General features: G+C 62.7%; 215 protein-coding genes, 2 tRNA genes, 3 rRNA genes, 1 other RNA gene, 8 pseudogenes and 2 riboswitches (2 of these 231 cut by a window edge). Of the genes and pseudogenes, 108 read left to right on the top strand and 121 right to left on the bottom strand.

Annotated elements, in window-relative coordinates; genetic code table 11:
• The 3 genes in view from QYQ98_RS09000 to QYQ98_RS08990 are tightly spaced (at most 8 nt apart) and all read right to left on the bottom strand, a layout consistent with a single transcriptional unit that may run on beyond the window.
• On the bottom strand, positions 1-168 hold the start of the coding sequence (locus QYQ98_RS09000; protein WP_302006519.1) for a GNAT family N-acetyltransferase. It extends 486 nt beyond the left edge of the window; 168 of the gene's 654 nt are visible here — the first part of the coding sequence; its start codon is at positions 166-168; its stop codon lies off the left edge, out of view.
• 2 nt (positions 169-170) lie between these two features.
• Positions 171-1430 (bottom strand): gephyrin-like molybdotransferase Glp, encoded by a 1260-nt coding sequence (gene glp, locus QYQ98_RS08995; protein ID WP_302006518.1) that lies wholly within the window; start codon positions 1428-1430, stop codon positions 171-173.
• Between the two features lie 8 nt (positions 1431-1438).
• The gene (locus tag QYQ98_RS08990) at positions 1439-2407 is read right to left on the bottom strand and encodes a UTP--glucose-1-phosphate uridylyltransferase (RefSeq protein ID WP_302006517.1); all 969 of its coding nucleotides are present in this window, start codon (positions 2405-2407) and stop codon (positions 1439-1441) included.
• 28 nt (positions 2408-2435) lie between these two features.
• Here QYQ98_RS08990 and QYQ98_RS08985 point away from each other — a divergent pair, with 28 nt between their 5' ends.
• The 3 genes from QYQ98_RS08985 (at position 2436) to mscL (ending at position 4198) form a co-directional block, all read left to right on the top strand.
• Complete coding sequence (locus QYQ98_RS08985; RefSeq protein ID WP_302006516.1) at positions 2436-3038, top strand: 5-formyltetrahydrofolate cyclo-ligase; 603 nt, start codon at positions 2436-2438, stop codon at positions 3036-3038.
• A 3-nt stretch (positions 3039-3041) separates the two neighbouring features.
• Positions 3042-3659, top strand: coding sequence for an SAF domain-containing protein (locus QYQ98_RS08980; protein ID WP_302006515.1), 618 nt, complete (start codon positions 3042-3044; stop codon positions 3657-3659).
• Between the two features lie 125 nt (positions 3660-3784).
• Positions 3785-4198, top strand: coding sequence for a large-conductance mechanosensitive channel protein MscL (gene mscL / locus QYQ98_RS08975; RefSeq protein ID WP_302006513.1), 414 nt, complete (start codon positions 3785-3787; stop codon positions 4196-4198).
• Here the strand turns inward: mscL and QYQ98_RS08970 are convergent.
• From QYQ98_RS08970 to QYQ98_RS08940, 7 genes and pseudogenes are all read right to left on the bottom strand, one after another.
• Entirely contained in the window at positions 4195-4380 is a 186-nt protein-coding gene (locus tag QYQ98_RS08970; protein WP_302006512.1) for a hypothetical protein, read from the bottom strand. The genes mscL and QYQ98_RS08970 overlap by 4 nt on opposite strands.
• A 6-nt stretch (positions 4381-4386) precedes the next feature.
• Positions 4387-4953, bottom strand: a complete 567-nt coding sequence (locus tag QYQ98_RS08965; protein WP_302006510.1) for a molybdenum cofactor biosynthesis protein B — start codon at positions 4951-4953, stop codon at positions 4387-4389.
• Positions 4954-5004: 51 nt separating this feature from the next.
• Positions 5005-6135, bottom strand: a complete 1131-nt coding sequence (locus QYQ98_RS08960; RefSeq protein ID WP_302006509.1) for a S1C family serine protease — start codon at positions 6133-6135, stop codon at positions 5005-5007.
• Between the two features lie 205 nt (positions 6136-6340).
• Positions 6341-6520 (bottom strand): hypothetical protein, encoded by a 180-nt coding sequence (locus tag QYQ98_RS08955; protein ID WP_302006508.1) that lies wholly within the window; start codon positions 6518-6520, stop codon positions 6341-6343.
• 179 nt (positions 6521-6699) lie between these two features.
• Positions 6700-6980: pseudogene (locus QYQ98_RS08950) on the bottom strand (response regulator); the annotation flags it as partial.
• A 75-nt stretch (positions 6981-7055) separates the two neighbouring features.
• Positions 7056-7229 (bottom strand): 50S ribosomal protein L32, encoded by a 174-nt coding sequence (gene rpmF, locus QYQ98_RS08945; RefSeq protein WP_302006506.1) that lies wholly within the window; start codon positions 7227-7229, stop codon positions 7056-7058.
• A 24-nt stretch (positions 7230-7253) separates the two neighbouring features.
• Entirely contained in the window at positions 7254-7526 is a 273-nt protein-coding gene (locus QYQ98_RS08940; protein ID WP_302006505.1) for a type B 50S ribosomal protein L31, read from the bottom strand.
• A gap of 143 nt (positions 7527-7669) precedes the next feature.
• Between QYQ98_RS08940 and QYQ98_RS08935 the strand changes: the two genes are divergently transcribed.
• The 6 genes from QYQ98_RS08935 to rpsR all read left to right on the top strand — a co-directional run bounded on the left by QYQ98_RS08935 (position 7670) and on the right by rpsR (position 10035).
• Complete coding sequence (locus tag QYQ98_RS08935; RefSeq protein ID WP_302006504.1) at positions 7670-8584, top strand: SLC13 family permease; 915 nt, start codon at positions 7670-7672, stop codon at positions 8582-8584.
• A gap of 85 nt (positions 8585-8669) precedes the next feature.
• A complete protein-coding gene (locus QYQ98_RS10095) occupies positions 8670-8828 on the top strand; it encodes a hypothetical protein (protein WP_367881628.1) in 159 nt (52 codons plus the stop codon).
• Positions 8829-9055: 227 nt separating this feature from the next.
• Entirely contained in the window at positions 9056-9292 is a 237-nt protein-coding gene (rpmB, locus tag QYQ98_RS08930; RefSeq protein WP_302006503.1) for a 50S ribosomal protein L28, read from the top strand.
• Between the two features lie 3 nt (positions 9293-9295).
• Entirely contained in the window at positions 9296-9460 is a 165-nt protein-coding gene (gene rpmG, locus QYQ98_RS08925) for a 50S ribosomal protein L33 (protein WP_012359793.1), read from the top strand.
• Positions 9461-9462: 2 nt separating this feature from the next.
• Complete coding sequence (gene rpsN, locus QYQ98_RS08920) at positions 9463-9768, top strand: 30S ribosomal protein S14 (RefSeq protein ID WP_076599275.1); 306 nt, start codon at positions 9463-9465, stop codon at positions 9766-9768.
• Positions 9769-9786: 18 nt separating this feature from the next.
• Positions 9787-10035, top strand: a complete 249-nt coding sequence (gene rpsR / locus QYQ98_RS08915) for a 30S ribosomal protein S18 (protein WP_087116263.1) — start codon at positions 9787-9789, stop codon at positions 10033-10035.
• A gap of 73 nt (positions 10036-10108) precedes the next feature.
• On the opposite strand, the gene QYQ98_RS08910 is transcribed toward rpsR, so the two are convergent.
• The 5 genes from QYQ98_RS08910 to QYQ98_RS08890 are packed head-to-tail and all read right to left on the bottom strand — an operon-like array spanning position 10109 to position 15252.
• Entirely contained in the window at positions 10109-10993 is an 885-nt protein-coding gene (locus QYQ98_RS08910) for a hypothetical protein (RefSeq protein ID WP_302006501.1), read from the bottom strand.
• Positions 10990-11535, bottom strand: a complete 546-nt coding sequence (locus QYQ98_RS08905) for a hypothetical protein (RefSeq protein ID WP_302006500.1) — start codon at positions 11533-11535, stop codon at positions 10990-10992. The genes QYQ98_RS08910 and QYQ98_RS08905 overlap by 4 nt, the downstream gene beginning before the upstream one ends.
• A gap of 58 nt (positions 11536-11593) precedes the next feature.
• Positions 11594-13114 carry a bifunctional phosphoribosylaminoimidazolecarboxamide formyltransferase/IMP cyclohydrolase gene (purH, locus tag QYQ98_RS08900; RefSeq protein WP_302006499.1) on the bottom strand — a complete coding sequence of 507 codons (1521 nt, stop codon included), beginning with the start codon at positions 13112-13114 and terminating at the stop codon, positions 11594-11596.
• Positions 13111-13698 carry a phosphoribosylglycinamide formyltransferase gene (gene purN, locus QYQ98_RS08895; protein ID WP_302006498.1) on the bottom strand — a complete coding sequence of 196 codons (588 nt, stop codon included), beginning with the start codon at positions 13696-13698 and terminating at the stop codon, positions 13111-13113. Before purN ends, purH begins: the two co-directional genes overlap by 4 nt.
• Before the next feature lie 6 nt (positions 13699-13704).
• Entirely contained in the window at positions 13705-15252 is a 1548-nt protein-coding gene (locus tag QYQ98_RS08890) for a DUF6350 family protein (protein WP_302006497.1), read from the bottom strand.
• 237 nt (positions 15253-15489) lie between these two features.
• Between QYQ98_RS08890 and QYQ98_RS08885 the strand changes: the two genes are divergently transcribed.
• Complete coding sequence (locus tag QYQ98_RS08885) at positions 15490-16191, top strand: M23 family metallopeptidase (RefSeq protein ID WP_302006495.1); 702 nt, start codon at positions 15490-15492, stop codon at positions 16189-16191.
• Positions 16192-16469: 278 nt separating this feature from the next.
• Complete coding sequence (locus QYQ98_RS08880) at positions 16470-17150, top strand: M23 family metallopeptidase (RefSeq protein WP_302006494.1); 681 nt, start codon at positions 16470-16472, stop codon at positions 17148-17150.
• A 4-nt stretch (positions 17151-17154) separates the two neighbouring features.
• Here QYQ98_RS08880 and pcrA read toward each other — a convergent pair whose 3' ends face one another.
• The gene (gene pcrA / locus QYQ98_RS08875) at positions 17155-19449 is read right to left on the bottom strand and encodes a DNA helicase PcrA (protein WP_302006493.1); all 2295 of its coding nucleotides are present in this window, start codon (positions 19447-19449) and stop codon (positions 17155-17157) included.
• 86 nt (positions 19450-19535) lie between these two features.
• On the opposite strand from pcrA, the gene QYQ98_RS08870 reads away from it, so the two are divergent.
• Entirely contained in the window at positions 19536-19835 is a 300-nt protein-coding gene (locus QYQ98_RS08870; RefSeq protein ID WP_302006492.1) for a chorismate mutase, read from the top strand.
• 10 nt (positions 19836-19845) lie between these two features.
• Here QYQ98_RS08870 and QYQ98_RS08865 read toward each other — a convergent pair whose 3' ends face one another.
• Positions 19846-20166 carry an antibiotic biosynthesis monooxygenase gene (locus tag QYQ98_RS08865; RefSeq protein WP_302006491.1) on the bottom strand — a complete coding sequence of 107 codons (321 nt, stop codon included), beginning with the start codon at positions 20164-20166 and terminating at the stop codon, positions 19846-19848.
• 91 nt (positions 20167-20257) lie between these two features.
• Between QYQ98_RS08865 and pgi the strand changes: the two genes are divergently transcribed.
• The 3 genes from pgi to QYQ98_RS08850 all read left to right on the top strand — a co-directional run bounded on the left by pgi (position 20258) and on the right by QYQ98_RS08850 (position 24089).
• Positions 20258-21895 carry a glucose-6-phosphate isomerase gene (pgi, locus tag QYQ98_RS08860; RefSeq protein WP_302006490.1) on the top strand — a complete coding sequence of 546 codons (1638 nt, stop codon included), beginning with the start codon at positions 20258-20260 and terminating at the stop codon, positions 21893-21895.
• A 61-nt stretch (positions 21896-21956) separates the two neighbouring features.
• Positions 21957-23444: a glutamate-cysteine ligase family protein gene (locus QYQ98_RS08855; RefSeq protein WP_302006489.1), complete on the top strand. Its 1488-nt coding sequence runs from the start codon at positions 21957-21959 to the stop codon at positions 23442-23444.
• Between the two features lie 15 nt (positions 23445-23459).
• Complete coding sequence (locus tag QYQ98_RS08850) at positions 23460-24089, top strand: DedA family protein (RefSeq protein ID WP_302006488.1); 630 nt, start codon at positions 23460-23462, stop codon at positions 24087-24089.
• Here the strand turns inward: QYQ98_RS08850 and QYQ98_RS08845 are convergent.
• The 4 genes from QYQ98_RS08845 to QYQ98_RS08830 are packed head-to-tail and all read right to left on the bottom strand — an operon-like array spanning position 24086 to position 30404.
• Positions 24086-24904 (bottom strand): DNA-formamidopyrimidine glycosylase family protein, encoded by an 819-nt coding sequence (locus QYQ98_RS08845; protein WP_302006487.1) that lies wholly within the window; start codon positions 24902-24904, stop codon positions 24086-24088. The two genes, QYQ98_RS08850 and QYQ98_RS08845, sit on opposite strands and share 4 nt — an antisense overlap.
• Positions 24897-25316 (bottom strand): type II toxin-antitoxin system VapC family toxin, encoded by a 420-nt coding sequence (locus tag QYQ98_RS08840; protein ID WP_302006486.1) that lies wholly within the window; start codon positions 25314-25316, stop codon positions 24897-24899. Before QYQ98_RS08840 ends, QYQ98_RS08845 begins: the two co-directional genes overlap by 8 nt.
• Positions 25316-25558, bottom strand: coding sequence for a type II toxin-antitoxin system Phd/YefM family antitoxin (locus QYQ98_RS08835; RefSeq protein WP_302006485.1), 243 nt, complete (start codon positions 25556-25558; stop codon positions 25316-25318). The genes QYQ98_RS08840 and QYQ98_RS08835 overlap by 1 nt, the downstream gene beginning before the upstream one ends.
• 55 nt (positions 25559-25613) lie before the next feature.
• Positions 25614-30404 carry a DEAD/DEAH box helicase gene (locus QYQ98_RS08830; protein WP_302006484.1) on the bottom strand — a complete coding sequence of 1597 codons (4791 nt, stop codon included), beginning with the start codon at positions 30402-30404 and terminating at the stop codon, positions 25614-25616.
• A gap of 151 nt (positions 30405-30555) precedes the next feature.
• On the opposite strand from QYQ98_RS08830, the gene QYQ98_RS08825 reads away from it, so the two are divergent.
• Genes QYQ98_RS08825 through QYQ98_RS08810 form a run of 4 tightly spaced genes read left to right on the top strand, consistent with a single transcriptional unit; the run spans position 30556 to position 32977 of the window.
• Positions 30556-31329, top strand: a complete 774-nt coding sequence (locus QYQ98_RS08825; protein WP_302006483.1) for a 3'(2'),5'-bisphosphate nucleotidase CysQ — start codon at positions 30556-30558, stop codon at positions 31327-31329.
• Between the two features lie 42 nt (positions 31330-31371).
• On the top strand, positions 31372-32181 hold the full coding sequence (locus QYQ98_RS08820; protein WP_302006482.1) for a thymidylate synthase: 810 nt from the start codon (positions 31372-31374) through the stop codon (positions 32179-32181).
• Between the two features lie 2 nt (positions 32182-32183).
• Complete coding sequence (locus QYQ98_RS08815) at positions 32184-32699, top strand: dihydrofolate reductase (RefSeq protein ID WP_302006481.1); 516 nt, start codon at positions 32184-32186, stop codon at positions 32697-32699.
• A 5-nt stretch (positions 32700-32704) separates the two neighbouring features.
• Entirely contained in the window at positions 32705-32977 is a 273-nt protein-coding gene (locus QYQ98_RS08810) for a mycoredoxin (protein WP_302006480.1), read from the top strand.
• Between the two features lie 72 nt (positions 32978-33049).
• On the opposite strand, the pseudogene QYQ98_RS08805 reads toward QYQ98_RS08810, so the two are convergent.
• Together QYQ98_RS08805 and QYQ98_RS08800 are read right to left on the bottom strand one after the other, a co-directional pair.
• Positions 33050-33712, bottom strand: a pseudogene (locus tag QYQ98_RS08805) (DUF4192 domain-containing protein); the annotation flags it as partial.
• Positions 33713-34034: 322 nt separating this feature from the next.
• Positions 34035-34694: pseudogene (locus tag QYQ98_RS08800) on the bottom strand (IS3 family transposase); the annotation flags it as partial.
• 57 nt (positions 34695-34751) lie between these two features.
• Here QYQ98_RS08800 and QYQ98_RS08795 point away from each other — a divergent pair.
• The 3 genes and pseudogenes from QYQ98_RS08795 to QYQ98_RS08785 form a co-directional block, all read left to right on the top strand.
• Positions 34752-34871 (top strand): annotated as a pseudogene (locus tag QYQ98_RS08795) (IS6 family transposase); the annotation flags it as partial.
• An 89-nt stretch (positions 34872-34960) separates the two neighbouring features.
• Entirely contained in the window at positions 34961-36016 is a 1056-nt protein-coding gene (locus QYQ98_RS08790) for an alpha/beta fold hydrolase (protein WP_095279068.1), read from the top strand.
• A gap of 1008 nt (positions 36017-37024) precedes the next feature.
• Positions 37025-38222 (top strand): annotated as a pseudogene (locus QYQ98_RS08785) (IS3 family transposase); the annotation flags it as partial.
• Positions 38223-38671: 449 nt separating this feature from the next.
• Here the strand turns inward: QYQ98_RS08785 and QYQ98_RS08780 are convergent.
• Positions 38672-38744, bottom strand: a tRNA-Arg gene (locus QYQ98_RS08780).
• Between the two features lie 143 nt (positions 38745-38887).
• Between QYQ98_RS08780 and QYQ98_RS08775 the strand changes: the two genes are divergently transcribed.
• From QYQ98_RS08775 to panB, 4 genes are read left to right on the top strand one after another with little or no spacing between them, the layout of a single operon-like run.
• Positions 38888-40075, top strand: a complete 1188-nt coding sequence (locus QYQ98_RS08775; RefSeq protein WP_302006479.1) for an ABC transporter substrate-binding protein — start codon at positions 38888-38890, stop codon at positions 40073-40075.
• Between the two features lie 30 nt (positions 40076-40105).
• Positions 40106-41191 (top strand): iron ABC transporter permease, encoded by a 1086-nt coding sequence (locus tag QYQ98_RS08770; protein ID WP_302006478.1) that lies wholly within the window; start codon positions 40106-40108, stop codon positions 41189-41191.
• Between the two features lie 6 nt (positions 41192-41197).
• A complete protein-coding gene (locus QYQ98_RS08765) occupies positions 41198-42064 on the top strand; it encodes an ABC transporter ATP-binding protein (protein ID WP_302006477.1) in 867 nt (288 codons plus the stop codon).
• Positions 42065-42073: 9 nt separating this feature from the next.
• A complete protein-coding gene (gene panB, locus QYQ98_RS08760; RefSeq protein WP_302006476.1) occupies positions 42074-42892 on the top strand; it encodes a 3-methyl-2-oxobutanoate hydroxymethyltransferase in 819 nt (272 codons plus the stop codon).
• A 3-nt stretch (positions 42893-42895) separates the two neighbouring features.
• Here the strand turns inward: panB and panC are convergent, their stop codons facing one another.
• The 5 genes and pseudogenes from panC to QYQ98_RS08730 all read right to left on the bottom strand — a co-directional run bounded on the left by panC (position 42896) and on the right by QYQ98_RS08730 (position 46825).
• Positions 42896-43702, bottom strand: coding sequence for a pantoate--beta-alanine ligase (gene panC / locus QYQ98_RS08755; RefSeq protein WP_302006475.1), 807 nt, complete (start codon positions 43700-43702; stop codon positions 42896-42898).
• Between the two features lie 202 nt (positions 43703-43904).
• Positions 43905-45446: a cellulase family glycosylhydrolase gene (locus tag QYQ98_RS08745; RefSeq protein ID WP_302006473.1), complete on the bottom strand. Its 1542-nt coding sequence runs from the start codon at positions 45444-45446 to the stop codon at positions 43905-43907.
• A gap of 269 nt (positions 45447-45715) precedes the next feature.
• Positions 45716-46066 (bottom strand): annotated as a pseudogene (locus QYQ98_RS08740) (pantoate--beta-alanine ligase); the annotation flags it as partial.
• The gene (locus QYQ98_RS08735) at positions 46050-46370 is read right to left on the bottom strand and encodes a transcriptional regulator (RefSeq protein WP_302006472.1); all 321 of its coding nucleotides are present in this window, start codon (positions 46368-46370) and stop codon (positions 46050-46052) included. The pseudogene QYQ98_RS08740 and the gene QYQ98_RS08735, both read right to left, overlap by 17 nt.
• Entirely contained in the window at positions 46367-46825 is a 459-nt protein-coding gene (locus QYQ98_RS08730; RefSeq protein ID WP_302006471.1) for a hypothetical protein, read from the bottom strand. Before QYQ98_RS08730 ends, QYQ98_RS08735 begins: the two co-directional genes overlap by 4 nt.
• A 101-nt stretch (positions 46826-46926) precedes the next feature.
• Here QYQ98_RS08730 and QYQ98_RS08725 point away from each other — a divergent pair, with 101 nt between their 5' ends.
• Positions 46927-47907 carry a DUF1906 domain-containing protein gene (locus QYQ98_RS08725; RefSeq protein WP_302006470.1) on the top strand — a complete coding sequence of 327 codons (981 nt, stop codon included), beginning with the start codon at positions 46927-46929 and terminating at the stop codon, positions 47905-47907.
• 13 nt (positions 47908-47920) lie between these two features.
• On the opposite strand, the gene QYQ98_RS08720 is transcribed toward QYQ98_RS08725, so the two are convergent.
• The 4 genes from QYQ98_RS08720 to QYQ98_RS08705 all read right to left on the bottom strand — a co-directional run bounded on the left by QYQ98_RS08720 (position 47921) and on the right by QYQ98_RS08705 (position 51379).
• On the bottom strand, positions 47921-48679 hold the full coding sequence (locus QYQ98_RS08720; protein WP_302006469.1) for an MIP/aquaporin family protein: 759 nt from the start codon (positions 48677-48679) through the stop codon (positions 47921-47923).
• Positions 48680-48704: 25 nt separating this feature from the next.
• Entirely contained in the window at positions 48705-49541 is an 837-nt protein-coding gene (locus QYQ98_RS08715; RefSeq protein ID WP_302006468.1) for an aldo/keto reductase, read from the bottom strand.
• Positions 49542-49901, bottom strand: a complete 360-nt coding sequence (locus QYQ98_RS08710) for an FKBP-type peptidyl-prolyl cis-trans isomerase (RefSeq protein ID WP_302006467.1) — start codon at positions 49899-49901, stop codon at positions 49542-49544.
• 182 nt (positions 49902-50083) lie between these two features.
• Positions 50084-51379: a citrate synthase gene (locus QYQ98_RS08705; RefSeq protein ID WP_302006466.1), complete on the bottom strand. Its 1296-nt coding sequence runs from the start codon at positions 51377-51379 to the stop codon at positions 50084-50086.
• A gap of 276 nt (positions 51380-51655) precedes the next feature.
• Here QYQ98_RS08705 and serC point away from each other — a divergent pair, with 276 nt between their 5' ends.
• Genes serC through QYQ98_RS08690 form a run of 3 tightly spaced genes read left to right on the top strand, consistent with a single transcriptional unit; the run spans position 51656 to position 54833 of the window.
• The gene (serC, locus tag QYQ98_RS08700; protein WP_302006465.1) at positions 51656-52786 is read left to right on the top strand and encodes a phosphoserine transaminase; all 1131 of its coding nucleotides are present in this window, start codon (positions 51656-51658) and stop codon (positions 52784-52786) included.
• Positions 52787-52814: 28 nt separating this feature from the next.
• Complete coding sequence (gene sepH / locus QYQ98_RS08695) at positions 52815-53972, top strand: septation protein SepH (RefSeq protein ID WP_367881627.1); 1158 nt, start codon at positions 52815-52817, stop codon at positions 53970-53972.
• Between the two features lie 9 nt (positions 53973-53981).
• Complete coding sequence (locus tag QYQ98_RS08690) at positions 53982-54833, top strand: hypothetical protein (protein WP_302006464.1); 852 nt, start codon at positions 53982-53984, stop codon at positions 54831-54833.
• A 6-nt stretch (positions 54834-54839) separates the two neighbouring features.
• On the opposite strand, the gene QYQ98_RS08685 is transcribed toward QYQ98_RS08690, so the two are convergent.
• The 3 genes from QYQ98_RS08685 to QYQ98_RS08675 form a co-directional block, all read right to left on the bottom strand.
• Positions 54840-55670, bottom strand: coding sequence for an RNA methyltransferase (locus QYQ98_RS08685; protein WP_302006463.1), 831 nt, complete (start codon positions 55668-55670; stop codon positions 54840-54842).
• 3 nt (positions 55671-55673) lie between these two features.
• Positions 55674-57134: an NCS2 family permease gene (locus QYQ98_RS08680; protein WP_302007750.1), complete on the bottom strand. Its 1461-nt coding sequence runs from the start codon at positions 57132-57134 to the stop codon at positions 55674-55676.
• 136 nt (positions 57135-57270) lie between these two features.
• Positions 57271-58005 carry a DUF3027 domain-containing protein gene (locus tag QYQ98_RS08675; RefSeq protein WP_302006462.1) on the bottom strand — a complete coding sequence of 245 codons (735 nt, stop codon included), beginning with the start codon at positions 58003-58005 and terminating at the stop codon, positions 57271-57273.
• 30 nt (positions 58006-58035) lie between these two features.
• Here QYQ98_RS08675 and QYQ98_RS08670 point away from each other — a divergent pair, with 30 nt between their 5' ends.
• Both QYQ98_RS08670 and QYQ98_RS08665 read left to right on the top strand, forming a co-directional pair.
• Positions 58036-58851, top strand: a complete 816-nt coding sequence (locus QYQ98_RS08670) for a glutaminyl-peptide cyclotransferase (RefSeq protein ID WP_302006461.1) — start codon at positions 58036-58038, stop codon at positions 58849-58851.
• A 36-nt stretch (positions 58852-58887) separates the two neighbouring features.
• Positions 58888-59409: a DUF2771 domain-containing protein gene (locus QYQ98_RS08665; protein WP_302006460.1), complete on the top strand. Its 522-nt coding sequence runs from the start codon at positions 58888-58890 to the stop codon at positions 59407-59409.
• A 21-nt stretch (positions 59410-59430) separates the two neighbouring features.
• Here QYQ98_RS08665 and QYQ98_RS08660 read toward each other — a convergent pair whose 3' ends face one another.
• On the bottom strand, positions 59431-59814 hold the full coding sequence (locus tag QYQ98_RS08660) for a cold-shock protein (RefSeq protein ID WP_302006459.1): 384 nt from the start codon (positions 59812-59814) through the stop codon (positions 59431-59433).
• A gap of 314 nt (positions 59815-60128) precedes the next feature.
• Positions 60129-60302, top strand: a riboswitch (cyclic di-AMP (ydaO/yuaA leader).
• 6 nt (positions 60303-60308) lie between these two features.
• Between QYQ98_RS08660 and QYQ98_RS08655 the strand changes: the two genes are divergently transcribed.
• Positions 60309-61007, top strand: coding sequence for a resuscitation-promoting factor Rpf1 domain-containing protein (locus QYQ98_RS08655; RefSeq protein ID WP_302006457.1), 699 nt, complete (start codon positions 60309-60311; stop codon positions 61005-61007).
• A 69-nt stretch (positions 61008-61076) separates the two neighbouring features.
• Here QYQ98_RS08655 and QYQ98_RS08650 read toward each other — a convergent pair whose 3' ends face one another.
• Together QYQ98_RS08650 and QYQ98_RS08645 are read right to left on the bottom strand one after the other, a co-directional pair.
• Positions 61077-62477: a YeeE/YedE thiosulfate transporter family protein gene (locus tag QYQ98_RS08650; protein ID WP_302006456.1), complete on the bottom strand. Its 1401-nt coding sequence runs from the start codon at positions 62475-62477 to the stop codon at positions 61077-61079.
• A 180-nt stretch (positions 62478-62657) separates the two neighbouring features.
• Positions 62658-62858: a hypothetical protein gene (locus QYQ98_RS08645; protein WP_087116193.1), complete on the bottom strand. Its 201-nt coding sequence runs from the start codon at positions 62856-62858 to the stop codon at positions 62658-62660.
• A gap of 53 nt (positions 62859-62911) precedes the next feature.
• Between QYQ98_RS08645 and QYQ98_RS08640 the strand changes: the two genes are divergently transcribed.
• Positions 62912-64966, top strand: coding sequence for a helicase-associated domain-containing protein (locus QYQ98_RS08640; RefSeq protein WP_302006455.1), 2055 nt, complete (start codon positions 62912-62914; stop codon positions 64964-64966).
• On the opposite strand, the gene QYQ98_RS08635 is transcribed toward QYQ98_RS08640, so the two are convergent.
• Complete coding sequence (locus QYQ98_RS08635) at positions 64963-67779, bottom strand: FAD-binding and (Fe-S)-binding domain-containing protein (RefSeq protein WP_302006454.1); 2817 nt, start codon at positions 67777-67779, stop codon at positions 64963-64965. The genes QYQ98_RS08640 and QYQ98_RS08635 overlap by 4 nt on opposite strands.
• Before the next feature lie 86 nt (positions 67780-67865).
• Between QYQ98_RS08635 and QYQ98_RS08630 the strand changes: the two genes are divergently transcribed.
• From QYQ98_RS08630 to QYQ98_RS08600, 7 genes are all read left to right on the top strand, one after another.
• On the top strand, positions 67866-68123 hold the full coding sequence (locus tag QYQ98_RS08630) for a helix-turn-helix transcriptional regulator (RefSeq protein ID WP_302006453.1): 258 nt from the start codon (positions 67866-67868) through the stop codon (positions 68121-68123).
• Positions 68120-68611: a hypothetical protein gene (locus tag QYQ98_RS08625; protein WP_302006452.1), complete on the top strand. Its 492-nt coding sequence runs from the start codon at positions 68120-68122 to the stop codon at positions 68609-68611. Before QYQ98_RS08630 ends, QYQ98_RS08625 begins: the two co-directional genes overlap by 4 nt.
• A 2-nt stretch (positions 68612-68613) precedes the next feature.
• Entirely contained in the window at positions 68614-69492 is an 879-nt protein-coding gene (locus tag QYQ98_RS08620; protein ID WP_302006451.1) for an ABC transporter ATP-binding protein, read from the top strand.
• Positions 69492-70691, top strand: coding sequence for an ABC transporter permease (locus QYQ98_RS08615; RefSeq protein ID WP_302006450.1), 1200 nt, complete (start codon positions 69492-69494; stop codon positions 70689-70691). The genes QYQ98_RS08620 and QYQ98_RS08615 overlap by 1 nt, the downstream gene beginning before the upstream one ends.
• Positions 70692-70823: 132 nt before the next feature.
• Positions 70824-72479, top strand: a complete 1656-nt coding sequence (locus tag QYQ98_RS08610) for a DNA repair helicase XPB (protein WP_302006449.1) — start codon at positions 70824-70826, stop codon at positions 72477-72479.
• A gap of 11 nt (positions 72480-72490) precedes the next feature.
• Positions 72491-73141, top strand: coding sequence for a DUF3239 domain-containing protein (locus QYQ98_RS08605; RefSeq protein ID WP_302006448.1), 651 nt, complete (start codon positions 72491-72493; stop codon positions 73139-73141).
• A gap of 108 nt (positions 73142-73249) precedes the next feature.
• Entirely contained in the window at positions 73250-75076 is a 1827-nt protein-coding gene (locus QYQ98_RS08600) for a metallophosphoesterase family protein (RefSeq protein WP_302006447.1), read from the top strand.
• A gap of 67 nt (positions 75077-75143) precedes the next feature.
• Here QYQ98_RS08600 and QYQ98_RS08595 read toward each other — a convergent pair whose 3' ends face one another.
• From QYQ98_RS08595 to prfB, 15 genes are all read right to left on the bottom strand, one after another.
• Positions 75144-75938: a sulfite exporter TauE/SafE family protein gene (locus QYQ98_RS08595; protein WP_302006446.1), complete on the bottom strand. Its 795-nt coding sequence runs from the start codon at positions 75936-75938 to the stop codon at positions 75144-75146.
• Positions 75939-76039: 101 nt separating this feature from the next.
• A 5S ribosomal RNA gene (rrf, locus tag QYQ98_RS08590) occupies positions 76040-76157 on the bottom strand.
• 172 nt (positions 76158-76329) lie between these two features.
• Positions 76330-79402: ribosomal RNA gene (locus QYQ98_RS08585) — 23S ribosomal RNA — on the bottom strand.
• 380 nt (positions 79403-79782) lie between these two features.
• Positions 79783-81299, bottom strand: a 16S ribosomal RNA gene (locus QYQ98_RS08580).
• Together the 16S, 23S and 5S rRNA genes form the textbook arrangement of a ribosomal RNA operon.
• A gap of 592 nt (positions 81300-81891) precedes the next feature.
• On the bottom strand, positions 81892-82647 hold the full coding sequence (locus tag QYQ98_RS08575) for an ABC transporter ATP-binding protein (protein ID WP_302006445.1): 756 nt from the start codon (positions 82645-82647) through the stop codon (positions 81892-81894).
• Positions 82644-83663, bottom strand: a complete 1020-nt coding sequence (locus QYQ98_RS08570) for an iron chelate uptake ABC transporter family permease subunit (protein ID WP_302007748.1) — start codon at positions 83661-83663, stop codon at positions 82644-82646. Before QYQ98_RS08570 ends, QYQ98_RS08575 begins: the two co-directional genes overlap by 4 nt.
• Positions 83664-83665: 2 nt before the next feature.
• Complete coding sequence (locus QYQ98_RS08565) at positions 83666-84619, bottom strand: ABC transporter permease (protein WP_302006444.1); 954 nt, start codon at positions 84617-84619, stop codon at positions 83666-83668.
• Positions 84619-85632 (bottom strand): siderophore ABC transporter substrate-binding protein, encoded by a 1014-nt coding sequence (locus tag QYQ98_RS08560; RefSeq protein ID WP_302006443.1) that lies wholly within the window; start codon positions 85630-85632, stop codon positions 84619-84621. Before QYQ98_RS08560 ends, QYQ98_RS08565 begins: the two co-directional genes overlap by 1 nt.
• A 61-nt stretch (positions 85633-85693) precedes the next feature.
• On the bottom strand, positions 85694-86566 hold the full coding sequence (locus tag QYQ98_RS08555) for a hypothetical protein (protein WP_302006442.1): 873 nt from the start codon (positions 86564-86566) through the stop codon (positions 85694-85696).
• A gap of 64 nt (positions 86567-86630) precedes the next feature.
• Positions 86631-87012, bottom strand: a transfer-messenger RNA (tmRNA) gene (gene ssrA, locus QYQ98_RS08550).
• A 72-nt stretch (positions 87013-87084) separates the two neighbouring features.
• On the bottom strand, positions 87085-87732 hold the full coding sequence (locus tag QYQ98_RS08545; protein ID WP_302006440.1) for an SDR family oxidoreductase: 648 nt from the start codon (positions 87730-87732) through the stop codon (positions 87085-87087).
• Positions 87729-88217 (bottom strand): SsrA-binding protein SmpB, encoded by a 489-nt coding sequence (gene smpB, locus QYQ98_RS08540; protein WP_302006439.1) that lies wholly within the window; start codon positions 88215-88217, stop codon positions 87729-87731. Before smpB ends, QYQ98_RS08545 begins: the two co-directional genes overlap by 4 nt.
• 11 nt (positions 88218-88228) lie before the next feature.
• The gene (ftsX, locus tag QYQ98_RS08535; RefSeq protein ID WP_302006438.1) at positions 88229-89131 is read right to left on the bottom strand and encodes a permease-like cell division protein FtsX; all 903 of its coding nucleotides are present in this window, start codon (positions 89129-89131) and stop codon (positions 88229-88231) included.
• Positions 89132-89133: 2 nt separating this feature from the next.
• On the bottom strand, positions 89134-89826 hold the full coding sequence (gene ftsE, locus QYQ98_RS08530; protein ID WP_302006437.1) for a cell division ATP-binding protein FtsE: 693 nt from the start codon (positions 89824-89826) through the stop codon (positions 89134-89136).
• A 64-nt stretch (positions 89827-89890) separates the two neighbouring features.
• Positions 89891-90997, bottom strand: coding sequence for a peptide chain release factor 2 (gene prfB, locus QYQ98_RS08525; protein WP_302006436.1), 1107 nt, complete (start codon positions 90995-90997; stop codon positions 89891-89893).
• A 67-nt stretch (positions 90998-91064) separates the two neighbouring features.
• Positions 91065-91183: riboswitch (TPP riboswitch) on the top strand.
• On the opposite strand from prfB, the gene thiC reads away from it, so the two are divergent.
• The 3 genes from thiC to hisN all read left to right on the top strand — a co-directional run bounded on the left by thiC (position 91181) and on the right by hisN (position 94561).
• Entirely contained in the window at positions 91181-92968 is a 1788-nt protein-coding gene (gene thiC / locus QYQ98_RS08520; protein WP_302006435.1) for a phosphomethylpyrimidine synthase ThiC, read from the top strand. (Overlaps the previous riboswitch by 3 nt.)
• Positions 92968-93786 (top strand): inositol monophosphatase, encoded by an 819-nt coding sequence (locus tag QYQ98_RS08515; RefSeq protein ID WP_302006434.1) that lies wholly within the window; start codon positions 92968-92970, stop codon positions 93784-93786. Before thiC ends, QYQ98_RS08515 begins: the two co-directional genes overlap by 1 nt.
• Complete coding sequence (hisN, locus tag QYQ98_RS08510) at positions 93779-94561, top strand: histidinol-phosphatase (RefSeq protein ID WP_302006433.1); 783 nt, start codon at positions 93779-93781, stop codon at positions 94559-94561. Before QYQ98_RS08515 ends, hisN begins: the two co-directional genes overlap by 8 nt.
• Here the strand turns inward: hisN and QYQ98_RS08505 are convergent.
• Positions 94558-95391, bottom strand: coding sequence for a S1 family peptidase (locus tag QYQ98_RS08505; RefSeq protein WP_302006431.1), 834 nt, complete (start codon positions 95389-95391; stop codon positions 94558-94560). The genes hisN and QYQ98_RS08505 overlap by 4 nt on opposite strands.
• A gap of 76 nt (positions 95392-95467) precedes the next feature.
• On the opposite strand from QYQ98_RS08505, the gene QYQ98_RS08500 reads away from it, so the two are divergent.
• Both QYQ98_RS08500 and QYQ98_RS08495 read left to right on the top strand, forming a co-directional pair.
• Entirely contained in the window at positions 95468-95755 is a 288-nt protein-coding gene (locus tag QYQ98_RS08500) for a Rho termination factor N-terminal domain-containing protein (RefSeq protein WP_302006430.1), read from the top strand.
• Positions 95748-96404, top strand: coding sequence for a thiamine phosphate synthase (locus tag QYQ98_RS08495; protein WP_302006429.1), 657 nt, complete (start codon positions 95748-95750; stop codon positions 96402-96404). Before QYQ98_RS08500 ends, QYQ98_RS08495 begins: the two co-directional genes overlap by 8 nt.
• Positions 96405-96540: 136 nt before the next feature.
• Here the strand turns inward: QYQ98_RS08495 and QYQ98_RS08490 are convergent, their stop codons facing one another.
• Positions 96541-97146, bottom strand: a complete 606-nt coding sequence (locus QYQ98_RS08490; protein ID WP_302006428.1) for a cation transporter — start codon at positions 97144-97146, stop codon at positions 96541-96543.
• Between the two features lie 32 nt (positions 97147-97178).
• On the bottom strand, positions 97179-97553 hold the full coding sequence (locus QYQ98_RS08485) for an ectoine synthase (protein ID WP_302006427.1): 375 nt from the start codon (positions 97551-97553) through the stop codon (positions 97179-97181).
• Positions 97554-97673: 120 nt separating this feature from the next.
• Here QYQ98_RS08485 and QYQ98_RS08480 point away from each other — a divergent pair, with 120 nt between their 5' ends.
• The 8 genes from QYQ98_RS08480 to QYQ98_RS08445 are packed head-to-tail and all read left to right on the top strand — an operon-like array spanning position 97674 to position 103386.
• Positions 97674-98510, top strand: coding sequence for an ABC transporter ATP-binding protein (locus QYQ98_RS08480; protein WP_302006425.1), 837 nt, complete (start codon positions 97674-97676; stop codon positions 98508-98510).
• Complete coding sequence (locus QYQ98_RS08475; RefSeq protein WP_302006424.1) at positions 98507-99271, top strand: ABC transporter permease; 765 nt, start codon at positions 98507-98509, stop codon at positions 99269-99271. The genes QYQ98_RS08480 and QYQ98_RS08475 overlap by 4 nt, the downstream gene beginning before the upstream one ends.
• Complete coding sequence (locus tag QYQ98_RS08470; RefSeq protein WP_302006423.1) at positions 99268-100302, top strand: sensor histidine kinase; 1035 nt, start codon at positions 99268-99270, stop codon at positions 100300-100302. Before QYQ98_RS08475 ends, QYQ98_RS08470 begins: the two co-directional genes overlap by 4 nt.
• Positions 100299-100898: a response regulator transcription factor gene (locus tag QYQ98_RS08465; RefSeq protein WP_302006422.1), complete on the top strand. Its 600-nt coding sequence runs from the start codon at positions 100299-100301 to the stop codon at positions 100896-100898. Before QYQ98_RS08470 ends, QYQ98_RS08465 begins: the two co-directional genes overlap by 4 nt.
• Before the next feature lie 24 nt (positions 100899-100922).
• Entirely contained in the window at positions 100923-102014 is a 1092-nt protein-coding gene (thiO, locus tag QYQ98_RS08460) for a glycine oxidase ThiO (protein ID WP_302006421.1), read from the top strand.
• Positions 102014-102214, top strand: a complete 201-nt coding sequence (thiS, locus tag QYQ98_RS08455) for a sulfur carrier protein ThiS (RefSeq protein WP_302006420.1) — start codon at positions 102014-102016, stop codon at positions 102212-102214. Before thiO ends, thiS begins: the two co-directional genes overlap by 1 nt.
• Positions 102215-102217: 3 nt before the next feature.
• Positions 102218-103003: a thiazole synthase gene (locus QYQ98_RS08450; RefSeq protein ID WP_302006419.1), complete on the top strand. Its 786-nt coding sequence runs from the start codon at positions 102218-102220 to the stop codon at positions 103001-103003.
• Between the two features lie 47 nt (positions 103004-103050).
• A complete protein-coding gene (locus QYQ98_RS08445; RefSeq protein ID WP_302006418.1) occupies positions 103051-103386 on the top strand; it encodes a hypothetical protein in 336 nt (111 codons plus the stop codon).
• Between the two features lie 141 nt (positions 103387-103527).
• On the opposite strand, the pseudogene QYQ98_RS08440 reads toward QYQ98_RS08445, so the two are convergent.
• Positions 103528-105182, bottom strand: a pseudogene (locus QYQ98_RS08440) (BCCT family transporter).
• Positions 105183-105252: 70 nt separating this feature from the next.
• On the opposite strand from QYQ98_RS08440, the gene QYQ98_RS08435 reads away from it, so the two are divergent.
• Positions 105253-106365 (top strand): ThiF family adenylyltransferase, encoded by a 1113-nt coding sequence (locus QYQ98_RS08435; RefSeq protein WP_302006417.1) that lies wholly within the window; start codon positions 105253-105255, stop codon positions 106363-106365.
• Here QYQ98_RS08435 and QYQ98_RS08430 read toward each other — a convergent pair.
• Entirely contained in the window at positions 106362-106532 is a 171-nt protein-coding gene (locus QYQ98_RS08430; protein WP_076599932.1) for a glycerol dehydrogenase, read from the bottom strand. The genes QYQ98_RS08435 and QYQ98_RS08430 overlap by 4 nt on opposite strands.
• 62 nt (positions 106533-106594) lie before the next feature.
• On the opposite strand from QYQ98_RS08430, the gene QYQ98_RS08425 reads away from it, so the two are divergent.
• On the top strand, positions 106595-107746 hold the full coding sequence (locus QYQ98_RS08425; RefSeq protein WP_302006416.1) for an aminotransferase class V-fold PLP-dependent enzyme: 1152 nt from the start codon (positions 106595-106597) through the stop codon (positions 107744-107746).
• A gap of 81 nt (positions 107747-107827) precedes the next feature.
• Here the strand turns inward: QYQ98_RS08425 and QYQ98_RS08420 are convergent, their stop codons facing one another.
• Both QYQ98_RS08420 and chrA read right to left on the bottom strand, forming a co-directional pair.
• The gene (locus tag QYQ98_RS08420; protein ID WP_302006414.1) at positions 107828-108829 is read right to left on the bottom strand and encodes an LLM class oxidoreductase; all 1002 of its coding nucleotides are present in this window, start codon (positions 108827-108829) and stop codon (positions 107828-107830) included.
• On the bottom strand, positions 108826-109998 hold the full coding sequence (gene chrA / locus QYQ98_RS08415; RefSeq protein ID WP_302006413.1) for a chromate efflux transporter: 1173 nt from the start codon (positions 109996-109998) through the stop codon (positions 108826-108828). The genes QYQ98_RS08420 and chrA overlap by 4 nt, the downstream gene beginning before the upstream one ends.
• Positions 109999-110209: 211 nt before the next feature.
• Between chrA and QYQ98_RS08410 the strand changes: the two genes are divergently transcribed.
• The 3 genes from QYQ98_RS08410 to QYQ98_RS08400 all read left to right on the top strand — a co-directional run bounded on the left by QYQ98_RS08410 (position 110210) and on the right by QYQ98_RS08400 (position 116604).
• On the top strand, positions 110210-111340 hold the full coding sequence (locus tag QYQ98_RS08410) for a GDSL-type esterase/lipase family protein (RefSeq protein WP_367881626.1): 1131 nt from the start codon (positions 110210-110212) through the stop codon (positions 111338-111340).
• A 272-nt stretch (positions 111341-111612) separates the two neighbouring features.
• Positions 111613-114885, top strand: a complete 3273-nt coding sequence (locus QYQ98_RS08405) for a bifunctional cytochrome P450/NADPH--P450 reductase (protein WP_302006411.1) — start codon at positions 111613-111615, stop codon at positions 114883-114885.
• A 33-nt stretch (positions 114886-114918) separates the two neighbouring features.
• Complete coding sequence (locus QYQ98_RS08400) at positions 114919-116604, top strand: AMP-binding protein (protein WP_259851803.1); 1686 nt, start codon at positions 114919-114921, stop codon at positions 116602-116604.
• Positions 116605-116864: 260 nt separating this feature from the next.
• Here the strand turns inward: QYQ98_RS08400 and QYQ98_RS08395 are convergent.
• A pseudogene (locus QYQ98_RS08395) lies at positions 116865-118103 on the bottom strand (IS256 family transposase).
• A 201-nt stretch (positions 118104-118304) separates the two neighbouring features.
• Here QYQ98_RS08395 and QYQ98_RS08390 point away from each other — a divergent pair.
• Together QYQ98_RS08390 and QYQ98_RS08385 are read left to right on the top strand one after the other, a co-directional pair.
• Complete coding sequence (locus tag QYQ98_RS08390; RefSeq protein ID WP_302006410.1) at positions 118305-118697, top strand: hypothetical protein; 393 nt, start codon at positions 118305-118307, stop codon at positions 118695-118697.
• 122 nt (positions 118698-118819) lie between these two features.
• Complete coding sequence (locus QYQ98_RS08385; protein ID WP_302006409.1) at positions 118820-119884, top strand: 2,3-butanediol dehydrogenase; 1065 nt, start codon at positions 118820-118822, stop codon at positions 119882-119884.
• Positions 119885-119935: 51 nt separating this feature from the next.
• On the opposite strand, the gene QYQ98_RS08380 is transcribed toward QYQ98_RS08385, so the two are convergent.
• Positions 119936-120012 (bottom strand) — tRNA-Met (locus tag QYQ98_RS08380).
• A gap of 131 nt (positions 120013-120143) precedes the next feature.
• Positions 120144-123113: a UPF0182 family protein gene (locus QYQ98_RS08375; RefSeq protein ID WP_302006408.1), complete on the bottom strand. Its 2970-nt coding sequence runs from the start codon at positions 123111-123113 to the stop codon at positions 120144-120146.
• Positions 123114-123213: 100 nt separating this feature from the next.
• Between QYQ98_RS08375 and QYQ98_RS08370 the strand changes: the two genes are divergently transcribed.
• Positions 123214-123777 carry a PPA1309 family protein gene (locus QYQ98_RS08370; RefSeq protein WP_302006407.1) on the top strand — a complete coding sequence of 188 codons (564 nt, stop codon included), beginning with the start codon at positions 123214-123216 and terminating at the stop codon, positions 123775-123777.
• Positions 123778-123808: 31 nt separating this feature from the next.
• Positions 123809-124453 carry a hypothetical protein gene (locus QYQ98_RS08365; protein ID WP_302006405.1) on the top strand — a complete coding sequence of 215 codons (645 nt, stop codon included), beginning with the start codon at positions 123809-123811 and terminating at the stop codon, positions 124451-124453.
• Here QYQ98_RS08365 and QYQ98_RS08360 read toward each other — a convergent pair.
• Positions 124446-125540 carry a PDZ domain-containing protein gene (locus tag QYQ98_RS08360; protein ID WP_367881625.1) on the bottom strand — a complete coding sequence of 365 codons (1095 nt, stop codon included), beginning with the start codon at positions 125538-125540 and terminating at the stop codon, positions 124446-124448. The genes QYQ98_RS08365 and QYQ98_RS08360 overlap by 8 nt on opposite strands.
• A gap of 97 nt (positions 125541-125637) precedes the next feature.
• On the opposite strand from QYQ98_RS08360, the gene QYQ98_RS08355 reads away from it, so the two are divergent.
• Positions 125638-127086: a zinc-dependent metalloprotease gene (locus QYQ98_RS08355; protein WP_302006404.1), complete on the top strand. Its 1449-nt coding sequence runs from the start codon at positions 125638-125640 to the stop codon at positions 127084-127086.
• Here QYQ98_RS08355 and QYQ98_RS08350 read toward each other — a convergent pair.
• Positions 127083-127628 (bottom strand): M48 family metallopeptidase, encoded by a 546-nt coding sequence (locus tag QYQ98_RS08350; RefSeq protein ID WP_302006403.1) that lies wholly within the window; start codon positions 127626-127628, stop codon positions 127083-127085. The two genes, QYQ98_RS08355 and QYQ98_RS08350, sit on opposite strands and share 4 nt — an antisense overlap.
• Positions 127629-127686: 58 nt before the next feature.
• On the opposite strand from QYQ98_RS08350, the gene QYQ98_RS08345 reads away from it, so the two are divergent.
• The gene (locus tag QYQ98_RS08345; protein ID WP_302006402.1) at positions 127687-128532 is read left to right on the top strand and encodes a hypothetical protein; all 846 of its coding nucleotides are present in this window, start codon (positions 127687-127689) and stop codon (positions 128530-128532) included.
• Here QYQ98_RS08345 and QYQ98_RS08340 read toward each other — a convergent pair whose 3' ends face one another.
• The 7 genes from QYQ98_RS08340 to QYQ98_RS08310 are packed head-to-tail and all read right to left on the bottom strand — an operon-like array spanning position 128533 to position 140102.
• Complete coding sequence (locus tag QYQ98_RS08340; protein ID WP_302006401.1) at positions 128533-130578, bottom strand: ATP-dependent DNA helicase UvrD2; 2046 nt, start codon at positions 130576-130578, stop codon at positions 128533-128535. It abuts the gene before it with no gap.
• Positions 130579-131697 carry a TrkA family potassium uptake protein gene (locus tag QYQ98_RS08335; RefSeq protein WP_302006400.1) on the bottom strand — a complete coding sequence of 373 codons (1119 nt, stop codon included), beginning with the start codon at positions 131695-131697 and terminating at the stop codon, positions 130579-130581.
• A gap of 1 nt (position 131698) precedes the next feature.
• Positions 131699-134989, bottom strand: coding sequence for an ATP-dependent helicase (locus QYQ98_RS08330; protein WP_302006399.1), 3291 nt, complete (start codon positions 134987-134989; stop codon positions 131699-131701).
• Positions 134982-138149: an ATP-dependent DNA helicase gene (locus QYQ98_RS08325; RefSeq protein ID WP_302006398.1), complete on the bottom strand. Its 3168-nt coding sequence runs from the start codon at positions 138147-138149 to the stop codon at positions 134982-134984. The genes QYQ98_RS08330 and QYQ98_RS08325 overlap by 8 nt, the downstream gene beginning before the upstream one ends.
• 3 nt (positions 138150-138152) lie before the next feature.
• The gene (locus tag QYQ98_RS08320) at positions 138153-138884 is read right to left on the bottom strand and encodes a hypothetical protein (RefSeq protein ID WP_302006397.1); all 732 of its coding nucleotides are present in this window, start codon (positions 138882-138884) and stop codon (positions 138153-138155) included.
• A 22-nt stretch (positions 138885-138906) separates the two neighbouring features.
• Positions 138907-139857, bottom strand: coding sequence for a DUF3152 domain-containing protein (locus tag QYQ98_RS08315; RefSeq protein WP_302006396.1), 951 nt, complete (start codon positions 139855-139857; stop codon positions 138907-138909).
• Between the two features lie 20 nt (positions 139858-139877).
• Complete coding sequence (locus QYQ98_RS08310) at positions 139878-140102, bottom strand: DUF3107 domain-containing protein (protein WP_302006395.1); 225 nt, start codon at positions 140100-140102, stop codon at positions 139878-139880.
• Between the two features lie 102 nt (positions 140103-140204).
• On the opposite strand from QYQ98_RS08310, the gene QYQ98_RS08305 reads away from it, so the two are divergent.
• Together QYQ98_RS08305 and QYQ98_RS08300 are read left to right on the top strand one after the other, a co-directional pair.
• Positions 140205-141584 carry a DEAD/DEAH box helicase gene (locus tag QYQ98_RS08305; RefSeq protein WP_302006394.1) on the top strand — a complete coding sequence of 460 codons (1380 nt, stop codon included), beginning with the start codon at positions 140205-140207 and terminating at the stop codon, positions 141582-141584.
• Positions 141581-142801 carry a hypothetical protein gene (locus QYQ98_RS08300; RefSeq protein ID WP_302006393.1) on the top strand — a complete coding sequence of 407 codons (1221 nt, stop codon included), beginning with the start codon at positions 141581-141583 and terminating at the stop codon, positions 142799-142801. Before QYQ98_RS08305 ends, QYQ98_RS08300 begins: the two co-directional genes overlap by 4 nt.
• Positions 142802-142804: 3 nt before the next feature.
• Here the strand turns inward: QYQ98_RS08300 and QYQ98_RS08295 are convergent, their stop codons facing one another.
• Positions 142805-143293 carry a hypothetical protein gene (locus QYQ98_RS08295; protein ID WP_302006392.1) on the bottom strand — a complete coding sequence of 163 codons (489 nt, stop codon included), beginning with the start codon at positions 143291-143293 and terminating at the stop codon, positions 142805-142807.
• Between the two features lie 560 nt (positions 143294-143853).
• Here QYQ98_RS08295 and QYQ98_RS08290 point away from each other — a divergent pair.
• Positions 143854-144111, top strand: coding sequence for a WhiB family transcriptional regulator (locus QYQ98_RS08290; RefSeq protein WP_302007743.1), 258 nt, complete (start codon positions 143854-143856; stop codon positions 144109-144111).
• 518 nt (positions 144112-144629) lie between these two features.
• On the opposite strand, the gene QYQ98_RS08285 is transcribed toward QYQ98_RS08290, so the two are convergent.
• A complete protein-coding gene (locus QYQ98_RS08285; protein ID WP_302006391.1) occupies positions 144630-144884 on the bottom strand; it encodes an anti-sigma factor in 255 nt (84 codons plus the stop codon).
• Entirely contained in the window at positions 144884-145468 is a 585-nt protein-coding gene (locus tag QYQ98_RS08280) for a sigma-70 family RNA polymerase sigma factor (RefSeq protein WP_302006390.1), read from the bottom strand. The genes QYQ98_RS08285 and QYQ98_RS08280 overlap by 1 nt, the downstream gene beginning before the upstream one ends.
• A 44-nt stretch (positions 145469-145512) precedes the next feature.
• On the opposite strand from QYQ98_RS08280, the gene ybaK reads away from it, so the two are divergent.
• Positions 145513-145980, top strand: a complete 468-nt coding sequence (ybaK, locus tag QYQ98_RS08275; protein WP_302006389.1) for a Cys-tRNA(Pro) deacylase — start codon at positions 145513-145515, stop codon at positions 145978-145980.
• Positions 145981-145999: 19 nt separating this feature from the next.
• Here the strand turns inward: ybaK and QYQ98_RS08270 are convergent, their stop codons facing one another.
• Entirely contained in the window at positions 146000-146692 is a 693-nt protein-coding gene (locus QYQ98_RS08270) for an SOS response-associated peptidase (RefSeq protein WP_302006388.1), read from the bottom strand.
• Positions 146693-146726: 34 nt separating this feature from the next.
• On the opposite strand from QYQ98_RS08270, the gene aroA reads away from it, so the two are divergent.
• Positions 146727-148025 carry a 3-phosphoshikimate 1-carboxyvinyltransferase gene (aroA, locus tag QYQ98_RS08265; RefSeq protein ID WP_302007741.1) on the top strand — a complete coding sequence of 433 codons (1299 nt, stop codon included), beginning with the start codon at positions 146727-146729 and terminating at the stop codon, positions 148023-148025.
• A complete protein-coding gene (gene rsgA / locus QYQ98_RS08260) occupies positions 148018-149073 on the top strand; it encodes a ribosome small subunit-dependent GTPase A (protein WP_302006387.1) in 1056 nt (351 codons plus the stop codon). Before aroA ends, rsgA begins: the two co-directional genes overlap by 8 nt.
• A 50-nt stretch (positions 149074-149123) precedes the next feature.
• On the opposite strand, the gene QYQ98_RS08255 is transcribed toward rsgA, so the two are convergent.
• From QYQ98_RS08255 to QYQ98_RS08205, 11 genes are all read right to left on the bottom strand, one after another.
• Complete coding sequence (locus tag QYQ98_RS08255) at positions 149124-149618, bottom strand: hypothetical protein (protein ID WP_302006386.1); 495 nt, start codon at positions 149616-149618, stop codon at positions 149124-149126.
• Positions 149618-150028 (bottom strand): HAD-IA family hydrolase, encoded by a 411-nt coding sequence (locus tag QYQ98_RS08250; protein ID WP_302006385.1) that lies wholly within the window; start codon positions 150026-150028, stop codon positions 149618-149620. The genes QYQ98_RS08255 and QYQ98_RS08250 overlap by 1 nt, the downstream gene beginning before the upstream one ends.
• 622 nt (positions 150029-150650) lie before the next feature.
• Positions 150651-153194 carry a preprotein translocase subunit SecA gene (secA, locus tag QYQ98_RS08245; protein WP_302006384.1) on the bottom strand — a complete coding sequence of 848 codons (2544 nt, stop codon included), beginning with the start codon at positions 153192-153194 and terminating at the stop codon, positions 150651-150653.
• 262 nt (positions 153195-153456) lie between these two features.
• On the bottom strand, positions 153457-154128 hold the full coding sequence (gene raiA / locus QYQ98_RS08240) for a ribosome-associated translation inhibitor RaiA (protein ID WP_302006383.1): 672 nt from the start codon (positions 154126-154128) through the stop codon (positions 153457-153459).
• Positions 154129-154250: 122 nt separating this feature from the next.
• Positions 154251-154673: a ComF family protein gene (locus tag QYQ98_RS08235; RefSeq protein WP_302006382.1), complete on the bottom strand. Its 423-nt coding sequence runs from the start codon at positions 154671-154673 to the stop codon at positions 154251-154253.
• Between the two features lie 182 nt (positions 154674-154855).
• Complete coding sequence (locus QYQ98_RS08230) at positions 154856-156610, bottom strand: LpqB family beta-propeller domain-containing protein (RefSeq protein ID WP_302006381.1); 1755 nt, start codon at positions 156608-156610, stop codon at positions 154856-154858.
• Positions 156610-158208 (bottom strand): MtrAB system histidine kinase MtrB, encoded by a 1599-nt coding sequence (gene mtrB / locus QYQ98_RS08225; protein ID WP_302007740.1) that lies wholly within the window; start codon positions 158206-158208, stop codon positions 156610-156612. Before mtrB ends, QYQ98_RS08230 begins: the two co-directional genes overlap by 1 nt.
• A 63-nt stretch (positions 158209-158271) precedes the next feature.
• Positions 158272-158955, bottom strand: coding sequence for an MtrAB system response regulator MtrA (mtrA, locus tag QYQ98_RS08220; RefSeq protein WP_302006380.1), 684 nt, complete (start codon positions 158953-158955; stop codon positions 158272-158274).
• A gap of 42 nt (positions 158956-158997) precedes the next feature.
• Entirely contained in the window at positions 158998-159639 is a 642-nt protein-coding gene (locus QYQ98_RS08215) for a dTMP kinase (protein WP_302006379.1), read from the bottom strand.
• Between the two features lie 43 nt (positions 159640-159682).
• A complete protein-coding gene (gene ahcY / locus QYQ98_RS08210; protein ID WP_302006378.1) occupies positions 159683-161143 on the bottom strand; it encodes an adenosylhomocysteinase in 1461 nt (486 codons plus the stop codon).
• Between the two features lie 116 nt (positions 161144-161259).
• On the bottom strand, positions 161260-161613 hold the full coding sequence (locus QYQ98_RS08205) for a hypothetical protein (protein ID WP_302006377.1): 354 nt from the start codon (positions 161611-161613) through the stop codon (positions 161260-161262).
• A 373-nt stretch (positions 161614-161986) separates the two neighbouring features.
• On the opposite strand from QYQ98_RS08205, the gene QYQ98_RS08200 reads away from it, so the two are divergent.
• Positions 161987-162784 (top strand): hypothetical protein, encoded by a 798-nt coding sequence (locus QYQ98_RS08200; protein WP_302006376.1) that lies wholly within the window; start codon positions 161987-161989, stop codon positions 162782-162784.
• Here QYQ98_RS08200 and manA read toward each other — a convergent pair.
• The 4 genes from manA to QYQ98_RS08180 form a co-directional block, all read right to left on the bottom strand.
• Positions 162781-163971, bottom strand: coding sequence for a mannose-6-phosphate isomerase, class I (gene manA, locus QYQ98_RS08195; protein ID WP_302006375.1), 1191 nt, complete (start codon positions 163969-163971; stop codon positions 162781-162783). The two genes, QYQ98_RS08200 and manA, sit on opposite strands and share 4 nt — an antisense overlap.
• 55 nt (positions 163972-164026) lie before the next feature.
• Positions 164027-165064 (bottom strand): hypothetical protein, encoded by a 1038-nt coding sequence (locus QYQ98_RS08190; protein ID WP_302006374.1) that lies wholly within the window; start codon positions 165062-165064, stop codon positions 164027-164029.
• 10 nt (positions 165065-165074) lie between these two features.
• Complete coding sequence (locus QYQ98_RS08185; RefSeq protein WP_302006372.1) at positions 165075-166484, bottom strand: phosphomannomutase/phosphoglucomutase; 1410 nt, start codon at positions 166482-166484, stop codon at positions 165075-165077.
• A 71-nt stretch (positions 166485-166555) separates the two neighbouring features.
• Entirely contained in the window at positions 166556-167044 is a 489-nt protein-coding gene (locus tag QYQ98_RS08180; protein WP_302006371.1) for a DUF3499 domain-containing protein, read from the bottom strand.
• Positions 167045-167139: 95 nt separating this feature from the next.
• Here QYQ98_RS08180 and QYQ98_RS08175 point away from each other — a divergent pair, with 95 nt between their 5' ends.
• Entirely contained in the window at positions 167140-167616 is a 477-nt protein-coding gene (locus QYQ98_RS08175; RefSeq protein ID WP_302006370.1) for a metallopeptidase family protein, read from the top strand.
• Positions 167617-167705: 89 nt separating this feature from the next.
• Here the strand turns inward: QYQ98_RS08175 and QYQ98_RS08170 are convergent, their stop codons facing one another.
• The 3 genes from QYQ98_RS08170 to QYQ98_RS08160 all read right to left on the bottom strand — a co-directional run bounded on the left by QYQ98_RS08170 (position 167706) and on the right by QYQ98_RS08160 (position 170553).
• The gene (locus QYQ98_RS08170) at positions 167706-168005 is read right to left on the bottom strand and encodes a WhiB family transcriptional regulator (protein ID WP_076599791.1); all 300 of its coding nucleotides are present in this window, start codon (positions 168003-168005) and stop codon (positions 167706-167708) included.
• 329 nt (positions 168006-168334) lie between these two features.
• Positions 168335-169432 carry an NDP-sugar synthase gene (locus QYQ98_RS08165; RefSeq protein WP_302006369.1) on the bottom strand — a complete coding sequence of 366 codons (1098 nt, stop codon included), beginning with the start codon at positions 169430-169432 and terminating at the stop codon, positions 168335-168337.
• A gap of 212 nt (positions 169433-169644) precedes the next feature.
• Positions 169645-170553: a glycosyltransferase family 2 protein gene (locus QYQ98_RS08160; protein WP_302006368.1), complete on the bottom strand. Its 909-nt coding sequence runs from the start codon at positions 170551-170553 to the stop codon at positions 169645-169647.
• Positions 170554-170728: 175 nt separating this feature from the next.
• Here QYQ98_RS08160 and QYQ98_RS08155 point away from each other — a divergent pair, with 175 nt between their 5' ends.
• Together QYQ98_RS08155 and QYQ98_RS08150 are read left to right on the top strand one after the other, a co-directional pair.
• On the top strand, positions 170729-172306 hold the full coding sequence (locus QYQ98_RS08155) for an LCP family protein (protein ID WP_302006367.1): 1578 nt from the start codon (positions 170729-170731) through the stop codon (positions 172304-172306).
• Positions 172307-172416: 110 nt separating this feature from the next.
• Positions 172417-173106 carry a TIGR03089 family protein gene (locus QYQ98_RS08150; RefSeq protein WP_302006366.1) on the top strand — a complete coding sequence of 230 codons (690 nt, stop codon included), beginning with the start codon at positions 172417-172419 and terminating at the stop codon, positions 173104-173106.
• Here the strand turns inward: QYQ98_RS08150 and QYQ98_RS08145 are convergent.
• The 4 genes from QYQ98_RS08145 to QYQ98_RS08130 are packed head-to-tail and all read right to left on the bottom strand — an operon-like array spanning position 173103 to position 176192.
• A complete protein-coding gene (locus QYQ98_RS08145; RefSeq protein ID WP_302006365.1) occupies positions 173103-173582 on the bottom strand; it encodes a YdcF family protein in 480 nt (159 codons plus the stop codon). The genes QYQ98_RS08150 and QYQ98_RS08145 overlap by 4 nt on opposite strands.
• Positions 173575-174081 carry a 5-(carboxyamino)imidazole ribonucleotide mutase gene (gene purE, locus QYQ98_RS08140; protein WP_302006364.1) on the bottom strand — a complete coding sequence of 169 codons (507 nt, stop codon included), beginning with the start codon at positions 174079-174081 and terminating at the stop codon, positions 173575-173577. Before purE ends, QYQ98_RS08145 begins: the two co-directional genes overlap by 8 nt.
• A 20-nt stretch (positions 174082-174101) precedes the next feature.
• The gene (locus QYQ98_RS08135; protein ID WP_302007738.1) at positions 174102-175259 is read right to left on the bottom strand and encodes a 5-(carboxyamino)imidazole ribonucleotide synthase; all 1158 of its coding nucleotides are present in this window, start codon (positions 175257-175259) and stop codon (positions 174102-174104) included.
• Between the two features lie 24 nt (positions 175260-175283).
• Positions 175284-176192 carry a hypothetical protein gene (locus QYQ98_RS08130; RefSeq protein ID WP_302006363.1) on the bottom strand — a complete coding sequence of 303 codons (909 nt, stop codon included), beginning with the start codon at positions 176190-176192 and terminating at the stop codon, positions 175284-175286.
• A 70-nt stretch (positions 176193-176262) separates the two neighbouring features.
• On the opposite strand from QYQ98_RS08130, the gene QYQ98_RS08125 reads away from it, so the two are divergent.
• Together QYQ98_RS08125 and budA are read left to right on the top strand one after the other, a co-directional pair.
• The gene (locus QYQ98_RS08125; RefSeq protein ID WP_302006362.1) at positions 176263-177171 is read left to right on the top strand and encodes a LysR family transcriptional regulator; all 909 of its coding nucleotides are present in this window, start codon (positions 176263-176265) and stop codon (positions 177169-177171) included.
• A complete protein-coding gene (budA, locus tag QYQ98_RS08120) occupies positions 177168-177893 on the top strand; it encodes an acetolactate decarboxylase (RefSeq protein ID WP_302006361.1) in 726 nt (241 codons plus the stop codon). Before QYQ98_RS08125 ends, budA begins: the two co-directional genes overlap by 4 nt.
• 13 nt (positions 177894-177906) lie before the next feature.
• On the opposite strand, the gene QYQ98_RS08115 is transcribed toward budA, so the two are convergent.
• On the bottom strand, positions 177907-178350 hold the full coding sequence (locus QYQ98_RS08115; protein ID WP_302006360.1) for a hypothetical protein: 444 nt from the start codon (positions 178348-178350) through the stop codon (positions 177907-177909).
• A gap of 11 nt (positions 178351-178361) precedes the next feature.
• Complete coding sequence (locus tag QYQ98_RS08110; protein ID WP_302006359.1) at positions 178362-179093, bottom strand: biotin--[acetyl-CoA-carboxylase] ligase; 732 nt, start codon at positions 179091-179093, stop codon at positions 178362-178364.
• A 158-nt stretch (positions 179094-179251) separates the two neighbouring features.
• Between QYQ98_RS08110 and QYQ98_RS08105 the strand changes: the two genes are divergently transcribed.
• Positions 179252-179686 carry a DUF488 family protein gene (locus tag QYQ98_RS08105; RefSeq protein WP_302006358.1) on the top strand — a complete coding sequence of 145 codons (435 nt, stop codon included), beginning with the start codon at positions 179252-179254 and terminating at the stop codon, positions 179684-179686.
• Between the two features lie 23 nt (positions 179687-179709).
• On the opposite strand, the gene QYQ98_RS08100 is transcribed toward QYQ98_RS08105, so the two are convergent.
• Both QYQ98_RS08100 and arsB read right to left on the bottom strand, forming a co-directional pair.
• The gene (locus QYQ98_RS08100) at positions 179710-180129 is read right to left on the bottom strand and encodes a low molecular weight phosphatase family protein (protein WP_302006357.1); all 420 of its coding nucleotides are present in this window, start codon (positions 180127-180129) and stop codon (positions 179710-179712) included.
• A gap of 12 nt (positions 180130-180141) precedes the next feature.
• On the bottom strand, positions 180142-181236 hold the full coding sequence (gene arsB / locus QYQ98_RS08095; RefSeq protein ID WP_302006356.1) for an ACR3 family arsenite efflux transporter: 1095 nt from the start codon (positions 181234-181236) through the stop codon (positions 180142-180144).
• Positions 181237-181317: 81 nt separating this feature from the next.
• Between arsB and QYQ98_RS08090 the strand changes: the two genes are divergently transcribed.
• The 3 genes from QYQ98_RS08090 (at position 181318) to QYQ98_RS08080 (ending at position 182631) form a co-directional block, all read left to right on the top strand.
• Entirely contained in the window at positions 181318-181653 is a 336-nt protein-coding gene (locus QYQ98_RS08090; protein ID WP_302006355.1) for a helix-turn-helix transcriptional regulator, read from the top strand.
• A gap of 164 nt (positions 181654-181817) precedes the next feature.
• On the top strand, positions 181818-182351 hold the full coding sequence (locus QYQ98_RS08085; protein ID WP_302006354.1) for a hypothetical protein: 534 nt from the start codon (positions 181818-181820) through the stop codon (positions 182349-182351).
• A 43-nt stretch (positions 182352-182394) separates the two neighbouring features.
• A complete protein-coding gene (locus QYQ98_RS08080; RefSeq protein ID WP_302006353.1) occupies positions 182395-182631 on the top strand; it encodes a hypothetical protein in 237 nt (78 codons plus the stop codon).
• Between the two features lie 253 nt (positions 182632-182884).
• On the opposite strand, the gene QYQ98_RS08075 is transcribed toward QYQ98_RS08080, so the two are convergent.
• On the bottom strand, positions 182885-183223 hold the full coding sequence (locus QYQ98_RS08075; RefSeq protein WP_302006352.1) for a hypothetical protein: 339 nt from the start codon (positions 183221-183223) through the stop codon (positions 182885-182887).
• A 158-nt stretch (positions 183224-183381) separates the two neighbouring features.
• On the opposite strand from QYQ98_RS08075, the gene QYQ98_RS08070 reads away from it, so the two are divergent.
• Together QYQ98_RS08070 and QYQ98_RS08065 are read left to right on the top strand one after the other, a co-directional pair.
• Positions 183382-184515 (top strand): ATP-binding protein, encoded by a 1134-nt coding sequence (locus tag QYQ98_RS08070; RefSeq protein WP_302006351.1) that lies wholly within the window; start codon positions 183382-183384, stop codon positions 184513-184515.
• 235 nt (positions 184516-184750) lie between these two features.
• The gene (locus QYQ98_RS08065; protein WP_302006350.1) at positions 184751-184987 is read left to right on the top strand and encodes a restriction endonuclease; all 237 of its coding nucleotides are present in this window, start codon (positions 184751-184753) and stop codon (positions 184985-184987) included.
• On the opposite strand, the gene QYQ98_RS08060 is transcribed toward QYQ98_RS08065, so the two are convergent.
• The 3 genes from QYQ98_RS08060 to QYQ98_RS08050 all read right to left on the bottom strand — a co-directional run bounded on the left by QYQ98_RS08060 (position 184976) and on the right by QYQ98_RS08050 (position 186944).
• The gene (locus QYQ98_RS08060) at positions 184976-186121 is read right to left on the bottom strand and encodes a type II toxin-antitoxin system HipA family toxin (protein ID WP_302006349.1); all 1146 of its coding nucleotides are present in this window, start codon (positions 186119-186121) and stop codon (positions 184976-184978) included. The genes QYQ98_RS08065 and QYQ98_RS08060 overlap by 12 nt on opposite strands.
• The gene (locus tag QYQ98_RS08055) at positions 186118-186318 is read right to left on the bottom strand and encodes a helix-turn-helix transcriptional regulator (RefSeq protein WP_302007737.1); all 201 of its coding nucleotides are present in this window, start codon (positions 186316-186318) and stop codon (positions 186118-186120) included. The genes QYQ98_RS08060 and QYQ98_RS08055 overlap by 4 nt, the downstream gene beginning before the upstream one ends.
• A 266-nt stretch (positions 186319-186584) precedes the next feature.
• A complete protein-coding gene (locus tag QYQ98_RS08050; RefSeq protein ID WP_302006348.1) occupies positions 186585-186944 on the bottom strand; it encodes a DUF2200 family protein in 360 nt (119 codons plus the stop codon).
• 264 nt (positions 186945-187208) lie between these two features.
• On the opposite strand from QYQ98_RS08050, the gene QYQ98_RS08045 reads away from it, so the two are divergent.
• Positions 187209-188585, top strand: a complete 1377-nt coding sequence (locus QYQ98_RS08045) for an esterase-like activity of phytase family protein (RefSeq protein WP_302006347.1) — start codon at positions 187209-187211, stop codon at positions 188583-188585.
• Between the two features lie 49 nt (positions 188586-188634).
• Here QYQ98_RS08045 and QYQ98_RS08040 read toward each other — a convergent pair whose 3' ends face one another.
• Entirely contained in the window at positions 188635-190059 is a 1425-nt protein-coding gene (locus QYQ98_RS08040; RefSeq protein WP_302006346.1) for an aromatic amino acid transport family protein, read from the bottom strand.
• A 242-nt stretch (positions 190060-190301) separates the two neighbouring features.
• On the opposite strand from QYQ98_RS08040, the gene QYQ98_RS08035 reads away from it, so the two are divergent.
• The 7 genes from QYQ98_RS08035 (at position 190302) to QYQ98_RS08005 (ending at position 194987) form a co-directional block, all read left to right on the top strand.
• Entirely contained in the window at positions 190302-190502 is a 201-nt protein-coding gene (locus QYQ98_RS08035) for a hypothetical protein (RefSeq protein WP_302006345.1), read from the top strand.
• 33 nt (positions 190503-190535) lie between these two features.
• Positions 190536-191246: a hypothetical protein gene (locus QYQ98_RS08030; RefSeq protein ID WP_302006344.1), complete on the top strand. Its 711-nt coding sequence runs from the start codon at positions 190536-190538 to the stop codon at positions 191244-191246.
• A 91-nt stretch (positions 191247-191337) separates the two neighbouring features.
• Positions 191338-192048 (top strand): hypothetical protein, encoded by a 711-nt coding sequence (locus QYQ98_RS08025; RefSeq protein WP_302006343.1) that lies wholly within the window; start codon positions 191338-191340, stop codon positions 192046-192048.
• 177 nt (positions 192049-192225) lie between these two features.
• A complete protein-coding gene (locus QYQ98_RS08020; RefSeq protein ID WP_302006342.1) occupies positions 192226-193743 on the top strand; it encodes an acyl-CoA carboxylase subunit beta in 1518 nt (505 codons plus the stop codon).
• A 14-nt stretch (positions 193744-193757) separates the two neighbouring features.
• A complete protein-coding gene (locus QYQ98_RS08015) occupies positions 193758-193964 on the top strand; it encodes an acyl-CoA carboxylase subunit epsilon (RefSeq protein WP_302006341.1) in 207 nt (68 codons plus the stop codon).
• Between the two features lie 16 nt (positions 193965-193980).
• Positions 193981-194571: a nucleoside triphosphate pyrophosphatase gene (locus QYQ98_RS08010; RefSeq protein ID WP_302006340.1), complete on the top strand. Its 591-nt coding sequence runs from the start codon at positions 193981-193983 to the stop codon at positions 194569-194571.
• 20 nt (positions 194572-194591) lie between these two features.
• On the top strand, positions 194592-194987 hold the full coding sequence (locus tag QYQ98_RS08005; RefSeq protein ID WP_302006339.1) for a hypothetical protein: 396 nt from the start codon (positions 194592-194594) through the stop codon (positions 194985-194987).
• Positions 194988-195334: 347 nt separating this feature from the next.
• On the opposite strand, the gene QYQ98_RS08000 is transcribed toward QYQ98_RS08005, so the two are convergent.
• Positions 195335-196324, bottom strand: a complete 990-nt coding sequence (locus tag QYQ98_RS08000) for a DUF4282 domain-containing protein (RefSeq protein ID WP_302006338.1) — start codon at positions 196322-196324, stop codon at positions 195335-195337.
• A gap of 160 nt (positions 196325-196484) precedes the next feature.
• Between QYQ98_RS08000 and betT the strand changes: the two genes are divergently transcribed.
• The 3 genes from betT to QYQ98_RS07985 all read left to right on the top strand — a co-directional run bounded on the left by betT (position 196485) and on the right by QYQ98_RS07985 (position 201920).
• Entirely contained in the window at positions 196485-198734 is a 2250-nt protein-coding gene (betT, locus tag QYQ98_RS07995; protein ID WP_302006337.1) for a choline BCCT transporter BetT, read from the top strand.
• A 106-nt stretch (positions 198735-198840) separates the two neighbouring features.
• Positions 198841-200325, top strand: a complete 1485-nt coding sequence (locus QYQ98_RS07990) for an aldehyde dehydrogenase family protein (protein ID WP_302006336.1) — start codon at positions 198841-198843, stop codon at positions 200323-200325.
• Positions 200326-200360: 35 nt separating this feature from the next.
• Positions 200361-201920 (top strand): GMC family oxidoreductase, encoded by a 1560-nt coding sequence (locus QYQ98_RS07985; protein ID WP_302006335.1) that lies wholly within the window; start codon positions 200361-200363, stop codon positions 201918-201920.
• Positions 201921-202354: 434 nt separating this feature from the next.
• On the opposite strand, the gene QYQ98_RS07980 is transcribed toward QYQ98_RS07985, so the two are convergent.
• Positions 202355-203416, bottom strand: a complete 1062-nt coding sequence (locus QYQ98_RS07980) for a Cj0069 family protein (protein ID WP_302006334.1) — start codon at positions 203414-203416, stop codon at positions 202355-202357.
• 262 nt (positions 203417-203678) lie between these two features.
• Between QYQ98_RS07980 and QYQ98_RS07975 the strand changes: the two genes are divergently transcribed.
• The 7 genes from QYQ98_RS07975 (at position 203679) to QYQ98_RS07945 (ending at position 211200) form a co-directional block, all read left to right on the top strand.
• A complete protein-coding gene (locus tag QYQ98_RS07975) occupies positions 203679-204551 on the top strand; it encodes a sulfurtransferase (protein WP_302006332.1) in 873 nt (290 codons plus the stop codon).
• 183 nt (positions 204552-204734) lie between these two features.
• A complete protein-coding gene (locus tag QYQ98_RS07970; RefSeq protein ID WP_302006331.1) occupies positions 204735-206537 on the top strand; it encodes an acetyl/propionyl/methylcrotonyl-CoA carboxylase subunit alpha in 1803 nt (600 codons plus the stop codon).
• Positions 206538-206658: 121 nt separating this feature from the next.
• Complete coding sequence (locus QYQ98_RS07965; RefSeq protein ID WP_302006330.1) at positions 206659-207138, top strand: GNAT family N-acetyltransferase; 480 nt, start codon at positions 206659-206661, stop codon at positions 207136-207138.
• 64 nt (positions 207139-207202) lie between these two features.
• Entirely contained in the window at positions 207203-208471 is a 1269-nt protein-coding gene (locus tag QYQ98_RS07960) for an ABC transporter substrate-binding protein (protein WP_302006328.1), read from the top strand.
• Positions 208472-208572: 101 nt separating this feature from the next.
• Entirely contained in the window at positions 208573-209697 is a 1125-nt protein-coding gene (locus QYQ98_RS07955; RefSeq protein WP_302006327.1) for a carbohydrate ABC transporter permease, read from the top strand.
• A complete protein-coding gene (locus QYQ98_RS07950; RefSeq protein ID WP_302006326.1) occupies positions 209694-210527 on the top strand; it encodes a carbohydrate ABC transporter permease in 834 nt (277 codons plus the stop codon). Before QYQ98_RS07955 ends, QYQ98_RS07950 begins: the two co-directional genes overlap by 4 nt.
• Before the next feature lie 61 nt (positions 210528-210588).
• Positions 210589-211200, top strand: coding sequence for a DUF305 domain-containing protein (locus QYQ98_RS07945; protein ID WP_302006325.1), 612 nt, complete (start codon positions 210589-210591; stop codon positions 211198-211200).
• 88 nt (positions 211201-211288) lie between these two features.
• On the opposite strand, the gene QYQ98_RS07940 is transcribed toward QYQ98_RS07945, so the two are convergent.
• From QYQ98_RS07940 to upp, 5 genes are all read right to left on the bottom strand, one after another.
• Positions 211289-214729, bottom strand: a complete 3441-nt coding sequence (locus QYQ98_RS07940; RefSeq protein ID WP_302006324.1) for a pyruvate carboxylase — start codon at positions 214727-214729, stop codon at positions 211289-211291.
• 135 nt (positions 214730-214864) lie between these two features.
• Positions 214865-216271, bottom strand: coding sequence for an NAD(P)H-quinone dehydrogenase (locus QYQ98_RS07935; RefSeq protein WP_302006323.1), 1407 nt, complete (start codon positions 216269-216271; stop codon positions 214865-214867).
• Between the two features lie 166 nt (positions 216272-216437).
• Complete coding sequence (locus tag QYQ98_RS07930) at positions 216438-217622, bottom strand: amidohydrolase (RefSeq protein WP_302006322.1); 1185 nt, start codon at positions 217620-217622, stop codon at positions 216438-216440.
• A gap of 115 nt (positions 217623-217737) precedes the next feature.
• A complete protein-coding gene (locus QYQ98_RS07925) occupies positions 217738-218124 on the bottom strand; it encodes a helix-turn-helix domain-containing protein (protein ID WP_302007736.1) in 387 nt (128 codons plus the stop codon).
• 82 nt (positions 218125-218206) lie between these two features.
• The gene (gene upp / locus QYQ98_RS07920; protein ID WP_302006321.1) at positions 218207-218842 is read right to left on the bottom strand and encodes a uracil phosphoribosyltransferase; all 636 of its coding nucleotides are present in this window, start codon (positions 218840-218842) and stop codon (positions 218207-218209) included.
• Positions 218843-218921: 79 nt separating this feature from the next.
• Between upp and QYQ98_RS07915 the strand changes: the two genes are divergently transcribed.
• The 3 genes from QYQ98_RS07915 to QYQ98_RS07905 are packed head-to-tail and all read left to right on the top strand — an operon-like array spanning position 218922 to position 221458.
• Entirely contained in the window at positions 218922-219197 is a 276-nt protein-coding gene (locus QYQ98_RS07915) for a hypothetical protein (protein ID WP_302006319.1), read from the top strand.
• 26 nt (positions 219198-219223) lie between these two features.
• On the top strand, positions 219224-220180 hold the full coding sequence (locus tag QYQ98_RS07910) for a C40 family peptidase (protein WP_302006318.1): 957 nt from the start codon (positions 219224-219226) through the stop codon (positions 220178-220180).
• A 39-nt stretch (positions 220181-220219) separates the two neighbouring features.
• Positions 220220-221458, top strand: coding sequence for a hypothetical protein (locus tag QYQ98_RS07905; RefSeq protein ID WP_302006317.1), 1239 nt, complete (start codon positions 220220-220222; stop codon positions 221456-221458).
• Between the two features lie 70 nt (positions 221459-221528).
• Here QYQ98_RS07905 and QYQ98_RS07900 read toward each other — a convergent pair whose 3' ends face one another.
• Entirely contained in the window at positions 221529-222305 is a 777-nt protein-coding gene (locus QYQ98_RS07900; RefSeq protein WP_367881624.1) for a VIT family protein, read from the bottom strand.
• Between the two features lie 159 nt (positions 222306-222464).
• On the opposite strand from QYQ98_RS07900, the gene QYQ98_RS07895 reads away from it, so the two are divergent.
• A complete protein-coding gene (locus tag QYQ98_RS07895; protein WP_302006316.1) occupies positions 222465-223835 on the top strand; it encodes a D-alanyl-D-alanine carboxypeptidase family protein in 1371 nt (456 codons plus the stop codon).
• Here the strand turns inward: QYQ98_RS07895 and QYQ98_RS07890 are convergent.
• Positions 223795-224880 (bottom strand): YhjD/YihY/BrkB family envelope integrity protein, encoded by a 1086-nt coding sequence (locus QYQ98_RS07890; RefSeq protein WP_302006315.1) that lies wholly within the window; start codon positions 224878-224880, stop codon positions 223795-223797. The two genes, QYQ98_RS07895 and QYQ98_RS07890, sit on opposite strands and share 41 nt — an antisense overlap.
• Before the next feature lie 125 nt (positions 224881-225005).
• Positions 225006-226079, bottom strand: coding sequence for a tryptophan--tRNA ligase (gene trpS / locus QYQ98_RS07885; RefSeq protein WP_302006314.1), 1074 nt, complete (start codon positions 226077-226079; stop codon positions 225006-225008).
• Between the two features lie 128 nt (positions 226080-226207).
• On the opposite strand from trpS, the gene QYQ98_RS07880 reads away from it, so the two are divergent.
• Both QYQ98_RS07880 and QYQ98_RS07875 read left to right on the top strand, forming a co-directional pair.
• Entirely contained in the window at positions 226208-226516 is a 309-nt protein-coding gene (locus tag QYQ98_RS07880) for a type II toxin-antitoxin system Phd/YefM family antitoxin (RefSeq protein WP_302006313.1), read from the top strand.
• Positions 226517-226525: 9 nt separating this feature from the next.
• The gene (locus tag QYQ98_RS07875) at positions 226526-226927 is read left to right on the top strand and encodes a type II toxin-antitoxin system VapC family toxin (RefSeq protein WP_302006312.1); all 402 of its coding nucleotides are present in this window, start codon (positions 226526-226528) and stop codon (positions 226925-226927) included.
• Positions 226928-226937: 10 nt separating this feature from the next.
• Here the strand turns inward: QYQ98_RS07875 and QYQ98_RS07870 are convergent, their stop codons facing one another.
• A complete protein-coding gene (locus tag QYQ98_RS07870; protein ID WP_302006311.1) occupies positions 226938-227843 on the bottom strand; it encodes an exodeoxyribonuclease III in 906 nt (301 codons plus the stop codon).
• Between the two features lie 120 nt (positions 227844-227963).
• Here QYQ98_RS07870 and QYQ98_RS07865 point away from each other — a divergent pair, with 120 nt between their 5' ends.
• The gene (locus QYQ98_RS07865; protein WP_302006310.1) at positions 227964-230177 is read left to right on the top strand and encodes an NADP-dependent isocitrate dehydrogenase; all 2214 of its coding nucleotides are present in this window, start codon (positions 227964-227966) and stop codon (positions 230175-230177) included.
• Positions 230178-230554: 377 nt separating this feature from the next.
• On the opposite strand, the gene QYQ98_RS07860 is transcribed toward QYQ98_RS07865, so the two are convergent.
• Positions 230555-230686 carry the final stretch of a hypothetical protein gene (locus tag QYQ98_RS07860; RefSeq protein ID WP_302006309.1) on the bottom strand. Its footprint extends 786 nt past the window's final position, so the window shows 132 of its 918 coding nt (coding positions 787-918); its start codon lies beyond the right edge, outside the window; its stop codon occupies positions 230555-230557.

Below are 230686 nucleotides of genomic sequence, written 5' to 3'. Positions count from 1 at the left end.
TTCCACCGGCCGGAGAAACGATTCGTCGTGAATGCGCATGCGGGCCCAGTCTCGGCCGTCGCCCGAGGTCAACGGCCGCAGCCGCATCGTGGAGTTCCCTGGGATGTGCACTGTCGGGGTGTGTTCGGGCCAGCCGGGGTGGCTAGCCCGGCCGAAGAAATTGAACATGCCTAGGCTCGCTGCTGGAGAAAAAGAACATCCACGATGTCACCGGGGCGCACTTCAGTCACGTCGGCCGGGATGCGGATAATCGCGTTCGCTTCCGCGAGCCCCGCCAGTAGGTGCGCCGGTCTGCCGGACAATCCCCCGATTCCATCGACAAGATAGTCGTGCGTTTCGGCGTCGCGCATGAGCCGGGCACGGATGAACCCGATGCGTCCCGGAATCGACTCGAGCGGGCCAAGCGACCGCGCCTTCACCGCGCGGCGGGTGGGAACACGTTTCCCCAGCGAGGTGCGAATGGCGGGGCGGATTAGGGCTTCGAACACCACGAGCGCGCTGACGGGGTTCGACGGCAGCAGAAACACCGGGATGCGGTCCTGCCCTATCAGGCCGAAGCCCTGCGCGGAACCCGGATGCATGGCCACGCGCGTGGTGTCGATGTCCCCCAGTTCCCCCAACGCATTCTGGATCGGTGTTGCGCTGGATCCGCCGACAGCACCAGTTACGATCAGAAACTCGCTCTTCTGGGCCTGGACAGCCAATTGTTCCTTCAGACGGCGGGGCTCCGCATTGATGATGCCCACCCGGTTGACTTCTGCGCCGGCATCTTTCGCAGCGGATGCTACAGCGTAGGAGCTGACGTCGAAAACCTGCCCCAGACCGGGTTTGCGGTCGATGTCGACGAGCTCGAGACCGTAGGACATCACGGTCACGCGCGGCCGCGGATAGACCAGCACCTTGCCGCGGCCGGTGGCGGCGAGCAGGCCGATCTGGGCGGGACCCAAAACTGCCCCGGAACGTACCGCAATGTCGCCCGGCTGAATATCGTCCCCCTCACGCCGGATGAAGTCTCCCGAGCGGACCGGGCGGTGCGGGGTAACTCGCTTCCGTCCGCGGTCGGACCATTCGAGGGGGAGCACCGCATCGGCGAGTGTGGGCAGGGGTGCACCAGTGGCGACGCGTACCGCCTGACGCGGCTGAAGCCGCAGCGGTTTCTGCGACCCCGCGGCAACTTCACCCACCACTGGAAGCGATGCGTCGTGCACCGGCGCGTCCTCGCGCTGGCCGAGGCTCTTGCCGCCACCGACGTCGACAGCACGGACTGCGTAACCGTCGACTGCCGCCTGGGAGAATCCGGGCAGCGGCGCATTCGCCTGCACCTCTTCTGCGCACATGAGGCCGAGCGCGTCGGTGATGCCGATGCGAATCGGCTCGGGCCTCATCGTCGCATCGAGAATCAGGGCGAGGTGGTCGTCGACACTACGCATGGTCCCTCCTACCGGGTCCGGAGCTGCGGGTTCTCCGTCTCAAAATCCGCGACGATCTGCTTGATCGCTTTATACAGCGCCGGCCCGTACTTCTCATGGCGTAGACCGAAATCAACGTTCGCGGGAATGTAGCCGCCGGGGTTACCCAAATCGTGGCGCTTACCGTCGTGAACAACAACGTGGACCGGGTGGCCCTCGTTGATCATCAGCTCGATTGCATCCGTCAGCTGCAATTCCCCGCCCTTGCCCGGAGTGATGCGGCGGAGCGCGTCGAAAATGCCGCGGTCGAGAAGATAACGTCCCGTTGCCACAAAGGTGGACGGCGCGTCCTCCGGATCCGGCTTTTCCACCATCCCCACAACACGCTTGACCTTCGCGGCATCCACGCCCAAATCGGCGTCGACCTCGCGCACGTCGAAGACACCATAGTTGAACACTTCTTCCGGGCTGACCTGGAAAGCACACAGCACGGACCCACCGAGCTTCCCCCGCACATCCGCCATCTTCTCCATGACACCGGTGGGCAACACCAAATCATCCGGAAGCATCACGGCCACGACATCCTCATCGTCGTCGAGAATGGACTCGGCACAGCCCACCGCGTGCCCCAGACCGAGGGGCTCTTCCTGCACCACGGCCTCCGCGGCGATGATTTCGGCGGCACGGGCAACCTTGTCCGCCTGCTCCTGCTTTCCCCGGGCCAGCAGCGTGGAGCGGAGATTCTCAAAATCACCGAAGTGGCCCATGACCTCACCCTTGCCCGGCGCGGTCACGACTGCCAGCCGGTGCGCGCCCAATTGAGCTGCTTCCTCAGCGATCAGCTCAATGCCCGGAGTGTCCACGACAGGCAGCAGTTCTTTCGGAACGGTCTTCGTCGCCGGAAGGAAACGCGTCCCCATACCGGCGGCAGGCACAACGACCGTCTTCACACTGGCGCGGGAATCGGCAGCGTGCGGGCTCTGGTCAGGATTCTGCATGAATGAGTAGTCTACCTACAATAATCTCGTGTCAGGTGTAGGCCACTCCGCAAACCAGCAGTCCGTTTCCAAGGCAGAAGTTCGTGCTGAAGCGCGGCGTCGTCGCGCATCAGCGGAGCATTCGCTTATCGACGCCGCGGTGGTATCCCACCTCCTCGCCTGGCTCGGGGAGCCCTGCCGAGTGGCAGCCTACTCCCCTCTCCCCGGTGAGCCGGGCGGGCCGAACCTCGTCCCCGCGCTGGCGGAGCACCATGAGGTCTGGCTCCCCATCACCCCGCGGGAAGGAGACCTCCGCTGGGGGCGGTTTGACGGTGCACTGCGCAAGGGAGCTCAGTACGGAATTCTGGAACCTGAGGGACCGGGTGAACCCCGCCTCAGTGCCATTCCATGCGATGCCGTTATCGTTCCCGCGCTCGGTGTAGACCGTTCTGGCGTACGTCTGGGACAGGGTGCCGGTTATTACGACCGGGCCCTCGACGGGGTGGAATGCCCCATCGTGGCACTCGTCTACGACCACGAGGTACATGAGACACTGCCCTTCGAATCTCACGACCATCCAGTGGGCGGGGCCGTGACACAGACAGGCTTCATTCGGTTGGGAACCGGAACGGGCGGTCCCGCAGTCCAATAAGGCATGGACTTCATTGACCTGCTCCGCACCCCCGGTTACAAAAGAGCCGTCGCATTGCGCAGGGGCGCCGCCGTCGTGCTCGTGCTCTGCGCAGGGCTGAGTGCTCTACTCAATCGAGCTAGTTCCGACCCGCGCGTGGTTGTATTCGCCCGCGATGTCCAACCGGGCACTGTCCTCGCAAACAGCGATGTCGACCTGAGGCCGCTGCCGGAGGAGGTCTCACCGCCGGCAGCACTCACCTCCGTCGACGCGGTGGAAGGGCAGATCGTGGCTTCACACGCCTCGGCAGGGGAGGTAGTCGCGCCCACCCGCCTGATCGGCCCCGACCTCACGCGCGCCCTCGTCGGAGATGATGCGGGAAAATACACCATGGTCCCGGTCAAGCTCGCTGAACCCGACATCATTCCGATGCTCCATCACGGGGACCACGTCTCTGTAGTCACAGCCGGAGACGGTTCTCCGCAAACGGTCGCCGATTCCGGAATCGTGATTCTGGCAGGAACCCCGGAGGATGAGAACAGCTCGAGCGTGCTCCTCCTGTTGCGTCACGGGGACGCTGCAGCAGTCGCAGCCGCATCCCTTACATCGGCCCTTGCAGTGGTGATAGCGGTCGCCTCTTAGTATATCAGGGAAATTCCCGCTGACATTTCCACTAACTTGAGCACGCGGAGATGGCTTTATCGAGGTCGCTGTAGTAACTTTTCACCGGCATTAAACTTTTTCGACCCCCATTAGGAGGGACCCTCATGCTCCAAGGCTTTAAAGACTTCATCATGCGCGGAAACGTCATCGACCTCGCAGTCGGTGTTGTGATCGGTGCCGCATTCACCGCTATCGTGACCGCGTTCTCCGACAACCTCATTAACCCGCTGATCAACTCCGTCGGCGGCGTCGACTTCTCCCCCCTCGGCTTCAACGTCATCCCGGACAACGACGCCACCTTCATGGACTTCGGTGCCCTGCTCACCGCCATCATCAACTTCCTGCTGATCGCTGCTGTCGTGTACTTCCTCATCGTCGCCCCGATGAACAAGCTGGACGAGCAGCAGAAGCGCCGCAAGGGCATCGACCCGGATGCCGTGGACCCGACCGAGCAGGAGCTGCTCACCGAGATCCGCGACCTTCTCGCGGAAGGCAAGAACCCGCAGATCAAGGGTTAGTCGCCATAGTGCGGCGGTTTTTCCGCCGCGTAATCCAACGGTGTGTCGTCCGTCAAAGCGTCATCCAGCTCGACGAACCTCTCGCCGTCCCCAGCGGACCGTCCGGTATGCGGGCGGTCCGCTTTTCTGTCGTAATCTGCGTCGGAAATGCGTTTCGTCCGACGCCGCTCCCGCGGTGCCATGTGACGCTACTGCACGCTGTACTTGCGCAGCTCGCTAATGAGGTGTGCCACCAGCGGCGCGATGGTGGACATGCCGTCCCGGATCGCGGCGCGAGACGGTGCCAAATTGACCACGACGGTAGAACCCGAGACACCGCAGATGCCGCGCGACGTGCACGCGTCCACGGCACCGCACGCCTGGCCGGAGGAGCGCACCGCCTGGCCGACACCCGGAACCAGCTGGTCGATCACCGCGCGAGTGGCCTCCGGTGCCTTATCGCGTGGCCCGACACCGGTGCCCCCGATGGTGACCACGAGGTCCACGCCACCCACCACCGCGGTCTCAATGACCTTGCGGATCTCGGATTTCTTGGACTTGACGCTCACGACACCATCGACCTTGTAGCCCATTTCCTGCAAGAGTTCGAAGACCAGCTGATCAGATCCCTCGGCGATGGCGCCACCCCGTTTATGGTCGCTGATCAACACTGCGAGCGCACACGGCTGAGCCGGCAACTCTACCTCCGCCTCGGAGGCGAGCAGGTAAGCCTCGTCGGGCTCATGGAGGTCTAAAGCGTCGATAGTGTTAGACATGGCCGGGCTCCTCGTGACTGTGGCTATGGCGGATTTCGCTACTTAGAAAATCTACTCGGAACTGAGGGTCACCTCTACCGTTCTCGTCTCATCAGATCCCTGCGACTCCACTTCGAGTTGAACGGTCTCACCGAAATCGAACGAACGGGTCGCGGCCACAAGTGCATCGGAGGACTCGATCGGCCGGTCGTTGATGCGTGTGACCACGTCCCCAGGCCGCAATCCGCCCTTTTCTGCGGGGCTGCCCGGCTGCACTCTGCTCACCAAAGCTCCGCCGGAGGCCTGGCGGATATCCACCTCGACCCCCATCATCGGTTGCCGGGCTTTGCCCTCGTTGATGAGTTGCTCCGCAACGCGCCGCGCGAAATTGGACGGGATGGCGAAGCCGAGGCCGATAGAACCAGCTTCGCCAGACTGGCCTTGCGAGAGAGAGGCAATGACGGAGTTCATGCCGATGAGGTGTCCATTCATGTCCACCAACGGCCCACCGGAGTTTCCGGGGTTGATCGCGGCATCAGTCTGAATGCCGTCCATCAGGGAACTCTCTCCTCCCCCTTGCGACGCGCGCACCGGGCGATTGAGGGCGGAGACGATACCTGTCGTCACCGTCGCCGACAGTCCGAGCGGCGATCCGACTGCCACGACCGGCTGCCCAACGGCCAGGCTGTCAGAATCACCGAATTGAATCGTCGGCAAGTCCTTCACACCTTCAATCTGGATCACCGCGATATCAGTGTTCACATCGGAGGCAATGAAAGTGGCGGGGTGCTTCGTGCCGTCGTTAAGCGTGACCTGCATTTGCGCACCTACTCCCGCTGCTTCCGCGACAACGTGGTGGTTCGTGAGAACCTTGCCATCGGAGCTGATGATGGAGCCGGAGCCCTCTGCCCCGCTCGTGCGCGTGGCCACCTCAATGGACACGACAGCTGGCAGGACAGATTCTGCGACCTTCTCCACCGAACCATCTGCTGCCTGTGCCTTATCGGGTTTCACAGGCGCTTCCAGCGCATTGTCGTTGTCGCTGGCACCGATGTTCGTCGATTGCGCGGTCTCCTTCGCACTCCCGGCGATCGAACCGGCGACGTAGCCACCCGCCACACCCGAAACCAGGCCGGTGACGAGCGAGAGGGCGATCGCCGTTACAGCTCCCACTCCCCGCTTGCGTTGCGGAGCTGCTTGCACGGGAGGTTGCTCATTGTACGGTTGCGGTTCCCCGTAAGGTGGCGGGGTGACTGGACCGCCGAATTGGGAGTTGGCAGGATATTCCGGAGTTGTCATGATCGGTTATTTTCCTCTTCGACGCTGTGCCGGCTCTCTTTTCAAGTCTGCCCCCATCGTAGTAGTTCCTGAATGATCACTGTGAGCATTAGCTGCTCGGCGCGCAGCGTCACCCGCACCACACCACCAAGCGGCGACCATTTCGCCGCGTTGTCGAGGAGATTGACGGGGCACGGGACAAAGCCGCCCGATTCGCATCCACGATCCACGGGTCCGCCCGGAACATGAACTTCACATCGGGGCGGCGGCGTTGCACGCGCGTGACAGCTTCAGTAAGTACGGAATCCATCAGGGCAACTGTCCGCGGAGCCCAACGCGCTGAGCTCGTGCTCCTCCATGGCGCTGAAGACCACGAAATAGTACAGCGCAGCAGTAGTCCCAACCGCAGTGAAAACACCGGCACCGACAAGAGCCGCGATTCCGCCGCGGACGAGAGAACTGCGGCCCGGACGTAAAGGTACGCCGTCCGCCAGCGTCGAGACCGGCGACCCGCTCTGCAACCCCACCCGTGCTGTGAGCATGGGAATCGGCTTGTCATAGCCCGTCGAACGCAATCCGCGGCGCACTCCAAGGCCGTCGAGCCGCGGCATCATGACATCAAGGATGGTCAGATCAGGTCGTTCGTTGCGGATCATTTCCAGCGCCTGGATCCCGTCTTCCGCCAAAATCACGTCGTACCCGTTGAATTTCAACAAGCGCCGGAGAGACTCGCGCACTGCCTGTTCATCGTCGACCACCGGAACCTTCATGGCACCCATCAAGACAATCTGCTCAAGACATGCGAAAAGCCGGCTACCCCGGAAGGATAGCCGGCTAATCAGCGCTTAGAACTGCTCGACGTCGATCAGGCCCTGCTCTGCGGCCTTGATCAAGCGGCGCGGGATACGCACGGTCTGACCGTCGATCTTGACCTCCTGCAGCTCGGCGTTGTCTGCCTTCCACTGCGAACGGCGGTGGTGCGTGTTCGAACGGGACTTGCGGAACTTCGGTGTTGCCATGGTGACTTTCCTCCTTTACCGCTCTTAGTTGGCGGACTTCTTCTTGCGGCGGGCCATACCGCCGAAACGGCGGTTGAACTTCTCGACACGGCCAGCGGTATCCATGACACGCTGTGCGCCGGTCCAGAACGGGTGGGACTCGCTAGTCACGTCGACGACGATGAGCGGGTAATCGTTGCCGTCCTCCCACTGTGCGGTGCGGTCGGAGGTCGCGGTGGAACGGGTCAGGAACTGGTGGCCTGTGCCTGCGTCCTGGAAGATCACCGGGTGGTAATCGGGGTGAATATCTTTCTTCATCTCTTCGTTTCCCTCAGGATTGATACTTCAGGTCGGTTCACGGGACTGCCCCCCGGATCGTGCCTGAGTTGGGTGCGAAAATGGTCTTTCATCCAAGCAGGACAAATACGCCTGATCAGACAACTTGATACATAGTACAGGTGATGGACACATTCCCGAAATCGCTTCCGCAGGGCCTGCTGCGCTGGTCACTGTGCGCTGCCGCGCTGATTCCCAGCGCGGCCTTCCTCGCTGTCTCCGCTCCAGGAGAGCTGGCGAGCGTCGCGCGGCGGCTCGCCCCGGTCCTGCTTTTTGTGGCGGGCATGTCCGTGACAGTGAATCTCGCCGCGTCCGCCGGAGCATTCGATGCCATTGCCCGCGGACTGGAGAAATGGACCCGCTCGCAGCGGGCGCTGTGGGGCGGCATTGTCGGGATCGCGGCCGTTTGCACGATCTTCCTGTCGCTCGACACCACGGCGATCATGATCACCCCGATGGCCGTAGCCCTCGCACGCCGGAATGGTCTGAAGGTGGTGCCGGTGGCGTTCGCCGTGATGTGGATCGCGAACCTCGGCTCGATGCTGCTTCCGGTGTCGAACCTGACCAACCTGCTCGCCGCTGGCTCTCACCAATTCGCGTCCGAGGCCGATTTCATTCGCCTTGCTGCGGCACCGGCGGGCGCGGCACTGCTCGTCGCCATTGCCGCGTCGTGGATTGCGTACATAAGGGATAAAGGTGAGCCAGCGACACCGCCCGTAAGCGTGGGATCAGGCGACCACGGTTCCGCCCTGCAGATCGCACTCATCGTGCTTGCGCTGCTTCCCCCGGCGTTGCTCTCCCCTATTCCCTATTGGGCCGTGAGAACACTGGCCGCAGCAGTGCTGTACGCGACCGCCGGCCATCTGCGCCGTGGCGAAGGCTTGGTGCCTTGGTTCTCCGTTGCCCTTGCGGCGACTTTTTCCTTCGGCGCCACCGCCGCCATCGCAGCGGGATTGGAGTTGAATATCTCGGGCCTGTTGCCGATTGCCGCCGCGGGCGCCCTCGCCGCCAACACGGCAAATAATCTTCACGGCAAATAATCTTCCGGCCTATTCCCTCCTTGAACCGGCGGCCGACACCCCACGGCAGATCATCGCCCTATTAGTAGGGGTCAACTGCGGACCGGTGGTCACTCCCTGGGCTTCTTTGGCCACGCTGTTGTGGCACGACCAGCTACGCCGGGCCGGTGTGCAAATTCCCTGGAAAGATGTGGTCCGACGGGGAGCTCTACTCGCGCCATTCGCCGTCGCGGTTCCTCTCGGGGCGCTCATGGTGGCGGGGTGATGGGGAACTCGTCGATAAGCATGAAAGCGATTATGAAATGGAACGTCGCGCGTGTATTGTTTACTCTCGCTGTTGTCGAAGTACACGTTTACGCTTAGTCAACCGGTGACTTGCGACGCCCTCGAGCACCACGGCCATCCTCACACTTCCGGCCTGTAATCAGCCCCGAGCGCGGCGTCCACCTCATAGTCTCCGAGTTTGCAAGCGGCTAGGAGAAAGAAGTAACCATGTCGGCACATTGCCAGGTCACGGGAAAAAAGCCGGGTTTCGGCAAAACCGTGTCTCACTCGCACCGCCGCCACTCGCGCCGTTGGAACCCCAACGTGCAGAAGCGGCGTTTCTACCTGCCCTCTGAGGGCCGTACCATCACGCTCAACGTTTCCACCAAGGGTCTGAAGATCATCGACCGTGACGGCATCGAGTCCGTCGTCGCTCAGATCCGCGCCCGAGGGGAGAAGATCTAGCTCATGGCACGTAACGATATCCGCCCGATCATCAAGCTCAAGAGCACCGCGGGCACCGGCTACACCTACGTCACCCGTAAGAACAAGCGCAACAACCCGGACCGCATTACTTTGAAGAAGTACGATCCGGTTGCGCGCAAGCACGTTGAATTCCGCGAGGAGCGATAAGAATGGCGAAGAAGTCCAAGATCGCTAAGAACGAGAAGCGCAAGGAGATCGTCGAGCGTTACGCTGAGCGCCGTCAGGAGCTCAAGGCGATTATCCGCAACCCGGAGACGTCCGACGAGGACCGTCTCGAGGCTCAGTTCGAGCTCAACCGTCAGCCGCGCGACGCCTCCCCGGCTCGCGTACGTAACCGCGACTCGCACGACGGCCGCCCCCGCGGCTACCTCCGCAAGTTCGGCCTTTCCCGCGTCCGTATGCGCGAGATGGCCCACCGCGGTGAGCTGCCGGGCGTCCGCAAGTCCTCGTGGTAAGCAAGGGAGTGCATACACATGAAGCGCAATAACAACCGCAAGGTGCGGATGGAGCAGTCCCGCCGCCCGAAGAAGAACCCGCTCAAGGCCAAGGGCATCGAAGCTGTGGACTACAAGGACATTGAGACCTTGCGTCTGTTCATCTCCGACCGCCACAAGATCCGTTCGCGTCGCGTCACTGGCCTGACGCCGCAGCAGCAGCGCCAAGTCGCTACCGCTGTGAAAAACGCGCGCGAGATGGCTCTGCTGCCGTTCACCAGCCGCTAAAGAACCGGTTGACGATGACAGCGTAGAGTTCGACATTTCTCCCCGTCTCCTTTATTCGGAGGCGGGGAGATTTTTATGCGCAGGCTGCCCCCGGTGCGGTGCCCAGTGCGGGAATGAGCTCTTTGGTCAGCTGAGTGAGCATCACCTGGCCGGATTCGTAGGTGCCGTCAGCTGCGCTCGCTGCGATCGCGAGTGGGATCATGCGTCCATTGCTGTCGGGCACGAGACCGAATTGCCGAACTTCGTAGGCCCCGCTTATCGACGGCCCCCAGCCCCCCTTGAAGCGTGCCCCCGGAATCGTGCCCAAACCGTAGGCCTGGCCGCCGGCGATATTGCCCATCAACTCGAGGACCGGAGCTGAACCCGCCACACAGCCCAGATGCGAGGCGAAACGTGCCTGTTCTGCAACAGTCCACTGAGTCTGTCCGAAGGCGGAGAAGCCCGGCCGGGTGACTTCGCGTTGCACAGCCACGGGAGTTGCGCCTTCAGCTAGGACCGCTTCGACAGCATCAGGGGACGTACTGTTCCACAGAATGTTCGCCGCCCCGTTGTCCGAGACCTGGATGGCGTTCGCGGCCTCCACCGTCAGCTCTGGGTGCTCTTTGAGAGCGGCAATGGCGACGGGAACCTTCATCGTCGACCATGAGGCGAAACCGGATGCGTCACCGGCGGAGCTCTCGCCTCCGATCGACACCGCCGCTTTCCCCCCGTGAGCGGCAATGGCATTGTCGACCGCACGCTGCAGAACCTGGCTCAGGTCACCGCCAGGTGTGTCGGTGGTGGGCCGTGGATCGGAGCCCCGCGGGGCAGGTGAATGTGCCTGTCCGGACGTCTCAGTCACGGTGACGACTTCAACGGTTTCCGGTTCAGTGAGCGGGTCCCCGATCGTGCAGGCGCTCAACCCGAGGGCAGCCGCGGCTGTCAGAGCAGCGCCTTCGGCCGTTAGCTTTCGTTTCACGAGATATATACGGCTGCGTTGCGTCCGCCAGTGCACACCACTTGGTCACCGCGATCCCGGCACGTCATGGTGTAGTTCGTTTTGGTGCTTGGGCTATACACATCCACGAGCGTCACATTGGGGGTGCCTTCATTGCGGCACGCCGCTTTGAAAGCATTGTAGACGTTCGCCGCGAACCCGGGGGTGGTCACATTCGAATCGGTGACATACCAGTCCGAATAATCGCACGTGGCGGCTGCTTTCTTCGGGTGCGCCTTCTCTGGCGCAGGCGCATCGACGGTCGTCGTGACCGTGGATTTGGATGCTGGAGTTGCAGACTCCGCCGACACGGACGTCATTGCCGCGGCATCCTCGGTCTCGTTCCCGCTGGAGAAAAGGTAGTACGCCAGGAACCCGACGAGAGCGAGCGCCAGAATGACAGCGACAGTGCTCACAACAACCAGAGCCGTATTCGACTGCTTCGGTGCAGGCGGCTGCGGCTGATACTGCTGCGGCGGCTGCTGGTACTGGGGCTCGGGCCCACCCCACGTCGGGATACTCACGTTATTTGTCCTTTTGTCCGGGCAAGAAACTCTTCGAAGTCCTACATTCTAATCGGGCTTAGTGGGCAAAGTGGCGTGTGCCGGTGAAGTACATGGTCACGCCCGCCTCATTCGCAGCAGCAATGACTTCCTCGTCACGGATGGACCCACCGGGCTGAACAACCGCTTTCACACCGGCGTCGGCGAGGATCTGGAATCCGTCGGCGAAGGGGAAGAACGCATCCGACGCGGCAACTGCGCCGTTGGTGCGGTTGCGCCCCTCGTCAAGGGTGTTGGCCCGATCGACGGCGAGCTTGGCGGAGTCGACGCGGTTGACCTGGCCCATGCCCACACCGACGGCTGCACCGTCGCTGGCGATGAGGATGGCGTTGGACTTCACACACCGGATGGCGTGCCATGCGAAGTCGAGGTCCGCCAGAGTCTGCTCGTCAGCCGGCTCACCGGCGGCCAGTTCCCAGTTCTCTGGCTTGTCGCCGTCGGCCTGGTAGACATCGCGGTCTTGGATGAGCCAGCCGCCGGAGATCTGCTTGAACTCTTCGACTCCGCTCTGCGGCTTCTCGGCGGTGAGGATGCGCAGATTCTTCTTGGTCTGGAGCAGCTCTAGGGCATCATCGTCGAAGCTCGGGGCGATGACGACCTCGGTGAAAATCGGCTTGATCTGCTCCGCCATCTCGAGGCTGACCTCACGGTTGGAGGCGATCACACCGCCATAGGCGCTGACCGGGTCGCACGCGTGGGCCTTGGCGTGCGCATCCGCGATCGAGGTCTCGGACACGGCGATGCCGCACGGGTTGGCGTGCTTGATCACTGCGACGCAGGGGCGCTCGTGGTCCCAGCAGGCGCGCCATGCCGCATCCGCGTCCTGGTAATTGTTGAACGACATTTCTTTGCCGCCGTGCTGCTTCGCACCGGCCAGACCAGTCCCGTCGGAGACAATGCGGGCGGCCTGGTGCGGGTTCTCCCCGTAGCGCAGGGCATCCGAGCCGCCCAGCTGCTCATCGAACCATGTGGACACGGCGGCATCGTAACGCGCTGTGTGCGCGAACGCGTCTGCGGCGAGCTGGCGCCGCTGCCCTTCGTCGAAGCCGCCGGCTTTGACAGCCTCGATGACCTCGCCGTACTTGGCAGGGTCGACGACCACAGCCACGGACGGGTGGTTCTTCGCCGCCGCACGCACCATCGACGGGCCACCGATGTCGATCATTTCCACGACGTCGTCGAAGCCTGCACCGGAAGCGACCGTCTCTTCGAACGGGTACAGGTTCACCACAACGAGGCCGAACGGCTCCACCCCGAGCTCCTCGATCTGCTTCGCGTGCTCGGGCTTGCGCAGATCCGCCAGAATGCCAGCGTGAACGCGCGGGTGCAGCGTCTTCACACGACCCTCGAGCACCTCGGGGAAGCCGGTGAGCTCCGCCACCTCAGTGACATCCACCCCCGTGTCCTTGATGCGCTGCGCGGTGGAGCCGGTGGAGACGATCTCCACCCCGGCCTCGGCGAGAGCCGACGCCAGCTCTTCAATACCAGTCTTGTCGAAGACGCTGATCAGGGCGCGTTTGATAGGTGTGCGGTTGCTCATGCTGGAAATTCGACCTTTCCGTTAGTTGAGGTGACGGCGCGGTTCAGCGTGTCCACGATGAGCGCGCGCTCCACCTCCTTGATGCGTTCGTGCAAGTCTTCTTCAGTCTCCCCCGCGCGCACGTCCACCGCACGCTGCGCGATAATCTCACCGGTGTCCACCCCGGCGTCGATGTAGTGGACAGTCGTCCCCGTGACCTTCACGCCGTAAGCTAGCGCATCGCGCACCGCGTGGGCGCCCGGGAAAGAAGGCAGCAGAGCCGGGTGGGTGTTGATGAGGCGACCTTCGAAACGCGCGAGGAAGGCTTCCCCGACAATCCGCATGAAGCCCGCCGAGACAACGACGCCCGGTTCCGCGCTGGCCACCGTATCCGCCAACTGCCGGTTCCATTCCGCCCGATCGCCGGACAACGGCACGACCTCGGCCCGGACACCCGCCGACCGCGCACGGTCCAACGCGGGACATTCCACATCGGCGACAACAAGGTCGACCCGGTAGGAACCCTGGTGATCGAGAATCGCTTGGAGCAACGTCCCCGATCCGGAGACGAGCACCGCCACAGAAGTCTGAGAAGTCTCTGCCACGAGAGATCAGTCTAGCTGCTCCGCGCGCAAAACAGAGATCGCCGTCGAGCCAGCAGGCTTATCGACGTCCTCTGCCCCGTCACTTTCCGCTTCGGTCTCGCTTTCGTCTTCGTCTTCAGCTTCGCCTACAGTCTCCTGCTCTTCGTCGGTCCCCTCCTCTTCTTCGATCACCTGATCTTCCTCAGATTCCTGTTCTTCTTCGGGCTCGCCTTCAGGCTCTTCCTCGGTTTCTTCCTCGATGATCTCTCGAGCTTCCGCGTCGGAAGTGGTGGCAGGCATGGACTCGGTCCGGTCCTGTTGCTCCGCCTGCTCCTCCAACTGCTGTTGAGACTGTTTCCGTGACTGAAGGACCTGCGCGACGAGCCAAGCTGCTCCCGCGACGACGACAACCCAGAGGGCGGAGGCGAGTGCGAAGAACCACGGGTCGGGACCGATCCAGCCGTACGCCCCCACATCACCGCCGGACATCAGCCCCGCGAACGCAGCCAGAACGGCAGCGAACGCCGCCGCGATGAGGATCTCCACCCAGCCCAAGCGCCGGGGCAGGACGAAATGAATCATGACGGCAGCAGGAACGGCGAGCAGCACCGGCGCCCACACGGGTACTTCACCCGGGATGGCGGCGAACAACGGGAAAGGCGGAAGCGGAACCAATGATGCCCCGAAGAGAGAGACTCCACCCTGCGCAATATCGAACGGAGCCCCCAATAAAACAGCGAGTGTTGAGAGCGCCGCATTAGGCAGGTACAGCACGCCCAAAAGGAACAGCGCGACACCGCCGCCGGCACCCAACACCGGGAACTGGTCGAGCAGATCCCCGAGACGGCTATATCCCGCGGTCAGCAGTACGAGGTAGACAACGGCCGCAACTCCGGCGAGGCGGAGGGAGAGGTGGACGACGGCACGGGTGGCGTCGAAAAGCGCTTCCGGCGCTCCGATCCGTGCGAGCAACGCTTTCCACAAACGCCCGCTCATTCCGCACGCCAAACCCACGACGTGCACGAAAACCGGAATGAGCAGCGCCTTGTGTATGGCGGGCGGAGCAACAGGGAACACCGCGGTGGCATCCGACACCATGAACCAGGCAATCGCGGACAACGTGAACGGAATGAGAACGACAAGCCCACAGATCACGTACAAGTCGAGGATGCTGACACGCTCGCGCGTGGCCACCCGGACACGCCACGCGATCAACGCCGCCACACCAATTGCCGGAAGAAGCGGCACCGCCCCCAACGTCACCCCTTGGAATGTCACGGGGACGCCATGCACGACGAACCACATCTGGGCGATAGACGCGGATAATGCGGCGAGACGGCCGCCCGTTAGCAGGATTGCGGCTAGACACACGGCGATGATGCCGAGCACGAGAACCAGATTCGGAACACCGATGAAGGGAAGATAGTGGCGCACCCGCTCTTTCATCGTCGTGGGCACACGCTCCGCCGCGGGCGCGCGCACAGCAGGGTCAACGCTGCTTTGACGCGAGCGACGGCGCGACACCGCGGGCGAAGTGCGGGCGGATCTGGAGGGAGGACTCGACTTGTTGCTCATTGCTATCAACCTTGGCACGTGGACAGCACAATTAGACGTTGGGACACGTGAGCGACGACAATGTGATCCCTATCCCGCATTCGTGTAACGCATGACCGTAGACACACGAATAAGTGATTTAATTCATTTAGGTTGCTTGACCGCCCGGGACTGGCTAGTGTTACCTCCCGTAGATAACAAAGAGGTTACGATTCCGGAACGAAGCGTAACCCAATGCCGATCTAAACGAGGTACACCTTGAACTCTTCGAGCGCACGCCGCACCGCAGGCAAGCACCGCAAGCAGAGCCCGAACAAGGGTCGTGTCGCACTGGTCGCCGTTGCCACCGGCGCAGTTGCATCCGGCGGAATCTCCGTCGCATCCGCAGCCAACGCCGATCACGCAGACGCAGCCCAGGCTGCGCTCGATGGCGCTACCGACGAGATCACCAAGGAAGCACCGCAGATCCTCACGATCAACGAGTACAAGCCGGTGGACAACCTTTCCGAGCAGCTGGGCAAGGCTGTCGAGTACGCCAAGGTGCGCACCGCCGCCGACCTCGCCGCCCGCGCACCGCTGTCAGTGAAGCCGGCAGAAGGCAACTTCACCTCCGGCTTCGGCCCGCGCTGGGGCACCTTCCACAAGGGCATCGACATCGCTAACGCTATCGGCACCCCGATCGTCGCAGTCTCTGACGGCGACGTCATCGATGCCGGCCCGGCAGGCGGCTTCGGCAACTGGGTGCGGCTGCGCCACGAGGACGGCACCATCACCGTCTACGGCCACATGGAGACTATCGACGTCACGGTAGGCCAGAAGGTCCACGCCGGCCAAAAGATCGCAGGAATGGGCTCCCGAGGCTTCTCCACCGGCTCCCACCTTCACTTCGAGGTTCACCCGGCCGGTGGCGACGCTATCGACCCGGTCCCGTGGCTCTCGTCCCGCGGCATCAACCTGTAGCCAAAGACTGAAGCTTCCTCAGCAATCCCCTCGGCGAGACCGGGGGGATTTTTCGTGTTTTTTCACCCCCGCGACGGCACGAACCTAAATCACTTTAGTCACAGTAGTTAACAGGAGTAACCAGCGCTTTTTCTTAATTCTCCCGCTCTTCTTTGCCCCTTCCAGGGAAAATGCCCGTTGATCAGGCTTCCAACGGCAGCTAGCATGTGTCGAGTTGGAATCTCCATGCCTGACTCCAATTCCGCGAACAAACGAAGAAAGTAGCGAAGAAGGACGACATGAAACGACGCTCACTCGTCGCCGCCGTGGCGCTCACCATTCCCTTGACCGCGGTCCCCGCCCATGCATTCTCCGTCTCCGTGAACGGGCAGGAAGTCGACGGCATCGGCCCCGCACTGCCTTCGATCGGAATGGCACTCGACGATATTTTCTCCAAGGGCGCAACCTTCTCCGCCGCCGGGTACAACATCGTTTATGACCCCCGCGCACTTCCCGAGTACAACGAGGAAGAGGCCACGGTCGGTGTCCCCACCACCTCCGTCACGCCGCAGACCGGCACGACCGCTAACGGCAGCAAGGTAGTCATGCCTACTGAGGGTCGCTTCACATCCGGATATGGCTCCCGCTGGGGCTCCTTCCACGAAGGCATCGATATCGCCAACGGCATCGGTACCCCGATTCTCGCAGTCATGGACGGAACCGTGATCAACGCGGGGCCTGCCCGCGGCTTTGGTAAATGGGTCCGTGTGCGCCACGACGACGGCTCGATCAGCGTGTACGGGCACATCCGCTCCTACAACGTCAGCGTCGGCGAGCGCGTGACCGCTGGGCAGCAGATTGCGGAAATGGGCAACGAGGGCCACTCCACCGGGCCGCACCTCCACTTCGAGATCATGCCTGACGGCCAAAAGAAAGTGGACCCCGTGCCGTGGTTCGCCGCCCGCGGCATCACCATCTAGACGGTTAGAGCTTCTCCATCGGTACACCGCCAATGAGCATGAGGCGAACCGTGCCGCTCGAACCAAAGTCGATGGTGACGGTCTCTCGCGGGCCAACGCCATCGACGCTCATGACCGTGCCTAGCCCGTACTTCGCGTGATTGACGCGGTCCCCCTTAGCCAACTGAAGGTTCTTATTCACCTTCAAACTGCTTTCCGTGCGGCGCTTGCTGCGCCGAGCGGGGGCGGGGGACCCCCATGCATCAGAGGAGAAGGACCGCTCAGGTTCCACACGCCGCCAGTCGAGGAGGTCTTCCGGGACTTCCGCGAGGAAGCGACTGGCGGGGTTGGTCACCGGGGCGCCCCAAGAAGACCGGAGCAGAGCGCGCGTGAGGTAGAGCTGCTCACGCGCACGGGTGATGCCCACATACGCCAAGCGACGTTCCTCGGCGAGTTCGTCCGGATCGCCGAGCGAACGCAGGTGCGGGAATTGCCCGTCCTCCCAGCCCGTGACAAATACGACCGGGAACTCCAGACCCTTAGCAGTGTGAAGCGTCATCAGAGTGACCACGCCTTGCCCCTCATCCGGAATCTGGTCCGCATCCGCAACGAGTGAGACGCGCTCTAGGAATGCCTGCAACGATCCCGGTTGCGCTTCCCCGCTTTCCGGGTCGACATTCTCGTACGCCATCTGGTTCGCCGCTTCCGAGGAGAATTCGCGCGCCACAGAGACCAGCTCGTTCAAGTTGTCCAGCCGCGCGCCGTCCTGCGGATCATTCGACGCCTCAAGTTCTGCGCTGTAACCAGTCGCGTCCAGTATTCGGGCGACAAGCCCACCGAGGTCCGGCATGCCCGTCACTTCGTTGACCAATTCGGCCATGTCTGACCGCAGACCCTCGAGAAGGTCCACGAAACCCTTGATGGCGTTGCGGGAGCGGGAGGAGATGGCGCTACCTTCCCCTCCGGCGACGTCGATAAGCGCCTGTCCAAAGCTCACCTGGTGGTTCTCCGCGTACAGGGCGACCATGGCTTGGGCTTTGTCCCCGATGCCGCGCTTGGGCACGTTGATGATGCGGCGCATGCTCACCGAATCATCCGGGTTGTCCAGCACCCGCAGGTACGCGACCACGTCGCGGATTTCTTTCCTCTCGTAGAAGCGCGTGCCACCGACAACCTTGTAGGGGATGCCTGCGCGGATGAAAATGTCCTCCAACGCGCGCGAGGAGTTATTGGTGCGGTACATGACCGCGATATCTGAATAATCCACTCCCCTGTCGGCCAGCGCGTCGACCTCGTTGGCAACAAAGCGGGCCTCATCGTGCTCATTGTCCGCGACGTAGCCGACGATCTTCTCGCCCTGGCCGAGATCCGTCCAGAGCTTTTTCGGACGGCGTCCCGCATTCTGCGCGATCACCGCGTTAGCGGCCGCGAGAATATTCTGCGTGGAGCGGTAGTTCTGCTCGAGCATGATCGTGGTCGCATTCGGGTAATCCCGCTCGAATTCCTCGATGTTGCGGATCGTAGCTCCACGGAACGCGTAAATGGATTGATCGGAATCGCCCACGACGGCCAGCTCCGGCGCATCAGGGCCATTCCCGACGAGGGTGTGGATGAGCTCGTACTGGGCGTGGTTGGTGTCCTGGTATTCGTCCACAAGCACGTGCCGGAAACGGCGCCGGTAATACTCGACTACCTGCGGGTGGCGCCGGAACAGGCCGACTACTTCCCCGATGAGATCGTCGAAGTCCACCGCATTCGATTCACGCAAGCGGCGCTGGTATTCGACATACACACGCGCCACTGTGACCTCGAAAGGATTCTTCGTCTTCTCTGCATTCGCCTGCGCCTGCTGCGGCCCGATCAACTCGTTCTTCAGGTTCGAGATCGCATTCGCCAAAGCGCGGGGCGAGAATTTCTTCAGGTCCAGGTTGGCCTCTTTGGCGATCATCCCCAGCAAGCGCCGCGAATCATCCCCGTCGTAAATGGTGAAGTTCGTGTTCAACCCGTCCACTAACTGTGCTTGCTGGCGGAGCATGCGCACGCACACAGAGTGGAAGGTGGCCACCCACATGCGCTCCGCTTGCGGACCGATGAGCTGGCTCACACGCTCCTTCATCTCCGCCGCAGCCTTGTTTGTGAATGTGATCGCCAGAATCTCCCACGGCGCCACTCCCCGCTCCTGCAACAGGTACGCGATGCGCCGGGTGAGCACAGCGGTCTTACCGGACCCCGCGCCAGCGACAATGAGCAACGGGCTACCAGTGTGCTCGACGGCCGCCTGCTGCTGCGGATTCAACCCCAAAATCAAATCTGTTCCCATGATGGCTACTACCGTACTTGGCGGGGTGAACCATACTTCAGCGTCCGCTCGAATACGCGGTTGAATCCGTGGCAGAATCAGGGTTTATGAGCGTGGATAACAGCGATATCAGGCACCCCTCTGGGACAGACGACCCGTTGTCGGATGAGGAGATCCAGGCCTATCGCCAAGAAATCGACCGTCTCGACCGTGTGATCCTCGACGCGGTGACCCGGCGATCCGAAATTTCCGCAGCCATCGGCAAGACCCGCATGGGGTCAGGCGGCACCCGTTTGGTGCACAACCGGGAAGTGGCGATTATCAACCAATACCGCGACGCCCTGGGCGAAGAAGGCCCCAACCTCGCCGCGATTCTCCTGCGGCTCGGCCGGGGCAAACTGGGTTGAGGGAAAGCTTCTAGTCCTGTTCCAGCGAGTCGAGCACCACCTCGAACTCGAGCAGCTCCGCCCCGGACGCAACTGGTTTGCGGGGCTCCTCCCCCTCCTTGTGGCCGTGGGCGGCCCGTCCTTCACCGGCCCACCAGTTCTTGTAAGACTCTTCATCGGCCCAGCGGGTGACCACGAAGTAGCGGTCCTCCCCCTTGACCGGGCGAAGGAGTTGGAATCCTTCGAATCCGGGCTGGGAGTCAATGGCGTGCTTGCGGGCTTGGAAGCGCTGCTCCAGCTGCTCGCCGGCGCCTTCGGGGACGGTGATCGCGTTGATTTTAACGATGCTCATACCTTCCCATTATGGCCCAAATGGCAGCGACAATTTCATTAGTCTGGGTTACATCGACTGCTGATTCCGATGAACCCCCTTAGGAGTGGCCATGACCGACATCACTTCCACAACTGCTTGGAACGACCTGCTCAAGCTGCACGCGGAGAAGAACAGGACGACCCTGCGCGAGATGTTCGACCACGACGGCGAACGGGCCGAGAAGTTCACCTTAGATGCAGCTGGCCTGCACGTCGACCTGTCTAAGAATCTGATCGACCGCGATGTGCTCGACGCGCTGGTGAAGCTCGCGGAGGAGGCGGGCGTAAAGGACGCCACGGAGAAGATGTTCAACGGCGCCCACATCAACTCCACCGAGGACCGGGCGGTGCTGCACACCGCGCTACGCCTCCCAGCGGAGAACGACCTCGAGGTAGACGGTCAGGATGTCGCGGCAGATGTCCACGAGGTGCTGAGCCGCATGCGCGACTTCGCCTCCAAGCTGCGCTCCGGCGAGTGGCTCGGGCACACCGGCCACACGATCAAGAAGGTCGTCAACATCGGCATCGGCGGCTCCGACTTGGGCCCGGCAATGGCGGCGAAGGCGCTGCGCACGTACGCTACCGCGGGGATCACCGCGGAATTCGTCTCCAATGTGGACCCGGCCGACATGGTCAGCGTGCTCGACAACACCGACCCAGGTGAGACCCTGTTCATCGTCGCCTCGAAGACGTTCACCACGCAGGAGACCCTGTCGAACGCTCACGCCGCGAAGCGGTGGCTGCTCGAACAGTTCGACGGCGATGAGTCGGCGATTGCGAAGCACTTCGTCGCAGTGTCCACAAACGCGGAGAAGGTCGCCGAATTCGGCATCGACACCGACAACATGTTCCCGTTCTGGGACTGGGTCGGAGGCCGCTACTCGGTGGACTCTGCAATCGGGTTGAGCCTCATGGCCGTCATCGGCCCCCAGGATTTCATGCGCTTCCTCGAGGGCTTTCACGCGATGGACGTCCACTTCCGCGAAACCCCGATCGCGCAGAATGTCCCGGCACTGATGGGCTTGCTCAACATTTGGTACCGCAATTTCTACGGTGCGCAGACCCATGCGGTGCTCCCCTATTCGGAGGATCTGTCCCGCTTCCCCGCGTACCTGCAGCAGCTCACAATGGAATCGAACGGCAAGAGCGTGCGTATCGACGGCACACCGGTTACCTACGACACCGGCGAGATCTTCTGGGGCGAACCTGGCACCAACGGCCAGCACGCTTTCTACCAGCTCATCCACCAGGGCACGACCTTGATTCCGGCGGACTTCATCGGCTTCGCCAACCCGAAGCAAGACCTGCCCACGGCCAGCGGCGAGGGCTCCATGCACGACCTGCTGATGGGTAATTTCTTCGCGCAGACCAAGGTCCTCGCGTTTGGCAAGACCCAGCAGGAAGTAGAAGACAGCGGGGTCAGTGCAGAGCTCGCGCCCCACAAAGTCATGCCGGGCAACCGTCCAACCACCACGATCTTGGCTGAGGAGCTCACGCCGCACGCGCTCGGTGCGCTCATTGCCCTGTACGAGCACATCGTGTTCACGGAAGGTGTCATCTGGGGCATCAACTCCTTCGACCAGTGGGGCGTGGAGCTGGGCAAAGCTCAGGCCAACGAGCTCGCGGGGGCGGTCAGCGGCGACCAAGAACCGGACACCGGAGATTCCTCCACCGACGCACTCATCGGGTGGTACCGCAGCAAGAAGTAGAGTGAATGGAAATTCGCTGTTGATGCAGCGGTTGCGCTGCTGAAACGGATAAGCTTTCCGCATGGGCGATGCCGTTTCACGCGATACTTACACCCCTAAACAGCGGACCAAATACCGCCAGGCGCTCCTGGATGATCTGGAGACCTTCGACCAGCATCTTCAGGAGGCCGAGTTCGTCGACCACGGCACGATCGGGCTGGAGCTCGAGCTGAACCTCGTCGACGACAACATGGCCCCCGCCGGCTGCAACGAGGCTGTGCTCAAGGAGCTCTCGGACGAGTACCAGGCTGAGGTCGGCCGCTACAACGTGGAACTGAACCACCCGCCGCTGGATCTGTCCGGCGACGGGTTGACCCAGTTGCACGAGGGTTTGGATGAGCGCCTGCGGGCCGTCGCTAAAGCGGCGAAGAAAACGGGCGCGAATCTCGCCATGATCGGCACGCTCCCGACGGTGACCACGGACTACCTCCAAAACGGCGAGTGGATGACACCGGAGAACCGTTACTCGGCGCTATCCAACATGGTCGTTGAGGCGCGCGGGGAGCTCGTGCTTATCGACGTCGCGCGTGAGGAACGCTACCGCGCCACCTTCGAGGACATCGCCACGGAATCGACCTGCACGTCCATGCAACTGCACCTCCAGGTCGCCCCGGACCGCTTCCCCGACGCATGGAACGCCTCACAGGCCATCGCGGGTGTGCAGGTGGCTCTCAGCGCTAATTCCCCGCTCTTCATGGGGCACAAGACATGGCATGAATCGCGCATTCCGGTGTTCCAGCAATCCATTGACACCCGCACAGACACGCTGGTCAACCAAGGTGTCCGGCCGCGTGTGTGGTTCGGTGACCGCTGGATCACCAGTGTCTTCGATCTCTTCGAGGAGAATGTGCGGTATTTCTCGCCGTTGATTCCGGAATCCCGCGCGGCAGCGGGCAAGCCGATGATGGACGGCAACAGCCCCGGCCTGCACTACCTGAACCTGCACAACGGAACGGTGTGGCGGTGGAACCGCCCGATTTACGATCCCTCGCTGGAGCTATCTCACATCCGCGTGGAGAATCGACTGCTTGCCGCCGGGCCGACCACCATCGACATCATCGCCGACGCCGCGTTCTACTACGGTCTGGTGAAGTTCTTGGGTGAACAAACCCGCCCAGTATGGTCGCGTCTACCTTTCGACGATGCCCGCCAGAATTTTTACGCTGGTGCCCGGGACGGCATTGGGTCGACGATGAAGTGGCCGACGCTGGGGCGTATCGACGTTTCCAATCTCGTCCTCAACCACCTCCTCGACCAGGCGCACGAAGGCTTGCGGAAACTCGGCGTCGACGATGCACTGGCCGACACGTACCTCGGTGTCATCGAAGGCCGGGCGTGGCACCGACAGAACGGCGCCACCTGGCAGCTGAGCGCGCTGAACAATCTAGGAGCCGGCACTAAACCGGGCACCCCGGAGCGGCAGGAAGCGTTGGCGAAGGTGCTGCGACTCTACCTGGAGAATCAGAAGACGGGCGCGCCGGTTCATTCTTGGTCGACCGACTTCTCATAGGGCAAGATACTTGCCATGTCCGCGATCATTGACTGGATTGTCAGTTTGATGGATACGCTCGGCGCCCCCGGTGTCGGCATAGCCATCCTGCTCGAGAACCTCTTCCCACCTATCCCTTCCGAGGTGGTTCTGCCTCTTGCCGGCTTCACCGTCGCGCAGGGCTCGTTGCGCTTCCTGCCGGTGTTCATTTGGGCCACGCTCGGCTCCGTGGTGGGCGCGTACGCCTTGTACGGCATCGGCGCGTGGCTGGGGGCGGATCGCCTCCGCGCTATCGCCGACTGGATGTGGCTGGTGAAGGCCTCCGACGTCGACAAGGCGCTCGAGTGGTTCGACCGCTACGGCAAGCCGTCCATCCTGTTCGGTCGCCTCATCCCCGGCATCCGCTCCCTGATCTCTATCCCCGCGGGTCTGGACCGGATGAACCTGCTCACCTTCGGTCTGTGGACCACCCTCGGTTCCGGTGTCTGGAACGCGATCCTCATCTACCTAGGCTTCGTCCTCGGCGACAACTGGGAGTCCGTCACCGGTTACGTGGACCAGTACTCGAAGGTCGTCTACGTGCTCCTCATTCTCCTGCTGGTCTGGTTCTTCCTCTACCTGCTCCGCCGCAACGCCCGCGAACGCAACGAAGGAGCCGCCGCCTAGTCGGGCTCCGGTTGACAGGTGGGGCACCACCAGATCACACGCTCCAAATCGCCCTGCCCGCCCAGAAACCCCTTGGTGATCAAGGTGGTGCACCGGCGGCAGGGCTTCTTGTTTCGCCCGAAGACATAGCTGGTCTCCCCCGCCCGTTTAACGCCGGTGGACACACGCTTCACCTCGTCCTTGTTCGCCCACATCAAACGGCGCGAAATACGCAGAAGCTTATCCACGCCCCGCTCCCCCACCTCCGCCACCGTCCTCGCCGGATGCACGCCGCCAATAAAGCAGATCTCCGCGCGGTACTCGTTGCCGATCCCGGCGACCCGGTACTGGTCGAGGAGACTTCTGCCGATCTCCCTGTCAGGGTCCGCAAGGATGCGTCGCATCGCTTCATCGTGGTCGAAGTTGTCCGCCAACAAATCCGGGCCGAGGTAGCCCATCTCCGCTTCGTACTCGCGGGCAGGGAACACGTCCACGAGTCCGAGGGAATGGCCGACGAGCTCGATGTCGCCGGCGGCGTCGAAAAGCTGCAAAACGACCCGTGCCGTATGGCCGGGCTTTGACCAGCGGGTGCCGGCCCGGTGCACCGACCACGTGCCTTCCATCTTCAGATGCGTGTGCAGGATCTGCGACTCAAACCCCTCCGCCCCGAACTGCATGAATAGGTGCTTGCCGTACGGCCACACACGTTCCACAGTCATCCCGGTGAAATCGACCGTGGCGTAGCGGGGCACGCGCAGCGAGCAACGCGTCACCTCGCGCCCGGTCATGAACTGCAGCCGCTTGGACAACTGGTAGACGGAATCACCCTCAGGCATGAGACTCTCCAAACGGGTTCAACACGGGAATGCCCAATCGGCGGAAATCCCTGTCATTGCGGGTGGCAACTGTGAATCCACGTGAAGCCGCCGTAGCCGCGATGAGCGCGTCCCTTTCCAGAGCAGGATCCGGTACGTGGCTCGCCGCACAGCGCCGGGCTACGTCGAGGTCAACCGGCAGGATCCTCCCTCTGAAACCACCGAGAACCCCCTGTTCCAACCATTTCTGAAGTCGTCTCGCCTGCCCCTGATCACGCCGCTCTAGACGCCGAACGCCGATTTCTATCTCCATCACGGTAATCACCGAAATGAACAAATCCGTTTCGTCCTGACCAGCCACCCAAGCCAGAACGCCTTGGTCAGGCTGCGGTTTGTGGAACTGGCTGACCACGTTGGTATCCAAGAGGTACATCAGAACTCAACGGGCTGAAGCCCCAAGTGAAGGTTGTCGAGCTCGACATCGACGGGTTCTTCCATCAGGAGCCTCTCGACGAAGCTTTGCGGAGAGCGTGTCAGCTTCTCGTATTCGCTGTAGGACATGAGGACATGCGACGGCTTCCCACGGTCAGTGATCACCACCGGCTTCTCCAACGCCACGCGCTTTGCCCGGCTGAGACCCTGATTGAATTCCCGGGCGGACATGAGATGTGTCATGAAACCCCCTTTTGTAGTAACGTGACTACATTTTAGGACCAGCGCAGATTTTCCGTCAATCGTCGTCGAAATTCAGGTCCTCATCCAACTCCATGGACTTGATCGCATCCGTCACCGTCCGCCCGCGCCGCTTCGGCGCCGCCACTGTCCGGCCGCCGATTTTCGCGCCCTTCGGTGAACCACCCGCGCCGTATTCCTTCAGCTCGAACGCGGGATCGCCGTTGAGCTTTTCGACGTTCAACGGCGTCATCCTCCCCTGCCCCACCGTCTCCGCCAGCGCGGAAACAATCATTCGCATGAGATCCTCCTCCGCGCCGATCCCTTCGGGGAAACCGTCGAAGAAGGTTGTCATGGTCTTGCCGCCGCGGGTGATGTGGGCGGCGAGGAGGCCGTCGATAAGCACGACGAGCGCTCCGGCCGAGCGTGTGGGGCCTGATTCGGGCCATGGCAGCGCCGCGCCGTAGGGGTTCGCGGGATCCGTCGCGGCGAGGACATAGACCTTCGGTTCCTTCGTGCCGGACGGCCACCCGACCAGGTCGTCCGAGTCCTGGTACCCGCGCAGGCGGTCGATCGTCGCGGGCGTGGAGAACTGCGCGGCGCCTAAGCCTTCGACGAGGTAGCCGCGCATGGCTTTGCCGGATTCCTCAAAACCCGAAAGAGTTTTGTACGCCAACGCGAAACCACCAAGCACATCCTCGGCGACAATGCTGCCGCGGGTGACCACGCCGTACCGGTCCAGCCACGCCTCGCCGTGCGCGAGCGACCGCTGCGTCGCGTCGGTGTCCGGTTTCGGTGTCGCGGCCCACCGGCCCGTCACATCCGGCGGGGTGAGGGTGGTGAAGGTGGTGCGTCCGGAACGGATGCGGCTTCGCGACGGCCGACGCTTCGCCCGATGCGCCGTTTTTCCGTGCGTGCCGCCCGCGAGCCGCGCACGGATCGGCGCGAACGAGTCCGGGGCGATAGCGCCCGCCTCCACGAGGTCCCAGATTGATTCACGGAGTTCGTTCGTCGTCGCGCTTTGCGCACCGCCAACGGATTCAAGGAGATCGGTGAACAAGAATCCGCCACCGCGCTGGATGGTCTCCATCACCTGCTGCTGAGTCAGGCTCAGCACCGGCTCTTCCGGCACCGGCATGAGCTGCGCGGCGTAGTCGGCAGGCAGGAGCATGATCCACGGGTCGCGTGCGCCGGCCTTGCCCGCGCCGACGATGACCACTTCCCCGTTCAGTGTCAGTTCATCGAGCATCTCGGGCGAATAGTCCCCGACGCGGGAGGGCAGAATCATCGACTCCCAGGCGCTGGCGGGAAGACGCACACCGGCGAGCTGCTCAATCACGGAGTAGACCCCGTCGGCACCGCGGAGTGCTGGGCGTTGGCCGACGGGTGCGATGTTCAGCCACGCCGGCATGAAGCGGCCCAGCGCCGACTGCGAGACCGGGCGGGTCTGCGCGCGGGCAGCGGCGAGCGAGCGGGTGCGCACGATGCGCAAGACCTCGGCGGCCATGTACTCCTGCTCGTCCAAGCCCTGGCGGTAGCGACCTTCGATGACCTTGTCCGCCTGCACCAGCGGAGTCAGCGCGGTGTAGGCCGCACCAACCGACAGCCCAAAAGCGTCCGCGAGGTCGCGCAGGGTGAACGGCCCGCGGGTGCGCACCCAGCGGCTGACCAGCTGGTTGAGAGCATCCGGGATCGTGGCCACCTGCGCGGCAATTCCGGGAGGGACGGGGACGCCGAGGCCGTCGCGAAGCAGTGGTGCGTCGAGGGATTGCGCGAGGTGCTCGCGGCCGCCGATGCGCACGCGCATCACGCGTTTACCCAGACTTTCTTCCAGAGCGTTGAGCGGCACTGTTGTGTAGGTGACCAGATCGTCGACGGGCACGGGGCCTGTGATCCGGAGCGTATCGGCGAATTGCTCCGACGTGTCCGCCTTGCCCACTCGGCGCAGGGAGGCGTCGACTTCGGCGATTACGTCGGCGTCGAGAAGCTCCCTGAGCTCCACGGTGCCCAGCAACTTGGCCAGCAACGACGGGTCGAGGGCGAGGGCTGCCGCGCGTTTTTCCGCGAGCGGAGTGTCGCCTTCGTACATGAACGCGCCGGTGTAATTGAACAGCAGGCTTGAGGCGAAGGGGCTCGGCTGGTCCGTGGTCACTTCCGCGACGCGGATGCGGCGGGTGGCCAGGTGCCGCATGACGTCCTGGAGGGCGGGCAGGTCATAGACATCCTGGAGGCACTCGCGGACGGTCTCCAGGATGATGGGGAAGGACGGGTAGTTGCGGGCGACGTCGAGAAGCTGTTCCGCGCGCTGGCGCTGCTGCCACAATGGTGCGCGCTTGCCGGGGTTGCGGCGCGGCAGGAGCAGCGCGCGGGCGGCGCATTCGCGGAAACGGGAGGCGAAGAGCGCGGAATTGCCCACCTGTTCCGTGACAATGTCCGCGATCTCGTCCGCGTCGAACGCGAATATCGACGCATCCGGCTCCTTCTCCCCCTGCGGCAAGCGCAGCACGATGCCATCGTCGCCCGCGACCGCTTGGGCGTCCATGCCGGTCTCCTGCGCCACGCGCCATCCGGTAGCCAGCGCCCACGCCGCATTGACTCCTTTACCGAACGGGGTGTGCAGGACCACGCGCCAGTCCCCCAGCTCGTCGGTGAAGCGCTCGAGAACCAGGGTCTTCTCGTCGGGGACGATGCCCGTCGCCTCCTCCTGCTCGTCCAGATATTTGAGCAGGTTGTCGCGGGCGTAGGCGTCGAGGCTCGGGTCGAGGGCCCCGTCGCTTCTCGCCTCCCTGCGGAATTCACCGAGAGCGAGACCGAGCTCGTACGGCCGGCCCGCGCTATCCCCGTTCCAGAACGGCAGCCGTCCAGTGTGGCCGGGCGCGGGGCTGACCTGAACCTGGTCGCGGGTGATGTTCTCAATGCGCCAGCTGGACGCTCCGAGGGTGAACACGTCGCCGACGCGGGATTCGTAGACCATCTCCTCGTCGAGCTCGCCGACGCGCCTGGGTCCTCTTCCTTCTTGATCGCTTGCGATCAAGAAGACTCCGAACATGCCGCGGTCCGGGATGGTGCCGGCGTTGGTGACGGCGACGCGTTGGGCGCCGGGGCGGGCTTTCAGCGTCGTGCCGTCGAGAATCGCTCTGGGGCGCAGCTCCGCGAAGTCGGTGGACGGATACACACCGACGACGAGGTCGATGACGGCGTCGAACACTTCGCGCGCGAGGTCGCGGTAGGGCCATGCGCGGGTGACGGTCTCGTACCAGTCGTCGACCTCGAGGTCCTCGACTGCGATGGCCGCGACGGTCTGCTGGGCGAGCACGTCGAGCGGGCTCTTCGGGGTGTGCAGCTCCTCGATCAGGCCCTGGCGCATGCGCGGAACAGTGACTGCCGTTTGGACGAGGTCAGAGCGGTGCTTCGGGTAGAAGGAGCCCTCCGGCACCGCGCCCACCGAGTGCCCGGCGCGGCCGACGCGCTGCAGGCCCGACGCCACTGACGGCGGGGATTCGACCTGGATGACTAGGTCCACCGCACCCATGTCGATGCCGAGCTCCAGCGAGCTGGTGGACACCACCGCCTTGAGGGTGCCCTCCTTCAGCGCGGTCTCCGTGGCCTTGCGCTCCTCCTTGGACACAGAACCGTGGTGGGCGCGCGCGATGACGGGAGCTGCTTCACCGGCCACATCCACGGACTTCATCAGCTGCGCCGGCGGGCGGCGGGTCTCCGGGCTGAGCGATTCGGGGTCGTGCTCGGCAGCCCAAATCTCGTTCAGGCGGCTGGTCAGGCGCTCCGCGGTGCGGCGCGAGTTCACGAAAACGATCGTCGACTGATGCGCCATCACCTCTTGGTAGAGCTGCGCTTCAATGTGCGGCCAGATCGACGACTGTCCGGGGGTGGGTGGCGGTGCGAGGTCTTTACCGTTCTGGCTTGTGTTGCCGGCGGGTTCCGGAGCATCCAAGTTGAAGTCAAGGATGTCGTCGGAAATGGCCGAGGTGTCAATCACCGCATCCCCGATCGCGGACCCTTCCTCCGGCACCGGTAGGTCGCTCATGTCCTCGACGGGGACGCGGACGGTGAGCTCCCACTTCTTCTCCGCGGGAGGATTCACAATGGTGGTCCGCTCACCCAAGAAATTCGCCACGGCATCGAGCGGGCGCACCGTCGCGGACAGGCCGATGCGCTGGAAATCGCCGGCTAACCGGCGCAGGCGCTCCATGGACAGCGCGAGGTGCACACCGCGCTTCGTTCCGGCGAGCGCGTGGATCTCGTCGATAATGACCGTGTCGACGGTCTTGAGGATCCCCCCCGCCTTACTGGTGAGCATCAAGTAGAGGCTCTCCGGGGTGGTGATGAGGATGTCCGGAGGTTTGCGCGCCTGTCGGTTGCGCTCCGCTTGAGGGGTGTCGCCGGAGCGGACCGCCACAGAGATGTCCGGCATGTCCAGCTCCATCCGCTGCGCTACACGCGCAATGCCGGTCAACGGTGCGCGGAGGTTATTCTCCACGTCCACACCGAGCGCCTTCAGGGGCGAGATATACAGCACGCGCACCCCGTCGCGTGTTCCCTGGGTGCTGCGCTGGAGTGCCGCATTGTCGTCGAAGTGCAGGGTCTGCTGGCCGGAGCGCTGCACCATCGCATTGAGCGACCAGAGGAACGCCGCGAGCGTCTTACCCGAGCCCGTCGGGGCAACAACGAGAGTGTTCTCCCCCTGGGAGATAGAGTCCCACGCTCCCTCCTGCACCGGAGTGGGCGCGGCGAAAACCTCCTCGAACCACGTGGCCACCTGCGGGTGGAACCGGTCGAGGATGCGACCGGATTCCCCGTTCCCTAAGCGGTCGGTTGGTCTGTCAGGCACGCATTCACCTTAACCGGCCCGAACATAACACCTAACTTCCCACTACTTAACACTTGTGGGATGTTATGTGGGAAGTTGGGTGTTGAGTTCCCGCTAAACCGCCACTAGCCACACTGCACGGGGACACGCCGCAGCCGGTAAGGTCGAGTCCATGACGGCAACGTACTCGGACTCACGGTTGACTAACCTCATTGCGCTCGGCACGGGCGAAATCCTCAAGGGCATCCGCGGAGTAGGCCTCCTGCGCGGCCGGGAGCTGGGTGAGGCGGGCGATGACCTCGCGCAAAACTGGATCGCGCGTGTGCTGGCACAGCACCGCCCGGACGATGGTTTCTTGTCCGAGGAGGCGGTAGACGACCTCTCCCGCCTGGACAACCCGCGTGTGTGGATCGTGGATCCGCTGGACGGCACGAAGGAATTCGCCACCGGCCGCCAGGACTGGGCCGTGCACATCGCCCTGGTGGAAAACGGTGTGCCCACCCACGCGGCCGTGGGCCTGCCGGATTTGGGTGTGGTGTTCAAGTCTTCCGATGTCCGCCACGTTGCCGGCCCTTTATCCCGCAAGATCGCACTGTCGCACAACCGCCCGCCGGCAGTGGCCAAGTACATCGCGGAGAAGATGGAGTTCGAAGCAGCCGGTATCGGCTCCGCGGGCGCCAAGGCGATGCACGTGTTGCTCGGCGATTACGACGCGTACATTCACGCCGGCGGCCAGTACGAATGGGATCAGGCTGCCCCGGTGGGCGTCGCCAGGGCGGCCGGGCTCCACGCTTCCCGTTTGGACGGGACCGAGGTGCACTTCAACAACGAGGACACCTACATCCCTGACCTGCTGATCTGCCGCCCTGAACTTGCCGATGAAATTCTGAAGCACGCCGCGTCGTATAAGGAAGAGCACGGCAGCTACGAGGGCATCGCCAAGTAGCCGCCCGTTTCTGCTACCCCGACCGCTTGTAAAGGTGAGTGAATGACTGGGACGACCATCCCCACCCCGTATGAGGATTTACTGCGCGAAATCCTGGAGACCGGCACGCCGAAGTCTGACCGCACCGGAACGGGCACGATCAGCGTCTTCGGCAAGCAGCTGCGCTACGACCTCGCCGATTCTTTCCCCTTGTTGACCACCAAGAAGGTCTACTTCAAGGGCGTCGTGGGCGAGCTGTTGTGGTTCCTCAAGGGCGACTCGAATGTCCGCTGGCTGCAGGAGAACAATATCCGCATTTGGAACGAATGGACGGACGACGACGGCGAGCTGGGGCCGGTCTACGGCGTCCAGTGGCGCTCGTGGCCAACGCCGGACGGCCAGCACATCGACCAGATCCACAATGCGCTCGAGTTGCTGAAGAATGACCCGGAATCCCGGCGCAACCTCGTGTCCGCCTGGAATGTCTCCGAGCTGAACAAAATGGCCCTCATGCCGTGCCACCTGCTGTTCCAGCTCTACGTCGCCGACGGAAAGCTGTCCATGCAGGTCTACCAGCGCTCTGCGGACATGTTCCTGGGCGTGCCGTTCAATATCGCGTCCTATGCCCTGTTGACGCACATGTTCGCCCAGCAGGCGGGCCTTGAGATCGGCGAGCTGATTTGGACGGGCGGTGACTGCCACATCTACAACGACCACATCGAGCAGGTCAAAGAACAGCTCTCCCGCGAGCCTCGCCCGTACCCGCAGCTGGAGCTCACCAAGGCCGAGTCCATCTTCGACTACGGCTTTGGCGATATCGCGGTCACCGACTACGACCCTCACCCGACGATCACAGCGAAGGTCTCGGTGTAAATATGATTGGCGCAATCTGGGCGCAATCGCGCGACGGCATCATCGGCGACGGCGCGGACATGCCGTGGCACTTGCCGGAGGACCTCAAGCATTTCAAGGAGACCACGCTGGGCAGCCCCGTCATCATGGGGCGCCGCACGTGGGAATCGCTTCCCGTGACGCCGCTACCCGGCCGAGCCAACATCATTATTTCCTCGCGGGAGGCTGGCCCGTGGTCCAACGGCGCGTACGTCTACCGCGACCTGCCCGACCTCGACACCGACGCGTGGATCATCGGCGGGGCGCAACTTTATGAGGCCACGCTCGACGAGGTCGACATCATCGAGCGCACGCTTGTCGACGTCTCCGTGGCCCCCCTCCTACCCCACAACGCCGTGTACGCACCCCGTCTCACCGGCGATTTCGATCTGGTCAGTGAATCAGATTGGTTCACCTCCGAGCGCGGCCGCGTGACCGTGGAAGGCGCCGAGCCAACTCCGCTCAGCTACCGCTTCCAACGTTTTGAACGAAAGGCTTGATTGACGTGGCCACCACCCCTGAAACGACCGCTCCAGTCACCGTATTCGCCACTTCCTGGTGCCCGTTCTGCACCCGTCTGCTGGCGGACCTACGTAAGGCGAATGCCCCGCACGAAGTCGTCGATGTGGAAGCCCCCGGCAACGAGGACGCCTCCGCCTGGGTCGAGTCCGTCAACAACGGCAACCGAGTCGTGCCGACCGTCCTCTACTCCGACGGCACCCACGCCACCAACCCGCCTGCCGAGGAGGTGCTGGCCAAGCTCACCGAGCTGCACTAGGCCTGCAGAAGAACGAGTTTCTGCGCAGACATGCCGACCCTGTCGAATCAACCGGCTCAGTTCAGTAATGACATCGCCAACTTGGGTCATCCCTGCCGCCGCCTGTTCGTATTCACGCTGCAGCATGTCGGAGAACATGGGCGGGATATACGCCAGCGCGTCTTCGATGATGTCGGCGTGCTCTGCGGCGTCGATGCCGTGATCGGTGCTATTCAACCGTGCCTCGATGTCGTCTTTGCTCGGCTCCGGCAGCTCGCCGGTGTGCTCTAGCATCTGCTGAAGCGCCGCCGATGCGGCGACCTCGCCGACAACACCGTGGCGCGGCTCGTCGATGAGCGGATGCTGGTACACAGACCACCAAGCAGCCCCGGTGACAATCTCGGGCACCTGCACCACCCCAAGCAGCGGCGGTAGATGCACTGCCCCGCTGGTGAGATACGTGGCCGTCTCGTCGAAGACCGGTTGCGCAATGTCATCGCTGATCATGTACGCGATAACAGCGTCAAGTTCGAGGTGGTGGACCCACGCTGCGAACCGCTCGCGACTCTCGGTGAGCTTCTCCACAGCCTCGTCCAGGTCGAACCGTGCGACCGGGCCGAGGCGGACGGTGTCGACGCCCTCGTCGTCGACGAAGAACGCGAGGATCAGCGAGTTGTTCGGGTAGAAGCCGAGGATGCCGGGGAGGTTCGCGAGGATCTCACCGTGGGATGCAAGCGTGTGGGAATGAGTGGACATGGCAGTGCTCCTTTGCACGAATACGGGGTGTACGTGGTCAATCCCGTATTCGGTCCGGCTCTGCCGGTCGCGCCCTGCCACGGCACCACCGCACCTGAAGCGTGCTGAGCGTCGCTAGCGCAGCCTGATGCTCGGCTTACCGGGTGCGAGCGCTAGCGACGCAGCCTGTGCCTAAGTGTCGGCGTCAATGCGCTTGAGAGCGCGATAGATCGTCGGCCGCGAGACGTTGCATATCCGGAGACTGTGTGGGGTGAGCTTCGGGTGGTAGTCAGCTTCGATGAAGGCGGGCCCGACCCCCGGATAGTAGACACGGAGGATTTAATCAGGAAGCAGATTTCAGGATAACAGAACCGCGCTCCTCAAACACCGCAGGGGCGAGATATTTACACCAGGAATGCCGACGCACCGTGTTGTAACGGGTACACCAGCGGAAAACATCTCGGCGGCAGATCAACTGGTTCATGAATGTCTTGGAATCCTGAAGGACCTCCCGCTTCATCGCGGCATTGAACGACTCCGCCAAGGCGTTATCCGCACTGGTACCGATTGATCCCATCGACTGCCTGATCCCTAATTCCTTACAGGTGTTCTGGAATGCGTGCGCGGTGTAAACGCTGCCGTGATCCGAGTGAAAAATCGACCCAGTCAGGCTTCCACGCTGGCCTTTGGCCATGAGCAGTGCGTCTTGGACCAGGCTGGTGCGCATGTGATCCGCGATGGAAAAGCCGATCAACCGGCGGGAATAGCAATCAATGACCGTCGCCAGGTACATATTCGACCCATCCGCAATCGGCAGGTACGTAATATCCCCAACGTAGAGCTGGTTCGGCTTGTCAGCGGTGAACTTCCGGCCCACCAGATCAGGGAACACCGGCTTCTTATGATCCGACACGGTGGTGATGACCTTGCGTTTCTTGGTGTAACCAAACAATTTGAGCTCACGCATGACCCGCGCAACTCGCTTGTGGTTCATCGGTTCATGACCGGTGCTGTTGCAAAGTTGGGGCAGTAGAAAGACCGGCGTGAAATAATCACGGCCATGGGCATCTTCTCCGGTCGGCATTTCCCCCGTGAAATCATCCTGTGGGCGGTGCGGTGGTACTGCCGCTACGGCGTGAGCTACCGCGATCTCGAAGAGATGATGACCGAGCGGGGTGTTTAAGTCGGTCACACCACAGTGAGCCAAGCCATGTTATAATGCAAGTGTATTGGTGTTATAATACAAATGTATTGGTAAGGTGATAGCTCATGGCCCTGGTCGGGAAAAGGGTCCTGAAGGTGGCGGGACTTATCGTGACGGCAATCGTTGCACTTGCGGCAGCCGGTGCTGGCGGTTGGGCATGGTACACAACCACGTATCACTCGCGTCTTGTGAGATCCCTGGAAAAGGCTGGCTATCAAGAGCACCGGGTGAGCGTGGATCATGTGAAGCTCAATGTAGGGGTAAGCGAGCCAAGGGACGGTTCCCCTATTGTCCTTATCCATGGTCAAGCGAGCGGATGGCGCCAGTACGGTTACGCTTTACGTGACCTCAGCAAGGACCGCCAAGTGTATGCCATCGACGTTCCAGGGCATGGCAAGTCTGATCGCCTTGAATCTTATCGAGCGGTGGAGGTCGCAGACGTCCTATCTCGTTATATAGAGACAATTGGCCAACCCGTCGTATTAAGTGGGCATTCGTCTGGGGGTCAATTGGCCGCGTTGATTGCTGCGCGTCATCCAGAACTGGTTAGCTTCCTGGTGTTAGAAGATCCGCCGCTATTTGCCACAGAGCTGCCTGAGGCGCGCAATACGTGGAATTATCAGGACCTAGCTGTCAGCACTCATGAGTTCTTGTCTTCAGGAGAGACCGACTGGCAGGCTTATCAGTGGCGCAGCCAAAAAATGTGGCAATACTTTGGGGACTCTGCTCAGGGGTTCATCGGTGATGGACTCGCATATCACTCTCGGCATCCGGGCGCCCCGATAGCTCTGTGGACCATGCCTCCCGAGATGAATGAGGCACAGGTGTACATCATGGATTATGACCCAGCGTTTGGTGATGCCTTCTTTACGGGTCTCTGGAACGAAGGGTTTGATCAAGAAGCAACACTTGCGGCGATTCAAGCGCCAGTTACCTATATTCATTGTCAAGCGCGATACGACGGGGAAGTCCTTCAAGCTGCGGCCAGTGATGAGGACGCCGCCAGGGCCATGGATTCTCTTCCCGCCGGTGCCGTTAAAGTCGAGGCTGACTCGGGCCACAACTTCCATGTAGAAAAGCGCAAGGAGTTCGTAGAAATTCTGCTGGCCGGCGTAGGTTAATCCGCGTGCGCTTCTCCTGAGTTGGATCATTTTAGTGCGGAAGTCAGGGTTCGGTGATGGCGTGGACGAGGTTTTGCACTTCGGCTGGTAGTGGCGTGGCCGCGTGGATTGTTGTGTCTTCGACCCTGAGTTCAAAACTGCGATACTTTTTGAAAGTTCGCACGAGTCGTTTAATGCTTCGTCCGGTTGCTGATTCCATCATCGACTTACTGCGAGTGTTGCCATGACGATATTGAGGTGCGCATTAATCGAGCCCTCGGTTCGGGCATAAATTGGTCGCGCCTTGAGATCGGATTTCGACATCCGATTGCCCGCGTGTTCGCTCGTGAATACCTGGACAGCTGTAGCCCCAGAAGCAGTCGTCACAGTACGGATAGACGGGCTCACAAAAGATCACACTACCGTCCGCCCCACACCCCACCCCTTAGTGCGGAAAAATACCCAACCCCAACACCAAACCAGCAGGTCTACGCGTCAAGAGTTAAGTCGGTCACACCACAGTGAGCCAAGTCAGGTGCACTTTCATCTCTCGACGTGCGAGAGGACGCGAGTCGCGTAATACTCATCTCGAACGCCACGGTTGAGCGGTGTCCCCCCGACACACAGACAGATCTCCCCCGAACTGTCGGCTCCCGTGGCGTTCCTCGTTGCAGTCGCCCTCGCATACAACCGCGAAACCCGCACCGCTTTGCTGGAGCGCTGATGCCTCATCGGGTGCAGGATTCTGACTCTAGTGCACCATCTAGTGCACCAAATGCCGACTTCAACACAAAACAAAGAAGACCCCTACCAGCGTTTCCATGAACTGCTCCCCATTAGTTGGACTGAGAAATCAGTTATCGACTAGTGGGGAGTAGTTTTCGTTGAGAGCACGAAGTTCGCTGAGTGAGCATCAGCGCGAGCAGTTGGTTGAACTATTTGAGCAAGGCATGGGCTATAGAGCCGCTGCCATTGCTCTTGGTGTCTCCAGATACGCCGCCCGTATGCTCTATCGTCGGTTTACGCTGCATGGCAGGCTATGTCTTGTGGAGAAACCGACTAAGCAGCAGTATTCGTTCGAAATCAAGAAGGAAGTTGTCCAACGCCACCTTGCCGGTGAGACGGCGATGGATCTTGCGCGTGAGTTTGGCCTGTCATCAGACCAGCTAGTTAAAGGGTGGTCGTGGAAATGGCGTAAAGGTGGCGATGAGGCGCTAAAACCGGAGCCGAAGGGTAGGCCCAAAGGCTCGGTCGCACCGAAGCCGCTCTCGGAGGAAGAGAAGCTGCGTCGCCAGATCGCACGGTTGGAAGCGGAAAACGCCTACTTAAAAAAATTGCGGGACTTGAGGAACCAGGGACGCGCCTGAAAGTTCAGGCGATTGTCATCCTCAAGTCGCACCACCGCTTGGAGTACCTCTTGGATGCGGCGGGTATGCCACGGTCGACGTTCTTCTACCACCAGAAACGCCTGCGCGAGCCGGATAAGCACGCTGCGCTGAAGCAAGCAATCCGGGAAAGTTTCGAGCGTAATAAGCATCGCTACGGTTACCGGCGGGTGCTGCTGGACCTGCGCAACCAGGGCTGGGTGGTCAACCACAAACTTGTCTTCAAGCTCATGCGCGAGATGGGACTTCGAGCCAAGGTCCGCCAGCGCAGGCCCTATGTTTCTTACGCTGGGACGATCAGCCACATCGCTGACAACAAACTTGACCGCAAGTTCACTCCGGACAAGCCCAACACCTTCTTTGTCAGCGACGTCACCGAGTTCAGGGTCGCAGGCAGCAAGGTATATCTGTCCCCGGTGATGGATCTGTTCGACCGCTCAATCGTTGCCCACAGCGTGGCTACATCGCCGTCGACAGCATTTACCGCCGCTTCTTTGACCAACGCAATCGTAAATTGTGCACCTGAACCCGGGTGGATGATGCACACCGATCAAGGCTTCCAGTACCAGCATGCCTCCTGGCGTGACCTGATCGGCGATAACGGTGGTGTTCAGTCGATGTCGCGTAAAGCCAACTGTTACGACAACGCGGTCATGGAGAATTTCTTCGGGCACTTGAAAGCCGAGATGTACCACGGAGAAATCTTCGACACCGTCGCAGAGTTCAACCAGGCGATCGACGAGTACATCCAGTGGTACAACACCGAACGCATCCAACAACGACTCAAGGGCCTGACCCCGATGCAATATCGAAATCAGACCCTTGAAGCCCTAACCGCCTAGAGTTAAACCAGTCCAACTTTCGGGGGCCAGTTCACCACTGGTAGGGGTTTGGAAGTTGGTAGCGGGGGCCGGATTCGAACCGACGACCTCTGGGTTATCGGATCACATTCGTGCCTATCAGGGGTTATCGGTAGGTATGTGCGGCCTCGTGTCAATCCGGTGCGTAACTCGCGCGGTCGCGATCAGATGTTGCGAACTGTCGGTGAGAACCAGCGGCGACTCGATGCGGTGCGTCGTGATACGGCACGGCGGAGGCAACAACAGCAGCAACAGCAACAGCCTTGCCGGCAAGGTGATCAATACGGTGACGATGACTAGCGCCTGATTTCGGCCCTTTCCCTGAGTCCGATTTTCGGCAAAGGTAGTAGATAAGTTAGTAGATCTACGAATTTGCCTGAAAGTCAGTAATCCCCCACAACCTGTTTGTGCAGGTCATGGGGGATTTTCTGCGCCCCAGGTAGGAATCGAACCTACGACACCGGCTTTAGGAGAGCCGTGCTCTATCCACTGAGCTACTGAGGCAACGAGAAATCAGGTTACCGCACGAGCTTCCCGGGCATAAAGACGGGAGTGAAACCACGATCTTGATTTCAATTTGGGCATGTCTTAGCATGCGTGGAAACGGCCGAACTAAGCATAGGCTTACTTACCTTGAAAGGTGGATTGTGAATTTTCCACGCACACTCGCAGCACTGCTGTTCTCGTTAATCGCAGTACTCGGCCTCGCCGGCTGCTCGTCGGACTCAAGCGGTAATGAGAGCGGCTCCAACAATGGAGCAGCAAACGGCGAGACCACCCTGACTGTCACCGACGCGGCGGGCCGCACCGTCGATTTCGACAAGCAGCCGGAGCGCATCTTACTCGGGGAGGGCCGCGGGGTCTTCGCCACCTCGATTCTGCAGGACAACCCCTTCGACAAGATCGTCGCGTACGGCAACGACTTGGACAAGGCAGCGCCGGCGATGCGCGACAAGCTGTTCGAGAAATTCCCGGAGGCGAAGGACCTGCCGGAAATCGGTTCGCTGCAAAAGGGCGATGTCACCGTCGAGAACCTGCTGGCGCAGAAGCCGGATGTGGTGGTCATGACCTTGGACCAGAAGAAGGTCGCGGAACAGAACGGCTTCCTCACCGACATGGACGCTGTCGGCCTCAAGTACGTGTTCACGGACTTTCGTCAGGACCCGTTGGCCAACACTGAGGTTTCCATGAATCTGTTCGGCGATTTGCTCGGTGCGCAGGACCGCGCGGAAAGCTACAACAAGTTCTGGTCCGAGAAGGTCAGCGATATCACCGAGCGCGTCGGCACAACGACGGAGAAGCCCGAGACCGTCGTGTGGATGGCAGCCGGTTTCAAGGACTGCTGCGCCATCGCGGGCGATGCCAACCTGGGCAAGCTCGTCGACGCGGCAGGCGGCCACAATGTCGGCCCGGAGATCCTGGGCACCGACGAAACGGAGATCACTCCAGAGAAGCTTGTCGAGGTCAACCCGGACAAGCTCGTCGTCACCGGCGGCGAGTGGGCGCGCGACCCGCAGAAGACCGACGCGTTCAGCCACGTTGAGCTGGGCTACCAGGCAGACGAGGCAGCGGCACGCGATTCCTTCGGGGGTCCGCTCCACGGCCCGGGCATGAAACAACTGACGGCCCCTAGGGAGGGCGATTTCTTCGCCATCTACCATCAGTTCTACGACAGCCCGTACAACGTGTTCGCTCTCGAGGCATTTGCGAAGTGGCTCCACCCGAATGAATTCGGGGACCTGGACCCGGCGAAGGACTTCGAGGACTTCCACGCTGAGTGGATGCCCATCGACTACAGCGGCACGTTCTTCCTGGACGGATACACCGCGGAATAAGGCACCGCACACAACCTAGAAAAGAGCTCAATGACCACACGAGTAGCGCCCGACACTGACCTGAGAGAGGATTCGCCGGACCGCGCGATTGAAAGTTACCGTCGCCGCGGACGTCGAAAAGCAATGGCAATTGTTCTTCTCGTTCTGGGCGCGATCGCGAGTTTCCTCGTCGCGGTGGTCGTTGGGCCCATCGATCTTTCGTTTAACGACGTCTTCCGCGCCGTCTTCGACCCCGATTCCGTCGACCAGCAGACTGAGACCGTCGTGCGGACTCTCCGCCTCCCGGCCGCGGTGATGGCGGTGCTCGTCGGCGCGTCGCTGGGGCTGTCCGGCGCGCAAATGCAGACGATCCTGGACAACCCCCTGGCGGAGCCGTTCACCCTCGGCATCTCCGCAGCGGCGGCGCTCGGCGCCGCGATCTCGATCGTGATGGGCTGGACACTCATCTTGAATGCACAACTCAATCTGGCGCTCACGGCTGCGTTGTCGTCCCTATTCGCTGTGCTGATCATCGCGGGCGCGGCGATCTGGCGCGGAGCTAGCGCGGAGTCCATGATTCTGCTCGGCATCGCCCTGTCCTTCTTCTTCCAAGCGGTCCTCTCGCTGCTGCAGTACGTGGCCAGCAACGAGGCGCTCCAGCAGATCGTGTTCTGGACCATGGGCTCCATGCAGCGTGCGTCGTGGACAGCGAACGCCGTGATCGCCGTCGTGCTCGCGCTGGCGATCCCCTTCTGCGTGGTCAATTCCTGGCGTCTCACCGCGCTGCGGCTCGGCGACGACCGCGCCGCAGCCCTGGGCATCAACGTCCAGCGACTGCGCGTGACCACCCTGCTCGTTGCCTCACTCCTCGCGGCGGCTTCTGTCTCCTTCACCGGCATCATCGGCTTCATCGGACTTGTCGGCCCGCACATCGCCCGCATGATCGTCGGCGAGGACCAGAAATTCTTCCTCCCCGGTGCGGCAGCCGCCGGAGCCATGCTCATGAGCCTCGCGTACGCTGTGTCCCTGTCCATCATCCCGGGCGTGGCTATCCCGCTCGGTATCATCACTGCGCTTGTCGGCGTGCCGTTCTTCGTGTTCCTCATCTTCACCCGCTCGCGTGGAAGGAGTGCTTAAGCCCCCATGGCCATCAGCGCAACAAACCTCACGGTGCGGTACGGCCGGGCCACCATCATCGACGGCATGAGTTTCGGCCCGCTCCAGGACGGCAAGATCACCGGCCTCATCGGCCCGAACGGTGCCGGTAAGTCGACGTTGGTAAAGACCCTCGCCGGCATCAACAAACCCTCGGAAGGCAGCAGCGACATCGTTGTCGACGGCCGCGCTCTATCCGCTAAAGAGCGCGTGCAGACAGTCGGCTACGTGCCACAGGACATGCTCTCCCGCGCGACGCTGACCGCTTTCGAGTCCGTCATGGTCTCGGCCCGCCGCCGCGGCGAAGGCACCGGCAACGCGCTTGAGAAGACGGCGGCTGTCATGCACCGCCTGGGCATCACCAAACTGTCGGACCGCATGATCTCGGACATGTCCGGCGGCCAGCGTCAGCTCGTCGCCGTGGCGCAGATGCTGGTGCGCTCCCCGCGCGTCATGCTTCTCGACGAACCGACATCCGCCCTCGACCTCCGCCACCAGGTGGAGCTGCTGCAAATCATCCAGGACGAGGTCCGCGGTGACGACCGCCAGGCACTCGTCGCCCTGCACGACCTGAACTTGGCCGCCCGCTTCTGCGACGAGTTGCTGGTGATTAAGGACGGCCACACCATCGCCAAAGGCACTCCCGCGGAAGTGCTCACCCCGGAGTTGCTCGAGCGGGTGTACGGCATTTCCGCGCGCATCATTAACGATGCCGGCGTGCCGATCGTTTGCCCTGTCTTGCGCCTCCCCCGCCATGAGACTCCGACAGACGCCGGCCCGATGGACCCGGTCTCCGTCGATGCAGAAACGGCTGACCCCGATGTGATCGCCGCTGTCACCTCCACTCGTGCTTAGACTGTGTCCATGTCTGGATACCTGACCCCCACCAAGAAAGTCCGGATCGCGGACCTGAAGCAGAAGAAGCTCGACGGTGAAAAGTGGGCGATGCTCACGGCGTACGACTACTCCACCGCCCGCGTTTTCGCCGAAGCTGGGATTGAATGCATGCTGGTCGGCGATTCCGCCGCCAACGTGGTGTACGGGTACGAAACCACGAACCAAGTGTCCGTCGAGGAGATGACCTACCTCGCCGCCGCTGTTGTGCGAGGCGCCGGCAACGCTCTGGTGGTGGCGGACCTGCCCTTCGGTAGTTACGAGGCCTCCGACGAGCAGTGCGTCCGCACCGCCACCGAGATGATCCGGCGGAGCGGTGCCCACATGGTCAAGCTCGAAGGCGGCGTGCGCATCGCTCCACGCATCGCGGCCCTGAAGAATGCCGGCCTCGCTGTCTGCGCCCACGTCGGCTTCACCCCGCAGTCCGTGGACAATCTAAGCGGCTTCAAGGTGCAGGGTCGCAACGAGAGCGCCGAGCAGCTCCGCGCAGACACCCGGGCAGTCGTCGAGGCAGGTGCGGACATGGTTGTCTTCGAGATGGTCCCCGCGCAATTAGCCAAGGAGATCACCGAGTCCTGCCCCGTGCCCACCATCGGCATCGGCGCGGGGCCGGACACCGATGCCCAGGTGCTGGTCTGGCACGACCTGGCGGACTTCCCTGCCGGCGGTCACCGCGCCCGTTTTGTCCGCCAGTTCGGTGCGGTCGGTGAAGCACTCGGTGCTGCCGCCGCCGACTACAAGCGTGCCGTCCACGAGGGTGAATTCCCCGCAGAAGAGCACACCTTTTAGGACCTAGATGTCAATCGCCGCGTTGTCGATGAGGCGGGTCTGCCCCACCTTCGCGGCGACGAGCAGGCGCCCGGGACCATGGTAGCCTTCCGGCACCTCACTGAGGTCAGGAGTGGTCACCTCGAGGTAGTCCAGCTCAATCCCCTCAGCTGCATCAAGCTCAGCTAGGGCTGCCTCGTACGTCCCTGTCGCCAGAGCCCGCGAGAGAGCCATCGCAGCTTCCTGCTCAGCCTCGCTCAAGTACCGGTTGCGGGACGACAGGGCTAGGCCGCTTTCCTCCCGGATGATCGGGCAACCGTGGATGCGCACTGGCAGGTGGAGATCCTCGACCATCTGCCGGATGAGCGCGAGTTGCTGGTAATCCTTCTCGCCGAAGAACGCGTCGGTAGCGCCGGTAAGCGCGAACAGCTTGGCCACGACCGTGAGCACTCCCGCGAAATGCGTCGGACGGGTCTTCCCTTCCAGCACCGCTCCAAGCGGCCCCGGATGGATAGTGGTTCGGGTGCCATGGGGGTACATCGTGGATACACTCGGCGCGAACACAGCCTCCACGCCCTCCGACTCGAGCTTGGCCAGATCCTCGTCGAGAGTGCGCGGGTACGCATCCAAATCCTCCCCCGGCGCGAACTGGAGGGGGTTGACAAAGATGCTCACCACCACCGGGTTGCCCAATTTTTGCGCTTCACGCACAAGGGAGATATGCCCGCTGTGGAGAGCGCCCATCGTTGGCACAAGTGACACGGCACCGTTTGCACCGCCGTGGTCAAGCGCCTGCTGAAGCTCCTCAGGAGTCCTAGTCAGTTTCGTCATGCGGCTCAGCGTATCGGTTCAGGGCTTCCAAGTGACCTTCCAGGGCCCTTTCGCCTTCCTTAGTCAGCGTCACCCACACCGTGTCCTTCGCCCGTGACGAGCCGTATTCACGAAACCGGGAAGAAAAACGCCCTGTGGGGTCTTCCACAGGGCGTGATCCGGTGAGCCGAGGGATTTGCCTCTGGTTCTATTTCGGCTCGTCCTACTTCGGCTGGATGGTGGCAGCCACCTGGTCAGCAGTAGAGACAATATGAACCGTCTGGCCGTCGGAAGCGACGGTGGCGTAGCCACCCTCGACATTCACTGTGAACCCATTCGGAAAGTTGATCGAAGGCACAACGAGCTCGCTGGTGGAGCCAGGTTCGAAAACTCCGTTGCCATCAACGCGGCTGTTAATCCAGCTGGCCCGGTAGACTCGGGTGTCTGCGTTCCATTCAGTGGCCTGCGGCGTACCCGCGACCGCCCGCAGGTGAGGAGCGGCGAGGATGGTCATCTTGTCGCGGTTGAAGGCATCGGCACCTACCGGCCCGGGAACAGTCGGGTCGAAGACCATGCCCTGTTCCTTCTGATTCTGCGTCGTCGGGTCGTTGCAGCCACAGTAGGACCAGTACTGCCAGCCGACCATGTAGCGGCGGGCAAGCGAAACTACGCCGTTGAGGGTATCGGCATCATCGGTCGCACCGAACTCGGACAGCAGCGTTGCCGAGCCGTTACCGGACGAGACGATTTCTGCATTGTCGAAGACGCGCCCGTCGAAGAAGTCGCATCCCGTGTAGGTATTGAACAGGGCGTTCGTGGTGCAGTAGACATGCCAGCTGAGAGCCGTACCTGCGGTTTCAGGAACCTTTGGGGCGGCCGGATTGGTATTCAATCCCGTGTTCCACATGGAGTAGGGCTCGTAGTGGACAATTGCGTCTGCATCCTTGGCGACGATCTGATCTGCAGCCTTCTGGTGCAGTTCATCGAGCTTTTTCTTAGCTGGACCACAGTCGCCCAGAGCCAGGTAGCACAGTGGGTATGCCGAACCTGGCCAAGGTTCATTGATGATGTCGTAGCCCATCAGCCCTGGCATGTCACCGAAACGATCTGCGACATGCCCCCACATGGCGGCGTAACGCTCCTGCAGCCCAACTCCGCCCGGCCCTTCGCGGTTGTTCAGGAAGTTATCGTATGCCCTAATGAGACCGATATTGACGGCCTGGTTAGCCGGGAAGCCAACCTTCAGAAGGCTGGGAAAGCCGTCGTCAATGACAGCCCAGTCCGGGGCAAATTCGCCCTCAAACTTTTCGTTGTACATATCCTGGTGGGCATCAACCAAGACCGCGATTCCACGGTCAGTGAGCATGGAGATGGTGCGGGCAATGGAATCCAGGTATTCGTCGTCGTAAATGCCGGGCTCTGGCTCTACTGCTTTCCAGATAATGCCGACTCGCATGGAGTCGAAGCCCTGCTCCACGAGCCAGTCAGCATCGTCCTCATTAAAGCCACCGGCTTCTGGGGTATAAGGGGCGTGCTTGTAGACGATGTTTGAACCCTGAGTGAGAAAAGCTCGGCCATCGCCGTCGGTAAACCAGCGGCCGGACTGTCCAAGGGGCCCGCGCTCGGTGATGGTAGCGGTGTCGGGGGAAATGGTAGCGGTGTCGGGGGGAGACGCTACTCCTGCGAGCGCCTGATGCGGTACTGCACCCGCTAGTGCTATGGCAATGGCGGCGCATACTGCTGCCACCTTCTTAGTGAATCTCATACTCGACATACTATTGACCAGTAATGATAAATTCACCGAGAACTCAAAATAGATTTAGGAAATGTGGGCAAAGGCATAAGTAAATGCCCTGAACGTGGTTAGAAAACGCAAAGAAAAGGCCCACCGCTCCTTCTTCGGAAGCGATGGACCTTGTGAGGAGGCTCCATGCACTGCACAGCGGCGGCTACTGGCAGACAGCCTGCTACATCAAAGACCTGTAGACTTCGGCGGTCTGCTCGGCAATGTTCTCCCCGCTAGGACGGACCAGCCTCCAGCACCGCTCCAAGCGGACCCGGGTGGATGGTGGTGCGGGGGCCGTGAGGGTACATCGTGGATACACTCGGCGCGAACACAGCCTCCACGCCCTCCGACTCGAGCTTGACCAGATCCTCGTCGAGAGTGCGCGGGTACGCATCCAAATCCTCCCCCGGCGCGAACTGGAGGGGATTGACAAAGATGCTCACCACCACCGGGTTGCCCAGTTTTTGCGCTTCACGCACAAGGGAGATATGCCCGCTGTGGAGAGCGCCCATCGTTGGCACAAGTGACACGGCACCGTTTGCACCGCCGTGGTCAAGCGCCTGCTGAAGCTCCTCAGGAGTCCTAGTCAGTTTCGTCATGCGGCTCAGCGTATCGGTTCAGGGCTTCCAAGTGACCTTCCAGGGCCCTTTCGCCTTCCTTAGTCAGCGTCACCCACACCGTGTCCTTCGCCCGTGACGAGCCGTATTCACGAAACCGGGAAACATACCCGTGTCCTTCGAGGACGGTGAGCTGCTTGGACAACGTGGCGTCGGAAAGCTCGGTGATGTCGCGCAAGCGAGAGAAACGCATCTCGCGGCGCGTCGTGCCTTCCGTCGCCCCGCCAGCGCGCAATGCTGCGCAAATCTTCAACCGGTTGAGGGGGTGAATGACTGGGTCGATCAATGGAACTTCCTCCACGTCAGGCCGTAGCCCGCGATCATCGCGGCGGCAGCAATGATTCCGACAACGATGCCGACCGTCATGTTCCCGTCCGGATACCGGTCGACGTAGACCTGCATCCCGATATACGCGACCGTGTAGAACACCATGAATGTGAGGAACCGCTTCCAGCTCCACGCGTTCTCTTCTGACTGCACGTCCTGCTTCATCGCTGTGCGGACGGTCCGCCGGCTACCCAAGTCCAGCACCAGCATGATGATCAGTGATACGAGAAGAACGAGCAGCCCCCACACATGACCGGCCAACATGATGCCGATGCCGAGACCGAAGGTCAGCCCCGCGACAGTAACCATGCCCCACGGAATCGGCACGGAGGCTGCCCGCGCCTCGACGGCGCGGACGGCCGCGAGTGACTCTCTCACCTCATTTGGTTCCAGCTCTCCACCCTTGTTTTCCATATAGGAAATTATGTCACTTTCCATGATGGAAAGCAACGGAACCGTCCGGACTTCTATGTTTGCTCTGGAGGACTGTTATTTATGTTGCTAGTGTTTCCTGTGTGAATAACGTTCAATTTTCCCGCCGCCATTTCCTCGGCCGCGCCTCCGCCCTCGCCGCTCTTGGTGCCGCCGGCGCGGTTGGCGTAACCCACATTCCGTCCGCTGACGCACAAAACCGCCGCCCCGTCGGCACCGTCCTCGACTACGCCGCCGGTATTCCCTCTGGCCGCTCCGTCAAGGCAGCCGGCCACATGGGCGCCGTCCGATACGTCTCGCAGCCCCGTCCCGACTCGGTGAACTGGATGAAAGCAAAGCCGGTCCGATTGGCGGAAACTCAGGACTTCGCCGCTCACGGCCTCTTCACGGCTTCGGTATACCAATTCGGCCGCGCGCAGACCGCCGACTGGCTGCAGGGCGCGGCCGGAGCAGCGGTTCACGCACCGCAGGCCATCTCCCTCCACCGCGCGGCTGGCGGGCCGAACGGCAAGCCCATCTACATCGCCATCGATGACAACCCGACGCGCACGCAGTACGTCAACCAGATCCGTCCGTACCTGCGCACATTCCAGGCAACGCTTGCCGCAGCCGGCCTGAAGACGGGAGTGTACGGAAACTACAACACCATCCAATGGTGCATCGAAGACGGCATCGGGACATACTTCTGGCAGCACGACTGGGGCTCCGGCGGAAAGCTGCACCCACGCGCGAACATTCACCAGAAAGCCAAGTGGCAGACGCATATCGACGGCCACCTGTGCGACATCAACAACGTCTACACAACCGACTGGGGCCAGTGGCAGCCCGGCCAGACCGGCACTCCCGCCCCGGGCCCGCAGGCGAAACCGTCCGTCAACGCGCAGCTCGCCCAGCCCGCACAGCAAGCTCCGACTTACCGGATTCCAGAGAGCTCCTCGTTACCGGACTTCTCATCCAACCCCACCCCGCAGGGAATCTCCGAAGAAGCCCAGAAGTTCGTGCAGAGTTTGACCCCGAAGGACATTGAGAACGCGGCCGAGTTCGCACGCCAGTTCATGAACTAAGCGAACCCCAGGATCAAAGGAGCACGTTGCTGAGAATCCCAGCCAGCGCGCCGCCGATCAACGGCCCGACGACGGGCACCCAAGCGTAGCCCCAGTCCGAACCGCCTTTGCCCTTGATCGGCAGCACGGCGTGCGCCAAGCGAGGCATCAGGTCACGGGCTGGGTTGATCGCGTAACCGGTGGGGCCGCCTAAACTCGCGCCGATGCCGACGATCAACAGGGCCACACCCAAGGCGCCCAGCCAACCCAGTCCACCCGGGGTGGCTGTGTCGGAGTCTCCCCAGTTGCCGGCAGCTATGACCACGAACACCAGGACGAAAGTGGCAATGACTTCGGTGACCACATTCCAGAAGGGGCTGCGGATTTCCGGGCCTGTCGCGAAGACACCGAGCTTTTGAGCGGGGTCGAGCTCTGCGTCGAAGTGCTGCTTGTAAACCAACCAGCACAAAACTGCACCGATGAAGCCCCCCAGACACTGAGCGGCGATATAGGTGATGATCGTCGTAGTGTTCACCGGAACCGCTCCGGCCACGAACTCTTTGGCGCCGGACATAGCGACACCAACGGTGACGGCGGGGTTCAGGTGGCCGCCGGAGTTGAACGCGACTAAAACGCCGGCGAACACGGCCAGACCCCAGCCCCAATTCACCATGAGGAAGCCAGTTCCTTTTCCTTTTGACTTAGCTAGGTTGTTGTTGGCGACAACGCCTCCGCCAAGCAGTAGAAGCAGCGCGGTGCCGACAGTTTCGGATACAAATACTGTTGTCAACATTGGAAAGTGAAGAATTAGGGGCTTCCTAGCCTGGAAAGCTCCGCGGGTCGTTGGACTGGCGGCGGCCCTGCGCTGCGTCGAGCCGGGCCACCTCATCGTCGCTGAGGGCGATGTCCAGCGCACCGAAGTTCTCCGCGAGACGCTCCGGGTTCGCGGTCTTCGGGATGACGGAGATGCCGTGAGCCAGAAGATGCGCGAGCGCGATCTGACCCGGGGTGGCGTCATGGGACTCGGCCGTCTCGGTTATGGCCGCCTCGCCGAGGATCTCGCCCCTGCCCAGTGGAGCCCATGCTTCGGTGAGAATGCCGTGCTCGGCGTGGTAAGTCCGCAGCTCCGGCTGGGTGAAGCCGGTGTGGAGCTCGACCTGGTTGACGGCAGGGGCAACGCCGCTTGCGTCGATCAGCGCATCCAGGGTCTCCTCGTAGAAATTGGCGACACCGACAGACACGAGATCACCGCGTTCGTGGGCATCGATGAGAGCACGGTACGCAGCGACGAAAGTCCCGTTCTGGGGCCATGGCCAGTGCACCATGAACAGATCGGCGTAGTCGAGACCGAGGCGCTTCAGGGATTCACCGAAGGCCTCAGCTGCACGCGGTTGGTCGTCGTTCCACAGCTTCGAGGTGACGAAGAGTTCTTCGCGGGAGACGTCGCCGGCTCGGATTGCGTCGATAAGCGCTTGCCCCACCGCCTCCTCGTTGCCGTACAAAGCGGCGGTGTCGAAGTGGCGGTAGCCGAGCTCGATTGCCCGACGGATGAGCGCAATCGTTTCTGAAGCGGGGCCGTCGAGTTTGTACGTGCCCAAGCCAAGGCGCGGCATGGAAGCGCCGCTGTTCAACTCAAAGAACGTCGCGGCACCCACTTAGTTCGCCTCGAGCAGATCGATGACGAACACCAGGGTGCGGCCGGACAGCGGATGGCCTCCGCCTGCCGGGCCGTATGCCTTCTCCGGCGGGATGGTCAGCTGGCGGCGACCGCCGACCTTCATACCCGGGATGCCGTCCTGCCAGCCCTCGATGAGGCCGGCGAGCGGGAACTCGGCAGCCTCGCCGCGGTCCCAGGAGCTGTCAAACTCTTCACCGGTCTGGTAATCCACGCCCAAGTAGTGGACCTTGACCATGCCGCCGGCCTGAGCTTCATCGCCCTCGCCCATGACGAGGTCTTCGATCACGAGGTCCGTGGGGGCCGGCTCATTGGGAACGTGGATGGTCGGCTTGTCCATAAAAGATTCTCCTTGACACTCGGTGCCGCGGAAAGAGTTGTTCTAGGAAGTTCCTAGGATGTTCAAAGTCAAAAGCGCGACACCGCCGAAAAGATTACCGTGCCATTATATGCCCGGTTTCTCAGATCGGCGGAATCGCGCATGGTTTCGGATAGCTATTCACAAGCTACCCATGAGGGCTATTAGCGCTGGTCGCGCGGGATGAACTCGCGTTGCGTCTCGCCGGTGTAAATCTGGCGCGGGCGGTTGATCTTGGAGTTCATCGCCAGCTGCTCGCGGTAGTGGGCAATCCAGCCCGGCAGGCGGCCGATGGCGAACAGGACGGTGAAGAAGTCCGTCGGGAAGCCCATCGCGCGGTAGATCAGGCCGGTGTAGAAGTCCACGTTCGGGTACAGCTTACGCTCGATGAAGTAGTCGTCGTTCAGCGCGATCTCCTCGAGCTCCATAGCCAGGTCGAGCAGGCTGTCGCCGCCGAGGTGGTTGAGCACCTCGTGAGCGGACTCCTTGACGATCGCCGCGCGCGGGTCGTAGTTCTTGTACACGCGGTGGCCGAAGCCCATCAGGCGAACGCCCTTCTCCTTGTTCTTCACGCGGTTCATGAAGTCGGAGGCGTCGCCGCCGTTGTTGTTCTGGATGTCCTCGAGCATCTCCAGCACAGCCTGGTTGGCGCCACCGTGCAGCGGGCCGGCCAGAGCGTTGATGCCGCCTGCGATGGAGACGAACATGTTGGCCTGCGCCGAAGCGATCATGCGGACCGTGGAGGTGGAGCAGTTCTGCTCGTGGTCTGCGTGCAGAATGAGCAGCTTGTCCAGAGCGTCCACGACAACCGGGTCGACCTCGTACGGCTCAGTCGGGTAACCGAACATCATGCGCAGGAAGTTCTCGCGCGGGTTGAGTGCGTTGTTCGGGTACATGTACGGCTTACCCTGCGATGCGCGGTAGGCGTACGCGGCCAGCATGGGAACCTTGGCCATCAGGCGCACGGTTGCCTTGTCCAGCTGCTCTTCATTCAACGGGTCGAGCTGGTCCTGGTAGTAGGCGGAGAGAATGTTCACGGAGGACGCAAGCACCGCCATCGGGTGAGCGTCGCGCGGGAAGACGTTGAACGCAGCCTTGAAGTCCTCGTCCAGCAGGGTGTGGTGGCGGATGTTGTCGTTGAACTTCTCCAGCTCCTCAGACGTGGGCAGTTCGCCATTGATGAGCAGGTAGGAGACCTCGTTGAAAGTTGCCTGGTTAGCCAGGTCGGCAATGTCGTAGCCGCGGTAGCGGAGAATGCCAGCCTCGCCGTCGATGTAGGTGATCTTGGATTCGGTCGAACCGGTGGAGACATAACCCGGATCGAAAGTGACCAGGCCAGTTTCGCCTAGGAGGTTGCCTAGGACGAAGCCGTCATTGCCCTCGGTGGCACGGATGAAATCCATCTCGTACTCGCCGCCGGGGTACTGCAGTACCGCCTTGTCCTGATTCTCAGAAGCCACAGTGAACCTTTCACAGAGTCGTTGGGCGGTGCCTGCCCGGCCCCGGCGCGACCACCGCTGATAGCGGAAGTCGGCCGCACACATAAGCACGCACCTAAGTTGACATGAGCCAACTCTATCAGCAGATGTGACTACCGCGACACAGTTTCGCGTGCGCGGGGACCACCACAACCACCCCCGCCGATAGGCCTGCATGATTCCACCTGGCGGACGGGCCATTTCAGTTAAAGTAAACGGAATACTGCTTACATTCACACGATTGAAGAAGGGCTTTCCATGACTGATTATCCAGCACTTCCTGCAGAATTCGCGCCTGGCGACGGCCGTTTCGGATGTGGCCCGTCAAAGGTGCGCCCCTCCCAGATCGAGGCGTTGAGCAAGGGCGCAATCACGATCATGGGTACCTCCCACCGCCAGCCCGAGGTGAAGAACCTCGTGGGCAGTGTGCGCGATGGCCTCTCCGAGCTGTTCTCTCTGCCGGAAGGCTACGAGATCGTTTTGTCGCTCGGCGGCGCGACCGCGTTCTGGGATGCGGCGACCTTCGGGTTGATCGAGAAGAAGTCCGCCCACCTCACTTACGGCGAGTTCTCCTCCAAGTTCGCCAAGGCTTCCAAGCTGGCACCGTGGCTCGAGGAGCCGGTGGTCGTTGACTCCGAGCCGGGCACCGCACCGGAGCCGAGTGAACTGGACGGCACCGACGCCGATGTCGTTGCGTGGGCGCACAACGAGACGTCGACAGGCACGATGGTGCCCGTCACCCGCCCGAACACCGACGCGCTCGTGCTTATCGACGCCACCTCCGGCGCCGGCGGCCTTCCCGTCGACATCTCCCAGGCCGATGCCTACTACTTCTCCCCGCAGAAGTCCTTCGCCTCCGACGGCGGCCTGTGGCTGGCGGCAATGAGCCCCGCAGCCATCGAGCGCATTGCCAAGATCAAAGAATCGGGCCGTTTCATTCCGGCGTTCCTGGATCTGCAAACCGCCGTGGACAATTCCCGGAAGAACCAGACCTACAACACCCCGGCCGTGGGCACTCTCCTCATGCTCGCCGACCAGGTGAAGTGGATGAACGACAACGGCGGCCTGGATGGAATGGTGAAGCGCACCCGCGCGAATTCCGAGGTGCTGTACTCCTGGGCAGAGAACCACGAACACGCCACCCCGTTTGTCGCCGATGCCGACAAGCGCTCGTATGTCGTGGGCACGATCGATTTCGACGAGTCCATCGATGCCGCTGAACTGGCTAAGGCCCTGCGCGCCAACGGCATCATCGACACGGAACCGTACCGCAAACTGGGCCGCAATCAACTCCGCATCGGCATGTTCCCCGCGGTGGACACCGAGGACGTGACCAAGCTGACCGGCGCGATCGACTTCCTCTTGGGCCAGGGAGTCGGTGCGAAGTAGGCGCGTTCCGGACCGTTAGAGTGGGTCAGTGAATGACACCCTGGGTAAGGAGTTGGGGATGCGCGAGCTCTTTGTAGTTGCAGAAGAATCGACAGACACCGTCTGGGTGCTGCGCACCGACGACGGCGAGCGGTTCCGCATCCCCCGGGCCGATCTGCGCGAGGTCGGCGACCCGGATCCCGTCTTGTTCGAGGCTGAGCGCGAGTACCGCGGCGGCTACACCGACGCCTTTGACAATTCCGGCGACGACTACGAGCTTGTGGATGCCGAGCTAGTCGACGAACCTTCCCGCCCCACGTTCACTGTGTATTCCGGCGCCGACCTTGACACCCCTGCCGAGGACACCCCGTCCGAGCCGGCACCGGAGCCAGCCCCCGAGCCGGGGGTCGATACTGAACCGGCGGCCGAGACTGAACCGGTGGCCGAGGCTGAGCCGGAAGATCCTATCCGCACCCCGGTCGAACCTGACCCGCTCTTTTCCACTCCCCTATCGCTGCGCCCGAATGAGATTCAGGCACGGATTCGCGCGGGCGCGGATACCGCTGCGCTCGCAGAAGAGATGGGGGTCGCCGAGAGCCGGGTAGAGCCCTACGCTCACCCGGTTTTGCTCGAGCGTGCGCAAGTAGCCGAAGCAGCGAAGCAGTCGCACCCGGTGCGCGACGACGGCACCGCCTCCGACACTCTCTTCGAGGTTCTGGCGCTGGCGTTCGCCGCACGCGGCCACGCCCTGTCCGAGGCGCACTGGGATGCCGTGCGTGAAGCTGGCGAGCCGTGGGTGGTACGCGTGACGTGGCAGGCAGGTCTGCAGGAGCACAGCGCGGAATGGTTCTTCCGCCGTTCCATGGGTAGCCCGGCTACCACTGAACCGCGTGACCCGGTCGCGGCGGACCTGATCGACCCGTCCTTCGCCCAGCCAGTGCGCTCGCTGTCCAGCCGCCACACTTATCTTCCCGCCGACGAACCAGAGTGGGACGAGGACACCAGCTCCGAGGAGCAGGACCACCTCGGCGCCGAAGAGGGGGATCTCTCCACCACCCAAACACAGCCGAATGTCTTCGCAGAAGGGGAATTTCTTCAGAACCCCGATGCCGAGGACAAACCCCAGAAACGCCGGCGCAAAGCAGTGACCCCCCACTGGGAAGACGTGCTGCTCGGCGTGCGCACCAACACGAAGCGACCGAAGTAGGCCCCTATCATGAGCTTTCCCGCCGTGGTCACATTCTGGTACGTGGGTGCCTCCAACCCCGGTGCAGTGCTGGAGGCCGAACCGAAGGCAGACCGCGGCTTCGGCCGCAAGCTTTTGGCGCAGCTCAATCCGCGGTGGCCCATCACCCCGATCGGCCAGTTCCCACTCAACCGCTCCACGAAGCCCTCTCGGTCCGAGTTCTATATCGCTGGGTACCCGGGTGTCGCCGTTTTGCAGACATTCATCGAGGAGTGCGGGAAGCTCTCGGAGATCTCTCCCGAGCTCCTTAGTGCAGTACCGGCCGCCGACGTGTTCGTATTCGCGCAGGGTGTCGGTGACGGAGCCGGGTACGGGGGTTTCGCGCATTTCTCCGGCGACACCGTCACCCGCAGTTTGTGCGCGACCCGCACTGCGCTGTTGGAGGACTTGGGCTTGCCGGAGCCGTTCGAGGCTCCGTTCTGGGCCGGCGAACGCGCCGAACAGATCGGCGGCATTTCTCTCCCCTTCGAACCTGTCGATCTCATGGATGCCGCTGAAACGGCCTGGCTCGGGGTGGACATCTCCCCCGACGGGCCCGACATCAACGTTGTCGGCTATGCGGTGGACGGCCGCCCGGAGCCGAAGGTGGAGTCGCGCGAGCCGCAGGCCAAGAACGTTGCCGAGGTCGCGGCGAGATTCGCCAGCCCGAGCGCGGACTACGACGATTACGAGGAGACTACCGCCGACGACCAAGGCGGCGAATTCGCTCAGCTTGCCGACGCCTCGGCCGCTGCCGCCCGCCGCGTTGGCCGCGGGCTGACCCGCCGCTGGCGGAACCTCAAGGACACTGTCGTGGAGAAGATTCGCCACTCGGACCGCTAGCGGAGACTAGCAGGGGCGTGCGAGCGAACGGTCCCTCTCGTAGAAAGCAATCGCCGCGGACGTGGCCACGTTGAGCGAGTCCGTGCCGTTCGCCATGGGGATGCGGGCACGGATGTCGGTGGCGCGCATAGCATGCTCCGTCAGACCGGGGCCTTCACCGCCGACGAGGAGGGCGACTTTGCCGTAGGGCGCACCAGTGTCGTCGACAAGCGCGTCGGCGAGATGCTCGGCGCGGTCGTCGGGGGTGAGCGAAACGAGGTGGAAGCCCGCCTCGCGCAGTTGCTCGAGCGAGCGCTGCCACGTGGTGATTGTGCCGTCGAGGTGAGCGAACGGCAGACGCAGCACGTGCCCCATGGAGACGCGCACACTGCGGCGGTACAGCGGATCGGCGGTTCCGGCGCCGAGGAGCACGCCGTCGACCCCCATGCCCGCGGCGTTGCGGAAAATTGCGCCGATATTCTCGTGGTCCCCGACCCCTTCCAGAACGACGAGCGTGCGCGCGTCGAGAAGCTCATCGACGGGCTGTTCCAACGCCCGGTCCGCCACCGCGATGAGCCCGCGGTGCATGTCATACCCCGCCACCTCGGCGAGCAATTCGCGGGTGACGGCGTATACGGGAGCGTCGATAGGCGGCAAGCCTTCTGCTTCGCGCTGGGCGAGAAATGTGTCGAGCTTTTTCTCGAAGCCCACAATGCACCGCAGCGGGTAGCGCGAATCAATGACGCGTCCGGCGACGAGAGGCCCCTCCCCGAAGACGAGGCCTTTGGTGTTGTCCATCGTCTTCAGGTCACGGACGTCGTCCAACCGCGGGTCGGCGGGGTCGGTGACAGCGATCATGGCTTAGGAAATGGCAGACATGATCGGGTCCATGGCGAAGAACACCACGAACAGGGCGGAAATCAACCACATGATCCAGTGGACATCCTTCGCCTTGCCCGCGAAAACGGAGAACACCGCGAATGTGATGAATCCGATGCCGATGCCGTCGGCGATGGAGTAGGTGAACGGCATGGCCACGATGGTGAGGAAGGACGGCAGAGCGATGTGGAACTGCGTCCAGTCGATCTCCGTGATCTGCATCATCATCAGCGCACCGACGATGACCAGCACCGGTGCGGCGGCCTCGATGGGCACGATCTCGTAGAGCGGGGTGAAGAACATCGCGGCCAGGAACAGCAGACCGGTCACGATATTGGCCAAACCAGTGCGTGCCCCATCGGCGATGCCGGCGGAGGAATCGACGTACACCGTGGCGGACGAAGCAGAGCCCGCACCGCCGACGATCGCGCCAAAGCCCTCCACAACCAGGGCCTTCTTCATGCCGGGCAGCTCGCCGTTCTCATCGACGAGCTTCGCCTGGCGGCCGAGCGCCGTCATCGTGCCCATCGCGTCGAAGAAGTTAGCCAGCACCAGCGTGAACACCAGCAGCGAGGCCGTGACCACACCGATATGGGTGAACGCGCCAATCAGGTCGACCTTGCCAACGATGGACAGGTCCGGAATTCCACCGAGGGATTCCGGCAGGCTCGGCACAGCGAGACTCCATCCGGTCGGACCGTTCTCGGCGGACGAGCCAGCGCCGGTGGCGGCCTCAACGATGAGCGCGATGATCGTGTTCAGCACAATGCCGATGAACAGCCCGCCCGGGATCTTGCGCGCCACCATGAACCCGCAGATGAACAGGCCGAGGATGAATACGAGCGTCGGCCACGAAGCGATGGAGCCGTTGATGCCCAGCTGCACCGGCACCGTTGTCATCGCCTCGTCCGGTATACGGCGGACAAAGCCCGCGTCCACGAACCCGATGAGAGAGATGAACATACCGATACCCACGCCGATCGCGGCCTTCATCGACGGCGGGATCGCCCGGAACACCGCCGTGCGGAAACCGGAAAGAGCCAGCAGCACGATGATGACACCGTCGATGACCACCAAGCCCATCGCCTCAGGCCACGTCAGGCCTTCTGCGCCCACCAGCGTGACAGCCACCAGGGTGTTCAGGCCCAAGCCGGCAGCGATGCCGAACGGGTAATTAGCCACTGCACCGAACAGGATGCACATGATGCCGGCGACGAGAGCCGTCGCGGCCGCCACCTGCGGGATTCCCAACACAGTGTTTTCGGAGTCGGCGCCGGTGCCCAGGATCAACGGATTGAGCAGGACAATGTACGCCATGGCGAAGAACGTGACCACACCGGCACGCACCTCGCGGCCGGCGGTGGAGCCGCGCTCAGAAATGTGGAAGAAGCGGTCGAGACCGGAAACCTGCTTCTCCCCTGCCCCGTCCGGTGTGCCGGCCACCTTGGTGGAGCCGGACGTAGTCGACGTATCGCTCACTGTGATTCCCCTGACGTTTGCATGTCAATGACGGCAATAGCGTCCCACTGACAGCGCGAAAATCAAAATGGGAAGCCGCACAAGAGCGACTGCGGGAAGGCTAGTAGAGGGGCTTTTCGTCGTCGAAAAGTTCGCTGCGCGGCACAGTGTCCTCGTCTCCGATCTTGGTCTCGGAGTGTGCTCCACAGCCGTACACTGCGGAAACGACATGACCGTCCGCGGAGAATTCATTGGCGCAGATGCCGAAGTTCTTGCCCACCGGCTCCGCGGCAGGAATGTAAAAAGCGCACGTGCGGCACTGCAGCGCCGCTTGCGAGGCGTGTTCGGAATTTGGGCCGAACTCGCCGCGGCGCCAACGCTGCTTCGCATCCTTCAAACCCGAAGTGGTCAAGTACTGGTTCGTCTCCCGCCCAGTGAAGACCACCGCGTCCTTGGAGAAGGAGTCGTCGGTGAGACGGTCATCGTCCGGCGCGGGCTCCATCAAGTCGCCGGGGCCCAGGTCGCCGGGGCGGACACGCTCGGTGTAGGGCACCCAGTCCGGAGCCTGCAGCGCATCGCCCGACGGCGCGGGCACGAGCGCTACTTCGTTGACGGTGATGTATTCCGCCCCTGTCGCGCAGGCCACCACAGCATTCCACTCCCACCCCGGGTAGCCGGGAACGGATGCCTCGAACCTGTGGGTGGCCACGTTGGCGCCTAGCCCGACCACACCGATGTGGTCACCCACATCACCCTGGTCGAGCTCCAGCAATGCTTCGCGCGCGATCGTCACGGCGCGGTCGCCGATCAGTGGTCCTGCTTTCTTGTCGTTTCTTCTCCGGGGCACGCTCACCATTATGGCTGACGCTGTTGCAAGATAGACCCTATGGCCTATCTCAACCGTTGCATGGCTGCCGCTGTGACCGTGTCCGGCATTTCGCTTGCAGGGTTTCTCGCCGCTTGCAGCCCGACGAATACCGACAGCGCGTCGAGCGGCAGTGTGGAGATGCTCACCGTGAAAGTAGAGGAGACCTTCCCTTTCGACGACACGAGCTTCACTCAAGGGTTGGAGGTAGCCCCGGACGGCTCGCTCTACGTCGGCACGGGCATGGAAGGGCAGTCGCGCATCTACCGCAGCACCGCCGACGGGAAAGAACTGGCCAGTCAGAGCCTCGACCCCGCCTTCTTCGGGGAGGGAATCACCCGCGTCGACGACCATCTATGGCAGCTGACGTGGCAAAACAATACCGCCGTCAAGCGTGACGCCACGACCCTCGACGAGGTGGAGCGCACCTCCTTCAACGGCGAGGGCTGGGGCTTGTGCCACCGTGAGGACGCCAGCGAGGTCATCTTTTCCGACGGCAGCGCCGAATTGCGCCGCATGGATCCGGGCACCCTCGCCGAGCGGGAGCGCTTTACTGTGAGCTACGAGGGACAGCCGGTCTCCGGGCTCAACGAACTAGAGTGCGTTGGCGACGACATTTACGCGAACATCTTCACCACCACCGACATCGTGCGCATCGACGCAGAGACAGGACGCGTCGAGGCGCTTATCGACGCGTCCGTGCTCCCCAACAACGCCTCCCCCGACCCCAACAATGTTCTCAACGGCATTGCCCACATCCCCGATAGCGACGGCGAGTTCTTCCTGACCGGCAAGCGGTGGCCCGACCTCTACCGGGTCACCTTCGAACCGAAGTAGACCCCCTACCCCACTGCACCGTTAGACTTCGTAGTCATGGTCAAAGGCAAGGCAGCAAAATCGAATACCGCACTCACGGTGGCACTGATCGCGATCGCAGTGACCGCCATCGTCGCCGGCCTGTACTTCTTCTTGAACTGGCAGGAAAACCGGCCCGCCACGCCGCCGGACCAGCTCGAAGCCACGGCAACGGCAGGCGACTCCGATGTCGCTTCGACACCGTTCAGCGTGTGCGAATTCGGCGCCGAATGCCCGGAAGGGGACGTTGCGCGTATCGACGCTTCTGGTGCCGAGTCCGTCCGGATCACCGTACCGCGTGAGGTAGCGCAACAGCAGTGGTCCGTGTTGAGCATTTACGACGACCCGGCAGCGAACTCGGAGCGCACATTCACACCGGGTGAAGCCAGCGATGTCGACATCCCCCTGACCACCGATAATGACGGCAACGACGCCAACCTCGTGGTCATCGAGGTCTCCGCCTTACTCGTCGGCAAGGACAACAACAACGAAGAAACCCCCGTCGTCACCACATGGGCGTTCACGACGGAGGCTAGCTAAGGCAGGTAACACCCAGGTCGTTTAGACGTCCAGTTCCTTGGCCACAGCGCGGAGGATCTCAGCAATCTGGCGCGACTCCTTGCGCTCCGGGTAACGCCCCGCGTCAAGCGCGGGCTGCACCTGGGTCTCCAGCATCGACATGACGTCGGCGAGCATGCTTGCAAGCTCTTCCGGCTTGCGGCGGTGTGCCGCACGGCGCCGCGGCTCGTCGAGCACCTTCACCCGCAGCGCCTGCGGCCCGCGGCGTCCGGCTGCGAAGTCGAATTCGATCCGCTGACCGGGGAAGAGCTCGTCGACACCGCCAGGTAGGACGTTCTTTCCCACATACACGTCCTCATCCCCCGGGTTGGAGGCGAAGCCGAAGCCCTTCTCGGCATCGAACCACTTCACTTTTCCTACTGGCATGCGCGATCACCACCGATGGTCGAAAGAATTCAAAGAGAACAGTGTAGCGCCCCGCGGACCGAGCGCCTAGCCCCGGGCCCGCTACACACCGACATCACTCGGTGTGTCCCACGTCACTCAGTTGGCTTTTTCGCAGGTGAGACCCGCACTTCTCACACACTGAAATGCCCCACCATTCACATGCATCACAAAACGTTCCAGGAAAGTGACTCAATCGTTATAAACAGATACAGTCTTGGACATGCCCCGACAACGGGCGTGACCTTCAAGAGCTGCCAGCCACGTTCAGTTTTGTCCGGCTGGCACGAGAAATCAGTACAGAAGTACCCACATATAAAGGACAAAAGCGGGGGACCCACCCGCACGCGGCCAACGTGCATCGCGGAGCGATCCGCTCGGGGTGAAGCCGCCACCGGCGGCCAGGCGTCCATGACACCTCAGCCTGAACCCGACAGCTCACCTCGCAGACGTACAACAAGAGAGGAAACACCCGCATGGGACGTCACAGCAAGCAGACTCGTAATTTCAGCGCGAAGGCCGTGGCCGGCGCTACCGCCGCACTGGCAACCACCGCACTGGTCAACCCGATGGCTTCCGCGGCCCCGGATTCCGACTGGGACCGCCTGGCCCAATGCGAGGCCGGCGGCAACTGGCACATCAACACCGGTAACGGTTACTACGGTGGCCTGCAGTTCAGCGCCGGCACCTGGCGCGCGCACGGCGGCGGGGAATTCGCGCCGCTTCCGCACCAGGCCACCCGCGAGCAGCAGATCGCTGTCGCCGAGCGCACTCTCGCCGCCCAGGGCTGGGGCGCGTGGCCGGCCTGCTCCGCACGTCTGGGCCTGAACTCGGCCCCGACCCCGCGCAATGTCTCCGCTGGCGCACCGGCGGCGCCGAAGCCGGCGGCGCCGAAGCCCGCTGCACCGAAGCCCGCTGCACCGAAGAGCACCGAGCTTGAGGTCGACGCTGCATACGCCTCCATCACCCGCGAGCTGAGCAACCGCGGCATCGCGGTTCCGGCGCAGGTGACCGCCACCTACAAGGCCAACCGTAACGACTACAACGCGTTCTACCTGGCCAACAAGGGCCTGATCGACTCTATCCTCGCCGGCGATGCACAGGCTATCTCCGCTGCGATCGGCGCCAACGCCAACAATTACGTCGAAGGGCTCAAGAAGCAGTACCTCGGCTAATCGCCTCTGAAGCCACAAAAAGGGCGCTCACCCCACGATCGGGTTGAGCGCCCTTTAATCATGCGGCGGTCACTTCACTACGGTGATCTGCCACCCCGCATTCTGGTTCTGCACGAAATCCTTCACACCGTGGCCGTTGTCAGCGGCCCACTGCGGAATAGACTCCGTCGCCTGGGTGCAGTCGAAGTCGATCACCAGCTCCTCCCCCGGCTCCAGCTCCGCCATCGCTTCCTTCGCCTCAATGAGCGGGAACGGACAGACAGCACCGAGAGTGTCCAGAGCGTAACGGCCGTTGCCCAGTGGGCGCGCCTTTGTCGTTTGCTTCGGCTTAGTCTTCAACCCAACCCCGCCCGATGCGGCAACGATATTGAACTGGGGCGCAGCCTCGGCGCCCTGGCCGAAACCAGCGGTCTGCGGTTGACTGATGGACTCATCGGTCGTGTACACCCCAGCATGATCGGCGGTCTGCTTCGCGCCAGACGGCTTGAGCCACAGCTTCGCGCCGACGTAGACGCCGAGGGCGATGAAAGCAGTAGCCACCCAGCCTTGATAGCTGAACAGGGAGGTCTGCACCATGCCGTTTCCGACCGTGCAGCCGCCGGCGAGAGATGCACCGACACCCATACCGATGCCGCCGATGATGGCCCGCACAGTTGTGCGGCCGTCCGGAACACGGATGCGGAACTCGCCAGATACCTTCGCGGCGATGTAGGAGCCAACCAGGATGCCGAGAACAAGCAGAGTGCCCCAGTTGAGGTACTTGCCTTCACCGGTGGTGATGTAGCCCATCAGGTGCGCCGACGGTGTGGTGATGCCCAGGCCGTCGTTGCGTCCGCTCGCAGCGGACAGCGGCCACGCCACAACACCGAGCAGGCCGATGACGGCACCGGCGGTGTACGGGTGCAGCGGCTTGCGGTACCACGGCTGTTCCAAGGTCACCTTCGGCGCGGCGGCATCGCGCACGAGGTAGCGCTGCGCGACATACGCGGTAGCCGCAGCAAACGGGATGGCGAACCACCAGGCAGACACCCCGAGAGTCTGGGGCAACGTAGTCCATCCGGTGTCCCACTGCTTCATCCTGTCATTGAACCCGGACAGGAATCCGCTCTTCATCGCGGCGGCGGAGAGACCGTAGAACAGCAGGGCGAACCAGGAACCCACGAGTCCCTCACCGGAGCGGTACCAAGTGCCAGAGGCACAACCGCCCGCCAGGATGATGGCCAATCCGAAAACGAAACCGCCGACCGCCACCGCGAGAGGTGCGAAGGTGCGGTAGTCCGGCGAAATGACCCCGAGCGAGGTCAGGGCCGCCAAGCCGATCGCGTGGACAGCGATGACAATGAAGAACGCGACGAGACCGCGCCCCTGCTTTTGCAGGAACACGTCGCGCAGCATGCCGGTCACACAGAATCTTCCGCGCTGCATAACAATGCCGAGGGCGGCGCCGACTGCTAGGCCGGTCACAACCATGGAAACCTCCAGTGCTTCTGTTGAGTTCTGAAAACACTGGGGAGTCTACAGTTTACATACCGATTAGTCTAGCGCGGCATTGAAATACATAGACTAAGAGGTCTGTGCAGTGCGGCCGAAAGAAACCGCGCAACACCCCCGAAGAAGGGGTGATGCGCGGTCCTTGCCTGCGGGACGAACCTACTGCGCGGTGTTGATGCGCAGCGTGTTGTGAACGTAACCGGTCTCCTCCCACGGGCGGGGCAGAATCAGGTCGTTACCGAAGGGGCTGTTGGCGCCCGCGAGCTTGGAGGAAATCTCCGTCACCGGGTGGCCGTTACCCGGGGTGTGCGCAGGCCACGCCGGGTTGATCTGGGTGATGTTGTCAACGTCTTTAGCCATAAGGCTCATTCTTTCACGTCACCGCCGGAAACGCACGTAAACTCACCCCCGCAATGACTTCCTTCTCCCGTTCGCTGATCCAGTTCGATGACGCGGCGTTGCGCGCGCTCATTTCCGCGCGCCCCGACGCGTTCTTTCCCGCGCCGCCGCAGACGAGTTCGCTCGCCACGCGTCTTACGCTTCCAGGGTCGACGGCGCGTGCTTTACGACGCCTCACCGCCCCCGACCTCGCCCTACTCGAGCGTTTAGCCGATGCCGGCGCCGAATTCGACCCGTACGACGCCACCGCTGAAGCCGCCTCCGGGCGGCTGGAGAATCTCCGCGCCCTCGCTCTGGTCTTCGGACCCGACGATGAGCTGCGTATCGCACCGGGGGTACTCAGCGCCGTACCCGCGGGATGGCGGGTGACCGACCCCGTACCGAACAACCTGGAAGAGCTCATGACGGAGCTGACCGGACCGGAGAGGAAGGTGCTGGAGACCCTAGCCACGAATGGCGGGGTAGGCACCACCAAGGCGGCGTCGCCAGACGCAAACCCCGATAGCCCCATCGCGAGACTCATTGCCAAACATCTCCTCGTGCGCGTGGACTCCACCACCGTCCGCCTTCCCCGGCCCGTGCGGGATGTGTTGCGCGGGCACCCGCCGCGCACCTTCCCCATGACTGAGCCGGAAAAGAAGAGCATCGACCAGGATGCCGTCGATTCTGCGGCGGCGACGCAGGGGCTCGACGCGGTGCGTCAGTTGCGTCAACTGATCACAATGCTCCTCGCTGAACCCGTGACCCTGAACAAGGACGGATCCGTCGGTGTACGTGCGCGAGCGAACCTGGGCAAGGACCTCGGTGTCGATCCTGCAGTGCTAATCACTGTCGGAGAATCCGCCGGCCTCATCGGCCGCGGCAACGTGGAGGATGTCGATGTTCTCGCAGCTACCAGGGATGCTCTGACGTGGTTGGATGCCACGTTGCCCGACCAGTGGGCGATTCTGCTTGCCGGCTGGGCGGCTTCTCCGTGGCGAACGGATCTGGACGAGAAGCTGCTCTCCGCGGAGATGCACTCCCCCGATGCGCGCGGCGCACGAATGACGGTGCTCCGCCACAACGGCGACCCCCACAGCCTCCTCTTCCACGCGCCGCTGGCGGCCTCCCAGCTCCCGCCGGCATTCATCGAGACGGTGGTTGAGGAAGCCCGGTTCGTCGGCGCCCTCGATGCGACCCCAGCCGCTTCTTCTCCCCTCGCCGCTCTCCTGAGCGGTGACGATATCGCCGCCGCCACCCGTGCACTCGTCCCGCCGCCGGTGGACACTCTGGTCGCGCAAGCAGATCTCACGGTTCTCGCACCCGGCCCGCTGGAGCCGGAGATGGGCGCGTTCCTGGAGAGCATTGCGGAACTGGAGTCGCCCGGTGTGGCCAGCGTTTGGCGCATCACCGATGCATCAGTGCGCCGCGGCCTCGACAGTGGTCTCTCCGCCGAGGAGATTCACACCTGGTTGGCAGAGCACGTGCTCGGCGAGGTGCCCCAGGGCATCACATACCTCGTGGACGATATCGCCCGCACACACGGCTCCATCCGCGCCGGGGCAGCCGTCAGCTACATCCGCAGCGCCGACCCGGCACTGATCACAACGGCCGCTGAGAAACTGGGGGGAGCGCTGCGTCCCCTCGCCCCCACCGTCGCGGTCTCGCAGCTCCCGCTGCCGAAACTCATGGATGCCTTGCGTAAAGCGGGGCTGCAGCCGACTGCGGAGGACGAGACGGGCGCGCAGTTGAACATGGCGCCCGAACCCGCGTTGGTCCCCGCGACACCGTCGCACCTGCCGCGACCGACTGTGGTCACCGACGAGCAGGCCGACCAGATTATCGCGCGGCTGCGCTCCGGTGAAGCACCCGAGGAATCATCCAGCGGCGGCACTCTTGAAACTCTGCGGGCGGCTGCCCGCGGAAAGCGGCAGGTCACCCTCGGTTATGTGGACAAGAACGGCCGCGGGCAGACCCTAACTGCTCGGCCACTCTCTGTCTCCGCGGGGCAGGTCGACGTGCACGTCGCCGCCACGGACTCGGTGGTGCGCATCGCGTTGCCTCGCATCACCAAGGTCGTGCTGGCCTAGCGGCTCACCCGCTCGAGAATCTCGAGGACGTGCTCGTAATCCTTGCCAGTTGCGGCGGTCAGGCCGAGTTCGCAGGTGCGGTTGGAGGAGGCGTGGCACGCAGCGCCGAATACGGCGACTTCCTCGGCCTCCCGCTTCGTGGCGGCATGGGTCAACTCCGGATGGAGCATGCCCCGGTCGCCGGCATACCCGCAGCAGTTCCACTCCGGCGGCACGTTCACGTTCTCGGCGGCGGCGGAGGCGACCTGCTTCAGGTCGTCGATAAGCGAAAGGTGCGTCGCAGAGCACGTCGGGTGGAGCGTGATGGAATCGACCTTGGTGCCCACCTCTAGTTTGTCCAGCACCTTGTCGCCCACGAAGGCGACGGCATCGATGACGGTGATGCCGATGGTTTCGGCCATATCCATGAAGCCGTGCGTGCAGCTCGTGGCGTCGACGATGACCGGCAGGCGGCCGCCGTCGGTGGCGGCGACGAGCTCGTCATTGACGCGGCGCTGCATCACGTCGTGGCCGGTGCTCATGCCCTTAGACGCCCACGGGGTGCCGCAGCACATCCCATCGATGCCGTCGGGCACGACGAGCGCCAGCCCGGCGCGTTCCACCAGCTTCGCGAATGCCGCTGAAGCGCCGAGCCCCTCACCCTGCGGGCCGAACATGGAGTTCACGCACGCGGGGACGAAGACACCGACAGGTTCCGCGGCCGGGTCGCCGATGCGTGTGCCGAAGGCCTTGGAGCGGGACGTCCCGCCCTTGCTCAACTCGGGCCGGTAGGACGGCACGGTGTCCTCCCCGACCAATGTGCGGGCGACATCGGTGACTTTCTGCACGAGCGGTGTGGGCAGGTAATAAGCGCCGGTGAGCGCTGCGGAAGCGAGCTTATTGCCCGGCCCCCACGCCTTCGCGGCGGCCGCCCAGCCCGCGGATTCCACCGCGCCCGCCTGACTGCGGCGCAGGGATTTGATGAATTTGCCGGTGTCAATTCCCACTGGGCACGCCGTCACGCACATGGAGTCGACGGCGCACGTGTCAATGCCCTCGTACTGGTACTCCTTATCGATGTGCGCGACGAGCTCACGGTCGCCGTCCTTGATCGCCTGGGCGCGGGCGCGGCGGACCACGATGCGCTGCCGCGGCGTCATGGTCAGGTCGCGCGACGGGCAGACCGGCTCGCAGTAGCCGCACTCCACGCAGGAGTCGATCTCGTCCTCCACCTGCGGATTGAGCTTGAAATTCTTCATGTGCTCGCGCTCGTCGTCGGTGATGATCACCCCCGGGTTCATCACCCCGCGCGGGTCGGCGGCACGCTTGAGCTCCACCATGACCTCGTAGAGCTCGTCGCCGTACTGGCGGCGGACATACGGCGCCATGACGCGGCCGGTGCCGTGCTCTGCCTTGAGGTTGCCGCCTGCGCCGAGCACGAGGTCCACCATCGCCTCGTTGAAGCCGTCGTAACGCCCCAGGTTCTCGTCTCCCTCGAAACGGTCGGTGATGAGGAAGTGGATGTTGCCGTCCTTGGCGTGGCCGAAGATGACGGCGTCGTCGTAGGAGTATTCGTCAAATAGCTGCTGCAGTCCGCCGCAGGTGTCAGCGAGGTCTTCGACGGGCACAGCAATGTCTTCGAGCAGCGCAGTGGTCCCGGATGGACGGGCTTCTGCCACCTGCGCGTAGAGGCCTTTGCGGAAGGCCCACGCCTTCGCCGCCTGCTTCGGATCGGTGGAGAACTCCGCCGGTGTGGCCAGGTCCAGCTCGCCCAACAGCTGCGTGCCGACGCGCTCGTAATCGCGCAACTGCTCTTCCTCATTGGCGTGGTACTCGATCAGCAGCGCGGCGTGCTGGTCTAGTTCAAAGCCGGTGATTTGCTCCGGCACGGAGTCGAAACCTCGGCCAACGGCAATGGAGCGCGAATCCATCAGCTCGAGCGTTGCCGCGTGGGAATCGAACAGCGCGGGCAGCGAACGAGTCGCCGCGTCGATCGTCGGGTACACCGCGATCGTGGTGGTCTTCAGCTTGGGCACCTCCACGGTGCGCAGCACCGCCTCCGCAATGAACGCCAGCGTTCCTTCGGAGGCGACCAGCAGGTGGGTGAAGATGTCCAGCGGGCTCTCGTAGTCCAGGAACGCGTTGAGCGAGTAGCCCATCGTGTTCTTCAGCGCGAAGTGCTGCTCGATCTTCTTCACCGATTCCGCATTGCCACGCACGCGGCGCTTCAACTGCTCGAGCTTTTCCGCGAGCTCCGGCTCCTGCCTGCTGAACTGCGCCTCCGCGTCCGGGTGAGCGGTGTCGATGACGGTGCCCGACGGCAGCACGAAGGTCAGGGACTCCAGCGTGTTGTAGGTGTTGTACTGCGTTCCGCACGCCATGCCGGAGGAGTTGTTGGAGATCACGCCGCCGAGCGTTGCCGCACCCTCGGACGCCGGATCAGGCCCGAGCTTGCGCCCGTACGGGGCGAGGTGCGCATTGACCTGACGCACCGTCGAACCGGGCTGAACGCGCACCCGCTTTCCGCCGTCCAGGACCTCGACGCCGCGGAAGTGCTTGCGCACGTCGATCATCATTCCGCCGCCGCCCGCCTGTCCGGACAGCGAGGTGCCTCCCGCGCGCAGCACAACGGGAGCACCGGAAGAAGCCGAGGCACGGAAGGCGGCCGCGACGTCGTTCGCGTTGCGGGCCTCCGCCACCACCTGCGGGGTGTACAGGAAGTGGGACGCGTCGTGCGCGTACTTGATGCGGTCGATCTGTCGGGTGGAAATCGTCTGGTCCGAGCCCAGTTCGCGGACCAGGTACGCAGCAGGGGACGTGATTGTCGCAGTCATAATCTCATGCTATCTCCATCGAGCCGCCGCGCATTTTTTCGTCCAAACGGTTGACATTTTGTTGTATTTACACAACACTTGCTTGTGTGTCACAACGCAAACAACCGAAGATCCCGATACATAACCGGGTTCGAGTCCTACGGGCGGAACGCGACATGTCGCGCGCCCAGCTCGCCGAGCTTATCGACGTGAACCCGCAGACCATCGGCGCTCTCGAACGCGGCGACCACTCACCCAGCCTCGACCTGGCCTTCCGCATCTGCGATGTGTTCGACCTCCCCGTAGAGGCCGTGTTCTCCCGCACCGAATTCGCCCCCATGTCGAAGGAGCTGTACCGCGAATGAACCGCATCGACTCCATCCGCGCTCAAGACCCTCTGAACGCCAAACGTTTCCGTAATCCCCGCGATACCCGCTGGTTGATTGTCGTGTTCTTCGCCGGCATTGCTGTGGCGATCGCGGGCACTGTCATCGGCCTCGCGTCGGATCTCCAGTGGCCGTTTCTGGTGCCGCTGACCGCGGGCATGCTCATCAGCATGTACTGCTGGTCCATGTTGCGGGGCGCGCACGACAACGTCGACACCGCCCCGGACGACCAGATTGACGAGTACGAGCGCCACGTCTTGGACACGTGGCGCAAGCGCGCGCTCAAGGCCTACTCCGCGCTCACCGGCATCGGCGGCTTCGCCTTTATGATGCTCGGCGCACTTCGCGACTCCCCCAGTTCGCTTGCCCTCATGGCCGCGGGCTACTTCATGTTGTTCACTTTCCTCTTCGTCTACCCACTGCCCATGATCGGCTACGCCATCACCTTCAACCGCAAGGAGGACTGAAAATGACCACTCTTGACATCAGAGGCCTGCACAAATATTTCGGTGAGACGCAAGCTCTCGACGGCATGAGCTTCACCGTCGGCGACGGCGAGCTCTACGGCTTCGTCGGCTCGAACGGCGCCGGCAAGTCCACCACCATGCGCATCGCGCTCGGCGTGCTCGAGGCAGATTCCGGCGAGGTGCTCCTCGACGGCACACCGCTTGACGACGCCTCGCGTCGCCGCATCGGCTACATGCCCGAGGAACGCGGCCTCTACGGCAAGGAAAAGATCCTCGATCAGCTGGTCTTTTTGGCGAAGCTCCACGGCGTGGACGGCGCGGCCGCAAAGCTGCGCGGCACCGAGCTGCTCGACGAACTCGGTCTGGCGGAGCGCGCGAACGACAAGCTCGACGATCTTTCCCTGGGCAACCAGCAGCGCGTCCAGCTCGCCGCAAGCCTCATTCATGACCCCGACATTCTCATTCTCGACGAGCCGTTTTCCGGCCTCGACCCCGTCGCAGTGGACGTCATGAGCACCATGCTCACCGACCGCGCGCGTCGCGGCGTCCCCGTAATCTTCTCCTCCCACCAGCTCGACCTCGTCCAGCGCCTGTGCGACCGCGTCGGCATTGTCACCCGCGGCCGCATGGTCGCCGAAGGAACCGTCAATGAGCTGCGCACAAACGGCCCCGTCCGCTTCCGCGTGGGAACCACCGCCCGCGGCTGGTTTCCGGAGGGCACGACGCTTATCGACGAATCCCCCACCCACGTCATCCTCGAAACCACCTCCGCCGGCGACGACCAGCGCATCCTGCGCTCCGCCCTCGCCGCCGGCGACGTGCACGAATTCACCCGTGTGGTCCCCGACCTGACTGACCTGTTCAAGGAGGTTGTGAAGTAATGAAAACGAGCACCTATTCCCCTCTCCACACCATCCTCACCACCGCTAAACGCGAGATCCAGATCCTGTTCAGCAAAAAGTCAGTTGTGATCACTCTGTTGATCATGCTGCTGGCCATCATCGGCGGCATCGGCTTCGCCTCCTGGCAGACAAGCAAGGATCCGGAGGAAAAGGCACAGTCGGTGGCTGTGGTGAACGTCGACAAGCAATTACTCGACGGATCCGGCCTCGAACCGCGCGATGCAGCCGACCGCGGGGAAGCGGAGAACCTCGTGCGCGACGGCGAAGTCGACGCCGCGCTGATCGCGGAAAACAACGAGTGGCAGGTCATCTCCGACGGACTCCCCGACACCGACGTGACCGAGAAGATCGATGCCCTCGCCGAGGCCTACACGCAGTCCGCCGCGCTGGAGAAACTCGGGGTCACACCTGCGGAGTTCAAGGCCGCCAGCCCTGAGATCGACGTTGTCCCAGTGAACATCAGCGACCTCGACGAAGGTAAGGACGACGAGGCTTCGGAGCAGGACTTCATCCGCCTGCTCACCGTCTTCATCCTCATCATGGTCATCGTGTTCATGGTGATCATGTTTGCCGCCCAGGTGGGCAGCCGCGTCACCGAGGAGAAATCCTCCCGCGTCGTCGAACTCATCCTGTCCACCGTCCGCCCGATCGACTTTCTCGCCGGCAAGATTCTGGGCAACCTCGTCTTCGGATTCGTTTCCACCGCAATCCTGCTCATCGCCGGTGTGATCGGGTTGCAAGTGACCGGGTTGATTGAGGATGTCTCAATCGACTGGTCGATTCTCCCCGTCATGCTCGTCGCGTACCTGCTGGCCATGGTGTTCTTCGGGGGCCTCTACGCAGCTGCCGGCGCGATGGTGCAGCGCACCGAGGACCTGCAGTCCACCCAGATGCCCGTGCTACTGCTCATCCTGGTCAGCGCTTATGTTCCCGCGTTCGGCTGGATGAGCACCGATGCCATGTGGATGCAGGTGGCCAGCTGGATCCCGCCGATTTCGATCTTCGCTGCGCCCCTGTCCTACGCGGCGGGAGACTTCACCGGCATCCAACTCGCCGGCTCACTCGCCATCGCCGCGGTGGCTACCGTGCTGGTCGTGTGGGTCACCGCCCGCATCTACCGCCGCACGATCCTCAACAACGGCCGCAAGGGCACCTGGTCCGAGGCCTTCAAGAAGTAGCTGCCTGCGCCTGGTGAACGATTTGGCATCCAGCATTTAGTGACCTGGGCTTTTGCCGGATTCTTCGCCTCAACATGTCGAATCGTTCACCAGCCCGCCTGCCGCCCCACCCATAGGGGCATAATTGCCCCTATGTCTTTAGGTGACGGCCCGCTTATCGTGCAATCGGACAAGACTGTCCTCCTCGACGTCGCGCACGCGGAGGCGGCCAAAGCACGCGCGGCGCTCTCCCCATTCGCGGAACTCGAACGCGCCCCGGAACACGTGCACACCTACCGCATCACGCCTCTGGCGCTCTGGAACGCGCGGGCAGCCGGCTTCGACGCGGAGCAAGCAGTCGACGTGCTCGAGAAGTACTCCCGCTTCCCTGTCCCACAGGCGCTGCTCATCGACGTCGCCGAGACCATGGCGCGCTACGGCCGCGTCCGCCTACTCAAGCACCCGGCTCACGGCCTCATCCTCGAAGCAGATGACGCCGCGATCCTCACCGAGATCACCCGCAACAAGAAGATTCAGCCCATGGTGGGCGCGCTTATCGACGCCACCACCGCCCCCGTCCACCCCTCCGAACGCGGCCGGATCAAGCAGGAATTGACCAAGCTCGGCTGGCCGGTCGACGACCGCGCCGGCTACGTCGACGGCGAGTCCCACCCGATCCAGCTGACCACCGGTTCGGATCAGGAAAACGCATGGGATCTCCGTGATTACCAGCAGTACGCCACCGAGTCCTTCTGGGAGGGCGGCTCCGGTGTCGTCGTTCTTCCCTGCGGTGCAGGCAAGACCATCGTCGGCGCGGCCTCCATGGCCCAGGCGCAGACCACCACGCTCATCCTGGTCACCAACACCGTGGCCGGCCGCCAGTGGCGCGACGAGCTGTTGCGGCGCACAACGCTCACGCCCAACGAGATCGGCGAATACTCCGGCGAGCGCAAAGAGATCCGCCCCGTCACCATCGCCACCTACCAAGTGGTCACCCGCAAGACGAAAGGCGAATACAAAGCCCTCGAGCTCTTCGACTCCCGCGACTGGGGCCTGATCATCTACGACGAGGTGCACCTGTTGCCCGCCCCCGTGTTCCGGATGGCCGCCGACCTCCAGTCGCGCCGCCGCCTCGGCCTCACCGCCACCCTCGTGCGCGAAGACGGCCGGGAGGACGATGTGTTCTCCTTGATCGGCCCCAAGCGTTACGACGCCCCGTGGAAAGAGCTCGAAACGGCCGGCTACATCGCCACCGCCGAATGCGTCGAAGTCCGCACCACGCTCAGCGAGGACGAACGCATGTTGTACGCCACCGCTGAAACCCGGGAACGGTACCGTATCGCGGCGTGCAGCGAGGGGAAGCTGGCGGTCGTCGATAAGCTTCTTGCGCGACACGCGGGGCAGCAAACCTTGATCATCGGCGCATTCATCGAGCAGCTCGAAGACATCGCCGCGCGCACCGGTGCCCCGCTTGTCGACGGCACAACCTCCACCAAGAAGCGCGAAGCCACCTTTGAGGCGTTCCGCAACGGCGGCATCCAGACCCTCGTGGTGTCGAAGGTGGCCAATTTCTCCATCGACCTACCCGAGGCCGCCGTGGGTATCCAGGTCTCCGGCACATTCGGCTCACGCCAGGAGGAAGCGCAACGCCTCGGACGGCTGCTGCGCCCCAAAGCCGACGGTGCGGAAGCCCTGTTCTACACCATCGTCGCACGCGACACCCTCGATGCTGAATACGCCCAGCACCGCCAGCGCTTCCTCGCTGAGCAGGGCTACGCCTACCGTCTCGTGGACGCCTCCGACCTTTAAACTGGGAGCCTATGAACCGCTTTCATTTCGACGTCGACGAGGAATTCGCCAAAAAGCACAACGAGATGCTGCGCGACACGCGCAAAGTGACCATCTCCGGCATCAGCTTGTTCGTCATCTGCGTTGTCGCCGCAGTGTTGCTGTGGACGCTGACACCGGACAATTCCGCATGGGGTTGGTTCGGAGTGATCGGGCTTATCCCCTTCGGAATTGTAATGCTCATCGTCGGCCTCATGGTTCCCCGTTCGGTTGGTGGGGCGCAAGAACTCTACGACCGCTACCCCCTCGCGCCGGCAGTTATCGCCGAGGTCAACCCCCGCGACATGGTGCTGATGGCCTTGGTGAACATCAACGTAGACGAGACCCTCCCGCCGAAGTACGCGGCAGCGTTGCGCACCGTCTCGTCCATCCCCGGCGTCGACGACCCGAAGTCGGGCATGAAGGTCCCCTCCGTCGCAGTCGGCGGCCGCCGCACCACGCGCGACAAAGACCACTGGCAGGAAGTCACGCCGATGCCCATCGCGTGGGCCACGCCCGACGAAGACGTGGTCAAAGAAGCCCGCGCGGCGATCCCCCAGGAGCAGTGGCACAAGCTGAACAAGGCGCGGGCAAAGCTTGACGATGTCAAAGCCACCCCGATGAACCTTCTCCCCCTCGATTGAAAAACGAACCCCACCTTTACCCCAAGGTTAGAATTAGGAAACTGCCAGTTAACCCGCATACGGCACACTGGGGGCGACAGTATCAAACACTGCCGAAGGGTTTTCACCGTGCGCTCCAAATCAACAACTTTCAAGCTCCTTGCCGTTTTGACCGGTTCTACGGTTGTCCTCACCGCTTGCTCCACTAACCAACAGACAGTGGAGGACACCGCCACCACCACAAACACCCAGACAGAAGCGAAAGAAGTCGACCCGGTCTACGGCGAAAAAAACGGCCTCGACCTGATCGAACTCCAGGACCAAAAGCCCGAAGTCGCCGAGGTCACGGTCGATAACAAGCCCGACCGCATCGCCATGAACATCACGGAGGACCCGTCCACCGAGATGGCCTTTAACTGGTACACCAAGGACGACCTCGACGACTCCATGTTGCGCGTCTCTGAGCAGGAAGACATGTCTGGAGCCATGGAATTCCCCGCGGAGACCACCGAGGTAACCAACCGCTACGCTGAGCGCGACAAAGACGGCTACTACATCTACGCCGCCGCCGACACAGACGAGGACGACAAGTTCATCGTCGATGATGCAGGCAAGCCTAAGGAGATCAAGGGCTACTTCACCGATGAGCAGATCACCCGCGAAAATACCAAGTGGACCTCCGACGGTTCGGAATTAGGTTTCCTTGAGCTCATCGACGTGAAAGAAAACAGCAACAAGAGCAAAGCCACCGGCCTCCAGCCGGGCAAGAAATACTACTTCCAGGTCGGTTCCGAGTCCGAAGGCTTCTCCGAAACCGGCAGCTTCACCACCTCTGACCCGAACTCCGGCGAAGTGAAGTTCATCCACTACACCGACACTCAGAACGCTTACTGGAACGCCAACGTGAACAACGAGGCAGCCTACGGCGCCAACACTCTCGAGAAGGCCATGGAAGTCGCTCCAGATGCCGCCTTCGCCGTCCACACCGGCGACTTCGTAGAAACCGCGGCAGTCGAAGACGAGTGGGTCGACAACCTCAACATGTCCCGCAAGGCGAACATCCACCTTCCGCACGCCTACACTCCAGGCAACCACGACGAGTACAACCTCGACTGGGAGGACGGCAAGGACCTCACCGCATTCAACGAGCACACCAACGTACCGGTCACCGACGGCGCGATCGACGGCGGCTCCTACTACTCCTACGACCACTCTGGCGTCCACTTCGTCGTTCTGAACACGAACGACAACAAGGAATCCGAAGACAACCCAGACGGCGGTGCCATCGGCAAAAAGCAGATGGAGTGGGCTAAGCAAGACATCACCAAGGCACGTGAAGCCGGCACCAAGTGGATCGTGCTGACCTACCACAAGCCGGTGTACTCAGCCTCCTACCACGCGCTCCAGGACGAGGACGTTCAAGTCACCCGCGAGGAATTCGTCAAAATCGCCGACGAACTCGGAGTCGACGTCGTTCTCCAAGGCCACGACCACAACCTGACTCGCACCAAGTCTTTGGTCTACACCCCCGACAGCTTCTCCTACGGCGAGGTCGAAGACACCGAGAAGGAGACCATCGACGGTGTTGAGCACCACGTCAACCCCAAAGGCGTCACCTACATCATCCCGAACACCTCCGGTACGAAGGCATACGACGCCATTTACAAGAAAGGTGCCGACCACGTCCACAAGGTCCGTCCCAAGCTCGACTGGATGACTGAAGAAGACGTCGACTACTGGAACTCTCTGTACGACATCGCCGAACAGCCGGCTGACTCCCCCAAGTTCGACCACAAGCACGAGAACTACCGCCAGTCCACGGTCCAGTGTTTCGCGGTCTACACGGTCACCGACGACACCTTCAAGATCGACTTCTACAAGGTGAAGGGCGATCTGCACAAGGGTGAAGAGCGCGAGGTTGAACTCTACAACTCCTACGGCATTGTGAAGAAATAGTACCTCCCCCAATCAATAAAGCCGGGACTGATGAGTCCCGGCTTCTTCCATGCTTTTGCAAATCCTGCTACATCAGTTGACGCACGAGCGCGGACAAGGCAACAACCACAATGAGCCCCTTGAGAAACGTGTTAGACAACCGCTTGGCAATGCGCGCTCCGACAAGACCGCCGAGCAAACTGCCCACGGCGAGAACAGCAACCCCGATCCACAGCACCTCCGCCCCGAAGAAAAGGAACGCGATCAGGTAGACCAAAGCTGCCACGCTATTCACGATCATGGACAAAAAGTTCTTTACCGGATTCACATCCTTGAAGGGGTGACCGGTACCAACGCCCATAATCGCCATGTACAGCACGCCCTGGGCAGCTGTAAAGAACCCGCCGTACATCGACGCCAAGCCCATGGCGCCAACGAGCCCAGGCCGCTTGTAGGGCGCCCCCACAGTTCCGTTACTCCCCTCGGCCTTCACCACTTGATTCTTAGAAAACGCCTCGACAAAACGCTGTTGAAAAATGACCAAAATTAGCGCGACGACAATCAAGATGGGAATCACCCAATCCAGCGCTGAGGAAGGCGTAATTAGAAGAAACAGAGATCCAGCCGCCGCACCGATCACAGTAGCGGTGATCAAAGGCCCAAGGTACGACATCTCCCGCTTGGTCTCCTCCCGGAAGCCGTAAGCGGAACCAAAAGACCCGAACATCATGCCAATCGTGTTTGTGCGCACAGCCACCCCGGGCGGAACACCCATAGCAAGAAGCACCGGCAAAGTCAGCAGTGAACCAGAGCCAACGGCTGAATTAATGATGCCGGCTAGGATGCCCATGGCGAACAGCAGCAGACCGGATAAAACACTCATTTGTAAACAGACTCCTGAGGACGGGGCTTAAGCGCACACAAAAACGGCGCCACCTTGAGGATTCTATTCCTTCAAGGGGCGCCGTTGTTAATGAAGTTTTTGGTCGGCGGTAACTTACTCTCCCACACCCTCCCGGGTGCAGTACCATCAGCGCGGGTGGGCTTAGCTTCCGGGTTCGGAATGGGTCCGGGCGTTTCCCCACCGCTATCAACCACCGACACACCTTTGGGGTTTGTCGTCATGGTCGCACCACGTGGGTGTGGTGCGGGTGTATGTAGTTTTTTTGGGTGGCCACACAGTGTGTGTGTGGTGTGTCAGATACTGCATAGTGGACGCGGGTAGACGTTTTTGTCTGTGTTTTTTGTGTTGTGCCCTAGGTTGGGTGCACGTTGTGGTTTGTTGGTTGGTGTATTAGTACCAGTCACCTTCGCACATTGCGGTGCTTCCAGATCTGGCCTATCAACCCCATCGTCTATGGGGAACCTATGAAACCTCATCTTGAAACAGGCTTCCCGCTTAGATGCTTTCAGCGGTTATCCCTTCCGTACGTAGCCAACCAGCGGTGCTCCTGGCGGAACAACTGGCACACCAGAGGTACGTCCGTCCCGGTCCTCTCGTACTGGGGACAGCCTTTCTCAAGTTTCTGCGCGCGCGGCGGATAGAGACCGAACTGTCTCACGACGTTCTGAACCCAGCTCGCGTGCCGCTTTAATGGGCGAACAGCCCAACCCTTGGGACCTACTCCAGCCCCAGGATGCGACGAGCCGACATCGAGGTGCCAAACCATCCCGTCGATATGGACTCTTGGGGAAGATCAGCCTGTTATCCCCGGGGTACCTTTTATCCGTTGAGCGACACCACATCCACAAGTAGGTGCCGGATCACTAGTCCCGACTTTCGTCCCTGCTCGACGTGTTGGTCTCGCAGTCAAGCTCCCTTGTGCACTTACACTCTAAACACCTGATTGCCAACCAGGCTGAGGGAACCTTTGGGCGCCTCCGTTACTCTTTGGGAGGCAACCGCCCCAGTTAAACTACCCACCAGGCACTGTCCCCAACCCAGATCATGGGCCAAGGTTAAGACATCCACTACGGTCAGAGTGGTATTTCACTTGCCGACTCCACACCCACTAGCGTGAGCGCTTCATAGTCTCCCACCTATGCTACACAAACCGCAGTAAACACCAATACCAAGCTATAGTGAAGGTCCCGGGGTCTTTTCGTCCTGCCGCGCGAAACGAGCATCTTTACTCGTAGTGCAATTTCACCGGGCCTGTGGTTGAGACAGCAGGGAAGTCGTTACGCCATTCGTGCAGGTCGGAACTTACCCGACAAGGAATTTCGCTACCTTAGGATGGTTATAGTTACCACCGCCGTTTACTGGGGCTTAAATTCTCCGCTTCGGACAGGTGTCCTAACAGGTCCTCTTAACCTTCCAGCACCGGGCAGGCGTCAGTCCGTATACATCAACTTAACCGTCTTCGCACGGACCTGTGTTTTTGATAAACAGTCGCTTCCCTCTCTTTTCTGCGACCCCAACACGCTCACCGACGCATGACCGGTTCACCTGTTGTGGCCCCCCTTCTCCCGAAGTTACGGGGGTAATTTGCCGAGTTCCTTAACCACAGTTCACCCGACCGCCTGAGTATGTTCTACTTGACTACCTGTGTCGGTTTCGGGTACGGGCCGTACATACACATCGCTAGAGGCTTTTCTCGACAGCATAGGATCACCACCATCACCCAATAAGGGTTACGCATCACGCCTGGCACTTATGGCACCCGCATTTCACTAGGTGCCGTGCTGCACGCTTGCACCACAATCCAATAAGTGGCGTAGCTACCAAACTGTGTCACCCCATCACTTGACTACTACAGATCAGGCCCCACGCATCACACCCACCCAACCATCAAAGATGGCCATGGCAGGCGGTCAGGGTGGTTAGTATCACCGGTTCATCATTGGGCGCATACATACGGGTACGGGAATATCAACCCGTTGACCATCGACTACGCCTGTCGGCCTCGCCTTAGGACCCGACTCACCCTGGGAAGACGAACTTGACCCAGGAACCCTTAGTCATTCGGCGGATACGATTCTCACGTATCATTCGTTACTCATGCCTGCATTCTCACTCGCATGCAGTCCACACGCCCTTACGATCATGCTTCACCCCACATGCGACGCTCCCCTACCCAGCAATACTGCTGCCGCGGCTTCGGCGGTGTACTTGAGCCCCACTGAATTGTCGGCGCGCAACCACTCGACCAGTGAGCTATTACGCACTCTTTCAAGGGTGGCTGCTTCTAAGCCAACCTCCTGGCTGTCTTCGCGATTACACATCCTTTTCCACTTAGTACACCCTTAGGGGCCTTAACCGGCGATCTGGGCTGTTTCCCTCTCGACTATGAAGCTTATCCCCCACAGTCTCACTGCCGCGCACACATGTAACCGGCATTCGGAGTTTGGCTGACATTGCTAAGATGATAGTCCCGCTCAACCAACCAGTAGCTCTACCTCCGGCACACCTACGCGACGCTGCACCTAAATGCATTTCGGGGAGAACCAGCTATCACGGAGTTTGATTGGCCTTTCACCCCTACCCACAGCTCATCCCCGCAGTTTTCAACCTACGTGGGTTCGCGCCTCCACAACCTCTTACAGCTGCTTCACACTGGCCATGGGTAGATCACCCCGCTTCGGGTCCAGGACATGCCACTTACAACACACAATTAGCATTCGCTTTCGCTACGACTACCCCACACGGGTTAACCTCGCGACATGCCGCTGACTCGCAGGCTCATTCTTCAAAAGGCACGCCATCACACACAAAGAGGTGCTCTGACGGATTGTAGGCACACAGTTTCAGGAACTATTTCACTCCCCTCCCGGGGTACTTTTCACCATTCCCTCACGGTACTTATCCACTATCGGTCACACTGAGTATTCAGGCTTACCGGGTGGTCCCGGCTGATTCACAGCAGATTCCACGAGCCCGCTGCTACTCGGGGCACATATGGCCACCACACGCACATGCACATTCACGTACAGGACTCTCACCTACTCCGGTGGGCCATCCCAGACCACTTCCGCTTACACACGCACCATGTGGACGCATCTGGCAGAACACGACCAGCCACACCCCACAACACCGCACACGCAACCCCTGCCAGGTATCACACGCACACGGTTTAGCCTCATCCACGTTCGCTCGCCGCTACTAGCAGAATCATTATTATTTTCTTCTCCTGCCGGTACTGAGATGTTTCACTTCCCGGCGTCACCCCCCGACCAGCTATGCATTCACTGACGGGTAACCGCACACAACCACGGCCAGGTTTCCCCATTCGGACACCCTCGGATCAACGCTTTGTTGACAACTCCCCGAGGCATAACGCAGTCTCACACGTCCTTCATCGGCTCAGCATGCCAAGGCATCCACCATGCGCCCTTAAACAACAAACACACACGAATAACCCAACACACAAACAAAACACACACAAACAAAAAACAAGATGCTCGCGTCCACTATACAGTTCTCACACACCACACCCACCACCACCAACCAACACACAACCATGCCAGCCAGCAAGCAGTAAGCCACCAGGAACAACCACCCACACACACAAACCATGCATGCAAGCACCATGTGCTGCCCCAGACACCCAACAGTGCACCAATCATTTCCGCCCAGCAGGCCCACACAACCATCCACACACACCCCAGCATCCAACCGGGAAAGATGCGCATCCACCTGGAATTTCAAAAAACGTCAGCAGCACCACACACAGGCACTCAACCAACAACAACCCACAACCGTGGGCCAGAAAAAATAAACTCCTTAGAAAGGAGGTGATCCAGCCGCACCTTCCGGTACGGCTACCTTGTTACGACTTCGTCCCAATCGCCGATCCCACCTTCGACAGCTCCCTAACGAGTTTAGGCCACTGGCTTCGGGTGTTACCAACTTTCATGACGTGACGGGCGGTGTGTACAAGGCCCGGGAACGTATTCACCGCAGCGTTGCTGATCTGCGATTACTAGCGACTCCGACTTCATGGGGTCGAGTTGCAGACCCCAATCCGAACTAAGGCCGGCTTTAGGCGATTAGCTCCACCTCACAGTATCGCTGCGCGTTGTACCGACCATTGTAGCATGTGTGAAGCCCTGGACATAAGGGGCATGATGATTTGACGTCATCCCCACCTTCCTCCGAGTTAACCCCGGCAGTCTCTCATGAGTCCCCAACCAAATGCTGGCAACATAAGACAAGGGTTGCGCTCGTTGCGGGACTTAACCCAACATCTCACGACACGAGCTGACGACAACCATGCACCACCTGTACACCAGCCACAAGGGAAAGACTATCTCTAGCCCGATCCGGTGTATGTCAAGCCCAGGTAAGGTTCTTCGCGTTGCATCGAATTAATCCACATGCTCCGCCGCTTGTGCGGGCCCCCGTCAATTCCTTTGAGTTTTAGCCTTGCGGCCGTACTCCCCAGGCGGGGCGCTTAATGCGTTAGCTACGGCACGAACCCCGTGGAAGGGACTCACACCTAGCGCCCACCGTTTACGGCATGGACTACCAGGGTATCTAATCCTGTTCGCTACCCATGCTTTCGCTCCTCAGCGTCAGTTACTGCCCAGAGACCTGCCTTCGCCATCGGTGTTCCTCCTGATATCTGCGCATTCCACCGCTACACCAGGAATTCCAGTCTCCCCTACAGCACTCAAGTTATGCCCGTATCGCCTGCAACCCCACAGTTAAGCTGCGGTATTCCACAAACGACGCGACAAACCACCTACGAGCTCTTTACGCCCAGTAATTCCGGACAACGCTCGCACCCTACGTATTACCGCGGCTGCTGGCACGTAGTTAGCCGGTGCTTCTTATCCAGGTACCGTCACTTTCGCTTCGTCCCTGACGAAAGGAGTTTACAACCCGAAGGCCGTCATCCCCCACGCGGCGTCGCTGCATCAGGCTTGCGCCCATTGTGCAATATTCCCCACTGCTGCCTCCCGTAGGAGTCTGGGCCGTATCTCAGTCCCAATGTGGCCGTACACCCTCTCAGGCCGGCTACCCGTCGACGCCTTGGTAGGCCATTACCCCACCAACAAGCTGATAGGCCGCGAGCTCATCCCACACCGAAAAAACTTTCCACCACCGACACTAAACGGCAGTCCTATCCGGTATTAGACCCAGTTTCCCAGGCTTATCCCGAAGTGCAGGGCAGATCACCCACGTGTTACTCACCCGTTCGCCACTCGAGCACCCAAGCAAGCTTGGGCCTTTCCGTTCGACTTGCATGTGTTAAGCACGCCGCCAGCGTTCATCCTGAGCCAGGATCAAACTCTCCACAAAAAGTTTCAACAAAACCAGTGAAACAGGCCGTGAAAAGCCCAAAACCCAACCAAAACAAACCACACCACACAACACAACAAAAACCCATCGCATCATGCAGCCTGGCAATCCAAAAATTACTAGAACAAACCCACAAAAGGGTCCATCCACATTGCCACCCCCTCCGACGAGGAGAAAAGAGCAACAACAAACATCCAATCAGCCAATGCAACCAACCAGAACAGTGTCATCCCATCAATGGTTCAAACAACACCGACCAGCACACACCAAAAAGTGCACAAACAGCCACACAAACCAACCAGACAAAAACAATTGGCACACTATCGAGTTCTCACACAACACACGCACGCTCTTCCAGATTCCGTTTCCGTCATCTTTCCGAAGCGGCTTGTTCGACATTACTTTGCGGTGACACTGCGTGTCAACTCGCTCGCAATATCTATTTTTTCTCGCCGCCATCTTCTGTTCAGTCCCGTTAACCGGTTCTTAACGTCTCGCGGCGACGAGATAGAACATTAATCCTATCGATTCATATAACGCAAATTCCAGAAGAATTACGCTCTCTAACTGCGCTTTTAAGGGCCGCCCGACCCTAGAAATACGCAGCAACCGGACCTCGTGATGTTTCAACCACATCGATATCGGTGTCGAAGATCTCCGTTAGGAGTTTGGAGCGAATGACCTGCTCGGGAGTTCCGAAAGCCACGATCTTCCCCTCCTTCACCGCACAGATGTGGTCGGCGTAGCGGGCAGCGAAGTTGATGTCGTGCAGTACGACGATGACTGTTCTGCCCAGGTTGCGTGCGGCGTCGTGCAAGTGACGCATCATCTCCACCGAGTGGGAAATATCGAGGTTGTTGAGGGGTTCGTCGAGAAGCACGTACTCGGTTTCTTGGGCGAGCACCATTGCCACGTACGCGCGTTGCCGCTGCCCGCCGGACAGCTGGTCCAAGTAGCGCCCTTCGAGTTCGGTGAGACCGAGGAAGTCGACGTAGCGCGAAATGATCTCTTCGTCTTTGCTGGTCAGCCGTCCGCTGCTGTAGGGAAATCGCCCGAATCCGACGAGTTGGCGCACGGTGAGCTTGGTGACAAAGTTGTTTTCTGGACGCAGGATCGACAGCTCTTTGGCTAGATCTTTTCCCTTGATGGACGAAAAGTCGCGCCCGCCGACCGCCACCGTTCCGGAGTCTTTTTCGAGGAGCCTTCCGATGATGGTCAGCAACGTCGACTTACCGGCGCCATTCGGGCCGATGAGCGCCGTCATTCCTCCGGAGGGAATCTCCAGGTCAATGGGGCCGATCGAGGCGTCATGCCCGTAGACTTTTTCGACCGACGAGAGTTTGATCACAGCGTCCCCTTTCTCAGGATCATGACGAGAAACACTGTGCCGCCCACCAATTCGATGATGATCGACACGATTCCTTGTGCGTAGAAGATGTGGTTCATAACAAAATAAGCACTGGCCAGAACCACGAATCCGATTAGTACGGCCATCGGGAAGATGTAGCGGTGGTCGTAGGTGTCAGCGCATTGGTACGCGAGCGTGGCCACGAGGAAGCCGAGGAAGGTCATCGGCCCCACCAGCGCGGTGGAGACCGCCATGAGGACGGAAACGAGAACCAACACGTAGATCGCGTGCGCTCTGTGGTTCACGCCGAGGTTGATCGCGGGTTCGCGTCCGAGAGCCACGACGTTGAGCGTGCGCGAATGCATATAGACCAACAGCGCCGCAGCCAGCGCCAGCGGAATGGCCACCGGGAAGTATGCGGGGTCGGCGTTGTTCACAGAGCCGAACAGGCGCGCCGTGAGCACGTCGAATTCACTTGGGGTGAGCATGCGCTGCATGAACGTCGACAAGCTCCCGAGCCCGCCGCCAATTACCACGCCAATGAGCAGCATCGCGTGCATGTTGTTGCGTCCTGTCAACAACCACGAATACAGCAGTAGGGAGAACCCGACCATGATCACCAGCTGGATCACGAACATCTCCAGGTCCCGGGCATTGGCCAGTCCTACCGCACCGAAGAAATAGACAGTCGAGGTGTGGACCGCCACGTACAGCGCCTCAAATCCCATGATCGACGGCGTGATGATGCGGTTGCCCGTCACTGTGTGGAACGCGACCGTCGCCGTCGCCTGACATAACGCCACCACAACCATAACCAGAAGGGAGTTAGCCCGCCGTTGCGCGATGAGCCAGTAGCCGCGCGTCGAGGGATCCATTGGGTTACCGTAAGACAGCAGACCCCACGAGCACAGCAGGGCCACGACCACTAGGCACGCCAGGATGAGCCAGTAGCGCCTTTTACTTGTCGACGATTGGAACGCCCCCACGTGCCTCGCTCGAGCGGGAGTGGTCTCTATTGTCACGATTTCACCTGCCTGACGATGAGAACCACGAAAACTGCGGCGCCGACGATGCCGAGAATGACCGACACGGGAATCTCGAACGGAGCGATGATGGTTCGGCCGAGGATGTCGCAGACGGTGACGACCGCGATGCCCACCAGGCAGACCCACGGCAAGTTGGAGCGCAAGTCGTCGCCGCGGAACATCGACACCAGATTCGGCACGATCAGCCCGATGAACGGCAGCATGCCCACCACCACGGTGACCACGCCAGAAGCGACGGCCACCAGCGCGACACCGAGCAGCACGACCCGCTCGTAGTTCAACCCGACATTAGTGGCGACATCTTTACCCAGCCCAGCCACGGTGAGCCTGTCGGCGAAGGTGAACACGACCACGGCGACGACGCCGACGATCCACAGCACCTCGTACTGGCCGCGGATGATGGAGGTGTACGAGCCCGCGAACCAGACCCCGAGCGATTGGAGCAGGTCAGTCTGCATGGCAAAGAAGGTCGACACTGCACTGACAACAGCCCCGAGCATGATGCCGATGATGGGCACGACCAGTGACGACTTCAACGCCACACGCCTCAAGAAACCGAAGAACACCAGCGTCCCCACGAAAGCGAACGCCACAGCGACGAGCATGCGGACGGTCAACGACGAATCCGGAATGAAGTACAAAGCCGCCATCAGCCCGAGGCCGGCCCATTCAGTGGTTCCGGTCGTGGTGGGCTCGACGAAACGGTTCTGGGTGAGCAGCTGCATGACCATTCCGCTCATCGCCATCGCTGTTCCGGAAAGAACGAGAGCGATAGTGCGGGGCACTCGTGTGGTCCAGAACATCTCGGCCCCGTCCGCGCTGCCGCGGATGTCGTACTGCCCCACTGCCAGCGAGAGCGCCAAGAGTGCCCCGACGACGGCGACACCCGCCGGCAGGGCCCAAGACGTCGATAAGCGGGCCGGCACTAAGCAGTTGCTTCCCACTTGTCGGCGAGGCCGTTGAGGATCTCGGTGTAGGTGATGATCGACTCATTGGTGTAGGTGTCCGCAGGTGCGATGTAGACGCCGTCTTGTTGGATCGCGGCGACGTTCTTGAGAGCCTGGCTGTCATCGAGCACCTTCTGGGCAGGTGCGGATTCTTCTGTGCGGACGCCGGCATCGCGGTCGAGCACCATCATGAAGTCCGGGTTCGCCTCTGCAATCGCCTCGACCGAGATGTCATCGTCCTGGTGGTCGTCGGACCCGTTCTCGATCTCGAGCGCCGGAGTCAGGCCGAACATGTCGAACAGCGGCCCCCACGTGCGCCCCACCCTCGGTGCGACGTAGCCGATCTCACCGCCGGAAACATTGACGGCCATGACCTTCACGTCCTTGTTGTAGGCGTTGCGCGCACGGTCGAGCGCCGCGTTGAAGTCGTCGATCATTTTCTGCGCATCCTCCTCGTGGCCGAAGATCTTACCCAGCCCCTCTACCTGGCGGATGAACTCTTGGTCCAGCGGCTCGCCGTCGCGCGGCTCGAGGTCGACGAGCGTGGCGTCAGGCACGAGCTGCTCGATATCGGAATTGTGCTGGGAGAAGCGCTGGCCCGAGATGACCACCTGAGGTTCAGCGGCCACGATAGCCTCGAGTTTCGGCTCGCGGTGGTTGCCGATGTCGACGATGTCCTCGTTGTCTGCGATACCCGGGATCGTCTCAGGAACCAGCGCTCGCGCCGCTGCGACTGGCTGCACGCCCCACAGGTCCAGAATCTCGAAGCTGCGGTTGTCCAGCGCCACGACCGACACCGGGTTCACCGGAACTTCTTTGCTGCCTTCGTTGTCCTCGATGGTGACGGTCTGATCCGTTGTGGCTTCCGCCGACGTGTTTGAAGCCCCGGCACTGGAGTCGTCCTCCGCAGTGCAGCCGGCGAGAGCCAAAGCGGCAGCTGCGATGACTGCGGCAGCGCCACATGCCGGACGGCGGAAAATGGATGGTTTCATGAGGACTCCTCGGATCGGGAATAGGTTAGCTTTGCACAGGCCCACTAAGAGTCAATATCTTTCAGTCAAGGTTCTTCCATTGGTCCGCCAGTTCGTTGAACATTCTCGTGTAGGTGATGACCGAAGCCGTGTCCTGCACATTCAGCGGAGCAACGTACACACGGCCCTCTTCGACAGCTTCGAGCTTCTTGAGCTCCTCGCTGCCGGTAAGCACCCGCATCGGCGGAACGTACCCTTCAGCGGAGAGGACCTTCTGCGCTTCACTGACGAAGAGGAATGTCGGCTTCGCTTTCGCCAAGGTGGGAGTATCCGCGGGATCCTCAGGCTTCAACGCGGGTTTGAGCTCGAGCATCTCGAACAGCGGCTGCCACAGCGCGTCGCCGTCGGCCGGCTGAACGGCTACCTCTTCCCCATTGAGGGACAGCGCAGAGAACGTCCACTTCTCGGAGTGTGCCTCGATGGCGCGCCCACGCGCTTCGGAAAACTGTTTGTCCAGCTCGGCGGCTTCTTCTTCGCGGCCCAGGATTCTCCCGAGGATCTGTGCTTGACGCACCATTTCCCAGTCGAGCGGTATTCCGTCGCGGGGTGAGAGATCCACGAAAGCCGCATCAGGTCGTTCCGCGGCGGCACCTTCCGTTGTTCCCGATACGACGAGATCTACCCCGCTATCCGCTTCGCGCACATCCGCGCCCATTGCTTCGAGTAGTTCGCGGGAGCGGTCGTCGAGGGCAGCGACACTCTCCGGTGCGTACGGCACGCTCTTGGTGCCCTCGTTGTCCTCGACCTCCACCGTGGATTCGCTGGAAGACACGGCCGCGGTCGTTCCTTCCGTCTCCAGCTGCCCGGATCTAGCCGACTCACCGGTAGGTGCGCAGGAAGCTCCGAAGGCCGCGACAGAAATCAACACCGTCGCCTGCGTTATTGCTCGTTTCATCGGCTCTGAATACTAGCGCATACGACGAAACCGCCGGCCAGAAACTGACCAGCGGTTTCACCGTTCGTGGAGATGCCGGGAATTGAACCCGGGTCCTTCGCCACTGCACCAGGGCTTCTCCGTGCGCAGTCCGCGCAGAATCTCTGCTCGGCCCTCCGGATCAGGCGAACATGACCGGATGACGGGCCCAGCCGGTGAAAAAGTGTCCCCTCCGCGCCTCACCGGCACGGCGAGAGGGCAAGCTCCCTAGTCGATGCCAGGATCCGGGACGGGAGCGGGCCCGGCCTGACAGACACGCGGTCGCTACTTAGGCAGCGAGGGCGTAGTCACGCTGAGAGTTCTTCTCTGCGTTTATAAAGTGCTGCGACGCTTCAATCGGTGGTCTCCAGCCTGCACCGGCACGCTTCCCCTGGTTTAGTCAGCGAAGTCGAAACCAAGTCATCCCCTTCGCTTCCTGCGGCGGGAACATGCGTTGCAACCGCAGGAGAGACAACTGTAGCGCCGATCAACCGCGCACGTCAAGCAGGTGCGACGCGCAAGAATTCGACGACGGCGTCGGGGCCGGCATCGACTGCGAGTCGGACGGCGCGAGCGACGTTGACCGGGTCCATCTTCGGACGGTCGCCGTGCTTCGGGTCGGCGAGCATGTCGGTGTCGGTGCGGCCCGGGTGGATCGAGGTGACGCGGACCTGCCCCTTCTCCTCTAAGCGGAGCGCATCGGTGAAGCCGCGCAGCGCGAATTTGGAGGCGCAGTACGCGGTGTTCTCTTCCACGCCGTGAAAGCCGGCACCGGAGTTGATGGTGATGACGAGTCCACGGGAACGTCGTAAAGCGGGCAGAAGCTCGCGGGTGAGCGTGACCGGCGCGAGCACGTTGATCTCCATGGTCTCGCGCCATTGCTCGGCGTCAATCTCGTCGAACGGCGCCTTGTGCAGCACACCCGCGGCGTGAACGACGATGTCCACGTTCTCCACGCGGCGCGCGGCTTCGACGATCGCGTCGGTGTCGCGCAGGTCGACCTCGAACGGCTCGGCACTGGGCAGCTTATCGACGACCTCGCTCGCGTCCTTCGACGCACCCACCAGGATGTGGTGGTCTTTGCCCAGCTCTTCCGCGATGGCGCGGCCGATGCCGCGGGAAGCCCCCGTGATGAGTGCAGTTTTCATGCCTTGATCCCCTTGAATTTGCGGCCGAGTTCACGCGCGATCTCGCGGTCCTCGGTGCGTTTCTTGATGTCCTGGCGGCGATCGTAGTCCTGCTTGCCCTGCGCAAGTCCCAGCTCAACCTTGACCAGGCCATCTTTGAGGTAGAGCTTCAACGGAACGAGCGTGCGGTTGCCGTCGCGCACTTTGCCTTCGAGCGTGTCGATTTCCCGGCGGTGCAGCAGCAGCTTGCGGGTGCGGCGCGGCGAGTGGTTCGTCCACGACCCCATCGAGTACTCGGGGATGTGGAGGTTGCGGAGCCAGACCTCGCCGTCGTCGATAGTCGCGTATGCCTCAACGAGCGACGCCTTGCCGTCGCGCAGGGACTTGATCTCGGTGCCCTGCAGGACAACGCCTGCCTCGTAGGTGTCCAGGATGGTGTAGTCATGGCGGGCCTTGCGGTTGGACGCGATGACGCCCGGGCCGTCCTTCTTCTTTTTCTTCGCCACGACTAGACCTCCTATTTTCGCACGTAAGAGCGCAACGCTACCTGAGCGACCAGTCCAGATGCAACAAGCGCGATCAAGCCAACCAACGGCATGACCGTCCACACCGCACTATCCGGCAGCTTGGCGATGAGCAGATTCTCGTACACGCCCGACAGCATCGGGTCGACGATCTGGGATTTGATCGCCCACACGCCGAGAGTGGAAATGACGGCACCGATGAAGACCGAGATCAGCGCCTCGAGAATGAACGGAGCCTGCGTGAACCAGCGTGTCGCACCCACCATGCGCATGATGCCGATTTCCTCGCGGCGGCTGTACGCGGCGAGTTGCACCATGTTCGCGATGAGGAACGCGGCAGCCAGTGCCTGTGCTGCGGCAATGAGGAATGTCGCGTTGCGGAAGGAATCGAGTGAATCCGCCACGCCCCGGACATCGCTGGCTTGGTCCGCGACATAGGAGACCTGCGGCATATCGCGTACCGCGTCGATCGGCTCAGTGTTCGTCGGATCTTGCAGCCTCACATGCAATGCCGCCGGCATCGAGTCCTTCGATGTCTCTTGCACGAGCACCGGATCGGATTCCTTGAACAATTCCACGAATCGCTCGTAGGACTGCTCTCGGTTACGGAAAGTCACAGATTCCACGCGGTCGTCCGCTTGCAGCTTGTCGCGAATTTCCGCGCAGCTTGTCGACGAACAGTCCTTGTCTCCTTCAGAAATCTTCTCGTCCAGCTCCACCATGACCTCGACACGGTCCAAGTAGAGGTCCTTGGTCTCGCTCGTAACCTTTGACATGAGCACGCCCGCGCCGACCAGCGCCAAGGAGAGCGCCGTGGTGATGATCAGGGCGATCGTCATGGTCAAGTTGCGCCCAAGACCGCGGAATCCCTCGCGGAAAATGAAACTCCAGTTCATGCTTATGCCCCCATCGTTCCGTACACACCGTGGCTCTCGTCGCGGACGAGCTTGCCCAACTGCAATTCAATGACCCGCCGACGCATATCGTTGACTGCGCGCGCATTGTGCGTGGACATGATAACGGTCGTGCCCATGCGGTTGATGCGGGCAAGCAGCGCCATGATGTCGTCGGCGGTGGAAGGGTCGAGGTTGCCCGTGGGCTCGTCGGCAAGCAGCAGATGCGGACGGTCCACGAAAGCGCGCGCGATGGCCACTCGCTGCTGCTCGCCTCCGGAGAGCTCGTTCGGCATGCGGTTCGCCTTCGCGTCGAGCCCCACGATCTCAAGTGCCTCGGGGACCAGCTTCTTGATCTTCGCCTTCGGCTTGCCAATCACCTCCAGTGCGAACGCCACGTTGTCGTAGACGTTGAGCTTGGGCAGCAAGCGGAAGTCCTGGAATACGTAGCCGATGGACTGACGGAGCTTGTTCACCTCCTTGCCCTTCAACGCATTGACGTGAAAGTCGCCGAAATAGATGTCTCCCGAGGTCACGTTTTCCTCGCGGATGAGCAGCTCCAGAAACGACGACTTGCCCGAACCCGACGGGCCGATCAGGAAGACGAACTCACCGTTGTCGATCGTCAGCGAGATGTCGTCGAGAGCCGGCCTCGTCGATGTCGGATAGACCTTTGTCACATTCGAGAAAGTGATCACACGTGCCACTCTAGTGACAGAATTCAATGTCCGGGAAATCCCACTCCCCGAAACCGCAAGTGGGTTACGAGCTTTCTGACTGCTGCTCGGCCATCCTCCACCGAATCCCCGCTTCGAGAAACCCGTCGATGTCCCCGTCGAGCACCTTGTGCGGGTCGCCCACCTCGTAGTTGGTCCTCAGGTCTTTGACCATCTGGTACGGGTGCAGGACGTAGGAGCGCATCTGGTTGCCCCAGCTGGCGTTACCTCCGGCCCCGAGGGCATCGAGCTCGGCCTTTTCTTCCTGCCGCTTGCGTTCCAGCAGTTTGGACTGCAGGACGTTCATGGCCGATGCCTTGTTTTGAATCTGGGACTTCTCGTTTTGGCAGGTCACCACGATCCCGGTGGGTTCGTGGGTAATACGCACCGCGGAGTCGGTGGTATTCACGGACTGGCCTCCGGGCCCGGAGGAGCGGTAAACATCGACGCGGATATCGGAGTCCGGGATGTCGATGTGGTCGGTCTGCTCCACCACGGGCAGGACCTCGACCTCGGCGAAGGAGGTCTGGCGCCGGCCCTGGTTGTCGAAGGGCGAGATACGCACGAGCCGGTGCGCGCCCTGTTCAACCGACAGCTGGCCGTACATGTATTCGCCGTGGACCACGAAGGTCGCGGACTTGATGCCGGCCTCTTCAGCGTAGGAGATGTCGTAGACATCGACCTTGTGCCCGCTCTTTTCCGCCCAGCGGGTGTACATGCGCATGAGCATTTCCGCCCAATCAGCGGCGTCGACACCGCCGGCACCGGAGCGGATATTCACCACTGCCTCGCGCTCGTCGTATTCGCCGGACAGCATCGTCGTCACTTCCAACGACGAGATCTGGGCTTCGAGGTCGGCCAGTTCTTCGCGGGCAAGCGATGCGTCGCCTTCTTCTTCGGCGAGCTCGTACATGACCGGCAGGTCCTCGAGGCGCTGACGAAGTCCCGTCACCTTGCGCAACCTCGCCTGCACGTTGGACAACTCCGTGGTCACCTGCTGCGCATGATCCGGATCGTCCCACAAACTCGGGTCGGCGGCCTGTTGCTCCAGCTCACGCGCGCGTGAATCCATCTCATCCAAGTCCATGACCGACTCAATCGTGGTCAAGGTGGTGTCTAGGGATTGAATCCGGTTGCTGGTCTCTGGCTGCATAGGTGCGAAGTCTAGTGGACATCGGGAATCGCCCTTGCACGCCCGCCGGAACGCCTACACTGTGAAACTGCACCCACACGGGCGCCCGTGGCAGCGGGCTGAGATCGCACTGACTTTCAACGCCGTGCGAGCACCGTCCGAACCTGTCTGGTTAGCACCAGCGAAGGAAGTAAGGAGCAGCTCATGGCTGATATTTACGCGACCGAAATTCACCCGAAGCACTCGTACGCCCCCATTGTCAAAGATGCTCTCGAGGTTCCGGAGACAGCGATTGAGCTGGATGATTCCCCGTCCGGCCCGAATGAGCCTTTCCGCGTCTACCGCACGCGCGGCCCGTGGGCTGAACCGGAGGAGGGCCTGCCGGACCTGCGCAGCGGATGGATTAAGGACCGCGCCGATGTGCAGGAGATCCCGGGCCGCGCACGCAATCTTGAGGATGACGGCACGCGCGCGCTGAAGCGGGGGGCGCCCAGTGAAGAATGGCGCGGTGCGGCTCGACCAACGCTGCGCGCTAAGAACGGCAAGCGCGTCACCCAGATGCACTACGCGCGCAACGGCGTGATCACCCCGGAAATGAAATTCGTGGCCCTGCGCGAGCACTGCGATCCGGAGAAGGTCCGCGAGGAGGTCGCTGCTGGCCGCGCGATCATTCCGAGCAACATCAACCACCCGGAGAGCGAGCCGATGATCATCGGCAACGCATTCTTGACCAAGATCAACGCCAATATTGGCAACTCCGCAGTGACCTCCTCTATCCGCGAGGAAGTGGACAAACTGCGCTGGGCCACCCGCTGGGGTGCGGACACGGTAATGGATCTGTCCACGGGCAACGACATCCACACCACCCGCGAGTGGATCCTGCGTAATTCCCCCGTCCCCATCGGCACGGTGCCGATCTACCAGGCTCTGGAGAAGGTGGGCGGTATCGCCGAGGACCTGACGTGGGAGATTTTCCGCGACACTGTCATTGAGCAGGCTGAGCAGGGTGTGGACTACATGACCGTGCATGCGGGCGTGCGGTTGCCGTATGTCCCGCTGACGTCGAAACGCGTCACCGGCATCGTTTCCCGCGGCGGCTCGATCATGGCCGGATGGTGCCTCGCGCACCACAAGGAATCCTTCCTCTACGAGAATTTCGACGAGCTGTGCGAGATCTTCGCGGCATACGACATCGCCTTCTCGCTCGGCGACGGCCTCCGCCCCGGCTCCGTCGCCGACGCCAACGACGCCGCCCAATTCGCAGAGCTGAAGACCATCGGTGAGCTGTGCAAGCGTGCCTGGGACCACGATGTCCAAGTGATGATCGAAGGCCCGGGCCATGTGCCGCTGAACATGATCCAGGTCAACAACGAGAAGGAAGAGGAATGGTGCGGCGGCGCACCGTTCTACACGCTCGGCCCTTTGGTCACTGATATCGCCCCCGGTTACGACCACATCACTTCCGCCATCGGCGCCGCTAACATCGCCATGGGCGGCACCGCGATGCTCTGCTACGTCACCCCCAAAGAACACCTTGGTCTGCCGAACAAGGATGACGTGAAAACCGGCGTGATCACGTACAAAATCGCGGCCCACGCCGCCGACGTGGCAAAGGGCCACCCGGGTGCCCGCGACTGGGACGACGCGATGAGCAAGGCCCGCTTCGAATTCCGCTGGAACGACCAGTTCGCCCTCTCCCTCGACCCCGAAACCGCCCAGGCGTACCACGACGAGACTTTGCCCGCCGAACCCGCGAAGACCGCGCACTTCTGCTCCATGTGCGGACCGAAATTCTGCTCGATGCGCATCAGCCAGGACATCCGCGACGAATTCGGCGACGCGATCGACGAGGCGCTCGACGACAAGAATAAGAAGCTCATTGCCGATCTGGGCATCCCGAGCTTCGCCGGGGGCACCGATTACCGTCGCGGCGAGCGTGAGATGGCCAAGGAATTCCATAAGCTCGGCTCGAATGTCTACGTTCAGGAATAATGGCGGCTGTGTCTACCGCAGCTTTCATTGAATCGCACCGCAATTCCACCGATGCCGAGCTCGCCCGAGCCCTCGTCGAAACAGCCGGGGGTTTGGCGCTGAGCATGCGCGACGACGGCCTTGAGACGGGCCAGAAATCGTCCGTGTCGGACGTTGTGACTAATGCCGACACCGCCGCCGAGGAATTCGTCGCGGGAGCACTCGAGGCGCTGCGCCCCGAGGACGGGATCGTGGGCGAAGAGGGGGCGGAGAAGACGTCGGCAAGCGGGCGCACATGGGTGATTGACCCGGTTGACGGCACGTACAACTTCGCATCGGGCTCCGATTATTTCTGCTCCGCGCTCGCTCTCGTCGAGGGCGACGTACGGGAACCGGCGCGGATTCTGACCAGCGCGATTCACCGCCCCGCGCTCGCCACCACGTGGGTCGCGGAGGACGGCACCGCGACACGGAACGGATATAAGCTCGAGCCGCTTATCGACGCTCCACTGCCCCACCTCGCCCTCGCCACCTATCTCCACCCGACATCGATGACCGACGACGGGATCCGGAACGCATGGCTGAGAGCCACGAACAGTGCCGCCACCGTGCGCATGTTCGGCGCCGGCTCCATCGACCTAGCCACCGTCGCATCCGGCGGGATCGGCGGCTGGCTGCAGCACTCCGTGGCCGATTGGGATTGGCTCCCCGGCAAGGCGCTCGTTGAAGCTGCCGGCGGTAAGGCAGTCAAAGTCGGCGCCGGCGGGGTCACCTGGTGTGTCGCCGGAAACCACCAGCTCGTCGGCGAGCTGGTAGCTAAGCTTGAGCAGCATGGCTAACTACTCTGACGACCTGGCCCTCGCTCTCGAGCTCGCGGACCTCGCCGACGCAATCACGTTGGAGCGCTTCGAGTCCGCCGACCTCAAAGTGGACACCAAACCCGACATGACCCCTGTCTCCGACGCCGACGTGGCAGTCGAGAGTGCCTTGCGCGAGAAATTGGGCACCACCCGCCCCGCCGATGCGGTGCTCGGCGAAGAATTCGGCGGCAACGTGCAGTTCTCCGGACGCCAGTGGGTCATCGACCCAATTGACGGCACCAAGAACTACGTTCGCGGCGTCCCCGTCTGGGCCACCCTGATCTCACTTCTCGAGGACGGCGAGCCCGTCGTCGGCGTGGTCAGCGCTCCAGCCCTCGCCCGCCGCTGGTACGCCAGCAAGGGTGCCGGGGCTTGGCGCACATTCGCCGACGGCAGCGTCACCCGCTTAGGGGTGTCGGGGGTTGGGGCGCTAAGTGATGCGTCGATAAGCATCTCGTCCTTGAGCGGCTGGCGCGACCGCAACTTGCGCGACCAGCTGATCGCGCTGACCGACGATGCGTGGCGTCTGCGCGGCTACGGCGACTTCTTCTCCTACTGCCTTGTGGCGGAAGGTGCCGTGGACATCGCCGCTGAGCCGGAAGTGTCGCTCTGGGACTTGGCTGCGCTGTCCGTCCTGGTCAGCGAAGCTGGCGGCCGATTCACCTCGCTTGCCGGCGAAGAAGGCCCCCACGGCGGCGATGCCGTGGCCACCAACGGCCTGCTGCACGACGAGGTGCTCGGCCGCCTGAACTAGCGCGCTAAACGGAAACCGTTGCCCACGCCCGGCACGGCGTTAAGGTCCCGAATGATCGCGTCAATATTCGTGGACACCGTCGGGGCATGGATCGGCCCCTGCAACGGCGTCGAGCAGGCCAAGTTGGCGAACCTCGGGATCGAACTCCCGTTAACCATCCCCACCAGCCGCGTCCCCGAGTACAGCGGCGCACCGGAGTCCCCCGGCATCGCGCACACCTGCGATTGGATCCGGACCCCGTCCGCCATCCAGGTCATTCCACAGGTCACGCCCGTGGCGTAGCCGTTCTTGCACAACGTGTCCCCGGTTCGCGCCGCCCCACCCGTCGAGTGGATCGTCGTGCCGTTGTAGCTCGCGGTCAGGTCAGCCCTGGGCCCCAGCTCGATGACGGAGTAATCGAGCGCGCCGTTCTTCCGCGCGATCCGACCTGTGGGACCCGCGGCGAAGGAGTCCGCCGCAACTACCTGGTCGCCGATATTGCCACAGTGCCCAGCGGTCAAAGCCACCTTGCGCCCCGCGGCATCCGTACCCACCGCGGCGACAGTGCACATGCCGTAAAGACCGACGTAGATCGGCGCACCCGCCCCGAACAATGCGCGCCCCCGGGCCGCCGCGTTCTTCGCTTCCGGGTTAGCCCGCTGCGCGTCGAACCACGACCCGGGCACGCGGCGCAGCACACCGTCCGCGAACGGCTTGCCCGCCATCACCTTCGCCGCCGGATCAGTGCGCCACTGGTAATTGGGGTCAGTTTGAACCTGCGCCTGCGCCTGCGGCGCAGCCACGAGCCCCAGAGTGGTCAACACGGCAGCGGCCATTGTCCGGATCTTCATACGGTCATCCCTTCTCTCCCCAGTGGAAATGAATGATCCCACCGTACCCCACTGTGAGCTCTCTACAATGGCGCGCATGGCCAAGGATCAACATCCAGAAAACACCCCCGGAGGCCCCTCCGTGAAAGACGGCGAGCTGTACGAACACCTGCGCGAGGAAGGCAACTCCAAGTCCAAGGCGGCCGCCATTGCCAACGCCGCGGCGGACAGCTCCCGCCAGGAGGTGGGCGAGAAGGGAGGCAGGTCCGGCTCGTACGAGGGCTGGAGCCGCGACGAGCTCTACTCCCGCGCCCAGGAGTTGGATATTCAAGGCCGTTCCGACATGACCAAAGACGAGCTGATTGAGGCGCTGCGCAATGACTGACCTGGATCTCCGCTGCTACTTCGTCACCGGCGCTGGCGCGCCCGACACCATTGTTGAAACCGCCCGCGCGGCCGCCCAAGGCGGCGCTGGCATGATCCAGGTGCGCAGCAAACCCATCAGCGCACGCGACCTGTACGACCTCGGCCTGTCCGTGGTCACCGCCGTGCACGAGGTCAATCCCAACGCGCATGTGCTTATCGACGACCGCGTCGACGTCGCCCTCGCCCTTGCACCGCACGGTGTCGCCGGCGTGCACATCGGCCAAGACGACCTGAACCCGCGCATCGCACGCGAACTCCTCGGCCCCGACGCCATCATCGGCCTGACCACCGGAACGCTGGAGCTCGTCGAGCAGGCCAACGACTACGCAGATGTGATCGACTACATCGGGGCCGGGCCTTTCCGCGACACCCCCACCAAGAATTCCGGCCGCGTGCCTCTGGGCCTCGAGGGCTACCCCGCCCTCGTCGCAGCCTCCCGGCTCCCCATCGTGGCCATCGGCGATGTCACCGTCGAAGATGCTGAGGATCTTGCCTGCACCGGCGTCGACGGCGTGGCTATCGTGCGCGGCATCATGAACGCCGAGGATCCGCGCAGCTACGTCGGTCGCGTCGTGGCCGGCGTCGACCAAGGCCACGGTCAAAACTAACTGGCGAAGCTGTCGGCCCATCCTCGATCCTCTGGCCTCCACTACCTCGTAGCTGCAGTTTTGCAAAACGCGTGCCTTGCCCCCATCGCACGCAAAAAAGGACTCCGCATTACGGAGTCCCTGCGGTTTTTGGTTCCTACTCCTCCATCTCGGCGAAAGCTTCCTCGACAGAATCGTGTTCCTCGCGGGATTCTTCCCACACTTCCTTCGCGGCGGACAGATTCACCACTGCGATGATTGCGCCGACAATGATGTCGAACCAGGCAGTGGCCCACACGAAGGTGAGCAAGCCGGCAACAATGATGAGAATGTTGGCCAGTGCATCGTTGCGTGCGGCCAACCAGGCTCCCGTGGCAAGGGAGGAACCCTCGTTACGTAGGCGCAGCAGAATCACCGCACAGATCAGGTTGACCACGAGCGCACCGAGCGCTACCCCAGTCAGTCCCTCGGGTGACGGCGGCTCCGGGTCGAGAATTTTCATCACGACGGTCACGATCGCGGCGACCGCCGGGATGAGGATCAGGGCGGCGAGGACGGAACCGGCGGTGCGACGTCGAGAAGCGGGCCACGCAACAGCGAAGAACACCAGCATGTTGATGGCGGTGTCCTCGAGGAAATCCGCGGAATCGGCAAAAAGAGACGCCGAACCGATCGCGATGGCGGCTGCGAACTCGACAAAGAAATAGCCGAAGTTCAAAAGCGCCACGATCAGAACGGCGCGACGGATACGCTGTTCAGTCATGCTCTGCAGAGTTCAGTCATGCTCTGCAGAGTTTAGTAGGAGCTGAATCCGTCCTCGGACAGCGAGTGCTTCTCGTCGCCGGTGATTGCCGGGTTGAACACGGAGACCAAGATCAGGTCCTCATCCTTGCCGCCGCGGAGGTAGTGGGCGTCGTGCTCGTCAAGGACGTAAATGGTGCCCGGGGTGACCGGGTACACGTTGCCCTCGGTGTCCTCGACCTCACCGGAGCCGCCGATGCAGTAGCAGGCCTCGAGGTGGTTGCGGTACTGCAGTTTGGACTCGGTGCCAGCGCGGACGACGGTGTGCGCGACGGCGTAGCCCATGTTGTCTTTCGCGGTCAGCAGGCGCTCGGAGGTGCCGCCGCCCCACTCGACCTTTTCCACTTCGTCACGGGAACGGGTGAACATAGCTGTCTCCTTTGTTCGGTTTCAGTTCCCTTTCCACGCTAACACCCATGACACGAGTCATGCCCAGATCGTGACTGCAGGGCTACAACCGCTCACCCGCCCTGAACTGGAATGTGAAGCATGATCGAAACACAGAACGTGAGCAAGCATTTCGGCCCGGTGAAGGCCGTCAACGATGTGAGCCTGAGCATCGGTCGCGGGGAAATCGTCGGCCTGCTCGGGCGTAATGGAGCAGGCAAGACCACCCTCGTGGACCTCATTCTCGGGCTGACCAAGCCGACGAGCGGCACGGTGCGAGTGGCCGGCATGACCCCCGCTCAGGCGGTCCGGGAGGCGCGCATCGGTGCAGTCATGCAGACCGGCGGTCTCCTCGACACCGTTACCGTCAAAGACACTCTCGCCATGATCGACTCCACCCACCGCGACTCGATCGGGGTTGAGGCCGCGATCGAACAGGCGAATCTCACGGAAATCCAGGATCGACGGGCGGGCAAATGCTCCGGCGGCGAACAGCAGCGGGTCCGCTTCGCGATTGCTTTGCTGGGCAAGCCTGAGATTCTCATCCTCGACGAACCGACCACCGGCATGGATGCCACCAGCCGCCACGAGTTCTGGGACTCGATGCGCGCCCAAGCCCACTCCGGGCGCACCATCATCTTTTCCACGCACTACCTCGAAGAGGCGGAAAACCTCGCGGAGCGCATCATCGTGCTCGATCGCGGCGAGCTTATCGCGGACGGCCCGACAGACAGTCTCACCGCCGGCGCGAACAAGAAACGGGTCACAGCGCAGTCATCGCAGGGGCTTATCGACGTCACCACCCACGACTCCGACTCCTACGTCCGGAAATTACTCACCGAGACCGATGCGCACGACCTGACCATCACCAGAACGTCCCTGGAGGACTCGTTCATCGCGCTCACCTCAGATACCGCAAGCAGCAAGGAGCAACTATGACCACGCTGAAATTCGCACTGTACAACCTCAAACGTCTCAAATCCGACGCCTCTTCGCTGTTCTTCAACATCGTCCTTCCAGTCATCCTCTACCTCATCTTCGGGGCTGCCCAGCAGTATTCAGATGATGAACTGGGCAACGGCAACGTCGCTGCCTTCGTCATGCTCGGAATGGCCCTTTATGCGGGCATCTCAGGAGCTGTTTCCCAGTCGTCTTTGGTGGTCGTGGAGCACAACGGCGGATGGGGGCGGCAGCTCGCGCTGACACCTCTGACGAATATGCAGATCGCGGTGGCGAGATTGTTGGTCATCATTGTCAATGTCGTGCTGCCTGTGGCTGCAGTCTTTCTCACTGGCGCGTTAGTCGACGCGAAGATGGACGCCAGCGCGTGGTTCTGGAGCTTCCTCATCACCGTTGCGGTGGCTTTGCCGTTCGGCTTCTACGGTCTGGTCTGGGCGCAGGCGATGAAATCTTTCACGGCGGTGTCGGTGGCCGCTACGTCAGTCACGCTGCTCGCCTTCGCGGGGAACACGCTGTTCCCATTGACGAATAGCTTGATCGACTTCTCACGGTTCACTCCGATGTACGGTGCCACCATGCTGTCGCGGTGGCCGCTCGCCGAAGGACTGCAGTTGATTCAGGACGAGCCCTACGAGGTCACCGACCCATTGTGGCAACCTGTGCTCAGTATCATTGCCTGGACTGTCATCTTCGCGGTGATCAGTCTGGCCTTGGACAGCCGCGAGAAAGGGCGTGCGTGATCCAGAAGACGAACGGTGGCCACTACCACCTCGTTAAAGCCGGCATCTGGCTGATCCTCCTAGTCAGCCCGCTCGCCGGCTTGCTCACCATGGAGCTCCCCACCTGGCAGTACGTAGCCGGTGCCGGGTTGATCGTGGTCTTCGGTGCGGTGTACCTGTGCGCGCGCACGATCCGTGCGCACGGCAATGACACCGTTAACGCGGTGTTGTGGGTGATCGTTCTCCTACTCCCGTTGATCGGCGTGACCGCCATCATGGGGGTCTGGGGCGCAACGATGCTGCCGTACATCACGGCCGTGACTGGGTCACTCATGCCGGTGCGCATGCACACGCTCGTCGATCTCGCCATCATCTCGACGTTCGGTGTCTACGTGTTCCTCACGGGCACCGTGACAACGTGGATATTCTTCGGCGCGTCAGTGCTCACCGCGGTAACAGTGGGAACGCAGGTCAGCGCGACCAGGCTTAGCGACGAGCGCATCCACCTCGCCGCCGAACTCGAGCTGGCGCGGCAACGCGAGTCGATTTACCGGGACGTGCACGATCTGTTGGGGCATTCACTGACAGTGATCAACGTGAAGGCGTCGTTGGCGCGCAAGCTGGTGGACGTCGATAAGCAAGAAGCGGCGAAGGAACTGGATGAGATCGTGGAGCTGTCCCGCCAGTCGCTTGAGGATGTCCGGCGCGCTGTTCGGACATCCCACACGCCGTCGCTCACCACGGAGGTGGAAGCCGCGCGATCGGCACTGGCGGCCGCTGGAATCGAGCCGCGAATCAGCGTTCACGCAGACACCGAGTCCCCGCTGTTCGGGTGGGTGCTGCGGGAAGCAGTCACCAACGTGATCCGGCACTCGCAGGCCACGGAGTGCGAGATCACAGTCACCCCGCATAAGCTCGTCGTGGCCGATAATGGCATCGGTTTGCCGCCGGGCACACGCTTAGCAAGCGTCACCGACAGGGTGCGAGCCGCGGGCGGTTCACTCGTGGTTCCGCCCACTGATTCCGGAACACGGCTGGAGGTAACGGTATGATCCGGGTGCTCATCGCCGACGACCAAGGGCTGCTCGTCGGAGCGTTGTCTGCATTGCTCAACCTCGAGAAGGATATAGAGGTCGTAGCCACTTGCCGTTCCGGCGATGGTGTCGTCGAAGCGGTACGGGAGCACAATGTGGATGTGGCGTTGCTCGATATTGAAATGCCCGGCCGCACCGGCCTGGAGCTCGCTGCCGACCTCGCGGGATCCTCGTGCAAGGTGCTCATCGTGACCACGTTTGGGCGACCCGGATACCTGCGCACGGCCTTAGAAGCCGGGGCTTCCGGTTTCATTGTGAAGGACACTCCCCCAGACCAGCTTGCCGACGCAGTGCGTCGCACACACGCCGGTCTGCGGGTCGTCGATCCGCAGGTCGCGGAGGAATCCCTGTTCACTCCGCCGTCACCGCTGACTGCGCGCGAGGTCGAGGTCGCCCGTGAGGCGCTCACCGGTGCAGAAATCAAGCAGATCGCGGCGCGGTTGAACCTCTCCACGGGGACGGTGCGCAACTACATTTCGGCGATCATGACCAAGACTGGAGCACCCAACCGCTTTGCAGCCGCGCGCACCTGCGACGGCAATGGCTGGCTCTGAAAAGAGCGTAGGTTGGATGGCGATATGGCAGAACAGAAGATTGCAATCCTCGGAGCAGGCATCGTCGGCCTGTCCACCGCGCTGACGTTGGCAAATCGTGGCCACAACGTGACCGTCTACGATCCGGAGCCTGTCAGCGGCGCGACCTGGCACGCGGGCGGCATGCTCGCACCGGCGGCAGAGGTGGTCTACAAGCAAGACCCGCTGTTTCCGCTGATGATCGCGGCTGGCAAGTGGTACCCGGAACTGATCGAGCTGACGGCGAAGCACACCGACAAACCGACCGGCTACCGCACCGAGGGCACTCTGGTGGTGGCCAAGGACCGGGCGGACAAGACACACTTGGAGGAACTGCGGGAGTACCAGGAGCTGCACGGGATGACCACGGAGCGGATCACCACGCGGGAGGCGAGGAGGTTGGAGGGGGCGCTGGCGCCGTCGATAAGCGGTGCCGTGCATATTCCCGGCGACCACCAGGTCCGTCCGAGGCTGTTCGCGGCGGCGTTGCAGGACGCGTGCGCGAATGCGGGCGTCGTGTTCGTGGAGGAAGCGGTACACGACGTGGCGGAGGTCGAGGCGGACCAGGTCGTGCTGGCCAACGGGCTCGGCGCGCGGGACACGACCGGCTGGTTCAACGGCGAGAATCCGCTGAGGCTGCGCCCGGTGTACGGCGACATGGTGGAGCTGCGCGTTCCAGAACATCAGCGGCCCCTGATTGACCGGGTGATTCGTGGCTTCGTCGAAGACCGGCCGATTTACCTGATTCCGCGCGAAGACGGCACCCTCACGATCGGCGCGACGACGCGCGAGGACGATCGCGCGGAACCGCAGGCGGGCGGGGTGCTGCAGCTGCTGCGCGACGCCAGCGAGATCGTGCCCGGCATCGAGGAGTGCGACATCATTGAGGTCCACGTCGGCGCGCGCCCCGGATCACCGGACGACTTGCCGTATCTCGGCCGCGTCAGCGACCGCGTCGTGGTGTCCACCGGCTACTTCCGCCACGGCATTCTGCTCGCCGCGATGGGCGCCAAGTGCGGGGCCGCGCTGGTCGAGGGAGAGGAACCACCCGTAGAGTTGGGGGCCTGTGATCCCCTGCGCCATTCAAGGAGGAACTAATGCAGCTAGTCATTAACGGTGAAAAGGTCCAGACGGAAGCGGCGAATGTCGGCGAGCTCTTGCGCGAGCGTCTCGGCGAGGTACCGGCGGGAACGGCCGTAGCGGTGAACGGCGAGGTCGTGCCCAAGTCCGAATGGGAATCCACGCAGCTTATCGACGGCACTGCCGTCGACATCCTCACCGCCGTGCAGGGAGGCTAGCCCTTGCTGGAAATCGCAGGCAAGCAATTCAACTCGCACCTGATCATGGGCACCGGCGGCGCGAGTTCGCAGGACATGCTCGAGCGCGCACTGGTGGCGTCGGGCACCGAGCTGACCACGGTGGCGATGCGGCGCTTCGCCGCGAAGCAGGACGGCGGAGGCGAATCCGTCTTCGACCTGCTGAACCGCCTGGACATCGCACCGCTGCCGAACACCGCCGGTTGCCGCACCGCGCGCGATGCGGTGATCACCGCGAAGCTCGCTCGGGAAGCACTGGGCACTGACTGGGTGAAGCTCGAGGTCATCGCCGACGACCACACGCTCCTACCCGATGTGGTGGAGACGGTAGACGCGTGCGAGCTGCTGATTAGCGAAGGCTTCACCGTCCTCGCCTACACCTCCGACGACCCCGTGGCGGCGAAGAAGCTTGAGGATCTCGGTGCTGCCGCGGTCATGCCGCTCGGCTCCCCCATTGGCACCGGTCTGGGCATTTTGAACCCGCACAATATCGAGCTGATCTGTTCTCGTGCTTCAGTGCCCATTCTCATCGACGCAGGCGTGGGCACTGCGTCCGACGCCGCATTGGCGATGGAACTAGGCTGCTCCGGTGTCTTGCTAGCAAGCGCCGTTAACCGCTGCCAGGACCCGGAGGCCATGGCGCGGGCCATGCGCTTGGCAGTCGAGGGCGGGATGCTCTCCCGTGGCGCGGGGAGGATTCCGAAGCGGGAGCACGCGGTGGCGTCGTCAAGTTTCGAGGGCCTAGCGAGCTGGGCAGATCAGGTACTGTAAAGACGTCTTGCCGCTGCGGCGTTTACACCAATAGGGGCCACGACTTTGTGAAGTGCCTGAGTTTCGTCGACACCATGCCCGGCCACCAGTGCCACCGCCGCGGCCAAGTCAACTCCATGATGCTCGGCACCGGCGACGCCTGGAACTGCGCGGACCGCAACGACTTCGCTGGCGCGCCCGCGATGGGCCCGCTGCAGTTCCGACGCATTAACAACACGCTCGTGTTCAGCGACCACGCCGGCAACTTCCTCATCGGCGACCGGCAGTTCAACCGCGTCATCCGCGTGGGCACGATCGGCGACATCTACGCCGACCGCGGCCGTGTGATCGCGTTCAATTCGCCGTTGCGCGGGTCGTCGATACCCGCGGGCTCCTCGTTCTAAGGGGCAGCGCGCTTATCGGCGCTCACCCTCAATCTCCACCGGTGTGCCCTCCGGCACTTCTACCTCGACCACTTCAACGACATCTTCGCCGTCCTCTTCGGTCTCGGCTTCGCCCTCGATGACGAGGGTCTCGGTGAGGCGTCAGGTCTCGTTATCGTAGTCGTACTCGAGCTCAGGGCGGTCGATCTCGTTGCCCTCCTCGTCGTAGCCCGGCGCGGGCTTCGCATCCGCCTCCTCGTACTTCTCGGGGGTGTCGGTCTTCTCCCACTGGCGGGAACGGAAGCGGCGGTCCGCGGCCGCATCGTCACTCATCGCTTTGACCAGGGAGAACATCATGATGAAGTAGACGATGAAGAACGGCAGGGCGATAATGATCACCACTTCCTGCAGGGCTTGAATACCGGAGTCGCTGATGAACAGCAGTGCGGCGGTGACCACTCCCACGGCCACGGCCCACGCCACGCGATAGTACTTCGGTGTGGCTTCCTCTTCGCCGGTGGTGAACATGTCCATCACCAGTGCAGCGGAGTCAATCGAGGTGACAAAGTAGAAGACGATCACGGCTAGGGCGACTGCGCCGCTGACAAAGTACAGGGGGTACTGCTCCAGAAGGGTGAACAGTGCCTGCGGGGTCTCTCCATCCTCGACAACCGGGCCGGTCAACACACCGGGGTTATTGAGCTCAACGTCGATCGCGGTGCGGCCGAAGGTGGCGAACCAGATAATGTCGAAGACAGTGGGCAAAAGAATGGTGCCGGCAATGAACTGGCGCACGGTTCGGCCGCGTGAAATACGGGCGAAGAACATGCCCACATACGGCGACCAGCAGATCGTCCACGCCCAATAGAACGCGGTCCAGGTGGCGTGCCAACCCGGATTGTCGTTGTAGGAGTCGACCCAGAACATCAGCTCGGGAAGCGACGACGCGTAGATGCCGAAAGATTCGGTGACGTGCTCGATGATCTTCAGGGTCGGACCAACAGCGAACAAGAAGATCAGCAGACCGATCGAGCCGATGATGTTCAGGTTCGACAGCAACTTCACGCCCTTATCCAGGCCCGTGGCCACAGAGATGGAGGCGCAGATAGTGATGAAGATGATCACGGCCAGCTCGACCCATGTCACCAGCGGGACACCCCAGAGGATGTTCAGGCCGGCACTGATCTGCAGCACGCCCAAGCCAACGGAGACGGCGAGGCCGAAGACGGTGCCGATGATGCCGATGGCGTCGAGAAGCTTGCCCGGCCACTCGTACACCTTCGAGCCCAGCAGCGGCGAGAAGATCGACGAGTAACGGCGGGCATCTTGCGCTTGTAAATGAAGTAACCCATGGCCAGGCCCGGCAAGGTGAAGATCACCCACATGTGGATACCGAAGTGGTAGTAGGTGAACTCGAACGCTTGGCGGATGGCGTCGCGGCTCATCGACTCGTAACCGCCGCGCGGCGGGTTGTACGCGTGGTGCAGCGGCTCGGCAGCACCCCAGAACAGCAGGGTCGCGCCCATGCCGGCGGCGAACAGCATCGAGAACCAGACGGGGAGAGAGTACTCGGGTTCATCGTCGTCGTCACCGAGCCGGTAGTTGCCGTACTTGGACACGAACAGCACGATGAGGAAGATGAACACCGTGGACACACCGCCGATGTACAACCAGGCGAAGTTGTCCATCATCCAGCCGGAGACATTCGAGTAGAGCTCGCGGGCACTGTCGCCAAAACCAATGGTGAGAGCCACGAAGGCAATAATGAATCCGACGGCGGTGAAGAAGATCAGCGGATCAGCGCGGAATTTGCGCATGGTAATCGGCCCCAAATCTTAGGTGGGCGGTCAATGTCCCGAAAAAGTCTAGGACATTAAGGTGGCGAGTGTGATCAACCTTCCCGAGCAAGAACTACGCCGCACCGCCCGCCAAATGAATCTGCCCGGATTCGGGCCCGAGCAGCAGGAGGCACTCCACCGCGCGCACGTGCTGGTCATCGGCGCGGGAGGACTCGGTTGCCCTGTCATGCAGACGCTCGCAGCGACAGGAGTCGGGCACATTTCGCTTATCGACGACGACGTGGTCGACCTCACCAACATTCACCGCCAAATTCTCTTCGGGGCCTCTGACGTAGGCCGCAAGAAGATCGAGGTGGCCGCGGAGCGCCTGCGTGAACTTCAGCCTGACATCGAGGTGACGGCGATCGAGGGGCGCATGGATGCCTCGAATGCCGTGGAACTGCTTGAGGGTGTGGATGTGCTGATCGACGGCTCCGACACCTTCACCACTAAATTCATGGCCGCGGACGCCGCGGAGATCACCGGCACTCCCCTGGTGTGGGGATCGGTGCTGCGCTACCGCGGCGACGTGGCGTTGTGGTGGTCCGGCCCCGGAGCACCCGTCGACGGCGTAGGCATGCGGGACCTCTACCCAGACCAGCCCGACGCGGACTCGGTGCCCGACTGCGCCACCGCAGGCGTGCTGGGAGTTACCACCAGCGTGGTCGGCGGACTCATGGCCACCGAGGTGATCAAGTTCGTGACCGGTGTTGGTGAGGCACCGGTGGGGACACTGCGGATGTACGATGCCCTGACCACGCAGATCCGCAGCTTTGCCGTTCGCCGGGACCCAGGCCGCGAGCTGGTCGCCGCCTTCGGGGACTACGAGGGTGCAGCCTGCGCGGTGCCGGCGGAGGACAATTCCGAGATCCTCGACGCAGTGGCCACCGGTGCCGTTGTAGCGCTCGATGTACGCGAGGAGCACGAGAAAGCGCTGAAAGACATCTCGGCTGCTCGGGGCGAGCACCTCCCCACCTCACGGCTCGAGGAGAATCCTACGCTCGGCGACGAATTCATCGACACTCTTGCCGAGGGCACCGATGTGGTGGTGTACTGCGCGTCGGGGAAAAGGTCGCAGGGGTTCGTCGATAAGCATGCCGCGGATGCTGCGGAACGCGGGATCTCGCTGACAAGCTTGCCTGGCGGCGTGAACGCGCTCTAGCGGTTGATGCGGTTTGCCAGCGTGCCCGCGAGCGACGAGCAAATGGCGGAACCGACGAGCACCAGAATGGTGTAGAGAATCCCGGTGACCCCGAGCTGGCTCAGGATGAACCCGGTGAGCAGTGCGCCGACGACGGCTCCAATGATGGCGATGATCCAACGACCCATTGTTTCCTCCTTTTTGGTGGTAAGCGTCCACCATCGTAAGAGAAAACCGATAGCGTTGGGGCATGACTGACAACACTGCAACGCAACTGCCCCGCCCCGAGATCGACCCCGACGGGCTGCTGGAATACTCGGCTGTATTCAGCGACCGCTCCTTGAACCACATGTCCGCCAAGTTCATCGGCATCATGCAGGAGCTACAGGCCATTCTGCGCGAGACTTACCACGCCCAGTCCGTGGCCGTGGTTCCCGGCGGCGGCACCTTCGCAATGGAATCCGTCGCGCGGCAATTCGCCCGCGGCAAGGACGCGCTGGTCATCCGCACCGGCAACTTCTCTTACCGTTGGTCCCAGATTTTCGACGCGTCCGGCGTGGCCAACAACGTCACGGTGCTGAATGCGGAACCGACCTCCGACGACGAGCGCGCCTCCTATACCCCGCCGGCCATCGAGGACGCGGTCGAGCGGATCCGTGCAGAGCGCCCAGATGTCGTCTTCGCGGCGCACGTGGAAACCGCCGCAGGCCTCGAGCTGCCGGCGGGTTACATTTCCCAGCTCGCCGACGCCGCCCACGAGGTCGGTGGCCTGATGGTCCTCGACTGCGTCGCAGCCGGCACCAAGTGGATCAACATGGAAGAAACGGGCGTGGACATCCTCATCACCGCCCCGCAGAAGGGCTGGTCCGGCTCCCCCGCCACCGGCTACATCATGTTTTCCGAGGCCGGCCGGAAGCAGCTGGATAACACCACCTCCGACAGCTTCGCCATGGACTTGGCCAAGTGGACCGCCATCTCCGAGGGGTACGTCGACGGCTCCGCCGCCTACCACGCCACCATGCCCACCGACACGATCGCGCACAACCTCGAGCTGATGAAGGAAGCCAAGGAGGTCGGCTTGGACGAGCTGACCAAACGCCAGGTGGAGCTGGGAACCAAGGTGCGCGAGACGCTGGCGGAGCGGGGCTTCGTGTCCGTCGCCGCACCGGGGTACGAGGCCACCTCCATCGTGGTCATGCACGCCACCGCCCCAGAGCAGGCCACCGGCGCCGCCTTCAAGCAGGCCGGCATCCAGATCGCCGGCGGCGTCCCGCTGCAGGTCGGCGAGCCGGAGAGCTTCTCCACCTTCCGCATCGGTCTCTTCGGCCTGGACAAGTGGGCCGACGTCGACGGCGCAGTCGCGCGGTTCGCTGAGGCGCTGGATAAGGTGGCCGCCAGCTAGCGGGTGCCGGTTGGCGAACCTCGGGCCGCAAACCCAGCTAGCCGGGTGCCGCGCTGAGGGTGCCCGCGTTGGGGGCCACGCTTAACGGCGGAGGGCTGGGATGACGTACTCGATGAGCTCGTCGATCTGCTCCTCCGCAGACCGTTTGCTGGAGCGGAAATTCACCATGACGTGGCTGATCCCCACCGCGCGCTGCGAGTGCAACAGCTCGATCAAGGTGTTGCGGCCGAGGCGGTAGCCGAAGCTGCCGCCGGCGGCAGGCGCGTCCGGATCCTCGTGCAGGTCAAGCCAGAGCGATTCGGCAAAGGGCTTGAAGGCGGCCGGGGTGCCCTCGGCACCTGATCGGGCTGCCCAGTCAGCGACCGCGGCATTCCAATTGCGCACGTTCTGGCGCTGGATCTCCAATCCCTTGTGGTACATCAACCAGCCGTGGGCATGCTCGGCGCGCCACTCGAGGGTTTGCTGGCACGAGCCGGTGGCCAGCAGGGGAACCTCACGGGCCAGGGGTTTCGGCACCACGTCTGCGCCGCCCATTCGGCCGCCGGACCAGCGGATGGGGGTGTGGGTGGTGAGGGTGGCTCGTCGATAAGCGGCGATTCTCTCGCGGAACTCCTCGTCGCGGTTGCCCTTGTCCTGGCCGAACGCGGGGAACTCCTCGGGGCGGTCGCCCGTGGCCACGCCCATGAGGAAGCGGCCGCCGGAAAGCCGGTCGATGGTTCCGGCGCGCTTGGCCATGAGCAGCGGGTGCTGGAATGGCACGACGATGGCGGCGGTGCCGAGCGCGATCGAAGAGGTGTCCGCGGCTATGTAGCTCAGGTACATCCAGGGGTCGTAGACCTGGCCGACATCGCCGAACGTCTCGACGCGCAGCGGGATGTCGCGCACCCAGATGGCGGCCACTCCCCCAGCCTCGGCCTTGCGGATGAGGCGCAGCTGGTTGTCCAGGCTGTCGAGCGGGTTCTCCTCTGCGTCTTCCTCGATGGGCAAGGTGAGTCCGAAGGTGAGCTCGCCCGGCCGGAAGGTGCGCTGGAAGCCGGGGAGCTGCCAGTGCGGTGTGTCGGAAACCTCGAAGAGCGGGTTCACAGCGCGATCCATCCGACGAGGGCCGCACCGATGACCACGGCCCACGGCGGGACCTTCAACGAGGTCAGCGCGGCGTAGCAGACCACAGCGATGGACAGCGTGACCACGCCTGTGATGCCGGCGGTGAAGACCGGGGTGTACAGCGCGGCACCGAGAATGCCCACCACTGCGGCGTTCGCGCCGGCGAAAGCGACACCCGCGCGCGGCATCGTGCGGAGGCGCTCCCAGAACGGGATCGCGCCGAGGACGAGCAGCGCCGCGGGCAGGAAGATCGCGACGGTGGCAATCGTCGCCCCCAACGCCCAGTTCATGCCCTGCGCACTCGCACCGAGGAAGGACGCGAAAGTGAACAGCGGGCCCGGCATGGCCTGGGCGGCGCCGTAGCCGGCGAGGAAGGTGTCGTGGTCCACGAGCCCGGGGCCGACCGTGACGGTCTCCAGCAGCGGCAGCACCACGTGGCCGCCGCCGAAAACGAGGGCGCCCGCGCGGTAGAAGGTGTCGAAAATATCCGCGCCGGTCGTGCCGATCAGCCTCGCCACCAGCGGAAGCACAAACAGCAACGCGAAGAACAGCACCAGGCAGACGATGCCGAAGGTGCGCGACCCGCTCTCAGCCTGGGGCTGGTCGTCCGCCTCCTTCTTGACGCGCAGGAACGCCAGACCAGCAACAATGCCGAGCACGATCGCCCCGACCTGGATGAGCGGGTGCGGCACGAGCAGAACGAGCACCAGCGCAGCCACGGCGATCGCGGCGTGAATCTTGCCGGTGACCAGGTTCTTCGTCATGCCGTACACAGCCTGCGCCACGACAGCGACAGCCGCAGCCTTCAGACCGAGCAGCCAGCCTGCCTCGCTGATATCGCCCAACTGCGCGACGCCCAGCGCGAACGCCACCATGAGCAGCACCGACGGCAGCGTGAAGCCCACCCACGCCAGGAACATGCCCAGGTACCCGGCGCGCTGCAGGCCGATCGCCATACCCACCTGGCTCGACGCCGGCCCGGGCAGGAATTGGCACAGCGCCACCAGGTCGGCGTACTGCTTGTCCGAAAACCACTTCCGCTTCTCCACGAATTCGTCGCGGAAATACCCCAGGTGCGCCGTCGGCCCGCCGAACGAGGTGCAGCCGAGGCGGAGGAAGATTCTGAAGATGCACAATGGCGAAGTCATGCAAGCTCCCTTCGTTCCACCTGTTCCATCTGTTGAATTTTAAGGCGAGATTCCCTTCAAAGATAGTAAAACTCTGTACGTCACTTGTTGGCCAGATATGACTAAAGTTGCAAAAAGATGCCGGCTGGATCTGGATGAGCTACTATCTTCGGAAACCCTTTGGAGGGCTTAAGTATAACTAGGCGACACGAATATCGCCGGAAAGGAACACATGAGGTTTTATAAATTTGGTGCTACTCTCCTGACCGCATTGGCCTGTGGCGCTATGCTCCCAGTTGCCGATGCTGCGCCTAATCTGCCTGAACTCTCAGCACCCATCGCTCCTAACCTTCCCCAAGTCCCTAACCTTCCCGCGCCTAACCTTCCCCAAGTCCCTAACCTTCCCGCGCCTAACCTTCCCCAAGTCCCTAACCTTCCCGCGCCTAACCTTCCCCAAGTCCCTAACCTTCCCGCGCCTAACCTTCCTCAAGTTCCTTCGCTTCCTGCGCCTAACGTTCCCCAGCTTGAAGAATTAGAGCCGGCCCCACCAGTCAATAGCCACGTTAAGGAAAGCTACGTCAGCTTTGGCGACTCAGTAGCTGCGAATCCGACCGCCTTGGATGTCACCGTCTACCGAGCGAAGCTGAAAAACCCCTCGATACAATGGCCGACGATCCGAGAAGGTTTTTGTGCGCAGGACCCCAACAATTTTGCAGCTCAGGCCGCGCGAAGCACCGGTCTGCGCCTAGAAGACTACTCGTGCCCCGGTGCCACTGCTTATGTAGAACCTACGGAAAATGATTCGATTCCACATGACACAGTTCGTCAGCAAGTTGAACGAGCCATCAGGGATGGCAGTCTTGATTCCAATACCCGGCTGGTCACCATCAGCGCTGGCGTGAACGACACCTACCAGCCCAGTAACTTCCCTTCAAAAACCACCCAGGAACAACGGATGAAACGCTTCAACGAGGCGATGGTGGGAGCAATTAATCGCATCAAGGAAACCGCGCCTAGCGCCAAGGTGATCATCCTCGGGATTCCCGATGAGACAGATGGTTTCAACCACACCTGTGGATCTAATCTTTTAAACGTTACCAGTCACTGGTACTTTCCGTTGGTAGCCTACTACCAAGACGAAATTCGCGAGCAGCAGCGACGAGCTGCCGCTGATACGAATAGCGAGTTTCTTGACATGGTTGCCGAAATTTCCGTAGAAAGCGGAAAGAATGGTTGCTCGAACGATCCGGGCCGTTACGGCGCTTCCATTTCAGACGATGCCTCACACAAGCTCGCAGGCCACCTAACCGATGCCGGACACGTCTACTACGCTAAGCGCATTACTGAAACATACTTCAGTTAACCAGTCCATCCCCCTCTGCGTAGGCAGCTAGATACAGAAAGATTGATACACATGACACCCGAATTCGCCCTTATGCTTATCAGGGAGTATCCGTTGACCACTCCACTGATACACCTCACCGGTTTTCCAACCATCGAAAATTTTTGGGGGAGAACTCTTAACGCCTGGCCAAGCGTTAAGCAACCTTTAGAACTTTCATTTCAGGTAGCCGTTAACGCTCTACCTAAATTCTAGAATCCATAAGCGACTTTCTAACGGTCTAAGGAATCATCATGACGTCCAAAACCTCCGAACGCCCTAGGCTGGGCTCATCGAGCGTTAACCCTGACACCGCTATCCCCGGGCCGAAATCGTACCCGCTAATCGGAACCGCCTATTCACTCGATCCACGCAACATCGTTCAGTCCGGAACGCGATTGGCTGAAAAACACGGGCGTTTTTATCGACAAGAGATACCCGGCTCTGCACCGTTCTACGTGGTGACCTCTTTCGCCTTGGTCGATGAGCTCTCAGATGAAACCCGTTTTCATAAGGTCGTCCACCCCGCCCTCCAAGAAGTAAGCGGATTCTCTGGTAACGGCCTTTTTACCGCCGAGTTCGACGATCCGGAGTGGGGTAAAGCACATCGAATTCTTATGCCCGCTTTCAGCCCAGTTGCTCTGCGCGGAATGTACCACCGCATGGCAGACATCGCAGACCAGCTTATGCTTAAGTGGTCGAGAGCACGAGCCGATGAAGAAATTGATGTCGCTGGTGACTTCACTAGATTGACGCTCGACACCATTGCGCTCTGCTCATTTACATTTCGCTTCAATTCATTCTATACGGAAGGCTTTCACCCCTTTATCGACGCAATGGGTCGTGGCTTGAATCATGCCGGCAAGCGAGCCCATGCTTTGAAGATTCAGAAGAATCTTGGTCTTATTGGCAATCACCAGTTCAAGAACGATGTCTCGGTCATGCAGGACACCGTTGATAGTTTGATTAGGGAACGACGAAGGAATCCTAGCCCAGAGGGCTATGAAGACGTTCTCGATGTCATGATGAATGCAACCGATCCTGAGACTGGGGAGCGTCTGACCGACGAAAACCTACGCTATCAGTTGATTACGTTTCTAATTGCAGGCCACGAGACAACTTCTGGGCTGCTCAGTTTCGTTCTCTACGAATTGATGCGTAATCCCCGAGTCTTAACCAAGGCACGCGAAAACACCGATTCGGTCCTCAACGGTAGATTCCCTCAATATGAAGATCTCAAAGATCTAAACTACATTGATCAAGTACTTCGTGAAGGTCTAAGGAAGTACCCCACTGCTCCGGCATATGCAGTAACACCTTTTGAAACTACGACGATTGGTGAGAACGGTGGCACAGGAGGAACCCCAGTAACTGTCAACCCTGGAGACACGCTGTTGGTTCTCCTCGGACACATGCATCGTGATCCGGCCGTATGGGATAATCCCGAGGAGTTCAGACCGGAACGGTTCGATCCTGAGAATGCCAAATTAATACCTCATAATGCGTGGAAACCATTTGGAAATGGGCAACGATCGTGTCTCGGCCGCTTCTTCGCGCTCCAAGAAGCCACCATGATGCTTGCGTTGATTGTTCAACACTTGGATTTCAACTTCGCAAATCCAAGCTATGAACTGGAAATGCTTGACGGCCTAACTTCGAAACCGAAAGACCTGTTCGTCACTATCCAACCGAGGGAAGAATATCCGTACCTCGGACCCAAGCGCTACGACGAGCCTCCCGCTGACGCTCCCACGACAGAAGAGACACCAATCACAAAGGTCGATGCTCCTCCGAACGGGTATAAGCTGCGCCTGCTCGTAGGTTCTAACGCCGGAACCTCTCGTAGTCACGCTGAAGAATTAGCGGCTTTTGCCAAAACACAAGGCTTCGAAGTCGACATGTCTGATCTCGATGATGCCGTCAATTCTCTGCAGGGGGGCGACATTGCAATCGTAGCTACCAGTTCATATGAAGGTCTCCCCCCGGATAATGCAAAGCGTTTCTTCAATTGGATAACAGGCAAGGAAGCACCGTCACTAACAGGTGTGAAATTTGCTGTGCTTGGCAGCGGTAACTCAGACTGGGCAGAGACGTTCCAACGCGTTCCAGCCGAGATCGACGAGGCCATGGAATCTCGCGGAGCCATACGATTGATTGATCGCGGTGTAATTGACATGAAGGGAGACTATCTCGCCGACTTCGAATCTTGGTCAAAACGACTTTGGTCAAAACTCGCAGCCGATCTCGATCTTTCGTTCGATGATCACAGCAAGTCAGACTTCGTCGAGGTCACAGTAGTTGATGCTGGGCGTCAGAATATGTTGGTAGCCGAGACAGACGGCCCATTCGTCGAAGCAGTAGTCACCAGCGTTCAAAAGCTATCCACAGACGTTGATGGGACCATGAACGAGAAATTCAAGGCTGTTCTTGAACTTCCTGAAGGGATTTCATACTCGACAGGCGATTACTTAGAGGTACTTCCGAAGAACTCGTCATCCGGTGTCAACCGCGTGTTGGACCATTTCCAATTAGCAGGGGAAGATCGCATAAAGCTTTCCGGTTGCTCCACGTTCCTGCCCATAGACCAAGTATTGACAATTAATGATCTACTTGAAAACTACGTTGAGCTTGCAACACCGTTGAGCAAGCGGCACCTGGATCTAGCAGTTGCACAGTGTCAATGCCCACCCGAAAAAGCTCAACTATCGCAACTCGCTGAAACCGAAACTTACAACGAGCTGCTCGAGAAGCGGACCTCGCTCCTAGATTTCCTCGAAACTTTCCGATCTGTAGACTTCACCTTCGGCCAGTTCATTTCAATGCTTGAGCCGCTCCGAGCTCGTCGCTACTCAATCTCGTCGTCTGCTCTCGGTGAACCGACAAAGCCTTCTTTGACCTTCTCCCGCATCGAATCTCCTGCATGGTCAGGCCGTGGAACCTTCACTGGCGTTTCTTCCAATTATTTAGCGAAACAGCAGGCCGGTTCTAAGATCTTGGTTTCGGTAGTGCCCGGAAATAAACATTTCCAAGTGGAGCCAGATCCATCCATACCAATGATTCTTATCGGCGCTGGTACTGGGATCGCCCCCCTCCGTGCATTCATCGAGGAACGTGCAACACGTTGCCACAATGAAGGCATCACACCAGCTAAATCTTTGTTTTTCTATGGCTGCCACGGCCCCGAATCCGACTTCCTATATAGCGAGGAACTCCATGAGTGGGAGAAGGATGGTGTAATCGATGTTCGCACCGCGTTCTCACGTCACCACAGTCGAAGCGAAAGCGGTACGGACATTAAGTATGTTCAGGACCGCCTCTATTCGGATCGCAATGATGTGTTCAATCTTCTCGAGAAAGGAGCGAAGACCCTCGTTTGCGGAGATGCCAAGCGGATGGCCCCAGCGGTCCGTAAGACTTTCGCAAAGATAATCTCGGAGCACCGAGGCTTCAATGAGCAACAGGCTGCTGCAGAAGTCAGAAATATGGAGCAGGAACTCTTTACTTATGTAACAGAGGCATTCACCTAATCGAGCACACCCCGCTACTGAAAGGAAGCGCACATGTCTAAATACACTCTTCACCCCGATACCGACCACGGGGTACCAAAAAAGGAAATCATACGTCAATTTTTCTACTTCTTGAAAGTCATCCGAAAGAACAACATCTTCGAGCTCGGCTCTGTCGCCGATGTCAAAGCAGATGCTAGAACCATTAAGCGTTTTGGCTCGCTTGAAAGCGGCGGCCTTGCCAACACCGCTCGGCGTCATCCAGAACGCCTGGGGCTTGTAGATGACGACGGAGAGCTGACCTACTACGAGTTCTATGACCGTGTGGTACGGCTGGCTACTGGTTTGATGCAAAATGGGGTCCGCGATGGAGGTAACCTAGCCGTCTTGGCTTTGAATGGTCGTGCTTCCATTTTCCCACTGTGCGCCCGCCAGTTCGTCGGCTATCACATCTTCATGATCAACGCTAATAGTTCTGGACCCCAGATCGAACGGGTTCTAGAATTCCACGAGGTGGAAACCCTCATTGTCGATCAGAGTTTCTACGACCGGCTCACCGACAAGACCAAAGAGAATTGCACCGTCATCATCGGGCATATCGACGACCCCGGAATGCTTCCAGCAGATGCCCTTACAATGGACCAGGTCATCGAGAGCGGTTCCACAGATCTCGATCTTCTACCTGAAAAACCTACTAAGTCACAGCATGTGGTAATGACATCAGGAACGACGGGCATGCCTAAGGGTGTAATCCGAAGGCAGCTGAAGTCCCCCCAAGGGATCGGACCCCTGCTTGGAACCGTCCCGTGGCGGAGAGGTATGTCCGTTCTATTAACCGGGGTGCTGTTCCACTTTTACGGGTGGGGCAATATGCTCATGTGCATCTTCACCGGTTCAACAATCGTTACGCAGCGGAACTTCGATTCTTCTAAGGCTCTTGAACAGTTCGAAAAGTACGACATCAATGCTTGGATCAGTTCAGCCTCTCGTTTACGAGAGATGATCGCTCACCTCGACCGGAACGCAACCGACCGAGTAGACGGTCTAGAATTCATCACTTCTTCCGGTAGCCCACTAACCTCATACGAGGTCGAGAAAGTAAATGAGAAGTTCGGAAAAGTTTTCCACAACTGCTACGGGTCAACCGAGACCTCAGGGTTAGCCATCTCCGATGCTGATGAGCTAGCCGCAGATCCGACACTCACAGGCACTATTCACCCCGGTTCAGTTATCGAAATTCGTGATGACGACGGCACTCTTCTACCGGACGGTGAAATCGGCGAAATTTTCGCCGGCGCATACGATATGTTTGTTGGCTACACTGACCCTTCAATCGAGATCAAGACCAACAACAATCTTTTGCGAATGGGTGATCGCGGCTATCGACGCGGTAATCGGCTTTACGTTAAAGGTCGAGCAGATGACCTTGTAATCACACAGTATGGCGAGAAAATCTTCCCTTCGGAGATTGAGGATCTCCTCGTTCGGGACGAAAGGATTGACGATGTCCATGTTCATGGTGTCTCAGATCCTCACTATGGGCAAGCTCTGCGAGCCTACGTAATTCGTGAGGACGGGGTAACCGCAAACGAACTCGACGACGTGGAAGTGCGACGAATCGTGACGGCTGGTCTTTCAGATGCTCATGCACCGAGAGATGTATTCTTTGTGGCCGATTTCCCGCGCAACCCGATGGGCAAAGTGATCCGGCCTGAACTTCCCGGACAATCTACCGTTTAAGACTGTTAATCTACGTTCTCTGCACTGCTCCCCCGTTAGTTGCCTGCTGATGGGGGAGCAGCCCTTTTTCAGAACAACCGAATCCAACAACGCCTCAAAGGACTGCCCCGATACAGTATCTCGACCTCAGAATGGACTTCTAAAGAGAATGAAGCCTCATTTTCCTATGTGACGTAGGCTGTTTTGGGTTCCTTCCGGTCAAGTCCCGGGTAGTGGTGTAGCCGTCTAGCTTTCGGCTCGGTATTGAGTTCGGGATTTGGTTAGGCGGTTAGCTGGTGTTTGTCGCCGTGATCATCTTCTGGGTGGTGCATGAGTTGGTTGGTGTGTTCGAGTGTAGATAGTGACATGTAGCGTTTTTGCTGGATCCAATCGTCGTGCTGCTCGGCTAGGACAGGGCCGACGAGCCGGATGATGGATTCGCGGTTCGGGAAGATGCCGACGACGTCGGTGCGCCGGCGGATCTCCCGGTTTAACCGCTCGGTGGGGTTGTTCGACCAGATTTTTGTCCAGACTGGTTTCGGGGCTGCGGTAAACGCCAACACCTCATCGAGTCATTCCTCCAGATAGGCCGCGATCTACGGGAATTTCGGCTCCAGCAAATCGACTACCTCGCGGGCTTCTCCCCAGGTGGATGCGGCGTCAGGTTGCTGGAAGATTGTCTGGAACATCGCAGAGACCATCGGCCATTGTGTTTTCAGGACCTTTTCGTAGAGGTTTTTCGCAAAGTGGGTGCGGCAGCGCTGCCAGGATGCATCAGGAAGCACTTCGGAGATGGCGTGCTGGATGCCTTCGTGGGCGTCACTGGTGACAAGGAAGACACCACGAAGCCCGCGGGCTTTTAAGTCCTGGAAGAAGCCTTTCCACGATGCGTTGGATTCCGCAGTGGCGACATGCATGCCGAGCATTTCGCGGTAGCCGTCGGCGTTGACTCCGTTGGCAAGCAGCACGAAGCATTTGACCACCCGGCCGCCTTCGCGGACTTTGATCGTGAGCGCGTCACACGACAGGTAGGCGTACCCACCGGGATCGAGTGGGCGGTTTTTGAAGTTTGTGACCATCTCGTCGAGTTTTTCCGACATGCGCGAGACGTGAGATTTCGACATATTTGCAATCCCAAGGGTTGCCACAAGGTCATTCATCCTGCGGGTGGAAACCCGTTTGAGGTAGCAGGTCGCGATCACTGTCGATAAAGCGCGTTCGGCCCGTGAGCGGCGCTCTAACAGCCAGTCTGGGAAGAATGCTCCGTGGCGCAGTTCCGGCATTGCGACATCGATAGTGCCCACACGGGTATCAAGGTCGCGGTAGCGATACCCGTTGTGGTGGTTGACCCGCTCGGTAGAAGCGACGCCGTACTCGACCCCGCAGACGGTGTCGGCTTGGGCGGAGAGGATCTGGTTGATAAACCCTTGCAGCATCTGGCGCAACAGATCCGGGGAGGCCGGTTCCAGCAGATCGTCCAGATAGGTTGCAGGGTCGATAGAATGCGGAGCAGCGGTCATCGTCATGTGCCTTTCGGTGAGATGTGGTAGTTGAGTCGAAAGGTTACTGACGGTGGCCGCCCCTGTATTTCCCAGGGCCCACCATCAGAAAGCGTTACACCACACTAAGGGACGCAACCTGCAGTCCGCCTGACCACTGGAAATTTCGCCGTCAAGAATAAGCGCCAGCTTTCCGCCGGTGTCGAATTCGCGCTGACCTCCATGGGCCGCGGCGGCGCTGACGACCTCATCGCCGGACCGTTACGCATCGGTTCGCCGGGAGTCATCTCCGCGACCCGTGTCGCCGAGCAAGGTCTCCTGGGCATGAACTTGCCGGTCCAGTACATGGAGTGGGCTGACCACAGTTACGGAATCATCCACTACACGCGTGAATCCGCCACCTTCGAATACTGGTTCCAGAACAAGTACGGCCCTTCGAGCCCTGACGTCCTGGCACACCAGATGAATGCGTGGGCGAAGGAAGACACGTCTCACCACACCCCGCGCTATCCCCACCAGATCGATGCTGTGACCCTGCACGGTCTGCCAGTGAAAGCAACTGCTGGCGCCCGTTCTGAGGCGCCGGCTCCGGCCGCGAAATTGCAGGCGAGATAGCCCGGGGCTACCCCCGAAAGGCGTGTGGAATAGCCGGGCCCGTGTGAGTAACTACACAGATCGGTCTGCTTTGGAAATTCCCAGTTAAGCTTGGATTTGGTCCCTTTTGAAAGGGGTTTCCTATGAGAGCAGTTCGCTATCACGGCCAAAAAGACATCCGCGTCGAGGAGATCGACACGCCTGTCGCAGGCCCCGGCGAAGTGCTGATCGACATCGCTTGGTGCGGCATCTGCGGCACCGACCTGCACGAATACCTCGACGGCCCGATCTTCGTCCCGGATAAAGGTGCCCCGCACCCGGTGACCGGCGAGGAAATGCCCGTCACGCTCGGTCACGAGTTCTCCGGTGTGGTCGCGGCACTCGGCGAGGGCGTGGACGACATTGAGGTCGGCCAGCACGTGATTGTGGAGCCGTATGTCCTCCCCGACGATGTCGACCCGAAGAAGCCGGGTCCGTACAACCTGCACCCGGACGTCAACTTCATCGGTCTGGCCGGTGGTGGCGGCGGCCTGTCCGAGCAGATCGCGGTCCAGCGCCGCTGGGTCCATCCGATCAACAACGATGTGCCCCTCGACGAGGCGGCATTGATTGAGCCGCTGTCTGTCGCCCACCACGGTTTCGTCGCCTCCGGGGCTGGCGAAGGCGATGTGGCGCTCATCGGTGGCGCGGGTCCGATCGGCCTGCTCACGGCGGCCGTCGCTAAGGCATACGGCTGCACGGTGGTCGTCTCCGAGCTGTCGGAGCTGCGCCGCCAGAAGGCGCTCGATGCCGGCGTCGCTGACTACGCTATCGACCCGTCGTCGCAGGACCTCAAGGCCGAGATCCAGAAGATCACCGACGGCAAGGGCACCGATGTCGCCTTTGAGTGCACCTCGGTCAATGTGGTGCTCGACCAGCTCGTCGATTGCCTCAAACTGCAGGGCACGCTGGTCGTCGAATCCATCTGGTCAAAGAAGGCCGAGCTCGACATTCATGCAGTGGTAATGAAGGAGCTGACCCTGCGCGGAATCATCGGCTACGCGCACGACCACCCGGAGACCATCAAGCTGGTCGAAGAGGGCAAGGTCAACCTCAAGCCGTTCATCACCGGCAAGATCGGCTTCGATGGCGTCGTCGACGAGGGCTTCGACACCCTGATCAACCGCAACGAGACCGCGGTGAAGATCCTGGTGTCGCCGGAGCTCTAACGCCAAAGCAAAATCCCCTACCGGGAATTTCTCCTGGTAGGGGATCAAAGTTGGTAGCGGGGGCCAGATTCGAACTGACGACCTCTGGGTTATGAGCCCAGCGAGCTACCGAGCTGCTCCACCCCGCGTCGGGCGACTTCTCGCCTGCTGCCGTGATCGGCAACGGCGTTAACTATACGCACATGGCCATGGAAGGCCAAATCCCCTGGTCCCGACGTTGCGGGCCAGGGGATTGTTCACCCGGTGTTCACCGGAGGCTCTACTGGAGCTTCTGGTAGTTCTCCACGGCACGGTCGAGCTTGTCCAGGGCGCGACCGTACTCCTCGAAGGAGCCGTCGCGGGCGCCTTCGAGTCCGCGGAGGGCCTCGTTGATCTCGTTGAGTGCGCCGTCCTTGTTGTCCGAGGGGGCACCGTTGGAGGCGGTGTCCTCGGCGGTCTGCTCCCCGTCCTTGGCGTCGCCCTCGGGCTTCGCCTCACCCTCACCGGCGATGCTGATGTCCTGGGCTTCCTTGGAGTCGATGCCCACCTGGTTCAGGGCCTGGGAGACGGTCGGGGCATAACCGACCCGGTCCTTGTAGAAGACCAGCACGCGCAGCAGCTTCGGGAAGGCGGACGCCTGGTCCTTGCGCTGGGAGTAGATCGGCTCGACGTAGAGAATCTCGCCGTCGGCAACCGGCAGCGTGAGCAGGTTACCGTTCTTCAGGTCGTTGGAACCCTGCCACAGTGTGCGGTCGCGGGCGACCTGGTCGGACGACATCAGGGCATCCTGGGCTTGCTTCGGGCCGCGGGTTTGCGTGTTCGTCGGCAGAACTCGGACCGTGATGTGGCCGAAATTGTCCGGGTCCGAGGAGACCGCCATGTGGGCGGCCAGGAACTCACGGTTCAGGCCGCGGTACGGAGTGATCAGCTGGAAGGACGGGTCATTCGTCTTCGGGTCGGCGGCGACCACGTAGTACGGCGGCTGGTTCAGCTCGTTGCGTCCCTCCGGTGCGGTCGGATCGTTCGGCACGGACCAGAACGCGTCGTTGTTGAAGAACACGCCTGGATCGGACACGTGGTAGCGGGCCAGCAGCTCGCGCTGAACCTTGAACAGGTCCTCCGGGTAGCGCAGGTGCTCGCGCAGGTCGTCGGTGATCTCCGACGACGGGTGGACGGTGCCCGGGAAAGCACCCATCCACGCCTTGAGCACCGGGTCCTCCTCGTCGAAGGCGTAGAGGTCCACACTGCCGTCGTACGCATCGACGGTGGCCTTGACAGAGTTGCGGATGTAACCGACCTCGTTGTTCACCAGTCGCTGGTCAGTTCCCTCCGGGTTAAGTGCGTCCACGGTGGTGGACTGAAGGGAGGTGCGAGTGGAGTACGGCAGCGCCGACAGGGTGGTGTAGCCGTCGACGACCCACTTGATGCGGCCGTCAATAACCGCCGGGTAGGTCTGCTGGTCGGTGGTGAGCCACGGGGCGACCTTTTCCACGCGCTGGCGCGGGTCGCGATCGTACAGGATGCGGGAATCGCCGCCGACGCGGTCGGACAGGATCAAGTTGAGCTCCTGGTACTTGATCGCGTAAGCAATGCGGTCAACCCAGTTGCCGATGCCCACGCCACCCTCTCCGTCGTAGGTGAACTGGGTGCCGTCGGTGTCGTACTCGAGCGGCCCCTGGCCCACGTCGCCGACAACGGCGTAGTCCAGGCCGTCGCCCGCCGAAGCGATGACCGGACCGTAGTAGACGCGCGGCTGATCGACGCGGATACCCAGGTTCTCGGCATCCTTCTTCTCCGCGGCATTCTCATTCGCCTGCAGGTCGGACACGGTGAAGACCGGGAGGCCACCGCGGGTGGAACCTGCGTCCTGCGCGGCCTCGTCGACGATGCTTGCCTGCGCCGCGACGAAGCCGTTGCCGTGGGTGTACACGGTGTGGCGGTTCAACCAGTCCTTCTGGTTCTCCTGCAGGGCGTTCGGGTCGAGTTCACGCGCGGCGACGACGTAGTCGCGCAGCTGGCCGTCGACGGTGTAGCGGTCCATGGCCAAGCTGTCGGGGAAGCCGTAAAAGTTCTTCAGCTGCTGGTTTTGCGTGAAGGTGGGGCCGAGGATCTCCGGGTCCAGCAGGCGGATATTGGAGATCGTGGCTGAATCGTCAGCCACTTCACCGTCGGCGGTCGGCTCCGCGCCCCAGTTGTTCTCGTAGGTGACCTTGTCGTCGGTAAGCCCGTAGGCCTCGCGGGTGGCCTCAATATTGCGGGCGATGTATTCGGACTCGCGTGCCTGACGGTTCGGGTTGACGGAGAACTGCTGCAGCAGAGCCGGCCATGCCTGGCCGATCACCAATGCGGACAGGACCATCAGCACAGTGGCCATGACGGGCACACGTAGATCCTTGTACAGCACCGACGCGAAGAACGCCGCGGCGACGAGCACTGCGATCACCATGAGGATGATGCGCGCCGGCAGCTGCGCATTGATGTCGGTGTAAGAAGCACCAGTGAAGATGTCGTTGCGGTCGAACAGCAGGCTGTAGCGCTGCAACCAGTAATCGAGGGCCTTGACCAGCATCCACAGACCAGCAGTCACCGCGAGCTGGACCAGCGCAGGGCGCGAAATGTGGCCCTTCGTGCCGGCGGCCTGGCTGGCAATGCGGATGCCGCCAAGTAGGTAGTGGCCAACCAGGCCGACAAGGAAGGCGATGACCAGCAGCATGGACACGACGCTGACGATCGTGCTCAGAGCCGGCAGAGCAAAGGCATAGAAGCCAAGGTCGCGGCCGAACTGGGCATCAGTGCTACCGAAGGACTCCGCGTTCACCCACAGCAGGAATGTGCGCCATGAGCCCTGCCCCAGCAAACCGCTGACAAGTCCGACGGCCACCGGCACCCACAGCACGAGCGGCCGGATGCCGGACTGGATGGCGGCGCGATTGATCGTCATCGGCGAGTTCGGGTCGCTGAGTATCGCGAAGTCCGAATCGCGTTCGCGGCCGCGCCACGCGAAGAATGCGGCGGCCCATGTGATCGCGGCACCAAGAGCACCGAAGATGAGGAACAGCACAATCCGGGCGAGGATGGTCTTAGTGAAGACCCCGCGGTAGTCCAATTCTCCGAACCAGCGGAAGTCGGTGTACAGGCCGACGATCATCGGGACGAGGAAGAGCACCAGGGCGATAATGCCCATGAGGATCGCAAATTTATTTGAGGATTTCCCCGGCTTCGGGCGGGGGCGGTTGAGGCGCGTGGCCAAAATCCTTCTCCTTAAAAGGTCTGTGGCGTCTGCTGAGGCAGTGAACTATTAAGCTCAACACTAAATTGCTTAACGCCGAAAAGACCAGAAGGGTTCCCTCTTGCCGCAGTTACAACGCCCCCAACAGGCTCTGAACAAGGCCATGGTGGAAGCTGTCGAGTTCGTGCACGCCGAAGGTTGGGACGCCTCCCCCACCCTGTTTGCACTGGTACCCACCGAATTGGTGGCGGACCAACTGGCATCGCTTGAGGAGGAAGCGGATTCACCGATAACACTGATTGTGCAGGAAGACATGCCGGAGCACATTCAGCCAGGTTCGGACGAGTTGGGGGATTACCTGACGCGGCTCGTCTGGCCGGAAGAGATCGCCGGGCTAGTGCTGGCCCAAGAAATCATGTTCAAGGACACCGCCGAGGCTTCGGCCGACGCCGCGCGCCCGGCTCGGTTGTTTTCGGGGGTACTACGCGATAAGGGAGTCGAGCAGACACTGCTGCAGCTGCGCCCGACGGACGAGGAGCTCGAAGAAGCAGGCCCGTTCGCGCAAGACGACATTCAGCTTCGCGGCGGCCCGGGGGTGGCACCGGCTGTTCTCGGTGCGCTGCGCTACAGCCTGGACAACCAGGATGACCTGGATGACGAAGTCTTCGACGAGGACTTAGACTAAGACGCGTCGATCATAAGGAGTCGTTCCCACCGTGCTTTCTGCTACTTTCACCCGCCGCGCCTGCGTGCCCGCCGTGCTCGTGCTCGCTCTCGGTCTACCTGCGTGCTCATCCAAGAACGAGGAGCCAGCCGAGCCGACCACTCAAGCGATGGAGACCACAGAATCAACGGAGGCCTCCACGACAAGCACCGAACCGACGACGGCCACAGAAACGACAAGTAGCAGCCGCTGGCTCGGCGGCAGCGGGGACAAGCTCGAGGAGGTCCGCGAGGAGTTCGCGTCGCTTGCGCCCGCATCGCTTTTCGACGCCTTGGATACCTGCACCGAGACCAGCCTCCGCAGCTCATACGAATGCTCCGGCAAAGAGATCGGCCAATTCCAATTCTTCGAGTCCGATTCCATGGCGAAGGACACCGCGAATGTCCTGGAGGGTTTGAAGAGCTCCACCATTGTGGAGGAAGCCGATGACAAGCTGGTCGGCTGGAGCATGATCGGTCGCACCGCCGTGATCACGGTCGTCGATGTGGCCGAGGGCAAGGTCCTCCAGCAGATGATGTCATCCGAGGTGGAGGACCCGCGCGACCGGATTTACCAGCTCGGTCTCGCCGAGAAAGGCACTGAGACCAGGACAGCCACGAGCACCGCCGAAACTGCCGCGACGAGCACCACTAACTAGCCTGACACGTCTCCACCGGCTGGCCGGAGGAGAAGGCGTGCATGGCAGAGATGGCGTCGTCAAGCGTGCCCACTTTCGCAACAACCATGTCACCGCTGTCTGCCTTGCGTGCTTCGGCGCAATTCTTCTCGGGCGCGAGGAAGAGCTCGGCGCCGCCGTCGCGCGCGCCTTCGATCTTGTGGGTGATGCCCCCGATGGGGCCCACGGAGCCGTCCTCGTCGATGGTGCCGGTGCCCGCGACATTGCGACCCCCGTTGAGCTCGCCGGGCGAGAGTTTATCGATGACTGCGAGCGAGAAAATCATGCCGGCGCTGGGACCGCCAACATCGTTCAAGTTGTAGGTGACGTTGATGTCCCCGGCGGGCTCTGAAGTCATGGTGATGCCGAGCAGCGGCAGGTCCTCGTCCTCTGGGTTCTTGCCCAGGGCAACCGTCACCTCGCGGCTCCCCTCCTCCCCGCGCGTGTAGGTGATGGTGACCTCGTCGCCCGGTTTCTTCGTGCGGACGGTGTCCTGCACCTGCTGCGGCTCAGCGACCTCTTTGCCGTCGACTGCGGTGATCGTGTCGTTTGCCCCCAACTCTCCCGCGGCCGCGGTGCCGTCGAGAACATCGTGGACGATCACTTTGGTCGGTTCGCCCAGGTGCTTCATCGCGGCAACGGTTGCCGCCGCCTCCGAAGCAACAAAAGAAGCCTCATTGTGTTGTTTGAGCTCCTCATCCGTCATGTTCTGCGGAAGGACCTGCCCGATGGGGACGAGCGTGTCATGGGAGAACAACCAACGGCCGAGTGCCTGCCCCATTGTCATGTTCGTGCGCACGGACACGGTGGTCATGTCCAGAGAGCCCGAGGTCTCGTCGATCTCGCCCCCCTCGATCTGAATGACAGGAGTTCCATCGACATCGGCGAGGGTATTGAAGGTGGGGCCGGCGCTTTCCGCCGCGAACGGCACCGTCAGTTTGATCGGCGTGCCCGGAATTCCGCCCAGGACCAACAGGACCGCCATGATGAGGAGCGGGATCCCGCCCCAGATGACTGCGCTGCTGCGTGCGCCTTGGGGCTCGATGTTGTCTGCTGCGGGCTTTTCCACGGGTGTACAGCCTACATGGCGTGTGTTCGCTGACAGCGTTGCTCCTTGACACGTGAATCGTGGACCCGCCCCGATGCCCGCCGGTAGGCTGGCCGACATGGTTAACGGATTCGGGTTCTCTTTCCCCAACGACGACGGCGACGACCAGGATCGCAACCGCGACGACCGTGATCGTGAGGATCGCGGGGGCCGCGACGATCAGTCGAACCCGTTCGGCCAGTTCAGCTTCACCTTCGGCAATGGCGGCGGCGCGAACTTCGGCGGCAACTTGGGTGACATCCTCGGCCAATTCGGCGAGATGCTCTCCGGCATGGGCGCACCGGGCCAACAGAGCCAGCCGAGCGACAACCCCAAGCGTGATCCGGTGAATTACGACGTGGCGTTGCGCACAGCCCGCCGCGAGATCAAGGATCCGAAAGGGGCGACGGCGAACGACCGCACCGCGGTGACCGAGTCGACCCGCCTAGCCAACCTGTGGCTCGACGACGCATCCGCGCTGCCTGATTCCGGCGCGCGCCCGGAGGCGTGGAGCGCCGACGACTGGCTGACTAACACCCTACCTACCTGGAAGCGCCTGGTCAGCCCCGTGGCGGAGCACATGGACCGCGCCCAGCTCGAGGCAATGCCGGAGCAGGCCCGCGAAATCTTCGGCCCGATCTCGCAGATGCTCGGCCACTTCAATTCCATGAACTTCGGTGCCCGCCTCGGCCAGGCGCTCGGCAACCTGGCCAACCAGGCTCTAACCGGCAACGACTTCGGCTTGCCGGTGGCACCGAGCGGGATCATCGGCGTTGTGCCGAAGAATATCGAGCCGATCTCCGATCAGCTCTCTGTTCCGGGACAGGAAGTGCTCGTGTACATCTCCGCGCGCGAGGCCGCACGCCAGCGACTGTTCACCCATGTTCCGTGGCTGGTGGAGCGCATCGTCTCTTCGGTCGAGGAGTACTCGGTGGGCTTGGAGCTGGACACCTCCCACATCGAGGAGCAGATCCGGAATCTGGATTTGGAGTCCGGGGATCCGGCGAAGCTTCAGGAGGCGATCCAGGGCATGCAGGACGTGGACATAGCACCGCGCGTGACGTCCCGCAACGCCGCAGCCGCATCACGCCTGGAGACACTGCTCGCCCTCGTCGAAGGATGGGTGGAAGTCGTTGTGGAAGATGCCCTCGGCCAACGCATCCCGTCCACAGCCGCTCTGACGGAATCGTGGGCGCGCCGCCGCGCAACGGGTGGATCTGCCGAGCACGCGTTCAACAACATCGTCGGCATCGAGCTGGGCACCCCGAAGACGAACGAGGCAGCACAGCTGTGGCGCCGCGCCACCGAAGCAGTGGGTGTGGACCGCCGCGACAAGGTGTGGGACCACCCCGACTTCCTCCCCACTGCGGAGCACCTAGACAACCCGGCGGCGTTCATCGACACGCTGCTGGACGACGCGGCGGATGCCCAGTTCGATGAAGAGATCGCCAAACTGGAGGAGATGCTCTCCAACGAGCCGGGACCGAGCGAGGACGACCGCCCGACGGACCAAAGCGACGAGGACTAGGCCGGCCCGAAACGCTGGTAGGCCTCGAGGTAGCCTTTTGCCCGCTCGGCGCGGGGAACTTTATCGGCCCATTCCCAAAATTCCGGGCCGTGCCCTGGAATGAAGGTATGCACCAACTCGTGGACGACCACCGCGTCCACCACCCAATCAGGCACGTCCCGCAACCTGTCGCTGATACGGATATCACCGGTGGAGATCGTGCACGACCCCCACTGAGTGTTGTGGTTGCTCGCCCACCGCACGGATCCGATGCGGGCTTTTCCGCCCAGGACCTGCTTATTCAGCTGCTTCGCCCGCGATAGGAGCTCTGAGTCGGACACCGCATTCGATGTCGAACGGCGCTTCAGCTTCGCCAGAATCTCAGCGACCGCCTCGCGTTCCTCCTTTTCTGAAAAACGCGCGGGAATGCGCACCTCAATCCTCTCCCCCACATGCCGCGCCTGCACAGTACGGGTGCGCCGCGCGGAGCGAATCACGTCCACGCCCTCCGGCGGCCACGCGTCACCGGCGCCATCCGCTGTCGACTGGAGTGGACGTTTCATGGCTGCGGGGACTCCCTGCTGCTGAGATAGTGGCGGTTAGGGGGTAGGGGAAGTGAGATTGAACGATTCAACACTAGTCACGCTCGGTCACGGGGTGCACATCATCGCGCGCGGGGAAAACGCAGTGCAGTTCGGGGTGGACCCAACACGCAGCGGAGTCGTGGAAACACCATCGGCGCACGCGTTGAAGGAAGTGCTCGGCGACGCGGGCTGGCCTCTGGAGATCGGCGAGCTGAGCGAAACGCTCGTTGCCAGCTGCGGTGTCGATTCGACAGCGGCACGTTCGCTTATCGACGACTTATGTTCCTACCGCGTCCTCATCCCCCCAGAACCGACTCCAGTGGCTGTGCTGGGCACGACCCCACTGGCCCGCGAGGTCAGGCGTCTACTCAGCACATCGGGCGCCACGGTGCGGATCCCGCTCATCAACGAAGACACTTTCGCGTTCCTCGAACGGCAGGCGTCGTCACCCCTGGTGGTAGTGGACCGCGCGCACGAATACTGGAGGCTCGGACTCGAATTGAAGCGGCATCCCACGTGGGTCGTGCCGGTCATGTCCTTCGATTCGCGGGTGCTCGTCGGGCCCGTGGGAGGACACGGGGAGCGGGCGTGCCCGATGTGCGCTTTCATGCGGCTGCACGACCGGGATGAGCATGTGTCCCAGGCATTGCAGGATGTCTCGCAGCGCCCGCGGAGCATGGATCCCATCGTCGCTGCTGCTGGTGCCGCATCGGCAGCGTTAGCGGTCAGACGCCTGGCGGGGATGCCGGATCCCCCGGGCGTGGTGGCCGACGCACCGGGGCCGGGCTGGGCAGCGGTGATTGACCCGTTAGGGCCGCATCTGGTCACGGACCTGGATGTCAGTGAGCACCCGATGTGTCCGGTATGTGCGGTGCAGAGCTAACTAACGGAAGTCCTCAAGGACATCCAGCACGTCATCACCGTATTGCTCCAGCTTCGACGGCCCGATGCCGGAAATGTCGAGCAGCTCGTTCTCAGAGGCGGGCATGGCCTCGACCACGGAGAGCAGAGTCGCGTCCGTGAACACCATGAACGGGGGCTGGCCGGCCTCGCGTGCAACATTGAGACGCCACTGCTTCAACGCCAAGAAGGCAGCCTCGTTGTAAGTCGGCTCGCAATCCTCGTGCCGGCCGATACTCTTCTCCGCCGGAGTGCCAAGTTGGTTTCCGCACACCCGGCAGCGCTTCGCCCGTTTGAGGCGCTCAGGGGCCGCTTCGACATCGAGCTGCGGGGCGATCCCGTCGAGGAAGCGGGAGCGTTCGCGGGACGCCCGGCCGCCTTCCTGGCGGGCAAGCGACCACGATAGATGCAAGTGCTCGCGGGCGCGGGTGATGCCCACGTAGAACAGCCGGCGTTCCTCCTCTATCTGGGCCTCACCAGCCTTGATGGCGTGGGAAATCGGCAGCGTCTTCTCCACCAAGCCGGCGAGGAAGACAGCGTCCCACTCCAAGCCCTTCGCGGCATGGAGGCTGGCGAGGGTCACCCCGTCCACAGCCGGGGGTTGCTTCGCTTCCGCACGCTGGCGCAGCGAGGCCAGTACTCCCGGCAGCGAATCCGCCTCACCGGTGCGGACAATGTCGGTGATGAGCTCCACTAGGGCGTTGAGGGTCTGCCACCGTTCGCGTTGGCGGGCGCCCTCCGGCTCCGACGCGGACAGACCCAGCGGGGCGAAGGCGGCCTTGGCCACTGCCACTGGGTCGTCGGGCAGATCGGTGCGGCGGGTCGCCGAGACCAAGACGTTGATCGCCTCGCGGATCTCGGGGCGGGTGAAAAAGCCTTCTCCGCCGCGGACCTGGTAGACAATACCGGCATCGGAAAGCGCTTGCTCGAAGACTGCCGACTGGGCGTTGATGCGGTAGAGCACGGCGATTTCCCTGGCGGGAGTGCCTGAAGCGATGAGTTTCTTGATCTGGGCCGCGATGTCCCGCGCCTCCGACGGCTCGTCCGGATAGGACGCGAACGTCGGCTCCGGCCCAGGTGCGCGCATTCCCTCGAGCTCGAGGCGCGTGCCTGCCTCCCGCCCTGTCGCCTTGGAAATGACCGTGTTGGCCAGATCCGTGACTTCAGGCGTGGAGCGGTAGTCCCGCTGCAATTTGACCACGGTGCCGTGCGGATAAGTGCGGGAGAAATTCAACAGGTAGTCCGGGGTCGCGCCGGTGAAGGAATAAATGGTCTGGTTCGCGTCTCCGACAACCGTGAGGTCGTCGCGCTGACCCAGCCACCCTTCCAGCACCCTCTGCTGCAACGGGGTGACGTCCTGGTACTCATCCACCACGAAGGTCTGGTACTGGTTGCGGAATTCCTCGGCAACAGCCGGGGCATTTTCCAGTGCGCCGGCAACATGGAGGAGCAAGTCATCGAAATCCAGGGCCATACCGTCTGGGCTGGTCTTGGACTCCTCATAGCGCTTGTACACAGCGGCAACTTTCTCGGCCGCTGCGGGCGGTTCGCGGTGAGTTCCCTCGATCGCTCCCGCATAGCCCTCCGGGGTGACCAGGGAGGCCTTGGCCCACTCGATTTCCCCGAGCAGGTCGCGCACCAGTTCCTTGTCTGGCTCGAGCCCGACGGTGCGGGTCGCGCGGGCGACAAGCGGGAACTTGTTGTCAATGAGCGTCCACGGCAGATCGCCCGCCACCTGCGGCCAGAAATAGCGCAGCTGGCGCAACGCCGCCGCGTGGAAGGTGCGTGCCTGGACTCCCCCAATGCCCATAGCGCGGAGGCGGTCGCGCATCTCGCCCGCGGCGCGGGACGTGAACGTCACGGCGAGCACCTTCTGCGGAACGACGAAGCCCTGGTCGATCAGATGCGCGATGCGGTACGTGATGGTGCGCGTCTTGCCGGTTCCCGCGCCTGCCAGAATGCACACCGGGCCGCGCGGTGCCGTGGCGGCGACGCGTTGATCCTCATCGAGCTGGTCGAGATCGATCACTTAATCATCCTCTTGGTCGCGGGCCGCCTCGGACAAGTCGTCCGGAGTGTCCTCGGCGTACCGGATGTACAGGAGCTTGTCCCCGGGCTCGACGGTCTCCGCCTCAGGGGAGTCGAGACGGTACAGCTCGCCGGAGCGGACCACTCCGAGCACAATGTCGGCAAGGTGGCGCGGGTTCGCTCCCACTTCGTCGTCCAGGATCGGGCGCTCGGAAACGGTGAAGCCGGCATTGGGGCTGAGCAGGTCTTCCATCATCTCCACCACTGTCGGTGTGGAGGTGGCGATGCCGAGGAGGCGGCCCGCGGTCTCCGAAGAGATGACTACGGAATCGGCGCCGGACTGCTCCAGCAAGTGCTGGTTCTCAGCCTCCCGTACGGACGCCACGATATTCACGCCCGGGTTGATCTCGCGCACGGACAGCGTGACCAGCACGGCGGTGTCGTCGGAGGACGGTGCGACCACCACGGAACGGGCACGGCTCACACCGGCGATTTTCAGCACGTCGGACTTGGTGGCGTTGCCGTGGACGCACACCAAACCGCGGTTTTCGGCATGCACAAGGGACTCGTTGTTGGAGTCGATGACGACGATGTTGGAGGGCGCCATGCCGTCGGCAAGCAATGCCTCCACAGCGGACCTGCCCTTGGTGCCGTAACCGATGATGATGGTGTGGTTGCGCACGTTCTTCCTCCACCGTTGAAGTTGCAGCGTTTTGCGGGAATCCTCCGTGAGCACCGACAGCGTCGTGCCGACGAGCAGCATCAGGAAGGCTACACGCAACGGAGTGACAATGAAGATGTTGACCAACCGGGCTGTCTGCGACACTGGGGTGATGTCGCCGTAACCGGTGGTGGACAGGGACACCGCCGAGTAATACACCGCATCGATGAACGTCAGCGGCTCCGAGTACGCGTTCCTGTCCATCCACACGATGAGGGCGACCAAGATCACCAGCAGGATCGCGTAGAGGAACCGCCGGGTGATCAACGCCCACGGGGTGGTCCGCGCCTCTTGCGGCAAGCGGATAACGTTGATCAGCGCATGGTCGGGAAGCGCAGTGAGTTCTTCACTGCGCAGCCTGCTGCGGAACGAAATCCGCGGACCGAAGGAAAGCGCCATATCACGACTCTAGACCGACCGGGGCCGCGCTTCGCAGCAGGTCCTCCAGCTCCCCGCGTTCAGGCAGGTCACTCGGGGAGAAGTCCTCGCCGGTACGGACGTAGAAGAACACGGCGCGAATCGGGCGGTCATCCGCGGCGATCCTGCGCCACGCCTCCCGGTACACCGCCAACTGGAGCTTCGCAGCACGCATTTCCGCTGCCTGAGGCTTGTTACCTGTCTTCCAATCGACGATGGTCCAGCCGTCCTCGTCCTCGAACACTGCGTCGATGCGGCCGCGCACCGTCGAGGTGCCCAAGTCGATCTCGAAGGGGTGCTCGATGTGCGCCGGGGTACGCCTCGCCCACTGGCTTGCGGAGAAATTCTCCTTCAGACGAACCAAGGTGTCTGCGTCGACGTCGGGTTCGAGGTTGCCGGGTAGTTCATCGTCGTCGAGCAATGGGCGCGCCCCAAAGAATCCCTCGATCCATTCGTGGAATGCAGTGCCGCGCTTGGCGTAAGCATTCGGCTTGAACGGAACCGGGCGGCGCGCGCGACGAGCGAACTGCTCCGGATCAGCGCGCAGGGCGACGATGTCGGAGGCCGTGAGCGTGGCCGGCATGACCACGGGGACAGCGGGACGCTGCGCCGCCTCGTGCTCTTCGATGAGCGCCTGGGTGTCGCGTTCCCACAAGGAGTACAGCTCGCCCGCGGCGAGGTCCGGAAGACGGTCGCGTGCGGCGTTGACCTGCTCCGCCGCGGCCAGGCTTGCCGGGTCGGCGGAGAAATGCGGCCACGTTCCCTCACGGCCGGCGTTAGGAGGCTCGTCTCCTGCGTCGCCGCCCTCCCACCAGTGCACAACGGTGGCGGCCGGCACGGACTCGGGCTGCATGAGCACATCCCGCAGCGCCAGGAAATGCGGGTACGGCTCAGCGTGTTTCTCGCGGTCGGGCACGATCGCAGAGCCGGTGACCAGCAGGCGCTCGGCGGCACGAGTCACAGCGACGTAGAACAGCCGCACCGTCTCCTCTTCAAGCTCGCCCTTCTTTCCGGCGATGTATTCCTCCGACATTTTCTGGAACTCGCTGCGGTCCGCGGCGCTGTCGAAGACATCGTAAGCATCGTCGGGCACGTATTTGACGTAGGTCAGGAATGTCTCGGTGGTCACTTTGTACGTCTGGGTGTCGGCGTGGATGACAGCGACGGTGTCCCACTCCAGACCTTTGGCCTTGTGCGCGGTGAGGATCTGGACACGGTCGTCGCTGGTGGCCACGGAACCGGGCTCGAGACCGTCCTCATGCTCAGCGGCTAGATCGAGGTACGCCAGGAATCCCTCGATGTCGGCGCCCGGATAGGAGGCGACGGTCTCGGCGAATTTATCCAGGTGAACCGTGCCGGTCTGCGAGGGCCGAGACAGCACCTCAGTGCGAATGCCGAAGATGGAAACAATGTCGCCGAACAGATCCGGCAACCGTTTGCCCAAGCTGCGCGTGCGCAGGGCACGCAATTTTGCTGCCAGAGCTTGGAGGCGCACAAGTCCCTCCGGCGAATAGCGCTCTGGCTCGCCCAAGTCCGCGACCGCATCTCCGAGACCAACGCTGCGCTCGTTTACCCCCACGGCGTTCTCCGCGTTCTCGATGAGCTCTGCGAGCTGAACCTGCAGCCGCTCACGCGGATCTGCATCGGCGCGCAAGTCGTCGACGGCGGCGGTCCGGCGCTCACCGGCGAGGTTCACGGCGCGGCTCGCCAAGGCAGAGATGTCTTTTAGCCCCAGGCCGCAGGCCGGGCCGGCGAGAATCCGCAGCGCCGCGGCAGAATCCTGCGGGTGGACGAGCATCCGCGCAACGGCAACGGTGTCGGCTACTTCGGGGACGGTGAGCAAACCTGCGATGCCGACGATCTCGTAGGGCACTCCGCGCTCCTCCAACGCCTCCGCGACGGCGGCGGAGTGCTTGTTCTTGCGCACGAGCACGGCCGATGACACAGGCTGCCCGGCATCACGCCTCTGCCTGAAATCCACTGCCAATGCATCGGCGACCGCCGCGATCTCTTCGTCCTCCGTGGCGTAAAAACCAAGTTCCACGGTGCCGGGGTGAGCGTCCGGTTTGGAGGTCAGCGGCTCAACCGCCCGCTGGCCTCCCTCGGGAGTGCCCAGAACAGCGGCGGAAACAGAGTTGGCCGCGGCGAGCACCTCCGGCGGATTCCGCCAGGAGGTGGTCAACTGCGCTTTCGGGGCGGGCGAACCATCCGGCAGCGGGAAGTCCTCGACGAAAGCGGCAAGATTGGCCGCGGTCGCGCCACGCCACCCGTAAATCGCCTGCATCGGGTCGCCCACCGCAGTGACGGTGAGCGGGTGGAGGTGACGGCCGGGATCGTCGCGGTTCTCCCCGAACAAGCTGCGGAGCAGGACGCGTTGGGCGCGCGAGGTGTCCTGGTACTCGTCGAGCATGACCACGCGGAAACGGTCGCGCTGGGACGCGCCGACTGCGGGGTGCTCCGCCGCCATCTGCGCGGCAACGGACATCTGCTCGTTGAAGGTGACCACGCCACGCTCGCGGAGCTCACGGCCGAGCTCGAGTGCCAAGTCCGCGTACGCGCGGCGCAGTTGCTGGCGGTTCACCCACTTCTGCACGGTTTGGTTGTATGCCTCCCCCTGACGCTTGCCGCGCGGAAGACCCGCGACATTGGCCACGAACGCGTCCGCTTCCTCCCCGAGGCGGGGATACGGGAACATCTCGTTGCCCACATTGGTGACCAGTCCCAGGAGAGTGTCCACGACCGTCTCCATCGCCGGGTTCTCCCCCACACCGTCAAGCAGCGCGCCGCCGTGGTTGCTCACCACGCCCCAGGCGATGGCGTGCAATTCCGCGTCGGTGATCAGGCGCGCATCCGGTTCGACGGGCACGAGCAGGCCGTATTCGCGAATCAGGTTGCCGGCGTACGCGTCGTAGGTGGACACGGTGGGAGCGATCGCAGTCAGATTCTTTGCCAGCGCACCCGTCGGGTCGAGGCGACGCACCAACTGTTCGTCGGCGGCCAGCTTCTCCAACCGCATGCGGATGCGCTTGCCCAGTTCCTGCGCCGCCTTTCGGGTGAAAGTCAGGCCCAGCACTTCTTCGGGGCGGACGAAGCCGTTGGCCACCAACCACACCACGCGGGAGGCCATAGTCTCCGTCTTACCTGCACCGGCACCTGCGACGACAAGAAGTGGGCCAGGTTCGGCGCCGATGACGGCTGCTTGTTGCTCGGTGGGCATGAATTTCTCGCCCATGTACCGCCATAGCGTGGTGGGTGGGACAGGTGCGTTAGCCATGAGTGATCACCTCTCCTTCCGGTTGGGCGGGGCAGATAGATCTGACTTGGCAGAATGCGCAGTGGTCGCCTGTCACGGCCCGCAGGGTGGGGCCCGTCATTTCGTCGATGAGCGGGCTGATTTGCTCCGCGAATTCCGCCAGCTGCTCGGCATCCTTCGGCGCCTGCGATCGCACTGTCGGTTGCTTCGCGTTTTTGGCCGGGAAGAGCAGCATTCCGCCACCGACGTCCAGCGGCGTCTCTCCTTCTTCGGCCGTGTGAACACCGCCGTCGCGCCACACTCCTCGACTCAGGGCGAGCTGGTAGCTGAGCAGCTGCGGGTGTGCTTCGACGTCCTTTTGGGACGGCACCGTCTTCCCCGTCTTCAGGTCCACGATCTGCACGAAACCGTCACCGTCGGCGTCGCCTTCGCGCTCCAAACGGTCGATGCGACCGCCGATGGACAGCCCGGGCATAACCTCCACATGGACCGGAACTTCCACGCCGAGCTGGCTGAAAGTTCCGCGCGACGAGTCGATCCACTCCTCGCAGCGGCCGAGCACCGCCGTGAATTCCGCGAGATCATTCTCTTCCTTCCACGGCGGAACGCTGAAGAGCACACGATATGCGGCGATCGTGTCTGCACGGGCGAGATCCGGGTCGACGCCGTTTCCGAGCGCCTCGAAGAAATAGTGGATGAGCGTGCCCCGGGTCATCGCGTCATTCGCGGCCGGCGCGATATCCCGCTCGAGCACACCGCGCATCGGGCATTCCAGCAGCCCCTCGATGCGCGAGGGCGACAAACGGGAGGGGCGCGGCAAAGGCTCGCTTGTCGACGTCACCGTGGTCCCCCACCACTGCCCCGGGTCCGCCGCGGTGATACCGGCCTCCGCCAGCCGCGCCAACTGGCGAGCTGCTTGCGACCGCGTTTGTTCGCTTGAGTTTCCGTCGGTCAGCGCCCGGCGCAGCTCAGCGACAATGTCTTCAACTGCCAGCACGCGGACAGTGCCCGCATCGGAGCGGAGCTCATCGTCGTCCTCGACCGAGTCGAACAGTGCCGGAGCTGCCTGGGGGTCCACCTCGATGCGTTCCTGTGCCGTCACAGGGGCTGCCGCGATCTCCTGCGGGACAATCCCGTGATTGGCAGCGAATTCGGCGACGAAGCGTGAAGGCTCGACCGCCTCATCGCCCTCCTCTGAATGCACCGCGGTGACTACGACGCGGTGCGTGGCGCGACTCACGGCGAGGTGGAACAGGTGGCGCTCTTCTTTCAGGCGGTCCGCGATATGGGAAACAGGAGTGGCGGGATCAATTCCCTCATCGATGAGGTCCACCAGATCTTCTTGACGCAGCAGCGTGCCTGTCTCACTCAACGTAGGCCAGGAGAGTTCCTGCACGCCGGACACGATCACGCGCGCGAATTCCTGCCCGGCAGCGCCGTGAGCGGTGAGCAGCGGCACTGCGTCGGGGACGGCCGTGCGCCGGTCGCGCACACCGGTGGGAAGCTCTTGCTCCTCGATGTGCGCGATGAAGGATTCCACCGTGGCGCTCGGCCGCCGCTCCGTGAAGTCGCCGGCGGCGTCGAACAGCGCCATCATGGCGTCGAGGTCGCGGTCTGCCTGGGATCCAGCTGCCCCGCCGCGCAGCGCGACGGCCATGAGGCTGTCCGCCAACTTCGTCGTCGACCAAACCGCCCACAGCACGTCCTCCACGCTGCCCCCGCCTGCCAGAGCCTCACGGCCGGCATCGAGCACATCGCGGATCCTCTCGAGAATGTCCAGTTCACGCTGCGTGAGCGTCGAACTGAAATCCGGTAATTCTCCCTCTTGGGCCAGCAGCTCGGACAGCGTGACTTCCGCCCGCGTGTCCGGCCGCCACCGGCGCAAACCCCGCAGCAGGCGGCGCAACGTGACGGGATCGGTGCCTCCGACGGGCCCAAGCAACAACTCGCGCCACTGCGCCATGCTCAGCGGTTCCGTCAGAGCGGTCAGACCCAGCAGCATCGCGGCAACGATGCGCTGTTCGGCGAGCACCACGTCCGTCGGGTTCACAGCCACCGGCACACCCGCCTGCAGCAATGCGCGGCGCAAGGACTCGATCATGCCGACAGAACGCACCACCACACCCATGTCGCGCCACGCGATGCCATCTTCAAGGTGCCAGCGGCGGAGGCTATCCACCACCACGGCGTGGTTCACCGCAGCGCTCGGAGCGATGACCGCTTCCGCAGCCGGCCTGCGCCTCGACGCCCCCAAGTCGATGAGCTCGGTTGCATCATCTCCTTGGTCGAGCTCGCGGAAGAAGAGTGGGGAGGCACCGCGGAAGCGGAAGACCGACTGTTCCTCGTCACCGCCGATGACGGTGAGCTCTGCCACAGCGGCCAGTTGCTCGACCAACTGCCCGGAGGCGGGGTCGAGGTGCTGGGCATCGTCGACGATGACGGTGTGCCACGTCCGCGGCAGCGGTGCGCGAACGGCCTGAGCAACCAACTCGGACGCGGAGTAGCTCCGGGCCCCGTAAAGAGCCATGACATCCTGGTATTCCGCGAGGAAATCACCCGCGGCAGCCCACACTGGAATGCCGTGACGCTGCCCCAGCTCGCGCAGATCCTGCGGGGTGAGCGTGCGCTCGACGGCGCGCAGCAGGAAATCGCGGAGCTGACGAGCGAACCCCACCATGGGCAGGGCAGGACGCAGCTCGTCCGGCCACGTCCCCCCACCGTCGGCGGCATGTCCCTGGAGCAGTTCGCGGATGGCAAAGTCCTGCTCCGCGCCCGAGATCAAGCGGATCGGTTCCTCGCCCGCCGCATGCTCGGCCGCCGGATCGCCCAGGCGGCCGAGCGCGAAGGCCAGGGAGTGAATGGAACGAACAATCGGCTCGTCAGCCACATAGCCAGTCACTGCGAGGCGGTCGGACAGTTCGGCGCGCACCCGCGCACCCGATTCCTTGGAGGCGGTGACGAACACCACGCCAGCGGGATCGGCCCCGGAGCGGATCTTCTCCACCGCGGTATCGATGAGGAAACTCGTCACGCCAGAACCAGCTGCACCGGTGACTTTGAACGTGCCGCTGGTGGGCAAGGCCACCGGCCACGCGCGTTCCTCCACCGCGCGCTCGCGCCCAACAAGATAGGCCTGGGGGTGCGGCGGAAGAGTTACCCCGGGTTCATGTGTGTGGGTCATGCCCTACAGTGTGGCATCCACCCCGGACACAAGCAGGTTGCGGACGCGATCAATTTTCGCCCCCATGTTCGAATCTCCGCCGAATTCCGCATTCAGTTTCTCCCGGTAATCAAGGGCGCGCTCGCACAGGAACAATAGGTCCGGAACGTGCGACCACCTGCTCAGCACGGCGTTGTCGACGGCGTCGGCCAAGAGGCCGTCGATAAGCGTCAGCGCCGCGCTGTAACCGTGGGGGCGCGCGGCTGCGGCGGGTACGAAATCCGTGAGCGCGGGCGGCAACGAGCCGGCAAACAGACAGCAAGCGAGGAAATCCGTGTGGACGATCTGAAGCTTCTTGTTCCCGTCCGTGTGACCTCTCCACGTATCGCGGTCCGCCTGCGCCCACACGTCGTCGCGGTCCAGGGAGGGGACGGGAAAGTACGACATCGCATCGTCAAAACGCAGTGCCGCCGCGACCGCTTCGTCCACGCGGTGCCCGGGCTCCCCCTCGACGAAATCCGTGGCGTGGTAACCGGCGACAATGAAACGGCCGTCAGTGGCGCGGACCGGGCGAGCGACGCGCACCCCCGGAACCGTGATTTTCTCGCGCACCTTCGATGACCACGCCGCGTGCGCCGGCGCCCCTGCGATGACAATCCGGCCGAAGCGCACCCCATTGCCCCACTCGGGGCCGAGCGGCTGAGCCTGGGACTCGTCTGCCTGGAAGGACGTCAGCACATGCCCCGGAATAGCCATCGCACACCTCTTCTTTCAGCTGTTAGACCGTCGGACGGGGGTACGGCCACGGGTTTGCGCTGCAGGTGTCGCTGTTGTCTGGGTAGACCTCCTCCGGCGCCAACTGGAACAACTCCTTGTTATTCAAGCTGAGCGTCTGCTGCATCATGATCGGAGCCAGCTTGCCGTCGCCATCGCAGGGCTCGTGCCCGGCGTACCCCAGCGAATGCCCGACCTCGTGGTTGATCAAGTACTGGCGGTACATGCCCAAATCGCCGTTGTACGGGGCGGCACCGCGAACCCAACGGGACTCGTTGATGAGCACCCGATCGCCATCCTTTTCCGTGAACAAGCGGCAGGATGTCTCCAACCCCAAGTCATTGCCGCACGCCTCGCGGGTGGTCCCCACCGAGGTCAGCTGGATGCGGAGGTCCGGGTTGTCGGAGGCGGAGACGTGTTCGAAGCGGAATTTCGGATCGTTGGTCCAGCCGCGCGGGTCAGCCAGGGTGGCATCCACGAGAGCAGCGAACGAGTCGTCGCCACCAAAGCTGGATGTGTCCACCCCGTCTTCCACCTCCGTGGAAAAACGGACAACCTTCTCCTGCCCTTCACCCACGGACATCCCCAGCTCACCTACGGGCCGGAACGTGCCTTTGCCCTCCTCGGTGAACGGCCCGCCAGGCGGAAGCCCCGTGGGGGCCACGCTACCTTCGGGCATGTCCGGAACAGTCGCGCCCTGCCCGCCGTTGTGGCCCATCGCCCCTTGGGGTGCCCGCGAGGTTTCCCCGACAGTCTCCCCCGCCGGGGTGTTCACGATGCTCCAGATCAGCAAAGCTGTCACCACCGCAAGGACCGGAATGGCGTAAGCGCGCCACCCGTATGTGTCCACAAAACGCGCCAGTGCGGAACTAGTCGAGCCCTTCGAGGCACTCGCCCCCCGGTGGCTGGCGGGTCTATCTTCGCCGTCCATGCGGCCGTCGGGGTGATAGGTCATGGGTTCAATGTATCCCGGGTCTAACCGGAGAACCCGACAGCACGCGGGGTGGAGTTTCCCAATTCGACATAAAGAATGCGCTCGGCGCGCACGACGTACTTCATGCCGCGCTCGTCGTCGAGAGTGACGGTGGAAGCACCGGACTCGATCGCCTGCGTGATCTCGCCGAAAAGCTCGTCCTGCCCCTTCGTGGAAGTGATGGACAGTTCGCGGTGGGAGTCTGCCAGACCGATCTTGATTTCCATGCGTGTTCGTCCTTTACTCATTCATCTTCAATGTTCAGCTTCATTGTTCTTGCCGTCGTCGGCGATGGTCATATTGTAACGAGGGCCGGTTAAGATGTTCACGTGCCCGATCGTTCTGTACAGCAGCCCACGCAGCCGCCGACATTCGCCGAGCTCGGCGTCGCCGCAGAGATCGTCGGGGCGCTCGCGGACAACGGGATCGAGCGCGTCTTCTCCATCCAGGAGCTCACCCTCCCCATCGCCCTGACCGGCCGTGATTTGATTGGCCAGGCCCGCACCGGAATGGGCAAGACATTGGCCTTCGGAGTCGCATTATTGGACCGCGTCTTCGACGACGCCGCCATCGCCGAACTCGACGGCACCCCCCGCGCACTCGTGATCACACCCACGCGCGAGCTCGCCGTCCAGGTCGGAGAAGACCTCACGCTCGCAGCGTCCCACACCCCCATCCGCTTATCGACGTTATATGGCGGCCGCCCCTACGACGAACAAATCTCCGCCTTGAACGACGGTGTCGATGTCGTGGTGGGAACCCCCGGCCGCCTCCTTGACCTCCACCAGCGCGGGGACTTGGACTTGAGCCAGGTGGCCATTCTCGTCCTCGACGAGGCCGATGAGATGCTCGACTTGGGGTTCCTGCCCGACATCCAGAAGCTCTGGGGCGCATTGAACCAGCCGCTGCAAACAATGCTGTTCTCCGCCACCATGCCGGGGCAGATTCTCACCCTTGCCCGGTCCATGATGAACAAACCGCTGCACATCCGAGCGGAGGCCACCGAATCCTCCCAGGTGCACGACACCACCAAGCAGGTGGTGTTCTGCTCCCACAGGATGGACAAACCCGAGGTCACCGCACGCATTCTGCAGGCGGACGACCGTGGTAAGACCATCATCTTCACCCGCACGAAACGCACGGCCGCAGAGGTTGCCGAGGATCTCGCCGGCCGAGGTTTCTCCGTGGGCTCCGTCCACGGCGACCTAGGCCAGGAGGCCCGCGAGAAATCGCTGAACGCTTTCCGCAGCGGCACAGTGGACATCCTCGTTGCAACTGATGTCGCCGCCCGCGGCATCGACGTCGACGATGTGACCCACGTGATCAACTACCAGACCCCGGACGACCCCATGACGTACGTGCACCGCATTGGGCGCACCGGGCGCGCAGGCCGCACCGGCACCGCCGTCACGCTCGTGGGTTTCGACGAAGGCGCCAAGTGGACTCTCATCAGCGACGAGCTCTCCCTGGATATGCCCGAACCCCCGACCTGGTTCTCTACCTCCCCCGAGCTACACGAGGCCCTCAACATTCCCGAGGATGCCCGCTCCACCGTCGCCCCCGCCCGGCACGTTCACGGGGTTTCCGGTACCCGGCAGAAGCACGGTGCCGATACTAACCGGCCACGCGGCCGGTCCGGTGGCCGCCCCCGGAGCCAGCGTCGCGACAGCGACCGTAACCGAACCGAAACAAAGAGGAGGCGTCGATGAGCAAAGCTCCGCTGCGCCGCACCCGCGGCGACCTCATTGCCACCGGCGTGATCGCCGCCGTGTCCGTCATCGCCCTGCTCATCGCATTCATCACCGCGCCGATCCGCCAGGACCACCTGACCCCCGCCGCGGAGGAGATCCCCAACGGCGGCATGCTCGCCATCACGCCGCAGTCCCTCACAGAGGGGGCACAGCTTCACGACGACGCCCCTTCCCCCCACCCCCTCACAATCGCCGGCCTGATTGTCACCTACGACAAGAGCAGCGGCACCATCTCCGGGTTCACCCCGGACGGTGAAGAGAAGTGGTCGTACACCCGCAAGCCGGAGTTGTGCGGCATGGCCTCGGCATGGGATGAAGTCGTAGCCGTCTACCGCACCAGTATCGGCTGCGGCGACGTGGTGTCCATCAAAGCCTCCACCGGCCAGTACTCTCACACCCGCTCCGCAATCGCGCCGGACGAGGTGGAGATCATCTCCTCCAACGACCGCGTCGGCTACGTCGCACCCGCGCGCACAGAGATCTGGCGCTCCGACCTCGTCCGTACCGTCGAATACGGCGAAGTCGAAGCACCGCAAGAACCGGATTTCCAGCCAAACGAGGCCTGCACCCGCACCTCCGCACTGACCCGCAAGGAGTTCTACGCCGTCACCGAGAAGTGCGACGACGGCTCCTGGCTGCGCATGCAGAAAGCCACCCCGGAGGATTCCCGTAAACCGGAGATCACCCAGTCCGTCCACATCACAGACGGCTCCTACCTCGTCGCCGTCAGCGAAGACGCCGCAGCGGTCTACGACCCGACCTCGTCGAAAGTTGCTTCCTTCAACCAGGAAGGCAACGAGCTAGCCAACGCTCAGGTCCCCCAATCTGATCTCCTCTCCGCCTCCCCGACCGGCGTGGCCAACCCAGAAGTCGCCGACCTTCCCCATTACATGAGCTACTTCGACGGCGAGAATCTCATGCTCCTCGACCCAGCTAACCTCGCGGTGACCGCAATTTTCCCCGACGCCGTGGGCACCGGCTTCGGCGCCGGGGACCGCCTCATCTACCCCACCCCGCAGGGGATCGCCGTTGCCAACTGGGACACCAACACCATCGACCGCGTCATCCCAGTTGACCGCCACGGCTACTCCGGTCCGGTCTCCATCAGCTCCGCCGGCGCGACCGTAGTGGAGAAGCGCGGCACCGACATTGCCGTGCTCGACCTCGTCCAGTAGCTCCTACTTGCCCCGTCGCGCATCAAATGCCGCGGTAGCCCAGGCAGTGGATACGGGGTGCAGCGCACAAACTAGAGTGATCGCCGCAGCAAAAAGAGTGACCGCACCGAGCCCAACCGCTCCCCCACTGAACATGTAGAAAGCGATCGCGACCATGAGAGCGTTCATGAACACGATAATGCTGCGCCCCCACTGATTCCCGCGGAGAATGTTGATTCCGCCATACGCCATCGGTCCGAACGTGAGCAGAATAAACAACGCGGTTCCGATTCCCACGAACGCGAAGGCGGAAGTATCGGACTGTACGAGGTTCTCGTCCGCACCAGTGCTCACCTGCTTAACGGCTAGGTAGATGCCGTAGCCGATGGCCACAACGCCCTCAAACACCGCCATCACGGCGGCAGCCTTCATCGGCGCGGGAGCCTGAGCGCGCACAGCAGCGGTATCGGGCGCAGGGGCGGGCATCTTCTGTTCATGGCCTGTCGTATTCACGCCATCATCTTAAAGCCGCAGCCGGAAACGACGCGCAAGCATGCTCCTCACAGCAGAATTAATGGATCGGCGATTTGACGAAGCGCTCGCGACCCGATCTCCGCGGAAAGAACGATCCGCCCAGCTCACAGTATTTTTGACGTAAACACACCCACAGGGATGAAACTCCTGGCACGTCGCGGACCTCGAAATGTGGGCCAAAAATTATGATTCGTGTCACAATTTGGCGTTTACCTCTAGCGCGATATATGTAAACGTGCCATTATTCTCGGGTAGCAAAAACAACGAGCTAGTTACCTAGCCGCTAACTCCAAGCCACCACGGAGTTAACTTCCGGTAAACGGAAGACGGGTCCCGAAGCCACCGGGAACACCGCCCGCTCATCACCGGAAATCATCTGCTTGCGCAAACCCTGACCCACGCCAGGTTCTTATTGTCGCGCCATGCGCGCTTCATTCCTGTGCGCGTCGACGGGCTTGTTAGTGGTGTGCACGCTTCATGACATTTCACGACATCCGACGCACGAACTATTTGAAGACCTAGAAGGAGTACTGATCACCATGGATTGGCGCCACGAAGCAATTTGCCGCGATGAAGACCCCGAACTGTTCTTCCCGGTCGGTAACTCCGGCCCCGCCCTCACTCAGATCGCGCAGGCGAAGCTGGTCTGCCACCGCTGCCCGGTGACCTCCCAGTGCTTGAAGTGGGCTCTGGAGACCGGCCAGGATGCCGGCGTGTGGGGCGGCCTGTCCGAGGAGGAGCGCCGCGCGCTCAAGCGCCGCAACAAGCAGCGTAACCGCCAGCGCATCTCCGCATAAGCCCCGAAGACGCATCGCGCACAGCGCAGCTGGACCAGCCCGGCCCACACGATCAGCCGGTTCAAGGTAGACCAATTACCGTTGCCGGGCACGTCCCCGATAAAGTGGACTGACAGTTAGATCAGATCCATATCTTTGGCCCAAGGAGGTCGTTATGAGCAAGCGTGGTCGTAAGCGCAAGGACCGCCGCAAGAAGAGCGCTAACCGCGGCAAGCGCCCCAACGCATAAGCGTTGAACGCAATAGAGACTCCCCTTCACCGGTGCAAATGCACAGGCGGAGGGGAGTTTCGCGTTGTTTAGGAAAATGCCGCTCTCCTGCAAACGGTAACTTTCAATCGGTAACAATCAAACGGTAACCCTAGTCCTTTATGTTGCCGTTGAGCGATATAAGAGGGCGAAAAAGAGCCAAGTTACCGTTTGCTTGTTACCGTTCGCGAAAAAGGGGCGGGCAGCGCGACGCGGAGAGACAAGAACCAGGTCCAAGCAAGACGCCGAGCAGCAGGGCCGAGAAAACGCTCTACTCGTAGCGCGTGTACGAGATGGAAATGGACTGCACAATGCGCCGTCGCAACGCCTCGGGGGCTTGGTCTTGGCAGTTGCAGCGGCGGACGATCTGGCGGATCTCGGTCTCGGACTGTAGCCATGCGAAGCTCTCGGGGCAGGTCTCGATGATCTCGCGGATCTCGGTCACGCGCGCGTGGGGGGTGTCGGGGTCGAAGTATTCGCAGAGTAGTGCGTGTGCGCGTGCCGGCTCGATATTGCAGTCGCCCATTATTTCTGCTCCTGTAGATCTTCTAGACCAATACCTTGTTCGTTCGCCACATCCTTCAACAATTCGCGGAGTTGTTTTCTTCCCCGGTGGAGGCGCGACATGACGGTGCCGAGGGGGATGTCCATCACTTCGGCGATTTCCTTGTAGGCGAGACCTTCGACGTCGGCGTAGTAGACGACCATGCGGTAGTCGTCGTTAAGCGAGTTCATGGCTTCGGCAATCTGGGTGTCCGGCAGGTTTTTCAGCGCTTCGACTTCGGCGGACTGGAGTCCGGTCGAGTCGTGAGAGCTGGTGGTGTAGAGCTGCCGGTCGGTGACGTCTTCGGCGGAGGTTTCCAGGGGCCGGCGCTGCTTCTTCCGGTAGGAGTTGATGTAGGTGTTGGTCATGATCCGGTACAGCCACGCTTTGAGGTTGGTGCCTTCTTTGTAGCTGTCGAACGCTTTGAAGGCCTTCAGGTAGGTTTCCTGCACCAGGTCTTCGGCGTCTTGGGGGTTGCGCGTCATCCGTAGCGCACCGCCGTATAGCTGGTCCAGCAGCGGCATCGCCTCCTCGGTGAAGCGCTGTTCGAGGTCTTGTCCGGGCATGGGTGCCATCTTAGCGGGCGGGTGGCGGGACTAGGCTTGCCCGCATGGCAGCGAAGACTCATGCGTTGGAGATTGTGCAGAAAGCGGGAGTGGAGCACGAGGTGTACAGCTACACCGCGGGCACGGACCATTTCGGAGAGCACGCGGTGGAGGAGCTGGGGCTCGACGCGGCACAGACACTCAAGACGCTGGTCATCCACCACGAGCGCGAGAACGCGATTTGTTGCGTCCCGGTCGCCGGGCATCTCTCGCTCAAGCACGCGGCGAAGGCACTCGGTTGGAAGAACGCGGAGATGGTGGACCCGAAGGCCGCGCAGCGTCTCACCGGGTACATCGTGGGAGGTATCTCGCCGTTGGGCACGAAACAACAGTTGCCCACGCTTATCGACGCTTCCGTTCGCGACACCCCCACCATCACCGTCTCGGCGGGCCAACGCGGATTGTCCATCGCGATGTCCCCCACTGATCTGGCTGAGCTCACTGGGGCGCAGTTCGCCGACATCGGGGCTTAGGCAGGGCTTAGACGGTTTCCTACGCCACTGGCTCCTGCGTCATCGGGCCGTCGCCGACGAGCTCGGCGTATTCGTTGCGGATATTGCCCACTTCTTGGGCGGCGGGGCGCCACTGGAGATGCTCGGCGATGCGGGAGGGCTGGACGAGTTCGAGGGCCTCATCGGGAGAACCGTGAACCCACTGCTCGATCTCGTCCTCGCGTAAGAAAAGAGGCAGGCGGTGGTGCAGCCACGTCATGTTCTCGGCGGCCTCGGTGGTCACCATCGTGGTGGACAGTTTGTCCAGGCCGGTCTCCCACAACGCCGCGGCGTAGAGCAGGCCCTCCTCCGGTTTGACGAAATAGGGTTGTTTGCCGGATTTCGTCGACGCGTCCTGCTTCCACTCGTAGTAGCCGTCCAGGACCATGAGTCCGCGGCGGTCTTTGAAGGCGGAGCGGAACGAGGGCTTCTCGGCGACGGTCTCACCGCGGGCGTTGAATAGGGGCGGGCCGGTCTCGTCCTTCTTCCAGGTGGGGAGGAGGCCCCAGCGGGCGGCGTCGATAAGCGCCTCGGAAGCGTTGATGCGGATGAGCGGAACTTGCTGTGTGGGCCCGATGTTGTAGCGCGCTGGCGGGGTGCCGTCGGGGGCTGTGACTTCCGTGATGCCGGGGAGGGCACCGACTGCGCTGATGAGGTCGTCGCCGGTGGTGAAGAGAACGAAGCGTCCGCACATGCCTACCCATTATGCCTGCGGCTGGCTCGGTAGGATGGCCCGCATGACGCAATTGTGGCCAGCGCCGTTTCACCCCGAACCATTCACCAGCACTGTGGTGGTGCCCGGGTCGAAGTCGATCACGAACCGGGCGTATGTGCTCGCCGCTCTCGCCGCGGAGCCGAGCACACTCATCGGAGCGCTGCGCTCCCGCGACACGGACCTGATGCAGGGCGCGCTCGAGGCGATGGGCGTCGCGTTCAGCACGGAGGGCGACCGCGTCACGGCAACGCCGGGCCAACTGACCGGTGCCGCGATCGACTGCGGTTTGGCTGGCACCGTGATGCGCTTCATTCCGGCTGTCGCCGCGTTCGCGGACGGCGACGTTCACGTCGACGGTGACGAGCAGGCACGGGTGCGTCCCGTCGGCACCGTGCTCGACGCGCTTCGCAGCGCGGGAGTGGCGGTCAACGGCGACGCCCTGCCCTATACCGTCCACGGGACTGGTTCGGCGAAGGGCGGCAGGGTGGAAATGGATGCGTCCAAGAGCTCCCAATTCGTCTCCGCCCTGTTGCTGGCGGGCGCGCGATTCCGCGACGGACTGCACATCGTCCACACCGGTGACCGGCTCCCATCGGCACCCCACATCGAGATGACGGTGGAGATGGTGCGCGAAGCGGGCGTGCGGGTCGATTCCAGTGCCACCGAATGGACCGTGCACCCGGGCCCGATCGCAGGCGGCACCTGGGTGATCGAGCCGGATCTGTCCAACGCGACGCCGTTCCTCGCCGCCGCCGCTGTGACGGGTGGAACTGTGAGCCTCCCGCACTGGCCCACGAAGACGACCCAGGCGGGCGACGCGATCCGGGAGATTCTGGAGCGCATGGGCTGCGACGTGCGGCTTGAGAGCAACAGCGGCGAGAAAGGCGACGACGGCGACACCACCCTCACCGTCACTGGCCCGCCGCGTGGTGAGCTGACGGGCATTGAGCTGGACATGGGCGACATCGGCGAGCTCACCCCCACCGTCGCAGCGCTGGCCGCCCAGGCATCCACACCGAGCGTGCTGACGGGTATCGCCCACCTGCGCGGGCATGAGACAGACCGCCTCGCGGCGCTCAGCACGGAAATCAACGGCCTCGGCGGCCAGTGCGAGGAGCGTGCCGACGGCCTGAAGATCTCCCCTGCTCCCCTGCACGGCGGCACCTGGCATTCGTATGCCGACCACCGCATGGCCACCGCCGGGGCGATCGTCGGCCTGACTACCGAGAATGTGGTGGTCGAGGACATCGGCACCACGGCGAAGACACTGCCGGGCTTCGACACAATGTGGACGGATATGTTGCATGGCTAGGCGCGGCGGACGGGACTTCTCCAGCTACGACGAATCGGACGTGAAGGTCCGCCCGGGCAAGGGGTCGCGCCCACGGTCGAAGGACCGCCCCAAGCACAAGGATGCCGTAGTGGGACTCGTGATCACCAAAGACCGCGGCCGGTGGAGCGTGGTGCTGGAAGACGGCACGCGTGTGGTGTGCATGCGCGCCCGGGAGCTGGGACGCACCTCCATCGAAGTCGGCGACCGCGTCGGTGTTGTCGGTGACACCAGCGGCACGAAGGACACGCTCGCGCGCATAGTCAAACGCGAAGAACGCGCCTCGGAATTGCGCCGCACCGCCGACGACACGGACCCCTACGAACGCATTGTCGTGGCCAACGCCGAGATCCTCCTCATCGTCTGCGCTGTGGCTGATCCCCCGCCGCGCACCGGTTTCGTCGAACGCGCGCTAGTCGCTGCTTTCGTCGGCGGTGTCACTCCCGTGGTGTGCCTAACCAAGTCGGATCTGGCGGATCCGGGGGAATTCGAGTCCGAGCTCGCCGACTTGGACGTAGAAGTGCTGCGCACCGGCATCAACGACGACTTAGCGCCGCTCATGAACCGCATTGAAGGGCGGCTGTCCGCAGTCATTGGCCATTCCGGTGTGGGAAAGTCCACGCTGGTCAACCGGATTGTGCCGGATGCCAACCGGGAGACCGGCGAAGTCTCCGGCGTGGGCAAGGGCCGCCACACCTCTACTCAGTCTGTGGCACTGGAGCTGCCGGACAGGGGCGGCGTGGAGGGAACCGAGAACGCAACGGGTGCGCACGGCGGCTGGATCATCGACACCCCGGGCATCCGCTCTTTCGGTCTCGCGCACGTGTCACCCGAGCAAGTCATCGCTCCGTTCCCGGACTTGGCGGAGGCGGCGGAACGCTGCCCGCGCGGGTGCACGCACGCCGGGCCTCCAGCAGACCCTGAATGCGCGTGGGATGAATTCGACCCGGATTCCGTCATCGGGCGGCGCGTCCAAGCCGTTCGGCGCCTGCTTGAAGCGCTGCGGATCAACGAGACGACGTACGACTAGGGGCGACGAGCGGTGCCAGGCAGCGGCGGGCGACGACGAGCAGCGGGTGGCTAGAGCAAATCGACGAGGAAGGGCAACTCAGTCGGGTCGTAGAACGCCAGGTAGTTGTCCTGTGCATCGCCCACGGCGAGTTCGGCGTCCTGGTCGCCGAGATCGGCGGCGTCGATAAGCTCAGTGGCGCGCTTGGTCGCTTCTTCAGCGTCGGCGATGTCCACGTGGATCGCCGCGACGTCCTCGAGGGTGACGGGGGCTGAAAGCTTGACCACGGACTCGCCCATCTCCGGCTGGGGCACGGCATCTACGTCAGCAGAAATGACCACGCGGCGGTGCGGGAAATCCGGTTCGTCGCCGATGGCGAGCAAACGCAGGGAAGCCAGCGCGGCGTCGTCGAACGCGACGGCCTCAATCTCCTCCTCGTCGCCGGAGGTGAAGAACTCGGTCAACGCAGGCGTGGCCGCGAAGCCCCACCCGCTACGGGCGTGAATGGAGCCGTCCGCGTCGAGTTCTTTGAGCATGGCAAAGGTGGCGGGAATGTAGACGCGCACTAGAACTCGCCCTCGATGCCGTAAAGAGACTGGATCTCCACAACAGTGCGATCGAAAGCGGTGTGGAGAATACCCACCAAGCCGGCCTCGACCGCGCCGCGGACATTGAGAATGTCGTCGTCGATCATCGTGCACTCCTCCAGCGGCATGCCGATCGCATCCGCCGCTGCCTGGAAGGCCGCCTTTTCCGGCTTTTCCACTCCGACCTCACCGGAGAGCACGACGGCATCGACGTGTCCGCGGAACTCCCATTCGCGGATCGCGTCTGCTTCCGAGCCGCCCGGGTCATTGGACAAAATGGCGGTGCTGATCTCGTTTTCCTTGAGAGCAGCGAAAAGCGCCTGCCAGCGCTGCACGTCCTCACCGTCCACGTCGAGCACTCCGGCATAGTCCACAATCAAACCCTGCATCAACGACCCCGTTTCTGTTTCTTCTCGCGGCTTCTTCTCGCGGCCCGCCCCACTGTCTACTGCAGTAGACCGTGGGCGGTCGATTATTCCGGACAACCCGTCCGGATCCTGGCACAATACTACCTAGCCCACGCCGCGTCCGCCCCCGGGGTGAAGCGCCGGAAATCACTGTTCCCGGCTGCGCACACCACGGAGGTTCAGCTCGTTGTACTACCCCGTTCCTGGCCACACGCACCTGAAAGTGCTACTCCCAACCCCTGCCAGTTCACGATCCGCGCCACCGGTCCACCGCACGGCGCGCCCGATCGACGACCCGCTAGTCACGTCCCCGCTGATCACGATGGCGCTAGATGCCACCTTCGGGATCCGGGACATCCGCGCGCTACAGAAACGGGCTTTCGCACCGATGGTCCGAACGTACGTCAGGGCGCGGCGAATCGGTGGTCTTCCACCCGGTCATGTGCGCGTGGCCACCAGCCGGCAGCGCGGCCAGGAATTTTTCGGCACCGCGGTCTCGGCTGGAACGCGCTACGCGTGGGTGGCGCGCATCAAAGCAGACCGCCTCGTGTCATTCCGGGTTCTGTGACCGCGAGCCGGTGGGAGAAGCCGGACCCGGAGTGGATTAGGCCTGCGCGGTCGGCTGCTGCTCCTGCTGCTCGAACTGCTTGCGCAGCATGAACAGCTGGCGGACAGTCTCTTCCTTCACGCCGTCATTCATGGCGTTGAACATGTCGCCGCCCTCCTTCTGGTACTCAACCAGAGGATCGCGCTGCGCCATTGCGCGGAGACCAATGCCTTCCTTGAGGTAGTCCATCTCGTAGAGGTGTTCGCGCCATTTCGTGTCGATGATAGGCAGGATCACCATGCGCTCGACATTGCGCATCTGGTCCTCCCCACCAATGGAGATCACGTTGTCCTCGAGCTGGTCGTAGGAGCGGTGGGCGTCGTCGAGCACAGCCTGCCGCAGTTGCGAGGAGGTGAGCTCGCCCGGGGAACCGTACTCGGAGCCGTCGATAAGCTCCTGCGGCGTGACGGTCGGGCCGTAGAGGGAGTCGAGCGCATTCCACAGCTCGTCCAGGTCCCAGTCCTCGACGTAGCCGTCGTAGGTGGCGCCGTCGACGTACGCGCCAACGGTGTCGTCGATCATGCTGCGGATCTGGTCTTTGATGTCCTTCGCCTGCAGGATCTCCAGGCGCTCGCGGTAGACGACCTTGCGCTGCTCGTTGAGCACCTCGTCGTACTTGAGCACGTTCTTGCGGGTCTCAAAGTTCTGGTTCTCCACCTGGGACTGAGCGCCCTTGATGGAGCGGGAGACCATGCCCGCCTCGATGGGCACGTCGTCGGGGACATTAAGACGGTTCATCATGTTCTCCATGGACGCACCCACGAAACGGACCATGAGGTCGTCGCGCATGGAGAGGTAGAAGCGGGTCTCGCCCGGGTCGCCCTGACGGCCGGAACGGCCGCGCAGCTGGTTGTCGATGCGGCGGGACTCGTGCCGCTCGGTGCCGATGACGTAGAGGCCGCCGGCCTCACGCACTTCGTCCCCAAGCTGCTTGGAACGCTCCTTCGCCTTCGGCAGCTGCTCGTCCCACGCCTGCTGGTACGCCTCTTCATCCTCGAACGGGTCCAAACCCTGCTCCTGGAGCTTCGCGTCGAGCAAGACCTCGGGGTTGCCGCCAAGCACGATATCGGTGCCGCGGCCCGCCATGTTGGTGGACACCGTGACGTTGCCAGGCAGGCCCGCCTCGGCAATGATGCGGCCTTCCTCCTCGTGCTGCTTCGCGTTGAGCACGTTGTGCTTGATGTGCTTGCGAGTGAGCAGCTGGGACAGGTACTCGGAACGCTCGACGGAGGTGGTGCCCACCAGCACCGGCTGGCCCTTCTCCACGTGCTCCGCGATGTCCTCGGCGACAGCCGCGAACTTCGCTTCCTGGGTCTTGTAGATCAGGTCGTCCTTGTCCTGGCGGATATTCGGTTTGTTCGGCGGGATCGCCACAACACCGAGCTTGTAAATCTGGTTGAGCTCCGCGGCCTCCGTCTCCGCGGTACCGGTCATGCCAGCCAGCTTCTCGTAGAGGCGGAAGTAGTTCTGCAGCGTGACCGTGGCCAGGGTCTGGTTCTCGTTCTTGATCTCCACGCCCTCTTTGGCCTCGATGGCCTGGTGCATACCCTCGTTGTAGCGTCGGCCCGGCAGAATGCGGCCGGTGAACGAGTCGACGATGAGGACCTCGCCCTTGCGGATGATGTAGTCCTTGTCGCGCTCGAAGAGCTCCTTCGCCTTCAGAGCGTTGTTGAGGTAGCTGACCAGCTGGGAATTTTCCGGCGCGTAGAGGTTGTCGATGCCGAGCTGGTCCTCGACGAATTCCACGCCTTCCTCGGACACGCCGACGGTGCGCTTGCGCTGGTCCACCTCGTAGTGGATCCCTTCCCGCATGCGCGGAGCGAGCTGGGCGAAGACGGTGTAGAACTGGCTGGATCCGTCCACGGGACCGGAAATGATGAGCGGGGTGCGGGCTTCGTCGATGAGAATCGAGTCGACCTCATCCACGATGGCGAAGTTGTGGCCGCGCTGCACCATCTCGTCGACGGACTTTGTCATGTTGTCGCGCAGGTAGTCGAAGCCCAGCTCGTTGTTGGTGCCGTAGGTGATGTCAGCAGCGTAGGCCTGCTTGCGCTCCGGCGGACGCATGTCGGACAGGATGACTCCGACCTCGAGCCCCAGGAAGCGGTGGACACGGCCCATCATCTCCGCGTCGCGGCGCGCCAAGTAGTCGTTGACAGTGACGATGTGGACGCCCTTGCCTTCCAACCCGTTGAGGTAGGCGGGAAGCACCGAGGTCAGGGTCTTGCCCTCACCGGTCTTCATCTCGGCGACGGAACCGAAGTGCAAAGCAGCGCCACCCATGATCTGCACCTTGTAGTGCTTCTGTCCCAGCACGCGCCACGATGCCTCGCGGGCGGTGGCGAACGCGTCGAGCAGTATGTCGTCCATGCTCTTCCCGTCCGCCAGCGCTTCCTTGAACTCGACGGTCTTCGCTTTGAGCTCGTCGTCGGTCAACGCGGCGTATTCGTCCTCGAGGGCGAGAACGTCGTCCGCGATCTTGGAAAGGCGCTTGACCGTGCGACCTTCACCGGCGCGCAGCAGCTTGGACAGTCCGAACACGTTGTGCTTCCTTTTCGGGTTGGATACGTGGTCACGCGAGCGGGACCTGATTGAAAAGGACTGGCCTGCTCGCTGTTCAAACCGCCATTGTACGCACGCGCTGAATCCGGACCACTTTGAGGCGGGCAGGAAGTGCTGGTAGTCGACTGTGAAAATGCCTCTGCCCGTTCCCCTCGCCGCGCATGACGGAGGGGAACGGGCAGTGCTTACTGGGTGTACTGGTTTTACTGGGCCTACTCCGCCGAGCGGCCAACAGCTGGGCTTATTCGCCGGATTCTTCCTCGGGGACGAGGGTGATCAGACCGTAGTCGTACGCGTGGCGGCGGTACACCACCGACGGGCGGTTGGTCTCGGAATTGATGAAGAGGTAGAAGTCGTGCCCCACCAGCTCCATCTCGGACAGAGCATCGTCTACGCTCATCGGGGTGGCCGGGTGCTCCTTAGTGCGCACGACCTGGCCCGGCAGCTGATCCTCCACTGCGTACGGGTCAACCTCGGGCTTCTCCTGTGCACGCGCCTGCTCGGCTTCGGCCGCGAGCTCCGCTGCGATCTGGCCGGTGGACTTCGGTGCTCGGTGGCCGCCCATGGAGATCTCGCGGCGGACCTTCACCTTGCGCAGGGACCGCTCCAGTTTGCCCACGGCCGATTCGAGCGCCGCGTAGAAGCTGTCTTCCTTAGCCTCGGCGCGGGCGAGGTGGCCCTTGCCCGTCGCGGTGATCTGAATGCGGTTCGCCCGCGCCTCCCGGCGCGGGTTGGGCTCGTGCTGCAGTTCGACGTGGAAGAAGGTCAAGGTCGGATCGAGTTTCTCGATCTTGGCCAGCTTGCTGTTCACGCGTTCCTGAAAGTGCTCCGGAACTTCGACGTTGCGGCCCGTGATGGTCACCTGTGCTTCAGGGGCCAGGGCTTCGTTGTTGTTCTCGTTTGCAGAGGTCATCTGCTTTCCTCCTTCTGGTCGGGAACGTCGAACGCAATCGCTCGCTCTACTTAGAATTATACCTACCGCCATCGCGCGGTTTCCATCAGTTCACGTGTTTGTAACGGTGTTTCAGAAGGGGTCTAAGCGGCTGCCAGAACCAGGCAAGCGCGCACGTCACCACCGTGCGCAAGAAGCTTTTCGACGCTCGCCTGAAGCGTCGCCCCCGTTGTCACCACATCGTCCACCACGATGACGGGGCGGGCGGGCACGGCCGTAATGGAGACCATTCCCTGCAGGTTTCGCCGCCGGCCGGACTCATCGAGCGACCCCTGGTCGGGAGTGTCCTCCGCCAACCGCAGCACCGGGTGCGTCCGGTACCCGGATGCCGCGCAGATCGCTGTGACGGGATCGCCTCCACGGGCCCGGGCGGAGGTCGCGCGGGTCGGCGCCGGCACAAGGTGTGCCCCGGCCGGGATTTCGCCTTGGGCCTCCAAGTGGCGCAGACCAGCGGCGAGGACGGCGCCGATGTAACGCCGGACGAGCACGTTATTGTGCTCTTTCATGGCCAAGATCACCCCTCGGTGCGGGTTCGCATACGGTCCGAAGGCGAACACCGGAACGTGCACTGGCGCCCCGGGGGTGTGACGGAACGGCGGAGCCGCGAGCTGCGTCCGGCACCGCGGGCACAAAAGGTGCCCGGGAGCCGCGCACCCGGCGCACCGCCGCGGGAGAAGCAGCTCCCCGATCACGGCCGCGGCACCACCGGGGCGGCGCGCACGCCCTGCTGACCGGGAACTTCACGCCAGTTCAACGAGTCCTTGGTGGGCAGCGGCATGCGCATGAGCACCTTGGAATCGGTGATGTACATCGTGTCCACCGTGGCGCCTACGGCGACGACGGGGCCGCCCACATTGCCGGATGGCAGAGCTGTGAGTGAGGAGCCGTCCTGCTCCACGCGGACCACCGGGCGCTGACTTGCTGATGTGCCCACAAGCAGGGATCCGTCTGGCTGCCAGTCCACGCTGACCGCGGAGCCGTCGAGCTCCACATCGGCGTACTTGGCGGTGTTGACCACGGCGCGCTGGCCGTTGTCGCGGCGTTCCACCACGCCGACGACAAGGTGACCGTCCACGATCATGGCCACGCGCGAGCCCGTGTCGGACAGGCGCAAGAACGTGATCTCCCCATCCACATTCGGCGGGAGCTGCACCTGCACACCTGCCACCTGCACTTCCCCGGTCGCGGCGGAACGGTCCGCGCGGATCACGCTCTTGCCGTCGGCCACGGACCACGCAGCGGTGTGGCCGGGTTCGAGGGTGGGTCGGGTGAAGCTGCCGGCGCGCTGCACTTCCTTGCTCTCCGAGTCCACAGCCCCGGCGACAAGCGCTTGTTCGTCGTCACCGACGTTGATCACAGCGGCGTAGTTGCCTTCGTCGCCGATGTCCACAGAAGAAACGCTGCCCAGCTTGTTCAACGATTCCACCGGCGCCACCTCTGGTTCCTCCCCCTCACCCAAGTTATCCACGCTGGTGACTTCCCCGTCACGCAGCGTGTACAGGTCCGGTCCGCCGTCGATTTTCTTGATTGGATCGAGCTCCCGGAATTGCTCGATGCTGAGCTCCTGGTTCTCCCCCACCAAGGGCACGCCGTTGAGCGTCACCGGGTAGGGCCCCGGGACTCCTGCGGAGGCTAGAGTCCACACCACCTGCGCGGCAAAGCGGGCGCGAGTCTTTTCTTCCGCGTCGGCCAGGCCGGTGAAGCGGTAGACACCGTCGGCGGATCCGGTGTACGCCACGTCATCCGCCGCGGCAGTGTTCACCGCCGGGGCAATGACGGAAGACGGGCCGCTGACGAGCAGGCTCAAAAGCGAGTCTTCTTTGGACGTCGCTGCGGAGTACACCCAGCGCCGGTCGGGGATCAGCGCTTGGTCCGTGGAGTCGTAGAAGAAGATGTTCCGGGGCTCGTAGTGGTTGCGCAGCTCGGTGCGATCCACCACGACGTCATTCGGTAGCCCGGCGATGCGCCATTGGCCGTCTTCCTGCGCCAGCTCCATGGTGGCTTGATACTGCTGGTTATCCGGCTGGAAAATGCCTCCGGGATCGAGTGATCCGATGATGCGCCCCTCGACCTGATAGGACCGCTTCGACTGGTCGGTCGAGGGGCGCGAGGTGAGCTCGAACGTATCCAGGATGAGAATGTTCTCGCGAGGCTCCCACACCTGTCTCATGGGTGCGGTCAGATACCGCCGCGCGGCCTCGTACTGTCCTGAGGGGTTGGCCGAGGCGGCGAAGAATTCGCGCAGCAGGAGATCCGGCTCAGCGTTCCTGGTCGGCTCCATTTCTTGCGTGGGGTTGGGACGACCCTCGAACTCGTGCAGGGCATGAGGCTCGGTGGTCGTCGGCAATGTCGCGCACCCGCCGATGGCGAATAGCATTCCTGCGGAGCAAGCGGCCAGTGCCGCCCGTGCCGCGGACTTCCTGCGGGGTGTTGCAAAGCTCATCACGGCTCACGCTCCTCGGCCTGTGGCGCGGACGGTGCCGGCAGTTCAGGCGTCTCGCCGCCGTGACTGGTATGCACCATTTCAGGCGGGATGTTTTCGGTCTCCGGCGCGCCGGGAGCGTGCAGTTTCAATGGCGCGTCGGTAAAGCCTGCCTCCGGGTCGCGGGGCAGCACGAGCCGGAACTGCGAGCCCACGCCGGCGGTTCCGGCGGCATCCAAGATGCCGTGGTGGAGTTGCGCATCTTCGCGGGCGATGGCAAGACCCAGGCCGGTGCCGCCGGAGTGGCGTTTACGGGACGAGTCCGCGCGCCAGAACCGGTTGAACACCAACTCCTCCTGACCCGGTTTCAGCCCCACGCCCCCGTCGGTGACGGTGATGGCCACAGCCTCCTCATTCGCGGCTAGCTCCACGCACACCGGGTTGCCCTCGGAATGGTCGATGGCGTTTGCCAGCAGGTTGCGCACGATGCGCTCGATCCGGCGGGGGTCGCCCACCAGCTGCACGGGCTCCTCGGGGATGTCGAATTCCACGGCCACATCGAGCTCTTCGGCCAGCGCCGAGGTCTGGGACCACGCGGACTCGATCGGTGAGCGGGCGTCGATGGTGGCGGCGGAGAGGTCCGCTACACCGGCGTCGTGACGCGAAATCTCCAGCAAGTCTGCAAGCAGCGCTTCAAACCGGTCGAGCTCGCGGATCATCAACTGGGATGCGCGGCGTGTGTGAGGTTCGAGGCTCTCTTCGTCGGCGGCGATCATGTCTGCCGCCATGCGGACTGTGGTCAGCGGCGTGCGCAGCTCGTGCGACACGTCGGAGGTGAACTGCCGCTGCAGGTCGCCGTACTCCTCCAGCTGGGTGATCTTGCTGGACAGGTTGTCGGCCATGTCGTTGAAGGACAGTGCGAGGCGGGCCATCTCGTCTTCACCCTCGACAGCCATGCGTTCCCGCAAGTGACCGCCAGCGAGGCGTTCCGCAATCCGGGAGGCGGAGCGGACAGGCGCGACAAGCTGCTGCGACGACAGCCAGGCAATTCCCACCAACAGAACCACGACGACGATGCCGGCGGATGTGAGCAGGCCGCGCATGAGCGCGAGTGTCTGGCGCTCGCTGGCCATGTCCATGACCAAGTAGAGCTGAAGCCCCTGGATGTCCGAATCCGTCGGGGTGCCGATGATCAGGGCGTCGTACTGCCGGCCCCCGTTGTTGACGGGGTTGAACTGGTACGCCACCTGGCCCTTGCCAACGAAGTCGACGACCAACCGCTCCGGAATCGTGAAATCCTCCGGCGAGGTGATCACCCCGCTTTGCTGCGGCACCAACAGGACCGGCTCGTAGGCGCCCGTAGCTGGCTGGTCCTGCTGGGAGCGCTGCGCCAACGCCGCGCGGGCGGAGTTGAGGCGGCTCTGCGTCGACGCACCGGTCGCGGAGGTGTTGCGCAGCTGTTCTTCCACCGTGCCCCGCACGCGCTCGAGGTCGTACTGGGCATTTTCCAGCTTGAGCGCGACGAGACGCTCCGTGACCACCGACGCGAGAGCGAGGGCTAGCACACCCATCACGATCGCGGAAACGATGAGCACCGTGCCCACGAACCGGACCTGCAGCGAGGTCCGCCAACTCTGGGCGAGGCTTTCCCTGGCCCGTTTCAGATTAGTAGCCAGGGCCTGTTACACCCCCGGCCGTCCAGTCTTGTAACCCACGCCGCGCACGGTGAGGACGATCTCGGGGTTCTCCGGGTCGTGCTCGATCTTGGCGCGCAGGCGCTGCACATGGACGTTGACCAGGCGGGTGTCGGAGGCGTTGCGGTAGCCCCACACTCTCTCCAGCAATTCTTCGCGGGTGTGCACCTGGTGCGGTTTACGCGCCAATTCCACCAGCAGGTCGAATTCGAGCGGGGTGAGGTTAATCTCGGTGTCGCCGCGGGTGACGATGTGTTGCGGCACGTCGATGGTCAGGTCCCCGATCTCCAGCACCTCAGACGGTTCCTCGACATTTTGGCGCAGGCGAGCGCGGATGCGCGCAACCAGCTCACGGGGTTTGAACGGTTTGGTGATGTAATCGTCCGCCCCGGATTCCAGCCCCAGCACCACATCGACGGTGTCGGTCTTTGCGGTGAGCATCACGATCGGCACGGCGGATTCTTTGCGGATTTCTTTGCAGATGTCCACGCCGCTCATGCCGGGGAGCATGAGGTCCAGCAAGATCAGGTCGGGCTGGTAGCTGTGGAAGGCGGGGATCGCCTCGAGCCCATCGGTTACAGGTTTGGCTTCAAAGCCTTCGGCATCCAGAACGATGGTCAGCATTTCGGAGATGGCGGGGTCATCGTCCACGACGAGGATCTTTGGCGTCATCGGTATTTCGGTGCTCCTTGCTGCGTTGCGTTACCGCACACGTTAGCTGGCGGGTGGGCGCTTCAATGCGCCGATAGCTTGCATGATAGGTTGCGGATCGCTCGCGCGGAGCCACCGGCCCTCCCAGTTCGTGTCCGCCATGTCGGAGTAGGCGGCGAAGGTCGCGTCCTGCAACGCGGTGTCGCGTTCGTAGCGGTCGCGGGTACGGGAAGCGTCGAGGTGCTCGCGTTTCGCCGCGCGCTCGCGGGCAGTTTCCGGCTCGGTGTCCACGAGGACCTGCAGGTCGGGCCGCGGCAGTCCGAGGCGGCCGAATTCGAGGTCCGCGACCCACGCGCGGTCGTCGATACGCCCAGTGCGCGCCGACGTGTACGCGGCGTTCGACGCGACGTAACGGTCGAGCAGCAAGATTTCGCTTGTCGACGCCGCGTAGCGCCCCAACTCCTCCCTTACCCCGTACCGGTCCAGGGCGAACATGACAGCCATGCCGTGGGCCGAGTCGGTCAGGTCCCCCATTGTGCCGTGCAATGCGTCGGCGGCGATTTGGGCGTGAACGGAATCGTCGTAGCGCGGGAAGGACAACGTGGCCACACTGGTCACGGCGTCATCGGCTTCCAATTCACCGACGAGTGCGCGCACGAGAGTATTCTTCCCGGCGCCGTCGATTCCTTCGAGAGCGATGATCATCTGTGTCCTTCCCTTCCGGCGAGCGCATGCGGGCTACTCCAAACTAGTAGCGGTAGTGCTCCGGCTTGAACGGGCCGGCCACATCGACGCCGATGTACTCGGCCTGTTCCTTGGTCAGCTCGGTCAGGGTGCCACCGAGGCCTTCGACGTGAATGCGGGCGACCTTCTCGTCGAGGATCTTGGGCAGGCGGTACACCTCGTTCTCGTACTGGCCGTTGTTGGTGAACAGCTCGATCTGCGCGATGGTCTGGTCGGCAAATGAGTTGGACATGACAAACGACGGGTGGCCGGTGGCATTACCCAGGTTGAGCAGGCGGCCTTCGGACAGAACGATGATGGAATTCCCGTTCGGCAACGTGAACTGGTCCACCTGCGGCTTGATGTTCAGGCGGGCGACATCCTCGCGGTGCAGCAGGGAGGCCATGTCGATCTCGTTGTCGAAGTGGCCGATGTTGCCCAGCACAGCGTGGTCCTTCATCTTCAGCATGTCGTCAAAGGTGATGATGCCCAGGTTGCCGGTGGCGGTGATGATGATGTCGGCCTCGCCGATCGCCTCATCGACGGTGACCACGCGGTAACCGTCCATGAGCGCCTGCAGGGCGTTGATCGGGTCGACCTCGGTGACGGAGACGATCGCGCCCTGGCCGTTGAGAGCCTCAGCCACGCCCTTGCCCACGTCGCCGTAGCCGCAGACAAGCGCCTTCTTGCCTCCGATGAGCATGTCGGTGCCGCGGTTGAGGCCGTCGATGACGGAGTGGCGGGTGCCGTAGCGGTTGTCGAACTTGGACTTGGTCACCGCGTCGTTGACATTCATCGCCGGGAACGGCAGCGTGCCCTCGTTGGCGAAGTGGTAGAGGCGGTGGACACCAGTGGTGGTCTCCTCCGTCACGCCCTTGACGGACTTCGCGGTCTCAGTCCACTTCTGCGGCTCGGCGGCGAGAGTCTCACGGAGCATGCTGAAGAAGGCGACCTGCTCGTCGGAATCCGTGTCGGCGGCGGATGGCACAGCGCCGGCGTTTTCAAACTCGGAGCCCTTGATCACTGCCATCGTGGCGTCGCCGCCATCGTCCAGAATCATGTTCGGGTACAGCGTTTCACCGTCGCGCTCGCCCCAGCTGAAGATCTGGTTCATGCACCACCAGTACTCGTCGAGGGTCTCGCCCTTCCACGCGAAGACGGGCACGCCCTGCGGGTCCTCCGGAGTGCCGTCTTTGCCCACCACGATGGCGGCGGCGGCTGGATCCTCGGTGGAGAAAATGTTGCAGGATGCCCAGCGCACCTCCGCACCCAAAGAGGTCAGGGTCTCAATGAGCACCGCCGTCTGGGTGGTCATGTGGATCGCACCCGCGATACGGGCACCAGCCAGCGGCTGCTCCTCAGCGTACTCGCGGCGCAACTGCATCAGGCCCGGCATCTCGTGCTCGGCCAAGTCGATCTGCTTGCGCCCCGCCTCGTGCAAAGACAAGTCGGCGACCTTGAAGTCCTGTCTGAGATCCTGGTTCATGTGCATCGTCTCCTTCATGGGAACGCTTAGGGGTGTGAATGAGTCATAGAACGGCAATGCCGTTGCCGTTTGCTCAACGTGGCCAGTTTAGGTCGTTGACCGCGGCAACGTCCGGGCTAGGACAGCGCCTCGATGAACTGATCCACGTCACGCTCGGAGTCGACGTCTTCGAGGACGGCCACGGCGGCGTCGATAAGCTTCTCGTCGAGTTCGACCGAGGAGGCGCGGAGGAAAGAATACGTGTCCGCGATCTCGCCGGCGCTGAACGGTGCACCCGCCCAGATCGCGGCGATCGTCGCTGCGGCTTGGCCGTTGAGCAGCTCGTCGTCGGTCGCGTTGTCTTTGTCCAGGGCGAGCAAGCACGCGTCGCGCACCGCCTCCACCGTCCCTTCGATGTCCATGTCAGCGAGGTCATCGAGGAAATCGACATTCGCGTTCTCGTTGAAAATGGCCAAGTCCCAAGTACTCACGCCGCGCTCCTTCCAGCTCATCTCCGTGTCGATCGATTCTGGTTTGTCCGATCGTTCTTGCTGGGCAACAGTGCCTCCGCAAGTGACCCAAGTACAGGTCCAGTACTACTGGCTTGCTCACGGTCTGTCCACCATGAGTCCCACGTGCCTCACATCCGGGCTGTAGTCCCAGTCCGCGTAGGGGGCTAGATTCGTTGCCGATTCCTTGATAGGTTGTTACCGAGTTGTTATCCGGGATAGGAAACCGCGATCAACGACTCAGAACCGAAAAGCTCCCTGAGAACATCGAGTAACACCCCGAGAAACGCCGAAACGAACGATCACCCACGCACCGTGAGACTCTCGCCGAGGCGGGAGGAAGGAGACGCCGGACATGGAACTGACCAGCCGCCGCTTCGCTATCTTTCTCGCTTCCGGTTTGACGTTGGCCGTCGTCGTGGGGCTGGCAGTGTGGAAGATCTCGGACGCGGGGATGAATCTGACAAGCCCGCAGACGGAAATCGCCGGTCAACCAATCGCAGCTGCGGATGCGGATAAATCGTCGACGCCCAAGACTGCTGCGTCCTCGGAAGCCAGCTCGACGGCTGAAAGATCTGAGGAGGAGACGTCCGCGGACGACGCGGACGCCGAATTCGCGGGTGAGGCTGCCAGCAACGATTCAAATGGTGCGCAGGGCACAGGAGCCGATGCAGCCTACGATCCACTCGCACCGCGCAACGCCAACTTGGGCGGTGCCCGCGGCGGATCCCAGGAGACATCCTATTACCGCCCGACTAACGCGGCACCAGCCCAGCCGAACGCCCGCACATCCGCCCCGGAGCAGACCCAGCAGCAGGACAATTCGCCCCGCAAGACGGCCACCCCGATTTCCACGACAGCTGTTCCGCAGAAGCCGCAGGAAAAACCTGTTCCCGGCAATGATCCGGACGGCGCTGCCCAGCACGAGCGCGAGCCGCAAGAGCCTAGTGTGGATGCTGGGGCGAAGCACCTCCAGATTGCGTCGGATATCGCGGAGAAGGTGGGTGCCGGTGGCGCTGTTTCGGGCGCCGTGAACGGGCAAGGCGGCGAGAAGCCGAAGCGCCCGGAGGATCCGTTCTCCGCATCGACCCGCGTCCCCCAGGCCCCTGCCGAGGACGACGGCACAGAACGTGGTGCTGAGGCGAACGGTTAACGCGTGACCCGCGCGTAAAACACGTCAGCGCCCTCGGTACCGAGCGACTCCACTCGCGCATCCGCATCTGAAGCTGGAATCCACGCCGCCGTTCCCGGCGTCAATTCCAGGGGACCGCAGACCGCAGTACCACCGGTGCACAGCACAATCGCGGGCCCAGAAGCGTCCGCGTCGAAGCCTTCCCCAGGCGACAGTTCGTAGCGTGTGAGCTGGAAGTCCCGCACAGGGACGTCGAATTCGCATGCCGCACCATTGATGTGAACAGCCACACGCGGATCATTCAGCGGGGTGAAGTCCGTGATTCGCACCAACTCGGGCACGTCCACATGTTTCGTGGTCAGCCCGCCGCGCAAGACATTGTCGGAATTGGCCATGATCTCCACAGCCATCCCCTCGAGATACGCGTGCAGCCTCCCCGCGCCGAGAAACAGTGCCTCCCCCGGCGCAAGTTCAACGTAATTGAGCAGCAGGGAGACCAAAACCCCGACATCGCCCGGGTATGCGTGGTCAAGCTGCACGAAGCAGCGCGCACAATCCCGCATCCAGGAGGGAACGCCAGCAAAGCTCCGCTTATCGACGCATCCCCGCACCCCCTCAATCACCTCCACCCGCTTGGTGCGGGGCAGGGAGACCCAGGTGGTGAACAGGGCGCGCAACCCCTCCTCCCCGTTGTCCGTGTGGAGCATGCCGGAATATCGAGTCAGTTCCGGGCAGTCGAGGTGGTCGAAGAAGTCGAGAGTCTGCTTCACCGGCCGCAGCCCCGCCAATGCCCGGAACGGGGTGAGTGCCACGAGCAGCTCCGGCTTCTGGTTCGGATCTTTGTAATTGCGTTGAGCGGAATCTAGCGGGATGCCCGCGGCGTTCTCGGCGGCGAATCCTGCGCGGGCCTGGGCGGCGGTGGGGTGCGCCTGGATGGACAGTGCCGCATCCGCGGCGAGGATCTTGAGCAGGAACGGAAGGGCGTCGCCGAATTCTCCACGCACGGCTGCGCCGAGGGCATCGACCGGGTCGTCCGCAATGACGTCGTCGAGCCCCGCTCCCCCGACGGTGGCCGGTGCCGCCGGGTGAGCCCCGAACCATAGTTCCGCCTCCGGTGTCGCCGCGGGCGAGACCTCGCCGCGCAGGTCCGCTAGCAGGGTTCTCGATCCCCACGGGTACGTCTGCAGTGCCGGGGTGAGCAGCTCCACGTTTCTCGCCCTTTCAGTTGCTCTCGTGCTCTCGGTCGTCCACTCTTCCCCGCGGTCAGTGCGGCACCTGCATGGCCGTGGCCGCCAGCCCCCGCACGATCAGTCGGAGCGCACCAGATAGGTCGGTGCCACCGGCATCACCGGCAAAGCCGCCATCGCCATAGCTGTCATCGACGTATTCCGCGCGGGCCCCAAGCATGTGCGGATCGCGCTGCGCCCACACAATGGTCTTCACCGGCACGTGCGCGGTCGGCCCGTCGATGAACGGATCGTAGAAGAGATCGTCTGTTCCGGAGGCTCCGCTGCTTCCGGCGGTATCGCCGGACTGTTCCAGAGCAGCCGCTAGATCCTCGCGTCCGACGAATCCGCTCGGAATGCCGCGGGCGGACCACAAGGCGGCGATGAGCCGCGCCACGGCAGCGCCGGCGGGACTGTAGCCGGTGTGCAGGACACGGGCTCCGTCGGAGTACTCCCGCAGCTGGCGGGCAAGATTGACTGTCGTGTCGCGCTCCGGCGACAGCTGGCGCAATTCCTCGTCGACGGCATCGGCGAGGTCGCCGCCCTGCACTGGGGTGCCCGACAGTTCCGCGCACACGGAAAGCACCGCAGCGAAAGTCCGCAGCGGAGAGGCACCGTCCGCGGTCGGCGGGGCGGGAAGCAGAACGACACCGCGGGGTGCATCCTCCACGACGGGTCCGCCGGACGGCCCGGCGAGGACGACGTCTGCCCCGCGGCTCGAGGCAACGGCCACCTGCCGGGTCACGGTCTCCGCGTCGGGAGCTTCGCCGCCGACGACAACAACGTCGAGCGCGCCGACGAATTCAGGCAACGTGCGCGTCACCATCACCGGCGCACGGCCGTAATCGCTGAGGGCGACAGCGCATTCCGCCGCCGCTTCAGACACCGCGTCAGTGGCCAGCACCACCACGGAACGCGGAGCGGCTCCCCGCAGCCCAGCGAGTAGGTCCCCGGCCTGGGCCACGGCACGGAGTTGCGCTCCCTCATGCGCGACGTCGAAAAAGCGCACGGCCTCGGTGTCGTATTCGGCTGCGCCGTCGTAGTAGCTGCGGTCCGGATGGGTCTCTGGGTTCATACCCCGCACCTTATCCGCGGATGATGCCCAGCACTTCGTCCACAAGCGCGTCGACCTCATCCTGGGTCTCCGCTTCCACGTTGAGGCGAAGGAGCGGTTCGGTGTTGGATGCGCGAACATTGAACCACGCTTTAGTGCCCGACAGGGAGACCGTGACCCCGTCGAGGCGGTCGACGCTCTCGGTGCGGTCGGCGAACGCTTCGACAACCATCTCCATCGTCGCCTGCTGATCGGCCACCTCGGAATTGATCTCGCCCGATGCCGCATAACGGTTGTAGCTGGCCATCAACTCGGATAGCGGCTTATCCTGCTCCGCTAGTGCGGCCAGGACGTGAAGGGCGGCAACCATGCCGGAGTCCGCGTTGAAGAATTCGGCGAAGTAGTAGTGTGCCGAGTGCTCGCCGCCGAACAGCGCGCCCTTGTCCGCCATCTGGGCCTTGATGTAGGAGTGCCCCACTCGCGTGCGCACCGCGGTACCCCCGTGGGACTCGATGAGCTCCGGCACGGCCTGCGAGGTGATCGCGTTGTAGATGATCGTCGCGCCGGGGGATTTCTCCAGCGTCCGCTCGGCCACCAGCGCCGTGATCGCCGACGGGGAGACCGGCTCGCCCTTCTCGTCGACGACGAAGCAGCGGTCTGCGTCGCCGTCGAAGGCAAGGCCGATGTCCGCATTTTGCTTGACGACGAACTCCTGCAAGTCCACCAGATTCTTCGGATCCAGAGGGTTTGCCTCATGGTTGGGGAAGGTCCCGTCGAGCTCGAAGTAGAGTGGGCGGATATCCAGGTTGTCCTCGGTGCCCAGCACCGCCGGGACGGTGTGGCCGGCCATGCCGTTGGCAGCGTCGACCGCGACGACGAGCTTCCGGTCGCTCGGCACTGGCACAAGATCGCGGAGGAAATCGGCGTAGTCGCCCAGGATGTCGCGCTGGGTGACCGAACCGGCTTCGCCCGCATACTCCGGGACACCGCCAACAAGCATGTCGGTGATTTCCGCCAGCCCGCTGTCCTGGGAGACGGGCGTGGCACCGGTGCGGCACAGCTTGATGCCGTTGTACTGAGCCGGGTTGTGGGAGGCGGTGAACATCGCGCCGGCGCACCCGATCACGCCTGCGGCGAAGTACAGCTCGTCGGTAGACGTCAGGCCGAGCTCGATAACATCGAGGCCCTGGCTGACCACGCCGCGGCCGAACGCGTCGGCCAAGTCGGGCGAGGAGGGGCGCATGTCGTGGCCGACAGCGACGGTGGTCTCCCCTTCCCCGCGCAGAATCGACGCGAAGGCGGCGCCAGCATCGAAAACGAAGTCCTCATCGACAGTGGCCGTGTCAGCCGGTTCGACGACTCCACGGATGTCATAGGCCTTGATGGCGGCCTGGACATCTTCGCGGGAGCGGGTGCGGGGGTGCGACGTTTGTTCAGTCATGCCAACCGATCATAAACCCGAACGTGACCATCGGGGTCCGCGCGCGCTCGCGCTGCGTGATCGCCGCGGAATCAGTCCTGTTCGACGGTGTCGCTGGCACCGGCGCTGCCGACATCGTCCGCGTCCGGGTCGGGCACAACGGTCAGGTGCGCGCGGCGGGCAGCCTTGTGCTCGGCGAGGTGCTCCCCGACCCGCTTCGTTCGGTACACGGGGTGGTTGGAGGTGTCCGGGTTGGTGAAGTCGCGCTCGGTGTCGAACTCGATGGGGTCCTGGGTGGTGTCCACCAGGCCCGTGGTGACCCGCCCGGCTTCACTGACGGCTTGGGCCAGGGCGGTGATCTCTTCTTCGTCGGACAGCTCGATGTTGTCGATACGCACCATCTCCCACCCAACGGGGGCGGTGATGTGCTCGGAATGCCGCTGGCACAGGTCCCACGCGTGCGGGTCCGGCGACGGTGCGAGCGGCCCGACGATGGCGGTTTTCTCGGAGTACGCGTAGACGAGTGTGGCGATGGCGGGGCGGCCACACCCGGGGCGACAACAACGGCGGAAGGTACTCACGGGCCCATAGTCTAAACCCAAGGTTTATATTTTGGCTCGTGCCACGCGGCGCGTCCCCTCTCCCCAGCCGCACGGGCCGCCCTAGATTGGTACCTATGACTCCCGCCAGCGCCGACCCCGCTCGACTGCCCATGCGGCGCGACCGCCACGGGCGCGGCGTGCGAGGCCCGCTCCTCCCCGTTGCTGTGCCCCGCTACCGGACCCGGTCCACGGCCTTCGACCAGGCGGCGCTCGAGGCGTACGCTCCGCTCCAGCAACGGTTCTTCGATCAGCTCACCGGCGTGGACCTGGCCGTGGACACCATTCCGCGCATGCGGCTGCGCCCCGACATGCTCATGCCGGACGAGATCTTCGCCGACGGCCCCGTCCCCTTAGGCCGTGTTCTGCAGGCCGGTTTCGACCGCGCCGGCAACCCGACGCGAGCACGCATCGTTCTATTCCGCATGCCCATCGAGCAACGCACCACGAACGCCATCGAACTAGCGGAACTCCTAGACACCATCCTGACCGCCCTGGTCGCGCATTACCTGAACCTCGACCCGCGGGACACCAATCCCCGGCTCCAGTGGTGACCCACTGCGGAATGGGGCAGAAAAGCAGAAGACCGCAGGCGTAACCCTGCGGTCTCTTGTTGTTATGTCTTTTCACAGCCGTGAAGCTGTTATCCGATCTGCTTGCGCAGGCGGCGGCGCTCACGGTCGGAGAGGCCGCCCCAAATGCCGAAGCGCTCATCGTGCTCGAGGGCGTACTCGAGACACTCGTCGCGGACGGCGCACGCCTGGCAGATGCGCTTCGCCTCGCGGGTGGAGCCGCCCTTCTCCGGGAAGAACGCCTCCGGGTCAGTCTGAGCGCACAGGGCCTGATCCTGCCACTCCTGCTCGACGGTGCCGAACAGTTCGTCGAGGGTCATTCCGCCCGCGGCCGCGCCACGGAGAGTGGCGCCTGAAACCATGTCTTCCACGCCGTCCCCTTCCTGAGTCTTGTTTGTCGCCGTGTTGCTGTCGTGGCACCTATTGCCAATGCCCGCCATGAAGCAATGCCGTCAGCACCGCCCCACTCGGTAGGTGCTGATTACACTAATGTGATTAGACCCTCGCGCACTAAATAGCGTCAACACAAAGACAGGCAAAAGTATCTTCGCGCTGGGGAAAAGCGCCCGTCCAGGCCGTGACACGCAACATGAGTCACACGAGTCACATGACATGCGAAGCAGGGGTAGTCGCCGGGGGTACTAGATATAGTAGGGGGCACCCGAGCTGGCAACTACTCTGCCGTCTCCTCGGCGTGTCGCTACGCGTCCGGCGAAAAACGCACTCCCAAATCCGGGATGTCCACGCCCGGCCACACCCGCATACCGCTCTGGAGCTCACAACGGGCACCGATATTCACTCCGTCACCGATGACGCAGTCCTGGATGCGAGCATTCGCACCAATGGTCGTCCCCGAGGCGATGATGGAGCCGCGGATCATCGCGCCCGGCTCAATCGTCACACCATCAAACACAACACAGTCGTCGAGGCGACACCCCGCACCAATCGTGGATCCCCTCCCCACAGAGGTCCCGCCGACAAGAATGGCACCGCCGGCGACGCCGGCGGAATCGTCGATAAGCGACTCGCCCGTGCGTCCCTCCAACAGCGGAGAGGGCGCGATGCCGCGGACGAGGTCCGATGAACCCTGCACGAAATCGGACGGGCGACCCATGTCGCGCCAGTACGTGGTGTCCACGTGGCCGAAAACGCGCGCGCCAGATTTGAGAAGCCCAGGGAACGTCTCGCGCTCAACGGAGACGACGCGACCTTCCGGAATTGAACGGATCACGTCGCGTTCGAAAACGTAGCAGCCGGCGTTGATTTGGTCCGTCGGCGGCGCTTCCGTCTTCTCCAGAAACGCCTCAACGCGCCCGTCGGCAGAGGTGGGCACCGAACCAAACTGGCTGGGATCCGGCACCCGGACAAGGTGCAGCGTCACGTCCGCCTCGTTGTCCAGGTGCGTCTGCAGTATGCCGCCCAGGTCCGCGCCGGAGAGCACGTCGCCGTTGAAAATCATCGCCGTGTCAAAGCGCAAGCGGGACTCCACATTGCGGATCGCGCCGCCCGTGCCCAGGGCCTCTTCCTCGACCACGTACTCAATCTCCAGGCCCATCTCGGAGCCGTCGCCGAAGTACTCCTCGAAAACCTCTGCCTTGTACGAGGTCCCCATGACCACGTGCTCGATGCCCGCGGCCTTGATGCGCGCCAGCAAGTGCGCCAGGAACGGATACCCGGCAGTGGGCAGCATCGGCTTCGGCGTGGACACCGTCAACGGGCGCAGCCGCGTCCCCTGACCTCCCACGAGCACAACTGCGTCGATCTGGGAGGGGTCTACCGTGGATGCCTGAGGTGCCATCGTGGCGCGGCCTTTCTGTCGGTTCTATCGGTTCAGGGCTGGTCGTTCTGTTGATCTTCCGTGCCCGGAGTGAGGGTTCGGACCTCAAACCTATCTGCTAGCACGCGGGAAACGTGGATTTGACGGGGCCGGGCCAGCTGGACAGTGGCGTAGAACTCATCCGGAACGCTCTGTTTGCACTGCCGACTGAGACGGGAAGTGGCATGAAAGGGCTAGCTCAGCGCACGGGCGATCACGGCGCGAGCCTGCAAGCCCAGCCACAACGCAGCACGCACCGGAGCCTGCCATAGGTGCGGGTGGCGGTCCACCTGAAAGCGGTAGGCCGAATCATGGTGAGCGGGAACAGTCACGCGCGAATGCTTCTTGGCGGAGTGACCCTGGTCGTGGAAGATCACGGAATGCGGGCAGAAGATATTGTCCCACCCGGCGCGGGAGAGGCGGTCGCCGAAGTCAATGTCCTCGAAGTACATGAAGTAGCGCTCGTCGAAACCTCCGATGGCATCGAAGGCGTCCCACCGCACGAGCAGGCAGGAGCCGGACAGCCAGCCCGCGGGCCGCACAGTGGTGAGGTTCTCCCCCGCCCGATACGCCTTGCTGAACGGATTGCCGGGCCACACCGGGTAGAGCACGGCGTGTCCAATGCCTGTGAGCAAGGTGGGCACTTCGCGCGCTGACGGGTAGGCGGAGCCGTCGAGCTCCTCGATCCGCGGGCCGACAGCACCGGCACGCGGATGGTCTTTCGCGCAATTCAACAGCGCGTCGAGGGACCCAGGGCTGAACTCAACGTCGGGGTTGACGATGAGGAAGTACTCGCCGTTGATCTCCCCCGCTTCACGCGCAGGGGAAAGGTGCCGGGCGGCCGCGTTGATAGCCGCACCGTAGCCGATATTCCCGCCGGTGGGAAGAAAATCCACGTTCTCGCGCTGCGCGGCGAGCGCCTGCGGCACACCGTCGGTGGAACCGTTATCGGCGCAGATCAGCCGTGTCTCCCACCGGGTTGAGGCGGCGAGCGTGTCCGCGAGCCCCGCCAAGTGCCGCCCGGGAGAGAACGTCACTGTCACCACAGCCAGCGGAGAGGCCGTCGCCGCCGATGCAGCATCACATCCGAAAGTCGCACTCACAGTGTGGGAGCTTACAGCCGGTCGCGGTCGCGGGATCTCGGCGCGCTCGGGCGCGTGCACTATACTTTCAACCGATTGCGATCAACTGTCCGCGCGGGGTCCAGCAGCGCTGTTTACAGCAGTTCCTCCCACTACGCGGCGGGCAGCAGGTGAACGACCAAAGGGGCAGCGTTTCGTGAGCGAGAACTACCGGCCGGTGCGTGACATCCAGCCGGCCCCGTCGCACGTGCGGGATATCAGCCAGTCCGGCCACCCGGCGTTGAAGGCGGCGCTTGCCGCTATTTCCGTGCTGATCCTCCTCATCTCCGGCTTGGGTTACTACTCCGTGGGCCGACTGGGCGGGAAGCTCTCCTCGTCTGACCTGTCGCTGTCGGACAATGAGCTCGACGGCGAGGACGGTGCAGTGGACATCCTGCTTGTCGGCTCCGATTCCCGAACTGACGCGCAGGGCAACCCGCTGTCCGAGGAGGAGTTGCGGCGCCTCAACGCGGGTGAGGCCGAGGGTGAGCTGAACACGGACACGATCATGGTCATCCGCGTGCCCAACGACGGATCCCGCGCCACAGCCGTGTCCATTCCGCGCGACACCTACATCCACGATTCCACGTACGGCAACACCAAGATCAACGCGGTCTACGGCCAGTACGCGAACGCGAAACGCGAGGAGCTCCAGGAAAGCGGGGAGAAAGAAGGAAAGAGACTCGAGGAAAAGGTCGCGCAAGCAGGACAGCAGGGTCTTATCGACGCAGTGGCGGACCTCACCGGCGTCGAAGTTGACCACTACGCCCAGGTGGGCCTGCTCGGGTTCGTGCTACTGACTGACGCTGTCGGCGGAGTTGAGGTGTGCCTCAACGAGGCGGTGGAGGAGCCGATGTCCGGCGCGAAATTCCCGGCCGGCCGCTCCACCCTCGACGGAGCACAGGCCCTCGCATTCGTCCGCCAGCGCCACGACCTGCCCCGCGGCGACCTCGACCGTATTGTGCGCCAGCAAGTCTTCATGGCTTCCCTGGTCAATGAAGCGATTTCCGCGGGCACTCTGTCGAATCCAACAAAGATGCGCGAACTGTCCAACGCGGTTGAGCGTTCCGTGAACGTGGATTCCGGCTGGGACATCATGTCGCTGGCCACCCAGATGTCCGACTTGGCAGCCGGCAATGTCACCTTCTCCACCATCCCCGTCACGTCCGTCAACGGCACCGGCGACTACGGCGAATCCATCATCACCGTCGACCCGCAGCAGGTTCACGACTTCATGGAAGATCTCGCGCGCGAGCGGGAGGAAGCCGAGCAGCCTGCCGGCGACGGCGAGCAGAAGGCCGATGACGCTGCCGCGGGTACCTCCGCCTCGCTCTCCGGGGCATCCATCACTCTCCTCAATGCGGGCGACACAGCCGGCCTGGCCGGTGCCGTCGGAGACTTCTTGGAGGAGAAGAAGCTCACCGTTGAAAGCGTCAGCAACGCCACCCCGGGCATTTACGCCTCCTCTCAGATTGTCGCGGCCAGCGCCGATGACCCCGCCGCGAAGGAGCTCGCCGAACTTCTCGGCGGCCTGCCCGTCACGGCCAACGAATCCCTGAACCCTGGCTCGCTCATCGTGGTCACTGCCGACGACTACACCGGCCCCGCCGCCGAGGACGCCCCTCAGGAGATCAGTGAAGACAACACCGTGGGCACCCCGGGGGAGGACTTCGGCGCAGCGGAGGTGGCACCAGAGATCAACGCCGGCGGCACCGGCCCCCGTTGCGTGAACTAACCGGCGCGGGGGCTGAGTTTGGGGGCTGGGGCCTCCACTAGATGCGTCTGACATCTGGATCCCTTCCGCCCACTCACCCCTCACCCGCCTTTTCCCTACGATGGGTCGGCATGAGCCTGCTCGCCCCGATCCTGTCCACCGACCCAACTAGTCCCCGACTGACCGTCTACGACGAGACAGCCGGCACACGCATGGAGTTCTCGGGCGTGACGCTTGATAACTGGGCCAACAAGATCGCCAACATGCTCGTCGAGGAATTCGAGCTGGACAATCCCGCCGATGCTCCCCGCATCCTCGTGGGCCTGCCCGTCTCCTGGCAGGCGGCAGTGCTGCCCATCGGGATCTACAATGCCGGCCTCACCTTCGCGGTAAGCTCAAGCCAGAGCATCGGGCTGAACTCGGACCAGGACACTCCCCAGCTGGTTTTTACCACCCCAGATGCCTTGGAGAGCTGGCCCAAATCCACCGATGTTGTCGCGGTGTCGAACGACCCCTTCGGCCGCGGCGTGACAGAGACCGGCGGCACTCTGCCACCGGGCATCGTCGATTTCGGCCCCACCGTCCGCTTTTACGGGGACCAGTACTACGGCGAATCCCCCGATCTAACTCAATGGAGCACAGATGAGATGGGCTCCGAGCGAGCTCTCATCCCGGCATGGACATCGCGCGAGCAATTCGACGCGACAGTCATGGCACCCCTCGCGGCCGGCGGCTCCGTGGTGGTCGTGGCGGGAATGGCCTCGGCTGAACGCATGGAGCAGATCGCCGAGGCTGAGAAGGTGACAGCGCGACTGGTCTAGCGGCCGCACCGCCGGCGCACGAATCTGCGCCACATCACCCGCGCGGCGGAGTGCGGCACTGCGATGATCTCGCGGGCGTAGTTCTTCAGCCGGGATTTCTTCGGTGTCGGTGCCGCCACGACGCGAATGGGAATGCCGAGGTGCGCCGCCCACACCCTCGTCCGCGCGACGTGGAACCCGTTGGTGACCACGACCAACCGCCCAGCGTCAGGGAACAGTGCCCGGGATTTCTCCAGGTTCTCGTTGGTGGAGGTGGCCAGTGGCTCCTCCACGATGCGTTCCGGTGCCACACCGCGCTCGATGAGCCAGCGCGCCATTACACCGGACTCTCCCTTCCCGGTCACCACGATGGGCGAGTCGGGGTGGGAGGAGCAAAGCAAAAGAGCCGCGCCTAAGCGTGCTTCCAGCATGCGCGACGGGCGGCCGTCGATAATGCGCGCCCCGAGGACCACCACGGGGTCCGGGCTGTTACTCACCGCCGCCGAGCAGACGCTCGCGCAACGCCTCGTCCTTGCGCTCGACTTCCTGCGCCATATTGGCCTGGTAGTCGACCATGCGCCGCTGGATCGCGGGGTCGGAGGCACCCAGAATGCGCGCGGCGAGCAGACCTGCGTTCTTCGCGCCGCCGATGGAGACGGTGGCCACGGGGACGCCGCCCGGCATCTGCACGATGGACAGCAGAGAATCGAGGCCGTCGAGATCCTCCAGTGCGCGCGGAATGCCGATCACCGGCAGCGGCGTCGCGGCCGCGACCATGCCCGGCAGGTGCGCAGCTCCACCGGCGCAGGCGATGATGACCTGCAAGTCGCGCTCGTGTGCGCTTTTTGCGTAGGCAAGCATCTTCTCCGGCGTGCGGTGCGCGGAGACGACCCCGACCTCGAAACGGATGCCGAACTCGGCGAGGATCTCCGCCGCCGGTGCGACGGTGTCCCAGTCCGAGTCGGACCCCATGATGATTCCTACCTGCGGTTTCATGTGCGCTCCTTTTTAGCTCTTTAGTTCGCCGCGGCACCTGTGCCGCCGACGATGATGTCCGCTGCGGCCTTGGCCCGCTCCAGCACGGTGTCCAAGTCCGTGCCCGAAACGTTCACGTGCCCCATCTTGCGCCCGGGGCGGTGCCCCTTGCCGTAGAGGTGGACCTTGGCATCTGGGTACTGGCGCATGACTTCTTTGACGCGCTCTTCCATCGGCTCGGCCGGCTCGGTCTCAGCGCCGAGGGTATTCACCATGACGGTGTACGGCGCCGTAGTCTCGACGGAGCCGAGCGGCCAGTCCAGCACTGCGCGGAGGTGCTGCTCAAACTGGCTGGTCACGCAGCCGTCCTGCGTCCAGTGGCCGGTGTTGTGCGGGCGCATGGCCAGCTCGTTGACGGTGATCTCGCCGTCTTTGGCGAAGAGCTCGACCGCGAGCACGCCCGTCACGTCGAGCTCAGTGGCGATCTTCGTGGCCAGCTCTTGGCAGTACGCGGCGGTCTCTTCGCTCATGCCCGGCGCGGGGGCGATCGCCTCGACGCAGATGCCGTCGCGCTGGCGCGATTCCACGACCGGCCACGCGCGGACCTCCCCGGACGGGGTGCGCGCGACCATGGCGGAGAGCTCGCGGTCGAAGTCGACCTTGCGCTCGGCGTACAGCGGGGTGCCCTTGTCCAGCAGTTCGGCGACGAGGTTCTCCGCCTCCCCGCGGGTCCCGGGAAACCAAACGCCGTGCCCGTCGTAGCCGCCGCGGGTGGCCTTGAGGCACATCTCGCCCTCGACGGACTCGAAGAATGCCCCGGCATCCTCTGCCGATTCGATCGGCGCGAACTCCGGCACCGGCGCACCGATCTCCTTCATCTTCCGGCGCTGCTCCAGCTTGTCCTGGGCAAAGATGAGTGCCTGCGGCTGCGGCTGCACGCTGACACCCGCCGCGATGAGTTCGTCCAAGAACTCGTTGGGCACGTGCTCGTGGTCGAAGGTGGCGGCGGTGGCGCCGTCGCAGACATTCTGCACGTCGTCAAGGTTCTTGTAGTCGCCGATGACGACGTCGCCGAAGACTTGCGCGGCCGAAGCGTCATAGCTGCCTGCAAGGACGCGGGGCTTCAGGCCGAGTTCGATAGCCTCGGTGTGCATCATGCGGGCGAGTTGGCCATCGCCGATTACGGCGACGGTGGGCATTCCTTGGGGATCTCTCACACCTGACTAGCTTAGTGAGCCTTGACGACGGCAAGGAGCCCAGGCACTAAAACGCACCACACACAGCAACCAGTGCACGGCAAGAACAACCAGAAGCACCTGACTTATCGCATTCATCCAGCCCCACTCGTCCAGCTCCGAGAGCAGATGCATCCCCAAACACAATGTGCCCACCGGGAAGGTCGACCCCCACCAGCCCGGGGTGTAGTCGGCCCAGGCAGCCACGGCGCGCAGAAAACGCTGGGAAGCATAGATGAACGGCAGCACACCAATCACCAAAATGGTCACGCCATAAATTAGGCTGGCGCGTTCGTGGAAAAGCACGTGCGCGGCGGCGGTGGACTGCCCCACCACACCGAGCGGAATCCATGCCGTGCCGGCCAACCCGTCGGGAATGTTCATGCGCCCGCGCAGCAGAGACACGTAGCAGTAGCCGAAGACCGGCACCGCCGTGCATATCGCGAGCAGGAAGGATGCCACGCCAGCCCCGTGGTACCCCAGTTGACCGGCGCTCGTTGCGGCGACCATCGGTGCGACGAGTGCGAGGCCCCATTGGAAGGTGGGCGAGCCTTCGAAGCGCCTCAGCTGGTTCAAGCACACCGCCCATCCCAGCGGAGCACTGATCCACCACGACAGTACCTGCCACCACTGCGCGCCGGTGACCTCCGCTGCCGCGGACCCGAGCGCCAACACTCCCATGGAGAACATGCCCCACGGCCCCATCGCGGCACTGTCCCACCCCGGAGTGCGGTGGCGCAGCCATCCGGCCACGATGACCACCAGCACACACACGGCCACAGCAAGAAGCACCCACGGCGCGACGGGCACGCCGTGAATGTGGCATAGGGTGGCCAGGATCGACGTGCCCATCAAGGAGCCGGCCCAAGCGGGTCCCGGCGGCGGTAATTGGTTCATGCCGCAACGCTATCCCCGTGAGGCGCCCAACACGGATGACGAGCTTCCCTGTGAGGGGTACCATGCAATCATGTATCCCGCTTTACCTGCGATGGCGGACCTTGAGGCGTTACTGGCCGTTGCCCACGCCGGCTCGATCTCTCGCGCTGCACGCACGGCTGTGCTCAACCAGCAGACGATGTCCACCCGCGTCTCCCGCGCCGAAAAAACGCTGGGAATCACAGTCTTCGAACGCTCGCCGTACGGTGTGCGACTCACAGACCCAGGAGCGTTGCTTATCAGCGCCCTTCCCGACCTGATCCAGGCCCACACCAGGTTTCTCGACACGGTGCAGCGGCTCAAGGACACCGGCACCGCGCGCCGCATGACCGTCGCGGTGTCCAACACGGTGGCGGAAGTCTACTATCCCGGCTGGGCGGCCCGTTTCCACGCCGCACACCCAGCGGTGAAGATGACCATGGTGCAGGGTAACTCCCACGAGGTACGTGAGCTCGTGGCCGGCGGGAAGATTGACCTCGGTCTCGTTGAGGGAGGGCGACCACGCCATGACCTCGCAGAGACTGTGCTGTGCCGCGACGAGCTGGTGTTGGCTGTTCCGGCCAGTCACCCGTGGGCCAGCGCCGAAACCCCAATCACCGCCAAGCAGCTCCGCAAGACCCCGCTGGTTGTGCGCGAGCCGGAATCCGGCAGCAGGGCGCTCGTCGAGGAGGTCTTGGGCGAGCTCGTCGAGCCGGCCGGTGAGTTCGGCTCGCTGTCGGCGCAGAGGGCGGGCATGCTCGCCCTTGGGGAGCCGACTGTCATTCCACAGGCGGCGGTGACCGACCAGGTGACGCTCGGTGACGTGGCCATCGTGAAGGCTGAGCCGCTCTTCGTCCGCGACATCTCCGCCGTGGTCCGCCGTGGCTCGCAGCCCTCCCCCGACATCGCGGCCTTCATCGCGGTGGCTCTTGCCTACGAACAGCTAACATCGGCCGTATGACTGCTCTCGGACGCCACACTGTTTTCCAGAACTCGCTCATGTCCGCGCTCCTCGACGGGATTTATGACGGAGAGATGACCATCGGGCAGATCCTGTCCAAGGGCAATTTCGGCCTTGGCACATTCGATGGCTTGGACGGCGAGATGATCATCCTCGACGGGGCGTGCTACCAGCTGCGTAGCGACGGCACCGCGACCATCGCCGACCTGAAGCAGAAGAGCCCGTTCGCGCAGGTGACCAACTTCGTGCCCAAGATTGTCGCGGAAGCGCCGAAGGGCATGAAGCGGGCTGAGCTGTCCAAATTCATTGACGATCTGGAGCCCTCCGGCAACTACTTCCACGCCGTGCGCATCACGGGCACGTTCACGAACGTGGTCACCCGCACAGTGACAAAGCAGTCCAAGCCGTACCCGCCGATGCGCGACGCGGTGGGCGACGACAAGGAGATCACGTTCGAAAACGCGCGCGGCATCATCGGCGGTTTCCGTACTCCGAAGTACGCGAAGGGCATCGGCATCCCGGGCTGCCACGTCCATTTCATCGATGAGGAGCGCACGTCCGGCGGGCACGTCCTCGACTACACGGTCGACGACGCGAAGATCGAGCTGTGCCCGGGCACCGACATGGAGCTGCACCTTCCGCTCACCGCGGACTTCGCGGCCGGCAACCTCTCCCCCGACGACATCGACGAGCAGATCCACACCACGGAAGTGAAGAGCTAGAAGACGTCGGGAGTTACGGCAGCTGCTCCTCGATCAGCGCCTGCACCCGCTTCGCGTGCCCCACGTCGTCGAAGTGCACGGCCTCGCCGTAGCCGAGCACACCGATGTCGAGCCCGCCACGCCGACGCCGCACTCCGCGGATCTGCATGAGCGGGATGGATTCGGTGCGTCCGCGCCCGCTGGGCACGAACAGGACGCGCTTGTTGGTCACCACGAAGCGTTGACGTCGCTGCCGGATAAGCGGCAGGACAAAGCGCCACAGCGCGATCAAGAACCAGATGCCCACGACGGCGTTGCGGATCCCGGCATCCACGCCGGCGGCATCCATCCACCCGATGAGCATCCAGGACAGGGCGGTCGCGATGATCAGCTCGAGGAAGGGAAAAATCAAGCCGCGCATGGGCGGCGCCATGTCCGCCAGGACCACTTCTCCCCTACCGAGCTTGATCTTTGCCACGGGCCACAAGATTAATCGGTAGGCCGCAAGTGAGTCACGTCGCCAGTCGAGTAACTGGTTCCATCGACAACGATCTCGCCATGCTTATCGACGTCCCCCGCAACCCCCTCAACCACTCCCGTCGCCGTCTCCAGACGCACCGATTGGCCGAGGGTGGCGGAGACGGCACGGTAGTCGTCTATAAGCGTCTCGTCGCGCTCGCGCCACTGCTCAAGCCGTCTACCCAGTGCGCCCAGGAGGTCGATGGCGAATTCGTCCCAGTCGACGTCAATGCCCTCAAGGTTGAGTGCCGTCGACCAGTCCGTGGGCAGATCCTCTTTGCGCCACGAGATATTGACACCCATGCCCACGACGAGCAGCGGCGGCTGCGCCTGGGTGTCGATCTCCCCGAGGATTCCCACGAATTTCTTGCCGTTCAGCAGCACGTCGTTGGGCCATTTCAGCTGCGCGGTGGGCACCACGTCCGTCACCGCCACACCGGCGGCCAAGGACACCAGCCCCAGGTCGTCCGTGTGGGCGAGTTCATCTGCCACGCTCATGAGCAGGCTCGCCCCCGCGGGTGCCTCCCACGCGCGCCCGAGGCGCCCCTTGCCGCCGGTCTGCTGGTCAGCGATGAGCACGTGCCCCGGCTCCCCCGACGCCAATATCTCGGTGTTCGTCGACGCCGTCGACTCGACGTAGCGCACGTCGCTCCACCACTCGGCTACTTCAGACTGGATGCGGGCAATGTCCTGAACTGTCATGCGCTCTAGAGTATCGGGACATCGAACCCACGCGCGCAGGATCACCACCGCACCCAGCAAGTTCAACGGGATTAGACACTCCGCCGACTCCGCACTGCGGAGTTCCTGCGGTTTTGCACCCGCTCCGCAGCCCCACCGCCAGACTTACACTGGGTGCCATGTCGGACATGAAGCTGTTCACAGTCGGTTATTCGAAAAAGAGTGCCGAGGAGTTCTTCGATCTGCTGCGCGACAACGGCGTGAAGCGGGTGGTGGACATCCGCCGCCACAACGCGAACCAGCTCGCCGGCTTCACCAAACAGGACGACCTCGCCTGGTTCCTCGATGTCATTGCCGGCATCGAATACGAGCACGTGCTGGAGCTCGCCCCGAGCGAGGAACTCATGCACGCCTACCGCAAGGAGGGCCTGCCGTTCGACGAGTTCGCCGCGAAACTCCGCAAGCGATTCGACGACCGCGAGATGCCCGCCAAGTCGACGTTCGACCATGCGGCGCTGCTGTGCTCTGAGGCGGATCCGTCCACATGCCACCGACTCGTTGCTGCGGAATACCTGGCAGAGAAATGGTCGGGTGTGGAGGTCATCCACCTATAGCGGACCGCTGACGGGCACTTCCGTCACTCCCCGAGCACGTCAGCGATCAGTCCACGCACCTTCGCGTCTATGTCGTCGCGGACCAGCCGCATCCGCTCCATGCCCTCAATTCCGCGTATCGACGGCTCATCCGTCACCCACCGCTCCATCGTCCCGCGGGCGTCCTCGGGCAGGTCCAACTGCGCCTCCTCACCGATGACCACGACGCGGTCCGCGGTGCGGAGGATCTCCGGGTCAATCGCTTTCGGGTGCCCATCGGACATGTCAGCGCCGATTTCCGCCAGCGAGGCCACCGACTCAGCGTTGATCGACGTTCCCGGTTCAGTGCCGGCAGAGTGGATGTCAAGCCTCTCCCCCGCGTGCTTTTCCGCCAACGCGGCGGCCATTTGGGATTTCCCTGCGTTGCGGACGCAGACGAACAGGATCTTAGGAGTAGGTGACATCATGCTTCCTTTCTATGCCGTTGCGCCTGCCGCGACCGGTTGCCGCTCTGGCAGAGTCGGGTCGCCGGGGAAGAGCTTCGGGCCAAGACCCCGCATGGCGTAGACGAGGCTGACCAGCACCGGGATTTCAATGAGCGGCCCGATCGTGCCGGCGAGCGCCTGCATCGACTCCGCACCGAAGGTGCCGATGGCCACGGCGATGGCCAGCTCGAAGTTGTTGCCCGCCGCGGTGAACGCCACCGAAGCCGACTGCGCGTAGCCCATACCCGATGCCTTGGACACGATGAGGCCCAGCGCGAACATGCCCACGAAGTAGATCAGCAGCGGCACCGCCACCCTCGCGACCGTCCACGGGCGGGCAATGATCTGCTCGCCCTGGAGGGAGAACAGCAGGACGATCGTGTACAGCAGGCCGACCAGCGCCAACGGGGAGATCGCCGGCAGGAATGTCTCCTCGTACCAACTCCGCCCCTTGGTCCGCTCCCCGATGATGCGGGAGAGCACGCCAGCTAGCAGCGGGATGCCCAGGAAGACCAGCACGGACGTCACGATCGCCCAAAAGGAGAAGTTCACCGATGTGGTGGACAGCCCCAGCCAGTTCGGGAGGATCTGCAGATAGAACCAGCCCAGCACGCCGAACATGAGCACCTGGAAGACCGAGTTGATGGCCACGAGCACCGCGGTTGCTTCACGGTCCGCGCAGGAGAGGTCCGACCACACGAGCACCATGGCGATGCAGCGGGCCAACCCCACGATGATCAGGCCGGTGCGCAGCTCCGGCTCGTAGGCAAGGAAAATCCAGGCCAGTGCGAACATCACGGCCGGTCCGACGATCCAGTTGAGGATGATCGAGACCGCCATGAGCCGTTTATCAGTGGTGATCTCTTTCGTCTTGTCGTACCGCACCTTCGCCAGCGGCGGGTACATCATCACCAGCAGGCCCAGCGCAATGGGAAGGGAGATCCCGCCGACCTCCATGCCCTGCAGGGAGCCGCTCAAACCGGGGAACCAGTTGCCGAGCCCCAGCCCCAGCGCCATGGCGAGGATGATCCACACCGGCAGGAAGCGGTCGAGGAACGACATACGGGCGGGCGCCTGCGTAGTCATGCGTCACCTTTCGTATTGATGCTCATCAATACGAACAGTATGTTTCGTATTCACTCCTGTCAATATGAGAAGGTAGAGAACATGACGGACACGCACACTCCCCCAACAGACTGCTGCTCCCTGGGCGCGGGACTGCTGTCGGAGGACGAAGCCGCACACTACGCAGCACTCTTCAAAGTGCTGGCGGACCCGGCGCGCCTCCGGCTACTCTCCCAACTCGCCGAGGACGGCTCCGGCCCCATCAGCGTCTCCGAGCTGGCCAACCAGTCCGGGTTGAGCCAGCCCACAGTTTCCCACCACCTGAAGAAGCTGACCGAAGCCGGCCTCCTCCACAAGACCCGGCACGGAAAAACAGTCACCCACGAGGTCTGCCCCGCACCGTTCGCCGAACTGCGCACAGTCCTTCAGATGGACTAGCCGCCCGGACGAACGAGCGCTCCCGCCCCTGCCCCGCCCCCGGGTGTGCACGAAGGTACCCAATCCCAGCACTTGAGTTCCTCACCTGCGGTTACGGCGAACACTCCCCCATCGGCGGGGGTAACGTCCCCTGTGTTCCATCCACTCGGACCACAGGAGAAACCATGCACCTTCGTCGTCTCAGCGTGGCTGCACTGGCCGCCGCGATCGCATTCCCCGCTGCTTTGCCGGCGGCCAATGCGGTACCCATCCAGCACCAGTCGTCCCAAGCAAATTCCAACGCCATGCTCTTTGGCAAGCCGGGCGAGAACGCCCGAAAAGTGGCGACTATCCCCAACGCCAACGGCCTGGAGTTCTCCCTCGAGCGCGGCGACAAGCTCGAACTTGAGGGCGACACGGTCAGCGTCGTCGACGAAGAGGGCGACACGCTCATCAGCGTCGCACCCGAGCTCCCCGACAACATGACCCTCTGGCTGGACGAGGAGAACAATGAAGTCTTCGCCGTCCAGTCCGGCATCGCTTTCCGTGGTTGCACGAACAACAAGTGGGTCAAGTGGGGTATCCAAGGTGCCTGGGACGGTCTAGTGTGCTTGCCCGCCACCGTCGCGTCCTCGCCCGGGTCTCCTCTCGTCCAAGGTGCGGTGGCCACGGGGTGCCACACCGTTGGTTCCGGTCTAGTGACGGCTGCGAGCTGCTGATATGACTACTCCTAAACCTCAATCAGCCCAGGAGCGAACCGGTATGAGCTGGCTTCTGTCCATCGTTATCGCAGCTATCTTCACCCTCGACCCAGCCCTGTTCAGTGACGAGCACGTCCCCTACTGGGCATACGGCCTGAAGTTCCTCGCCTTGCTGGCCGCGATCTACACCGTGAGCCGCTTCGCCGCCCAACCGAAAGACCGCAAGAACCTGCTCACGCTAGCGCTCATCTCGGCAGCGCTGATCATCGCCTGCGTCGTCGCCTTCGTCGTCCTCTAGCCAACCCCGAGCCTCCCAACCAACAAGACCCCAGGGACTCCGCACTGCGGAGTTCCTGGGGTTTTGCGTGTGGCACCACATTCCCACAGATCACCCAAATAACCGAGCGGTCTACATATCAAGCCCGCAGATGAATTTAAACTTTCGCCAAGACCGACGAACGCTTCACCGAGTTGATGAAGCTCCAAGCCACCTACATCTGGGACACCTCCGGTAAATTCCCCGGCACCATCCCCACCGTTTGGATCATGAACTACCTCCAGGCCCAGCACTTCGACTCCGCGACGGAGAGCTCCGCTTGGCACAGCGGGACCGGAGTTTGGCGCAGTGTCGTCTCCAACCACAGCCGCGTAGTCCGGTAGCACGGCGAGTGGTCCGGTACTACCTCGACCTTGGCGGGGTCGAACACCTCTACATCGTCGATCGCCGTGTAGAAACTCGCCGTTGTGTTACGCACGTAATCCGACAGTCCACGCACTTTGAGCAGGTAACCGTCCACAGACTGGGTCACGTGCGTAATGAGCCAGAGCTCATCGCGCACACGGACCATGAGGCCCGGCGCGAATGCAGTTGACGATGCAAGGGTAGTCATACGTTCGAGGGTACTGTCGCTCGAGAAGGACAGAGGTAATCGCCGACGGCCTCGCCTTTAGTCCTCGGTTTGCGGCGGAGAGGCCGGCCAGGATGGGGAAAGTATCAAATTATCAATCACACCCACTTATCAAACTATCAATCCGCTAAGCTGTCCTCATGGCTGAGCTGACGCAATCGACTAACCCGTTCCGCCCCACCTTCGGCGCGAGCCCCCTCGTGTGGGCGGGCCGGCACACGGTGCTGACTAACTTTGAAAAGTCGCTGCTGGGCTCCCCCGGCAACCCGGACCGCTCGATCATTCTGTCGGGCTCGAGAGGCATCGGCAAGACGGTGCTCCTCAGTGAGGTCGAGGATATCGCGCGCCGGACTGGCTGGGTCGTGTTACGACTGTCCGCCCGCGAGGGGATGGCGCAGTTACTCACGGAGTCGATCATTCCCGAGGCGCTCGACCAGCTCAAAGACACCCCGAAACGAAAAATCACCGGTTTCAACGTCGCCGGCATCGGCGGGGTGCGCACGAAGATGAACGAGCCGGACATCGCGCCGCGGTTAGTCAGTAAGCTCCGCGAGTTGCTGGACACTCTCGACGGAACCGGTGTGCTCATCACCATCGACGAGATTCAGGACGTCCACGCCGACGACCTCACCGAAGTTGCGGTCGCCTTCCAGGACCTCGTGCGTGATGACGCACCGATCGCCATCGCCATGGCCGGACTCACCGTCGGCATCAACCGGCTCCTCGATCTTCCCGGCGCGACATTCCTTCGCCGCGCCCGCCGCTACGACTTGGGCCCGCTCACGCTTGAGGACGCCCGATCCAACCTCGTAGAGACCGCCAAAAACTCCGGCAAAGAGTTCTTCGCCGACGCGGCCGACCATGCCGCCGAGTTCACGCAGGGTTACCCGTACCTCGTCCAGCTCATTGGCTACCTGGCGTGGGACCTTGCTGACGTGAACATCACAGCTTCGGATGTCGCGGTGGCGCGGCCGGAAGCGGCGCGGATGCTGGGGTTGCATGTGCACCAGCCGTCCATACGCGATGTGCCCGGGCGTCAGCGCGAATTCCTCGACGCGATGGCGACGCTTGAGGCGAACTCAGTGAACGGCGAGGTGATGATCAACCAGATTGCCAGTGCGCTCGGCCGCAAGATCAATGAGGTGTCAGACTCGCGCGCGAAGCTGATCGAGCGCGACCTGATCATTCCCGCCGGCTACGGCAAACTCGAGTTCGCGCAGCCCTACCTCGGGGACTACCTGCGCAACGAGGAACGCCCGATCCGGGTGCAGTGATCCGGAGCTCAGGCGTCAGAGATTGGCTATTGCTGCGCAGATCTCCGGATCCGTGATGTACCCCCGTCGCAACCCCACTGAGCTTGAAGCTCACCCGAGCGTCTATCACCCAACTGGCGTGTCAGAAGAATACGAACCGTGTTGTTTCCAGCGATACTGGTCCCATGTCTACGTTCGGTAAAGTCCTCGACCAATTGCGGGAAAACCAACCCCAAGCCAAATACGGTAGAAGCTCATGGTGAACTTCTTCAAGACGGATCCGACGCTTTCCGCGCAGTTCGACGAGGTTTACCGCTGGGACAAGTGGCCCTATAACGGCGGCAGCACCGACTCAGGTATCGACCTAGTAGCACGACGTAAAGATGACGGACGATGGGTCGCGATCCAAGCGAAGTTCTACAAACCCACCACAAGCATTCAGAAACTCGTAGAAGTGATTGAGCGCGCAGGTGAGAAAAATTCATGCCCATAAATCGCGGCGTTTTGCCAGCACGCGCCGTAGGTCTCGGGCACGCCGGGGGTCGAAGTCCGTGGCGGAGATGATCCGCTCCGCTGCTCCTTCGGTCACGCGCAATGCCGTGGCCATGACACGTTCGACGGCGCGTTCCGGCAGCCCGATCTCTGCACAGAAAGCGCGGAAAATCCTGCCGCTGATGTTGTCCTTTCTGCCCTGTACCGACAGAGCCATTGAGGTGTCGCCGTACGGGAGAGTGGAGGGGATGTCGTAGATGGGAGCAACCTCGACAGTCGCTCCGCGCCAGATCATGGAGATGTTTTTTGCGTGCAAGTCGCCGTTTCCGGTCAGCCATGCAAACGCCGTCTGAAAGGCAACCGAGCGGGCCGTTAGGCTGGGCGAGGAACTGACGCTCATGAGCGCCCAGGCAACATCCTCCATCGTGGGGTCATATTTTCCGCTCGGGTACAACCCCATGATTTGCGCCGCATCCTCAACGTGGAGACGGGTGGCGCCATCACGGTCGAAACGGGTGATCAAGAGACCGGGGCGCTGGTGGACGTCGTAAAGCAACTGCGCCTCGGCAAGCGGGTACCCTGCGGATTTCGCAATGTCGAAGCAGGCCTTTTCGTTCTCTACGAGTTGCGGGTACTCCGGCGGCGAGACTTTCAGAATGTAGTCACGGCTCTGGCCTCGCACGGGTGCCGCGATGGTACGTGCCGACGCTTTGTCCTGGACACCAGGGACTGCAATGGGGTCTGCAATGCCGGCACGGGCGAGGGCGGCGGAAAAATCGAGTTCGCCGTCGAGATCGATGGCTGCTGTCGTGGGACTCGGCGTCTGCCCGTGCGGGAGGACGCTCACGTTGCCGATCGTGTCGCTACCGACGGCAAGAAGAAGCGCGAGTTCATCATCCAGAGATGCCTTCACAGATCGCTTTAACGTGGAGAGCCTACGCCCCTCCGGGAGAAGGTTGGTGAAAAACGGGGGAAGGGCGCCACCCGCGGCAACGTAGGGTCCACCCGCGATTGGTAGTGTCGTCGCTACAGCACTTCCCGCTGATTCAACGTACGCGAACTCCACGGAGCCGCTGCCGCGCTTGGAAAAATGACCTACCAGCTCATTACCTACGTAGACGTCCGCGGCGATCACAATGCGCTACCCCTGTGCACCGCGGGTTCGAGATCATATCCAAGCACCGCGAGCACATCGATGACTTTTCCAATCTCAGCAGATGGTTTGCCATGCTCCAGCTCGCGTAGGAAGCGGTCCGAAACCTCCGCGAGCTCTGCGACATCCAGCTGTGTTAGCCCACGGTCCTTACGCTGCTGACGCACGAACGCGCCCAAGGCCGCAGTGTCCAAAGGCGCTCTCCTAACGGATCGATCGTTCCGGAATCTTCACTCGACACCTCATCGTACACATCAAGTCCGATAATTCGGTGCGAACGTTCCTTTTTGTTGCGCTTTAACGTCAATTCGTCCTGTCGGATCAAGATTTTCGGTCCGTTCGTTCCGCAAGTGGTTGAGCGCGCCCGTGACCTGAACGTGCGCATCGCGAAGTTTGGGCGAGCGGTGGGGACTGTGACGCTGGTACTGCCTAGCCCCGGAGGTGCCTAACCCCGCTTGATGCTGGTGATTTTCTTGCCGCGGGCCAGTTCGTCCACGAGCAGGTCCATCCGGCGGATTTTGCGCATCAGCTCGTCGTCGACGTCCTCCACGCGGACCCCGCACACCTTGCCGGTGATCAGGTCCTCATTCGCGTTCAGCGTCACCCCGTCGAAGAAATCGCGCAGCGTCTTCTCCGACGCAACCGCCGCATGCAGCTCGTCGGGGCTAAGGCCCGTGAACCAGCCCAAGACGTCGTCAAGTTCCTCCTTCGAGTGTCCCTTGCGCTCGACCTTGGCCACGTAGTTGCCGTAGATATCCCCGAAGCTATAGCCGAACACCCGCTCCAACTTCGCTTGCTCGTCCATCGCGGCCTCCTCGCGGCAGCCCTGTTGTCCGTCTTATCTTGGTCAGCGTGTCCCCAACGTACTCGAGATGCGGACTAGAGATCGGCCACTGCCGCGCACAGATCTGGGTCCGTGATGTAGCCCTACTGACACCCCCACTACGTGCTGGTGATCGCGCTGGTCTTGATCAACGCCGGTTCACCGAGCGGTGCCCGCGAATGTGCGCTTTCATGGAGGTGGATACGCCTTTCCCCTGCCTCACCGCCGCCAAAGGAGTCCCCCGCCATGTCGCTTTCCTCGTCCCGCCGCCCGGTGCGCGCCGCGATCGCCGTCGCCACTTCTCTCTCGCTCACTGTTGCTGGCGTGCCGGCCGTGGCAAACGCGGGTGCGCCGGCGCAGCCGAGAAATGTTGCTATCACCTCCCGGGATGACGTCGTGCGTGTCCTCGAGGGCGCGTGGACCGGCTCGAACAATCCGGCGGATCTGCTGCGCCAGGAGTTCAACGTCAACGGAGTGAAGGTCACGGGCGCGGCTGCGCTGGCGGGCGCGCTGGGTGCCTTGGCGGCGTTCGGCGCAGTTAGCGCGGTGGTGATCAACGCCATCGTTAACGCGGTGACCGGCAATGCCGGTAAGGGGCTGTCAAGCGGGTCGGGCCCTTCGGAGCCGTCGAAAAGCGCCCCTGCCCCCGGCGAGCAGGCACACGCGCAGGCCGAGTACATCAACCGCTTCGACTTCACCGCAGTGCGCCCTGATAAGACGATGGGCGGATTCAGCGGCATCGACCAGGTGAAACCGGGCGAGTACCTGGTCATCTCCGATGACAAGAACGAGCACGGCCCGATCCGCGCATACCGCTTCACCTCCCCCGACCTGAAGACCTTCACGCCCGTCGGTGAGATTCACTTCACACGGCCCGACGGCTCCCCCTACACCGACTACATCGACGCCGAGGAGATCCGCGTCCTCCCCAACGGCAACCTTCTGTGGACCACGGAAGGCAAAGCCAAGTGGGGTGACGTCGTCCCGCCGCAGATCATCGAGTCCACCGCCGACGGCAAGGAGATCCGGCGCATCAACCCGCCCGCCTACCACGTCCCCGACGGGCGAAAGAAGCGCGGCGTCCACGACAACAACGGCCCCGAGGCGATGGCATTGCTTGCCGACGGCCACACCATCGTCACCGTCGAAGAAAACGCGCTGGCACAAGACGGCCACAAGAACGACGACAAGCACTCCTCGCTCAACCGCGTCACCTTCTACGACCTTGAATCCGGCACGCCGACAAAAGAGTACGTCGTCCGCGTCAACGCCGGACGCGGCGCAGTGTCGCTGCTTGCCGACGAAGAAGACAACCTCTACCTCCTCGAACGCGGCTTCTTCAAGAACTTGGGCAAAAACGGTGAGAACAAGGCGGAGATCTACAAACTCGATCTCACCGGCGCTGACGATGTCTTGGGCACCGAAGCTCTCGCCGGCTCCGAGCACACCGTGGCAAAGCAGCTCGTCTTCGACTTCAGCACCGTCAAACGCCACCCCGACAACGTCGAAGGCATCGCGTGGGGTCCGCGTGACGCAGACGGCCGCCGCCCGCTTGTCGCCGTGACCGACGACAACTTCAGCGACAAGCAGGCGACGCTGTTCCACACCCTGCTTCTTCCCTAACCCGCATGCATGCGATGTGCTGGGCCGCCGCTGCGGTGACTCGGCGCTGTCACCGCACCATGTCCCAGATAGTCACGCCGACGATGAGGACGCCCATGACGCCCACGAAAATGGTGTCGGGGCGGTTGGCGTAGTGCTTGTACGCGGTGGCTTTGCGGAAGAGCAGCGTGGGCACGATGTACACGAGGAACGCGACGAAGACGCCGCCGACGACGGAGATCAGCGTCATGATCGACGGGTTGAACACCGCGATGAGCGTGCCGGTGACAAAGACGAAGACGTTGATCACCCAGCGCAAGGTGTTCTCGCTAACGCGCTGAGCGAAATTCGGTGCGGCGACGCGCAGCAGGTAGGTCGTGCCTTCCTCCGTGCCCATCATGTGGCCGAAATAGGAGGAGGCGATCGCGCAGATGGCCACGATGGGGCTCAACCATGCCATGAGCGGCGTGCCTGTCTCATTAGCCAGATGGGACAGCACCGGGATATTCTGCTCCGCGGCGGCGTCCAGGCCGTCCGCACCGAGTGCGAACGCGCACGACCAGACGAAGAACATGGTGAACAGCACCAGCGCTGCCGCGGCGATCAGCTCGATCGTGGTCACGTCCTTCTCCGTCTTCGCCACATCGCCGTCATGCTTCTTCTGCACGTCCAGAACGAACTGCGAGAGCGCCGCCATGTGGCTGAAGGAGAAGACCAGGACCGGCAGGATCAGCAGCAGCGACTGCCAGATCGGGGTGTCCGACTCGTACGACATGAAGCTCTGCACGTCCCAGCGCGGAATGAGGTAGAACGACACACCCGCCAGCGCCACGATCAGCGGGTAGACGAGAAAATTGGCCATCGCCAGCGTCGCCTTCTGCCCGAACGCGAATGCGCCGGTGAGAATGCCCACGCAGATCGGTGCCAGCACCCACCGGCTGATCTCTGGGCCGCCGAACTGGTTGGCGATGAAGCTGTCGATGGTGTTGGTGATGGACACGCCGTAAATTAGCACCGTGGGGTACACAGCCAGCCAGTACACCAGGGCGGTGATGAATCCCCGCGTGCGCCCCGTCAGCGCCGTGACCACCTGCAGCACGTCCATTCCCGGGATCGGCGAGCCGGAGACGATACGCGCGTACGTGCGGTGGGAGAAGAACACCAGCGGGCCGATGAACAAGGTGGCGGCGAGCAACGGCCAGAACCCGAATGTGCCGGCGTCCAGCGGCAGGAATAGGATGCCCGCGCCGACGGCGGTGCCGAACAGCGTCAGCGCCCAGGACATCACCGAGCCGTCGGGGACATCGTTGCTCCCCGCCTGCTCCTCGATGTACTCCCGGTCGGCGTCCGAGAGATGGCCCATCTCGAATTCTTCGCGGGCCTGCTCGAGGTGCTCCTCGCTGTGCAGCTCCGGCAGATCACCAGTGGTGTCTGCCGGGCTGACTGTGCTGTCTGAGGACGTATTCGGGGTGGGTGTGCCGGAGGCAGTGGACATGAGCGGCCTTTCGTGGGAATGCTCTGTAGCTTCGTGGCTTCGTTCAACAGTAGGCCTGCACTGCCCCGATTCCTGCTTTGCCCACGTAATATGCGGATATTATTGTGCGCGCGGTTTGCGCTGACCTGCTGCAAGGGGCGTTTGCGACAAAGCAATAGCGATCCGTGTGCGGCCGTTCACATCGACCACCCCGTCGACTAACTTTTGTGACGTGAAACACACACGCATGACAGAAATCGCAAGTGGAAGCAGTGAAGAAGGTCGAGGAAGACACCGTGGAATTCTCCTGGGGTGAGCGCGGCGAGACCACTGCCGCGGGCATCACCGACCATTACACCGTGACGCTGCAGGCTAAAGACAACACCCTCGTCCCTGTGGGTGGCGACACCAAGAAATTCACGGACATGTGGAATTACCCCGAGCAATATCTGCTTGGCCACTGATAACACCTGTGTGGGCGGTCTATTCTTAGCCCTATGACATCCCGTTTCCGCGCCACGCTAGTGTGCCTGCCCCTCGCCGCGGTGTTGGTCACCGGCTGCTCCAATTCCGAGAATCTCGCCGAGCCGGCGATGAACACCGTCGCGCCACCGTCGACTGCTGATTCTGCCGCCGACAGCAACGACGACGTGGTCACCGGGGTGGTGACGAAGGAGGCACCGGCTGATGAGGGGAAGGGTGAGAAGCCGGCGAAGAAGAAGTCCCCGCAGAAGTGCGCCTCTCTGCCCAAGGATCCGCGCGATCAGTACCCAGACGGCGGAGCGCCCGGGCGCATGCCGGCGGTGGATGCCGGCGACTACAACTACTGGATCGCCGATATTGAGAACCACTACGACCCCTGCGCGCCTGTCAGCTGGATCATCTTCCACGGCGAGACCGGCTGGCCCGACGGGCCCGCCAATACGGCAGCCGCACGCGCAGACGGCATCGCCTTCTACATTGACGGCGTCCCCGATGAGGAGGCGCGCCTCTTCACCGCCATCGAGGATGTGAGTCTCAACGGCGATGAGATCGAATTCTCCTGGGGTGAACGTACCCGCACCACTGTCGAAGGCATCACCGCGCACTACTCGGTGACGCTGTCTGCAGCCAGCGGCGCGATTGAAGCCATCGACGGCGACATCAGCGAGTTCAACCGCTCGTGGGATGAGTCGCAGAACCAGTACATGCTGGGCACCTACGACTAACCGCCAGCGACTAACCGCCAGATCCCTCGCACTGACCTGCCACCATCTATTCGGGCCCGGTTCCGGACCAGCAGGTCTACACTCCGTGAGTATGAGATCCACCCGCGCTTCTGTTCTCGCTTCCTTAGCCGCTGTTGCGACCCTTGCCGCCGGCTGCTCCTCAGAGAACCTGGCGGAGCCTGAACCAGGCCCGGCAATGAGCACTGTCGCGGCGCCGTCAGCTGAGGATTCCGCAGAAGACGAGGCAGTCACCGAGACGGCGACCAAGGAAGCGCCGGCAGAGAAGGAAGAGAAGCCGGAGAAGAAGCCCAAGGAGAAGTGCGCGTCCCTGCCGAAGGACCCGCGCGACCAATACCCGGACGGCTCGTCGCCCGGGCGAATGCCGGCGGAGAATTGGGACGACTACAACTTCTGGATCGGCAACCGCGGAATCGAGAACCATTACGACCCGTGCGCACCAATCAGCTGGATCATCTTCCGCGGCGGGCTGGGCGATGCCGACCACCCGGCGCAAACCGGCGCGTCGATGACCAACGGTATCGCGTTCTACATCAACGGCGAACCCGTCGACGAGATGACCTTGTTCACCCAAGTCGAGGATGTCACGGCCAACTCGAACGGCACCGTCGACTTCACATGGGGCGAGCGCACACGTTCTACCGCCGAGGGCATCACCGCCCACTACACAGTCACCCTCGAGCCACGCGACGGCACAGTCGTGCCGCTGAGCGGCGACACGAGCGAATTCAGCAGGCAATGGGACGAACCGCGCAACAAATTCCTGCTCGGCCACTACGACTAATCGCAATCCGTCTAATCGCTGGCTGTCCCCCGCCCCGGCGCTTCACCTCGCGGGGGCGTGGGAAAGGTGGGGCAGGTGCGGCGTCGATAAGCGAGCGTGCGAAACATCGGGGACGCGCGGGCCGATAGGCGGTGTGGAACCTGATGACGCAACGTGTAGCCCGTAGAGTGGAGGCCTATGACCGACAAGAAGCCCGATTTGACCACGACCGCCGGCAAAATCGAGGACCTGCGCAACAGGCTCGCTGAATCGCGCGAGCCGATGGGCAGCGAGGCGACCCGGGCGGCGGGCGAAGCAGGGATCTCCACCGCACGCCAGCGCGTCGAGGCACTGTTGGACAACGACAGCTTCGTGGAAACGGACGCGCTCGCACGCCACCGCGTCGAAGAGCACGGCATGGGGCGCACCAAGCCAGCGACCGACGGCGTCATCACAGGCTACGGGCTTATCGACGGCCGACGCGTCGCCGTCTACTCCCACGACTCCTCCATTTTCGACGGTCAGATCGGTGAGGTGTACGCCGAGAAGATCCTGAAGATCTACGACTTGGCCATCAAGACCGGTGTCCCCGTGATTGCCATCCACGATTCCACCGGCGGACGCCTGCAGGAAGGCGTAGTCACCGCCGCGATGTCCGCGCGGATCCTGCGTAAGGCCACCGAAGCATCCGGCGTGGTGCCGCAGATCTCGGTTGTGGCCGGCGAAGTCGCGTCGCTGGCGGCGCTGCTCGTCCCCGTCAGCGACATCACCGTCATGGTGAAGGGCGCTACGATGCACCTGACATCCGTCAGCGCCGTGACCAAGGTAACCCGCCGCGTGGCCACCGCGAAATCGCTGGGCAGCTCTGACGTGCACTCTAAGGTCACCGGCATCGCGCAGCTGATCGCCCCGACCGACCTGGAGGCAATGTCGACGGTGCGCGACCTCGTCGCCTTCCTGCCGGAGAACAACCGCGCGGCCTCCCCCATCAACGAGAGCTCCACCAAGCCGGAGACCAGCGACCTGGACACCTTCATCCCCAACTCGGATGCGGAGTCCTACGACGTCCGCGAGATCATCACCCGCGTCACCGACAAGGGGCTCACCGAGCTCAGCCGCGGTTACGCCGACAACATCGTCACCGGCTTCGCGCACATTTCCGGCCGCGCCGTGGGCATTGTGGCCAACCAGCCGAGCGTTCTTGCCGGCTGCATCGACCACGCCGCCGCGCAAAAGGCCGCGCGCTTCATCCGCGTGTGCGATTCCTTCAACATTCCGATCGTCGAGTTCGTCGACTCCCCCGGCTTCTTCCCCTCCGAGGAGGAAGAGCACCTGGCCTCCGCCAAGTACGGGGCCTCCCTCGCCTTCGCCTACGCCGAGGCGCAGGTGGGCAAGATCACCGTGATCACCCGCCGCGCCATCGGCCCGTCCTACGTGACCATGGGCTCCAAGGACTTGGGCGCCGACATCGTGCTCGCGTGGCCGACCGCGCAGATCGCGCTCGCGGACGCCGCCACCGCCGCCGAGCTCCTCTCCGTCGACGCCGACGAGTATGCCCGCACCAACCTCACCCCGTACGTTGCCACCGAGCGCGGGCTTGTCGACGTTGTGATTGAGCCCTCCCAGACCCGCACCCAGATCCTCGAGGCCCTGCGCCTGCTGGAGCGCAAAGTGGTCTACGCCCTGCCGAAGAAGCACGGCAACATCCCACTGTAAGGAGGTCACCTGATATGTCCCAGCCCCTGTTCACCGTTGTCAAAGGCAACCCCACCGAAGCAGAACTCGCCGCGCTGACCCAGGTCCTCACCGACCTGCAGCAGGAGGCGAAGGCGCGCACCTCCGGCGGCCACCGCAACCTCTGGGGCCGCCCCACCCCGCGCGACCACGGCCCCGTTCTGTTCAACCCCTCCGCGTTCAACTCGCAGACCCTGTTCTAGATACGGCGGTTCGCCCATGCGCCTCGTTCTCGCTTCCCAGTCCCCGTCCCGGCGGATGATCTTGAACAACGCCGGCGTGGATCCCGTCCAGCACCCGGCGCACGTCGACGAGGACGCGATCATCGCCTCGCTTGTCGACGCTGCGCCTGCCTCCGTCGTCGCGTCCCTCGCCCGCGCCAAAGCCGATGCCGTCGCCCCTGAGTATCCGGACGACATCGTGGTCGGCTGCGATTCCATGCTGCTGATGAACGGCGAACTCCAGGGCAAGCCCCACACCATTGAAGAGACCATCCGCCGCTGGCAGGCCCAACGCGGCCAAACCGCCGAACTGGTCACCGGCCACGCCATCGGCTACCGCGGGCAGTGGGTCGTGGACACCGTGTCCACCCGCATCCACTTCGGTGATGCCTCCGACGCCGACATCGAGGCCTACGCTCGCTCCGGCGAGCCCCTCGAATGCGCCGGCGCCTTCACCCTAGAAGCCCTCGGCGGATGGTTCATCGACTCCATTGAAGGTGACCAGACCAGCGTCATCGGGTTGTCCCTGCCGCTGCTGCGGAAAGCCCTCTACTCCTTCGGTGTGAACGCCTCCGACCTGTGGCGTTAACAGCGCCTAGGCTGGGTCCCATGATTTTCGACCGCTCCGACCGCGATAACCGCTTCGCTCGCGCAGTGAAGAAATCCCTCGTCCCACTTCTCGGCGGAGCCGGTGCGCTGCATTTTCTCAAACCGGAACCCTTCGACGGAATCGTGCCGCCGCAACTGCCCGGCACCCAGCGCACCTACACCTACGTTTCGGGGGCTGCCGAACTCGCCACCGCCGCACTCCTGGCCAACCCGAAGACACGGCCGGCTGGTGGTTTCGCCGCGGCCTGCCTATTCACACTGGTGTGGCCGGGCAACATGTACATGGCCTACCTGTGGCGGGATGAACCCTGGCACAAACAACTCATCTCGCTGGGCCGTCTCCCGCTGCAAATCCCTCTCATCCATGCCGGTCTCGATATCGCCCGCGGTGTGTGAGCGTGAAGGGCCCGATCCGGATCCGGCGCGGCCCGAACTGGTCCTAGGCCCCGGTGCTGGCGCCGGCCTCGTTGCGGTGGGCGGGGTCGCGCTCGCGTCGATGTCGTCGGCCCCCGTCGATCCGGAACCTGCCCGGTGACCGCAGCACCAAAGCAAGGTCCTGGACCTGAGTGGTGCGCACCTTCTCCCGGTTCAAACCGCAAGCGCGTAAAACACGCTCGAGGTCTGCCGGAACCTCGACCGTCTCCGCTGCCTCATACCCCGTGGCCGGACACCGCTTTGGCAAACATAAGGCGCCGCCGTAGGCCACACTGGCCACCGGCGGCGCGGACGAGCGCTTCGAACGCTTACTTATCCTGCTCAGCGAGCTGGATAAGGCGCTGGTTCTGCTGCATGATCGTCTCGGAATTGTGGTACAAGCGGACGATTGAGATGAAGAACTCAAGCGTCACGCGGCCGAAGATAATGTTCAGCAGGGTCCACAGAGTGCCGAAGATGAGCCAGAGGAAGATAGCAATGAAGCCGACGCCGAAGGTGGCCACCGTGCCCACGATCGCGCCGACGAGACCCATGACCCAAATGACGGCCTGGGTGACAATCAGGATGATGTAGAGCGCCTTGGCAAAGTCGTCGGTGACAAAGTGGCGGAAGCTGAAATCGAACAGCGACGCGAAGAAGCTCTTCTGCTGCGGCTGGATCGGGCCACCGACAGGCTGGCCCGGGTAACCGACCTGGTAGTCGGAGCCGTACTGCGCGGGAGCGGCCGCCTGGTAGCCCTGCTCACCGAAACCGGTCTGTCCGGGCTGGACCTGGGCGGTCTGTGCAGTCTGGGTGGGCTGCGCAGCCGGGGCGGCCTGGGCCGACTGTGCCGGGTACGTGGTCTGGCCATAGGAGCCGAAGCCGAAAGCGTCCTGGCTCGAAGCGGCGCCAGTGGAAGACGAGGAGCTCGCTGCGGTGGAACCGGTGGAACCGGAGGCATCGGTGGTGCTCGAGCCGGTACCGGTCTGGCCGTCGATGCTCGCCGAGTCGGTGCCGTAGGAGCCAGTGCCGTACGAACCTGCACCGTAGGAGCCGGTGTCGTAGGAGCCGTTGCCGTAGGAACCGGTGGCAGGTGCGCCGAAGCCGGTGGAGCCGTACGCGCCGGAGGCGTTCTCGTCTGCCCCGGTGGAGCTGGAGCTGGCGGACGCCGCACCGTAGGAACCGAAGGAGTCAGCCGACCCGAACGAATCAGACGAACCGTAGGACGAGGTGCCTGTGCTCTCCGATCCGGAGGTGTTCGACGAGTTAGAGCCGCTGTCCTGGTTCGAGGAGTTCTCAGGGTTGTACGGGGTAGACATGCGTAATCCTTTACAAATCTTTCGCTGTTTCGACCATACGTAGTCTACGGTTCAGCTCGGAAAAGTGCTCGGCTTCTCGCTAATGTGATGAAGTTGCGTGCACCTACGCGCAGCATTTGATCATTTTTCCGTTTCCTAAATGAATATGTAAGGAGCAACGTTGAGCACCGACGCATCACGCGCTCGCACTTCTGCCCCTGACAGAGCAGTGAAAACGTCAAAGAACTCAAAATCGGACAACGCCTCGGGCCGTGAGGACTTCGCAGCGGAGAGCTTCCACAATGAGGCCCACGAGGAGTTGGACGCGAAAGGCTACGCCCGCGTCAACAAACCGGTCTTCATCGCATCCGGCATTTTGATCGTCGGATTCGTGCTCTGGTCGGCGATCTTCCCTGACCAGGCCGAAACGGTCATCTTCGGCTCCATGGACTGGATCGGCCGCACATTCGGCTGGTACTACGTCCTCACCGCAGCACTCATCGTGGTCTTCGTGCTGTCGGTGGCGCTGAGCAAATTCGGCGACATCCGGCTCGGCCCCGACCACTCGCGTCCACAGTTCAGCCTGTTCACCTGGGCGTCGATGCTGTTCGCCGCCGGCATCGGTGTGGACCTGATGTTCTTCGCCGTCTCCGGCCCGGCCACGAACTTCCTCACTCCCCCAGATAACACACCGCTTTCCGACGAAGCCGCGCGCATGGCGCCAGTCTGGACCATTTTCCACTACGGCATTCCCGGCTGGTCGATGTACGCGCTCATGGGTGTCGCTCTGGGACTCGCCGCCTACCGCTACCACCTACCCCTGTCCATCCGCTCGGCGCTCGCCCCTCTGTTCGGTAAACGCATCAAAGGTGCGGCCGGAGACACCGTCGATGTCGTGGCCACGATCGGCACCATCTTCGGTATCGGCACATCGCTAGGCATCGGCGTGGTCTTCCTCAACTACGGCCTGAGCGCACTGTTCGATATTCCGAACAACATCACTGTCTGGACCGCGCTCATTGTCGTGTCGGTGACGATCGCGACGATTTCGGCCGTCTCAGGCGTCGATAAGGGCATTCGACGTCTGTCGGAACTCAACGTGTTCCTTGCCCTGGGGCTATTGCTCTACATCCTGCTAGCCGGCGATACCGCCCAACTGCTCAAGCAGCTCGTGCAAAACGCCGGCGACTCCATTGCACGTCTGCCCTCGATGCTGTTCGCCACCTTCGGCTACTCCGCCGGCGCCCCGGACTACCCGGCCGACCAATGGCTGCAGGACTGGACCGTCTTCTTCTGGGCCTGGTGGATTGCCTGGGCGCCGTTCGTCGGGCTGTTCCTCACCCGCATCTCCCGCGGACGTACGCTGCGCGAATTCATCATCGGCGTGCTCATCGTCCCGCCGGGATTCATCCTGTTGTTCATCTCTATCTTCTCCAACTCCGCCCTGGCGCACTTCCAGGCGGGCGACGATGCCTTCCTCAATGAAGCAGTGGAGGTCCCAGAATCCGGCTTCTTCAACCTGCTGTCCCAGTACCCGGGCGCAACCTTCCTCATCGGTCTCGCCGTCATCGTCGGCCTGCTGTTCTACGTCACCTCCGCCGATTCCGGTTCTCTGGTGATGGCCAACATGACCTCCTACGCCACCCGCGGCGACACCGACGGCGCACCCTGGCTGCGCATCTTCTGGGCCGTGGTCATCGGTGCGCTGACGCTGGCCATGCTGCTTGTCGACGGCGTGTACACGCTCCAAGCCGCAACCGTCCTCATCGGTTTGCCGTTCTCCGTTGTGATGTACCTGCTCATGGCATCAGTGCTGAAGGTCCTGCGTGCAGAGAAACGCGCTATGAACTCGCATGAACTCACGATGGCTTCACGCTCCATGTCCGGCTCCTCCACCGGTGACGACGGGTGCGACTGGAAGGAACGCCTCGCCCGCCGCGTCTACTTCCCCACACGCGACGACGCCGTTGAGTTCATGGAGAACGTGGCCGGCCCAGCAGTGCGCGAAGTCGCTGCGGAACTCGAGAAACTCGGCACCGAAATCCAGCTCACTGAAAGCGTCAACGAGGAGACTCACCTGCCGTTCATCGACCTGACCATGGGGTTCACCGACCACGACGAGTTCAAATACCAGCTCGTACCGCTGGCTTACGAGGTGCCCAGCTACGCCACCAACGCGGCAGAAGGTCAAGAGTATTTCTATCGCGTCGAAGTGTTCAACGCCCGCGGCACCCGCGGCCACAACGTCATCGGCTACACCCACGATCAGGTGATTCAGGACGTGATCAGCTTCTTCGACCGTCACCTCGTGTACATGGATATGGCCGACGAAGCCAGCGGTCACGTCATCGCCGATTCCTCCGTTCCCGCTCCCACGAAATGGGACGACGCAGGTGCGAATATCGATGTGGCTGAGAACACGGAGAGCTGAATCCGTACATCGGTACCCTCGGTTGGGGAAAGCCCGGCTGCGGGTGACGCTGCCGTGACCAAACAAACTTCCATCTCCACGAATTTTGGAAAGGACCTGTAACTCAATGCCACAGGCGAAGACCTTGTTCATTGACGGTGAGTGGGTGCCGGCCGAAAACGGCGCGACCCGCGAGATTTACTGCCCGGCCGACGGCCGCGAAGTGGGCACGGTTTCCGAGGGCACATCCGGCGACGCCGAGCGCGCTGTCCTGGCCGCCCGCGCCGCCTTCGACAAAGGCGAGTGGCGCAACACTCCCGCTGCCGAGCGCGGCGACTTCCTGATCAAGGTGGGCGACGAGCTTCTGCGCCGAAAGGATGAATTCGCCAACGCTGAGGCATTAGACACCGGCAAACGCCTCGTCGAGGCGGAGGGCGATATGGAAGACATCGCCAACTGCTTCCGCTACTTCGGCAAAGTCGCCGATTCCAACCCGGGCCGGCTTGTCGACGCCGGCGACGACACCGTCATCGACCGCGTCGTCAACGAGCCGATCGGTGTCTGCGGAATGATCACCCCGTGGAACTTCCCGCTACTCCAGGCATCGTGGAAGATCGCACCGGCCATCGCCGCGGGCAACACCTTCGTGATCAAGCCCTCCGAGCTCACCCCGCACACCACCATCAAGATCGTCGAGCTTATGGACGAGCTCGGCCTGCCGAAGGGCGTGGCCAATGTGGTCACCGGCGACGGTGCGAATGTCGGTTCCGTGCTCTCCTCTCACCCGGAGGTGAACCTCGTCTCCTTCACCGGCGGCCTGGAAACCGGCCGCATCATCGCCAAGTCCGCCGCCGAGGGCGTGAAGCAGGTCGCGCTCGAGCTGGGCGGAAAGAACCCGAACGTCATCTTCGCCGACGCTGACTACGACGCGGCGCTGGACAACGCCCTCAACGCCGCGTTCATGGATTCCGGCCTCGTTTGCTCCGCCGGCACCCGCCTGATCATCCACGAGTCCATCGCCGAGCGCTTCGTCGACGACCTCGTCGCCCGCGCCAAGGACATTGTCATGGGCGGCCCCTTCGACGAGAAAGCCGAGACGGGCCCGCTGATTTCCAAGGAGCACCGCGACAAGGTCACCGACTACGTCGAGCGCGGCATCAAAGCCGGCGCCCGCCTGCGCTGCGGCCACGACTGGGGCGGCGAAGAGCACAAGGACGGCTTCTTCTACTCCCCGACCGTCCTGGACCAGTGCTCCAGCGACAACCCGGCCGTGCAAGAAGAAGGTTTCGGCCCCGTTATCACCGTGGAGAGCTTCTCCACCGAGGAAGAAGCCATCGCCACCGCCAACGACACCGAATACGGTTTGGCCGGCGCAGTGTGGACCTCCGACATGGGCACCGCTAACCGCGTTTCCCGCGGCCTGCAGCACGGCACCATCTGGATCAACGACTACCACCCCTACATTCCGCAGGCGGAGTGGGGTGGTTTCAAGATGTCCGGCATCGGCCGCGAGCTCGGCCACACCGGCTTGGAGGAGTACCAGCAGTCCAAGCACATCTACCACAACACCGAGCCCGCAGTGACCGGCTGGTTCCCGAACAAACAGTCCTAAATACCCCTTTTCGACTTTCTCTTTAAGGAGCATTCATGACTATTCGCGATTCCTACGACTACATCGTTATCGGCGGCGGTTCCTCCGGCGCAGCTGTAGCCGCCCGCCTGTCCGAGAACCCCGACGTCACCGTCGCCCTCCTCGAAGCGGGCCCCGACGACCGCGACTACGACGAGGTCCTGTCCCTGAAGCGCTGGCCCGAACTGCTTGAATCCGGACTGGACTGGGACTACCCCATCGAAGAGCAGGAGAACGGCAACTCGTTCATGCGCCACGCCCGCGCGAAGGTGCTCGGCGGCTGTTCCTCCCACAACTCCTGCATCGCCTTCCACACCCCGGCTGAGGACTTGGAGATCTGGGAGAAGCTCGGCGCCAATGACTGGTCCCCGGAGAACATCCTCCCTTTGATCAAGAAGCTGGAGACCAACTCCCGCGAGGGTGACCAGTACGGCCACGACGGCCCGGTCGAAATCATGGACGTCCCGCAGGTCGACCCGGTGGGCACCGCTGTGCTCGACGCGTGCGAGGAAGCAGGGCTGCCGCGCAAAAAGTTCAACACCGGCGAAACCGTCAAGCACGGCGCGGAGTTCTTCCAGATCAACTCCCACGGCGACAACACCCGCGCATCCTCCGCCGTGTCCTACTTACACCCCAACGAGAACCGCGAGAACCTCGACATTCTCACCGGTATGTGGGTCACCCGCATTCTTTTCGACGATGACAACACCGCCACCGGTGTCGAGTACCTCGCCGACGCTTTCAACCGCAAGGCCACCATCAGCGCCAACAAGGAAGTCATCATTTCCGCCGGCGCAATCAACACACCGCAGTTGCTCATGCTCTCCGGCATCGGCCCGCGCGAGCACCTCGAGGAGTTCAACATCGACGTGCGTGTCGACGCCCCCGGTGTCGGATCCAACCTCCAGGACCACCCGGAAGCTGTGATCCAGTTCGAGTCCAAAGTGCCGATGGTGCGCGATTCCACCCAGTGGTGGGAGATCGGCATCTTCACCCAGATCGACGACGACACCGATTTGCCGGACTTGATGATGCACTACGGCTGCACCCCCTTCGACATGCACACCGCACGTCAGGGCTACCCGCAGTCCGACGAAGCTTTCGCACTGACCCCGAATGTTTGCCACGCCCGCTCCCGCGGCACCGTCCGCCTGCGCTCCAACGACTACCGCGACAAGCCCAAGGTCGACCCGCGCTATTTCACCGATGAAGAGGGCTACGACATGCGCATCGCTGTCGAGGGCATCAAGCTGGCCCGCAAGATCGCCAGCCAGCCGGCCCTCAAGGACATTGTCGCCCGCGAGCTCTCCCCCGGCGCGGACGTGCAGACCGACGAGGAGATCGCCGACTACATCTCCAAGACCCACAACACCGTCTACCACCCGGTGGGCACCGTACGCATGGGTTCCGATGACGACGAGATGTCCCCGCTCGACCCGCAGCTGCGTGTCAAGGGCGTCAAGAACCTCCGCGTCGCCGATGCTTCGGTCATGCCGCAGATCGTGGCCATCAATCCGAACATCACCTGCTACGTCATCGGTGAGCGCGCAGCTCAGCTGATCGCCGGCGAGGCGTAACCGCGGCGAATCGGGGGTAGCCGAGGCCGAGGTAGCGAAGCGGGGCCCTTTCGCCCCCCTCGCTCGCTAGAACCCGTTCACCCCACCTTCGGGCCAAATACCTATTCCAGGACACCTATTCACAAGGTCGACGTTTCCCAGCCCAACGGCGTCACCTTGAAGATAGGTATCCAGGAATAGGTATTTGCGTTTTCAGCGGTGTGCGCCAGCCCCGCCAAGCAGTCCATCCGCGCCCGACACGCAGCCACCAACCCAAACGCAGCCACCCCAAAAAAAGCGGCAGCAAAAAGCCCCGGACACTCTGCCCGCTAGATCCGGATGAAATCTGAATCCCTACTCCCCCCACCAGCAATGTGCCGGCTGGGGTTTCAGAAGGCGATTGCAAACAGATCTAGTGAAGGTAGAGCCCGGGGCTTTAGATAAGCGCTTCGCTCTTAGGCGTTCTTCTCCTCGACGCGCTTGATGGCCTCCTCGGCAACCATTTCCTGGATGCCCATGTCCAGCTCGGAGGTGAAGCCAACGCAGGAGCAGTTGATCTCGCCGAGGACGTAGGTGTCCTCGCCGGTCTCGTCGTCATCGGCGAGCATGAAGTCAGCGGTCCAAATCAGCGGGATGTTGTCGCCGCCGAGGTTCTCGGCGATGACCGGGCGGGCCTCGGCGAACATGTCGACGAGCTCCTGCCACTCCTCCGGCTTGTTGTAGGTGTACTTAGCGCCCGAGAACAGGGTCGCGGAGAACGCGTCGCCGCCCTCGGCCGGTTTCTTGTGCACGACGAAGACCGGGTGCGGGCCCACGAGGAGGATGCGGATCTCACCCTCGACGATGCGCGGCATGAAGCGCATATCCACGAGCATGCCGTTGTCGCCGATGATGTACTGGTCGCAGAAGTCCATGAACTCGCCCAGCTCGCGGTCCTCGGTGTGGTTGTCCACAGCCTCGGTGCACTTGAGCTTGGTGTCCAGCGGCAGAGCGGTGCCCGGCTCGACGGACTCGGCGAGGGACTCGTCAGCGAGACGGACACGCCAGATGCCGGAGCCGGTGGAGCCGCGGTTCTGCTTCAGCACGCGCTCACCGTAGGACAGGGAGGTCGGGAACGTCTCGTGGAAGGACTCGACGTCGTAGTAGGCAGCGGTGTCTTCCGGCACCAGGTCGGTCTTGTTCAGCTTGACCAGGGCGTCCTTGGCACCGTAGGAAACCATTTCTTCCGGGGTGGACATGCCCACAAGGCCTGCCTCGGAGAGGCGGGTGAGCAGGTCGAAGTAACCCTTCTCGCCGCCCGGGATGTTGCCCGGGTTCACGCGGGAGATGTACGCATCGAAGTTCTCGGAGACGTACTTAAAGATGTCCTCGGACCACTCCGGGCGGAAGTACACGACCTCGGAGTTCCAGCCCTTCTCCTTGATGGCGTTGACGATGGGCATAGTGTCCTTGCGGTGGCCGTCGAAGGACTTGTCGGAACCGCCTTCAACCTCGAAGACGACGATTGCCTTGTGCACGATGAAATCCCCTTCAGATAAGTGCTTTCAATGCGAGAGGAACAGTCTCCCTTTCCCGGGAGTTCCCCCCTTGAGATTAGGGTGTTTTTCACTGCCACGCCGGGCGAGTGAAATGGATAGTAACTAAGCTCACAGCCGCGAAACCTCACATTTTGGTTCACGACCCCCGGGGGTTCACAGGTAGGGTTGGCAGTGGCTGGAGGCACGGACTGTGCGGCCTCTTTCTGTCCGTTTTGTCCACCCCGCACGCGGAGGTTTATCCATGGGAATTCCCGCAGATCCGTTCCCGCAATTCCAGGACTTCGCGCACCCGGAGAAATTCGTCTCCGCCTCCTGGCTGTCGGCTCGTCTGGGAGTGGACGGCCTGCGGGTGGTCGAGTCCGACGAGGATGCCTTCCTCTACGACATCGGCCACATTCCCGGTGCGGTGCGCATCGACTGGCACAAGGACCTCAACGACGAGGTGGTGCGCGATTTCATCGACGGTGAAGCGTTCGCCGAGCTGATGAACGCCCGGGGCATCGGCCGCGAAGACACGGTGGTCATTTACGGCGACCACAACAACTGGTGGGCTGCGTACACCGCGTGGGTCTTCGAACTGTTCGGCCACCCCGACGTGCGCATTTTGGACGGCGGCCGCGACGCATGGATGGGCGAGGAGCGCGACACGTCCTTCGCCGTGCCGGAGTACCCGCCGCAGGACTACCCGGTTGTCGAGCGCATGGATAAGCCGTGGCGCACGTTCGTCGACGAGGTCCGCGACCGCGACGCTGGCAGCATGCTTATCGACGTCCGCGGCCCCGAATACTACGCCGGCTCCGAGACCGAGCTGGAGCAGGACCGAACCCGCGTTTTCCCTGTTCTGCGCCACGGCCACATTCCGGGTGCGGTGAACCACCCGTGGGGTGATGCCGTCCACCCGAACGGACGAGTCAAGGATTATAAAGCGATCGCCGCCGCGTACGCGGGCATTCCCGCGAATGCCCCGGTGATCACGTACTCCGGCAACGGCCAATCCGCGGCGCACACCTGGTTCATCCTCCGGCACGTGCTCGGCCACGAGAACGTTTCCCTGTACGACGGCTCGTGGTACGAGTGGGGAAACATGGTGCGCATGCCGATCGATAAGAGCTAAGGAGGCTTTGCCGGTACAACGGATAACGGTCGGTGGAAGCTCAACCAGCTTCCTTCCGCTTTTGCCCGCGGCAGTGTTCGACGGTGTTTCGCACTGCCGCGGGCCTGGCGTGCTCTACCCTGGTGTGAGCATGTGGCCGTTGCGGTGCGCGCGGCAATTCCTCTGTAAATCAGGCTGTTTAGATTGTCCACCGAGCAGGAAGCGTTGTTGGAAGTGACCTCAACTTTGACTATTTCCAAAGTCCTCATTGCTAATCGCGGCGAGATCGCCGTGCGCGTCATCCGCGCCGCGAAGGACGCTGGCATCGCGTCAGTGGCGGTCTACGCTGAGCCGGACACGGACAGTCCGTTTGTTGAGCTCGCCGACGAGGCATTCGCCCTGGGCGGTAATACGGCCGCGGATTCTTACCTGAGCTTCGACAAGATCATCGAAGCCGCGAAGGCCTCCGGCGCGGACGCGATCCACCCCGGCTACGGTTTTCTGTCAGAGAACGCCGACTTCGCCCAACGCGTTATCGACGAAGGCTTGACCTGGATCGGCCCGTCGCCCGACGCCATCGCCCGGTTAGGCGACAAGGTTGAGGCGCGCCGCATCGCGGAGAAAGTCTCCGCCCCGATGGCACCGGGAACGAAGGAGCCGGTAAACAGTGCGGACGAGGTCGTCGCATTCGCCGAGGAGCACGGCCTGCCGGTGGCTATCAAGGCCGCATACGGCGGTGGCGGCCGCGGCATGAAGGTCGCCCACACCATGGACGAGATTCCGGAGCTGTTCGATTCGGCGACACGCGAGGCCGTCACCTCCTTCGGCCGCGGCGAATGCTTTGTGGAGCGCTACCTCGACCGCGCCCGCCACGTGGAAGCGCAGGTGCTTGCCGACGCCCACGGCCACGCCATCGTCGCCGGAACCCGTGACTGCACCCTGCAGCGCCGCTTCCAGAAACTGGTGGAGGAAGCTCCAGCCCCGTTCTTGACCGACGCGCAGCGCGAGGCCATCCACTCCTCGGCCAAGGCGATCGTGAAGGAAGCCGGTTACCAAGGTGCCGGTACCGTAGAGTACCTGGTCAGCCCGGCCGACGAACAGCACCCGGAAGGCATCATCTCCTTCCTCGAGGTGAACACCCGCCTGCAGGTGGAACACCCGGTCACCGAGGAAACAGCAGGCATCGACCTGGTGCGCGAGCAATTCCGCATCGCCTCGGGCCTGCCGCTGCGGCTGAGCACCGACCCCACCCCGCGCGGCCACGCCATCGAGTTCCGCATCAACGGCGAAGACCCCGGCATGAACTTTATGCCGGCCCCGGGCACCATCACCCGCTACGTCGAGCCCTCCGGCACCGGTGTCCGCGTGGATAGTGGTGTGCGCGCAGGCAACGTCATCGGCGGCCAATTCGACTCCATGCTGGCCAAGCTCATCGTCACGGGCGAGACCCGCGCCGAAGCCATCCAGCGCGCCCGCCGCGCCCTCGACGAATACGTCGTCGACGGTCTGCCCACCGTCATCCCGTTCCACCAGGCAGTGCTGAAAGACCCGGCATTCGTGGGCGACGAGAACGGCTTCCGCGTCTACACCCGCTGGATCGAAGAAGAATTCACCGCCGACATTCCCGCGTACCAGGACAACGACGAGGAAGGCGACGAGCCAACCGCTAACCGCACCTACGCGGTGGAGATCGACGGCCGCCGCATCGAAGTCGCCCTCCCCGCCTCCCTGGTGATCGGGAACGGAGCGAAGCGGAAGTCCAAGAAGCGCCGCTCCGCCGGTGCCGCCCTGTCCGGAGATGCGGTGCCCGCACCGATGCAGGGCACGGTGGTGAAGGTCAATGTCTCGGAAGGGGACGCCGTGAGCGAGGGCGACATCCTCCTGGTCCTCGAAGCGATGAAGATGGAGAACCCCGTCAAGGCCCACAAGGCTGGCACGGTGAAGGGGCTCGCCGTTGAGCAAGGCGAACAGGTGAACAAGACTGCCGTGCTCCTGGAGATCCGTTAGCACTCTCCGTTTCGCCCGCCCTGCGCGGGTAGCTGAGTACCCGGGATGGCGCCCCGCGTGCGCGTGTGAGGTTCCTATCACCCCCGTCTATCAGTTGTGCTTTGCGTTACGATCCTTAGGTATGGAATTCAATCTGAAGCCTGCCACCGAATCGGACCGCACCTACATCCGCCGTCTGCACTACTTGGCGGATGTGTTCGGGGACGAGTCCAAGCCGCTTGGCTGCGGCCGAGACAAGGTCAAGGCCTTCGTCGATGACTGGTCTCCGAACGACGACGGCGGCTGGATCGCCCATGACCAGGATCAAACTCCGGCTGGCGGCATCTGGCTACGCTACTGGGAAGAAGGCGACACCACCAGTGCGGCCAACATGGGCCCGGATGTGCCTGAGCTGGTCCTCGCCGTGGAGGAGCGCTCCCACGGCTACGGTCTTAGCGCAGTGTTGTTGCACTCCGTCTGTGAGCTGGCAATCGACCAGGGCGCGAAGCGCATCGCTCTAGAGGTCATGCCCGATAACAAACGCGCACGCCACGTGTATGAGAAATTCGGATTCGTCCCCACCGCGGAGAACCCGAATGTTATGTACCGCGAATTGGCATAAACGCCTGACGTAAGTAGCTCGATATTTTCTGCCGTGACCACCTCCAAATCTGAAAGGCCGATGCATGAAACTTCACGCAAAGACCGGTGCTGCCCTGTGCGTCATCGCCCTGTCTTCCGCCGCTCTGGCAGCGTGCTCCAGCGACACCGCTGACACCTCCAACAACTCCGCTGACAAGGACAGCGCAGCGTCTTCCGAGTCCAGCGGCGGCGAGCGCGGCCCCATCACCTTCGCCATGGGCCGCAACGACACCGACAAGCTGACCCCGATCATTGAAGCGTGGAATAAGGAGCACCCGGACGAAGAAGTCACTCTGAAGGAGCTCGCCGGCGAGGCCGACGACCAGCGCGACACCCTCGTGCAGTCGCTCCAGGCCGGCAATGCCGACTACGACGTGATGGCACTTGACGTTGTGTGGACCGCCGACTTCGCCGCAAACCAGTGGCTGGAGCCGCTCGAGGGCGACTACGCAGTGGACACCTCCAAGCTGCTGCAGTCCACCGTGGACTCCGCCACCTACAACGGCACGCTGTACGCTCTCCCGCAGAACACCAACGGCCAGCTGCTGTTCCGCAACGTGGACCAGGTCCCGTCTAGGCCGGATACCTTCGCCGACATTAGGTCCGCGTGCGAGGCTGTCGAGGGTGATTGCCTGACCACCCAGCTCAAGCAGTACGAGGGCCTGACAGTGAACACCCTCGGCTTCATCAACGGCTGGGGCGGCTCCGTCATCGACGACAAGGGCGAGCCGACGGTCGAATCCGCTGAGGCGAAGGCCGGCTTGCAGGCACTGGTGGACGCATACGCCGACGGCACCATCGCCAAGGGCTCCACCGCCGCGACCGAGGAGGAGACCAACATGGCCTTCACCGAGGGAAACACCGCTTTTGCCATCAACTGGCCGTACATGTACTCCAACGCCGTGGAGAAGGGCCTGAACTTCGAGGTTCAGCCGCTCGTCGGCGAGAAGGGCGTGGGCGTGTCCACCCTCGGCGGCTACAACAACGGCATCAACGTCAACTCCAAGCACAAGGCGACCGCGAAGGACTTCATCGAATTCATCGTCAGCGAAGAGAACCAGCTCTCCTTCGCCAAGGCATCCTTCCCGCCGGTGCTGGCCTCCACCTATGACAACGTCGAGCTGATCAAGGAGCAGCCGTACCTGCCGGCACTGAAGGAGTCCCTCGAGAACGCTCAGCCGCGTCCGGTCTCCCCGTTCTACCCGGCGATCTCCAAGGCCGTTCAGGATAACGCGTATGCAGCGCTGACCTCCGGCAAAAACGTGGATGACGCCACGAAGGACATGGCTGCCGCCATCAAGCTGGCGCAGTAAACACCCTCATGGCATACGGCCCACCCTGACACGGGCCAGCCACCCCCACATGGCCGCAACGGTAAGATCCGTTTGCGGCCCTGTGCTTTTAAGGAGAGTTCATGAGTAACGTCGTTAAGCGTCGCGGATCTGCGGGAACAGAGCCGAAGAAGTCGCGCTCGCGCAGCGACGCGGGGAAGGCGTACGCCCTTGTCGCCCCTGCGCTCGTCGTGCTGGCGATTGTCATCGGGTACCCCATCGTGCGCGCAATTTGGCTATCGTTCCAGGCGAACCGCCATCTCGACCCTACGACCGGTGTCTTCGTTGACGGCGGATTCGCTGGGCTGGATAACTACCTGTACTGGATTCAGAACCGGTGCATGAGCCCATCGGGGACGGTGGGCCCCTGCCCGCCCGGCGTGCTGGCGACGGACTTCTGGCCGGCGCTGGGCATCACCCTCTTCTTCACTGTGGTGACCGTGGCGCTGGAGGCCGCCCTGGGCATGGTAATGGCGTTGATCATGAACCACCCCTCCCGCGTCCGCTCCCTTATCCGCGCTGCCGTGCTCATCCCGTGGGCGATTCCCACTGCGGTGACCGCGAAGCTGTGGCAGTTCATGTTCGCCCCCAACGGCATCGTGAACTCGCTTCTCGGGCAGAGCATCGCGTGGACGACTGACCCTTGGGCGGCGCGCACCGCCGTCATCATCGCAGATGTGTGGAAGACGACGCCGTTCGTGGCGCTCCTCATTCTCGCCGGTCTGCAGATGATCCCGAAGGACGTCTACGAGGCCGCGCGCGTGGACGGCGCCTCTGCATGGCAGACTTTCACCCGGATCACCCTTCCCCTGGTCCGGCCCACGCTCATGGTGGCCATCTTGTTCCGCACCCTCGACGCCCTGCGCATGTACGACCTGCCCGTGATCATGATCTCCGGGTCCTCCAACTCCCCCACCGCCACGATCTCGCAGCTTGTGGTGGAGGACATGAGGCAGAACAACTTCAATTCCGCCTCCGCATTGTCCACCCTGATCTTCCTGCTCATTTTCACCGTGGCATTCATAATGGTCCGGTTCGGCGGTGCCGATGTCGGCGGGGAGCAGACACAGCGGAGAAGAGAGAGGCGCGCTGAGAAGCGGCGGGCGAAAAAACAGAAGGCCACAGGCGAAACGGGAGACGGCGAACCCGGTGGCGCGATCACCGCAGTGAATGCGGGCACCGCCGCGAAAACGGAGGCAACACGATGAAGAAGACGCTAGGAAACATCGGCCACATCCTCGGCGTCCTGTTCATTCTGGTGTGGGGGCTCGCGCCGTTCTACTGGATGCTCGTGACCGCCCTGCGCGACAAGAAGCACACCTTCGACACAACGCCGTGGCCCACCCACGTCACGCTGGAAAACTTCCGCGATGCGCTGGCGACGGACAAGGGCAACGACTTCCTCGGGGCGATCGGCAACTCGCTGCTCATCTCGCTTGTCACCACCCTGCTCGCTGTGGTCGTGGGCGTTTTCACCGGCTACGCCCTGGCCCGCTTGGATTTCCGGGGCAAAGGCGTTGTCACCGGGATCATTCTCGCCGCCTCCATGTTCCCCGGCATCGCACTAGTCACTCCGTTGTTCCAGCTGTTCGGCGACCTAGGCTGGATTGGCACCTACCGCGCCATGATCATCCCCAACATCTCGTTCGCGCTGCCGCTGACGGTGTACACGCTCATCTCGTTCTTGCGCCAGCTGCCGTGGGAGCTCGAGGAAGCAGCGCGTGTCGACGGCGCCACCCGCGGCCAAGCCTTCCGCAAAGTGCTGCTCCCCCTCGCCGCGCCCGGCATCTTCACCACGGCGATCATCGCGTTCATTGCCACCTGGAACGAGTTCATGCTCGCCCGCCAGCTGTCCACCAACGCGACTGAACCGGTGACGGTGGCCATCGCCCGGTTCTCGGGTCCGAGCGCTTTCGAGTACCCCTATGCGGCGATCATGGCCGCCGGCTCGCTGGTGACCGTCCCACTCATTCTCATGGTTCTAGTGTTCCAGCGCCGCATTGTCTCCGGCCTCACCGCCGGCGGCGTGAAGGGCTAGGCGCGGCACCGGAACCGGAGAAACCGCTAAGATCAACCTTCAGTACTGAAAGGTAATTCCAATGGCAGATCAATACCTAGAGAACCCGGACGACGATGCGCTCGAGGCAAGGCCAAACAGGAAACCACTCATGGTGGGAATCGCCATCATCGCCGCGCTCGTGCTGGCGGCCAGCGTGCTGGCACCCACGCTGCGTTCGGCCTTCGGCCCGGCGGAGGACGCGCACAACGAGGTGGACGTCCACTTCATCGGAATGATGGTGCCCCACCATGAACAAGCAATCGAAATGTCGGACGTTCTCTTGAGCTCCGATGTGGATGATGCGCAGGTGCGCGACTTGGCGCAGCGCATCAAGGAGGGCCAGGAGCGGGAAAACGAGCAGATGCGGGCGTGGGCTGATGAGTGGGGAATTCAAAAGGACATGGACTTCCACTCGAACCACATTGCAAACGGGATGTTCCAGCCGGACGAGTTGGAAGAATTCGCTTCCTTGGAAGGCGACCAATTGCGCACCACGTTCTTGGAAATGATGCACTACCACCACAAGCAAGTCATCGAGATGACGCAGGGTGAAATCCAGAACGGAGCCTACGCCCCGTTGCGCGAAATGGCGCAGGAAATGGTCGACGTCCAGACTGCAGAGATGTCCGAAATGGAAGACTTGTTGCGGTAGACACCGGCGACAAACGAAAGCCGCTAGGTACTGCCCCCATAGTGAGGAGCGAAACTAACGGCTTCAGTTCGCGCTGGGCGGGCCGGCGCTAGCGGATCACAGCGACGAGGTCGCCGCCCTCCACCTTGGTGGCCTGGGTGAACGCGATGCGCTCAACCACGCCGTCCTTCGGCGCGGAGATGGAGGCTTCCATCTTCATCGCCTCGATGGACGCGATCGGATCGCCTGCGGAGACCGTGTCGCCCTCCTTGGCTGTCACGGTGACCACGCCGGCGAACGGGGCGGCGACGTGGTTCGGGTTGCCGGAGTCGGCCTTCTCCACCTCGGCGACGGTGGACTCGGCGTTCTCGTCGCGGACGGTGACCGGGCGGATCTGGCCGTTGACGTTGATGATCACGCGGCGCATGCCCTTCTCGTCCGGCTCACCCACCGCATCCAGGCGCACGACCAGCGGAGTCTGCTGCTCCTCCAAGTCGCCGTACCAGACCATTGTCTCCTCGCCTTCTCTGAGGCCGTAGAAGAAGGTCTTGTCCGCCAGCTGGTCGGTGAAGCCGTACGTGCGGCGGTGCTCCAGGAACTCCGCGTACTGCTTCGGGAACAGCAGCTTATCCAGGCTGGCGCGGCGCACCTTGTGGTTCTCTGAGCCGAGTCCCTCAGCCAAGTCCTCGGGCACTTCGGTCAGCTGCGGGGTCTCCTTGCGCCCACCGAGAGCACGGTCGCGCAGCTCCGGCCAGCCGCCCGGAGGCGTGCCCAGCTCGCCGCGGAGGAAGCCGATGACGGAATCCGGGATATCGAATCTCTGCGGGTCCGCGGCGAAGTCCGCCGGGTCCACTCCTGCACCGACGAGGTGCAGGGCCAAGTCGCCAACCACCTTGGAGGACGGAGTGACCTTGGTCGGGCGGCCAAGCATCTCGTTCACAGCGGCGTAGTAGTCCTCAATGAGCTCGAAGCGGTCGCCCAGGCCCAGCGCCACTGCCTGCGTGCGCAGGTTGGACAGCTGGCCGCCCGGGATCTCGTGGCGGTACACGCGGCCGGTCGGACCCGGGATGCCGGACTCGAACGGGGCGTAGAGCTGGCGCACGCCCTCCCAATACGGCTCGAGGCTGCTCACGGCCTCAAGCGACAGGCCGGTGTCGCGCTCGGTGTCGGCGAAGGCCGCCACCAGCGCAGACATCGACGGCTGCGAGGTGGTGCCTGCCAGCGGCGCGGACGCCACATCCACCGCGTCGGCGCCTGCGTTGGCGGCCGCCAGGTAGGTGGCCAGCTGGCCTCCCGCGGTGTCGTGGGTGTGCACGTGCACCGGCAGGTCGAAGCGTTCGCGCAGCGCAGTCACCAGCTTGGCGGCCGCGGCCGGGCGCATCAGGCCGGCCATGTCCTTGATGGCCAAGACGTGGGCACCGGTCTCCACGATCTCATCCGCCAAGCGCAGGTAGTAGTCCAGGGTGTACAGGTCCTCCGCCGGGTCCATCAGGTTGCCCGAGTACGCCATGGCGACCTCGGCCACGGCAGTCTGGGTCTCCAGAACGGCGTCGATGGCGGGGCGCATCTGGGAGACGTCGTTAAGCGCGTCGAAGATGCGGAAGATGTCCACGCCGGTCGATGCCGCTTCCTTCACAAATGCCTTGGTCACGGATTCCGGGTACGGCGTGTACCCGACGGTGTTGCGCCCGCGCAGGAGCATCTGGATGTTCATGTTCGGCATCGCGTCGCGCAGCTCCTCCAAGCGCGTCCACGGCGATTCGTGGAGGAAGCGCATGGCCACGTCGTACGTTGCGCCGCCCCACGCCTCGACGGAGACGAGGTCCGGCGTGAGGTGGCCGACGTGCTTGGCGGCGGCAACGAGCGTGTTCGTGCGCACGCGGGTGGCCAGCAGCGACTGGTGCGCGTCGCGGAAGGAGGTGTCGGTCACGCCGAGGGCCTTCTGCTCGCGGAGGTTGGCCGCCCACTTCTCGGGCCCGAATTCCAGCAGATCGTCACGGGAACCGCGCGGCGTGGACTCGTAGTTGAGTTCCGGCAGCTTCTCACTCGGACGGATATTCGTCGGGCGCGGGCCGTTCGGCTGGTTCACCGTCACCCACGCAAGGTACTCCAGAATGCGGCCGGCCTCGTCGGGTGCGGCGGGAGCCTCGAGCAGCAGCGGGTGGTCCGCGATGAAGCTGGTGGAAATGCGCTTGGTCTGGAAGTCCGGCTCGCTCAGCAGGGCGCGCAGGAAGCCGATGTTGGTGGACACGCCGTTGACGGAGAATTCGTTGAGCGCGCGGCGGGCACGTGCCACCGCCGTCTCGAAGTCCTTGCCGCGGCAGGTCATCTTGACCAGCAGCGAGTCGAAGTTCGGGGTGATCTCGGAGCCGACGGAGATGTTGCCGTCCAGGCGCACGCCTGCGCCGCCCGGGGAGCGGTAGCCGGTGATCACGCCGGAATCCGGGCGGAAGCCGTTGTTCGGGTCCTCGGTGGTGATGCGGCATTGCAGCGCCGCGCCGGTCAGCGCAACCTCGTCCTGGCGCAGACCCAGCTGCTCCAGGGAAGCGCCGGCGGCGATGTGCATCTGCGATTTCACGATGTCCACACCGGTCACTTCCTCAGTCACCGTGTGCTCGACCTGCACGCGCGGGTTCATCTCGATGAACACGTGGTTGCCGTTCTCGTCCACCAAAAACTCCACGGTGCCGGCACCACGGTAGTTGATGTGGCGGCAGAAGTTCACTGCGTCGTTGCAGATTCGCTCGCGCTGCTCGTCGGTGATGTGCTGCGCCGGGGCGATCTCCACGACCTTCTGGTGGCGGCGCTGCACGGAGCAGTCGCGCTCGAAGAGGTGGATCACGTCGCCGGTGGAATCGCCGAGGATCTGCACTTCGATGTGCTGCGGGTTGATCACGGCCTGCTCGAGGTACACATTCGCATCGCCGAACGCCGCTTCAGCCTCGCGGGATGCTTCCGCAGCCAGCGTCGCCAGGTTTTCTCGCTTATCGACGAAGCGCATCCCCCTTCCGCCGCCGCCCGACACAGCCTTGACGAACACCGGGAACTGGAAATCGTCGGCCCAGCCGACCAGTTGGTCGATGTCTGTGGTGGCCTCGGAGTCTTTGAGCACCGGCAGCCCGGCCTCTTCGGCGGCGCGGACCGCGGCGGCCTTGTCACCGGTCAGGTCGAGCGTCTCGGCAGTCGGGCCGATGAAGGTGATGCCGCGCTCTTTGCAGGCACGGGCCAGATCAGCGCGCTCCGACAGGAAGCCGTAGCCCGGGTAGACCGCGTCTGCCCCGGTCTTTTCAGCCGCGCGCATGATCTCGTCGATGGACAGGTACGCACGGACCGGCTGCCCCTCTTCCCCGATCTGCACTGCCTCGTCGGCGAACGGGCGGTGGAAGGAGTGACGGTCTTCGCGCGGGTACACGGCGACCGTCTTGGCCCCCGTCTCAAACGCGGCGCGGAAAGCACGGACTGCGATTTCGCCGCGGTTGGCCACCAAAATCTTCTTGAAGGTGGGCAGGTTTGCTGTGTCGGTGCCTGCCTGGCGGTCGGGACCGGTCATGAAAGGTCTCCCCTAGATCAGAAATAACTATTGGCATAACTGATCATAGGGTCTGTTTTATCCGCGAGCCCCGGCAGGTTGTGAAGATCACCTTTGCGCCCGGGGCCCGGATAAGTCCGCTGGTTAAGAGCCTGGCTAGTTCAGGTCCGTCTTGTGCACGAGACGGCGGGCGGCCTCGGTGATGGAGCCGGACAGCGACGGGTAGACCGCCATGGAGTTCGCGAGGTCTTCCACCGTGAGGTTATTGGTCACGGCGATGGTCAACGACAAAATCAGCTCGGATGCAGTCGGGGCGACGATCACGCCGCCGAGCACCTGGCCGGAACCTTTGCGGGAGAAGATCTTCACAAAACCAGTGGTCAACGAACGCATCTTCGCGCGCGGGTTGGTAGCCAGGTCGAGTTTGATGATGTCCGCGTCGTACTCGCCGTTGTGGATCTGGGCCTCGGTGATGCCCACCGCGGCGATTTCCGGGCGCGTGAACACCGCGTTGCCGACGGTGCGGATACGCAGCGGCTCCACTCCCTCCCCGAGTGCGTGGTACATGGCGATGCGCCCCTGCATCGCGGCCACGGACGCCAGCGGCATGAGGTCCGAACAGTCGCCGGCGGCGTAGATGCCTGCGACATTGGTGCGGGACACGCGGTCGACGTGGATGTGACCCGACGGGGTGACATCCACCCCCTGGGATTCGAGCTGCAGGTCCTTCGTGTTGGGAATGGAACCAATGGACATGAGACAGTGGGAACCGGTGATCTCGCGGCCGTCGCTGGTTCGGACAATCACACCGTCGCCAGTGTTCTCCACACTGTCCACGCGAGCGTCCTTCACCAGCGTCACGTCACGGTTGGACAGGACGTGCTCGAGCACGTCGGCGGCATCCGCATCGTCGTGCGGGAGGATGCGGTCGGAGGATCCCACCATGGTCACCTTCACACCCAGCTCCGCATACGCCGACACGAACTCCGCACCGGTCACACCTGAACCGACCACGACGAGGTGCTCCGGCATCTCGATCAGGTCGTACATCTGCTGCCAGTTCAGGATCCGGCGGCCGTCCGGCTTCGCCTTCGGAAGGACGCGCGGGGATGCGCCGGTGGATATCAGGACCATGTCGCAGTCGATGGTCTCCACGGTGCCGTCGTTAAGCTGCACCTCGACGCGGTGCGTGGTGTGGCCCTCCTGCTTGGCGGCGAAGCGGCCGCGGCCGTTGATCAGGCGGACACCCGCGCGCTCGACCTGGGCGCGAATGTCGCGCGACTGCTCCGAAGCGAGCGCAACGACGCGGTTGTTCAGCGCCGGAACCGACAAATTCACGTCGCCGAGGCCGTGCTTGAGGCCCATCGCGTCCGCACGGCGGAGGTCAGTCTTGATGTTCGTGCCTGCGATGAAGCCCTTGGACGGCACGACATCGCGCAAAATGCCTGAGCCGCCGACTCCGAGGTCTTCAACCAACGTGATGTCCGCGCCGTAAGAACTGCCCACGAGTGCTGCCTCGTAGCCGCCCGGGCCGCCGCCGATGATCACGATCTTTTTGGACACGCGTGTCTCCTTTGCGCTTCGCGTCTGCTCTTTTACCGTTGTTTCCGGTAATTCCGGGTTACCGGGTGTCCACTGTAGCCGTCGGCCACCTGCGTCGCCGACCGGGAGGCGGTCCAAGAGTGCGAGAGCGCTGGAGTTATCGCGCGAACGGGCCCACGCGAGCACCCTAGAGCGTCGAGGTGTCCACCAGACCGCCGTCGTAGCGCTCGACGACAGAACCGAACAGGCGCACACCGACGTCGATGCAGCGCTCGTCCACGACGATGTCGCCGCGGTGCAGGTCGAATTTCGGGCCCGAGCCCTGCCAGCAGCCGAGGCGCGCCATGGATCCGGGGACGTGCTCGAGGTACCACGAGAAGTCCTCGCCGCCGCTGGACTGCGGCGCCTGCACCACCGCGTGCGGGTCGACGGATTGGGCGGCACCGGCCAGAGCGGCGGTGGCCACGTCGTCGTTCATCACGGGCGGGACACCCCGGGTGTACGACAGTTCGTACTCGCAGCCGGTGGGGGCCACGACTGCGTCGATAAGCTCGCGCATGAGCGGCTCCAACGTGCGCCACGTTCCGATGTCCTGGGTGCGGATCGTTCCCGAAATGCGCCCGGTCTTGGGCACAGCGTTCGCCGCGAACCCGGCCTCGATCTGGCCGAAGACTAAGACGGTGCCGGTGCGCGGGTCGACCCGGCGCGAGAGCAGCCCCGGCAGCTGTGTGACAAGGCTGCCCAGGGTGTACACCACGTCGGAGGTGAGATGCGGTCGGGATGTGTGGCCGCCGGGGCCGGTGACATCGATGCGCAGGACATCTGCGGCGGAGGTGATGGCGCCTGTGCGCACACCGATCTGGCCGACGCGCAATTTCGGCTCCGCGTGGACCGCATAAATGCAGGACACGCCCTGCAAGCCGCCCCACTCGATGACATCGCGGGCGCCGCCGTCCATCACTTCCTCGGCCGGCTGGAAAATGATGCGCACGCCGAACGGCAGATCGACCTCGGCCAGCGCGCACGCCAGCGCCAGGCAGATCGTGGTGTGGATGTCGTGGCCGCACGAGTGGGAAATGCCTGGCGTGCGGGAAGCGAACGGCAAGCCGGAGACTTCCTCGACCCGCAGTGCGTCGATGTCCGCGCGGAAGCCCAAGCGTTCGTCGTCCTCGGGGCCGAGGTCCACATACAAGCCCGTCTCCGGAAACATGTGCGGCTCCAGACCGTGCTCAGTGAGCACACCCGCGATGAACTGGGTCGTGTCAATCTCGTTGTGGGACAGCTCCGGGTGCGAGTGCAGGTGCCGGCGCCAACCAATGACCTGTTCGCGGTGCGCCGTTAACCATGCGTCCACCTGAGCAGCTAATCCCACTGTGCACACTCCTATTCGCTTCGACGATCCTGTTATGCGTGGAAGTGTACAACTAGACAAAGCTGTACAGACAGTCGGGGCTGCGCAGCGCTCCCGATGGCCTACTGGTTCTGCGCTACCGGCTCCGCGAGAATGGTTGAGTGTCCTCCGGGCGCGCCGGCCACGACACGGAGGTGTTCAAAACGCCCGTCGTGTCCCCCACTGCGCGCTCGATTGTCTCCCAGCAAACGCCACCGACCTCTTCCCCGGCGGCCGGAAGCAGCACCGCCGGCGGCACGCGCAAGGCATACGACAAGCGGTAAATGGTGCTCATCGTCGGATCCGAAGACCCTTCCGAGCTGGAATGATTGCGCTCCAGATTAGACACGAGGCTACGAGACAGCCCTGCTAGTTCCGCCAGCCTGACCTGGCTAATCCCTCGCATTTCCCGCAGCGACCGCAGCCGCGCGGACAAGCTGTACCCGAAACTCGCCCAGTGGCTCGACGGCAAAATTTCGTCCACTCCCGATCCCCCCTGATTTTTTAAGTTTTCCCCGTAACCCGGAGAATAGCCGAGGGATCGGAAGGTTGCCACCACAAATGTTTTAAAGGTGAATATTCCGCGGCCCGTAGAGCCGGTCACCCGCGTCGCCCAGGCCGGGGACGATGTATGCGTCGTCGTTCAGCGCCGGATCCACTGCCGCGGTGATCAACCGCAGCGGCACACCCATTTCCTTCAGACGATCCACACCCGGCTGTGCGGAGACGACGCAAATGACCGTGATGTCGTCCGCCCCGCGGGCTGTGAGCAGGTCGATTGCATGCACGAGCGAACCGCCCGTAGCCAGCATCGGGTCGACTAGGTACACCGGCTGGCCCGACAAGTCGTCCGGCAGCGCCTCGAGGTACGGCACCGGCTCGTGCGTCTCCTCGTTGCGAGCCAGGCCGATGAAGCCGACCTGAGCGTCGGGGATCATCGACAAAGCCGGATCCACCAAACCCAAGCCCGCGCGAATGACTGGAACGATGATCGGCGGGTTCTTCAGCCGCGTCCCATCCGCGGTGCCGACCGGGGTGATGCAGTCATAGGTCTCCGTCTCCAGGTCCCGTGACGCCTCGTACACAAGCATCGCCCCGAGATCTGACAGTGCGGCGCGGAAACCCGAGTTATTCGTGCGCTCGTCGCGGAGCCGGGTCAAACGCGCCTGGGCCAGGGGGTGGTCGATGATCGTGATGTCCATAGCCCCCCATGCTATCGCGGAATTTTTCGTGCCGATGGAACCGGACCGGCTGTTGGACAGTCCAATAAGCATGCACATTTTGAGTCTGGATACTGCCGCCACGGAAACTGATCTCGCTTCGCTGCGCGCTGATGCCGATGCCCTAACGCCCACCTCGCTGCCGCCGCTACCCGCCCACGGCCCGCTCGCTGGTTTGGCGGAGGCCCTTGCGCGCGCCGTCTCCGCCGCGAACGATCAAGCCGCTTTGCTCTCGCGCGAAGCCCACAGGGTCGCGAACAACATGATGGAGTTCAGCCGCACTGCCTCGCTTATCGACGTCTCAGCTGCCCGCCGCTTCAACTCCCTGCACCCATGACTGCCGCGTTGAATCCAGCGGGACCCATGCCCGCTCTAGTCTCCGCCGGGTCTGCGCTCATTGAGCCGGTGCTGCACGCCATCGGCGAATCGGCTCCTGCTCCATTGCCCGATATCGTTGTCGGCGGGACACCGAATTTCGTCGCCGCCGAACCGTTGGCTGCCGTCGTGGGCGCCGACCCCGGCCGCCTGCTTGCCGCCGCGCAACACCTCACCGCCGACCGCGGGGAGATCGATGCCGTGATCGGGGAAGCCATTACACTGATCGCTCACGCCGCGGCCGGTATCACCGCTACCGGCCAACACTTCCTTGCATCCGCGGCGGCGCTTGCGCCCGGCTTGCTCGCGGGACCCGCCGGATTCGCTGCGGCACTGAAGTTGGCAGAGCTGGCGGACGGGGCGCTGGCGGACGTCGATAAGCAGCTCGGCGAATTGCGCTCTGCATTGGAACCGCTCGTGGCGCGCTTAAACGCCCTGGTCGCCGCAGCGGAGCAGCGCGATCCGCTCGTGCCCTCAGTTGCTGCTCAAAACGCGGAAGAGGAGCTCCGCGCGATGACCCAACCAGTAGCCGTCGAATCGGCCGGAGCTTCCGAAACACCCGATGCGCCCGCGCCTGCTCCCGCACCCCCGACGGGCGGAAGTGAGGCCGGGCGCGCCGCCGTCGCTGCGGCGAAATCCATGGTGGGCACCCCATACGTGTGGGGCGGCAATTCCCCCGGCGGATTCGATTGTTCCGGGCTCACCTCATGGGCCTACCAACAAGCCGGGGTGGACATACCGCGCACCGCGGAGAACCAGGCGATCGGCCAACAAGTCAGCTACGAGGACCTCCAGCCGGGTGACCTTGTTGTCTGGTCCGGTCACGTAGCTATGTACGCCGGCGACGGAATGATGGTGGAGGCAGGCGACCCGGTGCAGGTGAATCCAGTGCGCACCTCCAACATTGGCATGCCGTTCAAGGGGTTCTGGCGGCCGACAACCTAGCGCCCAGTTTTCGGCCCGCGTTTAGTAATGTGAATTCCCATGACTACGCGCGCGATTCTCCCGGTGAAGATCTCGTTGACGGAAGGCGACTTTTACACGCTATGGGCCCCGACCTGGCGCCAAGGCGGCACCGAATGGCAGGCGTTCCTCGGCGACGCCGAAGATGTCCTCGTATTCACCAGCCCCGCAGCTCTTCTGGTGTACCTCGAGGACAACACCAGCCATGATCTCACCGATCACCCAAAATGGGACGTGTTCCAGGCTGGCGGCGAAGACCGCGTCGTGCCCGGCGAGAAGAATGAATACGACATCATCGGCCTACCGTCGTACCTTGCCGGCCGCCCGAGCCACGAGAATGTCTCCGCGGTGTCCCGCACGTTCCAGATCACCCGCTCCCTCGCCGAAGTCTCCAGCGCGCAGGATGCATCGATCTTCTTCGCTTCCCACTCCATCCTCAACAACGTGCACCGCGGCCACGAGCACTTCTCAGGACAATCCGGCCTCGATGAATGGTCCGGTGTCGGCCGCACCGTACTGACCAATTGGGAGAACGTGGTGGCCTCCTTGGACGGATCCGTCCGTGTTGTCGACGATAGCGAGCTCGACTCCAGCCGAGTTTCCGCCGCCGCAGACGACATCGCCGCAGCCACCGCTGTCCGCGAAGAGCAGCGGGCGAACGCAGAGAAAGAAGCCGAAGCCGCACGCGCCGCCGCCGATCCTTATGACAGCTCCGCCTGGGCCAATGCCGGCATTGACCCAGTGAAGATCGCGGTACAAGGCAAAGGCGTCTATACGATGCGCACCTACGTGGGCGATTCCCCCGTTTTCCTGGGCAAATTCGGCGAGATCTTCACCTTCCCCACTGCCAAGCACATGCTGCGCTGGATCGTCGACAACGAGGACCACGACTTGGCCCGCGTAAGCACATGGTCGGACCTGCAGGCCCTTGCCAATGCCGGCGAGCTCGACGTCACCGTTCACCCCGACAACTCCTATTCGCTCAACGGCATCGCCTCCGACATCGAAAAAGGCGTCGACGCGGTGGACACCCAGCAGATGACCAAGGCCTACGAGCTCATGGCCGACGCCGCCGACTGGGCCGACGACGACTCCCTGAACTCCTACCTCTTGGCCAACCCCCGCATTCAGGACTACCTGGCCTACATGATGGGATCCACCGAAGCCGCAGGCTATGTCCCCTCCGCCCCGTTCAACGACAAGGCCGACGGTTGGCGCGAGCTCGAGGAGATGCTAGTCAAGCGCTTCTCTAAGTTCTAGCCGCGGCGTTTCACCGCTCGGCGAAGCCGCGACACTCATGCGCTTGGCCGCACGGCTCGTTGCCGCTGGGTTACGCCACGGCGGTGCCGAAGAGAGAACCGACGGCGAAGGTCGCCGCGAGTGCTAAGCCGCCTCCGATGACCAGCCGGACCACTGCCCTGCCCGGCTTGGCGCCACCGAGCTTCGCGGAAATGGCGCCGGTGATGGCCAGCGCAATGAGGGTCACCGCGACGCAGACAATGACTCGGATCGCCGCAGGCGCCAAGATGATCGCGGCAAGCGGTAGCAGTGCTCCGACAAAGAAAGAGAAGAAGGACGCGATGCCCGCGGACCAAGGACTGACAATGTCCTCTTCGTCAATGCCGTAGTGGATCTCCAAGTGGGCAGCCAGAGGATCGGTCTGGGTGCGCTCGCGGGCCACCGCCACCGCTGTCTCGGAGGAAAGACCGGAGTTCTTGTACGCCTGCACGAGGTGGTGGAATTCCGCCTCGGGATCCTTGGCCTGTAGTTTCCGCTCGGAATCCACGGCAGCCTTTTCGGCGTCGCGCTGCGAGGACACGGACACGTACTCGCCCAGGGCCATGGAGATCGCTCCACCGACCAGAGCCGCGACACCGGCCGTGAAGATCTCGCGGGAGTTCGTGGTGGCACCGGCAACACCCACGACCACCGCAGCCGTGGAGACGATGCCGTCGTTCGCGCCAAGCACCGCGGCGCGTAAGCGATTGAGTTTCTCCCCCATACCGTGGGTTTCTACATCCACCTCAGGGAAATCGGACTGTTCTAAGTAGTCGGGCGCGTCGCCGCGCTTCGTATCCGCCTCGATTGTCTTTTCTTTATTGCTCATACCGCTAGTAGTACCTGCTCCCGTTTTACTTACGCAAGCAAGTAAGTACTAACTAACCGCAGGTGAGAGGCCATTTTCGGGTGAGGCTACACTTGCTTCGCAGGCACACACGCGAGTTATGAGGCTATCGCTGGGGCGCCGTCCTAGACTTATCGCACGATGAAGAAGAAGCTCTCTATCGCGATGGCCGCGGCCATCGCCCCCGCCACCATCGTGCCCGTCTCCCCGCTAGGAGCGGCACAGACACCGAATGATCCCGGCGTTGCCGCCACTGCCACTGCCACCGCACCGGCAGCCGAGGACGTAGCGGGGACCGATGTCGGTGCAGATGCCGAGGCCGAAGCCACCAACGGAGACGCACCGCACTACCCGGACCCGCGCGAAGAGGCACCGAACACCGATAAATGCCCGCACGCGACGCTGCCGCCGGAGCCGGTAAGCACCTCCGAACGTCTCGCCCCCGGTGTGACCAGTCCGGCGCCGCTGCCGGTGGAGTACGACGGCCCGTGCGGCATCGTCGCCCCGAGCGGCTTCACCGTCAGCGACAAGGTGCTGGCAACTTCATGGCTGGTTGCCGACATCGACACCGGCGACGTCATTGCTATGAAAGACCCGCACGGACGCTACCGCCCCGCCTCCATCATCAAAGTCCTCCTCGCGCTGGTGGTCATCGACGAGCTGCCGCTGGACAAAGTGGTCACCGTCAGCGAAGAATCTGCAGGCCAGGAAGGCTCCGCAGTTGGTATGGGGGCCGGCGGCCAGTACTCCGTCGACGATCTGCTGCACGGCCTGTTGATGGTCTCCGGAAACGACGCCGCCCATGCCCTCGCCCAGGTTCTAGGCGGGGACGATGTCACGCTACGCAAGGTCAACGAGAAGGCCGCTGAGCTAGGCATGAAGGACACCCGCGCCGCGAGCTACTCCGGGTTGGACGCCCCCGGCATGTCCACGTCGGCGTGGGACATGGGCATCGCGTATACACACGCGTACAAGAACCCGACGTTCGCAAACATCGTCGCCACAGAGATGTACCCCTTCCCCGGGTACACGGCCGCGGATGGCGAGGAGATACCGGGCTTCGACGTCTACAACGACAACAAGCTTTACCTCAACGACCCGGATGGCATCGGCGGCAAGACGGGCTACACGGACGACGCGAAGCACACGTTCGTCGGCGCACTCGACCGGGGCGGCCGCCGAGTCATGGCCGTCGTCCTCGACACCACGGTCGATCGAGGCCGCGCATGGGAGCAGACGCAGGACCTCATTCACGAGGGCTACAAGTTCACTTCGAAGGACGCCGTAGCATCGCTTGCCGACGCCACCGCCAACCCCTCCAACACCGGAACCCCCGTCACCGACTCCCCCGGCGACGGCTCCTCAGCAGATGGCCGCGCCGCCCGCTCAAACGCCGAAGACGGCGCACTTCCGTGGGAAGGAATCGCCGTCTTCGTGGGCGTTCTCGCCCTGGCCGGGCTGGGAACCGGGCTTAGTCTCGCGTCAGCAAAGAAACGGCGGCAACGCCGATAGCGCCGACCGCGGCGCCGATACCGAGGTTGCGGCCGGTGTTGTCCTTCTCGTTAATGCCCGCGCGGATATTGATCACGGCAGGCTCCGGAACCGCTGGCTTCTCCTGAGCCAGGGATTCCTTCGTCGTCGCCGTCCACGCGGAGACGTAGAGCACCACACGCCAGACTAGGTAGAGCACGACCATCAGCGAGATGATCGGGCCGAACAGAGCACCAGCCGGGTTGCCCGTGGCCGAACCGATGATCACAGTGGAGAACTGCTTGATCAGTTCGAAGATCACCGCACCCAGCAGTGCCCCCTTGAAACCGGACTTCAACGGCACCTTGGTGCGCGGCATGAACACGATCAACCACCAGAACACCAGGAAGTTCGCCAAAATACCTGCGACCAGGCCCGCCAACCAGACCACGAAACGCGCACCTGGGAACTCACCGATACCGAAGTGCTCCATTGCCGTTGTGGTCAAGCTCGACGACCCCACAGCGGTGACACCGAACGCGATGATCAGCAGCACGATCAAGCCGATCAGCGCCAGCAGATCCCACAGCTTCTTCGTCGCAAAGTTGCCGCCCTCACTCGGGTCGATCGTCCACATGGCGCTGATGCCGGAACGCAGGTGGTTCATCCAGCCCAGACCGGACCACAGCGTGGTCAGCAAACCGATTCCCGCGACCGCGCCGCGTTGGTCGATCGCCGACTCCACGACCTTATTCACCGCGTCACCGGCATCGCCCTCGACCATGTTGGCGATCTGGTCCTGAATCTGCTGCATCAAATCCGGCCGCGCCGCCAGCACGAAACCGAGCGCCGCGAACAGCAGCATTGCGAGCGGGAAGAGCGAGAGAACCGAGAAGTACGTGATGCCCGCGGCGAACTGGTTGCCGCCCTCCGACGCGAAGCGGTCGTTCATGCGCATCAGGTGTGCGACCGGCGGCGCCTTCTCCTCCACCTTTGCCATTGCCCCGTTGTCCTGCTGGGTCGGGTGGGCGCGTTCAATCCCTTGCTCATCCGTGAAGCCCTCACGGGGCGACGTGGCAGTTGCCATGGGTATATCGGTCCTTTCGTGAGTTATCGCTCATACATGGTAAAACACCGGCCCGACACCTGCGCCGCAACGGGGCGTGGAAGGTGTCGGGCCGGTGGGGCCAAGCGACGTCGATAAGCGAGCTATTAACGGCGGGGAACGAGGAAACCGGTCTTCTCGTAGACATCGGCGAGCAGCGGCTGCGCGACCTCGCGTGCCCGCTGGGCGCCCCGGGCGAGAATGTCCTCGAGCTGGGCGCGGTCGCTCATGAGCTCGTCGTAGCGGGCGCGCAACGGAGTGGTGAACGCCTCGAGCGCATCCGCCGTGTCCCCTTTCAGTGCGCCGTAGCCCTGACCCTCATATCCAGCAACGATCGCATCGATGCTGTTGCCCGTCAGCGCGGACTGGATGGCCAGCAAGTTCGACACGCCCGGCTTGGCTTCCCGGTCAAAAGCGATCACACCGTCATTGTCCGTCACAGCGGACTTGATGCGCTTGGCGGAGGTCTTCGGCTCATCCAGCAGGTTGATGATGCCCTTCGGGTTCGACCCCGACTTACTCATCTTCGACGTCGGTTCCTGCAGGTCGTAGATCTTCGCAGATCCCTCCGGAATGAAGCCCTCCGGCACAACAAACGTCGTGCCGTAACGGCCGTTGAAACGCTCCGCTAACGTGCGCGTCAACTCCAAGTGCTGGCGCTGGTCTTCTCCCACCGGCACGAGCTGCGGCGAGTACAGCAAAATGTCCGCCGCCATGAGCACCGGGTACGTGAACAGACCCACCGACGTGCGGTCCTGCCCCTGCTTCGCCGACTTGTCCTTGAACTGCGTCATCCGGCTTGCCTCACCGAAGCCCGTGAGGCACTGCAGCACCCACGTCAGCTCGGCATGCTCCGGCACGTGTGACTGCACGAACAGCGTCGACTTAGCTGGGTCGATGCCCAGCGCAATCAGCTGTGCCACGCCTTTCAGCGTGCGTTCCCGTAGCTCCTGCGGCTCCTGCTGCACCGTGATCGCGTGCAAGTCCGGGATGAAATAGAACGCCTCAAAATCATCCTGCAGATCAATCCACTGCTTCAACGCACCGAGGTAATTGCCCAGGTGGTACGAATCAGCCGTCGGCTGGATGCCCGACAGCACACGCTGGACACCGGCCTGCGCGGCCTGTTCCTGAGCATTTTCGAGGTTTGCGGGGTTTGCGGCGTTCTCTGCAGGAGTCATGGGCAACAGTGTAGCCACCACGGGCACCACCGCCGGTTTAAGACTGATTCCCTTTGCTTCCCCTGTCGCTCATTCAGGTCCGTTTTCTGGGCTTCCTCATGGTTCACCCCAGTTGCTACGCTTGTAGCATGTCTGCCGCACCGGCCCCTCAAACACCTGGAACCCCCGGTTCTTTCCATGAGCCGCGCCACATCCCCCAGCGAGAACTACGCAATGACAGCAGCCGCATTTTGAGGGAGGTGGAGGAAGGTGCCGAATTCATCATCACGAACCGCGGCCGTCCGGTCGCCCGACTGACCGGCCTGGTGGACGTGCACCACTCCGGTCTTACCTTCACACCGGCTTCGCGGCCGCCCGAATTCAACGTTGAAGACCTCGCCGATCTGGACATCAGTACCAAGGAGTTGCTCGCGGACCTGCGGGACGAAAGGATTTAAGGCCCAGCCATGGAGACGTGGTACATGGACACCTCGGCGGCGGTGAAGTTGCTCGTACTGGAAGATGAATCGCCCGCCCTCATCGAGGCCATCAATACTCGCGCCCCACTGCTGTGTTCTTCCAACCTGCTCATCACGGAGCTGAGCCGCGCACAGCAACGCACTTCCTCGATCCGCCCGGCGGCCGTGCGAAACGTCTTGTTGCGCCTGCAGCTTATCGACGTCAACCGCACCGTCTTCGAGCACGCCGGCCTCATTCCAGGAGCGAATCTCCGTTCCCTCGATGCCATTCACATCGCTGCCGCGTTGCTTGGCGGATGCACCTCGATGGTGACCTACGACCACCGGATGGCAGAGGCCGCGGAGAGAAGCGGCCTCGAGGTTTACTCACCAGGCGTTTCGGGCAGTTAGTTTCGGGGAATTAGCGGTACTCGACCAACAGCGGCGAGTGGTCGGACCAGCGTTCCTCCACCGTTGCGGCCTTTTCCACCCAGGTCCGCTCGGCGCGTTCGAGCATGTTGGCAGTGACGGCCTGGTAGTCGATGCGCCAACCGGCGTTGTTGTTGAAAGCCTGGCCGCGGTAGGTCCACCAGGTGTACGGGGCGTCGTCGGGCTGGAGACGGCGGGCAACGTCGAACCAGCGCGGCTCCGCGCAGGCTGAGCGGCGTTGGTCGCTGACGTACTCCACCGCACCGAAGAAGCCGGCCTCATCCTTGGCGTCGATGTCCTGGGCCTCATCGTCCGGGTAGCAGCCGAAGACGGAGTCCATGAACGCGCGCTCCCCCGGCAGGAAGCCGGAGGACTTCTGGTTCCCCTTCCAGTTCTTCAAGTCCTCGCGCCGGTGGCAGATATTCCAGTCGCCGCCGATGACCATGTCCTTGTGCTGCTCAGCCCACTGGGCGAGCAGAGGCTCGAACTGGTCCAGGAAACGCCACTTCTCGTCCTGCTTCTCAGTTCCGGTGCTGCCGGAGGGGAGATAGAGGGAGGAGACCACGGTGCCGTCGTCAAGCGTGCCCGCGATGAAGCGGCCGGAATCTTCGAAGGACGGGATGCCGACGCGGACGTCGTTAAGCGGCGTGCACGACGCGATACCCACGCCCGCGCGCCCCTTCGCCTCTGCCGGCGCGATATACACGTGCCAGCCTTGCTCAATCGCGGGCGCGAGCGCAGCCTCCGCCTGCTTCTCCGTCGCACGGACCTCCTGCATAAGCACCACGTCTGCCGATGTCTCCTCGAGCCAAGCGAGCATGCCCGGGTTGTTCTCGTTGCGCACCTTCGTGGCGGCGCGGATGCCGTTGACGTTGATCGACGCGATAGTGAGGCTCATGCGGGAACACATTACCGCGGCGGTGCGCGGACTCAAGACGGCGGACTGTCCGCGTTATGAGTACGCTAGTGGGCTGACACATTGAGAAAATAGAACTTTTTTGATTACTTGAGGTGACCCATGGCCAAAATCATCTGGACCAAGACGGACGAAGCCCCGCTTCTAGCGACGTACTCCCTCAAACCCATCGTCGAAGCATTCGCCTCCAACGCAGGCGTCGACGTGGAGACCTACGACATTTCCCTGGCGGGCCGCATTCTTGCCCAGTTCCCCGACTACCTCTCCGACGACCAGAAGGTACCGGACTACCTGGGCGAGCTCGGCGAGCTGGCACGCACGCCGGACGCCAACATTGTGAAGCTGCCCAACATCTCCGCTTCCCTGGTCCAGCTGCGCAAGGCTATTAAGGAACTGCAAGACGCCGGATTCGACATTCCCGACTACCCGGCCAACCCCACCAACGAAACACAGGAAGACATCCGCAAGCGTTACGACGCTGTGAAGGGCTCCGCCGTCAACCCCGTCCTCCGCCAGGGCAACTCCGACCGTCGCGCGCCGCGGTCGGTGAAGAACTTCGCCCGCAAGCACCCCCACTCCATGGGCGAATGGTCCTCCGACTCCAAGACGAATGTGGCCACCATGGAAGCCGACGACTTCCGCCACAACGAGAAGTCCGTCATCATCGAAAACGACGACACTTTGACGATGAAGCTCGTCGGCGCCGACAAAGAGCGCACCTTCCGCGACGACGTGAAAGTCTCCGCCGGTGACGTCGTCGACGCGACCTACATGTCCGTCAAGGCCCTCGACGCCTTCCTCCTCGAAGCCCTCGAACGCGCCAAGAAAGAAGACATCCTCTTCTCCGTCCACCTCAAGGCCACCATGATGAAGGTCTCCGACCCCATTATCTTCGGCCACGTCGTCCGCGCCTTCTTCAAAGACGTTTACGACCAGCACGGCGACGAACTGCTCGAAGCCGGCCTTGACGGCGAGAGCGGCCTCGGCGCCATTTACAGCGGCCTGTCCGACCTGGAGAACGGTGAAGAGATCCGCGAGGCCTTCGACAAAGCCATGGCCAACGGCCCCGCACTCGCCCAGGTGAACTCCCACAAGGGCATCACCAACCTGCACGTGCCGTCCGACGTCATTGTCGACGCCTCCATGCCCGCCATGATCCGCACCTCCGGCCACATGTGGAACGCCGACGACCAGGAAGAAGACACCCTGGCTGTCATCCCGGACTCCTCCTACGCTGGTGTCTACCAGACCGTCATCGACGACTGCCGCGCCAACGGCGCCTATGACCCGACCACCATGGGTACCTCCCCCAACGTCGGCCTCATGGCGCAGAAGGCCGAGGAATACGGCTCCCACGACAAGACCTTCAAGATGCCTTTCGACGGCACCATGCAGGTCGTTGCTAGCGACGGCACCGTCCTGATGGAGCACACCGTGGAAAAGGGCGACATCTGGCGCGCTTGCCACACCGGCGGCCCCGCAATCGAGGACTGGGTCAAGCTCGCCGCCGACCGCGCCCGCAAGTCCGGTATGAAGACCATCTTCTGGCTCGACCCGAAGCGCGCCCACGACACCAACATCCAGAAGATCGCCGAGACCCAGCTTGCCGACCTGAACACCGACGGCCTGGATATCTCTTTCGCTTCCCCAGAGGAAGCCACGAAGATCACCGTCGACCGCATCCGCCGCGGCGAAGACACCATCTCCGTCACCGGCAACGTCCTGCGCGACTACAACACCGACCTCTTCCCCATCCTCGAACTGGGCACCTCCGCCAAGATGCTCTCCGTCGTACCGCTCATGGCCGGAGGAGGCCTCTTCGAAACCGGTGCCGGCGGCTCCGCCCCGAAGCACGTCCAGCAGGTCGAAGAGGAAAACCACCTGCGCTGGGACTCCCTCGGCGAATACCTCGCCCTCACCGAGTCCTTCCGCCACGAGCAGGAGAAGAACGACAACGCCCGCGCCGGTGTCCTCGGCGACACCCTCGACCGCGCCATCGAGATCTTCCTCACCGAGGGCCGCTCCCCGTCCCGCAAGGCCGGCGAAATCGACGACCGCGGATCCCACTACTTCATCGCCCGCTACTGGGCCGAAGAGCTGGCATCCCAGTCCGACGACGCCGAGCTGGCCTCCGGTTTCAAGCAGATCGCCGCCGAACTCCGTGACAACGAAGAGCAGATCCTGCAAGAGCTTCTCGATGTCCAAGGCAGCCCCGCCGACCTCGGCGGCTACTACTGGCTCGATGACGAGAAGACCACCAAGGTCATGCGCCCGTCCGAGACGTTCAACCGCATCGTCGACGAGCTGGAGAGCTAGCGGCCGCCGTTAGCTCCAGCTCGGATGCAGCTACCGCTCCGCTGCAGCTACAACTCCGCTACCGGTGGCTGCCTCTCGGCTCCGCTACTGACCCGCTACCGCCGGTTGCCTCCCCGAACGGGAGGACGGCTGGGTACGTGCGACGTCGAGAAGCGGAGCTTTTCTAAACACCTATTCCTGGATACCTATTCACAAGGTCGGCAGATTTTCCGCCGAACCCGTCACCTTGTGAATAGGTATCCAGGAATAGGTATTTGCGTCATGTCCATGGCCGTAGTCATCATCATGGCCGTAACCATGACCGTGGTCGTCATCATGTCCGTAACGATGTCCGTCACCGTGGCCGTGGCCATAACCACCGAGACGGCGCTCCGGCGCTAGCTCTGTGCCCGCTCGACCGGGCCGCGCCGCCGGGCCTCGATGACCATAAGAATGTCATCAACGAATTTGTCGGGGTATTTGAGCAGGAATTCCGGGGAGACCCGTCGGAACACATAGCCCTGGTTCTC

Source organism: Corynebacterium sp. P3-F1 (assembly GCF_030503635.1).
In the GTDB taxonomy this organism is placed as follows: Bacteria; Actinomycetota; Actinomycetes; order Mycobacteriales; family Mycobacteriaceae; genus Corynebacterium.
The sequence above is the reverse complement of the archived record's forward strand: the minus strand, read 5'-3'. Positions and strand labels throughout refer to the sequence as shown.

Bases quoted from the DNA above. Each gene is read 5' to 3' on its own strand.
- glp (WP_302006518.1), bottom strand. From the start codon at position 1,430: ATGCGTAGTGTCGACGACCACCTCGCCCTGATTCTCGATGCGACGATG.
- QYQ98_RS08990 (WP_302006517.1), bottom strand. From the start codon at position 2,407: ATGCAGAATCCTGACCAGAGCCCGCACGCTGCCGATTCCCGCGCCAGT.
- QYQ98_RS08980 (WP_302006515.1), top strand. From the start codon at position 3,042: ATGGACTTCATTGACCTGCTCCGCACCCCCGGTTACAAAAGAGCCGTC.
- mscL (WP_302006513.1), top strand. From the start codon at position 3,785: ATGCTCCAAGGCTTTAAAGACTTCATCATGCGCGGAAACGTCATCGAC.
- QYQ98_RS08970 (WP_302006512.1), bottom strand. From the start codon at position 4,380: ATGGCACCGCGGGAGCGGCGTCGGACGAAACGCATTTCCGACGCAGAT.
- QYQ98_RS08965 (WP_302006510.1), bottom strand. From the start codon at position 4,953: ATGTCTAACACTATCGACGCTTTAGACCTCCATGAGCCCGACGAGGCT.
- QYQ98_RS08955 (WP_302006508.1), bottom strand. From the start codon at position 6,520: ATGGATTCCGTACTTACTGAAGCTGTCACGCGCGTGCAACGCCGCCGC.
- rpmF (WP_302006506.1), bottom strand. From the start codon at position 7,229: ATGGCAACACCGAAGTTCCGCAAGTCCCGTTCGAACACGCACCACCGC.
- QYQ98_RS08940 (WP_302006505.1), bottom strand. From the start codon at position 7,526: ATGAAGAAAGATATTCACCCCGATTACCACCCGGTGATCTTCCAGGAC.
- QYQ98_RS08935 (WP_302006504.1), top strand. From the start codon at position 7,670: ATGGACACATTCCCGAAATCGCTTCCGCAGGGCCTGCTGCGCTGGTCA.
- rpmB (WP_302006503.1), top strand. From the start codon at position 9,056: ATGTCGGCACATTGCCAGGTCACGGGAAAAAAGCCGGGTTTCGGCAAA.
- rpmG (WP_012359793.1), top strand. From the start codon at position 9,296: ATGGCACGTAACGATATCCGCCCGATCATCAAGCTCAAGAGCACCGCG.
- rpsN (WP_076599275.1), top strand. From the start codon at position 9,463: ATGGCGAAGAAGTCCAAGATCGCTAAGAACGAGAAGCGCAAGGAGATC.
- rpsR (WP_087116263.1), top strand. From the start codon at position 9,787: ATGAAGCGCAATAACAACCGCAAGGTGCGGATGGAGCAGTCCCGCCGC.
- purH (WP_302006499.1), bottom strand. From the start codon at position 13,114: ATGAGCAACCGCACACCTATCAAACGCGCCCTGATCAGCGTCTTCGAC.
- QYQ98_RS08890 (WP_302006497.1), bottom strand. From the start codon at position 15,252: ATGAGCAACAAGTCGAGTCCTCCCTCCAGATCCGCCCGCACTTCGCCC.
- QYQ98_RS08880 (WP_302006494.1), top strand. From the start codon at position 16,470: ATGAAACGACGCTCACTCGTCGCCGCCGTGGCGCTCACCATTCCCTTG.
- pcrA (WP_302006493.1), bottom strand. From the start codon at position 19,449: ATGGGAACAGATTTGATTTTGGGGTTGAATCCGCAGCAGCAGGCGGCC.
- QYQ98_RS08870 (WP_302006492.1), top strand. From the start codon at position 19,536: ATGAGCGTGGATAACAGCGATATCAGGCACCCCTCTGGGACAGACGAC.
- QYQ98_RS08865 (WP_302006491.1), bottom strand. From the start codon at position 20,166: ATGAGCATCGTTAAAATCAACGCGATCACCGTCCCCGAAGGCGCCGGC.
- pgi (WP_302006490.1), top strand. From the start codon at position 20,258: ATGACCGACATCACTTCCACAACTGCTTGGAACGACCTGCTCAAGCTG.
- QYQ98_RS08855 (WP_302006489.1), top strand. From the start codon at position 21,957: ATGGGCGATGCCGTTTCACGCGATACTTACACCCCTAAACAGCGGACC.
- QYQ98_RS08850 (WP_302006488.1), top strand. From the start codon at position 23,460: ATGTCCGCGATCATTGACTGGATTGTCAGTTTGATGGATACGCTCGGC.
- QYQ98_RS08845 (WP_302006487.1), bottom strand. From the start codon at position 24,904: ATGCCTGAGGGTGATTCCGTCTACCAGTTGTCCAAGCGGCTGCAGTTC.
- QYQ98_RS08840 (WP_302006486.1), bottom strand. From the start codon at position 25,316: ATGTACCTCTTGGATACCAACGTGGTCAGCCAGTTCCACAAACCGCAG.
- QYQ98_RS08835 (WP_302006485.1), bottom strand. From the start codon at position 25,558: ATGACACATCTCATGTCCGCCCGGGAATTCAATCAGGGTCTCAGCCGG.
- QYQ98_RS08825 (WP_302006483.1), top strand. From the start codon at position 30,556: ATGACGGCAACGTACTCGGACTCACGGTTGACTAACCTCATTGCGCTC.
- QYQ98_RS08820 (WP_302006482.1), top strand. From the start codon at position 31,372: ATGACTGGGACGACCATCCCCACCCCGTATGAGGATTTACTGCGCGAA.
- QYQ98_RS08815 (WP_302006481.1), top strand. From the start codon at position 32,184: ATGATTGGCGCAATCTGGGCGCAATCGCGCGACGGCATCATCGGCGAC.
- QYQ98_RS08790 (WP_095279068.1), top strand. From the start codon at position 34,961: ATGGCCCTGGTCGGGAAAAGGGTCCTGAAGGTGGCGGGACTTATCGTG.
- QYQ98_RS08770 (WP_302006478.1), top strand. From the start codon at position 40,106: ATGACCACACGAGTAGCGCCCGACACTGACCTGAGAGAGGATTCGCCG.
- QYQ98_RS08765 (WP_302006477.1), top strand. From the start codon at position 41,198: ATGGCCATCAGCGCAACAAACCTCACGGTGCGGTACGGCCGGGCCACC.
- panB (WP_302006476.1), top strand. From the start codon at position 42,074: ATGTCTGGATACCTGACCCCCACCAAGAAAGTCCGGATCGCGGACCTG.
- panC (WP_302006475.1), bottom strand. From the start codon at position 43,702: ATGACGAAACTGACTAGGACTCCTGAGGAGCTTCAGCAGGCGCTTGAC.
- QYQ98_RS08745 (WP_302006473.1), bottom strand. From the start codon at position 45,446: ATGAGATTCACTAAGAAGGTGGCAGCAGTATGCGCCGCCATTGCCATA.
- QYQ98_RS08730 (WP_302006471.1), bottom strand. From the start codon at position 46,825: ATGGAAAACAAGGGTGGAGAGCTGGAACCAAATGAGGTGAGAGAGTCA.
- QYQ98_RS08720 (WP_302006469.1), bottom strand. From the start codon at position 48,679: ATGTTGACAACAGTATTTGTATCCGAAACTGTCGGCACCGCGCTGCTT.
- QYQ98_RS08710 (WP_302006467.1), bottom strand. From the start codon at position 49,901: ATGGACAAGCCGACCATCCACGTTCCCAATGAGCCGGCCCCCACGGAC.
- serC (WP_302006465.1), top strand. From the start codon at position 51,656: ATGACTGATTATCCAGCACTTCCTGCAGAATTCGCGCCTGGCGACGGC.
- QYQ98_RS08690 (WP_302006464.1), top strand. From the start codon at position 53,982: ATGAGCTTTCCCGCCGTGGTCACATTCTGGTACGTGGGTGCCTCCAAC.
- QYQ98_RS08685 (WP_302006463.1), bottom strand. From the start codon at position 55,670: ATGATCGCTGTCACCGACCCCGCCGACCCGCGGTTGGACGACGTCCGT.
- QYQ98_RS08675 (WP_302006462.1), bottom strand. From the start codon at position 58,005: ATGGTGAGCGTGCCCCGGAGAAGAAACGACAAGAAAGCAGGACCACTG.
- QYQ98_RS08670 (WP_302006461.1), top strand. From the start codon at position 58,036: ATGGCCTATCTCAACCGTTGCATGGCTGCCGCTGTGACCGTGTCCGGC.
- QYQ98_RS08665 (WP_302006460.1), top strand. From the start codon at position 58,888: ATGGTCAAAGGCAAGGCAGCAAAATCGAATACCGCACTCACGGTGGCA.
- QYQ98_RS08660 (WP_302006459.1), bottom strand. From the start codon at position 59,814: ATGCCAGTAGGAAAAGTGAAGTGGTTCGATGCCGAGAAGGGCTTCGGC.
- QYQ98_RS08655 (WP_302006457.1), top strand. From the start codon at position 60,309: ATGGGACGTCACAGCAAGCAGACTCGTAATTTCAGCGCGAAGGCCGTG.
- QYQ98_RS08650 (WP_302006456.1), bottom strand. From the start codon at position 62,477: ATGGTTGTGACCGGCCTAGCAGTCGGCGCCGCCCTCGGCATTGTTATG.
- QYQ98_RS08645 (WP_087116193.1), bottom strand. From the start codon at position 62,858: ATGGCTAAAGACGTTGACAACATCACCCAGATCAACCCGGCGTGGCCT.
- QYQ98_RS08640 (WP_302006455.1), top strand. From the start codon at position 62,912: ATGACTTCCTTCTCCCGTTCGCTGATCCAGTTCGATGACGCGGCGTTG.
- QYQ98_RS08635 (WP_302006454.1), bottom strand. From the start codon at position 67,779: ATGACTGCGACAATCACGTCCCCTGCTGCGTACCTGGTCCGCGAACTG.
- QYQ98_RS08625 (WP_302006452.1), top strand. From the start codon at position 68,120: ATGAACCGCATCGACTCCATCCGCGCTCAAGACCCTCTGAACGCCAAA.
- QYQ98_RS08620 (WP_302006451.1), top strand. From the start codon at position 68,614: ATGACCACTCTTGACATCAGAGGCCTGCACAAATATTTCGGTGAGACG.
- QYQ98_RS08615 (WP_302006450.1), top strand. From the start codon at position 69,492: ATGAAAACGAGCACCTATTCCCCTCTCCACACCATCCTCACCACCGCT.
- QYQ98_RS08610 (WP_302006449.1), top strand. From the start codon at position 70,824: ATGTCTTTAGGTGACGGCCCGCTTATCGTGCAATCGGACAAGACTGTC.
- QYQ98_RS08605 (WP_302006448.1), top strand. From the start codon at position 72,491: ATGAACCGCTTTCATTTCGACGTCGACGAGGAATTCGCCAAAAAGCAC.
- QYQ98_RS08595 (WP_302006446.1), bottom strand. From the start codon at position 75,938: ATGAGTGTTTTATCCGGTCTGCTGCTGTTCGCCATGGGCATCCTAGCC.
- QYQ98_RS08560 (WP_302006443.1), bottom strand. From the start codon at position 85,632: ATGAAACCATCCATTTTCCGCCGTCCGGCATGTGGCGCTGCCGCAGTC.
- QYQ98_RS08555 (WP_302006442.1), bottom strand. From the start codon at position 86,566: ATGAAACGAGCAATAACGCAGGCGACGGTGTTGATTTCTGTCGCGGCC.
- QYQ98_RS08545 (WP_302006440.1), bottom strand. From the start codon at position 87,732: ATGAAAACTGCACTCATCACGGGGGCTTCCCGCGGCATCGGCCGCGCC.
- ftsX (WP_302006438.1), bottom strand. From the start codon at position 89,131: ATGAACTGGAGTTTCATTTTCCGCGAGGGATTCCGCGGTCTTGGGCGC.
- prfB (WP_302006436.1), bottom strand. From the start codon at position 90,997: ATGCAGCCAGAGACCAGCAACCGGATTCAATCCCTAGACACCACCTTG.
- thiC (WP_302006435.1), top strand. From the start codon at position 91,181: ATGGCTGATATTTACGCGACCGAAATTCACCCGAAGCACTCGTACGCC.
- QYQ98_RS08515 (WP_302006434.1), top strand. From the start codon at position 92,968: ATGGCGGCTGTGTCTACCGCAGCTTTCATTGAATCGCACCGCAATTCC.
- hisN (WP_302006433.1), top strand. From the start codon at position 93,779: ATGGCTAACTACTCTGACGACCTGGCCCTCGCTCTCGAGCTCGCGGAC.
- QYQ98_RS08505 (WP_302006431.1), bottom strand. From the start codon at position 95,391: ATGAAGATCCGGACAATGGCCGCTGCCGTGTTGACCACTCTGGGGCTC.
- QYQ98_RS08500 (WP_302006430.1), top strand. From the start codon at position 95,468: ATGGCCAAGGATCAACATCCAGAAAACACCCCCGGAGGCCCCTCCGTG.
- QYQ98_RS08495 (WP_302006429.1), top strand. From the start codon at position 95,748: ATGACTGACCTGGATCTCCGCTGCTACTTCGTCACCGGCGCTGGCGCG.
- QYQ98_RS08490 (WP_302006428.1), bottom strand. From the start codon at position 97,146: ATGACTGAACAGCGTATCCGTCGCGCCGTTCTGATCGTGGCGCTTTTG.
- QYQ98_RS08485 (WP_302006427.1), bottom strand. From the start codon at position 97,553: ATGTTCACCCGTTCCCGTGACGAAGTGGAAAAGGTCGAGTGGGGCGGC.
- QYQ98_RS08480 (WP_302006425.1), top strand. From the start codon at position 97,674: ATGATCGAAACACAGAACGTGAGCAAGCATTTCGGCCCGGTGAAGGCC.
- QYQ98_RS08475 (WP_302006424.1), top strand. From the start codon at position 98,507: ATGACCACGCTGAAATTCGCACTGTACAACCTCAAACGTCTCAAATCC.
- QYQ98_RS08465 (WP_302006422.1), top strand. From the start codon at position 100,299: ATGATCCGGGTGCTCATCGCCGACGACCAAGGGCTGCTCGTCGGAGCG.
- thiO (WP_302006421.1), top strand. From the start codon at position 100,923: ATGGCAGAACAGAAGATTGCAATCCTCGGAGCAGGCATCGTCGGCCTG.
- thiS (WP_302006420.1), top strand. From the start codon at position 102,014: ATGCAGCTAGTCATTAACGGTGAAAAGGTCCAGACGGAAGCGGCGAAT.
- QYQ98_RS08430 (WP_076599932.1), bottom strand. From the start codon at position 106,532: ATGGGTCGTTGGATCATCGCCATCATTGGAGCCGTCGTCGGCGCACTG.
- QYQ98_RS08425 (WP_302006416.1), top strand. From the start codon at position 106,595: ATGACTGACAACACTGCAACGCAACTGCCCCGCCCCGAGATCGACCCC.
- chrA (WP_302006413.1), bottom strand. From the start codon at position 109,998: ATGACTTCGCCATTGTGCATCTTCAGAATCTTCCTCCGCCTCGGCTGC.
- QYQ98_RS08410 (WP_367881626.1), top strand. From the start codon at position 110,210: ATGAGGTTTTATAAATTTGGTGCTACTCTCCTGACCGCATTGGCCTGT.
- QYQ98_RS08405 (WP_302006411.1), top strand. From the start codon at position 111,613: ATGACGTCCAAAACCTCCGAACGCCCTAGGCTGGGCTCATCGAGCGTT.
- QYQ98_RS08400 (WP_259851803.1), top strand. From the start codon at position 114,919: ATGTCTAAATACACTCTTCACCCCGATACCGACCACGGGGTACCAAAA.
- QYQ98_RS08390 (WP_302006410.1), top strand. From the start codon at position 118,305: ATGGGCCGCGGCGGCGCTGACGACCTCATCGCCGGACCGTTACGCATC.
- QYQ98_RS08385 (WP_302006409.1), top strand. From the start codon at position 118,820: ATGAGAGCAGTTCGCTATCACGGCCAAAAAGACATCCGCGTCGAGGAG.
- QYQ98_RS08355 (WP_302006404.1), top strand. From the start codon at position 125,638: ATGGTTAACGGATTCGGGTTCTCTTTCCCCAACGACGACGGCGACGAC.
- QYQ98_RS08350 (WP_302006403.1), bottom strand. From the start codon at position 127,628: ATGAAACGTCCACTCCAGTCGACAGCGGATGGCGCCGGTGACGCGTGG.
- QYQ98_RS08335 (WP_302006400.1), bottom strand. From the start codon at position 131,697: ATGGCGCTTTCCTTCGGTCCGCGGATTTCGTTCCGCAGCAGGCTGCGC.
- QYQ98_RS08330 (WP_302006399.1), bottom strand. From the start codon at position 134,989: ATGGCTAACGCACCTGTCCCACCCACCACGCTATGGCGGTACATGGGC.
- QYQ98_RS08325 (WP_302006398.1), bottom strand. From the start codon at position 138,149: ATGACCCACACACATGAACCCGGGGTAACTCTTCCGCCGCACCCCCAG.
- QYQ98_RS08320 (WP_302006397.1), bottom strand. From the start codon at position 138,884: ATGGCTATTCCGGGGCATGTGCTGACGTCCTTCCAGGCAGACGAGTCC.
- QYQ98_RS08315 (WP_302006396.1), bottom strand. From the start codon at position 139,857: ATGACCTATCACCCCGACGGCCGCATGGACGGCGAAGATAGACCCGCC.
- QYQ98_RS08310 (WP_302006395.1), bottom strand. From the start codon at position 140,102: ATGGAAATCAAGATCGGTCTGGCAGACTCCCACCGCGAACTGTCCATC.
- QYQ98_RS08300 (WP_302006393.1), top strand. From the start codon at position 141,581: ATGAGCAAAGCTCCGCTGCGCCGCACCCGCGGCGACCTCATTGCCACC.
- QYQ98_RS08290 (WP_302007743.1), top strand. From the start codon at position 143,854: ATGGATTGGCGCCACGAAGCAATTTGCCGCGATGAAGACCCCGAACTG.
- QYQ98_RS08285 (WP_302006391.1), bottom strand. From the start codon at position 144,884: ATGGGCGACTGCAATATCGAGCCGGCACGCGCACACGCACTACTCTGC.
- QYQ98_RS08280 (WP_302006390.1), bottom strand. From the start codon at position 145,468: ATGCCCGGACAAGACCTCGAACAGCGCTTCACCGAGGAGGCGATGCCG.
- ybaK (WP_302006389.1), top strand. From the start codon at position 145,513: ATGGCAGCGAAGACTCATGCGTTGGAGATTGTGCAGAAAGCGGGAGTG.
- QYQ98_RS08270 (WP_302006388.1), bottom strand. From the start codon at position 146,692: ATGTGCGGACGCTTCGTTCTCTTCACCACCGGCGACGACCTCATCAGC.
- aroA (WP_302007741.1), top strand. From the start codon at position 146,727: ATGGCCCGCATGACGCAATTGTGGCCAGCGCCGTTTCACCCCGAACCA.
- rsgA (WP_302006387.1), top strand. From the start codon at position 148,018: ATGGCTAGGCGCGGCGGACGGGACTTCTCCAGCTACGACGAATCGGAC.
- QYQ98_RS08250 (WP_302006385.1), bottom strand. From the start codon at position 150,028: ATGCAGGGTTTGATTGTGGACTATGCCGGAGTGCTCGACGTGGACGGT.
- raiA (WP_302006383.1), bottom strand. From the start codon at position 154,128: ATGACCTCTGCAAACGAGAACAACAACGAAGCCCTGGCCCCTGAAGCA.
- QYQ98_RS08235 (WP_302006382.1), bottom strand. From the start codon at position 154,673: ATGAAAGAGCACAATAACGTGCTCGTCCGGCGTTACATCGGCGCCGTC.
- QYQ98_RS08230 (WP_302006381.1), bottom strand. From the start codon at position 156,610: ATGAGCTTTGCAACACCCCGCAGGAAGTCCGCGGCACGGGCGGCACTG.
- mtrA (WP_302006380.1), bottom strand. From the start codon at position 158,955: ATGACGCCAAAGATCCTCGTCGTGGACGATGACCCCGCCATCTCCGAA.
- QYQ98_RS08215 (WP_302006379.1), bottom strand. From the start codon at position 159,639: ATGATCATCGCTCTCGAAGGAATCGACGGCGCCGGGAAGAATACTCTC.
- ahcY (WP_302006378.1), bottom strand. From the start codon at position 161,143: ATGAACCAGGATCTCAGACAGGACTTCAAGGTCGCCGACTTGTCTTTG.
- QYQ98_RS08200 (WP_302006376.1), top strand. From the start codon at position 161,987: ATGGAACTGACCAGCCGCCGCTTCGCTATCTTTCTCGCTTCCGGTTTG.
- QYQ98_RS08190 (WP_302006374.1), bottom strand. From the start codon at position 165,064: ATGAACCCAGAGACCCATCCGGACCGCAGCTACTACGACGGCGCAGCC.
- QYQ98_RS08185 (WP_302006372.1), bottom strand. From the start codon at position 166,484: ATGACTGAACAAACGTCGCACCCCCGCACCCGCTCCCGCGAAGATGTC.
- QYQ98_RS08175 (WP_302006370.1), top strand. From the start codon at position 167,140: ATGACTCCCGCCAGCGCCGACCCCGCTCGACTGCCCATGCGGCGCGAC.
- QYQ98_RS08165 (WP_302006369.1), bottom strand. From the start codon at position 169,432: ATGGCACCTCAGGCATCCACGGTAGACCCCTCCCAGATCGACGCAGTT.
- QYQ98_RS08150 (WP_302006366.1), top strand. From the start codon at position 172,417: ATGAGCCTGCTCGCCCCGATCCTGTCCACCGACCCAACTAGTCCCCGA.
- purE (WP_302006364.1), bottom strand. From the start codon at position 174,081: ATGAAACCGCAGGTAGGAATCATCATGGGGTCCGACTCGGACTGGGAC.
- QYQ98_RS08135 (WP_302007738.1), bottom strand. From the start codon at position 175,259: ATGCCCACCGTCGCCGTAATCGGCGATGGCCAACTCGCCCGCATGATG.
- QYQ98_RS08130 (WP_302006363.1), bottom strand. From the start codon at position 176,192: ATGAACCAATTACCGCCGCCGGGACCCGCTTGGGCCGGCTCCTTGATG.
- QYQ98_RS08125 (WP_302006362.1), top strand. From the start codon at position 176,263: ATGTATCCCGCTTTACCTGCGATGGCGGACCTTGAGGCGTTACTGGCC.
- budA (WP_302006361.1), top strand. From the start codon at position 177,168: ATGACTGCTCTCGGACGCCACACTGTTTTCCAGAACTCGCTCATGTCC.
- QYQ98_RS08110 (WP_302006359.1), bottom strand. From the start codon at position 179,093: ATGACAGTTCAGGACATTGCCCGCATCCAGTCTGAAGTAGCCGAGTGG.
- QYQ98_RS08105 (WP_302006358.1), top strand. From the start codon at position 179,252: ATGTCGGACATGAAGCTGTTCACAGTCGGTTATTCGAAAAAGAGTGCC.
- QYQ98_RS08100 (WP_302006357.1), bottom strand. From the start codon at position 180,129: ATGTCACCTACTCCTAAGATCCTGTTCGTCTGCGTCCGCAACGCAGGG.
- arsB (WP_302006356.1), bottom strand. From the start codon at position 181,236: ATGACTACGCAGGCGCCCGCCCGTATGTCGTTCCTCGACCGCTTCCTG.
- QYQ98_RS08090 (WP_302006355.1), top strand. From the start codon at position 181,318: ATGACGGACACGCACACTCCCCCAACAGACTGCTGCTCCCTGGGCGCG.
- QYQ98_RS08085 (WP_302006354.1), top strand. From the start codon at position 181,818: ATGCACCTTCGTCGTCTCAGCGTGGCTGCACTGGCCGCCGCGATCGCA.
- QYQ98_RS08080 (WP_302006353.1), top strand. From the start codon at position 182,395: ATGAGCTGGCTTCTGTCCATCGTTATCGCAGCTATCTTCACCCTCGAC.
- QYQ98_RS08075 (WP_302006352.1), bottom strand. From the start codon at position 183,223: ATGACTACCCTTGCATCGTCAACTGCATTCGCGCCGGGCCTCATGGTC.
- QYQ98_RS08070 (WP_302006351.1), top strand. From the start codon at position 183,382: ATGGCTGAGCTGACGCAATCGACTAACCCGTTCCGCCCCACCTTCGGC.
- QYQ98_RS08065 (WP_302006350.1), top strand. From the start codon at position 184,751: ATGGTGAACTTCTTCAAGACGGATCCGACGCTTTCCGCGCAGTTCGAC.
- QYQ98_RS08050 (WP_302006348.1), bottom strand. From the start codon at position 186,944: ATGGACGAGCAAGCGAAGTTGGAGCGGGTGTTCGGCTATAGCTTCGGG.
- QYQ98_RS08045 (WP_302006347.1), top strand. From the start codon at position 187,209: ATGTCGCTTTCCTCGTCCCGCCGCCCGGTGCGCGCCGCGATCGCCGTC.
- QYQ98_RS08040 (WP_302006346.1), bottom strand. From the start codon at position 190,059: ATGTCCACTGCCTCCGGCACACCCACCCCGAATACGTCCTCAGACAGC.
- QYQ98_RS08030 (WP_302006344.1), top strand. From the start codon at position 190,536: ATGACATCCCGTTTCCGCGCCACGCTAGTGTGCCTGCCCCTCGCCGCG.
- QYQ98_RS08025 (WP_302006343.1), top strand. From the start codon at position 191,338: ATGAGATCCACCCGCGCTTCTGTTCTCGCTTCCTTAGCCGCTGTTGCG.
- QYQ98_RS08020 (WP_302006342.1), top strand. From the start codon at position 192,226: ATGACCGACAAGAAGCCCGATTTGACCACGACCGCCGGCAAAATCGAG.
- QYQ98_RS08015 (WP_302006341.1), top strand. From the start codon at position 193,758: ATGTCCCAGCCCCTGTTCACCGTTGTCAAAGGCAACCCCACCGAAGCA.
- QYQ98_RS08010 (WP_302006340.1), top strand. From the start codon at position 193,981: ATGCGCCTCGTTCTCGCTTCCCAGTCCCCGTCCCGGCGGATGATCTTG.
- QYQ98_RS08005 (WP_302006339.1), top strand. From the start codon at position 194,592: ATGATTTTCGACCGCTCCGACCGCGATAACCGCTTCGCTCGCGCAGTG.
- QYQ98_RS08000 (WP_302006338.1), bottom strand. From the start codon at position 196,324: ATGTCTACCCCGTACAACCCTGAGAACTCCTCGAACCAGGACAGCGGC.
- QYQ98_RS07990 (WP_302006336.1), top strand. From the start codon at position 198,841: ATGCCACAGGCGAAGACCTTGTTCATTGACGGTGAGTGGGTGCCGGCC.
- QYQ98_RS07985 (WP_302006335.1), top strand. From the start codon at position 200,361: ATGACTATTCGCGATTCCTACGACTACATCGTTATCGGCGGCGGTTCC.
- QYQ98_RS07975 (WP_302006332.1), top strand. From the start codon at position 203,679: ATGGGAATTCCCGCAGATCCGTTCCCGCAATTCCAGGACTTCGCGCAC.
- QYQ98_RS07965 (WP_302006330.1), top strand. From the start codon at position 206,659: ATGGAATTCAATCTGAAGCCTGCCACCGAATCGGACCGCACCTACATC.
- QYQ98_RS07960 (WP_302006328.1), top strand. From the start codon at position 207,203: ATGAAACTTCACGCAAAGACCGGTGCTGCCCTGTGCGTCATCGCCCTG.
- QYQ98_RS07955 (WP_302006327.1), top strand. From the start codon at position 208,573: ATGAGTAACGTCGTTAAGCGTCGCGGATCTGCGGGAACAGAGCCGAAG.
- QYQ98_RS07950 (WP_302006326.1), top strand. From the start codon at position 209,694: ATGAAGAAGACGCTAGGAAACATCGGCCACATCCTCGGCGTCCTGTTC.
- QYQ98_RS07945 (WP_302006325.1), top strand. From the start codon at position 210,589: ATGGCAGATCAATACCTAGAGAACCCGGACGACGATGCGCTCGAGGCA.
- QYQ98_RS07940 (WP_302006324.1), bottom strand. From the start codon at position 214,729: ATGACCGGTCCCGACCGCCAGGCAGGCACCGACACAGCAAACCTGCCC.
- upp (WP_302006321.1), bottom strand. From the start codon at position 218,842: ATGGACATCACGATCATCGACCACCCCCTGGCCCAGGCGCGTTTGACC.
- QYQ98_RS07910 (WP_302006318.1), top strand. From the start codon at position 219,224: ATGCCCGCTCTAGTCTCCGCCGGGTCTGCGCTCATTGAGCCGGTGCTG.
- QYQ98_RS07905 (WP_302006317.1), top strand. From the start codon at position 220,220: ATGACTACGCGCGCGATTCTCCCGGTGAAGATCTCGTTGACGGAAGGC.
- QYQ98_RS07900 (WP_367881624.1), bottom strand. From the start codon at position 222,305: ATGAGCAATAAAGAAAAGACAATCGAGGCGGATACGAAGCGCGGCGAC.
- QYQ98_RS07895 (WP_302006316.1), top strand. From the start codon at position 222,465: ATGAAGAAGAAGCTCTCTATCGCGATGGCCGCGGCCATCGCCCCCGCC.
- QYQ98_RS07890 (WP_302006315.1), bottom strand. From the start codon at position 224,880: ATGGCAACTGCCACGTCGCCCCGTGAGGGCTTCACGGATGAGCAAGGG.
- trpS (WP_302006314.1), bottom strand. From the start codon at position 226,079: ATGACTCCTGCAGAGAACGCCGCAAACCCCGCAAACCTCGAAAATGCT.
- QYQ98_RS07880 (WP_302006313.1), top strand. From the start codon at position 226,208: ATGTCTGCCGCACCGGCCCCTCAAACACCTGGAACCCCCGGTTCTTTC.
- QYQ98_RS07875 (WP_302006312.1), top strand. From the start codon at position 226,526: ATGGAGACGTGGTACATGGACACCTCGGCGGCGGTGAAGTTGCTCGTA.
- QYQ98_RS07870 (WP_302006311.1), bottom strand. From the start codon at position 227,843: ATGAGCCTCACTATCGCGTCGATCAACGTCAACGGCATCCGCGCCGCC.
- QYQ98_RS07865 (WP_302006310.1), top strand. From the start codon at position 227,964: ATGGCCAAAATCATCTGGACCAAGACGGACGAAGCCCCGCTTCTAGCG.